General features: G+C 36.5%; 207 protein-coding genes, 4 tRNA genes, 3 pseudogenes, 4 riboswitches and 4 other annotated features (1 of these 222 cut by a window edge). Of the genes and pseudogenes, 174 read left to right on the plus strand and 40 right to left on the minus strand.

Annotated features, from left to right (window positions below):
• Positions 1–3 precede the first annotated feature (3 nt).
• From BK137_RS03905 to BK137_RS03935, 7 genes are all read left to right on the plus strand, one after another.
• A tRNA-Asn gene (locus BK137_RS03905) sits at positions 4–78 on the plus strand.
• A gap of 5 nt (positions 79–83) precedes the next feature.
• Positions 84–174 (plus strand) — tRNA-Ser (locus BK137_RS03910).
• Between the two features lie 4 nt (positions 175–178).
• Positions 179–250, plus strand: a tRNA-Glu gene (locus tag BK137_RS03915).
• 223 nt (positions 251–473) lie between these two features.
• Positions 474–1238: a MerR family transcriptional regulator gene (locus BK137_RS03920; RefSeq protein ID WP_038188174.1), complete on the plus strand. Its 765-nt coding sequence runs from the start codon at positions 474–476 to the stop codon at positions 1236–1238.
• An 88-nt stretch (positions 1239–1326) separates the two neighbouring features.
• On the plus strand, positions 1327–1818 hold the full coding sequence (locus BK137_RS03925) for a TraR/DksA C4-type zinc finger protein (protein ID WP_051448792.1): 492 nt from the start codon (positions 1327–1329) through the stop codon (positions 1816–1818).
• A 218-nt stretch (positions 1819–2036) separates the two neighbouring features.
• Entirely contained in the window at positions 2037–3239 is a 1203-nt protein-coding gene (locus BK137_RS03930) for an MFS transporter (RefSeq protein ID WP_038188171.1), read from the plus strand.
• A gap of 45 nt (positions 3240–3284) precedes the next feature.
• On the plus strand, positions 3285–4217 hold the full coding sequence (locus BK137_RS03935) for a dipeptidase (protein ID WP_038188170.1): 933 nt from the start codon (positions 3285–3287) through the stop codon (positions 4215–4217).
• 58 nt (positions 4218–4275) lie between these two features.
• Here the strand turns inward: BK137_RS03935 and BK137_RS03940 are convergent, their stop codons facing one another.
• Complete coding sequence (locus tag BK137_RS03940; protein WP_038188168.1) at positions 4276–5211, minus strand: hypothetical protein; 936 nt, start codon at positions 5209–5211, stop codon at positions 4276–4278.
• A gap of 366 nt (positions 5212–5577) precedes the next feature.
• Here BK137_RS03940 and BK137_RS03945 point away from each other — a divergent pair, with 366 nt between their 5' ends.
• The 8 genes from BK137_RS03945 (at position 5578) to BK137_RS03980 (ending at position 14740) form a co-directional block, all read left to right on the plus strand.
• Positions 5578–6963, plus strand: a complete 1386-nt coding sequence (locus tag BK137_RS03945) for an isochorismate synthase (protein WP_038188166.1) — start codon at positions 5578–5580, stop codon at positions 6961–6963.
• Positions 6956–8680 carry a 2-succinyl-5-enolpyruvyl-6-hydroxy-3-cyclohexene-1-carboxylic-acid synthase gene (menD, locus tag BK137_RS03950; protein WP_038188164.1) on the plus strand — a complete coding sequence of 575 codons (1725 nt, stop codon included), beginning with the start codon at positions 6956–6958 and terminating at the stop codon, positions 8678–8680. The genes BK137_RS03945 and menD overlap by 8 nt, the downstream gene beginning before the upstream one ends.
• Complete coding sequence (gene menH, locus BK137_RS03955) at positions 8668–9483, plus strand: 2-succinyl-6-hydroxy-2,4-cyclohexadiene-1-carboxylate synthase (RefSeq protein WP_179078243.1); 816 nt, start codon at positions 8668–8670, stop codon at positions 9481–9483. The genes menD and menH overlap by 13 nt, the downstream gene beginning before the upstream one ends.
• A gap of 26 nt (positions 9484–9509) precedes the next feature.
• A complete protein-coding gene (gene menB, locus BK137_RS03960; RefSeq protein WP_038188163.1) occupies positions 9510–10328 on the plus strand; it encodes a 1,4-dihydroxy-2-naphthoyl-CoA synthase in 819 nt (272 codons plus the stop codon).
• A gap of 127 nt (positions 10329–10455) precedes the next feature.
• Positions 10456–11901 (plus strand): o-succinylbenzoate--CoA ligase, encoded by a 1446-nt coding sequence (locus BK137_RS03965; protein WP_038188160.1) that lies wholly within the window; start codon positions 10456–10458, stop codon positions 11899–11901.
• Between the two features lie 181 nt (positions 11902–12082).
• Positions 12083–13042 (plus strand): response regulator transcription factor, encoded by a 960-nt coding sequence (locus tag BK137_RS03970; RefSeq protein WP_038188157.1) that lies wholly within the window; start codon positions 12083–12085, stop codon positions 13040–13042.
• 145 nt (positions 13043–13187) lie between these two features.
• Positions 13188–14036, plus strand: a complete 849-nt coding sequence (locus tag BK137_RS03975) for an ABC transporter ATP-binding protein (protein WP_038188154.1) — start codon at positions 13188–13190, stop codon at positions 14034–14036.
• A complete protein-coding gene (locus tag BK137_RS03980) occupies positions 14033–14740 on the plus strand; it encodes an ABC transporter permease (RefSeq protein ID WP_038188151.1) in 708 nt (235 codons plus the stop codon). Before BK137_RS03975 ends, BK137_RS03980 begins: the two co-directional genes overlap by 4 nt.
• Before the next feature lie 97 nt (positions 14741–14837).
• Here BK137_RS03980 and BK137_RS03985 read toward each other — a convergent pair whose 3' ends face one another.
• The 3 genes from BK137_RS03985 to BK137_RS22210 all read right to left on the minus strand — a co-directional run bounded on the left by BK137_RS03985 (position 14838) and on the right by BK137_RS22210 (position 16306).
• A complete protein-coding gene (locus BK137_RS03985) occupies positions 14838–15809 on the minus strand; it encodes a metal ABC transporter solute-binding protein, Zn/Mn family (RefSeq protein ID WP_038188148.1) in 972 nt (323 codons plus the stop codon).
• 98 nt (positions 15810–15907) lie between these two features.
• Positions 15908–16141, minus strand: coding sequence for a membrane protein insertion efficiency factor YidD (gene yidD, locus BK137_RS03990; RefSeq protein ID WP_038188145.1), 234 nt, complete (start codon positions 16139–16141; stop codon positions 15908–15910).
• Entirely contained in the window at positions 16142–16306 is a 165-nt protein-coding gene (locus BK137_RS22210) for a hypothetical protein (protein ID WP_155981199.1), read from the minus strand.
• Between the two features lie 98 nt (positions 16307–16404).
• Between BK137_RS22210 and BK137_RS03995 the strand changes: the two genes are divergently transcribed.
• From BK137_RS03995 to BK137_RS04005, 3 genes and pseudogenes are all read left to right on the plus strand, one after another.
• On the plus strand, positions 16405–16839 hold the full coding sequence (locus BK137_RS03995) for a Dps family protein (protein ID WP_038188143.1): 435 nt from the start codon (positions 16405–16407) through the stop codon (positions 16837–16839).
• 191 nt (positions 16840–17030) lie between these two features.
• A complete protein-coding gene (locus BK137_RS04000; protein WP_038188139.1) occupies positions 17031–17972 on the plus strand; it encodes a c-type cytochrome in 942 nt (313 codons plus the stop codon).
• Positions 17973–18266: pseudogene (locus BK137_RS04005) on the plus strand (phosphoenolpyruvate hydrolase family protein); the annotation flags it as partial.
• A gap of 230 nt (positions 18267–18496) precedes the next feature.
• Here BK137_RS04005 and BK137_RS22585 read toward each other — a convergent pair.
• Positions 18497–18735 (minus strand): annotated as a pseudogene (locus BK137_RS22585) (hypothetical protein); the annotation flags it as partial.
• Between the two features lie 352 nt (positions 18736–19087).
• Here BK137_RS22585 and BK137_RS04010 point away from each other — a divergent pair.
• The 12 genes from BK137_RS04010 (at position 19088) to BK137_RS04070 (ending at position 30756) form a co-directional block, all read left to right on the plus strand.
• Complete coding sequence (locus BK137_RS04010) at positions 19088–19945, plus strand: RhaT/GlcU family sugar-proton symporter (RefSeq protein ID WP_038188135.1); 858 nt, start codon at positions 19088–19090, stop codon at positions 19943–19945.
• A gap of 12 nt (positions 19946–19957) precedes the next feature.
• Entirely contained in the window at positions 19958–20743 is a 786-nt protein-coding gene (gene gdh / locus BK137_RS04015) for a glucose 1-dehydrogenase (protein WP_038188132.1), read from the plus strand.
• 687 nt (positions 20744–21430) lie between these two features.
• On the plus strand, positions 21431–22654 hold the full coding sequence (cytX, locus tag BK137_RS04025; RefSeq protein ID WP_038188129.1) for a putative hydroxymethylpyrimidine transporter CytX: 1224 nt from the start codon (positions 21431–21433) through the stop codon (positions 22652–22654).
• Positions 22655–22673: 19 nt separating this feature from the next.
• Positions 22674–23531 carry a bifunctional hydroxymethylpyrimidine kinase/phosphomethylpyrimidine kinase gene (gene thiD, locus BK137_RS04030; RefSeq protein ID WP_051448791.1) on the plus strand — a complete coding sequence of 286 codons (858 nt, stop codon included), beginning with the start codon at positions 22674–22676 and terminating at the stop codon, positions 23529–23531.
• 96 nt (positions 23532–23627) lie between these two features.
• Complete coding sequence (locus BK137_RS04035) at positions 23628–23810, plus strand: YjfB family protein (protein ID WP_038188115.1); 183 nt, start codon at positions 23628–23630, stop codon at positions 23808–23810.
• Positions 23811–23982: 172 nt separating this feature from the next.
• On the plus strand, positions 23983–24405 hold the full coding sequence (locus tag BK137_RS04040) for a VOC family protein (protein WP_038188112.1): 423 nt from the start codon (positions 23983–23985) through the stop codon (positions 24403–24405).
• Positions 24406–24803: 398 nt separating this feature from the next.
• A riboswitch (cobalamin riboswitch) is annotated at positions 24804–24994 on the plus strand.
• Between the two features lie 255 nt (positions 24995–25249).
• On the plus strand, positions 25250–25480 hold the full coding sequence (locus BK137_RS04045) for a hypothetical protein (RefSeq protein WP_038188098.1): 231 nt from the start codon (positions 25250–25252) through the stop codon (positions 25478–25480).
• A 136-nt stretch (positions 25481–25616) separates the two neighbouring features.
• A riboswitch (cobalamin riboswitch) is annotated at positions 25617–25806 on the plus strand.
• A 205-nt stretch (positions 25807–26011) separates the two neighbouring features.
• Positions 26012–28300, plus strand: a complete 2289-nt coding sequence (metE, locus tag BK137_RS04050) for a 5-methyltetrahydropteroyltriglutamate--homocysteine S-methyltransferase (RefSeq protein ID WP_038188096.1) — start codon at positions 26012–26014, stop codon at positions 28298–28300.
• 393 nt (positions 28301–28693) lie between these two features.
• Positions 28694–29005: a hypothetical protein gene (locus BK137_RS04055; protein ID WP_038188093.1), complete on the plus strand. Its 312-nt coding sequence runs from the start codon at positions 28694–28696 to the stop codon at positions 29003–29005.
• Positions 29006–29056: 51 nt separating this feature from the next.
• Complete coding sequence (gene ytkD / locus BK137_RS04060) at positions 29057–29530, plus strand: RNA deprotection pyrophosphohydrolase (protein WP_038188085.1); 474 nt, start codon at positions 29057–29059, stop codon at positions 29528–29530.
• Complete coding sequence (locus tag BK137_RS04065) at positions 29508–30293, plus strand: alpha/beta hydrolase family protein (protein ID WP_038188083.1); 786 nt, start codon at positions 29508–29510, stop codon at positions 30291–30293. Before ytkD ends, BK137_RS04065 begins: the two co-directional genes overlap by 23 nt.
• A 4-nt stretch (positions 30294–30297) precedes the next feature.
• Positions 30298–30756: a hypothetical protein gene (locus BK137_RS04070; protein WP_038188080.1), complete on the plus strand. Its 459-nt coding sequence runs from the start codon at positions 30298–30300 to the stop codon at positions 30754–30756.
• A gap of 148 nt (positions 30757–30904) precedes the next feature.
• Here BK137_RS04070 and pckA read toward each other — a convergent pair whose 3' ends face one another.
• A complete protein-coding gene (gene pckA, locus BK137_RS04075) occupies positions 30905–32491 on the minus strand; it encodes a phosphoenolpyruvate carboxykinase (ATP) (protein WP_038188414.1) in 1587 nt (528 codons plus the stop codon).
• Between the two features lie 202 nt (positions 32492–32693).
• A riboswitch (SAM riboswitch) is annotated at positions 32694–32812 on the plus strand.
• 263 nt (positions 32813–33075) lie between these two features.
• On the opposite strand from pckA, the gene metK reads away from it, so the two are divergent.
• Positions 33076–34272, plus strand: a complete 1197-nt coding sequence (gene metK, locus BK137_RS04080) for a methionine adenosyltransferase (protein ID WP_038188077.1) — start codon at positions 33076–33078, stop codon at positions 34270–34272.
• A 172-nt stretch (positions 34273–34444) separates the two neighbouring features.
• Here metK and BK137_RS04085 read toward each other — a convergent pair whose 3' ends face one another.
• On the minus strand, positions 34445–34957 hold the full coding sequence (locus BK137_RS04085) for a gamma carbonic anhydrase (RefSeq protein WP_038188074.1): 513 nt from the start codon (positions 34955–34957) through the stop codon (positions 34445–34447).
• Positions 34958–35078: 121 nt separating this feature from the next.
• Between BK137_RS04085 and BK137_RS04090 the strand changes: the two genes are divergently transcribed.
• The 3 genes from BK137_RS04090 (at position 35079) to BK137_RS04100 (ending at position 38773) form a co-directional block, all read left to right on the plus strand.
• A complete protein-coding gene (locus tag BK137_RS04090) occupies positions 35079–35876 on the plus strand; it encodes an alpha/beta hydrolase (protein ID WP_038188071.1) in 798 nt (265 codons plus the stop codon).
• A 209-nt stretch (positions 35877–36085) separates the two neighbouring features.
• Positions 36086–37540, plus strand: coding sequence for an alanine/glycine:cation symporter family protein (locus BK137_RS04095; RefSeq protein ID WP_038188068.1), 1455 nt, complete (start codon positions 36086–36088; stop codon positions 37538–37540).
• 231 nt (positions 37541–37771) lie between these two features.
• Entirely contained in the window at positions 37772–38773 is a 1002-nt protein-coding gene (locus BK137_RS04100) for an LLM class flavin-dependent oxidoreductase (RefSeq protein WP_038188064.1), read from the plus strand.
• A 46-nt stretch (positions 38774–38819) separates the two neighbouring features.
• Here BK137_RS04100 and BK137_RS04105 read toward each other — a convergent pair whose 3' ends face one another.
• From BK137_RS04105 to mnmL, 4 genes are all read right to left on the minus strand, one after another.
• Positions 38820–39395: an isoprenylcysteine carboxyl methyltransferase family protein gene (locus tag BK137_RS04105; RefSeq protein WP_412104694.1), complete on the minus strand. Its 576-nt coding sequence runs from the start codon at positions 39393–39395 to the stop codon at positions 38820–38822.
• Positions 39364–40431, minus strand: coding sequence for a type III polyketide synthase (locus BK137_RS04110; protein ID WP_038188059.1), 1068 nt, complete (start codon positions 40429–40431; stop codon positions 39364–39366). The genes BK137_RS04105 and BK137_RS04110 overlap by 32 nt, the downstream gene beginning before the upstream one ends.
• A gap of 155 nt (positions 40432–40586) precedes the next feature.
• On the minus strand, positions 40587–41159 hold the full coding sequence (gene mnmM, locus BK137_RS04115) for a tRNA 5-(aminomethyl)-2-thiouridylate-methyltransferase MnmM (protein ID WP_038188056.1): 573 nt from the start codon (positions 41157–41159) through the stop codon (positions 40587–40589).
• Positions 41156–42115 carry a tRNA modification radical SAM protein MnmL/YtqA gene (gene mnmL / locus BK137_RS04120; protein WP_038188053.1) on the minus strand — a complete coding sequence of 320 codons (960 nt, stop codon included), beginning with the start codon at positions 42113–42115 and terminating at the stop codon, positions 41156–41158. The genes mnmM and mnmL overlap by 4 nt, the downstream gene beginning before the upstream one ends.
• 165 nt (positions 42116–42280) lie before the next feature.
• Here mnmL and BK137_RS04125 point away from each other — a divergent pair, with 165 nt between their 5' ends.
• The 4 genes from BK137_RS04125 (at position 42281) to leuS (ending at position 47911) form a co-directional block, all read left to right on the plus strand.
• Positions 42281–43459, plus strand: coding sequence for an MDR family MFS transporter (locus BK137_RS04125; protein WP_038188050.1), 1179 nt, complete (start codon positions 42281–42283; stop codon positions 43457–43459).
• Between the two features lie 128 nt (positions 43460–43587).
• Positions 43588–44277, plus strand: coding sequence for a CoA transferase subunit A (locus BK137_RS04130; RefSeq protein ID WP_038188046.1), 690 nt, complete (start codon positions 43588–43590; stop codon positions 44275–44277).
• A 19-nt stretch (positions 44278–44296) separates the two neighbouring features.
• The gene (locus BK137_RS04135; protein ID WP_038188043.1) at positions 44297–44953 is read left to right on the plus strand and encodes a 3-oxoacid CoA-transferase subunit B; all 657 of its coding nucleotides are present in this window, start codon (positions 44297–44299) and stop codon (positions 44951–44953) included.
• Between the two features lie 231 nt (positions 44954–45184).
• Positions 45185–45400, plus strand: a binding site (T-box leader).
• 96 nt (positions 45401–45496) lie between these two features.
• Entirely contained in the window at positions 45497–47911 is a 2415-nt protein-coding gene (gene leuS / locus BK137_RS04140) for a leucine--tRNA ligase (RefSeq protein WP_038188040.1), read from the plus strand.
• Between the two features lie 185 nt (positions 47912–48096).
• Here leuS and BK137_RS04145 read toward each other — a convergent pair whose 3' ends face one another.
• Positions 48097–48405 (minus strand): hypothetical protein, encoded by a 309-nt coding sequence (locus BK137_RS04145; RefSeq protein ID WP_038188037.1) that lies wholly within the window; start codon positions 48403–48405, stop codon positions 48097–48099.
• Positions 48406–48726: 321 nt separating this feature from the next.
• Between BK137_RS04145 and BK137_RS04150 the strand changes: the two genes are divergently transcribed.
• Positions 48727–49413 carry an ArsR/SmtB family transcription factor gene (locus BK137_RS04150; RefSeq protein WP_038188034.1) on the plus strand — a complete coding sequence of 229 codons (687 nt, stop codon included), beginning with the start codon at positions 48727–48729 and terminating at the stop codon, positions 49411–49413.
• Between the two features lie 65 nt (positions 49414–49478).
• On the opposite strand, the gene BK137_RS04155 is transcribed toward BK137_RS04150, so the two are convergent.
• Positions 49479–50369, minus strand: a complete 891-nt coding sequence (locus BK137_RS04155) for a DMT family transporter (protein ID WP_038188029.1) — start codon at positions 50367–50369, stop codon at positions 49479–49481.
• A 286-nt stretch (positions 50370–50655) separates the two neighbouring features.
• On the opposite strand from BK137_RS04155, the gene BK137_RS04160 reads away from it, so the two are divergent.
• Both BK137_RS04160 and BK137_RS04165 read left to right on the plus strand, forming a co-directional pair.
• Entirely contained in the window at positions 50656–51285 is a 630-nt protein-coding gene (locus BK137_RS04160) for a Bax inhibitor-1/YccA family protein (protein ID WP_038188023.1), read from the plus strand.
• A gap of 239 nt (positions 51286–51524) precedes the next feature.
• Positions 51525–52577, plus strand: a complete 1053-nt coding sequence (locus tag BK137_RS04165; RefSeq protein WP_051448790.1) for a CAP domain-containing protein — start codon at positions 51525–51527, stop codon at positions 52575–52577.
• 208 nt (positions 52578–52785) lie between these two features.
• Here the strand turns inward: BK137_RS04165 and BK137_RS04170 are convergent, their stop codons facing one another.
• Positions 52786–54900 (minus strand): sigma-54-dependent Fis family transcriptional regulator, encoded by a 2115-nt coding sequence (locus BK137_RS04170; RefSeq protein WP_162148719.1) that lies wholly within the window; start codon positions 54898–54900, stop codon positions 52786–52788.
• Positions 54901–55341: 441 nt separating this feature from the next.
• On the opposite strand from BK137_RS04170, the gene BK137_RS04185 reads away from it, so the two are divergent.
• From BK137_RS04185 to BK137_RS04225, 9 genes are all read left to right on the plus strand, one after another.
• The gene (locus tag BK137_RS04185) at positions 55342–56505 is read left to right on the plus strand and encodes an acyl-CoA dehydrogenase family protein (protein WP_235175761.1); all 1164 of its coding nucleotides are present in this window, start codon (positions 55342–55344) and stop codon (positions 56503–56505) included.
• A gap of 24 nt (positions 56506–56529) precedes the next feature.
• Positions 56530–57714, plus strand: a complete 1185-nt coding sequence (locus BK137_RS04190) for a CaiB/BaiF CoA transferase family protein (RefSeq protein WP_038188021.1) — start codon at positions 56530–56532, stop codon at positions 57712–57714.
• Between the two features lie 16 nt (positions 57715–57730).
• Positions 57731–58519 (plus strand): enoyl-CoA hydratase/isomerase family protein, encoded by a 789-nt coding sequence (locus tag BK137_RS04195; protein ID WP_038188016.1) that lies wholly within the window; start codon positions 57731–57733, stop codon positions 58517–58519.
• A gap of 96 nt (positions 58520–58615) precedes the next feature.
• The gene (locus BK137_RS04200; RefSeq protein ID WP_038188011.1) at positions 58616–59386 is read left to right on the plus strand and encodes a 3-hydroxyacyl-CoA dehydrogenase; all 771 of its coding nucleotides are present in this window, start codon (positions 58616–58618) and stop codon (positions 59384–59386) included.
• 101 nt (positions 59387–59487) lie between these two features.
• On the plus strand, positions 59488–61011 hold the full coding sequence (locus BK137_RS04205; RefSeq protein WP_038188006.1) for a long-chain-fatty-acid--CoA ligase: 1524 nt from the start codon (positions 59488–59490) through the stop codon (positions 61009–61011).
• A 121-nt stretch (positions 61012–61132) separates the two neighbouring features.
• Complete coding sequence (locus BK137_RS04210; RefSeq protein ID WP_038187987.1) at positions 61133–62710, plus strand: long-chain-fatty-acid--CoA ligase; 1578 nt, start codon at positions 61133–61135, stop codon at positions 62708–62710.
• A 55-nt stretch (positions 62711–62765) separates the two neighbouring features.
• A complete protein-coding gene (locus tag BK137_RS04215) occupies positions 62766–63545 on the plus strand; it encodes an enoyl-CoA hydratase/isomerase family protein (protein ID WP_051448788.1) in 780 nt (259 codons plus the stop codon).
• A gap of 24 nt (positions 63546–63569) precedes the next feature.
• Complete coding sequence (locus BK137_RS04220) at positions 63570–64721, plus strand: thiolase family protein (protein ID WP_038187981.1); 1152 nt, start codon at positions 63570–63572, stop codon at positions 64719–64721.
• Between the two features lie 12 nt (positions 64722–64733).
• On the plus strand, positions 64734–65882 hold the full coding sequence (locus BK137_RS04225) for an acyl-CoA dehydrogenase family protein (protein ID WP_038187977.1): 1149 nt from the start codon (positions 64734–64736) through the stop codon (positions 65880–65882).
• 132 nt (positions 65883–66014) lie between these two features.
• Here the strand turns inward: BK137_RS04225 and BK137_RS04230 are convergent, their stop codons facing one another.
• Positions 66015–67268 carry a BaiN/RdsA family NAD(P)/FAD-dependent oxidoreductase gene (locus BK137_RS04230; RefSeq protein ID WP_038187974.1) on the minus strand — a complete coding sequence of 418 codons (1254 nt, stop codon included), beginning with the start codon at positions 67266–67268 and terminating at the stop codon, positions 66015–66017.
• A 125-nt stretch (positions 67269–67393) separates the two neighbouring features.
• Here BK137_RS04230 and BK137_RS04235 point away from each other — a divergent pair, with 125 nt between their 5' ends.
• Together BK137_RS04235 and BK137_RS04240 are read left to right on the plus strand one after the other, a co-directional pair.
• On the plus strand, positions 67394–69001 hold the full coding sequence (locus tag BK137_RS04235; RefSeq protein WP_038187970.1) for a putative polysaccharide biosynthesis protein: 1608 nt from the start codon (positions 67394–67396) through the stop codon (positions 68999–69001).
• Between the two features lie 9 nt (positions 69002–69010).
• A complete protein-coding gene (locus BK137_RS04240) occupies positions 69011–69718 on the plus strand; it encodes a pseudouridine synthase (protein ID WP_038187965.1) in 708 nt (235 codons plus the stop codon).
• Positions 69719–69888: 170 nt separating this feature from the next.
• Here the strand turns inward: BK137_RS04240 and BK137_RS04245 are convergent, their stop codons facing one another.
• Positions 69889–70110, minus strand: coding sequence for a DeoR family transcriptional regulator (locus BK137_RS04245; protein WP_038187960.1), 222 nt, complete (start codon positions 70108–70110; stop codon positions 69889–69891).
• A 343-nt stretch (positions 70111–70453) separates the two neighbouring features.
• On the opposite strand from BK137_RS04245, the gene pepV reads away from it, so the two are divergent.
• The 7 genes from pepV to BK137_RS04280 all read left to right on the plus strand — a co-directional run bounded on the left by pepV (position 70454) and on the right by BK137_RS04280 (position 78052).
• Positions 70454–71845 (plus strand): dipeptidase PepV, encoded by a 1392-nt coding sequence (gene pepV / locus BK137_RS04250; protein WP_038187955.1) that lies wholly within the window; start codon positions 70454–70456, stop codon positions 71843–71845.
• A gap of 114 nt (positions 71846–71959) precedes the next feature.
• Positions 71960–73174, plus strand: a complete 1215-nt coding sequence (locus tag BK137_RS04255) for a right-handed parallel beta-helix repeat-containing protein (protein ID WP_038187945.1) — start codon at positions 71960–71962, stop codon at positions 73172–73174.
• Positions 73175–73309: 135 nt separating this feature from the next.
• Positions 73310–74161, plus strand: coding sequence for a D-amino-acid transaminase (gene dat, locus BK137_RS04260; protein ID WP_038187940.1), 852 nt, complete (start codon positions 73310–73312; stop codon positions 74159–74161).
• 145 nt (positions 74162–74306) lie between these two features.
• A complete protein-coding gene (locus BK137_RS04265) occupies positions 74307–75335 on the plus strand; it encodes an NERD domain-containing protein (RefSeq protein ID WP_038187937.1) in 1029 nt (342 codons plus the stop codon).
• Entirely contained in the window at positions 75332–76267 is a 936-nt protein-coding gene (locus BK137_RS04270) for a diacylglycerol/lipid kinase family protein (RefSeq protein ID WP_038187934.1), read from the plus strand. The genes BK137_RS04265 and BK137_RS04270 overlap by 4 nt, the downstream gene beginning before the upstream one ends.
• Before the next feature lie 66 nt (positions 76268–76333).
• Positions 76334–76990: a tRNA (guanosine(46)-N7)-methyltransferase TrmB gene (gene trmB, locus BK137_RS04275; protein ID WP_038187931.1), complete on the plus strand. Its 657-nt coding sequence runs from the start codon at positions 76334–76336 to the stop codon at positions 76988–76990.
• 183 nt (positions 76991–77173) lie between these two features.
• Positions 77174–78052: a YtnP family quorum-quenching lactonase gene (locus tag BK137_RS04280; protein WP_038187929.1), complete on the plus strand. Its 879-nt coding sequence runs from the start codon at positions 77174–77176 to the stop codon at positions 78050–78052.
• A 173-nt stretch (positions 78053–78225) separates the two neighbouring features.
• Here the strand turns inward: BK137_RS04280 and BK137_RS04285 are convergent, their stop codons facing one another.
• A complete protein-coding gene (locus tag BK137_RS04285) occupies positions 78226–78540 on the minus strand; it encodes a peptidase M4 (protein ID WP_038187927.1) in 315 nt (104 codons plus the stop codon).
• A gap of 366 nt (positions 78541–78906) precedes the next feature.
• On the opposite strand from BK137_RS04285, the gene BK137_RS04290 reads away from it, so the two are divergent.
• The 10 genes from BK137_RS04290 (at position 78907) to BK137_RS04335 (ending at position 89414) form a co-directional block, all read left to right on the plus strand.
• Positions 78907–79980, plus strand: coding sequence for a M42 family metallopeptidase (locus BK137_RS04290; protein WP_038187924.1), 1074 nt, complete (start codon positions 78907–78909; stop codon positions 79978–79980).
• A 77-nt stretch (positions 79981–80057) separates the two neighbouring features.
• The gene (locus BK137_RS04295) at positions 80058–80576 is read left to right on the plus strand and encodes a DUF84 family protein (protein ID WP_038187922.1); all 519 of its coding nucleotides are present in this window, start codon (positions 80058–80060) and stop codon (positions 80574–80576) included.
• 104 nt (positions 80577–80680) lie between these two features.
• On the plus strand, positions 80681–81202 hold the full coding sequence (locus tag BK137_RS04300; RefSeq protein ID WP_038188402.1) for a hypothetical protein: 522 nt from the start codon (positions 80681–80683) through the stop codon (positions 81200–81202).
• Between the two features lie 10 nt (positions 81203–81212).
• Positions 81213–81524 (plus strand): thioredoxin family protein, encoded by a 312-nt coding sequence (locus BK137_RS04305; RefSeq protein WP_038187920.1) that lies wholly within the window; start codon positions 81213–81215, stop codon positions 81522–81524.
• A 91-nt stretch (positions 81525–81615) separates the two neighbouring features.
• Entirely contained in the window at positions 81616–82431 is an 816-nt protein-coding gene (locus tag BK137_RS04310) for a DUF1444 domain-containing protein (protein ID WP_038187918.1), read from the plus strand.
• Positions 82428–83033, plus strand: a complete 606-nt coding sequence (gene ytpR / locus BK137_RS04315) for a YtpR family tRNA-binding protein (protein ID WP_038187917.1) — start codon at positions 82428–82430, stop codon at positions 83031–83033. The genes BK137_RS04310 and ytpR overlap by 4 nt, the downstream gene beginning before the upstream one ends.
• Positions 83034–83233: 200 nt before the next feature.
• A complete protein-coding gene (locus BK137_RS04320) occupies positions 83234–86656 on the plus strand; it encodes a DNA translocase FtsK (RefSeq protein ID WP_076066808.1) in 3423 nt (1140 codons plus the stop codon).
• 157 nt (positions 86657–86813) lie between these two features.
• Positions 86814–88124 (plus strand): UDP-N-acetylmuramate--L-alanine ligase, encoded by a 1311-nt coding sequence (murC, locus tag BK137_RS04325; RefSeq protein ID WP_038187915.1) that lies wholly within the window; start codon positions 86814–86816, stop codon positions 88122–88124.
• Between the two features lie 202 nt (positions 88125–88326).
• A complete protein-coding gene (locus BK137_RS04330; protein ID WP_038187904.1) occupies positions 88327–88800 on the plus strand; it encodes a DUF948 domain-containing protein in 474 nt (157 codons plus the stop codon).
• A gap of 20 nt (positions 88801–88820) precedes the next feature.
• Positions 88821–89414: a YtxH domain-containing protein gene (locus BK137_RS04335; protein WP_051448785.1), complete on the plus strand. Its 594-nt coding sequence runs from the start codon at positions 88821–88823 to the stop codon at positions 89412–89414.
• 69 nt (positions 89415–89483) lie between these two features.
• Here BK137_RS04335 and BK137_RS04340 read toward each other — a convergent pair whose 3' ends face one another.
• Complete coding sequence (locus BK137_RS04340) at positions 89484–91643, minus strand: cell division protein FtsA (RefSeq protein WP_038187899.1); 2160 nt, start codon at positions 91641–91643, stop codon at positions 89484–89486.
• A gap of 181 nt (positions 91644–91824) precedes the next feature.
• Between BK137_RS04340 and BK137_RS04345 the strand changes: the two genes are divergently transcribed.
• On the plus strand, positions 91825–92910 hold the full coding sequence (locus BK137_RS04345) for a bifunctional 3-deoxy-7-phosphoheptulonate synthase/chorismate mutase (protein WP_038187896.1): 1086 nt from the start codon (positions 91825–91827) through the stop codon (positions 92908–92910).
• A 105-nt stretch (positions 92911–93015) separates the two neighbouring features.
• Positions 93016–94014, plus strand: a complete 999-nt coding sequence (gene ccpA, locus BK137_RS04350) for a catabolite control protein A (RefSeq protein WP_038187893.1) — start codon at positions 93016–93018, stop codon at positions 94012–94014.
• Positions 94015–94084: 70 nt separating this feature from the next.
• Here the strand turns inward: ccpA and BK137_RS04355 are convergent, their stop codons facing one another.
• The 4 genes from BK137_RS04355 to BK137_RS04370 form a co-directional block, all read right to left on the minus strand.
• Entirely contained in the window at positions 94085–95272 is a 1188-nt protein-coding gene (locus BK137_RS04355; RefSeq protein ID WP_038187890.1) for an acetoin utilization protein AcuC, read from the minus strand.
• Positions 95242–95889, minus strand: coding sequence for an acetoin utilization AcuB family protein (locus BK137_RS04360; protein WP_038187887.1), 648 nt, complete (start codon positions 95887–95889; stop codon positions 95242–95244). Before BK137_RS04360 ends, BK137_RS04355 begins: the two co-directional genes overlap by 31 nt.
• Before the next feature lie 26 nt (positions 95890–95915).
• Positions 95916–96548, minus strand: coding sequence for a GNAT family N-acetyltransferase (locus tag BK137_RS04365; RefSeq protein ID WP_038187885.1), 633 nt, complete (start codon positions 96546–96548; stop codon positions 95916–95918).
• A gap of 200 nt (positions 96549–96748) precedes the next feature.
• Entirely contained in the window at positions 96749–99385 is a 2637-nt protein-coding gene (locus BK137_RS04370; protein WP_081730130.1) for a transglycosylase domain-containing protein, read from the minus strand.
• A gap of 158 nt (positions 99386–99543) precedes the next feature.
• Positions 99544–99745: a binding site (T-box leader), on the plus strand.
• Positions 99746–99792: 47 nt separating this feature from the next.
• Between BK137_RS04370 and tyrS the strand changes: the two genes are divergently transcribed.
• Positions 99793–101058, plus strand: coding sequence for a tyrosine--tRNA ligase (gene tyrS, locus BK137_RS04375; protein WP_038187882.1), 1266 nt, complete (start codon positions 99793–99795; stop codon positions 101056–101058).
• 428 nt (positions 101059–101486) lie between these two features.
• On the opposite strand, the gene BK137_RS04380 is transcribed toward tyrS, so the two are convergent.
• The 3 genes from BK137_RS04380 to BK137_RS04390 form a co-directional block, all read right to left on the minus strand.
• On the minus strand, positions 101487–102299 hold the full coding sequence (locus tag BK137_RS04380) for a cobalamin-binding protein (RefSeq protein WP_038187879.1): 813 nt from the start codon (positions 102297–102299) through the stop codon (positions 101487–101489).
• A 105-nt stretch (positions 102300–102404) separates the two neighbouring features.
• Entirely contained in the window at positions 102405–102758 is a 354-nt protein-coding gene (locus tag BK137_RS04385; RefSeq protein ID WP_038187876.1) for a rhodanese-like domain-containing protein, read from the minus strand.
• Positions 102758–103027: a glutaredoxin family protein gene (locus BK137_RS04390; RefSeq protein ID WP_038187873.1), complete on the minus strand. Its 270-nt coding sequence runs from the start codon at positions 103025–103027 to the stop codon at positions 102758–102760. The genes BK137_RS04385 and BK137_RS04390 overlap by 1 nt, the downstream gene beginning before the upstream one ends.
• 179 nt (positions 103028–103206) lie before the next feature.
• Between BK137_RS04390 and BK137_RS04395 the strand changes: the two genes are divergently transcribed.
• The 3 genes from BK137_RS04395 (at position 103207) to BK137_RS04405 (ending at position 104769) form a co-directional block, all read left to right on the plus strand.
• A complete protein-coding gene (locus tag BK137_RS04395) occupies positions 103207–103470 on the plus strand; it encodes a metal-sensitive transcriptional regulator (protein WP_038187870.1) in 264 nt (87 codons plus the stop codon).
• A 59-nt stretch (positions 103471–103529) separates the two neighbouring features.
• Positions 103530–103826 (plus strand): rhodanese-like domain-containing protein, encoded by a 297-nt coding sequence (locus tag BK137_RS04400; RefSeq protein ID WP_038187868.1) that lies wholly within the window; start codon positions 103530–103532, stop codon positions 103824–103826.
• A 292-nt stretch (positions 103827–104118) separates the two neighbouring features.
• Positions 104119–104769, plus strand: a complete 651-nt coding sequence (locus BK137_RS04405) for a Yip1 family protein (protein ID WP_038187864.1) — start codon at positions 104119–104121, stop codon at positions 104767–104769.
• Positions 104770–104971: 202 nt separating this feature from the next.
• Here BK137_RS04405 and rpsD read toward each other — a convergent pair whose 3' ends face one another.
• The gene (gene rpsD, locus BK137_RS04410; protein WP_038187861.1) at positions 104972–105574 is read right to left on the minus strand and encodes a 30S ribosomal protein S4; all 603 of its coding nucleotides are present in this window, start codon (positions 105572–105574) and stop codon (positions 104972–104974) included.
• 407 nt (positions 105575–105981) lie between these two features.
• On the opposite strand from rpsD, the gene BK137_RS04415 reads away from it, so the two are divergent.
• The gene (locus tag BK137_RS04415) at positions 105982–107856 is read left to right on the plus strand and encodes a sensor domain-containing diguanylate cyclase (protein ID WP_038187858.1); all 1875 of its coding nucleotides are present in this window, start codon (positions 105982–105984) and stop codon (positions 107854–107856) included.
• A 55-nt stretch (positions 107857–107911) separates the two neighbouring features.
• Here BK137_RS04415 and BK137_RS04420 read toward each other — a convergent pair whose 3' ends face one another.
• Together BK137_RS04420 and hisJ are read right to left on the minus strand one after the other, a co-directional pair.
• Positions 107912–108397, minus strand: a complete 486-nt coding sequence (locus BK137_RS04420; protein ID WP_038187855.1) for a GAF domain-containing protein — start codon at positions 108395–108397, stop codon at positions 107912–107914.
• A gap of 19 nt (positions 108398–108416) precedes the next feature.
• Entirely contained in the window at positions 108417–109214 is a 798-nt protein-coding gene (gene hisJ / locus BK137_RS04425; protein WP_038187852.1) for a histidinol-phosphatase HisJ, read from the minus strand.
• Positions 109215–109362: 148 nt separating this feature from the next.
• Here hisJ and ezrA point away from each other — a divergent pair, with 148 nt between their 5' ends.
• The 10 genes from ezrA to BK137_RS04475 all read left to right on the plus strand — a co-directional run bounded on the left by ezrA (position 109363) and on the right by BK137_RS04475 (position 119830).
• A complete protein-coding gene (ezrA, locus tag BK137_RS04430) occupies positions 109363–111054 on the plus strand; it encodes a septation ring formation regulator EzrA (RefSeq protein ID WP_038187849.1) in 1692 nt (563 codons plus the stop codon).
• A gap of 77 nt (positions 111055–111131) precedes the next feature.
• Complete coding sequence (locus BK137_RS04435) at positions 111132–112280, plus strand: cysteine desulfurase family protein (protein ID WP_038187847.1); 1149 nt, start codon at positions 111132–111134, stop codon at positions 112278–112280.
• Entirely contained in the window at positions 112277–113479 is a 1203-nt protein-coding gene (gene thiI / locus BK137_RS04440; protein ID WP_038187845.1) for a tRNA uracil 4-sulfurtransferase ThiI, read from the plus strand. The genes BK137_RS04435 and thiI overlap by 4 nt, the downstream gene beginning before the upstream one ends.
• Before the next feature lie 80 nt (positions 113480–113559).
• On the plus strand, positions 113560–113760 hold the full coding sequence (locus BK137_RS04445; RefSeq protein ID WP_038187843.1) for an alpha/beta-type small acid-soluble spore protein: 201 nt from the start codon (positions 113560–113562) through the stop codon (positions 113758–113760).
• A gap of 175 nt (positions 113761–113935) precedes the next feature.
• Positions 113936–115513, plus strand: coding sequence for an acyl-CoA synthetase MbcS (mbcS, locus tag BK137_RS04450; RefSeq protein ID WP_038187842.1), 1578 nt, complete (start codon positions 113936–113938; stop codon positions 115511–115513).
• A gap of 142 nt (positions 115514–115655) precedes the next feature.
• Complete coding sequence (gene rarD, locus BK137_RS04455; RefSeq protein WP_038187840.1) at positions 115656–116552, plus strand: EamA family transporter RarD; 897 nt, start codon at positions 115656–115658, stop codon at positions 116550–116552.
• A gap of 74 nt (positions 116553–116626) precedes the next feature.
• Positions 116627–117649, plus strand: coding sequence for a signal peptide peptidase SppA (gene sppA, locus BK137_RS04460; RefSeq protein ID WP_038187834.1), 1023 nt, complete (start codon positions 116627–116629; stop codon positions 117647–117649).
• A gap of 13 nt (positions 117650–117662) precedes the next feature.
• A complete protein-coding gene (locus BK137_RS04465; protein ID WP_076034307.1) occupies positions 117663–118289 on the plus strand; it encodes an RDD family protein in 627 nt (208 codons plus the stop codon).
• A 24-nt stretch (positions 118290–118313) separates the two neighbouring features.
• Positions 118314–118820, plus strand: coding sequence for a thiol peroxidase (gene tpx / locus BK137_RS04470; protein ID WP_038187829.1), 507 nt, complete (start codon positions 118314–118316; stop codon positions 118818–118820).
• A gap of 74 nt (positions 118821–118894) precedes the next feature.
• A complete protein-coding gene (locus BK137_RS04475) occupies positions 118895–119830 on the plus strand; it encodes a class I SAM-dependent methyltransferase (RefSeq protein WP_038187824.1) in 936 nt (311 codons plus the stop codon).
• Positions 119831–119882: 52 nt separating this feature from the next.
• On the opposite strand, the gene BK137_RS04480 is transcribed toward BK137_RS04475, so the two are convergent.
• The gene (locus BK137_RS04480; protein ID WP_038187813.1) at positions 119883–120338 is read right to left on the minus strand and encodes a universal stress protein; all 456 of its coding nucleotides are present in this window, start codon (positions 120336–120338) and stop codon (positions 119883–119885) included.
• A gap of 295 nt (positions 120339–120633) precedes the next feature.
• Between BK137_RS04480 and ald the strand changes: the two genes are divergently transcribed.
• Positions 120634–121749, plus strand: coding sequence for an alanine dehydrogenase (gene ald / locus BK137_RS04485; RefSeq protein WP_038187804.1), 1116 nt, complete (start codon positions 120634–120636; stop codon positions 121747–121749).
• 85 nt (positions 121750–121834) lie between these two features.
• Here ald and BK137_RS04490 read toward each other — a convergent pair whose 3' ends face one another.
• Positions 121835–122923 (minus strand): M24 family metallopeptidase, encoded by a 1089-nt coding sequence (locus BK137_RS04490; RefSeq protein ID WP_038187794.1) that lies wholly within the window; start codon positions 122921–122923, stop codon positions 121835–121837.
• 143 nt (positions 122924–123066) lie between these two features.
• On the opposite strand from BK137_RS04490, the gene BK137_RS04495 reads away from it, so the two are divergent.
• Both BK137_RS04495 and BK137_RS04500 read left to right on the plus strand, forming a co-directional pair.
• On the plus strand, positions 123067–123747 hold the full coding sequence (locus BK137_RS04495) for a metal-dependent hydrolase (RefSeq protein WP_038187791.1): 681 nt from the start codon (positions 123067–123069) through the stop codon (positions 123745–123747).
• Between the two features lie 104 nt (positions 123748–123851).
• The gene (locus BK137_RS04500) at positions 123852–125162 is read left to right on the plus strand and encodes a DRTGG domain-containing protein (RefSeq protein WP_038187790.1); all 1311 of its coding nucleotides are present in this window, start codon (positions 123852–123854) and stop codon (positions 125160–125162) included.
• Between the two features lie 43 nt (positions 125163–125205).
• On the opposite strand, the gene BK137_RS04505 is transcribed toward BK137_RS04500, so the two are convergent.
• The gene (locus tag BK137_RS04505) at positions 125206–125523 is read right to left on the minus strand and encodes a YtpI family protein (RefSeq protein ID WP_038187789.1); all 318 of its coding nucleotides are present in this window, start codon (positions 125521–125523) and stop codon (positions 125206–125208) included.
• A 204-nt stretch (positions 125524–125727) separates the two neighbouring features.
• Here BK137_RS04505 and BK137_RS04510 point away from each other — a divergent pair, with 204 nt between their 5' ends.
• The 8 genes from BK137_RS04510 (at position 125728) to BK137_RS04545 (ending at position 135728) form a co-directional block, all read left to right on the plus strand.
• Positions 125728–126669, plus strand: a complete 942-nt coding sequence (locus BK137_RS04510) for a DHH family phosphoesterase (protein WP_038187788.1) — start codon at positions 125728–125730, stop codon at positions 126667–126669.
• Between the two features lie 22 nt (positions 126670–126691).
• Complete coding sequence (dnaE, locus tag BK137_RS04515) at positions 126692–129784, plus strand: DNA polymerase III subunit alpha (RefSeq protein ID WP_143691001.1); 3093 nt, start codon at positions 126692–126694, stop codon at positions 129782–129784.
• 137 nt (positions 129785–129921) lie between these two features.
• Positions 129922–130575 (plus strand): FadR/GntR family transcriptional regulator, encoded by a 654-nt coding sequence (locus BK137_RS04520; protein ID WP_038187787.1) that lies wholly within the window; start codon positions 129922–129924, stop codon positions 130573–130575.
• Positions 130572–131435: an acetyl-CoA carboxylase, carboxyltransferase subunit beta gene (accD, locus tag BK137_RS04525; RefSeq protein ID WP_038187786.1), complete on the plus strand. Its 864-nt coding sequence runs from the start codon at positions 130572–130574 to the stop codon at positions 131433–131435. Before BK137_RS04520 ends, accD begins: the two co-directional genes overlap by 4 nt.
• Positions 131436–131437: 2 nt before the next feature.
• A complete protein-coding gene (gene accA, locus BK137_RS04530; protein ID WP_038187785.1) occupies positions 131438–132391 on the plus strand; it encodes an acetyl-CoA carboxylase carboxyl transferase subunit alpha in 954 nt (317 codons plus the stop codon).
• A gap of 144 nt (positions 132392–132535) precedes the next feature.
• Positions 132536–133492 carry a 6-phosphofructokinase gene (gene pfkA / locus BK137_RS04535; RefSeq protein WP_038187784.1) on the plus strand — a complete coding sequence of 319 codons (957 nt, stop codon included), beginning with the start codon at positions 132536–132538 and terminating at the stop codon, positions 133490–133492.
• A 22-nt stretch (positions 133493–133514) separates the two neighbouring features.
• Positions 133515–135275 carry a pyruvate kinase gene (gene pyk / locus BK137_RS04540; RefSeq protein WP_038187774.1) on the plus strand — a complete coding sequence of 587 codons (1761 nt, stop codon included), beginning with the start codon at positions 133515–133517 and terminating at the stop codon, positions 135273–135275.
• 63 nt (positions 135276–135338) lie between these two features.
• A complete protein-coding gene (locus BK137_RS04545) occupies positions 135339–135728 on the plus strand; it encodes an FxsA family protein (protein ID WP_038187771.1) in 390 nt (129 codons plus the stop codon).
• Here BK137_RS04545 and BK137_RS04550 read toward each other — a convergent pair.
• Positions 135709–136683 (minus strand): AI-2E family transporter, encoded by a 975-nt coding sequence (locus BK137_RS04550; RefSeq protein WP_051448783.1) that lies wholly within the window; start codon positions 136681–136683, stop codon positions 135709–135711. The genes BK137_RS04545 and BK137_RS04550 overlap by 20 nt on opposite strands.
• Positions 136684–136932: 249 nt before the next feature.
• Here BK137_RS04550 and citZ point away from each other — a divergent pair, with 249 nt between their 5' ends.
• The 18 genes from citZ (at position 136933) to rplT (ending at position 157564) form a co-directional block, all read left to right on the plus strand.
• Positions 136933–138048, plus strand: coding sequence for a citrate synthase (gene citZ / locus BK137_RS04555; RefSeq protein ID WP_038187768.1), 1116 nt, complete (start codon positions 136933–136935; stop codon positions 138046–138048).
• 81 nt (positions 138049–138129) lie between these two features.
• On the plus strand, positions 138130–139395 hold the full coding sequence (gene icd / locus BK137_RS04560; RefSeq protein WP_038187765.1) for an NADP-dependent isocitrate dehydrogenase: 1266 nt from the start codon (positions 138130–138132) through the stop codon (positions 139393–139395).
• A gap of 81 nt (positions 139396–139476) precedes the next feature.
• Positions 139477–140415, plus strand: a complete 939-nt coding sequence (gene mdh, locus BK137_RS04565; RefSeq protein WP_038187758.1) for a malate dehydrogenase — start codon at positions 139477–139479, stop codon at positions 140413–140415.
• Between the two features lie 151 nt (positions 140416–140566).
• The gene (locus BK137_RS04570) at positions 140567–141043 is read left to right on the plus strand and encodes a MaoC/PaaZ C-terminal domain-containing protein (protein WP_038187755.1); all 477 of its coding nucleotides are present in this window, start codon (positions 140567–140569) and stop codon (positions 141041–141043) included.
• Positions 141044–141092: 49 nt separating this feature from the next.
• Positions 141093–141806 (plus strand): response regulator transcription factor, encoded by a 714-nt coding sequence (locus tag BK137_RS04575; RefSeq protein ID WP_038187751.1) that lies wholly within the window; start codon positions 141093–141095, stop codon positions 141804–141806.
• A complete protein-coding gene (gene pnpS / locus BK137_RS04580) occupies positions 141806–143350 on the plus strand; it encodes a two-component system histidine kinase PnpS (protein ID WP_038188370.1) in 1545 nt (514 codons plus the stop codon). Before BK137_RS04575 ends, pnpS begins: the two co-directional genes overlap by 1 nt.
• A gap of 326 nt (positions 143351–143676) precedes the next feature.
• The gene (gene polA, locus BK137_RS04585) at positions 143677–146304 is read left to right on the plus strand and encodes a DNA polymerase I (protein WP_038187748.1); all 2628 of its coding nucleotides are present in this window, start codon (positions 143677–143679) and stop codon (positions 146302–146304) included.
• Between the two features lie 12 nt (positions 146305–146316).
• Positions 146317–147189 carry a bifunctional DNA-formamidopyrimidine glycosylase/DNA-(apurinic or apyrimidinic site) lyase gene (gene mutM, locus BK137_RS04590; RefSeq protein WP_038187746.1) on the plus strand — a complete coding sequence of 291 codons (873 nt, stop codon included), beginning with the start codon at positions 146317–146319 and terminating at the stop codon, positions 147187–147189.
• 13 nt (positions 147190–147202) lie between these two features.
• Positions 147203–147799 (plus strand): dephospho-CoA kinase, encoded by a 597-nt coding sequence (gene coaE / locus BK137_RS04595; RefSeq protein WP_038187743.1) that lies wholly within the window; start codon positions 147203–147205, stop codon positions 147797–147799.
• A 133-nt stretch (positions 147800–147932) separates the two neighbouring features.
• A complete protein-coding gene (locus BK137_RS04600; protein ID WP_038187741.1) occupies positions 147933–148955 on the plus strand; it encodes a glyceraldehyde-3-phosphate dehydrogenase in 1023 nt (340 codons plus the stop codon).
• Between the two features lie 243 nt (positions 148956–149198).
• Positions 149199–149666 carry a transcriptional regulator NrdR gene (gene nrdR / locus BK137_RS04605; protein WP_038187738.1) on the plus strand — a complete coding sequence of 156 codons (468 nt, stop codon included), beginning with the start codon at positions 149199–149201 and terminating at the stop codon, positions 149664–149666.
• Between the two features lie 23 nt (positions 149667–149689).
• Positions 149690–151117 carry a replication initiation and membrane attachment family protein gene (locus BK137_RS04610; protein ID WP_038187735.1) on the plus strand — a complete coding sequence of 476 codons (1428 nt, stop codon included), beginning with the start codon at positions 149690–149692 and terminating at the stop codon, positions 151115–151117.
• The gene (dnaI, locus tag BK137_RS04615) at positions 151104–152048 is read left to right on the plus strand and encodes a primosomal protein DnaI (RefSeq protein WP_038187734.1); all 945 of its coding nucleotides are present in this window, start codon (positions 151104–151106) and stop codon (positions 152046–152048) included. Before BK137_RS04610 ends, dnaI begins: the two co-directional genes overlap by 14 nt.
• Positions 152049–152123: 75 nt before the next feature.
• Positions 152124–152367: a binding site (T-box leader), on the plus strand.
• A 292-nt stretch (positions 152368–152659) separates the two neighbouring features.
• A complete protein-coding gene (gene thrS / locus BK137_RS04620; protein ID WP_038187733.1) occupies positions 152660–154594 on the plus strand; it encodes a threonine--tRNA ligase in 1935 nt (644 codons plus the stop codon).
• A gap of 251 nt (positions 154595–154845) precedes the next feature.
• Positions 154846–156036, plus strand: coding sequence for an iron-containing alcohol dehydrogenase (locus BK137_RS04625; protein WP_038187732.1), 1191 nt, complete (start codon positions 154846–154848; stop codon positions 156034–156036).
• Between the two features lie 369 nt (positions 156037–156405).
• On the plus strand, positions 156406–156912 hold the full coding sequence (infC, locus tag BK137_RS04630) for a translation initiation factor IF-3 (RefSeq protein WP_038187731.1): 507 nt from the start codon (positions 156406–156408) through the stop codon (positions 156910–156912).
• A gap of 37 nt (positions 156913–156949) precedes the next feature.
• The gene (rpmI, locus tag BK137_RS04635; protein ID WP_038187730.1) at positions 156950–157150 is read left to right on the plus strand and encodes a 50S ribosomal protein L35; all 201 of its coding nucleotides are present in this window, start codon (positions 156950–156952) and stop codon (positions 157148–157150) included.
• A 54-nt stretch (positions 157151–157204) separates the two neighbouring features.
• Complete coding sequence (gene rplT, locus BK137_RS04640; protein ID WP_038187728.1) at positions 157205–157564, plus strand: 50S ribosomal protein L20; 360 nt, start codon at positions 157205–157207, stop codon at positions 157562–157564.
• 163 nt (positions 157565–157727) lie between these two features.
• Here the strand turns inward: rplT and BK137_RS04645 are convergent, their stop codons facing one another.
• Complete coding sequence (locus BK137_RS04645; protein WP_038187725.1) at positions 157728–158171, minus strand: RrF2 family transcriptional regulator; 444 nt, start codon at positions 158169–158171, stop codon at positions 157728–157730.
• Positions 158172–158339: 168 nt separating this feature from the next.
• Here BK137_RS04645 and hmpA point away from each other — a divergent pair, with 168 nt between their 5' ends.
• From hmpA to BK137_RS04665, 4 genes are all read left to right on the plus strand, one after another.
• Entirely contained in the window at positions 158340–159524 is a 1185-nt protein-coding gene (hmpA, locus tag BK137_RS04650) for an NO-inducible flavohemoprotein (protein WP_038187722.1), read from the plus strand.
• Positions 159525–159821: 297 nt separating this feature from the next.
• Positions 159822–161273 carry a DUF5776 domain-containing protein gene (locus tag BK137_RS04655; protein ID WP_076064976.1) on the plus strand — a complete coding sequence of 484 codons (1452 nt, stop codon included), beginning with the start codon at positions 159822–159824 and terminating at the stop codon, positions 161271–161273.
• 261 nt (positions 161274–161534) lie between these two features.
• Positions 161535–162995, plus strand: a complete 1461-nt coding sequence (locus BK137_RS04660) for a DUF5776 domain-containing protein (RefSeq protein ID WP_051448781.1) — start codon at positions 161535–161537, stop codon at positions 162993–162995.
• Positions 162996–163104: 109 nt separating this feature from the next.
• Positions 163105–163365 carry a DUF1294 domain-containing protein gene (locus BK137_RS04665; RefSeq protein WP_038187719.1) on the plus strand — a complete coding sequence of 87 codons (261 nt, stop codon included), beginning with the start codon at positions 163105–163107 and terminating at the stop codon, positions 163363–163365.
• A gap of 299 nt (positions 163366–163664) precedes the next feature.
• Here the strand turns inward: BK137_RS04665 and BK137_RS04675 are convergent, their stop codons facing one another.
• Positions 163665–164042: a hypothetical protein gene (locus tag BK137_RS04675; protein WP_038187713.1), complete on the minus strand. Its 378-nt coding sequence runs from the start codon at positions 164040–164042 to the stop codon at positions 163665–163667.
• A gap of 84 nt (positions 164043–164126) precedes the next feature.
• Here BK137_RS04675 and BK137_RS04680 point away from each other — a divergent pair, with 84 nt between their 5' ends.
• The 7 genes from BK137_RS04680 to BK137_RS04710 all read left to right on the plus strand — a co-directional run bounded on the left by BK137_RS04680 (position 164127) and on the right by BK137_RS04710 (position 172473).
• Positions 164127–164612, plus strand: coding sequence for a dUTP diphosphatase (locus tag BK137_RS04680; RefSeq protein WP_038187711.1), 486 nt, complete (start codon positions 164127–164129; stop codon positions 164610–164612).
• Between the two features lie 71 nt (positions 164613–164683).
• Entirely contained in the window at positions 164684–165772 is a 1089-nt protein-coding gene (locus tag BK137_RS04685; RefSeq protein WP_038187710.1) for a M42 family metallopeptidase, read from the plus strand.
• 138 nt (positions 165773–165910) lie between these two features.
• Positions 165911–166876: an ornithine carbamoyltransferase gene (argF, locus tag BK137_RS04690; RefSeq protein ID WP_038187708.1), complete on the plus strand. Its 966-nt coding sequence runs from the start codon at positions 165911–165913 to the stop codon at positions 166874–166876.
• 303 nt (positions 166877–167179) lie between these two features.
• Positions 167180–168016: a metallophosphoesterase gene (locus BK137_RS04695; RefSeq protein ID WP_038187706.1), complete on the plus strand. Its 837-nt coding sequence runs from the start codon at positions 167180–167182 to the stop codon at positions 168014–168016.
• A gap of 102 nt (positions 168017–168118) precedes the next feature.
• Positions 168119–168766 (plus strand): response regulator transcription factor, encoded by a 648-nt coding sequence (locus BK137_RS04700; RefSeq protein WP_038187705.1) that lies wholly within the window; start codon positions 168119–168121, stop codon positions 168764–168766.
• Positions 168767–168884: 118 nt separating this feature from the next.
• Positions 168885–170129: a sensor histidine kinase gene (locus BK137_RS04705; RefSeq protein ID WP_200866442.1), complete on the plus strand. Its 1245-nt coding sequence runs from the start codon at positions 168885–168887 to the stop codon at positions 170127–170129.
• Positions 170130–170166: 37 nt separating this feature from the next.
• Entirely contained in the window at positions 170167–172473 is a 2307-nt protein-coding gene (locus BK137_RS04710) for a glycoside hydrolase (RefSeq protein ID WP_038187695.1), read from the plus strand.
• Positions 172474–172605: 132 nt separating this feature from the next.
• Here the strand turns inward: BK137_RS04710 and BK137_RS04715 are convergent, their stop codons facing one another.
• A complete protein-coding gene (locus BK137_RS04715) occupies positions 172606–173580 on the minus strand; it encodes a bile acid:sodium symporter family protein (RefSeq protein ID WP_038187691.1) in 975 nt (324 codons plus the stop codon).
• 231 nt (positions 173581–173811) lie between these two features.
• The gene (locus tag BK137_RS04720; protein ID WP_038187688.1) at positions 173812–175197 is read right to left on the minus strand and encodes an FAD-binding oxidoreductase; all 1386 of its coding nucleotides are present in this window, start codon (positions 175195–175197) and stop codon (positions 173812–173814) included.
• A 304-nt stretch (positions 175198–175501) separates the two neighbouring features.
• Between BK137_RS04720 and BK137_RS04725 the strand changes: the two genes are divergently transcribed.
• A complete protein-coding gene (locus tag BK137_RS04725) occupies positions 175502–176644 on the plus strand; it encodes a C40 family peptidase (protein WP_038187685.1) in 1143 nt (380 codons plus the stop codon).
• Positions 176645–176868: 224 nt separating this feature from the next.
• Here BK137_RS04725 and sspI read toward each other — a convergent pair whose 3' ends face one another.
• On the minus strand, positions 176869–177075 hold the full coding sequence (gene sspI, locus BK137_RS04730; protein ID WP_038187682.1) for a small acid-soluble spore protein SspI: 207 nt from the start codon (positions 177073–177075) through the stop codon (positions 176869–176871).
• Positions 177076–177212: 137 nt separating this feature from the next.
• Here sspI and BK137_RS04735 point away from each other — a divergent pair, with 137 nt between their 5' ends.
• The 7 genes from BK137_RS04735 (at position 177213) to BK137_RS04765 (ending at position 184827) form a co-directional block, all read left to right on the plus strand.
• Entirely contained in the window at positions 177213–178190 is a 978-nt protein-coding gene (locus BK137_RS04735) for a zinc-binding dehydrogenase (RefSeq protein ID WP_038187679.1), read from the plus strand.
• Positions 178191–178213: 23 nt separating this feature from the next.
• Positions 178214–178984 carry a TrmH family RNA methyltransferase gene (locus BK137_RS04740; RefSeq protein ID WP_038187674.1) on the plus strand — a complete coding sequence of 257 codons (771 nt, stop codon included), beginning with the start codon at positions 178214–178216 and terminating at the stop codon, positions 178982–178984.
• Between the two features lie 62 nt (positions 178985–179046).
• Positions 179047–179277: a binding site (T-box leader), on the plus strand.
• 119 nt (positions 179278–179396) lie between these two features.
• Positions 179397–180434 (plus strand): phenylalanine--tRNA ligase subunit alpha, encoded by a 1038-nt coding sequence (gene pheS / locus BK137_RS04745; protein ID WP_038188362.1) that lies wholly within the window; start codon positions 179397–179399, stop codon positions 180432–180434.
• Positions 180435–180446: 12 nt separating this feature from the next.
• Positions 180447–182852 carry a phenylalanine--tRNA ligase subunit beta gene (gene pheT / locus BK137_RS04750; protein ID WP_038187672.1) on the plus strand — a complete coding sequence of 802 codons (2406 nt, stop codon included), beginning with the start codon at positions 180447–180449 and terminating at the stop codon, positions 182850–182852.
• A 126-nt stretch (positions 182853–182978) separates the two neighbouring features.
• Positions 182979–183167 carry a PLD nuclease N-terminal domain-containing protein gene (locus BK137_RS04755; RefSeq protein WP_038187668.1) on the plus strand — a complete coding sequence of 63 codons (189 nt, stop codon included), beginning with the start codon at positions 182979–182981 and terminating at the stop codon, positions 183165–183167.
• Entirely contained in the window at positions 183164–184048 is an 885-nt protein-coding gene (locus BK137_RS04760) for an ABC transporter ATP-binding protein (protein WP_038187665.1), read from the plus strand. The genes BK137_RS04755 and BK137_RS04760 overlap by 4 nt, the downstream gene beginning before the upstream one ends.
• Entirely contained in the window at positions 184045–184827 is a 783-nt protein-coding gene (locus BK137_RS04765; protein WP_038187662.1) for an ABC transporter permease, read from the plus strand. Before BK137_RS04760 ends, BK137_RS04765 begins: the two co-directional genes overlap by 4 nt.
• Positions 184828–184877: 50 nt before the next feature.
• Here the strand turns inward: BK137_RS04765 and rnhC are convergent, their stop codons facing one another.
• Positions 184878–185813 (minus strand): ribonuclease HIII, encoded by a 936-nt coding sequence (rnhC, locus tag BK137_RS04770; protein ID WP_038187660.1) that lies wholly within the window; start codon positions 185811–185813, stop codon positions 184878–184880.
• Positions 185814–185897: 84 nt separating this feature from the next.
• On the opposite strand from rnhC, the gene zapA reads away from it, so the two are divergent.
• From zapA to BK137_RS04840, 14 genes are all read left to right on the plus strand, one after another.
• Positions 185898–186158, plus strand: coding sequence for a cell division protein ZapA (zapA, locus tag BK137_RS04775; RefSeq protein WP_038187658.1), 261 nt, complete (start codon positions 185898–185900; stop codon positions 186156–186158).
• Positions 186159–186163: 5 nt separating this feature from the next.
• Positions 186164–186703 carry a CvpA family protein gene (locus tag BK137_RS04780; RefSeq protein ID WP_038187655.1) on the plus strand — a complete coding sequence of 180 codons (540 nt, stop codon included), beginning with the start codon at positions 186164–186166 and terminating at the stop codon, positions 186701–186703.
• A 47-nt stretch (positions 186704–186750) separates the two neighbouring features.
• Positions 186751–188457, plus strand: coding sequence for a DNA polymerase/3'-5' exonuclease PolX (polX, locus tag BK137_RS04785; RefSeq protein WP_038187652.1), 1707 nt, complete (start codon positions 186751–186753; stop codon positions 188455–188457).
• A 16-nt stretch (positions 188458–188473) separates the two neighbouring features.
• The gene (locus tag BK137_RS04790) at positions 188474–190837 is read left to right on the plus strand and encodes an endonuclease MutS2 (protein ID WP_038187648.1); all 2364 of its coding nucleotides are present in this window, start codon (positions 188474–188476) and stop codon (positions 190835–190837) included.
• Between the two features lie 56 nt (positions 190838–190893).
• Positions 190894–191307: a DUF350 domain-containing protein gene (locus tag BK137_RS04795; protein ID WP_038187645.1), complete on the plus strand. Its 414-nt coding sequence runs from the start codon at positions 190894–190896 to the stop codon at positions 191305–191307.
• Positions 191308–191757: 450 nt separating this feature from the next.
• Positions 191758–194040 (plus strand): SH3 domain-containing protein, encoded by a 2283-nt coding sequence (locus tag BK137_RS04800; RefSeq protein WP_051448780.1) that lies wholly within the window; start codon positions 191758–191760, stop codon positions 194038–194040.
• Positions 194041–194299: 259 nt separating this feature from the next.
• Positions 194300–195988 carry an AMP-binding protein gene (locus BK137_RS04805; RefSeq protein WP_038187643.1) on the plus strand — a complete coding sequence of 563 codons (1689 nt, stop codon included), beginning with the start codon at positions 194300–194302 and terminating at the stop codon, positions 195986–195988.
• Between the two features lie 103 nt (positions 195989–196091).
• The gene (locus BK137_RS04810; RefSeq protein WP_038187642.1) at positions 196092–196673 is read left to right on the plus strand and encodes a fatty acid metabolism transcriptional regulator FadR; all 582 of its coding nucleotides are present in this window, start codon (positions 196092–196094) and stop codon (positions 196671–196673) included.
• Positions 196674–196777: 104 nt separating this feature from the next.
• Positions 196778–197551 (plus strand): enoyl-CoA hydratase, encoded by a 774-nt coding sequence (locus BK137_RS04815; RefSeq protein WP_038187640.1) that lies wholly within the window; start codon positions 196778–196780, stop codon positions 197549–197551.
• 24 nt (positions 197552–197575) lie between these two features.
• Positions 197576–198349: an electron transfer flavoprotein subunit beta/FixA family protein gene (locus BK137_RS04820; protein ID WP_038187638.1), complete on the plus strand. Its 774-nt coding sequence runs from the start codon at positions 197576–197578 to the stop codon at positions 198347–198349.
• A gap of 32 nt (positions 198350–198381) precedes the next feature.
• Complete coding sequence (locus tag BK137_RS04825; protein WP_038187636.1) at positions 198382–199359, plus strand: electron transfer flavoprotein subunit alpha/FixB family protein; 978 nt, start codon at positions 198382–198384, stop codon at positions 199357–199359.
• Positions 199360–199552: 193 nt separating this feature from the next.
• Positions 199553–199867 carry a thioredoxin gene (gene trxA / locus BK137_RS04830; RefSeq protein WP_038187634.1) on the plus strand — a complete coding sequence of 105 codons (315 nt, stop codon included), beginning with the start codon at positions 199553–199555 and terminating at the stop codon, positions 199865–199867.
• A 223-nt stretch (positions 199868–200090) separates the two neighbouring features.
• Positions 200091–201866, plus strand: a complete 1776-nt coding sequence (gene uvrC, locus BK137_RS04835; protein WP_038187631.1) for an excinuclease ABC subunit UvrC — start codon at positions 200091–200093, stop codon at positions 201864–201866.
• A 59-nt stretch (positions 201867–201925) separates the two neighbouring features.
• Positions 201926–202107: riboswitch (Lysine riboswitch) on the plus strand.
• Positions 202108–202231: 124 nt separating this feature from the next.
• Entirely contained in the window at positions 202232–203464 is a 1233-nt protein-coding gene (locus tag BK137_RS04840; protein WP_038187628.1) for an aspartate kinase, read from the plus strand.
• Positions 203465–203524: 60 nt separating this feature from the next.
• Here BK137_RS04840 and BK137_RS04845 read toward each other — a convergent pair whose 3' ends face one another.
• Positions 203525–203938: a YslB family protein gene (locus BK137_RS04845; RefSeq protein WP_038187625.1), complete on the minus strand. Its 414-nt coding sequence runs from the start codon at positions 203936–203938 to the stop codon at positions 203525–203527.
• A 272-nt stretch (positions 203939–204210) separates the two neighbouring features.
• Between BK137_RS04845 and BK137_RS04850 the strand changes: the two genes are divergently transcribed.
• The 16 genes from BK137_RS04850 (at position 204211) to BK137_RS04920 (ending at position 215947) form a co-directional block, all read left to right on the plus strand.
• Entirely contained in the window at positions 204211–204819 is a 609-nt protein-coding gene (locus tag BK137_RS04850) for a succinate dehydrogenase cytochrome b558 subunit (RefSeq protein ID WP_038187621.1), read from the plus strand.
• Between the two features lie 62 nt (positions 204820–204881).
• Entirely contained in the window at positions 204882–206639 is a 1758-nt protein-coding gene (gene sdhA / locus BK137_RS04855; RefSeq protein ID WP_038187619.1) for a succinate dehydrogenase flavoprotein subunit, read from the plus strand.
• 2 nt (positions 206640–206641) lie between these two features.
• Entirely contained in the window at positions 206642–207418 is a 777-nt protein-coding gene (sdhB, locus tag BK137_RS04860) for a succinate dehydrogenase iron-sulfur subunit (protein ID WP_038187616.1), read from the plus strand.
• Between the two features lie 165 nt (positions 207419–207583).
• A complete protein-coding gene (locus BK137_RS04865; RefSeq protein ID WP_038187613.1) occupies positions 207584–208027 on the plus strand; it encodes an acyl-CoA thioesterase in 444 nt (147 codons plus the stop codon).
• A gap of 75 nt (positions 208028–208102) precedes the next feature.
• A complete protein-coding gene (locus BK137_RS04870) occupies positions 208103–208324 on the plus strand; it encodes a helix-turn-helix domain-containing protein (RefSeq protein ID WP_038187611.1) in 222 nt (73 codons plus the stop codon).
• A 75-nt stretch (positions 208325–208399) separates the two neighbouring features.
• Entirely contained in the window at positions 208400–208858 is a 459-nt protein-coding gene (locus BK137_RS04875) for a MarR family winged helix-turn-helix transcriptional regulator (protein ID WP_038187608.1), read from the plus strand.
• A 10-nt stretch (positions 208859–208868) separates the two neighbouring features.
• On the plus strand, positions 208869–209669 hold the full coding sequence (gene racE / locus BK137_RS04880; RefSeq protein WP_038187605.1) for a glutamate racemase: 801 nt from the start codon (positions 208869–208871) through the stop codon (positions 209667–209669).
• 89 nt (positions 209670–209758) lie between these two features.
• Positions 209759–210520: a ribonuclease PH gene (gene rph, locus BK137_RS04885; RefSeq protein WP_038187601.1), complete on the plus strand. Its 762-nt coding sequence runs from the start codon at positions 209759–209761 to the stop codon at positions 210518–210520.
• Positions 210517–211119, plus strand: a complete 603-nt coding sequence (locus BK137_RS04890) for an XTP/dITP diphosphatase (RefSeq protein WP_038187600.1) — start codon at positions 210517–210519, stop codon at positions 211117–211119. The genes rph and BK137_RS04890 overlap by 4 nt, the downstream gene beginning before the upstream one ends.
• 6 nt (positions 211120–211125) lie before the next feature.
• Positions 211126–211635: a metallophosphoesterase gene (locus BK137_RS04895; RefSeq protein WP_038187597.1), complete on the plus strand. Its 510-nt coding sequence runs from the start codon at positions 211126–211128 to the stop codon at positions 211633–211635.
• A gap of 71 nt (positions 211636–211706) precedes the next feature.
• Positions 211707–211780: transfer RNA gene (locus BK137_RS04900), tRNA-Arg, on the plus strand.
• 320 nt (positions 211781–212100) lie between these two features.
• Positions 212101–212370 (plus strand): hypothetical protein, encoded by a 270-nt coding sequence (locus BK137_RS04905; protein ID WP_038187594.1) that lies wholly within the window; start codon positions 212101–212103, stop codon positions 212368–212370.
• A 115-nt stretch (positions 212371–212485) separates the two neighbouring features.
• Complete coding sequence (locus BK137_RS21840) at positions 212486–212722, plus strand: hypothetical protein (RefSeq protein ID WP_143690991.1); 237 nt, start codon at positions 212486–212488, stop codon at positions 212720–212722.
• A 193-nt stretch (positions 212723–212915) separates the two neighbouring features.
• Complete coding sequence (locus BK137_RS04910) at positions 212916–214331, plus strand: purple acid phosphatase family protein (protein WP_038187591.1); 1416 nt, start codon at positions 212916–212918, stop codon at positions 214329–214331.
• A 484-nt stretch (positions 214332–214815) separates the two neighbouring features.
• Complete coding sequence (locus tag BK137_RS04915; protein ID WP_038187588.1) at positions 214816–215193, plus strand: SET domain-containing protein; 378 nt, start codon at positions 214816–214818, stop codon at positions 215191–215193.
• 550 nt (positions 215194–215743) lie between these two features.
• On the plus strand, positions 215744–215947 hold the full coding sequence (locus BK137_RS04920; protein ID WP_038187584.1) for a cold-shock protein: 204 nt from the start codon (positions 215744–215746) through the stop codon (positions 215945–215947).
• A gap of 175 nt (positions 215948–216122) precedes the next feature.
• Here the strand turns inward: BK137_RS04920 and BK137_RS04925 are convergent.
• Positions 216123–216952 (minus strand): annotated as a pseudogene (locus BK137_RS04925) (formate/nitrite transporter family protein).
• 1057 nt (positions 216953–218009) lie between these two features.
• Between BK137_RS04925 and BK137_RS04930 the strand changes: the two are divergent.
• The 10 genes from BK137_RS04930 to rhaA form a co-directional block, all read left to right on the plus strand.
• A complete protein-coding gene (locus tag BK137_RS04930) occupies positions 218010–219203 on the plus strand; it encodes a NupC/NupG family nucleoside CNT transporter (RefSeq protein WP_038187579.1) in 1194 nt (397 codons plus the stop codon).
• Between the two features lie 185 nt (positions 219204–219388).
• The gene (gene pepF / locus BK137_RS04935) at positions 219389–221185 is read left to right on the plus strand and encodes an oligoendopeptidase F (RefSeq protein ID WP_038187576.1); all 1797 of its coding nucleotides are present in this window, start codon (positions 219389–219391) and stop codon (positions 221183–221185) included.
• Positions 221186–221432: 247 nt separating this feature from the next.
• The gene (locus BK137_RS04940) at positions 221433–222959 is read left to right on the plus strand and encodes a sugar ABC transporter ATP-binding protein (RefSeq protein ID WP_038187572.1); all 1527 of its coding nucleotides are present in this window, start codon (positions 221433–221435) and stop codon (positions 222957–222959) included.
• The gene (locus BK137_RS04945) at positions 222944–223978 is read left to right on the plus strand and encodes an ABC transporter permease (protein WP_235175760.1); all 1035 of its coding nucleotides are present in this window, start codon (positions 222944–222946) and stop codon (positions 223976–223978) included. Before BK137_RS04940 ends, BK137_RS04945 begins: the two co-directional genes overlap by 16 nt.
• Before the next feature lie 3 nt (positions 223979–223981).
• Positions 223982–224983, plus strand: a complete 1002-nt coding sequence (locus BK137_RS04950) for an ABC transporter permease (RefSeq protein WP_235175759.1) — start codon at positions 223982–223984, stop codon at positions 224981–224983.
• A 46-nt stretch (positions 224984–225029) separates the two neighbouring features.
• Complete coding sequence (gene rhaS, locus BK137_RS04955; RefSeq protein WP_038187570.1) at positions 225030–226085, plus strand: rhamnose ABC transporter substrate-binding protein; 1056 nt, start codon at positions 225030–225032, stop codon at positions 226083–226085.
• A gap of 76 nt (positions 226086–226161) precedes the next feature.
• A complete protein-coding gene (locus BK137_RS04960; protein ID WP_038187567.1) occupies positions 226162–228225 on the plus strand; it encodes a bifunctional rhamnulose-1-phosphate aldolase/short-chain dehydrogenase in 2064 nt (687 codons plus the stop codon).
• A 27-nt stretch (positions 228226–228252) separates the two neighbouring features.
• Entirely contained in the window at positions 228253–229713 is a 1461-nt protein-coding gene (rhaB, locus tag BK137_RS04965) for a rhamnulokinase (RefSeq protein ID WP_038187565.1), read from the plus strand.
• Entirely contained in the window at positions 229710–230024 is a 315-nt protein-coding gene (gene rhaM / locus BK137_RS04970; protein WP_038187562.1) for an L-rhamnose mutarotase, read from the plus strand. The genes rhaB and rhaM overlap by 4 nt, the downstream gene beginning before the upstream one ends.
• A gap of 26 nt (positions 230025–230050) precedes the next feature.
• Positions 230051–230686, plus strand: the start of a protein-coding gene (gene rhaA / locus BK137_RS04975) for an L-rhamnose isomerase (RefSeq protein WP_038187559.1). 642 nt of this gene lie beyond the right edge of the window; 636 of the gene's 1278 nt are visible here — the first part of the coding sequence; its start codon is at positions 230051–230053; its stop codon lies beyond the right edge, outside the window.

A 230686-nucleotide genomic window follows, 5' to 3' on the forward strand; every position in this document is an offset into this window, starting at 1 on the left:
TTTTCCGAAGTAGCTCAGTGGTAGAGCATCCGGCTGTTAACCGGACGGTCGTAGGTTCGAGTCCTACCTTCGGAGCCATATATGGGGAAGTACTCAAGTGGCTGAAGAGGCGCCCCTGCTAAGGGTGTAGGTCGCGTAAGCGGCGCGAGGGTTCAAATCCCTCCTTCTCCGCCATATAGGCCCCTTGGTCAAGCGGTTAAGACACCGCCCTTTCACGGCGGTAACACGGGTTCGAATCCCGTAGGGGTCATACTTTAAAAACCATTAGAATCATATTTGATTCTAATGTTTTTTTTGCGTTTGGAAAGTAAATTGAAAAGGCATTTTTTTAATGAGTTAAAGCTATTTTTGCAGATAATGAAAGTAACATACTAAGTAAAGGCTGATTGCCGATACTTAGATTTTTTATTTTAAATACTGTTGACCTTAACGTTACGTCAAACTATATAGTAGAAACATGGAGGTGAAAGAAGATGGAAATGACAATTCAAAAACTTGTTCAGCTGTCAGGAGTTAGTTCAAGAACATTGCGTTATTATGATGATCTAGGCTTGTTAAAACCTGCACGTGTAAATTCTTCAGGTTATCGTATTTATGGGCAAGAAGAGATTGATTTGTTACAGCAAATATTATTTTATCGTGAATTAGGCTTTAAGTTAGAAGTCATTAAAGAAATCATAACAGTCGAGAATTTTGACTATAAGAATGCCTTAATGGAGCATTATAAGGCATTAATGGAGAAACGCCACCAATTAGATGTCATGATAACAACGGTAACTAAAACGATCAGTGCTATGAATGGAGGAATTCAAATGTCGAATGAAGAAAAGTTTGAAGGTTTAAAGGAAAAAATGATTTTAGATAATGAAAAACAATATGGTCAAGAGATACGTCAAAATTACGGAGATACTACAGTTGATGCTTCCAATAATAAAGTGCAACAAATGACTGAGCAGCAATATGAAGAAGTGCAAGCATTAGAGCAAGACGTGAAGAGATTATTAAAGCAAGCAATGGAAACTGGTCAAGCTGATAGTGATGTTGCTCAGCGTGCTGCCGAAGCACATAAGCGATGGTTAATGTATTATTGGCCAAAGTATAGTAAAGAAGCACATGCAGGACTTGCAGAAATGTATATAGCAGATGAACGTTTCACGAGCTATTATGATAAAGAGCAAAATGGTACAGCACAACTTTTAAGAGATGCTATATTAATCTATACTGGAATGGATATTTAGAGTACTGCAAAAAGCAGTACTCTTTTTTATGTTTGATTTAAAAAATATAGGAAATAATAAAAATAGGTTATATTAATGGAGGAATAAAATGACGAACACAAAATATCAAAATTTAAAAAATCAAATGATACAAGAATTATTTGTGTTGCAGGGAAGAAAATATACACATGAGCCCCCAGACTCAACAGAGTTATCCAATTATGACAACCATCCTGCAGATCAAGCAACTGATTTAACAGATCAAGTAACAGAAATGGCGATAGGCGAGCATAATGAACAAGAAATTGAAAAACTTGAGGCTGCGTTGCGAGCTATTGATGATGGTTCTTATGGAAAATGTAGTGAATGTGGAGAAGACATTCCATTTGGTCGATTAGAGGCTATTCCAACAGCACTGACATGTGTTGAACATGTACCAGAAAATAAGGTACCTACTGACAGACCTGTTGAGGAGGAACTATTAAATGCATCAACAGAGAGACCTATACAGGATGAAAGATCGATTGTTGATAATGAGGACAGTTTTCTAGAAGTAGAAGCATACGGTTCCTCAGATTCACCTAGCGATCAAATAGAATAAAGTAAAAATGGGACTGTGGGGATACAGTTCCATTTTTGTTGTGCTCAATATTAATGACAACTATGTGAAATTAGAAAGATATTTTATGGAATCTTCAGAAATTTATATACATATTAAATTTACATAATTGTAAAATGGAAATATATAGATTTTATTGTATGTAGAAGGGGGAAATACAATTTCATCAATCGATTGACAAATAAGGGGTGAAAATTGGGATGTGGAAAAGATATTCTTTATTACTTAGTGGAATTGGCGTTTCGTTTTTTGGGAATTGGATTTACATAATCGCGTTGAATGTCTTGGTTCTTGATATGACCAAATCAGCAGCAGCAGTTGCAGGTATTTATATTGTAGGTCCTGTTGCAAAGTTACTAACAAATTTCTTTGCCGGCTCCATAATTGATAGGCAGAATAAGAGAAGATTAATGATAATTTCTGATGTGATAAGAGGTTTACTTGTGCTACTTGTACCTTTTATGGGATCGATTTGGATTATTTATACCATAATCTTTGTTGCAAATATGGCAGGTTCTTTTTTTGGGCCCAGCTCTACTTTTTATATTACGAAATTTGTAAAGGAAACCGATCGACGACGATTTAATTCAATTATGAGTATGATGAATTCAGGTTCGTTTTTAATCGGCCCAGCGCTTGCGGGTATACTAATTGCAACAGTAGGTACAACGATATGTGTCGTGATTAACGCAGTTACATTCTTTTGTTGTGCGATTTGTATTTACCTGTTACCAAATATCGAAGATGAAACAATATTAAAGCGTGAACCAATTTCTTTAAAAATGATGTTAGTAGATTGGCAAGTTGTTAAGTCATATATAAAACAAGATCATTATTTTATAAAAGTATATTTATTATTCCAAGTTGCTTTAATGATTGCTTTTTCTCTAGATTCACAAGAGGTGACATTTATTAAGCAAAACTTAGGATTATCTAATCAAATGTATGGAGTAATCGTTAGCATTACGGGGATAGGCTCAATTATTGGGGCATCAATATCAGCAATGTTTGTGAAAAAAATATCATTACAAATATACTTTGCCGTAGGTATGTTGATGACCACAGTTGGCTATTTATTATTTTACAGCTCTGTAGGGTTTTGGACAGCAACTGCAGCATTTATCTTTTTAGGGTTCTTTATGTCATTCTCCAACTCAGGATATGATACTTTCTATCAAAAAAATGTGCCAACAGAAATTATGGGGCGGTTTGGTAGTGTAACAGCAATGTTCTTAAGTATAATACAAATTTCATTTACTTTTATTATCGGTGCTCTAGCTGAATGGTTTTCTTTACAAATGGTGGCTGTAGGATTTTCGGCAATAGCAGTGCTACTATCGGTCATATTGTGCACACAAGTATTTCAAAAATCAAACAAGCGATATTATGCTGAAACAACGTAACCATGTATAATATGTGCAGTAAGATAGCTAATGGGGGTACAACATATGAATATTATCGATTTGCATTGTGATGTGTTATGGAAATTGTCCATAGCCGAAGAACCACTTAATTTTAGAAATGCACCACAATTACAAGCAAATTTAGAACGCTTAAAGCAAGGAAAAGTGAAGGTACAATTTTTTGCGATTTTCGTAGATGAAGATATACCTCAAGGAAGAAAATATTTAGAGGCACTCCGCCAAATTGAATTATTCCAAACACAAGTGCTTGCTCCAAATCCGGAGATCGTACATATTACAGATTGGCATCAACTAGAAACGCTACAAGAAGGTGAAATTGGTGCGGTTTTAACATTAGAAGGTTGTGATGCCATCGGAGCCGATCTATTCAAATTACAGGCTATATTAGATGCAGGAGTGAAACTAGTTGGCCTCACTTGGAATAATGAGAATGCTGTTGCCTATGGTGCACAAAATGACCCTAATTTAGGTTTGAAAGATTTTGCAAAAGAGGTTGTGGCATTATTAAATGAACGTGACATACTCATAGATGTATCACATTTAAACATGCAAGGATTTTGGGATGTACTACCGATAGCTAAACATATTATTGCTAGTCACTCGAATGCACGTGCATTATGTGACCATCCTCGTAATTTAACGGATGAGCAGGCAAAGGCTCTTGTAGAACATGGTGGTCATATTCATCTAGTTTATTATCCAGAGTTTATTGTCAATCATACTGAATCTGCTACAATGCAGGTATTGATTCAACATTTTATGCATTTAGCAAATGTAGTGGGTGTAGAGAATTTAGGGTTAGGATCAGATTTTGACGGCATTCACCAGTTTGTTGAGAATTTACAGAATGCATCTCAAACTCAAAATTTGTTAGAGAAATTGCAAGACCATTTTACTGAGGATGAAGTGAAAGGTATCGCGAGTAATAACTTCTTATCTTATGTGAAAAAAATATAAATTTAAGTATAAAAAAACGTCATGACGTAGGTTGTCATAACGTTTTTTTGCAGTGAAGTTAATTCTTTGTTATTTTCACTAGTACTTGCTTACTTTTGCCGTAAATGATTAATTCGTAAGCATCTTTCTTTATCTGGGTTTTAGTGGATTCTAATGTGAAAAATTTCTTGAAAGTCTCTTTTAAATAAGTGACATTTTCGGACTTAGACTTGTCTAACTCCGTGTTTAAAGAAATATAGGTTTTTCCATTCTTTATTTGATAACTTATACCTTTCAGCATGTAATCACTTTTCCCAATAAGATTATCTGAAATAGTGCTAATAATTGGACTCCATCTATAATCTTGAAGTCTTTTCGATTTGTTATACAGTTTAAATTCAACTTTTTTTATTTTAAACTTTTCCTTCTTTAAAGCCTTTTCCACAGCTTGCTTTATAGTCTTTTTTCTTTTTTCAGTATTAGGTAATTCTATAATGAGGATTCCAGATTTTATATCGTTATATGCTATGCTAGGCGGTGTATCATATCCGAATTTTTTCATGGTTTTTGAAATGATAGGGAAGAGGTTCAGCATTTCTTTATGGATTTCTTCACTTTTAGATGGCAACTCATTAGGCGGAACATTTTCGAATTTCTCGATTTTGATTTTATAATCGTCAATATAGCGGGCTGCCAAAATTTCTTCAACTTTCTTTGTCACTATTGGTTTTTCTTTTTCCAATTCTTCATTGGTTAGATGGAGAGAAATAGTTATGGTATAAGGATATGGTATTAATCCGACACTCATAATTTCATAGTCTGCGCGGTTTAAAGTATCAAAAACTTCCCGAGCCACAGAATTCCCACCAATATCTAATCGAATCGGTGCTAACTTCTTTCCATTACTAGCCATTACAACTGAAATGGTGGTATTACTTATAAAAAGGAAAAAGAAAGCAATTGCAAAGCTTACAATGATATGTGGCTTTTTCAATAGGTTTCGTTTTACTTTCATAAATGCTGACTTTATTTGCTTAGCATCAGACTTTTTTCTCGTAGTGATAACCCCTTTTCAGGACTCTCTTCTAGTATTTTTAAAACTTTTATTACGATCGATTTCAGTTCTTATTCAAATAAGGTTGTTCATAAGTAGAATATATGTTGTTAGACAAAATGTCATGACATAATCTATCATGACGTTTATATTTTAGCTGTATTAGAATTTTTTAGTAAATTACTAGCGGGAATACATAGAAATTGCGAGTGAACTTTGCAAATGAAGTGCCGAATTGCCAATAAAGATGTATGATAGTATAGGATATTTAAGTATGTACGAGTGGATTCCATTAATTGGTGGGATCCGTTGACGGAGGGAATTTTCATGAATCGGAAGTTGTCAGCAACAACCGGCGACCGAATTGAAACGGAGCAATCGACATTATATTTTCATACAGAAACAATAGAAGTAAGTCGATTGTCAGCGCTCGCTTTTTTTGAAGCAGGTGAGCAATCATTTGCTGGACAACGATTTTTTTGGCAAAATCGTGAAAAAACATTTACGCTTGCAGGTTTGGGTCATGCTCATACAATTACAAGCGATGCAAAAGAACATAGATTTGATGACGTTGAACAACAATGGAAAAAGATAACGCAAAATGTTGTGAATGATGAAAATGATATACAACCAATTTTGTTTGGTGGATTTACATTTGATACGGAAAATGAAATGTCAGGTGAATGGACAGGTTTCCCTGAAGCTTTTTTTGCTGTTGCAACATATCAACTTGTGATAAAGAATGATCAAGCTTATGTGAGTATTCATTTGATCACTGAAGAAGAGAATACGACAGAAGCACTTAATGCTTTACGCAAAGAATGTGATGAATTAATTCATACAGCGCAAGTAAAGGCATTAAAAACCTATGCTAAACCTCAAATAAAGAGCAGTTATGAACCTTATAAAGAAGAATACTTGGAATCAATCAGCAAGGTCACGTCTTTAATACGTCAGAAAGAAGCGGACAAAGTTGTTATTGCACGATCGCTCGCTTTGCAATTTGAAGAACAAGTAACATCTCCGAATGTGTTATCACAAGTAATGATGGAGCAGCCAGAAAGCTATTTATTTGGCCTAGAAGAGCAAGGTAAATTGTTTTTTGGAGCATCACCTGAGCGTTTAGTAAAGGTTTCCGATAAATATGCTTACTCTTCGTGTATTGCGGGTTCTATCAAACGTGGGAAAACGGCTGAAGAAGATGACTTGCTAGGACAAAGCTTATTAAATGATACGAAGAACCTTTCCGAGCATCAATATGTGGTGGATATGATCTTACAGACATTTAAAGAAAACTGTGCAAGCTATCAAATTCCAAACGCGCCACAGTTGCTGAAAATTAGAGATATACAACATTTGTTTACACCAGTTGAAGGTCCATTGAAAGAAGGAGCGACTGTTTTACAATTAGTAAAAACATTGCACCCAACACCGGCTTTAGGGGGCGTACCTCGTATGAAGGCAATGGAAGTAATACGAGAATATGAACCAATGAATCGCGGTCTCTATGCAGCTCCAATTGGGTGGCTAGATGCTCAAGGTAACGGGGAATTTGCTGTAGCTATTCGTTCGGCTCTTTTAGCTAAAGATCAAGCATTTTTATATGCTGGTGGTGGCATAGTGGCTGATTCACAACCAAGCAGTGAATACGATGAAACTTTAGTGAAATTCCGTCCGATGTTACGAGCTTTAGGAGGACAATTACATGAGTGAGAAAGAGACTTTAACGAGCTATGTTTATAAGCTCGTTGCGTCATTATATAAAGCAGGTGCACGAGATGTAGTTGTGAGTCCAGGCTCACGCTCAACTCCACTTGCTTATGCTTTTGCTTCTTCAAAGGAATTTAATTTATACCGTCAAGTAGATGAGCGTTCTGCAGCATTTTTGGCATTAGGTATTGCAAAGGCAAGTGTGCGACCGGTTGTACTAGTTTGTACATCAGGAACAGCGGCAGCGAATTACTTCCCTGCAATCGTAGAAGCGAGCTATGCGCGTGTACCATTGATCATATTAACGGCGGATCGTCCACATGAATTACGTGAAGTCGGAGCACCACAAGCAATCGCTCAAGTGAATTTATACGGTACGCATGTAAAATGGTCAGTGGACTTTCCACTACCAGATACATCAACAGGGACAATGTCATTTATCGAACGTCATATAGCACGTGCGATGTCGATTGCGACGACTGCACCTGCTGGCCCTGTACAAATTAATGTACCGTTCCGTGAACCACTACTGATCAATTTCCAAGAAACGTTACCAGGTGGGACCTTTGTGGAAAGTTACGGAGCTGAATTACGTCCTTCGAAAAAAGCATTTAATACATTAGAAATAGCAATTAACAAAGCTGAAAAAGGATTATTAATCTTTGGTGAGATGAATCCAGGAACGGAATTAAAAGCTGTTTGGGATTTTATTCGAAAGGTGAAATGGCCAGTTCTTGTGGAGAGCCTATCTCATTTACGTTCGAATATTCCCGAAGATTGTATGGATTATATCATTGATCAGTATGATGCTATTTTGAAAAACGAGGCTTTTAAAAATTCGATGGCACCTGATACTGTTATTCGCTTTGGCGCACAGTTAGTATCTAAACCTCTTTCATTATTTTTAACCTTGGTTAAACCTAATACGTTTATAGTAATAGATGAAGATCCGATGTTCCGTGATTCTTTAGCAATTGCAACACATCACGTACATGCAAGTGTCAGTGACTGGTTAGAGAATGTCACTGTTGAGTCAACAATCGATGCTATTTATAGATCTAATTGGATTGCTGCAAATGGTATTGCAACAAAACATATTGAGCAGTATTTACAAGAGCAATCTGATGAGGGTGCAATGGCAGCGACGCTCTTTACAAATTTACCTGAAGCAAGTGATTTATTTTCTAGTAGTAGTATGCCAATCAGGGATGTAGATACATTTTTCAACAAAACGGCAAAAGATGTGAAGATTTTTGCGAATCGCGGTGCAAATGGCATTGACGGTGTTGTATCTACTGCTTTTGGTGTGCAACTTGCAAGACAGCGTGAAACGTATTTATTGATTGGTGATTTAGCGTTCCTACATGATGTGAATGGGTTAATCACGACACGATATCAAGAGTGTAATATGACAATCATTGTGATGAATAATGATGGCGGTGGTATTTTCTCATATTTAGCACAAGCTACAGAAGAAGCACATTATGAAGAATTATTCGGAACGCCATCAGGACTTAACTTTAAAGAAATCGCAGTAATGTATGGAGCAGAATATCAGGCTGTAGAAACAAAAGAGGCATTTGTAGAAGTGTTACAAACATCAAAACAAAAACCGCTACGCTTGATTGAAGTATTTACGAATCGTCAAGTAAATGTTGAGACACATCGTAAATTATGGAAAGCGATTGGTGAGGAGTTAGATGCGAAATGGCAAGCGTAATGATGACAGTAAACGGCTTAAACTTGCATTATGAAATTATTAATCCACGTGTCAAAAAAACCGTTGTATTATTACATGGGTTTACTGGTAGCTCTACAACCTGGGATAAAGTAATAAGTTCAATGAGCGATCAAGTACGTATCATTGCAATTGATTTGATTGGTCATGGCTACACAGATAGCCCGAAAAACGTAGAGCATTATTCTATGGAGAAGCAAGTTTCAGTCTTACATGGATTGTTGGCACAACGTGGTATCAATAAATTCACGTTAGTAGGTTATTCTATGGGGGGGCGCATTGCATTAGCTTATGCTTTGCAATACCCTGAAACAATAGAGCAACTTATTTTGGAAAGTGCTTCACCAGGTTTGCAAACGATTGAAGAACGGACTGTCAGAGTAAAAGCTGATAATATTCTTGCAGAGCGTCTTGAAAAAGAGGGTATACAAGCATTTGTGGATTATTGGGAGAACATACCCTTATTTGAATCGCAAAAAAACTTACCTCAAGAAATTCAAGAGGAAATTCGTGCAGACCGCTTATTGCAAAATGAAAGAGGTTTAGCAAATAGTTTAAGAGGCATAGGTACAGGACAACAAAATTCATATTGGGATGAGCTGACAAGCTTTACTAAGCCAGTTGTTTTAGTAACAGGGGAGTTAGATAAAAAGTTTTATCAAAAAGCTGTCGATATGAAGAATTTATTCCAAAATTGTAAGCATGTAGTCGTATCAAAAGCTGGACATGCAATTCATGTGGAAAATCCTAAAACTTTTGCTACAATAATAGAGGAACAAAATTAAAAATTTCAAGTAGGAGGATTATATATATGACTCGTCAATGGGTAACAGAGCGTACATACGAAGATATTAAGTATGAATCTTATAATGGTATCGCGAAAATTACAATTAATCGTCCGGAAGTGCGCAATGCATTCCGACCAAAAACAACTTCAGAATTAATCGACGCATTTACACGTGCACGTGATAATGCAAATATCGGTGTAATTATTTTAACTGGGGAAGGCGATCAAGCATTCTGCGCAGGTGGAGACCAAAAAGTTCGTGGAAACGGTGGCTATGTTGGAGATGACAACATTCCTCGTTTAAACGTATTAGACTTACAACATTTAATCCGTATCACGCCAAAACCTGTAGTAGCAATGGTTGCTGGTTACGCAATTGGTGGCGGACATGTGTTACACATCGTTTGTGATTTAACAATCGCAGCAGAAAACGCTCGCTTCGGACAAACTGGACCTAAAGTAGGTTCATTTGACGCTGGTTACGGTGCAGGTTATTTAGCACGTATCGTTGGCCATAAAAAAGCGCGTGAAATTTGGTACCTATGCCGTCAATACGATGCACAAGAAGCATTGGATATGGGCTTAGTAAATACAGTTGTTCCTCTAGAAAGATTAGAAGACGAAACTGTTCAATGGTGTGAAGAAATGCTTTCTAAATCACCTACTGCATTACGCTTCTTAAAAGCGTCATTCAACGCAGACACAGATGGTTTAGCAGGTCTTCAACAATTCGCTGGAGATGCAACTTTACTTTACTACACAACAGATGAAGCAAAAGAAGGTCGCGACGCATTCAAAGAAAAACGCGAACCAGACTTTGGGCAGTTCCCACGTTTCCCGTAAGTGCTGGATATGCAAAATAAATACTTCAAGTAATCGTCAACAAAAGACAGCTCAAAAAAGTTGTCATTTTAAGCTGTCCTCCAAGGGCAGCTTTTTTTATCAACATATACAACCAGGGGGTGAAAAAATGATACCAAACTGGCTTTTACAACGTAGCCTATTAACACCTGAGCGGATTGCACTTAGCTTTGAAGAAGAACAGTGGACGTTTAAAGAAGCGAATGATAAAGCACATATTTTAGCGAAAAAGTTAACTGCAAATGGCGTAAAGCCGCGATCAAGGGTAGCTATTTATGCACCATCCCATCCCGATATTATTTGGATGATGTATGCTTGTATGCATTTGCAATGTGAAATGGTACTATTAAATTTACGATTAACAGACAAAGAACTAGCTTATCAAATTGATGATGCGGCAGTTGATTTTATTTTAGTAGAGGACTTACTAGTGGGGAAATTGCCAGTAAATAAAGTGCCATCATTGACTTTTAATGAAATTTATACAAGTCATGAAGAGGGATTCATTCTTGCAAACGAGTGGGATGATGATCAAACGATGACAATCATGTATACATCGGGTACAACTGGATATCCAAAAGGAGTTCGTCAAACGGTAGGGAATCACGTTTCAAGTGCTACTTCCTCCGTTTATAATATGGGTTTAGTAGAAGATGATTGTTGGCTTTGTACAATGCCATTATTTCATATTAGTGGATTTTCCATGCTAGCTAAATCATTATTGCATGGTGTCGAAATTAAACTCTATCCTAAATTTAGTGTTAAAGAAATAGTAAACGAATTATTAGCAGGTACTGTAACAAGAATGTCTGTTGTTTCTGTCACTTTAGAAAGAATTATATCGGAGTTGGAAGCTAGAAATGCTAAAGTTTCTCCAAAGTTTTTAACAATGCTTGCAGGAGGCGGGCCGGTTCCAATCGATTATTTGAAGAGGGCGGAACAACTTGGGCTTAATGTTTCCCAAACATACGGAATGACAGAAACATCTTCACAAACAGCAACTTTATCAAGTACAGATGCATTGCGTAAATTAGGATCTGCGGGTAAAGCACTCTTTTTCAATCAAATCCGTATCGATGGTGCAGAGAAAGCTTTTGATCAAGGTGAGATTTTAATTCGTGGTCCTCATGTAACACCTGGATATATAGGCAGATTTTCAGATAAGTCTTCTCAGGAAAATGGCTGGTTACACTCAGGAGATATTGGTTATTTAGACGATGAGGGTTATTTGTATGTCGTTGATCGCCGTTCAGATTTAATCATTTCTGGTGGTGAGAATATATATCCTGCGGAGATTGAAAATGTGCTCGTCTCACATGATGCTGTGCGTGAAGCTGGTGTATGTGGAGTAGAGAATGAAAAATGGGGGCAAGTACCAAATGCATTTGTTGTTTTAAAAGAAAGAGTAAATGTAGATGAATTGCTCGCGTTTTGCAGGGGACATTTAGCCAATTATAAAGTACCACATCAAATTTATATCGTTAGTGAATTACCTCGTAATGGTTCAAATAAGTTATTGCGAAGAAAATTAAAAGAATTATTAAACAAAGAATAAACTCAAGATTGAAATTAATTAAACCATCTATGATGATTAATATCATAGATGGTTTAATTTTTATTAATAGCATTGATTTTAGGCGAATTCAGCAGTTTTCATATGTATTTTAATTGGTTTAAATGAATTAATTTCCATTATGTTGTATAATTTTATTATTTGTGAGAGGAAGTTAATAAATATGACAAAAGATTTTCAACAGATTGTTATTCCTGAGTCTGTTATTGGTGGTGTCACAATTTGTCCTTCGTTCAAATTGCCATTTAATGAGGGTGCTGTAACTGGCATATACTCTGATGTAGAACAAATAGAATATATTGTACAACAACTCCAATACAATAATCAAATAAACTTTCATTTTAGAAAAGAAGGGTGCTACGAACGATTAACAGTAATGGAAAGCCTGAAGTTTGAAAGGGCTTTATATAATTCAAATGCGGTACTCGAGGATGTTCTTAAAATTACTGGTTTGATGGATAAAGAAAGTGTGAAAATCAAGGATTTAAATGATGTACAAGTTCAAAGAGTTCGGTTTGCCAAATTATTAATGCATGAGCAACCTATACATATTTTAGAAGAGCCTTTTCAAAATCTAGATGTAGAAACTAAACGTATTGTCGAAATTGTCATTACAACATTAAAGGAAAAAGGATATATTGTATATTTATTGGCGAATAACTTAGAAGATCTGCTGAGTTCATCAGATCAACTATATCGTCTGGATACAACGGGATTAGAACCATTGGATTTACAAGAGGAGAGAAAAGAATTCGAGAAAACACCTGAAACTGAAAATCAGCTAATTAAATTAGAGAAAATTCCTACCAAGCTGAATGATAAATTCATATTATTTAATCCACCTGAAATTGACTATATTGAAAGTGTAGATGGAGTAGTGAATGTATATGTCAGTGGAGATGCATTTCCATGTACCTTAACACTTAATGATCTCGAACACCGTCTAGTTCCATTTGGTTTCTTCCGTTGTCATCGGTCATATATTGTAAACTTACAAAAGGTTAGAGAAATTGTTACATGGACTAAAAATAGCTATAGCTTAATATTATCTGGTAATGAAAGAACACATGTTCCTTTATCTAAAAGTAAGTTAGTCGAATTAAAGAAAATAGTCGGAATATAAATTATTTCTCAGGAAATAATCGTCCTCCATTCACACATAATTTGATATCATTCACCATCATATAACTCCATTCACCCGATATATAATGCACGATCATGAAGCCTCTTGTATTCTTAGGTCAAGATCGAATACAGGGGGAATACTAATGGAAACGATAATTGAAGTAAAACATTTAGAAAAGAGCTTTCAAAAGGAGAAGGCAATCCGAGATGTTTCTTTTGAAATTAAAAAGGGGGAAATATTTGGTTTCCTTGGACCAAGTGGGTCGGGTAAAACAACGACGATAAAAATTTTAACTGGGCAACTTACTGCATCTGGAGGAGATGTACGCGTCTTTAATAGTGATGCGAGAGCATTGCAACAACCTGCAGCACGTAGTCGATTTGGAATCTTAACAGATAATAGTGGTTTATATACGAGGATTTCAATTGAAGAAAACCTCCTATTATATAGTAAATTATATAATTTACCTGATTCATCAGTTGAAGAGGCGCTCAAGTTTGTTAATTTATATGAAGAACGTAAGAAACGTGTTAATACTTTATCAAAAGGGATGATACAACGCGTTACATTAGCACGTGCTATTCTACATAAACCAGAATTGTTATTTTTAGATGAGCCAACTTCTGCGCTGGATCCAGTGAACACTAATCATATTTATGCTGGATTACGTAAATTAAATGAGATGGGAACGACAATTTTCTTAACGACGCATGATATGACAGAAGCTGAGGTACTTTGTAATCGTGTAGCTTTTTTGGATAAAGGGACTATACGTGCAATTGGATCACCAACCGACTTAAAACGCCAATTTGGAGATGACTCGTTAACAGTTGAACTATTAGATGGTAAAAAGGAAATAATTGGTAAAGGAGCAGAAGATGCTAAACAAATGTTTGAATGGATGCAAAATAATCAAGTAGAACGTATATCTACTAATGAACCGAGTTTAGGGGATATTTTCGTACAAGTAACGGGGAGGGAACTACTATGAACACATCAGTTAAAAGAATCCAAGCAATATTAGTGAAAGACTACAAGGAGTTTTCGCGTAATATAGCGGTATCATCAATGATCTTTTTACCGCTAATTTTAGCAGCTATGTATGCTCGAATGGGTGTCGATACAATTCAAGGGTACTTTATGTCGATTAACATTACATTTTCAATGGTAGCCACTTACGTCCAATGTTGCTTGATTGCTGAAGAGAAAGAGAAGAATACGCTGAGGAGTTTAATGTTATCTCCAGCATCGACTTCTGAAATCCTAATTGGTAAAAGTACATTAACATTTATATCAACTATGCTTATTGTAGGGGGATGTATGTATTTCTCAGGGTATATGCCAGGGAATTTAGTAGTGATGGCATTAGCACTAATGTTATCAGCAGTATTTTATATAGCTGTCGGAACATTTTTAGGCCTTTTTGCTAAGTCCGTAATGGAATCGTCTGTGATTGTATTACCCGTACTAGCTATATTTTCATTAGGACCTATGGGGATGGCGTTCATTGAAAATTATCCTATATTGAAAGTTGTCGAATGGCTTCCAAGTGTTCAAATTATTCTTTTGGGAGAGCTACTTGAAAAAAGTTATGCTTTAGGGGATTTGATTAAGCCATTTGCAGTGATTATTGGATGGATTATAGTAGCAGCTATAGCTACAGTGGTTACCTTTAAAAAACGAATGGTGGATTAGTTGGGTAAATACTTGGTAATAAAGTGAAAATTAAAAACCCGTGCATAGAGCCATTATACGGACTCTTTGTACGGGTTTATTTTTTGTTTAACACATATTATTTTGATTCATGCAAAGCCTTTTTTAATGTCTCGATATCTTTTTTCATTAAAGTAAAGTATGTTTCATCGTTTTTAATGTCCTCATCTGTAAGAACACTTAAATTGTGAAGAGTAAGTGGTTCTGCACCTACTTCTTTTTGGATGACTTCTGCTAACTTAGAAGAAACATTTTGTTCAAACAGGATATAGTGAATATGATTCTCTTTTGCTTGATCTACAATTTTCGTTAATTCTTTTTGAGAGGGTTCGTCTTGGGAATTCAACCCGGCTACGGAAATTTGAGTTAATCCGTATGTCCCAGCAATGTAGCCAAATGCAGAATGAGATACAAAGAATGTTTTAGAAGGGGCATTATCTGCCATTTCTTTGAATTCTTTATCTAAATCTTGAAGCTCTGAGATTAAAGACTTGTAATTTTTTTCAAATTCTTCTTTATGATTTGGTTGAGTTTTTACTAAAGCGTCTTTAATAGAAAGTGCTAAATCTTGGCTGATGATAGGTGAAAGCCATACGTGAGGGTCAATATCACCATGTGCATGATCATGATCTTCTTCTTCAGCTTCATGTTCATGTGCAACACTTGTACTAACGTCTAGTTTTTCTTCGGATACATTAGCGGCAGTTTCAATAAGTTCTACATTTTCATTTTTTAATGTTTTTTGGGCATTTTCAACGAAGCCTTCTAAACCTAAACCAACATAGAAAAATAAATCCGCATCTGCTAAATTCATCATATCCTTTTGAGTTGGGTCAAATGAATGTTCATTTGATCCAGGAGGATAAATTGAATTAACTTCAACATGACTACCGCCAATCCGTTCTGCAAAGTAAGTTAAAGGATAAACAGTTGTGTAAATAGAAAGTACGTCTTTATTACTTTTATCCTGATTTACTTGGTCATCTGCATTACAGGCAACGGTAAATAAAGCGAGTATAGCAATTAAAAATATAGATAGAGTCTTTTTCATATAAGCACCCCTTAAATAGTAATCATTACGATTTGTTCTTTCGACATGTTTTATCATACAAGAGTTTATAAAAAAACACAATAAAAAAAGCCCCGAAATTAATCTTTTTTCGGTGGCCATTCTTCTGGTACAGGGTCATATCCACCTGGATGTAGTGGATTACAGCGTAAAATGCGACGGATTGCTAGGTAAGCGCCTTTAAAAGCACCGTGTTTTTCAATCGCTTCCAACCCGTAATTTGAGCATGTTGGGTAGAAGCGACAAGATGGTGGAGTCAAAGGTGAAATCGCTTTTTGATAAATGCGAATAAGGAATTTGAAAATATACTTCATTTACTTTTCTTCTTTCTCGGCAGTATAAAAAGGCTGCGTTGGTTTAGGATCAATCGTTTTATGTGAATCTTTTTGGTTGTTTTTTGCGATATAGTAAATTAAATAACTTGCTAAAGCTACTGTCAAAATAACAACAGGCATTATGGCAATCCAAGCAATCGACATTTATTTCACCTCAATGATTTCTTCATGTTTATTTTACTTAAAATAGCGGTATATTAACAGTATAGTGCTTAAAACAGAAAGAGGAGTGTGAAAGTTTTATGTCAGCTTTACAAAATGAATTAAATCAACTAGTAGCTTCATGGTCGGTGCTTTATACAAAATTACATAACTACCATTGGTATGTGAAAGGACCATCTTTCTTTACGCTACATGAGAAATTTGAGGAATTGTACAATGAAGCCGCAACTCATTTAGATGAAATCGCTGAACGAATATTAACTTTAGGTGGACAGCCTGTAGCAACATTAAAAGAGCATTTGGAAATTTCGAATGTAAAAGAAGCGACTGGTAACGAATCAACAAACGAAATGGTTGAAACTGTTATTAGCGATTTTGAGATCATGATGAAATCCTTAAAATCAGGAATGGATGAAGCTGCAAAAGAAGAAGATGACATGACGGAAGATTTATTAAATGCTACCTATCAAAGTCTTGATAAACATGTTTGGATGTTAAAAGCATTCTTGGGTTAATCTAAATAATATTAAAGTAAAGTCAGTAGTTTTTGCTATTGGCTTTTTCTTTTGCCTACAAAATGAAATAACATATTTTGTGTCGAATAACTGACATTTACTAAAAATACCCATTTTATTCACTGGCAATTACTGATTACATTTTCTATTTAAGTTAATATAAGGGTAACAAACGCAATGGAGATGATTTTATGAAATCAGGCACAGGAATAGCCGTTGGCCTTTTGTTTATTGGAGCAATACTTGGGGGAGTATGGCTTACAAAAGCATTCTTTGTTGAAGGTTTAGATGCAACAGAAATGGTAACAGCGAGTGCGAAAAGTTCAAATGATAAAAATCTTTCTTATAATCCTCCAAGTTTAGACGATGTACCAGAGGGAGAGATGGGTGAGTCCATTCTCTTTGGATATGAATTAGTAAATGATACTAACAACAAAGCAGAGCAATATGTAGGAAACAATTTAACTTGTACAAGTTGTCATGCTGGAGCGGGATTAGATGAGAACTCTTCTTCATTAGTTGGAATGACTGCTGTTTATCCGCAGTATATTGAACGTTCTGGAGGTATTGTAACGATAGAAGAACGTATTAATGGTTGCATGGTCAGAAGTATGAATGGGAAGAAGTTTGAAGCAAATAGTGATGAACTTGAAGCAATTGTATCTTATTTTAAATATATTTCTAAAGATATTCCAGTAGGTGCAGATATGCCTTGGCGTATGAACAATTCAATGGAAAATGTACCTGTTCCAAGTGTTGCTAATGGTGAAGAAATCTATCAAAAATCATGTATTACATGTCATGCTGCAGATGGAGCTGGCACTGGTCCAAATACTGGCCCTGCATTATGGGGAGAAGATTCTTTTAATGATGGAGCGGGTTTAGCACGTCTTTCAAAACTTGCAGGATATGTAAAAAATAATATGCCAGCTGGTGGTGAAGGAACTCTAACTGATCAAGATGCATCAGATTTAGCGGCATTCATCTTATCTCAAGACCGTCCAGTATGGGCTAATCACGATAAAGACTGGCCAAAAGGTAATCGACCAAAAGATATTATGGATAAAGAAAATCGTCAAAAAGTGAAAGATGGTACGATTGATTGGAAAGCTATGCTAACAACTAAACAATAAATCTTAGTTGCTCACATGGGGTTGACGACAAAAGGAACAATTGGCGCACATACCGCATTAACATTGGATTGTGAGGAACGAATTCAAAAAATAATTGAAGCTGGTCGTTTTATCAATCCAGATATTTTAGTTATTTGCCATGGTGGACCAATTGCTGAACCAGCAGATGCTGAATATGTGATCAACAAAGTGGAAGGTATTTGTGGTTTCTTTGGAGCTTCAAGCATTGAACGTTTTGCTGTTGAAAAAGGAATTAGAGAACAATCAGAAGCTTTCAAGAATATTCGTTCTTAATTTGTCATGAAAGTTAATGACAGTATTTAAATGACGTCTTGTTAATAATTAATTCTGGTTAAGTTCTTTTTCATAAAAGCTAATTAGAAACTGAACTTACTATTGCTAAAAATCAAAAGCAACCTTTCTCGAGTTTAATACTGAAGTAGCTATTTTAAATGCCTTTTTGAGGACTAATAAGAGCATGTTTTGAACAATCTACGTTCATAACATGCTCTTTTTTAGTTCGTTTAGGGGTTTCTACAGTGATTAACTATAAACTTATGCAGATGGTTATTATCTAATTGCTTTTCATGTTTTTGTTTATTAAATTTCGGATTCAATTCACTCCACACATCAAATTTATTTCCATCTAAATCAGCAAAGACAAAGTTTCTACGTGTATGTCCTTTATTTGCATATATTACCGACTTCCATTTTACTGTTCTATAAAAACGCTATGAATTTTTTCTAATGCAGTTAATCCATTATGAGTTTATAAAAAATAGGTTCAATTAGATAAAAGGATTAGAAATAGAAAAAAGTGAAAGAATAGTAAGGTGGAATGAAATTCATCAATAAAGGAGACAAAAAATGCAAGATATAAAATTAGCAGTAATTTATTACAGTATGGATGGCACTAACTAGCGATGGGCTGAAGAAGGTGCAAACAGCAGTGAATTCAAGCAAAGCATACAGTAACAGTTGCAGAATGGGTAAAGAAAGCAAATCAAAAAGGGCGTTGAACCAAAATTTCAACATTTTGTTGGAGAAGGATTTAGATCTTTGTACTAAAATTTTACTCGCATCAATATGAAATTTAATATAGAAAGGCTTAAAAAATGGATATCTTCCTAGCAATTTTACCTGCTTTATTTTGGGGAAGCATTGTGTTATTTAATGTTAAACTTGGCGGAGGACCCTATAGTCAAGTACTAGGGACAACCCTAGGTGCACTTCTTTTCTCCATAGGTATTTATATTTTTGTGAAACCGGTGTTAACACCGGTAGTTATCGGTGTAGGAATTGTATCAGGTTTATTTTGGGCATTAGGACAAGTAAATCAATTAAAAAGTATTGATATAATGGGCGTTTCTAAAACAATGCCCATTTCTACAGGGTTGCAATTAGTTTCCACTACTTTGTTTGGAGTAATTGTGTTTCATGAATGGTCCACTACGATGTCGATTGTATTAGGTGTTCTTGCACTTATTTGTATCATTACTGGAGTCGTACTCACATCACTTCAAAACGAGGAAGAGAAACAAAAAGCAGAAGCAGGGAATTTTAAAAAGGGAATATTGATTTTACTTGTTTCAACCTTTGGTTATTTAGTTTATGTAGTAGTGATACGCTTATTTGATATAAATGGATGGTCTGCTTTATTTCCTCAAGCAATTGGAATGGTTCTAGGTGGTATTTTATTGACATTTAAGCATAAACCATTTAACAAATATGCAATTCGCAATATTATTCCAGGTTTAATCTGGGCAGCTGGAAATATGTTTTTATTTATTTCTCAACCCCGCGTAGGTGTAGCAACAAGTTTTTCCCTTTCTCAAATGGGAATTGTAATTTCGACGTTAGGTGGAATATTTATATTAGGTGAGAAGAAAACAAAACGTCAATTCATTGCTATTATCATTGGGATTGTTTTAATTATCGCGGCTGGAATTATTTTAGGAATTGCAAAAGGATAGGAGAGCTAAGTTATGTATCCAGATTTAAAAGGAAAAGTTGTTGTCATTACAGGTGCCTCAACGGGACTGGGAAAAGCGATGGCAATTCGCTTTGGAGAAGAAAAAGCGAAAGTTGTGATTAATTATCGCTCTAATGAAGCAGATGTAAATTCTGTAGTGGAAGAGATTAAAAAAGCAGATGGAGAAGCCATTGCGATAAAAGGTGATGTTACAGTTGAATCGGATGTTATAAATTTAATTCAGTCAGCTGTGAAAGAGTTTGGTACGCTCGATGTGATGATTAATAATGCAGGTATAGAAAATCCAGTAGCTTCACATGAGATGCCCTTAAATGATTGGAATAAAGTAATCAATACGAATTTAACAGGTGCATTTTTAGGAAGCCGAGAAGCAATCAAATATTTTGTCGAGCATGATATTAAAGGTACCGTTATCAATATGTCTAGTGTTCACGAGAAAATTCCTTGGCCATTGTTTGTGCACTATGCTGCTAGTAAAGGTGGTATTAAGTTAATGACAGAAACATTAGCTTTAGAATATGCCCCAAAGGGAATTCGTGTAAATAATATTGGGCCAGGAGCTATCAATACGCCAATTAATGCTGAAAAATTTGCTGACCCAGAAAAACGTGCTGATGTTGAAAGTATGATTCCGATGGGGTATATTGGAAAACCGGAAGAAATTGCAGCGGCAGCAGCATGGCTTGCCTCCTCCCAAGCAAGCTATGTAACAGGGATTACATTATTTGCTGATGGTGGGATGACTTTATACCCATCCTTCCAAGCTGGACGTGGATAAAGTAGTTGATTAAAGATTCAGTACTATTGAATAAGTGCGGCTACCTTATAAGCTCTTATTGTAGATTAAGTAGTGTGCACAGAATAATTATTCAATACGCAGGCAGAACTAGACAAGGACGAATTGTAACGTGGACTCTAAAAAATCGCGCCAAGTATAGGATTCTTCAGCTGTTCATTCAACTAAACATGACATGGTCAAAGATGTACGAAAAAAGACCTGCCCAGGTATACTTTTCATTTAAAGGGTTAGGTGTGAATCGGAAAGAATGGAAAAATCAGAAAAACGATCAAACTAGTTGATTGGAGTGCAGGCGGAGACCCCTTGGGGAACTAGCGAACATCTTGAGACCTCGTAGGAGCGTTAGTGACGAGGAGGCTCAAGGTCCGTCCCCAGGAAAGCATCCGCCGGAATGGAAATTAACGGGATCGAAGAAAAAGCCATGTCAGAAACGATTAATCGTTTCCGCCATGGCTAAAATTCATTTTACGGACTTTTTCAGTGCCCTCCGAAATGATGGGAGCTAATTCGTACTTTTATTAATGTTAGGAGAAGTCATTTTTCTTTTCACAAAGAAGTAAACTGACCTTATCATTTTATCCAATATTGGTCCTTTTAATATAATCATATATTAAGGTACAATAGCGAATAATTCTGAAAATATTTGTGAAAAGAATAGAGGCTAACATGAATAATACATATAATACAACGACCATTAGCCAATTCTTTCTTTGGGTTGGAGCTTCTGTATCGATTGCAGAAATTGTTACAGGCTCACTATTAGCCCCACTAGGTTTAACGAAAGGGATTCAGGCAATTATTCTGGGTCATGTAATCGGGGCAACTATATTATTTTTATCCGCGTGGATTAGTGCGAATAGTCGTGTAACAGCTTTACAAGCAACGCGTATTTCCTTTGGTACATATGGCTCTTATGGTTTAACAATTTTGAATATGCTACAACTTGTTGGCTGGGCTTCGGTAATGATTGCAACAGGTTCAATTGCATTAAATGGTATTTCTAAAGAGTTATTTGCATTTGATTTTCAAGCACTGTGGAGTATTTTAATCGGTACTATTCTTGTGATGTGGGTATTATTTGGTTTGAAGAAAATTTCAAGGCTGAATATTGTTGCAGTGACGATATTATTTGGTTTTACGATTATTTTAACTTCCGTTATTTTTGGTGGAGGAGGAGTTGGGACAGTACCCGATGCAACGATGAAATTCAGTACAGCTGTAGAGTTGAGTGCAGTTATGTCTCTTTCATGGTTACCTTTGATTGGAGACTATACACGCCATGTGAAACATCAGAAAATGGGTACAATAATGAGCGTACTAGGTTACAGTCTAGGAAGTACATTTATGTTTATCATCGGACTTGGTGGTAGTCTTTACGTTGGTTCATCTGATATTAGTGAGATTTTGATGGCGAGCGGTCTAGGTGTAGTCGCACTATTGATTGTGTTATTATCTACTGTCTTAACAACATTTTTAGATTCGTATTCTGCAGGTATTAATTTTAAAAATTTTGTTCCAAGAGCCAATGAGCGTTATGTTTCGGTTCTATTCACGGTTCTAGCAGTGGTAATTGCAATTGCCTCAAGTGTATCTGCATATGAGGACTTTTTGTATTTCATAGGTTCTGTCTTTGCACCGCTATATGGTATTTTGTTTGCTGATTATTATTTATTAAAGCGTCGACATATTGATCCACAAAAGAAATGGTCTTGGCAAAGTTCACTTCTTTGGTTAGCGGGTGTAGTAGTTTACCATGCTTCACTAAAGTATCCAATTCTTCTAGGACACACACTTTGGGTATTAGTTGGAATCTTTGCCATAAGAATAATCATGATGACAATTACAGAGAGAGTTAAAGGTACTAGTAAAGCACAATTAATAGAAAGATAAATGAAGGGATAGAATCAATATGACAGTTTCCAGAGCATTAACAATCGCAGGATCAGCAGCGCGCGGTGGAGCAGGGATTCAAGCAGATATCAAAACTTTTCAGGAGCTAGATGTGTTTGGTACATCAGCTATTACGGCTATTGTGGCAAAAAATCCTCACACAGGACAAGGGATTTTCCCGCAATCAGTTGAAGCGATTGAGGCACAAATTCACACGATTTTAGAAGATATCGGTGCAGATGCAATTAAAACAGGAATGCTTTTCACACATGAAATAATAATAAATGTGGTTAAGTGGATTCAACGATCCGGTGTGAAAAAAATTGTTGTAGACCCTGTAATGATTGGGAAAATCGGTTCCGCATTATTAAAAGAAGATGCTATGGAAGCGATGCGTACGCAACTAATTCCTCTAGCAACGATCATCACACCGAATATGCCAGAAGCTTCTTATTTACTAGACGGCATGGAGTTAAATTCTGTAGAAGATTTAAAAGTAGCGGCAAAGAAATTACACGAATTAGGACCACGATATGTACTTGTTAAAGGCGGGCGATTAGAAGGCCCTGCAATTGATGTATTATATGATGGTGAACAATTCTATTTGTTGGAGGCGCCACGATTCGATACAATCCATACAAATGGTGCGGGCTGTACATACTCCGCAGCAATCACAGCGGGTTTAGCAAAAGGTCAAGCTGTACCAGAAGCTGTTATTGAGGCGAAAAAATTCATCTCAGCAGGCATCCGCCATTCATTTGGTTTTAAACAAGGTGTAGGTCCTACTTATCATGCGGCTTATGGCAAATATGGTGAAACGGACTGCACGGTTACAATTGAAAGTTCAGAGCTTTCTACGAATTACGATGAAAGATAGTTCCCTTGGATATGTAAATATTACAATGGATTTTTTGCATGCATTTAATAATATCTTGGAATTTCCGATACTATTAAAGATAAGGGAGTGATACTAATGGATATTAACTCTATGATGTCAATGGATCTTGCACAGCTTCAACAAACCGTACAAATGAGCGTTTTGCAAAATTCGATGAATATGCAAGCGACAGCAGCTGTACAGCTATTAGAAGCAATGCCAGAGCCTGCTCAAGCGGCGCACCCTTATAAAGGGGCAACTATTGACGTCCAAGTCTGATTTGCTTAAGCCGCGTACTTCAACTTTGTGGTACGTGGTTTTTTTTATTGGGTTGAAAAAATTCTAATTACGAGTTATATAACTGAAAAATTTGACTACTATATGTTGGAAATATAAAATTAGAATGTAATTATGTTTGAAACAATATGAAGTGAAAAGAGGAGTGTGCTAAATGGCTATTAATGTGTATCTTAATTTTAATGGAAATTGTCGCGAAGCAGCGGAGTTTTATGCAGAGGTTTTTAACACAGAGAAACCAGAAATTATGACTTTTGGTGATTCGCCACAAAATCCTGAATATACTTTACCAGAGGAAGCAAAAGATTTAGTCATGCATACTCGACTAAACATACTTGGAAGTAATGTTATGTTTTCGGATGTTTTCCCTGGTTCTCCTTTTATATTAGGGAATAATGTTAGCTTAGCCGCTGTTAGTGACAATGAAGAAGAACTTAAATCTGCTTTTGAAGCACTAAAAGTTGGCGGTAAAGTTGGTATGGAGCTACAAGAAACATTTTGGAGCAAATGCTATGGAAGTTTAAAGGATAAGTTTGGTATCGAATGGCAATTTAGCCATGAGGGTGAAGAAGCTTAATATATTGGTATTAGATAAAACTTTTTGCAGTACTGTCCAGGCCTTAATAAGATGAATAAAAGAACATTGTATAAACAACAGCAACTGTTTGAATTTTAGAACAGTTGCTTGCTCTTTATAAAATATATTTTGGCACATTAATATGGTTTATCTAAATAATATCAAATTTTTTTGAAATAGTAGTTGAAAATAGAACCCCTCCATTTTAAACACCCCATTGAATAAATCATTTATATCTATAATAAGAAGCATACACTTTGCTATTAGTATACAGAAATACTAATATTCTATCGAAAATTCAATCAATAATTTATATTCAACATAAATCCTTTTTTAAATTACATGTAAATAATATTATGAATATTTGTATTACATTATGGTAAGATGGTGATACAACTGAATAATGTGTAGAATTGGGTGCACTATTTTCAATAGATAGCTGCTTAAAAGGGAAATCGGTTAGAATCCGATGCTGTCCCGCAACTGTATGTAGGAGCAAACTTTTAGATCCACTGTTAGAACTGTAATGGGAAGGGAAAAGTGAGCGATGATGACAAGCCAGGAGACCTGCCTAGTTTAGTACACACCAAAAACCTACGTGGATAGGAGGTGTTATGTGATAATGAATAGAAACCCTATTTATATGATCACTGTACGACAGCGTATTAGAGAAAGCGTTTGGACTAATGAGGATTTAGAAGCGATTAAAACTTCTGTTTCTCTGTTTAGAAACGTTTATTCTAGTATGTATTGTCGAAACAGGGAACATATTAATTAATCATAAAAACATCTTTTATTAATTGATAAAAGGTGTTTTTTTATTGAACAGATAAGGGGAATATGAATGAATATTGAAGAGTTTAAATTACAGTTAAAATCGAGGGTGATGCTCTCACAAGTAACAGATACAGTTTGTACTTTATTACAGGCGAAGAACGTGATTGAAAGCTCCATTGAAAATTGTGAAATTGAAAATATTGAAGAAGAATTAGGAAAGCTAGAAAAGGCTTATACAAGTGTATATAACGAACTTGTATATTACCCACATGATTTGATTGAAGCTAGTATTGATTAAAAGATGAAAGTGTAACTAATAATTATACTAAAAAAACTGTATTTAACGGTTTGGTAATCATATAAAATATAATTATTTTTATATTTAGAATATACTGAACAATTTATAGTTTGTGTGTTATAGTAAGTGAACAATTGAATATCGTGTAGGCTAAGGTGCGCTATCTTAAATAGATAGTCGCTTAAAAGGGAAATCGGTTAGAATCCGATGCTGTCCCGCAACTGTATGTTGGAGCAAACTTTAAAATCCACTGTTAGATTTGTGATGGGAAGGAAAAGTAAGCGATGATGACAAGCCAGGAGACCTGCCTTAGTTTAGTACACACCAAAAAACCTACGCGGATAGGAGGTGTTAGAGAGATTTTTTCAAGGATTATTATATCCTAGTACGATAAGCGAATTTGAAAGGGAATAGTGTGTCATTTTTTATTATTCCTGATTTTTTTCGATATTTACTATATTAAAAATCATCAACCACCTTTTAATGTTTTTCATTAATTGGTGGTTTTTTATTGAATTGGAGGATTGAAAGATGAAAAGTACAGTTATTGGATATCCATATATCGGGCCTAATCGTGAATGGAAAAAAACTATCGAAGCTTTTTGGTCAAAAGAAATAAGTGAACAACAATTCGAAGCTCAGATGAAAGAGTATAGATTAGCAAATATTCAAGTTCAGCTAGATGCAAAGATTGACTTAGTAACCGTAGGTGATTTTACATACTACGATCGTATGTTAGATTTAGCAGCAATGTTTGGAATTATTCCTGCACGTTATAAATGGAATTCAGATTTAGTATCTCTAGAAACTTACTACGCTATGGCACGTGGAAATCAATCTGCTTCTGCAAGTGAAATGACAAAGTGGTTTAATACGAACTATCACTATATTGTACCTGAGTATGAAGGACAAACTTTAAAATTATTGAACAATAAACCATTGCGCTATTATTTAGAAGCGAAGGAAAACTTTAATACAGAGCTAAAGCCTACAATTATAGGCCCAGGGACATTTTATTTTTTAACAAAAGAAGTTGCAACGCTGAATAAGCCGTCATATTTACTTCAGTTAATCAAAGTCTATAGTCAACTATTGAGTGAACTTTCTGCAGCAGGTGCAAAATGGATTCAAATAGAAGAACCGATTCTATCAACTTCTTTATCTAAGGATGATATGGAACTAATCTCAGAAATATATGAACAACTAAACACTGTAAATTACTCTAGTAAATTGCTGCTGCAAACATATTTCGAGTCAGTAGAATGGTATGAAGAATTGATTAAATTACCTGTAGAAGGCATCGGGCTAGACTTTGTACATGGTCTAGAAGAGAATATTTCTAATATCAAAAAAATTGGATTTCCAAAAGATAAGGTTCTAGCAGCGGGAATTATTAATGGTCGTGACATTTGGATTACTCCTTTACAACAATCATCTGAAATGCTAATTGAATTAGAAAGTTTAGTTTCCCCTAATCATCTGTGGATTCAGCCATCATGTAGCCTAATGCATGTGCCAGTAAGTCTAACAGCAGAAACGAAATTATCAAAAGAGTTATATGAAAACTTAGCATTTGCTAATGAAAAGTTACAAGAGTTGGCTATTTTGAAAAACGCTTTGACAAATAATCGTGATGCGGATCAAGAGGCCTTCGAACAAAACAGATTAACTAGAGAATTGCTAAATAGCAGCTCAGTACGTCAACAAGGAGAAGTCCAGAAGAATATTAAAAGGTTGAGTGAAATTCAAATAACTCGTCAATCATCATATGCTATTCGAAAAGATCGTCAGCAAAAGATTTTACAATTACCAGACTTTCCGACAACAACAATTGGTAGCTTTCCGCAAACAGCTGAAGTGAAGCGCAATCGTTCACAGTTGAAAAAAGGACTAATTGATAAGGAACAACATGATGATTTCATAAAAAAAGAAATAAATAAATGGATTACGTACCAAGAAGAACTAGAACTTGATGTTTTAGTTCATGGTGAATTTGAAAGAACAGATATGGTTGAATACTTTGGAGAAAAGCTTGTTGGATTTGCATTTACAGAAAAAGCATGGGTCGTTTCATATGGATCACGTTGCGTTAAACCACCAATTATTTATGGAGATGTTAAGTGGGAAAAACCAATGACGCTCGATGAAACAGTGTACGCACAATCGTTAACAACTAAACCTGTTAAAGGTATGTTGACAGGGCCAATTACGATTTTAAATTGGTCATTTGTTCGTGATGATGTTCCACGTAGTATTGTAGCTCAACAAATTGCCTTGGCACTACGTCAGGAAATTGAAGCATTAGAGACTGCTGGTATTCGTATTATTCAAGTCGACGAACCTGCACTTAGAGAGGGTTTACCATTAAAGTCCTCAAAACATGATGCTTATTTGGACTGGTCAGTGGATGCCTTTAAATTAGCTACATCAGGAGTTGAAGATGAGACGCAAATTCATACGCATATGTGCTATTGTGAATTTAATGATTTTATTGAACCAATCCATGCGCTTGATGCGGATGTTATTTCAATTGAAACATCGAAAAGTCACGGTGAAATTATTGGGGCTTTCAAAAATGCAACATATACAAATAGTATTGGTTTAGGTGTGTACGATATTCATAGTCCAAGAATTCCTGAAATAGATGAAATGGTTGCTGTAGTAAATGACAGTCTTGAAGTTATCTCACCAGAACAGTGCTGGATTAATCCGGATTGTGGTTTAAAAACACGAAAAACCGATGAAACTTTAGCAGCGCTTGAGATAATGGTAAAAACCGCTCAATTGTTAAGAAAACGAAGTGTACAACGTGTAAACTAAAAAAGTATCATACAAGCCTATAATCCAATTAAAATTGAATTTTGTTATAACATTGATTATTAAAAAATAAAATTGATATAAGTTACTTTAGAAAGAAAATCAAAATTTTGAATCCGCCTTTACTTAAAGATTAGTAGAGGTGGATTTTTAGGTGCTATTCATATTATTTTATCAGTGAAGAGCGTTAAGGATATTCGATGAAACAAAGTTAACCGAGGTGCTATTGATAAAAGGGTAGAAGTTACCAAGGTCATTTAAAAGGTTATTGAATGAATAAATTTAAGTGAAAAGGTATCCTCTATTATCAACAAGTGAATATTGCTATGTTTACTGGGGCGTCAAAGTATAATTGATTTAGATTAGGTTATCCTATATAAAAAAAAGGATGATATGATGAATAAACCCATTACACTTTACGTTTCGATTGCAAATCAGCGTTACTATACTTCTCCTGACGAATCACCATGGGAATTTAAACTTCAGATTGAACCACAGTATATAAAAGTTTTTGACCAACTATTTAATCAAGCGGAATATTTTGATGGGAAGAGTATATGGAGAGCTCAATTACCTTACATTCCATACCATTTAGATCAGGAAAACGATGAAGTTGATCTACGTTTAAAGAAACTATATGCACTTGTTCATGAATTTGGTGATACTGAAACGAAGCAATTAATTGAGCAAATGCCGTATTATAGTTGATTGAAAAACATACCTTCGTTACACTTAGAGCAATAGGGAGTGATCGAAGGTATGTTTACATTTACAGATTTAAACGGCAATGGTGTTGAATTATCTTTTAAAAAAAATGCTTTTAAAATAGCGCCTAAGCATGTATTAGTCTTGGCTAAATATCATAAACAGTGGTTATTAACGGATCATCCAAACCGTGGCCTTGAATTTCCAGGTGGCAAAGTAGAAGGAGACGAAACGTTAGAACAAGCTGCTGAAAGGGAAGTATATGAAGAAACAGGTGCTATCATTCATGAAATAGAATGGTTAGCAACATACTATGTTCATGATGATCGTCCATTTAGTAAAGCAGTATATGTGGCAAATGTATTGAAAATCGATGACATTCAGCAAAAATTTGAAACGAATGGAGCTGTACTGCTATCGGATGAAGAGTTACATAATTGTGATCGACTAAGCTTCTACATGAAAGATGCAGGGATGAAAAAAATGTTGGAGAAGGTGAGTGAACGTGAAGATAAATGGCTTCGTTGAAAGTAGTCGTAGTTATCCGTCTCCAAATCCACAAGTTCGTCTAACTGAAATTACATATTGGTCTGAAGGTTTGCGAGTGAAAGGATTACTTGCAGAGCCCGTAGCAAAGGGTATTTATGAAGGACTACTTTATCTAAGGGGCGGTATGCAGGGTATTGGAATGGTGCGACCTGCTCGTATTGCGCAATTTGCATCGCAAGGATTAGTTGTTTTTGCGCCGTATTACCGAGGAAATCGTGGGGGAGAAGGGCGAGATGAATTTGGTGGAAATGACCGTTATGATGCAGTGAATGGTGTCGATGTATTAAAACAATTTTGTCGTTCACATCGTATTCATATTTTCGCATTTTCTAGAGGTGGTTTGATGGCGCTTTGGACTGGAATTTTGCGAGATGATATTACCTCGATTGTGACTTGGGCAGGCGTTTCTAATCCTAAATTTACTTATGAAGAACGTATAGATATGCGTAGAATGATGAAAAGGGTAATAGGCGGATCACCTACTAAGATGCCTGAGGCTTATGAAGAACGTTCACCAATTGCGAAGATAAAGCAATTAAATGCACCAATATTAATTATTCATGGTAAAAAAGATGAAAACGTTGGAATGCATCATGCATTATTGCTTGAAGAAAGCTTAAAGGCATTTAATAAGCATGTTGAAACATGGTATTATAATGACTTTACACATTTTTTCCCTAGTGCAGTCAATCACAAAATAGTTAAGAGCGCATGTAATTGGATGAAACTCCAAAAGGGGTGAACTTATGCTAGGTTATGTAAAAATAACAGTCGACCCGGAAAAATTGAAAGTGGGAGCAAGTTTTGAGGAAACATATCTATTTTGGCAAATTCTTTGCGATGTATTTGTAAAAGAGTGTGTAGAAGTAGAGATTCAAAGTTGGCAAGAAGAAAATGGTGTCATTGAAGAGTTGGAAAAAATATCGGATGTCTCTAAAGATGAAGGTCTAATAAAAATTCAAAGAATTCCTCTAACAGATGCTAATCGTGCATTTTTTAATAATCATGCTGCTAATAAAGAGGGGAAATTAAAATGGTTCTCTATGCGCTTTTACGATGAAAATGGGAAAGGCAGAATAGAGGTTAGGGATTATGGCTTTGAGGTACGCTTTAATAAGGTCACAGGAGCACAATCTGAAGAAGTGATACAACAATTTTCTAATCCTCATACAGAGGCGGTATTTTATGATGATGATGTTGAATAAGTTGATTGGAGCGTAGCGACGAAGCAGCTTTGAGCCCGCCCGAGGAAAGCGTCCACCGTAGTGGAAATCAACGGTCTTAACAATTTGTATATATTGTAAAATAAAAAGACCACTCAGAGAGTGGTCTTTTCTAATTTGTTCGATTGATTTAAGCGATAGGACCGCCGTTTTTCACGATATCTTCTGAAACAACACCGAATTTTTTGAAGTTTTCGCGGAACATGTTAGCAAGTGCAGAAGCTTTTTGATCATAAGCTTCTTTATCTTCCCAAGCGTTACGTGGATTTAATACTTCAGTTGGGACACCTTCAATTGCTACAGGCATTTCTAAACCGAAGATAGCATCTTTTTCAGTAAAGACGTTATTTAGTTTACCATCGATTGCAGCGCGAACCATTGTACGAGTGTAAGAAAGTTTCATACGGTTACCAACACCGTACTCACCACCAGTCCAACCAGTGTTTACTAAGAAAACGTTTACTTCGTGTTCGTCGATTTTGTTACCTAACATCTCAGCATAAACTGTTGCTGGAAGTGGTAGGAATGGAGAACCGAAGCATGTTGAGAATACTGGTTCAGGTGAAGTAACACCACGTTCAGTACCTGCTAGTTTAGATGTGAAACCACTTAAGAAGTGATACATTGCTTGTTCTTTTGATAACTTACTGATTGGAGGCAATACACCAAAAGCATCTGCAGTTAAGAAGATGATTGTTTTAGGATGGCCTGCAACAGATGGATCAACAATATTTTCGATATTTTGGATTGGGTAAGCAACACGAGTATTTTCTGTTAGCGAAACATCATCATAGTTAGGTATGCGTGTTTCCTCATCCACTACTACGTTTTCTAATACAGTACCAAAACTAATTGCATTGTAAATTTCAGGTTCTTTCTCTTTAGAAAGGTTGATAGTTTTAGCGTAGCAACCGCCTTCGATATTGAATACACCGTTGTCAGACCAACCATGTTCATCATCACCGATTAGTTTACGATCTGCATCTGCAGATAACGTTGTTTTACCAGTTCCAGATAATCCGAAGAACAATGCTACATCGCCTGCTTCACCAACGTTTGCTGAACAGTGCATTGAAAGAATACCTTGTTGTGGTAATAAGTAATTCATGATACCGAAAATTGATTTTTTCATTTCTCCTGCGTATTCAGTTCCACCAATTAGGATGATACGTTTTTCAAGCGAAACGATAATGAAAGTTTCTGAGTCAGTACCGTCTACTGCTGGATCCGCTTTGAAAGTTGGAGCAGAAACGATTGTGAAGTCAGCTTCATGAGTTTCTAACTCCTCTTCAGTAGGACGAATGAATAATTGGTGTGCAAATAAGTTATGCCAAGCGTATTCATTTACTACACGAATAGCTAAACGAGATGATGGGTCTGCACCTGCAAAACCTTTAAATACAAACAATTCTTCTTTTTCTTTTAAGTAGTTTACTACTTTAGTGTATAATGAGTCGAAGATATCTGACGAAATTGGTCTGTTTACTTTACCCCAATCAATTTTGTCTTTCGAACTATCTTCTTCAACCATATATTTATCTTTAGGAGAACGACCTGTATATTTTCCTGTGACTGCCCTTACAGCACCATCAACAGTTAGGATTGCCTCACCGCGTGAAGTAGCTTTTTCTGTTAATTGTGGTACTGAAAGTTGTTCCAGAATATTATCACCTTTCAATAATTCCTTCAGTTCATTCGTAATTTCTACTGAATTCATCGTTTTACGTACCATCCTTTTTATATTATTCCTCGTATTAGAGGGGATTTATAATTCATTTCGGAAATTAGTATAACACATTTAGTTAAATAATCTATACTAATTACCATTTAATTTTCATGAAAGTTGTACTTTTTTTTAGAAATAAAAAAGGTGTTGACAACTAAGGTATAATGTTCTAATATGAGAAATTGAACGGATACTCTTATCCCGAGCTGGTGGAGGGTCAGGCCCTATGAAACCCGGCAACCTGCATTGTGATTTTATGTGATGCGCTGGTGCTCAATCTGATGCAAGGATTTGATCCTTGAACGATAAGAGTGAAAGGTGCTTATGAATTATTCCCTTCCACTCATTAGTAATAATGGGGGGAAGGGTTTTTTTATTTAAAATAGACCAATTCCTAAATTTTTGATAAGTATGTGTAATTTATGCGGTTCTATTTATATATAGTGGCACTTTCTAGAATCCTCGTGTTAAAGGCAGCAACGGCTTGGCGTTCAATCCTACTGGAAAGAACTAACATGGGTAATGAGTACCGTATCATTTCCGAGGCAATCTCGCAGATAATAGGAGGAAACCAAATGACAAACCGTCGACTGTTTACATCTGAGAGTGTAACAGAAGGACATCCAGATAAAATTTGTGATCAAATTTCGGATGCCATTTTAGATGAAATCGTTTCAAAAGACCCGAATGCACGTGTAGCGTGTGAAACTACAGTTACAACTGGTCTTGTATTAGTAGCAGGAGAAATTACAACATCAACTTATGTTGATATTCCTAAAATCGTTCGTGAAACGGTAATGGAAATCGGTTATACACGTGGTAAATATGGCTTTGATGGCGAAAACGTAGCTGTTTTAACAGCAATCGGTGAGCAATCAGCTGATATCGCATTGGGCGTTGACCAAGCACTTGAAGCACGCGAAGGTTCAATGACAGATGAAGATATTGAAGCAATTGGTGCAGGTGACCAAGGTTTAATGTTTGGATACGCATGTAACGAGACACCTGAGTTAATGCCTCTACCTATTAGCTTGGCACATAAATTAGCAAGACGTTTAACTGAAGTTCGTAAAACAAACGAGTTACCTTATTTACGTCCAGATGGTAAAACACAAGTAACAATCGAATATGATGAAAATAATCATCCAGTTCGTGTGGATACAATTGTTATTTCAACTCAACATGATCCAGAAGTAACGTTAGAGCAAATTAAAGAGGATTTACAAGCACGTGTAATTGCTCCAGTTGTACCTACTGAATTACTAGACGAGAAAACAAAATACTTCATCAACCCAACAGGTCGTTTTGTAATAGGTGGACCAAAAGGTGATGCAGGCTTAACGGGACGCAAAATTATCGTAGATACTTATGGTGGATATGCTCGTCATGGTGGCGGTGCTTTCTCTGGTAAGGATGCGACTAAGGTTGACCGTTCTGCAGCTTATGCAGCGCGTTATGTTGCAAAAAATATCGTAGCAGCTGAACTTGCTGAGCGTTGTGAAGTACAACTGGCTTATGCAATTGGTGTTGCACAACCGGTTTCAATTGCAATCGATACTTTCGGTACTGGTAAAGTAAAAGAAACAAATTTAGTTGAATGGGTTCGTGAATTATTTGATTTACGCCCAGCTGGAATCATTAAAATGCTTGATTTACGTCGCCCTATCTACAAACAAACAGCTGCTTATGGTCACTTCGGCCGTACAGATTTGAATGTTCCTTGGGAAGCTACAGATAAAGCTGCCGTTTTAAAAGAAAAAGCTGGACTTTAATTCAATCTGAAAAATTACAATAACATAAAATATCCCGAGTTACATGTTGATTATTAAGTAATCAATTGTAGTTCGGGATGTTTTTTATTATATTATAGAAGAAACTCATAGCAAGAGATTAAAAAAACCTGAGAATTCGTTTGAAAAACGATACTCAGGCATCTTGATTGAATTATTTTTGAAGTGATTTATAATATTGTCCTTTTTCGTAATACTCGTTGACAATACGGTCCATATCTTTTTTATCTTCCTCTGTTAACTCTCTAATAACTTTTGCAGGGCGTCCAAATGCTAATGTGTTTGGAGGAATTTTCTTACCTTGCGAAACGAGACTACCGGCACCTATAAATGCACCTTCGCCAATCTCAGCACCATCTAGGATAATTGAAGCCATTCCTACAAGAGCGCCTCTTTTTATAGTACAGCTATGTAATGTTACTTGATGTCCAATTGTCACATCGTCTTCTAAAATAAGTGGATATGCAGGACTTTGATGTAAACAACATAAATCTTGGATATTTACTTTGCGTCCGATAATCGTAGGTGAAACATCTCCGCGAATAACTGTATTGTAAAAAATAGATGAATCAGGTCCAATAGTAACATCGCCAGTGATAATTACGTTATCACCGATAAAAACGGATGGGTCAATAGATGGTTTTTTGTCTCTAAATGGATAAATCATCGAAAAACGCCTCATTTCAAGTTATTATGTATTATTATCGTAACAAAAGGAAGCTATGAATGGAACTGAAATCGTCAGAATACGTTAATATATACGTAGGAATTTATGAGGTGAGATAGTAATGTGGAAATGGGAAACGGATGGCCAAGCAAGAGCTGTCGCTGTAATTATACATAGTGCATACGAACATCATCGTCGTTATGCATGGTTAATCGAAAATTTAAGAACATCTGGTATTCATGTTATTTCAGGAGATTTACCTGGACATGGTGAAGAGAGTAGACATAAACGTGTGCATAGTGAAGAGTTTAAAAGTTACGAAACATTTGTTAAACAACTTATGCAAGCAGCTTTAACATATAACTTACCTGTATTTGTTGTGGGACATGGTTTAGGAGCTATATTAGGGATCCATGTTGTTGAAAAATTCAAATACGAATGTACAGGTATTATAATAACATCACCTTGGATGCATTTAAAACACCAACCATCAAAGTTATCAAATGCTTTAACAGGTCTAAGTAAACTGACAGGCAATCTGAAAATCAATCACGAAATCAATATTAAACACTTAACGAGAAGCTATGAATTTTATAAAGAGGAAAAAGATGATATTTACTATAATGATGTCATAACTGTCAATTGGTATCGTGAACTTCATGGTTTCATGAAGGGAATATCACAACAAACGGTATTTCCAAATATCCCGATTTTATTAATGACTGGTGGCAACGATAAAATAGCGGATGTATCGTATGGTAAAAAATGGCTTTCTCAACAAAGTTTATCAGAGTATCAGTATAAGGAATGGAAAGCCTGTTATCATGATTTGTTCCAAGAACCTGAACGCGAAGATATTTATGCTTATATGGAGAGCTTTATCTTTAATACATTAAAATCAGTTGGATACATCATTTAAATTTTAACGGAATTTTACAAAATTCCGTCTTTTTTTATTTGTAACCGATTTCAATTGTCATATAACACATAAGGGATATTCCAAACTTTATTGTTTTGATATATAATACATAACAATTGCTATTTCGATAGAATGAATTTTCCTTTATTAGAAACTGGCAATATATATTATTCATGGAATAACTTATTATGATCAATGGGGGACAATAGATGGAAGCCATTATTACCAGTGTTTATGAAATTTTATGGGGACCGTGGATGATCTACGGTATTCTACTTGTCGGATTATTATTTACTATATTAACAAAAGGTGTACAAGTCCGTTTATTGAAAGACATGTTTAAACAAATCTTCAGTGGGAAAGAATCTGAAGCAGGTGTATCATCTTTTCAAGCACTATCCATGGCACTATCTGGTCGTGTTGGGACAGGGAATATTGCAGGTACTGCTACTGCAATTGCATTTGGTGGACCGGGTGCAATTTTCTGGATGTGGGTAATAGCCTTCATCGGATCTGCAACCGCTTATGTAGAATCAACTTTAGCACAAATATATAAAGAGAAAAGAAATGGTGTTTATCGTGGTGGTCCTGCATTTTATATAGAGAAAAGTACAGGGAAGCGTTGGTTAGGAATGATTTTTGCGGTAGCAGCAGTTGTAGCAATGTCATTTTTACAACCAACTGTGCAGTCAAATGCTATTGCTGACTCGATGTATACTGCATTTGGTATAGAACACTGGATTTCAGGTTTAGTCGTTTGTGTTATTTTGGGTGCTATTATTTTAGGTGGCGTAAAACGTATAGCTTCAGTAGCTTCTTTTATCGTACCGTTTATGGCACTAGGGTATCTTCTTGTTGCAGCCATTATTATTGTTATTAATATTGAGAAGGTACCTGAAGTACTTTCTTTAATAATTCGAAGTGCGTTTGGTCTAGATTCTACTTTTGGTGGGATGATAGGTGCTGCAATAGCATGGGGAGTAAAACGTGGTGTTTATGCAAGTGAAGCTGGACAAGGTACAGGGCCTCACCCAGCTGCTGCTGCTGAAATATCTCACCCAGTAAAACAAGGTCTAGTACAGACGGCTTCTGTATACTTAGCTGTATTTTTAGTTTGTACTGCAACAGCATTTATGATTCTATTCTCAGGTATGTATAATGTCCAATTAGATGATGGTAAAGGTGAATATTTAGTTGAAAATGCCCCAGGGGTTATCGCAGGGACAGCCTATACGCAAGCAGCTGTAGATAGTGCATTCCCTGGTGCTGGAGTAGGCTCGGGCTTTGTTGCCATTGCATTATTCTTCTTTGCTTTTACAACGACAATGGCTTATTATTACATTGCTGAAACGAATATTGCTTATATGTTTGAAGGGAAGCGGCAGAAAGTCGGCATACGCATCGTGCAAATTATTATTCTTGCTACTACTTTCTATGGTGCCGTTCGAACATCGGATTTAGCTTGGGTTTTAGGTGACATTGGTCTTGGTCTAATGGTTTGGGTCAATATCATAGCACTATTGTTCTTGGTGAAACCGTCTATAATAGCATTAAAAGATTATGAAGAGCAGAAAAAGCAGGGAATCGATCCTCAATTTGATCCCGTTAAATTAGGTATTAAAAATGCTGAGTTTTGGGAACAAAGAAATAAAGAAAGAAAATAAGAGTTTAACTGATATCTGACTCGATTTGTCCGATAATGAAATTATGTATGCATATAAAAATGTCAAAGTTTTATAATATAGTAGAGCGTCTCTTAGTCTGACAACGACTTAAGAGGCGCTTTTTTAGGTTTACATACAATAAAAAGCACTAAAGGTACCTCAAATGCCCTTAGTACTTTTTATTGGTGTTATTTTATAAGATTCGGTAATCTTTAGCTAGGAGGCGATTTTTTGGACATTCGATTAAGTATATTAGACCAGTCACCCATTTCTGAAGGTTCCAATGCTGTCGAGGCATTGCGACAAACAACTGTTTTAGCGCAAAAGGCTGAAGAATGGGGATATTCAAGATTCTGGGTTTCAGAACATCATGATACAACAACTTTAGCGGGTTCATCGCCTGAAATATTAATATCTCATTTAGCGTCAGTAACTAAGAGCATTCGCATTGGATCAGGTGGTGTAATGCTACCACATTACTCAGCGTATAAAGTTGCAGAGAATTTTAAGTTATTAGAAGCCTTATACCCAGGGCGTATAGATGCAGGGATGGGAAGAGCACCAGGTGGAATGCCACGTGCAACTCATGCTTTACATGATGGGAATTTTCGTGATGTCAATCAGTTCCCTAATCAGATTGATGATTTACTTATGTATTTGCATGATGCAGTACCAGAAGGTCATCAATTCCAAGGCTTAAAAGCAACACCAGTGACCAATAGTGCTCCACCTGTTTGGATGCTTGGTTCAAGCGCTAATTCAGCATTTTTAGCTGCGGAAAAAGGATTACCATATATGTTCGCTCAATTTATTAATGGTGATGGTGGCCCATCATATGCTAAGTCATATAGAGATCGCTTTAAACCATCTCAATATTTGCAACAGCCTAAGCAAGCAGTTGCCGTCTTTGTTGTTTGTGCAGAGACTGAAGAAGTTGCTAAGCGAATTGCATCATCAAAGGAACTGACTATGCTACGTTTAGTACAAGGGAAGCCATCAGCTGGAACACCATCTATTGAAACAGCTATGAATTATCCATATACCATTTATGATTTGCAAAGTATTGAAGAATTCCGTAAAAGATTAGTAGTAGGAAATCCTCAACAAGTAAAAGAGCAGATTGAAAATTTAGCAGAAGTATACCAAGCTGAGGAAGTGATGCTTGTAACGATTGCTTATAATTTTGAAGACAAATTAAAGTCCTTTGAACTAATCGCAAAGGAAATACTATAAAAATAACCTCTACTTAGCAAATTTAGCTATGTAGAGGTTATTTATTTTAATTAGAAATTTTATCAGGTTTATTAGATGTGTGATTGCTATATTGTGAAAGTGCTTCTTCTTCTATCGGAATACGTATAAGCATCATGCCATAATTAAGTAATGTAAAAATAATAGCAGTAAAATATGCCTGGAAAATAAGTGGTATAATGGCGATTTCAAGAGCGACAATTGCGTAATTAGGATGTGGCATCCATTTATACGGCCCTTGCTTTACTAGTTTAGCTCCGGGTAAAATAATGATTTTTGTATTCCAAAAACGACCAAGTGATTGAATAGCCCAAACACGTGCAAATTGAAGAGTTATGAAGGCTATTAGTAGATATGGCCAAAGTGGGCTCAGTGTAGGTTTAAGCCATAAGTATTCAAAAAGTAGGCTGCATAAAAAGAGCGTATGCATTATCACCATGAGTGGGTAGTGTCCCTGACCAGCCTCAATAGCTCCCTGTGTTTTTTGGTAGCGCTCATTTGATCGTGCAACCATTAATTCACCTAAGCGCTGTAAACAAATTAGTATGAAGACGATAGAAAACAGCAATTCATCACTTCCATTCCAAGAGTAATAGTTCACCACTAAAACCAGGTCCTAAAGCAGCCATTAAGCCAACATCTCCTTTATTAGCATACTCTGTCATTGTTTTTTCTAATACATATAAAACAGTTGGAGAAGACATATTGCCATGATCTTGTAATACGGTTTTACTTGGTATAAGCAATTGCGAATCTATTCGTAGAGCTGTTTCATAAGCAGCCAATACTTTCTTTCCGCCCGGATGTGCTACAAAATGATTGATGTTCGAAAGCCCTATTTTGTTAGCTTTTAAAAATTCTTCTACAAAAGGGGCTAGCCAATTTTCGATAACACTAGGAATACTTTTGGCGAATATGACATGAAAGCCTGTATTTTCAACAGCCCATCCCATGACATCCTCTGAGTTCGGAAGCCATTTGGAAGCAGTAGCTTTAATAGCGGGTAGTGGCTGGCGAGATGATGCCATGACAGCATCCCCACAAACGAGCGCACAAGCGACACCATCTCCGAAAAGCGACGTGCCTATAAGGTTACTTTTAGTTAAATCATTCGCTTGGAAAGTAAGACTACAAAGCTCCACACATAGTACTAAAACTTTTGAAGCAGGGTGGGCAATACAGTAATCATTAGCCCGACTAATTCCTGCGGCACCACCTCCACAACCTAGTCCCCAAATAGGAATCCGTACAACATGTTCAGAAAAAGGGAGTTTGTTCATAATTCGAGCATCAATACTTGGTGTGGAAATGCCTGTACTAGAGATGAATACAATGGCATCAATATCCTTCGTACTCACACCTCCAGCCTTTTCTAAACAGCGCTCAATAGCAGTAACGCCAAAAGAGACAGCGTATTCAATGTATAGCCGGTTACGTTCGGCGAAATCGTGGTCTTGTTTATACCAATCAATTGGCATAGTAAGATGGCGATTAAGAATTTCACCATTTTCAAAAACACGTAAATAGCGTTCCAGTTGAGTTATTTTTTTTGAAAAAAGAGTGCGAACAAAATGTTCAGCCTGAGTTTGTACTAATGTAAAGGGTGGATTATATGTACTAACTGCATGAATTTTTGGCATACTGATTCTCCTTATAAAAATAGAATATTATCAGTATCACTATGTGCAATGGCTTTTATTCATGTATTTTTTGTAGGTAATAAGGTGGAAGGTATAAAAAAGACTTCCATCACCTTTATAAACGGTAATAGAAGTCTTGTATTGTAGTAAATAGTTTATGGTAGGTCCTTCATTTTCTCTAGAGCAATGATAAAAGGAGGATCATTTTTTTGGTTGATAAATTCATAACGTAAAACATGAACATATTTCTGTGGTAAGTCACTAACATAAGCTAATAATTTATCGCGTTCATCCTTGCCACCTTCATGCCCATGGTAAACAACGAGAATAATCATACCGCCCACATGTAATAGGTCTAGTAAGTCAGAGACTGCTTCGATTGTTGTGCCAGGCTTTGTGACAATTGAGTGCTCACTGCCAGGTAAATAACCGAGATTGAAAATAGCTGCTTTAATAGGCTCTGATACATATTTTTTAACGTTTTGATGACCATCTAAAATAACAGTAGCTTGCTTGTCTAATTGGTTCTCCGCCAGACGTAACTTTGTTGCTTCAACTGCTTGCTGCTGCACATCGAAAGCATAGACATGCCCTTTAGAGCCTACAAGCTCTGCTAGAAAGGCTGTATCATGTCCATTGCCGGCTGTCGCATCAACCACAGAATCACCAGCTACTACTGTATCTGCTAGTAAAGCTTTTGTGTATTGTAATACGCGCTGCAGCTTCATTTAGTTGATACTTCCGCATGGTAATACTTCCCTTGCCAGCTACCTCGTCTTTCAAGTTCAGCATCAATACCATTTAAAACTTCCCACTTGTTAACACTCCACATTGGTCCAATCATTAAGTCGATAGGTCCATCACCTGTTATTCGGTGTACGATCATTTCAGGAGGGATGATTTCTAGTTGGTCAGCTACCAGCTTGATATATTCATCCTTATCTAGAAATTCAAGAATGCCTTTTTCATATTGTTTAACCATCGGTGTACCTTTTAATAAATGAAGTAGATGAATCTTAATCCCTTGTACGTCAAGATTAGCGACAGCTCGTGCAGTCTCCATCATCATTTCATTTGTTTCAAGAGGTAAGCCGTTAATGATATGACTACATACTCGTATATTGTGCTTGCGTAATTTTTCGACGCCTTCAACATAAGTCGCGAAATCATGTGCACGGTTAATCATTGTTGCTGTTTTTTCATGGACAGTTTGTAAACCTAGCTCTACCCATAAATAAGTTCTTTCGTTAAGTTCAGCTAAATATTCAACAACGTCGTCAGGCAAGCAATCAGGTCGGGTAGCAATACTAATACCCATAACACCTTCTTGAGCTAATGCCGCCTCAAATTTCTCTTTTAAGATTGGTAATGGGGCATGTGTATTTGTATACGCTTGAAAATAGGCCATCGTTTTGCCGTTTTTCCATTTTTGCTCCATTTTATGTTTGATTTTTTCGAATTGAACTGGAATTGGATCTACTCGATCACCAGCAAAGTCACCTGAGCCGGCTGCACTACAAAATGTACACCCGCCAAAAGCTACAGTACCATCACGGTTTGGACAGTCAAAACCAGCATCCAAAGCTACTTTATATACTTTGTGACCAAACTCATCACGTAAATATCGATTCCATGTATAATAACGTTTCCCATCAGAAGGGAACGGAAATAAATTTTCAGTCATGCGTTTTCACTCCTCTAACGAACTATTTTAACATGGGAATGGCCTATTCATCGAATCATTTTGTTTGAAGTGAAAAAAATTAATAGAAAAAAGCTTAATGGGGTTGTTGAAACAGTGGAAATGAAATAAGATTATTTAGTTATACGAAACAATGGGGGTAAGGGGATGCCGAAAAGTGTCTGGCTTTTAATAATTGGTATGCTTGTAAATGTTACAGGTAGTTCATTTTTATGGCCTTTAAATACAATTTATATGCATGATCATCTAGGCCAATCACTTTCTGTAGCGGGGCTTGTGTTAATGGCAAATGCTGCTGCAGGTGTTGTTGGTAACTTACTAGGTGGTTATTTATTTGACCGTTATGGCGGCTATAAGGCGATAATGTTCGGAATTATCGTGACAATTTTAGGTCTAATCTGTTTAACGATTTGGCATGGATGGCCACATTACGTGTGGTTTTTAACGCTAATCGGTTTTAGTGGTGGGGTAGTATTCCCAAGTATGTTCGCAATGGTAGGTACTGCTTGGCCTGAAGGAGGGCGACGTGGATTTAACGCCATTTACTTAGCTCAAAACTTAGGTGTAGCGATTGGTCCCGCTCTTGCAGGAGTTGTAGCGTCGTATAGCTTTGACTATTTATTTAGTGCGAATTTACTAATGTACGTAGTGTTCTTTTTCATTGCCTTTTTTGGTTTCAGGTCCATGGGTGAACAATCAATGGGGCCAACATCTGTTGTGAGTGAAAGTAAGCGTGTGAAGGATAAATCCTCTTTTATCGCACTATTAATAATATCATCAGGTTTCCTATTCAGTTGGATTGCCTATTCACAATGGACGACAACAATTTCATCGTATACACAAGATTTAGGTATTTCATTGAAGCAATATAGTTTGCTTTGGACTGTAAATGGTTTACTGATTGTAATTGGGCAACCACTGATTAATCCGATTGTAAAAAAATTGGAACATCTTATGAAAGCGCAACTAGTGTTAGGGATTTCCATCTACATCGTATCTTTTATTGTAGTGAGCTTTGCAGAATCATTCCAAATGTTCATGGTCGCAATTATCATTTTGACTTTTGGTGAAATGTTCGTATGGCCAGCAATTCCTACAATTGCTAGTACGTTAGCGCCCAAAGGACGAGATGGATTTTATCAAGGTGTTGTAAATAGTGCTGCAATGATAGGACGAATGGTCGGCCCATTTATAGGTGGTGTGCTGGCTGATCAATTAGGGATGCATATTATGTTCATTGTTTTAACAATTTTCCTTGCGATTGCTATAGTACCTTACGTCATGTATGATCGACCACTAAAAGAGAAAAAAACTGAGAGTCTTTGAGATTCTCAGTTTTTTTATTTACATAAAATACTACAAAAATATATATTTCTGCTAGAATTTGAATATTTATTACTTGTTTGAGAAAATGAAAGAGGGAGAAATTTTAAGTGAAGAAAGGGGTAGTGAAGATGAAGCCTATTTATACTTCTGCAAATGAAGCGATTGCTGATATTCAAGATGGTATGACACTTATGGTGGGTGGGTTTGGCTTAGTTGGTATTCCAGAGCAACTCATTCTAGCTTTAGTTGAAAAAGAAGTGAAAGACTTAACAATCATTTCTAACAATTGTGGCATTGATGATTGGGGACTTGGATTACTGCTACATAAAAAACAAATAAAGAAAATGATCGGTTCTTATGTAGGAGAGAATAAGGAATTCGAGCGTCAGGTACTATCTGGTGAAATTGAGATAGAACTGACACCACAAGGCACACTAGCCGAGAAAATTCGTGCTGGTGGAGCAGGGATTCCAGCATTTTATACACCTGCGGGAGTGGGGACTCCTATTGCAGAAGGGAAGGAAACACGCATATTCGATGGTAAGGAATATGTCTTAGAAGAAGCCTTACGTGCAGACTTTTCATTAATAAGAGCAGCTAAGGCAGATCGTTTTGGTAATTTAATTTATAACAAAACAGCACAAAACTTTAATCCAATCATGGCTGCGGCAGGACTTTTTACGATTGCAGAAATAGAGGAATTAGTGGAGCCGGGGGATATTGACCCGAACCAAGTTCAGACGCCGAGCATTTACGTACAAGGCCTAGTTCAGGCGAAGCAGGAAAAAAGAATTGAACGCTTAATGATTCGTTCTTAAAGAAAGGGGACTTTGAGATATGAATGTAAGAGAAATAATAGCACGTCGTGCGGAGCAGGAAATTGCTGACGGGAATTATGTCAATTTAGGAATTGGTATGCCAACATTAGTGGCTAATTATATAGCTCCAAATAAACAAGTAATTTTACAATCAGAAAATGGATTATTAGGAATTGGGCCATATCCAACAAAGGATGAGGTAGATCCTGATTTGATAAATGCAGGGAAAGAAACGGTAACAACTATTCCTGGCTCTGCTTTTTTTAGCAATGCTGAATCATTTGCTATGATCCGCGGAGGGCATATTGATGTAGCCATTTTAGGTGGAATGGAAGTATCTGAAACAGGTGACTTAGCTAATTGGATGATTCCAGGTAAAATGATTAAAGGTATGGGCGGAGCAATGGACTTAGTACATGGCGCGAAGAAAATTATCGTAATAATGGAGCATGTAGCAAAGGATGGCTCTGCTAAGATTAAAAAGACTTGTGAGCTACCGTTAACAGGAAAGTCCGTTGTCGACAAAATCATTACTGATCGAGCTGTCATTGATGTAACACCTACAGGACTGGTATTAAGAGAAGTATTTGAAGGGTATACAGTAGAAGAAGTTGTTGCGGCTACTGGGGCCAATCTAAATATTGAAAATGTTCAGGAAAATGTAGTAGTAAGATAAGTATATTCTAAATAAAAAAGAAAGGCATAAGTAGGGTATGCCTTTCTTTTTTTACTTTAAAATAAAACGCGTATTATTGATATTCTTTTCTTTACATATATATATAGTAGAAATCGAACCTTTTACATATTATAAAAAACACTCATATTGAATATCTTAACCCTTTTATTTACAATGATTTTTAAATTGCTTGTCATTTTGGCTCAATTCGATTAGAATTAGATTCAATATAACAAGACTATGATAAGGAATAGTAAATTTATTTGATTTTCAAGAGAGCTAGCGGGTGGTGTGAGCTAGTAAATGGATAAATTGAACTCGCCTTGGAGTCTGCAATGGTGAATACAAGTGTAACCAAAGCCGTTTTCCGCGTTAAGGAGTCAAGTTGAGTGTAATACACTAATTTGGGTGGTACCGCGGGAACCTTTTTAAGCTCTCGTCCCTTTTTCTAGGGACGGGAGTTTTTATTTTGTCTAAAATATAGGAATATTATGACAATGTAAAAGGCGAAACTTGTTTTATTATTTTAAGGAGGAGAAATCATTGAATTTCAATCATCAAGAGATCGAAAAGAAATGGCAATCGTATTGGGCAGAACATAATACATTTAAAACTGTCAATGATGAATCAAAGCCAAAATTTTATGCACTAGATATGTTCCCTTATCCATCAGGAGCGGGTCTACATGTTGGACACCCTGAAGGATATACAGCAACAGATATTTTAAGTCGTTTCAAGCGTATGCAAGGCTATAATGTCCTTCACCCAATCGGTTGGGATGCATTCGGACTACCTGCTGAACAATATGCTTTAGACACGGGTAATGATCCTGCTGAATTTACAGCAAAAAATATTGCGACATTTAAACGTCAAATTCAAGAACTTGGCTTTTCATATGACTGGGATCGTGAAATCAATACAACAGATCCAAGCTACTATAAATGGACTCAATGGATTTTCGTCCAATTATACAAAAAAGGCTTAGCTTATATTGATGAGGTAGCTGTTAACTGGTGCCCAGCACTTGGTACAGTACTTGCCAATGAAGAAGTAATTGATGGTAAATCAGAACGTGGTGGACACCCTGTTGAACGCCGTCCTATGAAACAATGGATGCTGAAAATTACTGCTTATGCTGATCGTTTAGTCGACGATTTAGAAGAAGTAGATTGGCCAGAAAATATTAAAGATATGCAACGTCACTGGATTGGTCGCTCTGAAGGTGCAGAAGTGGCATTCACAGTAGATGGTACAAATCAATCGTTCCGTGTATTCACAACACGCCCGGACACATTATTTGGTGCTACTTATGCAGTACTTGCCCCTGAACATAAACTAGTAGCTGAAATTACAACAGATGCACAAAAAGCAGCAGTTGAAGCATACTTAGACGAAGTGAAAATGAAATCAGATCTTGAACGTACTGATCTTGCAAAAGAAAAAACTGGTGTCTTCACAGGCGCTTATGCAGTTAATCCGATTAATGGTGAAAAAATGCCGATTTGGATCGCGGACTATGTACTTGCAACATATGGTACAGGAGCAATCATGGCTGTTCCTGCTCACGATGAACGTGACTACGAATTTGCAAAACAATTCGATTTACCAATCGTTGAAGTTGTAGCTGGTGGAGATATCGAAAAAGAAGCTTACGCTGGAGAAGGTAAACATGTTAACTCTGGATTCCTTGATGGTTTAGGCAAAGAAGAAGCTATTGCTAAAGCGATTGAATGGTTAGAAGAAAAAGGCGTAGGTGAAAAGAAAATTTCTTATCGTTTACGCGACTGGTTATTTAGCCGTCAACGTTATTGGGGAGAGCCGATTCCAGTTATCCATTGGGAAGATGGCGAAGTAACAACGCTTGATGAATCAGAACTACCACTTATTTTACCTAAAACAGATGATATCCGCCCAAGTGGAACAGGAGAATCACCACTTGCGAATATTGAAGAGTGGGTAAATGTAGTTGACCCTGTAACAGGTAAAAAAGGTCGTAGAGAAACAAATACTATGCCACAATGGGCTGGTTCAAGTTGGTACTTCCTGCGTTATATCGATCCAACAAATGATGAAATGCTAGCGGATCCAGAATTATTAAAACGCTGGTTACCAGTTGATATTTACATTGGTGGTCAAGAGCACGCTGTTCTGCATTTACTATATGCTCGTTTCTGGCATAAAGTATTGTACGATCTAGGTGTTGTACCAACTAAAGAGCCTTTCCAAAAATTATTTAACCAAGGGATGATTTTAGGAGAAGGTAATGAAAAAATGTCTAAATCAAAAGGGAATGTAGTAAACCCTGATGATATCATTGCGAGCCACGGTGCAGATACACTTCGACTTTACGAAATGTTCATGGGCCCACTTGAAGCATCTATTCCATGGTCTGAAAATGGCCTTGATGGAGCGCGACGCTTCTTAGATCGTATCTGGCGTTTATTTATCAATGAAGATGGATCATTATCAGATAAAATCCAAGCTTCAGAAGATACTACTTTAGAAAAAGTGTATAACCAAACAGTGAAAAAAGTAACTGAAAACTACGAGCATATTCGTTTCAACACGGCTATTTCACAAATGATGGTATTCATCAATGATTGCTACAAAGCAGATGTCGTGCCAACAGCTTATGCTGAAGGCTTCGTTAAAATGTTAGCGCCAATTGCTCCTCACATTGCAGAAGAATTATGGGCGAAATTTGGTAAAGAAGAAACATTAACATACGCTGCATGGCCAACATTTGATGAGTCAAAATTAACTGACGATGAAATCGAAGTAGTAGTGCAAGTAAATGGTAAAGTAAAAAACAAAATTTTAGTAGCAAAAGACGCATCTCGTGAGGACTTACAAGAAATTGCATTAGCAGATGAAAAAATTGCAGAACTACTTGCAGGTAAAGAAATTAAGAAAATTATCGCTGTTCCTGGGAAACTTGTGAATATTGTAGCGATTTAAGCTTCACCAATTAATACTTCTGCTATTTAGCAGTTTAACCATATCTTCTCTTTAAAATGGAGAGAAGATGTGGTTTTTTCTTTTTTTAATAGCGCAAGGAGTACTGGGGTTTCAAATTTAGTCCGCACAAAAATACACAGTTTCAATTTTGCGAAATTGAAGCTGTGTATTATTAATTGATTAATTTACAAATCTCTCTGAATCGAACTTTTTCCTAAACCCATAAAAAAATCAATGAAATAAGCGATAGCGATTAAAATATGAATGGCCCACCCAAGGATAGGAATCCACGTCAGTAAAGTTAAGATAATCGCTAAAATTGGTACAACTTTTGAGTGACCAGTAACAAAGCGAAGGACAAGAACGATGACGTGAATAACTAGCGCAGTCGTTAAAGCTGAGTATCCAGAACCAATCATAATAGCTCCACCTAAAATAGGTATAGCTAATAATAGTTCATATAAAAAAGCAATAATAGTTGGGATTATAAACATATACAAAACCTCCTGATTAGATATCATACCCTATATACGTTTGAAAACAACAATAGTTGCAAAGATAATTAATTTATAAATAAATGACTTAGAATATTAGTGTCTAAAGGTAAAGTGGGATAAATTTCAAGGGTTATTCCACTATCGCTACTTAGGGTGTTTAATAAGAAACGATGATAAAGCTGAGCAAAGTTCTTTGGAAAGTGATAATGGCAAAATGGAAGTTGATGTTCAAATAAGATTCAACGTATTTGGTGCATATTGTAAGTATTCTATACTTTGACTATAATCGAAATATGGAATGCGGAAAGGGTGTTTGAAATGAGTATAAATCCAAATGTGGCTGAGGTTGCCGCTCTCCTTGGAGAAACATCAAGAGCAACTATTCTTACAAGTTTAATGGATGGGCGTTTTCATACAGCCAGTGAATTAGCTTATATGGCAGCTGTAACACCACAAACTGCGAGCTTTCACCTTGCGAAATTAGTAGAAGGTAATTTGGTGAAAGTAGAGAAACAGGGACGTCATCGCTATTTTCAGCTAGAGGGTGGAGAAGTCGCCCGTATTTTAGAATCTTTTCTGGCCATCTCGCCACCTCCTGAAGTGCGCTCATTAAAACAATCTAACCAAGTGAAATTACTTCAGGAAGCTAGAACTTGTTATGACCATTTAGCCGGTAAGTTAGGTATAAATTTAACCGAGTCAATGTTGCATTCAGGTTATCTAAAAAAAGAAGAGAGAGAATTTATAGTTACTCCTACTGGAGAACAATTCTTTACTGAATTAGGCATTGATATAGGTAAACTAAAAAGAAAACGCCGCTCATTTTCACATGCTTGCTTAGACTGGAGTGAGCGTCAACATCATCTTGCAGGTGCTTTAGGAAATGGACTAATGACACACTTTTTTGATTTAGGATGGATAGTTAGAGTGCCATCTATACGTGCTGTTAAAATTACAGACAAAGGAAAAATAGGTTTCAAACAGAAATTTAATATTAATATGTAATGATGAAATGAAAAACCCTCGCCTAATTATATAGATAAGGCGAGGGTTATTCGATTAAACAAAAGCTATTCATTTACTTTTACAGTACTTTGAACTAGATTTTTTTTGAAATTACTATTGACCAAATAAATACCAATAATTATAAAGAGGCCACCAACTATAAGAGAAGGGTATAACGGTTCATCTAATAATAACCAGCCAGTTAATACCCCAAAGAAAGGTGCTAAAAATAAAAAGGCACTCGTTTTTCCTGGATCACCTTTTTGTAAAAGATAATACCATACGGCAAATTGAACAATGGATGACATAATACTTAGCCATAATAAAATGAGTATTGAGTTACCATTCAAAATAAAAAATGACTTTTCAAGAGTAAAACTACCAAGTAATAATATTAATCCACCGAACAGCATTTGATAGGCAGATAAAACCCAGTTATCAAAAAAGGCTCCCCATTTTTTAGCTAATAATGTGGCCATCGCCCAAAATACAGCAGACAGAATACCAAAAAGAATACCAATCTTAAATTCAATTTGCGCTCCCATTGTTATACTTACGCCTACTAAACCTAAAAGAACGCCAATCCATTGATAATATTTATAGCGTATTTGAGAAAAAATAGTACCGAATACCACTACGAGTAGTGGGTTTGTGAAAGTGAGAATTGAGGACTCACTAGCCGTAATTGTTCGTAAACTTAAAAAGATACAACCCATAACACCAGCTGTTTGCAAACTCCCAATTATCAGCAACTTTACCCAACTTTCCTTTGAAGTTGGATGAGGTCTTTTTAAAATAATCACGATTATTGCCATGATGATTCCCGCAAGTGTAAAGCGTAATGCTGCTAATAACAATGGTGAAGAATAAGGCAAACCAATTTTAACGACTGCAAAAGAAGACCCCATTAAAAATGTTGTTAAAACTATCAGCGGTATAAATTTGAAAGTATTCATATTCAATCTCCCTACATATTATAATGACTAATCTATATAAAGTATAAATGCTGGATATTTCAACTGTTATCGAAGTATGGAATGCGAAAATGCGAGATAAACATATAGTGGTAAATAACTAGATATTATGAATTAGGCTCATTATTGTTATAGATTTTTTAGCTAAAGAAGAATTTCATAATTGTTTGAAAGGGGGAAAGAAGTCTGATAAATCCATACTATTAAACATTTCTTCAAAAAAGATTTATACTGGAAGTAGCTTAATAATATAGGAGAGATAAATTTAATGGAATCACAATTTCCGAAGGTTCTTCGGTTCTTTACCTTGCTGTGGGTAGTCACAGCAATCGGGCTATTTGCTGGGATATTTGTTCCCGTATCACTAGTAATGCCTATTAGTATTGCAACGGTTGTTTTGCTGTTAATCGTTATGTTTAGTCGAGCTGCAAGAAAAGCGAGTAAAATGATCTCCATCCTTTTTGCTTTCTTAACAGGTGTGACATTATATAGCTTGCTCCAATTTTACATCGGTGCATTAGGCGGAAGTCTAGTACTGGTTATCTTCGGTACAACTGCAGCGATCTTCATCGTAGCAGGAATTATTGGCTATAATACTAAACGCAATTTAGGTAACTGGGGCAAATTTTTGTTCATCGTATTAATCGGTGTCATCATTTTTTCTATCATTACAATTTTCGTTGGTTTTAGTGATATTGTTATGGTCTTTGCAAGTGCAATTGGTGTTTTGCTGTTTGTAGGTTATACGTTGTACGATATGAATCAAATTGCCCGAAGTTATATTAGTGATGAGGAAGTGCCACTCGTTGCATTAAATCTATACTTAGATTTTATCAACCTATTCACAGAACTACTAAAACTCATTTACCATTTAAAAAACATAATAAATAGAGATTAACTGATGAAGAGATAGGTAAAGTATGGATGAGATGCTTTCCCTATCTTTTTATTATGGAGAATAATACAAATTAACTGAGTAATTTATTTTAAAATGTAATTTGAGTTTTATTAAATTATCCATTTTTTTGATAAGAAATTGTACTTCTTGTCCTTTTAAACTATTTTTAACTATATTACTATAATAGAGTTATACATGAAAGTTTAGGTAATTTAAGCAACAGAAGGGAAGTAAGCACGATGTATAAGAAGATATTTTCATGTTTGATTGCTATCCTCTTAATGGTAGGAACGTTATCGACAACAGGATTCGCGGCAACTAGTGTTAAGTTTAAAGACGTTTCTAAAACTCATTCAAACAAAAAAGCAATTGAGTATGTAGTTTCAAAAAAAATAATGACGGGGTATAAAGGTAGCAAATTTAAACCATCTAGTTATGTAACTCGTGAGGATGCGGCTAAAGCAATTGTGAAAGCTTTAAAACTTTCTACTAAGAACCGTCCTAATCCGAAATTTACGGATTTAAAGAAATCGAGTAAGGCATATCCATATGCCGCAACTTTAGTAGACGAAAAAATTTGGAAGAAATCCAAAAAATTCAATCCAAAAGGTAAAATAACGAAAATTGAAATGGCAACTATGTTAACAAAGGCGTATAAACTAAAATCCGTAAAAAATCTGTCCTACTCAGATGTATCTAAGAAAAACAAAGCATATAAAGATGTACAAGCATTTGTCACAACAGGTGTTGGGAAACGAAAAACATCAACAAAGTTTGGTGCAAGTGATTTAGTTAAACGAGGAGCATTTGCTCAGTACATATACAATGGGAACCTTTATAAAAAAGGTAAATTAAAATCACCATTTAAAAAAGAACCTGTAAAGAAACCAGAAACAAAACCTTTAACTTTTAGCGAACAAGTAGTTAATCTTATGAATGTAGAAAGAAAAAAAGTTGGAGTGGAACCACTTAAAATAGACAAAAGGCTAGAGAAAACAGCTACTCTTAAATCAGAAGACATGCGTGATCTTCAATACTTTAGCCACACGAGTCCTACATACGGTTCTCCGTTTGATATGATGCGTAAATACGGAATCAGTTATTACTATGCAGGTGAAAATATTGCGGCTGGCAAATCAACTCCAGAAGCAGTTATGAATTCTTGGATGAATAGTCCCGGTCATAAAGCAAACATGCTAAATAGCCGTTTTACTCATATTGGGGTGGGTTATGCCAACGGTGGCCCTTATAGACATTACTGGACACAACAGTTTATTGCAGTAAGTTATTAAGTTATATGTATTTTTAATAAAAAAGCGAGGAGAAAACATTATGTTTTCTCCTCGCTTTTTACTTTAGGGACTTAAGAATATTTCTTGATTTATCAAAAAAAATATATTATTGCCTCTTTTATTTTAACAAGGAAGTATGATTGATTTTCTCTTTTGTATACCTATTATATTGGTAGTATGCTCGAAATAGATTATATTGTAATGACCTTTATTTACTTATATTATATTTTTTTATCTTTTCGTAAAGCCAAGTGCGACTGATACCCAATAATCTACTTGCTTTTGCTTTATTTCCATTTGTTTCTTTAAGTGCAGCAAGTATGAGTTCTTTTTCTTTAAGATCAATAGCATTCCAGTATGGCTTATTATTATGTTCCTCCGAATATGATAGAAGTGTATTTGTTTGATCTATTCTTATACTTTCAGTTGTTGTAAGAATATTAGCATTAAACGATTCTGGAAGGTGTTGAGCATCTATATATCCATCACTTGTTAGATTTGCTGCTCTTTCTAAAATATTATGTAGCTCACGAATATTACCTGGCCAGTTATAGTTTAATAACTTTGTTAATGCAGAATGTGTGATTCCTTCTAAATGAAATCCTGAAAGTTTTAGTTGTGAAATAATGGATTCTGCAATATCAGGTATATCCTCGATCCGGTCTCGTAAAGGTGGAATGTTAATCCTCATTATATTTAAACGATAGTATAAATCTTCTCTGAATTTCCCCTCTTTAATAAGTATTTCAAGGTTTTGATTTGTTGCAGCAATAATTTTAGTTTGGAGTTTAATAATACGATTGCTCCCTATTGGTTCAAACTCCTTTTCTTGTAAAACTCGCAATAGTTTTGATTGGAGGGAAAGAGGCATATCACCGATTTCATCTAAAAATAATGTTCCATTTTGAGCCATTTCAAATTTCCCTTTTTTCCCACCCTTTTTTGCACCAGTAAATGAGCCTTCAGCATAACCGAAGAACTCTGATTCCATTAACTCTGGAGGAATTGCTGCACAGTTCACTTGAATAAACATACCGGTCTGAGAAGAAGAGGCATGAATTCCATGTGCAAATAATTCTTTTCCAGTACCACTTTCCCCTAAAAGTAAAACCGTTGATAAACTATGAGAAGCAGCTAAGGCCTCTTTTTTTATCCTTTTAATATTAGAAGATTCCCCAATAATATTAGCAAAAGAGTATTTTGTTCCTTTAAGTTCATTCAATTCTTTTTGATAGTAAGTGACTTGTTGTTCCAAGTTATTTACCTTTTTAATAGCTTCTTGCAAATGCTTTAAACCACGGTATGTAATTTTACAAATTGCTCCGATAATTTCTTCATTGTTTTTTATAGGTAAGATTGTAATAAGACATTGTGTCTTACCAATTAATTTTGCAACATTCGTTATTCTGACACCGGTTTGTAGAGCTTCATCTAATCCTAAATCAGGGTACATGTTCAAAATGGATTGCCCTAAAAGTTCATTACTTTGAACATTATATAATTCACAAAAGCCATTATTGACCATCGTTATTTCTGCCTTTTGATCAACTAAAATTATGCCATCATAAGCTAGCTCAATAACGCTTCTTAACTTTTCCTCCCATTCCTTAGAAAAACGTAGTTCACTGGCCATTTTTTCAATATTAGTGAAATCATCCATTATGACCATGGAACCAACTAGTTTATTTTTTTCTATCAATGGATAACTCTGTACGACAAGGCTATGCCCATTTAAATGCATCTTCTTTTTCATTATTTGTTCTTTGTGATGCAATATCCCAGTTAATAGATTAGTAATCTCCTCAAGTCCGTTTAATTCATTGAATATATGTTGTTTATTGGGTAATAATTGAAGGATTTTTTCTGCTACAGGATTGATGGCGTTAACCTTAAACTTAGTATCAACGGAAAATAATCCGAAATTTAAGTTTTCAAATAGTAAGGATTGTTGGGTTTGCAATCGATCATATACTAAGTCGTATGCAAATAATATTTGTGATGTAGATAGAATACCAATAGGATGCAATTGTCGATTGACGACTGGAGCATGTCCAATTTGATGTTTAAGCAGTAATTTTCGAGTCTCATTAATATCTTGATCTGGATATAAAAAAATGGGATTAAAATTAATAAAAGATGTGATTGGGCACTGAAATGAATAACCTTCTGCTAGTATTTGAATAATTTTATTTTTTGTTAATAAACCTATTAACCTTTTATCATCGTTAACTACCGGAATAATTTGCGAGTTTATTTTAGCGAAAATTTCCAATGTATCTTGAATTGTGTAATGTACTGTACAAGTAGGCGAATCTTTCATCATGATATCCTCGACACGCATTATAAAATTCCTCCACTTATAAAATTCTGATTATTATAAATATTATAACAAAACAGTGTACAGTTAACACTTATTTGTTAACATGCATCATTTATTTACGGAAATGTGTTCACGACTATGTACATATGTATTTTACAAATCACTCAATATTCATGGGATATCAATGAAAAATAAAGTTGGCATGGGTCTTGCTTATATAAAGTAAAGCCAAAGTTTTATCGGAAGAAGGTGGTTTTGTTGAGATTAAATGAATTCGTAGTCAGGCAGAAATTTCAATCAGAGCCAATTGAAATTCTTCATATGGTTCAAGACAAAGAAGAGGAGAAATTATTACGATCTCATTAACAACATACAATCAAAATGAAAAAAGCGTACTAAAGGTCGAGGTGTCTGGCATCGTCAAAGTGTAAAGGAGAATTATATATGACAATGAGTGAGTTATATCAAGCAGATGAATTGTTTTTATTTCGTAAATCCATTCAATCCATAGCAAAGAAAGTGATTGAACCTGACTATAGTAAGTGGGAAGAAAGTGGATCAATCCCTCGTGAATTATGGAGAAAGCTAGGGGATGAAGGGCTGTTATGTATAGATATTCCAGAAAGATACGGTGGGTCAGGAGCGCCCTTCGCTTATTCTGTAACAGTGATCGATGAGTTGAATCGTTTAGGTTATGCAGCAATTGCTGTTAATTTATCGGTCCATTCTAATATTATTGCTCATTACATATTGAGCTCAGGAAATGAAGAGCAAAAAAATTACTACCTACCAAAAATGGCTACTGGTGAACTTGTCGGTGCAATTGCAATGACTGAACCCGGAGCTGGAAGTGATCTTCAAGGAATTCAAACAACAGCCCGGTTTGATGAAGTTCAATCAACTTACGTTATAAATGGTTCGAAAACATTTGTTAGTAATGGCCAACTTTGTGATTTCGTGATTGTTGTTGCTAAAACAGATTTCCAAGTACCTGCATCAAAAGGAACAACATTATTTATTGTAGATTTATCAATTTCAGGTATAAGCCGAGGGAAAAACCTTCAAAAAATAGGATTACATGCATGTGACACATCTGAAATGTTTCTAGAAGACGTATTAGTTCCGGAGGAAGCAATTTTAGGAGAATTAAATAGAGGATTTATAACATTAATGAAGGAACTTCCAAGGGAGAGGTTAACAATCGCAATAGGAGCCCAAGGAGCAATGGAAGGAGTACTAGATTTAACCATCACTTATGTAAGTGAACGCAATGCATTTGGAAAACCAATTAGTCAATTTCAAAATACTAAATTTCGCATTGCAGAAATGAAGACGGAGGCAAGAGTGAATCGTTCGTTTGTTAATGAATGTCTGTATTTATTAGAAAGAGGAGAACTTGATACTGAGACAGCAAGTATGGCTAAACTTACATGCACTGAAGCACAAGGGAAAATCGTAGACGGTTGCCTACAATTATTCGGAGGATACGGGTATATGCGGGAATATCCAATCTCTAGAGCTTTTGTGGATGCTAGAATTCAAAGGATTTTTGGAGGTACCTCTGAAATTATGAAAGAGATTATTAGTAGAGGTATTTTTGGAAAATAAGAAAAGAAGGGGAGTTAATCGATAATGGGCATATTAAATGGATTGAAAATATTAGACTTTTCAACCTTATTGCCGGGACCGTATGCCACGATGATGCTCGCTGATTTAGGTGCTGAAGTAATTCGGGTAGAGTCCTCAACAAGAGTCGATTTAATCAGAGTTACACCACCTTTTGACAAAGATGATTTGTCTGCTGCCCACGGGTATTTAAATCGCTCAAAACGATCGTTGACATTAAATTTGAAGCAGGCGGCATCAGTGGAAATCATTAAAACGTTAGTGGCCGAATACGATATCGTTATTGAACAATTTAGGCCGGGTGTTATGGAGCGTTTAGGTCTTGATTATGAATCACTAAAGAAGGTGAATTCTAAACTCATTTACTGTTCGCTGACAGGATACGGTCAAACAGGTCCTTACCGCAATCGACCAGGGCATGATAATAACTATTTGTCAGTGGCTGGTGTAATGGACTACTCACGTCGTAAAGGAAAAGTTCCGACAACGATGGGTATCCAAATTGCGGATATAGCGGGTGGGTCATTGCATTCGGTTATTGGAATATTGGCAGCTGTTGTTCATCGGGAGAAGACTGGAGAAGGGCAATACATCGACGTAAGTATGACAGATGCTGCTTTTTCAATGAATGCGGTATATGGATCGGGATATCTCGTCGGAGGAATCGAGCCACAACCAGAAGAAATGCAGTTAAATGGTGGCACATTTTATGATTTCTATGAAACGAAAGACGGACGATATTTTTCCGTTGGTAGCATTGAGCCACCCTTTAAAAAAATACTTTGCGAGGCTCTTGGGAAATCGGAATTATTTGAATTGGGGATGAGTGAACAAGCAGAGGACCAAGGCATGTTTAAGAAAGAAATTAAAGCAGTCTTTTTAACAAAGAATTATGAAGAATGGCTTACCGTGTTTGATGAAGATTTAGAGGCATGCGTGGAACCAGTATTAACGTTTGCTGAAGCGTGCGATCATCCACAACTCCAAGCAAGGGGAATGATTGTAGATGTCCCGAAAGCAGATGGCTCTAGTCAAAAACAAATGGCTACTCCAATCAAATTTTCATCAGCTAAACCAATTTATCAGCATGTAGGTACAGCTGTCGGTGAAAATACAGCAGAAATTTTAGAAGGACAAGGATTTAGTGAGCATCAAATTAGAGAATGGAAAGAACAAGGCGTATTTAAATAAAGGGGGGCAATTTACAATGAGCAATCAACCAATTATTTATGAAAAACGTAAACAAACAGCATGGATTTACTTAAACCGCCCAGACGAAATGAACTCAATAGGAAAAGCTTTATTGCTGGCTTTGAAGGAGGCAATTGTCCAAGCGGAAAACGATGATGACATCCGTGTTGTTGTACTTTCAGGCAAGGGGAAAGCATTTTGTGCAGGAGCAAATTTAAAGGAACTACTGGAAGACCTTGAGGTGAAGTATCAAAAGGAACCTGGCTTATTAGATTTAAGTGAAGAGCTTTTTGGGAAGTTAGAAAAGTTGAGTAAACCTTTAATTGCTGCATTAAACGGTATTACATTGGCGGGCGGTCTAGAGCTTGCGATGACGGCCGATTTTGTGATTGCGTCTGAAAAAGCGAAAATCGGAGATGCTCATGCTAATTTCGGTGTGTTACCTGGAGCAGGTGGCGCTGTAAAGTTGCCACGAAAAATTGGTGTTAACCGTGCGAAGTACTTACTGTTCACTGGAGAATTTATTAGTGCAGCTGAAATGAAGGAATACGGACTTGTCCAAGAAGTAGTTAGTTCTGAGGAATTGGAAATTACTGTACAAGAGATTGCAGACAAAATTACGGAGAAAAGTCCTTTGGTCCTTCGCAAGATGAAACAACTTGTAACGGATGGATTGGAGCAACCTGTAGAAATCGCATTGAAACAAGAATTGCTATCGTTGAAAGCGCATACAAAGTCATACGATATGGCAGAAGGATTAGCTGCTTTCACAGAAAAACGAAAACCAGTTTTTGAAGGATATTAACCTCAATCAGTAGTAGTTCAAACTATTGCTTTATAAAAGGAATTCTATCGGTGAAGGCAGCAAATTTTGATCAATAAAAGAATTGGAGTGGAGAACATGAATATAAAAGATAAAGTAGCAATTGTTACAGGTGGAGCTTCTGGTTTAGGACTTGGTACGGTTACAAGTTTAGTAGAAAGAGGAGCAAAAGTAGTCATTTTTGATTTGAATGAAGAAAAAGCACAACAGGCTTGTGAACAATTGGGTGAAAACGTTGTTTACGCGCTTGTAAATGTTACGGACGATGCATCTGTACAGGCTGGAATTGTGAAAGTCATTGAGACATTTGGAGGGGTGCATATTTGTGTGAACTGCGCAGGTGTCGGAACTCCTCAAAAGACATTAGGCCGTTCTGGAGCAATGCCTTTAGAAAACTTTAAACAAGTGATAGATATCAATTTGAATGGGACTTTTAATGTACTGAGATTAGCAGCGACAGAAATGGCGAAAAATGAACCTCTTACAGATGCAGGCGAACGTGGGATTATTATTAACACGGCATCAGTAGCTGCTTTTGACGGGCAAATGGGGCAGGCAGCTTATGGTGCAAGTAAAGCTGGAGTCGCAGGAATGACTTTGCCAGTTGCGCGCGACCTATCTTCTTTTGGCATTCGTATTAATACGATTGCGCCTGGTTTGTTCCGTACACCAATGGCAGAGACCTTGTCAGAAAAAGTGGTTGAGAAATTGGAAAGCATGGTCGAGTTTCCAAAACGTCTTGGAAAACCGACTGAATACGCATCGTTGGTACTATTCATGATTGAAAATGAGTATATAAACGGTGAAGTGATTCGTCTAGATGGTGGAATTCGAATGTCACCACGTTAAGCGATGAATCAGTAGGAACAGAGCGGACATCATTGCCTTATCTCATAATGACTAATCAAATTTCTGAATGTTCAATTATATTGTATTGGAGGATTTAATAGATGAACATTGTAAATATTTTAGCGCAAAATGCCGTAAGACACCCGCATAAAATGGCAGTTGTTTATGAAGACCGTTCATATACTTATGGCGAGTTTAATGAAACTGTGAACCGCTTTGCCAACGGTTTACTTGACTTAGGAGTGAACAAGGGAGAAAAAGTGGCTCTTATGATGAAAAACTCCGATTTTTTCGCTATTTCTTATTATGCATGCGCCAAAATAGGGGCAGTCATTGTGCCGATGAATTTTCGGTTAGTTGAAAGAGAAGCGAATTACATCTTGAATCAGTCTGACAGTGTCCTTGTCATTTGTGATCAAGACTATGAAGAGTTAATTCAAGCATCTAAAAATGGCATCCCTGCTATCCGCCAAGTGATTACTGTTGAAACGCCAAGCATCGAAGGAAACTTGTCAATTGAAGCTATCTTATCTAAGGATACTTCTGAGCCATCTATTGAAATTAACGGTACGGACGACCTTCATATTTTGTATACTTCAGGAACTACGGGTAATCCAAAGGGTGCACTATTTGACCATCAACGTGTGACAAATGTAAATGTGGGGATGATTGGAACGTTTGGTTACAACGCGCAGGAAAAATTTATTCATATTGCACCGTTATATCATGCGGCGCAGCTAGTAATATGTTTAACAAGTAGTTTTTTCGTAGGTGGATTTAACGTGATACACCGAGAATTTAACCCTGCAGCTATATTTAGAGACATTGAGAAATATAAAATCACGAACTTTTTCGCAGTTCCAACAATGTATAAATTAATGCTTGAATATACGGATAAAGATCAATATGATGTTTCATCTATTAACCGTTTTTCTTATGGTGCAGCACCTATGTCTGCTGAACAAGTCAATCAATGTATCAAATTTTTCAAAACGCATAATTTTTACAGCTTATGTGGATTAACAGAAGGAGGTCCTACAGGTGTTTTCTTATCTCCGGAGGAACATAAGACAAAAGTTGGGTCAGCTGGTAAGGACGGCTTGTTGTTAACGGAAGTGAAAGTCGTTGCACCTAATGGACTTGAAACAAAGGCAGGTGAAGTTGGAGAACTTATTCTTAAAGGTAGTACGATTATGAAAGAATATTATAAAAAGCCTAAGGAAACGGCAAGCACGTTAAGAGATGGTTGGTTATACACCGGGGATTTAGGTGTAAAAGATGACGAAGGATACATTTCTATAGTTGATAGAAGTAAAGACATGATTATTTCAGGTGGAGAAAATGTCTACTCTGTTGAGGTTGAGAACGTGTTAAGCGCACATCCACAAATTGCAGATATCGCAATCATTGGAACACCCGATCCGCAGTGGGGAGAAGTCGTGACGGCTGTTATTGTACAAAAAAATGGAGAGACGATAGATCTTGTAGAGTTGGAAGCTTATTGTAGAAAGAATTTATCGGGTTATAAAATTCCAAGAAAAGTGCTATTTGAAAACGAATTGCCTCGCAATACTTCTGGGAAATTGATGAAGTTTCAACTGCGAGAGACAGTTAAAAGTAATTAATGAATAAATAACTATATAAATTGAGTATAGGCGCCTATCAAGTGGCAGCCGGAGCGGATTTGAAGGGACTCTTTTTTTCAACAATTAGATGTTAAAAAAACTTATACCGAGGTGAAAGATAATGATTCTAACAAAAAGTCTACTTAGTACGGTTAGAAATTGTCCAGAGAAACTGGCTGTTGTCGACGGGCATCATCGATATAGTTATAAGGAATTAGAGGGACGGACTGCGAAACTGAAAGAATCTCTAAAAAAATTGGGCGTGAAAAAAGGAGAGCGTATCGCCTTACTTCTGCTGAACGATTTTCGCTATCTTGAATTGATATACGGTATAACAGCAATGGGCGGAATCGTTGTGCCGCTGAATACGCGTTTTAGTTTAGAAGAGAACGCCTATGTACTAAATGATGCAGGGGTAGAGATTTTATACGTCAACAAAGAATTTTTACCTATTGTTGACGAGCTGAAAAAGCGAGTATCTGGTATCAAACATGTAATTTTGTCTGAAAATCGAGATGCCTCAGAGCTAAATGAGTACTTAGATATACTCTCGTATGAGGCCTTGCTTGATGAGGAGTCCGTAGAAGAGCTTGTCTACGAAGACGTACAGGAAGAGGATGTAGCTGGTTTGTTCTATACAGGAGGGACAACTGGACGCTCCAAAGGCGTCATGTTAACACATAAAAATTTGCTGTCAAATGCACTTCATGTTGCTTTGAATTTTGAATATATGGAAAGTGATATTTATCTGCATGCGGCACCTATGTTTCATCTTGCGGATCAAGCATCTACTTTTGCGGTAACGTTAGCCGGAGGAGCACACACGGTGGTGCGCCAGTTTACACCGAAAGATGTATTGCATGTCATCGAAAAAGAACAGGTGACAGCTGTTATGTTAGTGCCCACGATGGTTAATATGCTACTTCATTCAGCAGATTTCGAGAAATATGATACGTCTTCACTTAGGTTAATGTTATATGGTGCTTCACCTATGGTTACGGGACTATTAAAAAAAACCATGACAATGTTGCCTAACGCGCAGTTGTTTCAGGCATATGGCATGACCGAGGCATCTCCGGTTCTGACTCTCTTGAAGCCGAAAGATCATATTATTAATGGGACGAAGGAAGAGGAAAAGCGTCTTGCTTCATGTGGGAAACCTGTTCAGTTCATCGAAATGAAGGTAGTGGATGAGGAAGGTAATGAGGTACCAATTGGTCAAGTGGGCGAATTTATCGCAAGGGGTCCCAATGTCATGAAGGGCTATTGGAATTTGCCTGAGGAAACGTCGCAAGCTCTTCGGAATGGATGGTATTTTACTGGAGACATGGGATATAAAGAAGAAAAAGGATTTTTCTATGTAGTTGACCGAGCAAAAGACATGATTATTACGGGTGGAGAAAATGTGTATTCAGTGGAAGTAGAGCAAGCACTATCAAGCCATCCGGCTGTGTTAGAATGCGCGGTATTTGGTGTACCTCACGAGCAGTGGGGAGAAGTTGTCAGAGCTGCTGTTGTATTAAAACAAGGTACTGTTGCGACAGAAGAGGAGATTCTTACTTCCATTCGTCCAATAGTTTCAAATTATAAAGTACCAAAATCAATTGAATTTCTATCGGAGTTGCCAAAAAGCGGAGCAGGTAAAATATTGAAGCGCGTGATACGTGATGAATATTTAAATCAACAAACTACAACATGACTCAGTATGGTAAACGTGTCCTAGCATTAGACCTCGTTAAAGGAGGAACAATTTGGTGTCTACAGTTATTACTAGATTTAAAGATGGGGTTTATGAAATTGAGTTAAATCGGCCAGATCAGTTAAACGCTGTAAATTATGAATTAGTATCAGATTTAGCCGCAGCGGTAATGGAGGCAAAAAATGATCAGAATATACGAGCAGTCTTACTATACGGAAACGGAAGGGGTTTCTGTTCGGGTGGTGATTTGAAAGACTTTGGAATCGACACCACTGATACAGTTGCAGTTAAAGAGTTTTTGCAAAAAGGGCATGAGGCAATTACGGGTATTTATAATATGGAAAAGCCTGTTGTTGCAGCGATTCATGGTCCAGCAGTTGGAGCAGGGTGCAATATTGCTTTTTGCTGTGATTTGATCGTTGCGGATGAAAGTGCCATATTTTCAGAGATTTTCGCAAAAGTAGGAGCAATCCCTGATATGGGGGGATTATATTTCCTTCCACAAAAGATTGGCATGCATAAAGCCGCGGAATTAGTGTTCACTGGCAAAAAAATAACGGCCCATGAAGCGCTGGAATATGGCTTGATCAACGAAGTTGTTGCAGATGGAACAGCTGTGAAAAAAGGTAGAGCACTTGCAGTTTCATTGGCAGAAGGTCCTACAAAGTCATTTGGTATTGCTAAAAGAATCATGCATCAAGCTACACACGTATCCTTGGAAAATATTTTAGAAATGGAAGCATATGGCCAATCTATTGTGTTTCAAACAAGAGATTTCAGAGAAGGAAAAGCAGCTTTTGTAGAAAAACGAAAAGCTGAGTTTCTTGGTTATTAATAAATAGAAAAGGTGGGGTTTAAAATGACAGAAGTTGTAATTGTAGATGGAGTACGGACAGCGGTAGGCAGAAGAAAGGGGTTTCTATCTGGCTATAGATCAGACGAGCTGGCAGCAGTTTTGCTTGATGAACTTGTGAAACGTACAGGTATAAAAAAAGCTGAAGTCGATGATGTTATTTTAGGGTGCGTAACACAATCAGGGGAACAAGCTGGTAATATTGCGCGAACAGCGGCACTAATTGCTGGGTTCCCAATTCATGTGCCTGGTGTCACGATCGATCGACAATGTGGATCTAGCCAGCAGGCAGTTCATTTTGCTTCACAAGCTATTGCTTCAGGCGATATGGATATCGTCATTGCTGGAGGAGTAGAAAGTATGTCACGAGAACCTATGTTTTCGAATATAAGAGAAGCAAAACCAAGCGAGAAATTAACTGCAAAATACGAGATTATAAATCAGGGATTGTCCTCGGAACGAATGGTTGAAAAATGGAATTTAACACGTGAGGAGCTTGATCAATATTCATCAGAAAGTCATAAAAAAGCATTTGAGGCAATAGAAAATGGGCATTTTACAAAAGAAATTGTGCCGGTAGATGTTCAATTAGAAAATGGAGATACAAAGAGTTTTGCGATTGATGAAGGGCCTCGTGAAGGGTCTACTGTGGAAGTTTTAGGTGAGTTGAAGACTGTTTTTGATGAGAATGGAACTATCACTGCAGGTAATGCAAGTCAGATGAGTGATGGAGCTTCAGCTGTTCTTCTGATGTCTCGCGAAAAAGCAGATATGCTTGGTTTGAAGCCAAAAGCCCGTATAGTTGCTAGAAGTGTTACAGGATCAGATCCAACACTAATGTTAACTGGACCAATTGAGGCGACCAAGAAAGTGCTTTTAAAAGCAGGTCTTACAATAGATGAAATAGACACATATGAAGTAAACGAAGCATTTGCGCAAGTTCCATTAGTTTGGTTGAAAGAGGTAGGTGCAAACCCTGAAAAGTTAAATCCTGATGGTGGGGCAATTGCACTTGGTCATCCATTAGGAGCTACTGGAACGAAGCTTTTAGTGACTTTAATGAATCGATTAGAACGCACAGGTGGTCGCTACGGGTTACTTTCCATTTGTGAAGGAATGGGTATGGCAAATGCGACTATTATTGAACGTATAGAGTAAGGAGGGATATTTATGACGAGATATAGATTTGAAACAGAAGAGCACGAGATGTTCAGAGAATCGCTTCGAAAGTTTCTACAAAAAGAAGCTGCACCTTTTTATGATACGTGGGAGAAAAATCGAATAATTCCAATTGCATTTTGGAAGAGTCTTGCTGAGATGGGCTTTCTATGTCCTCAAGTAGAAGAGGAATATGGTGGTCTTGGTTTAGATTTTAGCTTTAATGTTATTATTTCAGAAGAGTTAGAACGTGTAGGAACTAGTTTAGTAGGAGTTGGCCTACATAATGATATTGTTGTTCCGTATATTGAGTCATTTGCTTCAAAGGAACAAAAAAAGCGGTGGTTGCCGAATTGTGTGACGGGCGATACTATTACGGCGATTGCAATGACAGAGCCAGGAACTGGATCAGACTTAGCAAATATTCAAACGACAGCTACACGAGAAGGTGATTATTATGTGTTGAATGGCCAAAAGACGTTTATTACAAATGGTATTAATGGAAATTTATTTGTTGTAGTTGTTAAAACAAATCCTCACGCTGAGCCAAAACATAGAGGTATTAGTTTAGTAGTTGTTGAAGAAGGAACACCTGGTTTTACTAAAGGTCGTAAATTAGATAAGGTCGGACTTCATGCACAAGACACAGCTGAATTATATTTTGAAGATTGTAGAGTCCCTGTAAGTAATTTATTAGGTGAAGAAGGGAGAGGTTTTAGTTATCTAATGGAAAAACTGCAGCAAGAAAGACTAGTTGTTGCTATTTCAGCACAAATAGCTGCAGAGGATATGTTGGAGACAACTTTGGAGTATATAAAGTCACGTAAAGCCTTTGGAAAATCAATATCATCTTTCCAAAACACACAATTTAAAATTGCTGAGATTGCGACAAAAATTGAACTAGGAAAATCATTCCTCGATGCTCTTATTGAAGATCATATAGCTGGAAAAGATATTGTTACAAAAGTATCGATGGCGAAATACTGGTTAACAGAATCTGCTCGGCAAATCTCCAGTGATTGTATGCAATTACATGGCGGATATGGTTATATGGAGGAGTATAAGATTGCTAGAAGATATCGAGATATACCTGTCGCATCTGTATATGCAGGAACAAATGAAATTATGAAAGTAATCATTGCTAAAAATTTAGGTTTGTAAAGTCTATACTTATTCTTTTCCATAAAAAAGCGATTTATAAAAAATTCGTATAAATAACATAAAAAGCCATTATTTCGTGTGAAATCGAAATAATGGCTTTAATAATGGAAGAATAAAAAAATTGGAGCTAGTTCATAATTGAGCAGCACTCATACCAGCAATTCGCCCAGTTACAAGTGCAGAAGTAATATTGTATCCGCCTGTATATCCATGGACATCTAAAATTTCACCACAGAAATAAAGACCGGTTTTCTTTTTGGAAGCCATTGTTTTAGGTTCAATCTCTTTTACTGAAACGCCACCACCAGTAACGAAAGCTTTTTCTAATGGTTGTGTACCATTCACAGTCATTTCAAATGAGACCAATTCTTTTGCAAATAAACGTGTTTTTTCTGCTGCAAGATCAGCTCCAATAGATTGTGGATCTAGACCAGCACGCTCAAGTAGGAATAATAGCCAGCGCTCAAGTACAATACCTTTCCACACGTTTTTTAATGCTTTTTTCGGCTCATCTTTTGCCAGTTTAAAGAGCATTTGGAATGCAGATTCTTCGTTGTAATCCATTAATGATTGAATGCGTATAGTAACTGGGTTACCACCGTTTTTCTTCATTTCTTTTACGACGAATTGGCTACAGCGTAAAATGGCAGGTCCACTTAAACCGAAGTGGGTAAAAAGCATGTCCATTTGATGTGTTACTAAAGGTTTGCCTTTTTTGTTTAGCACGGAAACAGCTACATCACGTAATGCTAATCCTTGTAGTTCGCGAAGGCGGATGAAGTTTTCGTTTGAAAGTAGAGGAACTTCTGTTGGATAGAGATCTGTTACAGTATGACCGGCCTTCTCAGCCCAAGGATAGCCATCCCCTGTCGAACCTGTTTGTGGTACAGCTTTACCACCAACTGCTACTACGACTGCATTTGAAAGTATTTCTTCACCATTTGCTAAGCGTACGCCTAGAATTTTGTTCTCATCCATTAATAATTTATTAACGGTTGTACTTAATCGAACATCTACTTTTAAGCGATGTAATTCGTTAATCATAGCATCTACAACGTCTTGCGCACGATTGGAGACAGGGAACATACGCCCATGATCTTCTTCTTTTAGAGCGACGCCTAAGCCTTCAAAAAAGGCAATGATATCTTCGTTGTTATAAACAGTAAAAGGGCTGTATAAGAATCGACCATTTCCTGGAATATGTTTGACGATTTCTTCAACAGGTAGGCGATTTGTGACATTACAGCGACCGCCTCCTGAGATAGCTAATTTCTTACCTAATTTTGTTCCTTTTTCAAGCAGTAATACTTTTTTTCTTTCAGTGCCAGCAGCGATTGCGGCCATTAGGCCCGAGGGACCCCCACCGATTATTATGACGTCATACATATATGTGAACTCACTTTCTTTTTTTATTTATTATACATGATTTAAATAAACTATTTGAGTAATTGTTCTTTGAGTTGTAAACTATCATTTAGGTTCATTAGATTTACGAAGAATGGAAGGGTTGTATGTCATCATTAATGAAAAGCACTGCCATTTTGACCATTGGCATGTTTTTATCGAAATTACTTGGCCTCGTTTACGTATTCCCGTTTTACGCCATCATAGGGCAAGAAAATGTTGCGTTATATTCGTATGCCTACATTCCATATACAATAATGCTTTCGGTGGCGATTTCAGGCGCACCAATTGCAGTTTCAAAATTTGTATCGAAATACAATAGTATAGGTGATTATGAGTCAGGGCGAAAACTTGTGAAGTCTGGTTTAATCATCATGACAATCACTGGTTTTTTATCCTTTTTAGTCCTTTATTTATTAGCAACGCCGATTGCACATTTAGTTATTAAAGATGAAGAGCAAGTTTTTTCTGTTGCTCAAATAGCATCAGTTATTCGCTGGGTTAGTTTCGCGCTTATTGTTGTACCATTTATGAGTTTAGTTCGTGGTTTTTTCCAAGGTTATGACCATATGAAACCAACTGCTATTTCACAATTGATTGAGCAAATTGTGCGTATTATTGCGCTATTAATAGGATCTTTTTTAATAGTGAAAGTATTTGGAGGATTAGCAGAGACAGCTATTTCATTTGCGGTGTTTTCTGCATTTATCGGAGCACTGGGAGGACTATTGATTCTCTATTATTATTGGAAACGATTAAAACCGGAGTTTGATTTGAAGCTTTCTCAAAGTGTTTCTTCTGGTAAGTTATCGTATAAAGAAATTTATTCCGAAGTCATTCGTTATTCCATTCCATTTGTATTTGTTGGGGTGGCAAACCCACTATTCCAGTTAGTTGATATGCTAACATTTAATACAGCTATGGGGAACATTGGTTTATCGAGTGTAACGGATTTATATTTGAGTATGCTGAATTTTACAACGCATAAAATTGTTATTATTCCAGTCATGCTTGCAACAGGTTTTTCGATGGCTTTAATACCAACAATTACAAAGTATTTCACAAACAGAGAGCATACACAACTTATTCAAGCGATGGATAAAACGTATCAAATTTTATTATTTGTCACTTTACCAGCTGTAGTTGGAATCTCTATACTGTCTAAAGATATTTATCATTTGTTATATTCAAATGATGCAATGGGTGCGAGTATTTTAGCAGCATACGCACCAGTAGCGATTTTATTTGCCTTTTTCCAAGTGACAGCAGCCTTATTACAAGGAATCGATTATCAAAAGTGGATTGTCTTCAGTTTATTAACAGGGATATTAGTAAAACTTATCGTCAATATACCACTGATTGAAGCATTCCAAGCAAAAGGTGCAATCATAGCGACAGCGATTGGCTATACTGTATCAATCGGCATCAATATGGTCGTCCTGAAAAAAGCGTTAAATTACAAATCATTTGTTGTTATTAGACGATCAATCTTAATCACCCTTTTAACTGCCATAATGGCTGCTACTGTTATCATCGTCCATAAATTATTATTGTTAATGGGTGTAGCAGAAACTAAATGGCAAGCACTACTATACTTAACGATTTGTGCAACAGTTGGAATTGTTGTATACGGATATTGTTCTCTAAGAGTGGGCCTAGCCCAAAAATTATTAGGGGAACGAATTACAAGAATTTCACGCAAGCTTGGCATGTAGGAGGAAAAAATGCGCTTAGATAAATTACTATCCAATATGGGCTACGGCTCGCGTAAAGAAGTTAAACAGTTACTGAAAATGAAAGCAGTAACTGTTGACGGCGAAGTAGCAAAAGATGTATCAAAACATGTAGACCCTGTAAAACAAAATGTGTCAGTATTAGGAGAGCGTGTGCATTATCAAGAATTCATTTATTTAATGATGCACAAGCCACCTGGTGTTATTTCAGCAACAGAAGACTTGCATGATCAGACGGTTATCGATTTACTAGACCCCTTTCATGCACATTTTGAACCGTTCCCTGTAGGACGTTTAGATAAAGATACAGAAGGTTTACTGTTGATCACAAATGATGGTGGATTGACACATAATTTATTGTCACCGAAAAAGCATGTTCCAAAAGTGTATTATGCGCAAATTGATGGTGAAGTAACTGAGGCGGATATTGAAGCATTTTCTAGAGGAGTAATGCTAGAAGATGGCTATATGACAAAACCTGGCGAACTAGTTATATTAAATGCTGGTCCTACATCTGAAATTGAATTGACAATTTCAGAAGGAAAATTTCATCAGGTGAAGCGTATGTTTGAGTCGGTTGGGAAAAAAGTGACGTATTTAAAGCGTCTTTCAATGGGGTCATTAAAATTAGATGAGCAATTAGAACTTGGTGAATACCGCGAGTTAACTGAGGAAGAATTAAATAACCTAAAATCTTAAAACAAAAAGAATGACCAAGCGACGCAGCATGGTCATTCTTTTTTTACATGTAATTAATTTAGTAGTAATTTTGAAAAGACGTTTTTGCGATCAGCATGATAAATCTAAATAAAGGCAAATGTTAACGTCTTGTTCAACGAAAAGCGTGAGATCTAACTCGTCGAATGGTTCTATGATGTCATTTTCACTTTTTTACGCGTCGTTGTCCAGTTACCTCGACTTGGGCTTTCCACCAAGTCATTAAAGGCTAACACATTCAAATCTCTTTGAATGGTGCGAGGAGTGATGCCGAATTCATCGACTAAATCTTGCGTAGTTACAGTCCCATTGCTAAGAATGTACATATACACATCTTTAATACGATTGAGCATCCGATCAGTAGTTGGTTTCAAAGTTGAACCACTCCTTCATCTTAATTCTCATGGCAAAGACTAGCGGACGACAATATTTGCGAGGTATTTCAGGCTTTTTTTCTTTTGCCTTAGACATCCCCTTCTCTTAGTTGATCGTCAGAATATGATTATCTGACAATTCGATTATAACGAAAAACTTAATACTTTTCCAACATTTTGTTTGGATTTACAAAGTTGTAACAGTATGTTCATAGTTATATGCGAATTATTTTATGGTTTAGTTGGAAAAATGTTCGTGTATTGCCAAGTGCTATGTTATTTCTATCATAGAAGTAAGTAACCGTGTAAAATGGATTTATGAAAAGTGTAAGGAGGAACGAATTTGAATTGGTTAAAACAAGCTCAAGAAAGACAAGACGAATTGATTAAAGAATTGCAGGAATTAGTACAAATTGAAAGTGTTTTAGATGAAACAACAATTACAGCAGAAGCACCATTTGGCGAAGGTCCATTAAAAGCTATGGAATGGTTATTACAAAAAGGTGAAGAGCAAGGGTTGACGGCAAAAAATATCGATAATATGGCAGGACATATTGAAATGGGACAAGGTGAAGAGCTAGTCGGAATTCTTTGTCATGTTGATGTAGTGCCTGCAGGTAGTGATTGGCAACACCCTCCATTTGGTGGTGTTGTAGAGGACGGCAAATTATTTGGACGAGGGGCAATTGACGATAAAGGTCCAACAATGGCTGCTTGGCTCGCTATGAAAATGGTGAAGGATGCAGGTGTTCAACTAGATCGTCGAGTAAGATTAATTATTGGATCTGATGAAGAAACTGGATTCCGTTGCGTAACTCGCTATTTTGAAAAAGAAGAAATGCCTACTTTAGGATTTGCCCCAGATGCTGATTTTCCAATTATTAATGCTGAAAAAGGGATTGCTGTATTAGTATTTAGCCAACAGCAAAAAATGGCTGAAAACGAACAATTAATTTCTTTCAAAGCTGGTCATCGTACGAATATGGTACCTGATTTTGCAGAAGCCAAAATTCAAATTGTATCTGCTGATTTTGAAGCAGCATTCCAAGCATATTTACAACAAGAGAGCTTACAAGGTGCGATTGAAAAGGTATCTAATGTGTTTACAGTATCAGTTAAAGGTAAGTCTGCTCACGCAATGGAGCCAAATGCTGGTGTGAATGCAGCAGTAAAATTAGCAGCATTTTTGAATACACAATTATCCACTTCAGGATCAAAAGAATTTGTACAGTTCTTAGTAACTTCATTTGGTGAAGAAACACGCGGTCATGCTTTAGGACTGGCTTTCAATGATGAGATGTCTGGTGATACTACACTTAACGCAGGCGTAGTATCATTTGAAGCGGGGAAAGGTGGAGAAGTACAAGTAAGTTTGCGCTATTCTGTCACATATCCATATGATGAAAAAATAACTGCCGCTCAACAACAGCTTGCTAAAAATGGATTTGCCTTAGATATAGCAGAAAACTCAGCTCCCCATTATGTAGATGAGAAAGAAGAGTTAATCCAGAAACTAATTAAAGTTTATGAGCGTAATACCGGGGAAAAAGCCGAGCTATTATCAATTGGTGGCGGTACTTACGCACGTGAATTAAAAACAGGTGTAGCTTTTGGTATGTTATTCCCAGGTGAGCCTGATATCGCGCACCAGGCAGATGAGTTTGTTGTAGTTGAAAACTTAGTGAAGGCTGCTGCTATTTATGCAGATGCCATTGTCGAACTAGCAACTAAATAAGATTTACCTTTTTTGAGATTGAAAAGTATAGTACACTAATTATTAACCCCCTTTCTAATATTTGGATGGGGGTTTATTATATATTATACTCAACATAAAGGAGATTTTAGATCAATGCTTAATGTTAAGAGAATAAGTATTTTATTTGGAGCAACAGTTCTGTTTTTTAGTCTACTATTATACATATCTACAGATGCAGCAAATGCAGAGGATAAGCCTTTATACACAGTTACTCCTTTATCAGATCCAATCAATGAAAATTATATGAACTATTCCACATATACTAGTGAAACAATGCAATATTATATGTTACGTTCATATCTAGAGAAACTGGAAAGTACGGGTGGCGGAACACTGATTTTGAATGAAGGTACATATACAGTTACAAACGCACTTTATGTACCATCTAATGTAACGATTGAATTTGAAGATGGTGTTAGAATAATTAAAGGAACAGATACGGGTTCTAGCATGAAACCAGCCAAATCAATATTCCAATTTGTGAGACCTTCTAAAGCAAAAGAGGATGATGCTTTTGGCAAATTTAAAGGGGAAAAGAATATTTCCTTAATAGGTCATGGTGAAGTAACAATCGATATGGATTATGATCTTGCTGCTATTTCCATTATTATGGGACATAACCAAAACATAGTTGTAGATAATATTACATTCTTAAATATGTACTCAGGACATTTTATTGAATTGGATGCTTCAAAAAACGTTGTTGTAAAAAACTGTACATTTGACGGCTCTAGAAACTATCTAGGCTACAATAAAGAAGCCATCAACATTGATACACCAGATGCAAAAACGAGTGGTTGGAGCCAAATTTGGAGTAAATTTGACGCTCAACCAAATTTCAATGTAGTCATAGAAAACAATAAATTTAACCTACTTGACCGAGCGGTTGGAACACATAAATATTCAGGCGGGAAATACCATGATCGTATTATTATTCGAAACAATGAAATTTCCAATACACGATCAGATGCAATCCGTGTGATGAACTGGTCAAATTCAGTTATTGAAAATAATACAATCACTAATGTAAATGAAGGCAATTTACGTGGTATTCTAGCAAGTGGTGCGGTAAATCCTACTTTCCAAAATAATGTGTTTACTAACGTTAGCCGTGCAATGCAATTTATTGTTTGGCAGAATAATGGGCCAGGGGAAGAATATGAACCTATTTTCAATGATTTAAGTGAAACAAATAAAAAAGCATTAGCTATGAACAATGGACATAACATGAAAGAAGACTTTATCCGAATATCTAACGAAGAATTTAAAAATTACTTAAAGCCAGAAAAGGTATATCTAAAAAAATAATAACACTAATTAATTTTCACCAAAAAAGTGCAATGAAGTATATTTATTCATTGCGCTTTTTTGATGATTGTGATAAAAATGAGGCAGATAACTAAGAGTAAAATATGTGTAGAAACAACTTGAGGAGATGCTTGAATGACAACAATGCTTTGGAATGACCGTTTGGTAAAAAAGGAAGAAATCAAACTTTCTATAGAAGACCGTGGCTATCAATTTGGTGATGGCGTCTATGAAGTTATTAAAGTTTATAATGGCTCAATGTTCACAGTAACTGAGCATATTGACCGTTTTTATGAAAGTGCTGAAAAAATTAATATTGTGATTCCATATACAAAAGATGTTCTTCATAAAATGGTATATGATTTGATTGAAGCCAACGAAATTGTAAATGGCTATGTCTATTTTCAAATTACTCGTGGTTCTTCACCTCGTGCTCATGCATTCCCACAGCCAACGACTGAACCAGTTTTCATCGCTTATACAATGAAAGGTGAGCGTTCAATTGAGAACTTTGAAAAGGGCGTAAAAGCTAAATTTGTAGAAGATATTCGCTGGTTACGTTGTGATATTAAAAGTTTAAACTTACTTGGAAATGTGTTAGCAAAAGAAGCAGCACAACAAGCAGGGTGCTACGAAGCAATACAACATCGTGGAGAAATTGTAACAGAAGGTTCTTCTTCAAATATGTATGGTATAAAAGATGGTGTACTCTATACACATCCAACTAATAATTTAATCTTACATGGGATTACAAGAAGAGTTATAATGTCCCTTTGTGAAGAAATTGGATTATCTGTTATAGAAGAAGCATTCACAACAGAGCAAGCAATAGACATGGATGAATTCTTTATGTCTTCAACAAGTTCTGAAATTACGCCTATTATTCAAATTGATGACAGCATTATTGGCAATGGGAAACCAGGCGAATGGACTAGAAAATTACAAGCTGCTTTTGATGCACGTGTACAGCAGTTAGGGTCCTTATAATTTTACAAAATATAGAGATAGAGGGGGCGAAATCAACGCCTTCTCTATTTTTTTTTCTTTACGTCATGTAGAATGGATAGATAAAGCAGTAGAAATAACCCTACTTTTGAACGAATTTATTTTTATTTTAGAAGGGAAGCTTATAATGGCGCAATTAGTTAAGCTACAAGATTATATTTCACGCTACCAAATTGATTTGAAACGCTATCCGTCTCAATTTGTAAGATTAAAACAAATCCAGTGGGAACGTATGAAAAAGGAATGGGAAACTGGTGCTGAAATAGAGCAATGGGAGCACGAGTCTGAAGAATTAGAAAAAAAGCAACGTAATCCATTTTTTAAAAAGGTATTCTCTTTCTCTCTTAAAAAGAAAGATGAAGCTTTTGAGCAAGAGGAACTTGTGCACAATGACGAAGTACAAGATGAAACTAGTTTAATTCATGGCGTAACAGATGAAGAAGACATGCCAGAGGAAATAATGACTTTAGATTTTGAACCGAATATACTTTATCGACCACAAACGGCTGAAGAATTAAAGCGAATGTATATTGACCAACTATTTCAATTTCAATTAAAGTGGGCTAGTTCAACTTTAAGGGAAAAATCATATGTTGAACCAAGATATCAACGTGATTCGTTATTACGAGCATTGACACAAAACCTTCCAGATAGTTATTTGTTATTCTACTATCCTATTCTACAATTGAAAAAAGCACCTATTGAGATGGGGATTATTTTATTTACACCAACAAGTTGTCTTTGTATTCAAGTTCTTGAAGAGGAAGAACGAGCTTCATTTATTGGTAGTGGAGAACGCTTTTGGGTGAAAAAAGTAGGTACAACAGACAAAAAAGTGTTAAGTCCATTGATTAGTTTAAATCGTATGGAATCTATATTGAAACAATTGTTTACAAATGATCAAATTGATATACCAATCCATAAAATTGTCTTATCACGAAATGGCTATATCGACTATCCTGGTTCAGCATATGGTGTTCAATTTATCGATAAACGTAAATTTCCAGAATGGTTTTCAAATTTAAAAAAGAACCCATCTCCTATGAAGCATATGCAGTTTAAAGCTGCACAGTCGGTATTAAATACAGGCCAAACAACATCATTCCATCGTACGAATTGGGATACAAAGACAGAGGAAAAGGATATGGATCAGTGAAAGTTGTTTTTATTATTAATGAAAAAGCGGGAAATGGATCTGCTAAGAGGAAATGGAGCTATCTAGAAAAGTCCTTGCAAATCCCGTATCAAATAGAGTTTACAGCTTACCCGGGCCATGCAACTGAGATTGCAAAACGATACGCCAACTCAGCTATAGTGCAATCTGAAAAGTATTTATTGATCGCGATTGGTGGAGATGGAACAGTCCATGAAGTAGTACAAGGAATTTTAGAGAATGAAGAAGTCTGTATTGGCGTAATTGGTGCAGGTTCTGGAAATGACTTCGGAAGAGGATATGAAACGTTTAAAACGGCAGCAGAAATAAAAGCGTATGTTGAGCAATGTAGTGGTGGTCAATTAATGGATGTCGGAAATATGCAAAGAAATGGTGTTACATATTATTTTGTTAATAACGCAGGAATTGGCATCGATGCATATATAGCAAAAGTAGCGAATGAATCGAAGCTTAAGCAATACTTTAATATTTTTCGTTTGGGGAAACTGACATATATTTATTTTTTACTTAAGGCATTAATGAATTTTAAAACATTTTCGGCTAAAGTTGTACATAATGGACAAGAAAAAGTTTTTGAAAAAGTATGGCTTGTAGTAGCTAGTAATCAGCCATACTTTGGTGGTGGAATGAAAGTCTCGCCATACTCTATCCCAAATGATCACAATATCGAATTGACAGTTGTTTATGAAATCTCTCGTATAAAATTATTGTTTCTGTTTAGTACCGTCTTTTTTGGTAAACATACTGGATTAAAAGCAGTTCACCAATATTCTGCTAAAGAATTCGAAGTTGAAATTCATAATGAGGTTATGACTCATACAGATGGAGAATTTGCTGGTGAGACAAAGGAATATGAGTCGATTCACTTTGGTGTAATCCATCAAGCTTGGCAATTGGCAAGAAAGTCTTCTTGACGAATGGAAAGCTTTCTTTAATAATGAGAAGTTGAATAGTAGAAATAACAGAAATGAGGAAAAGAATTGAGACTTCGACATAAACCATGGGCTGAAGAATTTATCGCTAGTCACCCAGACATCGTCGTTCCAAATCCTGAAGAGCAAAAAGGTAAATGGAATGAAGTATTCAAAAACGACAATCCATTGCATATTGAAGTAGGAACAGGTAAAGGACAATTTATCACTGGTATGGCGCTTGCTAATCCAGAGATTAACTATATCGGTATTGAGCTTTTTGACAGTGTTATAGTAAAGGCGGTTGAAAAAGTACAAGCTGCTGGTCAGCCAACTAATTTACGATTATTAAAAGTAAATGGTTCGGATTTAGAAAAGTTTTTTGAGAAAAACGATGTTGACCGTTTATACTTAAATTTCTCTGATCCATGGCCAAAAACACGTCATGCAAAAAGAAGATTAACGCATGCTGGTTTCTTAAGTATCTATGAGAATATCTTACCTGATTTCGGTGAAGTACACTTCAAAACCGATAACCGTGGCCTATTTGAATACTCTTTAGTGAGCATGTCACAATATGGTATGAAACTTGTTTATGTCTCTTTAGACTTACACAAAGAAATGCTTGAAGATAATATTATGACTGAATACGAAGAGAAATTCTCTGCAAAAGGTCAACCAATTTATCGGGTGGAAGCACAATTCCAGTTACCAGAAGTGAAATGAAGGGTTTTGAAAATGCAGGAGCTTACATAAGCTACTGCATTTTTTGTTTGTAAAAATGGAAATGGATAGAAAAAAATAGAACAACCTTTTTGTACATGTTACAATTTATATGAGGGAATATTCATTTTTATATAAAAATAAAAATGTTTGAACTCTAAGTTTTAAAACAAGGGGGAAAAGAAAATGGATCAATTTAAATTTCATGATATGACATTAACATGGCTCAAAGGGGGAACCACTTTTTTAGATGGTGGAGCAATGTTTGGGGTAGTGCCAAAGCCACTTTGGTCACGCAAGTATCCGGTCAATGAAAATAACCAAATTGAACTACCGACAGATCCAATTCTTATTCAATATCAAGGCAAGAATATGTTAGTCGATACAGGTGTTGGAAACAATAAGTTTACTGAGAAGCAATTGCGAAATTTCGGTGTGACAGAGCAATCATTTATCGATGATGGCTTAGTCGAAATGGGATTACTATCGGAAGACATCGATTATATTCTTATGACACATTTACATTTTGACCATGCTTGTGGTTTAACAAAATGGGAACAGGACAAGCTGGTACCAACTTTCCCAAATGCTAAAATCTTTGTATCACAAGTTGAATGGGATGAAATGCGAGAACCAAATATTCGTTCAGCAAATACGTATTGGAAAGAAAATTGGGAGCCGGTGCAACATTTAGTAGCTCCATTCATTGGTAAATTAGACGTATTTCCTGGTATTGAAATGATTCATACAGGTGGGCATAGTAATGGGCACAGTATTATTAAGTTAACGCAAAATGGGGAGACTATTCTACATATGGCGGACATTATGCCAACACATGCTCACCAAAATCCATTATGGGTCCTTGCGTACGATGACTATCCAATGACATCAGTTTTCGCTAAAGAAAAGTTAATGAAGGAAGCATTAGAAAACGGCTATTGGTTTAGCTTCTATCATGATGCACACTATCGTCTCATTAAATGGAACGAGACAGGTAAAGAAGTAATCGGAGAATTGAAACGTACAAGAGAAGAGATGAAAGAAGAGACTGTCCCTAAAGGATAATTCTTTTCCTTTTCATTATAGTAGGTATCTCTGAGCTGGAAAGTTGGCTCTTGAGATACTTTTTTTATGTGAATTTGAGAGTAGTCCACTACGGAAGAGAAAATTACGTTTGTTTTTTTGTTTAAAAATAAAAAAACTCCTCTATAACGAGGAGTTTTAGAAAAACGTAAGGATTAAACACGTACTAAGTCAATAATCGAGCCTGTTTTCGCATCAGCAGCAAATTCAAAACTTTGTGTTTCACCATTATGAACGCGAGAAATACCGCCTTTATACACAGGGATTTCGATGTTTTCTTTTTTGAAAACTTCTGGTTCCATGAATATCCATGATCCATCGATAGGACCTTCTTGTTTAAATAAGTTTTTAATGTCAGACAATACTGAATTAGCTGGTTTGTTTGGATAAATTTTTTCGCTAGCTTCTTTAATTACATAAGCTGCAGCAAGTCCTGTTGCAACACCAAGTAGGAAATCACGTAATTTCATAGATCATTGCCTCCCTAAATTTCATATGAAGCTAGTGTACCACATCCATTATATGGAGTGAAAATGTGAGGGTGGTACTTTTGAGTATACTAGTTCAAATGAGGAAAGTTTTATACATGGAGATCACACTGTTAGTTGAAATGGCGCTATCCACATTTCGGTTGGGCTAGTTGCAGGCGCTAGCTACTTTCGGCGCTTCGGTCGGGCACTCAAAGTCAAAAAGCGACTTTGGCTTCTGCCCTCCAACGCGAAGTGTAGCTGAACGAGCGCTTTCCACATTTCGGTTGCCGAAATAAAGTGCTAGTAATAAAAGCATTTTTTGGATAAAATAAAAGATATAGTGGCTCATTAAAGGAGGCTTTTCAATTGAATCAAGAAACTTTAGATATGTTTAAAACACTAACTGAACTACCGGGGGCACCAGGTGATGAACGTGCCGTACGCGCTTTTATGCGACAAGAGTTATCTAAGTATGCTGATGAGATTGTGCAGGATAATTTAGGTGGCATTTTCGGATTAAAAAAAGGTGACGAAAATGGTCCCCGTATTCTAGTTGCAGGTCATATGGATGAAGTTGCTTTAATGGTAACTTCAATTACTGATAATGGTATGCTTCGTTTCCAACCTCTAGGTGGATGGTGGAATCAAGTAATGCTTGCGCAACGTGTTGAAGTATATGCAACAAATGGTCCAATACCAGGTGTTATTGCTTCTGTTCCAAAACACTTATTAACACCAGAAATGCAGTCAAAACCAATGGAAATTAGCAATATGTTAATTGATGTTGGTGCTGACGATAAGGTAGATGCTGAAAAAATGGGTATCATTCCAGGCCAATCAATTATTCCAGTTTGTCCATTTACACCGATGGCAAACCCGAAAAAAATTATGGCTAAAGCATGGGATAATCGTTATGGCTGTGGATTAGCAATTGAACTATTAAAAGAACTGAAAGACGAAAAACTACCGAATACATTATATTCAGGTGCGAATGTTATGGAAGAGGTTGGACTACGCGGAGCTAAAGTGTCAGCTAATTTGATTAAACCTGATCTTTTCTTTGCATTAGATGCCAGCCCAGCTAATGATACTTCAGGTGATAAAACGCAATTCGGTCAACTTGGTAAAGGTCCTTTACTTCGTATTTTGGACCGCACAATGATTACTCATAGAGGAATGCGTGAATACATTCTAGATACAGCTGAATCTAATAATATTCCATATCAATACTTCGTCTCACCAGGTGGCACAGATGCAGGAAATGTACATATTTCTAATGATGGTGTACCAAGTTCTGTTATCGGTATTTGTTCACGCTATATCCACACACATGCTTCAATCATTCATACGGATGATTTAGATGCGGCGAAGGAATTGATCGTGAAGCTGGTCAAAAATGCAGACCGTACAACGTTAGAAACAATCCGTGCAAACGGCTAATTTGTTATACTATTAAGGGGGTTCCGACAAGGGCCCTCTTTTTCTGTACATAAATAATTATTTAAAGGAGTATGAAAATGCTAATAGCAATAGGAACAAAAAATAAAGCTAAGACAGGTGCTGTTGAAGCAGTTGTAAAACAATGTATAAATGAAGAATTAGTATTCGAACATATTGAAGTTGCATCTGGCGTATCCGTACAACCGATGACAGATGCTGAAACAAGAGAAGGTGCAATTAATCGTGCTAAGAATACTAGTAATGTTTCCAATGCAGATTTTTCATTTGGATTAGAAGGTGGAGTTAAAGAAATTGATGGGGTTATGTATGTTTGCAATTGGGGAGCTCTTGTCTTAAAAAATGGACATGTTATTACAGCTGCGGGGGCTCAGATTCCATTGCCAGAAACAGTTGCAGAAGCGGTGAAAAGTGGCAGAGAGCTAGGTCCTGTAATGGATGAATACACTCAACAAAACGATATTCGACAACATTCTGGAGCAATTGGTATTTTCACTCAGGATTTTGTTGATCGAAAAGAAATGTTTGAACATGTTATAAAATTGTTAATTGGGCAATACTTCTTCCAAAAAGCATGACTTTTCCCTCTTTATTAGCAGTTTAGTGGGAAGAGCACTAAAGTTGCATGGACTCTATAACATCTTTAAAATAGAATGGAGTTCAAGCAAGGATGGAGGATGGCATGTCACGATATACTATTGTATTGTTACTAATCATTTCTGTACTGGCAAGTCTGGCAGGTTGCGGACAAACTATTGAAGAACAAATGGATCAGGGAATGGAGAATGCCAAAAGTGTATTTAACGCCAAACCTGAGAAAAGTACAGAGCAAACCAATAAAATCAATTTCTATCTACCTTCAGAATTTACTATAGAAACTTCATCTGATGATACAAATATTATATTGTCTAAAGATGAAAATGCATTTGTTCTATTTATTAATCCTAATGAAAGTAATGATAGTGAAAGATTTTATAAAGCTTTGAAAGCTGATAAAAAAGCTAATATAGTAAAAGAACAAACTTTTAAAAAGAAGAACCGATTTGGATTTGCAAGTGTTTTAAAGAAAGAAGACAAACAATATGAGATTCTTGTAAGTAGTGGTGGTGTTAAATTGACGACCATTACAAATGGTGAAAATATTGATGAACTAATAGAACAAATGATGCAAATTGTTCGATCAGTGAAGATTACTAATAAGTGAGGTTAAGAACATGCAAAGTTTACAAACTATTGAACAATTTTCAGACTTAAAATCACAAGGAAAAACAGTCTTTCTATTTACAGCAGGCTGGTGTCCAGATTGTCATTTTATCGATCCGTTTATGCCAGAAATAGAAGAAAAATTCGAAGATATTCAATTTGTATCAGTTAATCGTGATGATTTTATCGATTTATGTGGAGACTTAAACATTTTCGGTATACCTAGCTTCGTCGCATTTGAAAATGGTGAAGAAAGTGGTCGGTTTGTAAGTAAAGATCGTAAAACACAAATTGAGATTGAAGAGTTTTTAGAATCATTATAAGTCTTTGGAGATAGTGAAAGAAAAACTGTCTGATACGGTTCACAAAAAAGTGAACCGTTTGTTTATGTGAAAATAAAGGGAGTTGAAGCAGTTGAAATCTAAAGAGCTAGTCAAAAAGCTACAAGAACGATTGAGTGATACTCACTTTGAATGGCAATTTGATGAAAAACACAACAAATTAAGATTAGATCATAAAGAGCTAGGTAAAGGAATGGACATATCTTTACCAGGTATCCTCTCTAAATATGAAACGAAAAAAGAACTTGCAATTGATGAAGTAATTTACACAATTCAAGAGACATTTTCAGCAATGGAAAAAGAGCATGCAGAAGGATTTGAGAACATAGATAATATTTTCCCAATCATTCGCTCCACATCTTTTCCGAAAAAATCAAAAGATGGTCATGCTTTCGTTACTACTGATCACACAGCAGAGACACGTATTTACTATGCTCTTGACCTTGGCAATACTTACCGCCTAATCGATGTCGATATGCTAGACAAGCTAAATGTATCAACAGAGCAAATAACAGAAGCTGCACGCTTTCAAATAAGAAAGCTGAATACGAAAGTTAAAAAAGACGTAGTAGCTGAAAATGTTTTCTATTTTTTAAATGAAAATGATGGTTATGATGCAAGTCGTATTTTAAATGATACCTTTTTAAAGGAAATGCGTGGTAAGATTGAAGGGGATATGACTGTGTCAGTACCGCATCAAGACGTGCTAATCATAGGAGATATTCGTAATGAAGCAGGATATGATGTACTAGCACAAATGACTATGCATTTCTTTACAGTAGGCACTGTCCCAATTACATCACTGTCATTTATTTATGAAGATGGCGATTTAGAACCCATCTTTATATTAGCTAAAAACAGAGTGAAAAAGGAGCAAGAGAAAAAATGATCGTATCATACAACAAAGCTTATGTTGGAGACGTTTTACTCGTTCAATTATCGACAGAAGCAATCGTAAAAACTGTGTTAGAAAAGCACGGAGATTTAGTTCTATTAAAAGAAGAATCTACTGGCGAAGTAAAAGGGTTTAACCTTTTTAATGCAAGTGAATATTTGCAAATCGAACAACAAGGTAACGTTGAAATTACGGAAGAGCTAGTAGCAGCAATTGATGCAGCTATCATTAAGAATGGCGCAACATTAAATTTAGATGTTGACCTAACACCTAAATTTGTCGTTGGTCTTGTTGAAGAAAAAGAAAAACACCCGAATGCAGATAAATTAAATATTTGTAAAGTAAATGTTGGAGATGAAACATTACAGATTGTATGTGGTGCTCCAAATGTTGAAGCAGGACAAAAAGTGGTTGTAGCTAAAGTGGGAGCAGTAATGCCTTCAGGTATGTTAATCAAAGATGCTGAGCTACGTGGCGTTCCTTCTTCTGGAATGATTTGTTCAGCTCGCGAATTAGCAATACCAAACGCTCCGCAAGTAAAAGGTATTTTAGTGCTTGAAGATGATGCAATTGTAGGTACACCTTTTCAAGCTTAAATAAAATATTATTAAATCGACATACCGAATTATAGGTATGTCGATTTTTTATTTTGTAACAAAAAAGAAATAATTATATTAATATACGAAATGAATTTGAGAAAAATGGTAATTTTCTAGTGCATTCTTTCGCTTCTCATTGCATACTTGGCGTTATTACTGATAAAATGAATGCAACGATTTGGAAAAGAGTGATTCTTATGAAGTGGTTTAAAAATGTAGTTGCTCGTATTATGGGTGACGAAATCGAAGAATATGATAATGAAAAAAAGATTCATAATGACAGAATTAAAATACAAGATACATATGAAGACTATATAGAACAAGAGTTTGAAACAGTACAACAAGAAGATTCTATACCCGCATTTTTACGTAAAAGAGATGCTTTCCGTTTCCCGGTTATATCTGATTCAGAGCGCTCGCAAATGATAAAGAAGGAAACTCCAAGCAAGCAAGCGCCACTACCATCGAATAAGCAAGTTAGACCAAAGCCACAATCCGTTCAACCAGATCAATGGCAAGAACAGAGACAAAAGCAAAAACGAGATCGTTTCCAACCGTCTTCTCAAAATCAAACAACAACGCAAAATAGAAGGTCACCATTTGAAAATCAGGTACAGCAATATCAGGAGTCAGCTCGATTCGAAACACGAGAGCAGCGGAGACCAATAGTGAAGAATGGGTATAACGAGGTGCCATCAAAACAAGAGCGTATTAATCCATTTAACCCAAAGCCAAATTATGATACAACCGCTTCTTATAGGGAACGACCAAGTTCTTCACTAGGTCGTAGATCGGTTGAGAGTGAAACTGAAACTGTGACTACCACAAAGCCAGAGCAAGTAAAAAAGCAAAAGTTCAAACCTACAAATGTACCTTCACCCGTTTATGGTTTTCAAAAGCCACCTTTGCGTTCTACTCATGACCAGCTAGAGGGCCATGAATCCAATGAACTAAAACAGACTGATGATCATTTAGAAGCAACAAAACAGGTTACTGTAGAAGTAATGGAGTCACTACACACCGCTGCTACAGAAGAACATGCCATTGTTGAAACAAAACTAGAGGAAGCTCAAGTTATTACTGAAACAGAAATGAATGCAGCCCAAGCAATTCCTGAAACAGAAGTAGAAGAAGTTCAAGCTACTGTTGAAACAAAAGTAGAGGAAGTTCAAGCTACTGTTGAAACAAAAGTAGAGGAAGTTCAAGCTACTGTTGAAACAGAAGTAGAGGAAGTTCAAGCTACTGTTGAAACAAAAGTAGAAGAAGCCCAAGCAATTGCTGAAACAGAAGTAGAGGAAGTTCAAGCTACTGTTGAAACAGAAGTAGAGGAAGTTCAAGCTACTGTTGAAACAGAAGTAGAAGAAGCCCAAACAGTTGTTGAAACAATAGTAGAAGAAGTCCAAAAAATTGTTGAAGCAGAAATAGAAGAAACTCAAGTAATTGCTGAAACAGAAGTGAATGTAGACCAAGCTATTGATGAAATAATAGTAATGGAAGAACAGCCTCTTGAAGTTGCTATTGAAGAGGGTATAACTGAATCGACTATAAAAATGGAAGAAGTAAATGATCAATATAGTGATTGTGAGGAAATTGCCTCTCCAACTACTGGTGAAGAGCCAATCCAACAACAGCTAATACCTGTTGCAATTAAAGAGCTGAATGAAATCGTAGATCAAAATCTAGAAGTAAAATTAGTTGGGCAGGCACAAACTTCCATAGAGGAGATTACTATAGAAGAAAAACCTGCCATTGTCGAAGAACTTATTCGCCGAGCGGAAGATCCTGAAGATGAGCTTTTAAAATCAGAAGATATAATTGTAGAAGCAACTATAAAGCCATCTGAAAAAGTAGAACAAATAGAGGAACCATCTTCAAAAGAGGAAGAGTACCAAGAGCCAGTAAAAAAAGAAGAAAGTAAACTTCCATTTAATGTTCTTATGTTAAAAACAGATAAAGAGAAATGGGCACTGAAAGAAGCAAAGACTAAGCAATTATTAAATACGAGCGTAGAAGAAACTGTTCTCCCTTTAGTCGTAAAAGAGCAGCCTGTTGCAACGAGTATTACAGAGAACCCTATACAACAACCCATATTAGAAACATATACGGTGTCTGATAATCAAGAAGTTGCGGCGACAACAGTAGAGCCAGTCATCGAACCTGAAATTGAAGAGCCTATGCCATCACGCATTAACGAAAACCTTGACGAATCTCTAAAATATTTAGAGTCACCAGAGGAAAAGACAGAGGATTTTGAATGGATGGATATGCAAGGTGAGAAACTAATTGAGGCACTCTCATATTTTCAAGTAAAAGGAGAGATTGTTCAAATTGTGCAAGGACCTGCAGTAACGCAATTTGAAATTACAGTTGGTCATGGTACCAAGGTGAGTAAAATACGTAATTTAGCAGATGATTTGAAACTGGCTCTAGCTGCTAGGGATATACGTATTCAAGCTCCGATTCCAGGTAAGAGCTCGATCGGAATTGAAATTCCAAACCAAAAATCACGACCAGTGCGTATTTCTGAGATTGTTGGTGACCAGTTATTTATTGATTCAGATTCGCCTCTTGAAGCAGCGTTGGGTTTAGATTTAACAGGAAAACCGGTAACGCTTGATCTTCGTAAAATGCCTCATGGATTAATTGCAGGGGCAACTGGATCTGGTAAATCTGTTTGTATTAACTCAATTTTGGTTAGTCTATTATTAAAAGCTAGCCCACAAGATGTGAAGCTGCTTTTAATTGACCCTAAAATGGTGGAATTGGCTGCATTTAATCATATTCCTCATTTAGTGAGCCCGGTGATTACCGATGTCAAGGCAGCTACTGCAGCTTTAAAATGGGCTGTAGAGGAAATGGAAAGACGTTATCAGTTGTTTGCACATGTTGGCGCGCGAGATATTACTCGATACAATGCAATGGTTGAAGAAGAACGAAAATTTTCATTAAAAATGCCATATTTAGTGATTGTCATCGATGAATTAGCAGATTTAATGATGATGGCTCCTACTGATGTGGAAGAAGCTATTTGTAGAATTGCTCAAAAAGCAAGAGCTTGTGGTATACATTTAGTACTTGCAACTCAACGCCCATCTGTAGACGTTATTACGGGGCTAATTAAGTCTAATATTCCGACACGTATTGCTTTCTCTGTATCATCTCAAATTGATTCACGTACAATATTAGATAGCCAAGGAGCGGAGCGATTATTAGGTCGTGGTGATATGCTGTACTTAGGTAATGGAATGTCTGGGCCTATTCGTGTGCAAGGTACATTCGTAACGGATGAAGAAATAGAAGCTGTGACAGACTATATGCGATCGCTAGGCGAGCCGGAATATATTTTTGAACAAGAAGAATTGTTGAGAAAAGCTGAGGCTATTGAGGAACAAGATGAGTTATTTGAAGAAGCATGCCGACACATTTGTGAGCAAGGTACAGTTTCTACATCTTCTTTACAACGAAAATTCCATATCGGTTATAATCGAGCAGCCAGATTAGTAGACATGATGGAAGCTCAAGGATTTATCTCAGAGTCAAAAGGTACAAAACCACGTGATGTTTTTTTGAAAACACAAGATTTAGAGAATCTCTTTAATAACGGATATGATGAAATGTAAATTATTTATGACTAATGTCTTATTACTTATAAATAATAAAAGTGAAAGAGTGGGAATTATCGTTTATTTTAGAAGTGTAGTAATCCATGCTATAATGTAATATGTTTTAAAGATTTGATTAATCAAGGGTAAGGAAACTTTCCCGGGAGGTTTCAACATGACAGTTTATCATTTTACAGGAATTAAAGGATCAGGAATGAGTTCACTTGCACAAATTCTATTTGATTCAGGTGAGACGGTTCAAGGTTCCGATATCGAAACATACTTTTTTACAGAGGATCCTCTAAGAGAGCGCAATATTACCATCTTGCCTTTTGATGAGAACAACATTCAACCAGGAATGATTGTAATTGCGGGTAATGCTTTTACGGACGAGCACCCAGAGTTAGTAAAAGCCCGTGAAATCGGTGTAGAAGTAATTCGTTATCATACATTCCTAGGGAAATATTTAGAACAATATACATCAGTCGCTATTACAGGAGCCCATGGTAAAACTTCAACAACAGGTTTAATGTCTCATGTGTTAGAAGGAGACAAGCCGACTTCTTTTTTAATTGGTGATGGTACTGGTGGCGGGGCAGTAGGCGCTCAAAACTTCGTAATGGAAGCATGCGAATACCGCCGTCATTTCTTAGCATATCATCCAGATTATGCAGTGATGACGAATATTGATTTTGATCACCCTGACTATTATAAAGACATAGAAGATGTGTTTGATGCGTTTCAATCAATGGCATTACAAGTGAAAAAAGCTATTATTGCTTGTGGTGACGATGAACACTTACAAAAAATTCAAGCTAATGTACCAGTAGTATTTTACGGCTTTGGTTCTGAAAATGATTTTGAAGCGCGTAATGTAGAAAAAACAACTGAAGGGTCTACCTTCGATGTTTTCGTACGCAACGAATTTTATAGTAAATTCCATATTCCAATGTTTGGAGATCATAATGTATTAAATACACTTGCCGTGATTTCTTTATGCCATTATGAAGGAGTTCCAGCGGAAACGATTCAAGCTCGCCTAAGTACTTACGATGGTGTTAAACGTCGTTTTACTGAGACAGCAATTGGCGCTCGTACATTAATTGATGATTATGCTCACCATCCTACAGAGATTAGAGCAACGATTCAATCTGCACGACAAAAATACCCGAATCGCGAAGTTGTAGCTATTTTCCAACCACATACATTTACACGTACTCAAGCTTTTTTACAAGATTTTGCGGATAGTTTAAGTGAAGCAGATAGTGTTTATCTTTGTGATATTTTCAGCTCTGCGCGTGAAAAATCAGGTGCTCTGTCTATACAAGATTTAGTAGATCTAATTGAAGGCAGTAAATTATTGAAGTTAGAAAATATACCTTCTTTAATAGAGCATAAAGAATCTGTATTCTTGTTTATGGGTGCAGGCGATGTGCACAAATTCCAAGAAGCATTTGAAGCTCATTTATTAGAAAAAGACGCATAATACAAGTGAAAATATATAAAAAAACAGTTTAACCTCTTCTTGAGGCTGAGCTGTTTTTTTAATGGAAAATTCTTTATTTTTGTAGTATAGTGATGATGATTAGCAGGATTTAGCAATGTTTTGTTGAATGTATTGTAATATGTTATGTTTAAATACATTCATTTTGTGGGAACTTAAATGTATATAGTTAGGAGGGTGTAAGATGATAGTTATTTTGTATATAGCAGCACTAGTTGCGGCTATAGGGTTCCTTGTTTTATGTATTGGTTTAACAATGACATTAAATTCGTTGAAAACAACGTTGAATAATGTAGCGAATACAATGGCTGGAATTGAAGGTCAAATGCAAGGAATTACACGTGAGACAACAGGCTTGTTAGAAAAAACAAATAGTTTGGCAGAGGATATTCAGGATAAATCTAAACAACTGAATACCGTAGTTCAAGCCGTTAAAGGTTTTGGTGATTCAGTAAATGGATTGAATAATTCAGTACAACAAGTAACATCTTCTATTTATTCAAACGTTTCGAAAAACAGCGATCAGATTGCTCAAGTTATTCAATGGAGTAACGCTTTTATGGGAATACGTGGTAAGATGAAAGAGCGTAAAGCAAACGGTGAAACAGTTACGGTGAATACACTAGATGAAACTGTTAAGCGAAAAAGAAGAAAATAAGATTTTGGGAGGCGCTAGGTATGTCAGAACAAAAACCGAATTACAATGATGTGAGAAATAATTATGATGTTTATGGTAACCAAGGAATTGAGGGTTCGGAAGTGAATGCTTACTTACCACAACCTTATGAACATAAAACTGAATCTCTCTATGACGAATCAAATGTAAATGTAAAAGATTTTGTGATTGGCGCATTTGTCGGTGGTATTGTTGGGGCTGCTGCAGCGTTATTTTTAGCTCCTAAAACAGGTAAAGAATTGCGTGATGATGTGGCAACACAAGCTAGCCAAATTAAAGAAAAAAGCATTGAGCTTTCTTCCACTGCAAAGGAAAAATCAGCTCAAATTTCAAAAACACTACAAGAACAATCAGGTCAATTAGTTGATAAAGTAAAATCAATCAAATCTAAAACAACTCAGCCATTGGATGATGGAACGGCTTCTTCTGAAGGCGAAGAGCCGATAGATATCATGGAAACAATGGAAAAAACGATTGCAGAATACGAAGCAGAAACTAATGAGCCGACGGCGGTAAGTTTGGCTCTTGAAGAAGCAGTAGAAGTAGTCGAGTCTGTAACGAAAGAAGCAAAAGCTGAAGCGTCAAAAAACAGATAATGTATTCATAAGTAAAAAGCTATCTCAAAGTTCGTTATTAGAACATTTGAGACAGCTTTTTTTCGTTATTTATAAGATTTCTTGCTCTACTTTATTTAATGTAATAGAAAGTCGATCGCCACCGAAGATTTCTGCATCGAATTTTGAAGGTTTTTCATTACGTAATATTGAAAATGAGCCTTTGAAATCTGTAGGTAATTGCCAATTGGAAAAACGGAATACATCTTGGTAAATCCAGTTACTAGTATCTTTTGTTACAAATTGAATTTTAGCACCGTTTGGTATGACGTCTGATTTATGTGCAATTTCTCCGTTGATATAAACGGTTATGCAATTTTTATTCAACTCTAACGTTTCATCTTGGAATGTTACAATTATACGATCTTCTATTTGGATATTAAGGCGCTTAGCGATTAGTTCAACTGTCGGCAATTCGGTCATTTGGATGGTTATGCGGTCATTGTGCTTCATAGCATAGTGAAGTTTTGTCGGAAGACTATTAAGCGATAAACTACTCGCGAATTCAGGTAAATTTACTGGCTTGTTGTCAATGAAAATTGTAAATGGTGTTATTCGTTTAATAAAGGCTTGATTGTTAGTCCAATACAAAATTTCTTCTATGGTATCGGCTGTTTTAATAGAAACAATGTCTCGATCTTTCAATTGCGTATCCGAGGAGACTGATTGGCCATTTACCGTGATTTTCGGTTGTATTTCGTATGATAAATCTTGGATGTATACTTTTTTAACACCAGCATCATCTAATATATCTTTTACCGAAGCTTGAGCAGGTGCTCCGTTTTCGCCTTCTTTTAACTCGATGATATCACCATTTTGTATGAGGTGTTTGGTGTTTGCTTTATTACCGTTGACGAAAATTTCAGTTGGACTACCATGACCACCAGGTATAAAGATATCCTGATCGTTTACTTTAATTGAAAGAGCTAGACCTGGTTTACCGTATAATTTTGTAGCTAAAACATTGGCTGCAAGTAATGCGTCTGACACAGTCATCTCTTTTAATTCAAATAAACGGATGATTTGTTTATTTACTTCGACCGTCATATATTTTATTGGTGCTCGTTTTGCGGCAATGGCAATACCAATAGGTGTTACAAGTTCAGGAGAGGCAGGCACATGATCCTCCCTTGTGAGTTGTTGAATGGCATCAATCCCTCGAACTGCCACCCTATTTTCTGGTAACTCTAAAACTCTGCAAAGTTCCATTGGTAAATCCGGTGTTAAACTGCCACCACCTACTAGTAAAACGGCTTTTGGAGCAATTTGGTTATTTAATCGTAAAATTTCAGTGCCAATCGCTGTAGCAAGTTGTACGACTGCTGGACGTAATTTTTCCATTATTTCAGAGCGTGGGTAAAACTGATCGAAGCCTAATATATCTTGAATATTAATCTCTTCTTGCATAGCCATTTCTTTTTTTGCTTTTTCAGCAACTGGGAAGTCTAGTAAGTAATGGTCACTTAACGCCTCTGTAATTTCATCACCAGCTGTAGGTACCATTCCATAAGCTACAACTGTACTTTTATCTGTAATGGCGATATCTGACGTACCTGCACCTATATCCACTAGAGCGACATTTAATCGGCGCATTGTGGGAGGAATTAACGCATTGATGGCTGCAATTGGTTCAAGGGTTAATGCTTCCATTTCTAAATTTGCACGTTTAAGAGCAGCTAACAGCGATTCTACGACGACTCTTGGTAAGAAGGTGGCAATTACTTCAACTGAAGCTTCCTCGCCTTGTTGGTCAATTAAACTGCCAATTTCTTCTTGGTCTAAACGGTAGTATAAAACTGAATAGCCAACACAATAATAATGACTAGTATTATTTTTATCTTCTTTATTTTGTAATAGTTGTTGCTGGGCTTGTTGAACAGCAGCTAATTCTAAACGGCTGATATCATCTTCAGTGAAAGCAAGTCGGTTTTTTATATTAATAGTGACAGCAGCTTGTTCAGTTTTTAAGGCTCGACCGGCAGCAGCAACACTTACTTTATGAAGAGGGCCGTGTTTCTCTTCAAGTTGAGTTTTAATTTTCTCTATTAAAGTAGCTACATGTAATACATTATGTATTTGACCATCTACCATAGCACGTTCCTTGTGTTCTTCAATCATTAAGTCGACAACGTGGAAATTTTCACCTTGTTCTTCTATAATTATTCCAACTACAGATCGTGTACCTATATCTAATGCAAATAGCTTAGACATCGTGTTTTGCCACGTCCTTTCATGTGCATTTAAAGCAATATACTTCGCCGCGTTGAAGCGTTAAAGAAATATTGCGTGACTTTTGTAAAAATATTGATTATAATATTCATATTATCTAAAAATGTATCACAGTTTTCAGTCTACTGAAAGTACCTGATACGAGGAAGTGAGGAGAAACGCAATGAGTCATCAAAATTTAGATCACTTACGTGACCGCGTAGACGCATTAAACCTTGAAATTTTAAGTTTAATTAACGAACGTGCAGAAGTCGTACAAGAAATTGGTAAGATTAAAGAAAAACAAGGTGTTAATCGTTATGATCCTCTTCGTGAGAGACATATGTTGAACCTTTTGAAAGAAAATCATGAAGGTCCACTTAGTCAAGGTACGATTGAACATATTTTCAAAGAAATCTTTAAATCAGCATTAAAATTACAAGAAACAGATCATAAAAAAGAATTATTAGTATCTCGTAAACGGAAACCAGAGGATACAATTGTGAATATTAACGGAGAAGCAATTGGTTCTGGAGAACCAACATTCGTATTTGGTCCATGTGCGGTAGAATCTTACGAACAAGTAGCAGCAGTTGCTGAATCGATTCAATCAAAAGGTCTGAAAATGATTCGTGGCGGAGCTTACAAACCACGTACATCTCCATATGACTTCCAAGGACTAGGTCTTGAAGGTTTGAAAATTTTAAAACAAATTTCAAAGGAATTCGGTTTAGCTGTAGTTTCTGAAATTGTTACACCATCACATTTGGATGAAGCGCTAGATCATATCGATGTTATCCAAATAGGTGCACGTAATATGCAAAACTTCGAATTATTAAAAGCTGCGGGAGCGACAAATAAACCTGTACTTTTAAAACGTGGTTTAGCAGCAACAATTGATGAATTCATCAATGCTGCAGAATACATTATCTCAAAAGGTAATGATCAAATTATTCTATGTGAACGTGGTATTCGCACATATGAAAAAGCGACACGTAACACATTAGATATTTCAGCTGTTCCGATTTTAAAACAAGAAACACATTTACCAGTATTTGTAGATGTAACGCACTCAACTGGTCGTCGTGATTTACTATTACCATGTGCTAAAGCGGCCATTGCTATTGGAGCAGATGGTGTTATGGCAGAAGTTCATCCAGATCCAGCAGTAGCATTATCGGATGCTCAACAACAAATGAGCATTCCACAATTCGATGAATTCTACGAAACTCTACAAAAGTTCATGAAATCTTACGAAATACAAGCATAATAGGGGGTGACGATTCGAATTACTAGAATCGTCACCTTTCTTTTGTTGAAAAATCTTTGCTAATTGTCGTATCATAAAAAGAAGAAAAGAAAAGGAGGTCATCAAGTGACCGTTACAATTTATGATGTTGCACGTGAAGCAAATGTTTCTATGGCGACAGTTTCACGTGTCGTCAATGGCAACCCAAACGTTAAGCCGTCAACTAGAAAAAAAGTTCTTGATGTAATTGAACGCTTAGAATATAGACCAAATGCGGTTGCTCGTGGCTTAGCAAGTAAAAAAACAACGACAGTAGGCGTTATCATTCCGGATATATCCAATATTTTCTATGCTGAACTTGCTAGAGGTATTGAAGATATCGCGACAATGTATCGCTATAATATTATTTTATCCAATTCTGATCAACGAGAAGAGAAGGAACTTCAGTTATTAGATAATATGTATGGTAAGCAAGTTGATGGAATTGTTTTGATGAGCGAGCAAGTCACAGAAGAGTTATTAGATAAAATGGGACATTCCCCTGTACCAATCGTTTTGGCAGGTTCAATTGACCAAACACAAGAAATACCATCTGTAAATATAGATTATTTACAAGCCGCTTATGAAGCTGTTAGCCGACTAATAGATAATGGCCATAAACGAATTGCTTTCGTGTCAGGACCATTCACTTCTACGATAAACCGAGAATATAAATTTGCTGGCTACAAAAGAGCATTAGAAGAAGCCGGAATTGAATTAGCTGACAATCTTGTTATAGCTAATGAAGATTCTTATGATAGTGGTATCGAAGATTGGTCAGAGTTAAGCAAACTTGAAAATGCACCAACAGCCTTCTTTGCAGGTAGTGACGAGCTAGCCATAGGAATTATCCATGGTGCACAAGATGCAGGTAAGAAAGTACCGGACGATATTGAAGTAATTAGTTTTGAAAATTCGAAGCTAGCACGTATGGTACGTCCTCAATTAACAAGTGTTGTATTACCGCTGTATGATATAGGTGCGGTTTCAATGCGCCTTTTAACTAAATTTATGAACAAAGAAACAGTGGAAGAAGGAATTGTTATACTTCCACACCGCATTGAAGAACGAGATTCAGTAAAATAAAAACTTAAATAAAAAAGGATCGCTCTAGCATCGTGTGAAAGACGATAGGAGCGATCCTTTTTATGTACGTTTAGCTTTTGATAGAACGAATCAGGTACAATGCTTTTTCTAAAATTTGATGATTTTTTTCGGTGATTTCTACTTTTCGTGGCACTTCATTATACATATTAATTGGATCCATCCAAGTAGGAATTAGGGTGACTGGAGATTCGGTCTGCCACTTCTCTAACCAAGCAGACGGAAGCGGCCCATCAGGAGCTTTTTGGTCAGTCATTTCTGTCCAAATAAGTGACCATGCTCTTGGAACTACACGCCAAATATCATAGCCGCCACCACCTACTGCAATCCAGCGGCCATCACAATATTCATGAGCTAGCTCATGAGCGATTCGTGGAATTTCTTTATAAATCTTCATCGAACCATACAGATGAGTTAAGGGATCAAAATAATGAGCATCTGCACCATTTTGTGTCAAAATCACATCTGGTTTGAAATGATCGACTATTTCTCTAAAGGCTGTTTCATAGATGTCCAAAAATGACTCATCTTCTGTAAAAGCATCAATTGGTAAATTGAAGGAAGTACCATGACCCTCACCAGTTCCTCTTTCTGTAACGTTTCCAGTGCCAGGAAATAGATAACGACCTGTTTCGTGAATAGAAATAGTGCACACATTTGGATCATCGTAGAAGCTCCACTGAACACCGTCACCATGATGTGCGTCTGTATCGATATAGAGTACTCTAGCATTGTATTTTTGTTGCATATACTTAATGGCTACAGTGCTGTCATTATAGATACAAAATCCCGATGCACGACCTTTAAAGCCGTGATGAAGTCCACCACCTAAATTAGCAGCATGCTTTGCCTTTCCTTGCATCACATAATCGCATGCCGTTAATGTACCACCAACGATATGAGCACTCGCTTCATGCATAAATGGAAAGATGGGAGTATCCTCTGTGCCGATGCCATACTGCTCACCCTGTTCATTTGTTATTTCACCGTGGCCAGCTTTTTTTACTATATCCATATACTTTGAATCGTGACCGAGAAGAATTTCTTCATCTGTTGCGATACGTGGTTCAACAATATCGGCTTTATTTAAGGCACCAAGTTCATTTAGTAAATCAACTGTTAAAGTTAGTCTTTTTTGATTAAAAGGATGAGTGTCTGAAAATTTATATCCAAGCTGATTATCTGAGTAGATGAATACGGCGTTTTTTTCTACATTTTCATGCCCGGCATATTTGGCCATAGCACCTCAAACCCTTCTTTTCGTAAATCCTCAATGATGGAAAGAGGATTCATGATTTTTACTCGAATAGATAGTATTTTCATCTCATCAAACTCTTTATCTGGATATACTAAGACACTTAATACACTCGCGTGGTGCTTATGGAATACTTTTGTTACTTCAAATAATATGCCAACGATATCTGGTACACGAATTTCAATATGTGAACTTGGTTTGTTTGCTCCAGTTAACTCAATATAGTTATAGAGTAAGTCTGTTCCTGTTACGATTCCTACTAATTTACCACCGCTGATGATAGGTAAACAACCGATGCGATGTTCATAGAAAATAATGGCGATTTCTTCGACGAAATCAAGTGGATGACCAACAATTATATTCTTTGTCATAATATTTTCTAATGGTTGGTCATAGATACCTTCGTCTGGTATTTTGAGCAGGGAAGAAGGAAGCGCGTTTTTTATATCCCTTTCTGTCACTAGGCCAATAACTTCATTAGCTATATTTGTAATAGGTAAATGACGAATCTGTTCTTTTTTTAGTAGTTGAACAGCCTCCTTAATAGTGTTGGATGGCTTTAAGGAGAACACAGTTGAATTCATGATTTCTTCAACAATCATAGACAAAATCCCCTTTGTTTAGTTGTTTAGTACATGAAACGGCTTTTAAAACGTAGCTGATCAAACCTTTGAATTGATTCACTATCAACTCTACTACCAATACGTGCCATTAGGCAATTCGCAGGGTGTGAAGAGATTTCAGGTTCATCCGTGGCGAAATTCTCCAGACCTCCCGCATTCATCATTTTCTCCATGATTTTACGATATTCCCAAACATTTAGTCCTGTTCTTTTTAAATCCCAGTGCCAATAATATTCGGTTGTAATAACGATATAGTCTTCCATCGCATCATCCATCATAGATACGCGAAGTATTTGTTTACCTACACCTGTTCCGCGAAAATCTGGTATGACTTCAATTGCTCCAAGCTCAATTAAATTTTCCATTTTCCCTTCTGACCAACGTTCTAATGGATCAGGGTATAAAAAGGTAGCATAACCGACGATGGTATCCTCATTACGTGCAATAATAATACGTCCTTCAGGTAATTTGGCTATTCCTATTAACGCTTTAAATTGTTGTTTAGCAACACGAAAAGCTGTTAAATCCTCATGGAATTTTAGTTTTTCTAATTGCTCAGGTGGGATAGGACCTTCAACTACAATTTGACCTGATTTAGTTTCCATATTAACGCCGTAATAAGTTTTAATAAATTCCATTATTTCACCGCCTTACTAAGATATTGTATTTCAATTATACATGAATGAAAAAGAGAATAATCACATAAATGAGAAAATTATATGTCTAGTGTCGTAAGTTTGTGAGGTGATAAAAGGTGTAATCAATGAGATTTAAATGTAATTAATAAGTATAAAAAAAGTAGCATTCTACAAGTGTGTAGAATGCTACTTGATAAGGGTTAATTATTGTTACTAGTACCATTGTTTTCAGTACTATTCTCTTTATCTTTATCTTTATCTTTATCTTTATCCTTGTCCTTATCGGTACTTGGGTCCTTGTCTTTATCTTGCTCTGTTGTATTGTCTTTGTCTGTTGTCGGTTTATTATTATCTGTATTAGGTTTCTGGTTCTTATCTTTGTCTTTGTCAGTATTTACGTTTGAATTTGAAGAATTGTTATTCGGTTGTTTATCTTTATCTTTATTCTTATCTTTATCCTGGTCTTTCTCATCATCAGGTTTGTTCGCAGCATCTAATTTCTCTTTCTCTTTTGGTGATAGAATACCTGCAGGATCTCCACCTAGGATACCTAACATACGAGAGATAAAGTCAGGATTTAAGCCACCACTTGAGTTGAAACTATCATCTGGACTAGTAGGTAGCATCACTTGAGAGTTAAATAAATCAGTACGTGAAAAGCCTGCTTTTGAACATGCTGAAGATAATGCTCGACCAGACAAACCACAGAATGTTTGACTTACTACACCTGCAGGAGCAGAGAAGCGTTTGCCAGATGCTGTAGCTAATTTTGGATTAGAATCATAAACAGAGTTCATCAGTTTAGCCCATAACAAATTAATACGAGTACTTGGTTGCAAGTAAGTCTCATTGTATTGATAAAGTGTTTGTGGTGTATCATAACCCATCCATACACCTAGTGAAATGTCAGGATTGTATCCAACCAACCAAACGTCTTTATATTCTTGAGATGTACCTGTTTTAGCCGCGAAGTCTGCACTAAATTTCAGGCCAGCATTTGCTGTTGTACCAGTTCCTTGTTTCAATACATCACGCATCATATCCGTAATGATATATGAAGTTTGAGGACTATATACTTGTTTCGCTTTAGATTTGTGTTTATATACTGTTTTGCCATCCGAGTCAACAATTTTAGAAATCATATAACCATCTACGAATTTACCTCCATTTGCAAATGTTGCAAATGCATTCGTATTTTCTTCCACAGTTACACCGTATTTTAGCGCTCCAATAGAAGTTGAGTAGTTCGTGTAATCATCTGCATCCAAATTTGAGAATCCGTTTTTAACTAATAAATCAGCAGGTCTACGGTTCATAATTTGGCTGTACAGTCGGATTGCTGGTAAGTTTTGAGAGTCTTTTAATGCTTCACGTGCCGAAATAATACCTCGGTTATCACTTTCAGTATAGTTGGATGGAGACCATCCGTTAATATTGAATTTCACATCGACTACAGGACTACCTGCCCCGATTAATCCATATTCAATCGCTGGTGCATAAACTAGAAGTGGCTTCATAGTAGAACCATTTGAACGTTTGGCTTGAGTCGCATGATTTAGTTCTTCTAATTTAAAGTCACGACCACCGATAAAGCTTAAAATTTTACCTGTTTTGTTTTCCATGACAATACTACCAACTTGTACAGGCACATCAACTTGTTTGCTTTTTCCAGTCTCTGAATCTGTAACAGTCTTTTTAAATGTAGCACCGTAATAGGTAAAGTTATCTTTTACATTTTGCATATTATCATACATTTTCTTATCAATCGTAGAGTAAATCTTGTAACCTTTTGATCGCAATTCACGATCTGCTAAGATTGTATATTTTTCTTTTAATTTCTTTTCATTTTTTAATCGTTTTGGATCTAATCCATCTTTTTTAGCTAAAATAGTAGCCATTATATCTTTTGCACGGCTTTCAATTTCGTATGTTACATATGGATACTTTTCTTCTGGGCGAAGTTCTGGTTTACGGAAATCTTTTTTAATTTTGTATTTCAAGGCTTTTTTATATTGCTTGTCCGTAATATAGCCTGTTTCATGCATACGATATAGAACAGTTTTCATACGGTTAACACCAAGTGCTAATGAATCTTTATCTTTAAGCTTTCCTTGCTGTGTAAATGGTGTATAGGCATAAGGTGATTGTGGAATCCCTGCGATATAGGCAGCTTGTGCAAGGTTAAGTTCACTTGCTTTTTTATTGAAAATACCTTCAGCCGCTGTTTCGATTCCAGCAATATTGCGACCAGATGCATTTCTACCATAAGGAATAATATTTAAATAAGCTTCTAAAATTTCGTCTTTGTCCATGAATTTTTCAAGTCGCATTGCGAGTAATAGTTCCTTAGCTTTACGCTCGTATGAAACTTCGTTTGTTAAAATTTGATTTTTAATTAATTGCTGCGTTAATGTGGAGCCACCTGTTTGAGTTGAAGAGTTCGTTACATCTTGTAACAATCCACGGAAAACTGCTTTTGGTACAATCCCGTTATGTTCATAGAAGTATTCATCCTCAGTAGCTAGTACTGCATTAATTACATTAGTCGAGACCTTATCTAGAGTTGTTTCGCGTCGTTCTAAGTCCGAACGCATTTTACCTAAATATTTTCCACCTGCGAAGTAGAGATCACTTGTTTCATCATAAGTTAAAATGTCGCTACGCATTTCAGCTTTTGCTCGCAGAGGCTCTTCTTTTACGAGGGAAGCAAAATATCCAGCGCCAATAGACCCTACAAATATAAAACCTATAACTGCTAATGTGATAAATAATAAACATAAATTCCAGATTACGCTTGATGTTATACGTAGTGTTTTCATCCATCTCATAGAAGTCATTTCTTGAAAAAGATTGTCTATTTTTTCAACCCATTTTTTAAATTGTTCTATCACTAAATCGACCTCCTAAAATCTCGTTAATTATACCATAATTGATTTATGACTAATAATATTTATTGACAATGAATCTAAATGAAGTACAATAGTCATTAATAGTTTTTCGAGCGTTGAAAAGTGCGCAGTAGTGAACATATTCCCTGTATAGAGAGCTAGCGGTTGGTGTAAGCTAGTCATAATATGGACACGAATTACACATTTGGAGCGAGAACGTAAGCGTCGCGTTAAGACGTATGAGCCGGAAGAATCATTTTTTCTTCAAGCTGGGTGGTACCGCGTTAAATTGTGATTAACGTCCCTGCATATTAATATGCAGGGACTTTTTTTATTTATATTAGGAGGTAAGGAATATGACAAATCTATTATTGGAAGATTTACAGTGGCGTGGCCTACTGTACCAACAAACAGATGCTGAAGGTATGGAAAAATTATTAAATGAGGAATCTGTTTCTTTGTATTGTGGTGTTGACCCAACTGCAGATAGCATGCATATCGGACATATCGTGCCACTACTTACTTTAAGAAGATTCCAAATTGCAGGTCACCAACCAATTCTATTAGTCGGTGGCGCTACTGGTATGATTGGTGATCCATCAGGTCGTTCTGAAGAGCGCCAATTACAAACGGTTGAACAAGTTGAGAAAAACGTACAAGGAATAAAAAAACAATTAGAGCGTATTTTTGATTTTAATTCAGAAAACGGGGCAAAACTTGCAAACAACCGCGACTGGATTGGCTCAATGAATACTATTGAATTCCTACGCGATTACGGTAAATTAATCAATGTAAACTATATGCTTGGTAAAGATACAATTTCATCTCGCCTAGATACTGGTCTTTCATTTACTGAATTTGCTTACACAATTATTCAAGGTATTGACTTTAACCACTTATACGACAACTTCAACTGCCGTATTCAAGTAGGTGGTTCTGACCAGTGGGGAAATATTACAACTGGCCTAGAAGTGATTCGTAAAACCCATGAAGAAGAAACAAAAGCATTTGGTATCACAATTCCACTTGTAACAAAAGCGGATGGTACAAAATTCGGTAAAACAGCAGGAGGAGCAGTTTGGTTAGATGCTGAAAAAACATCGCCATATGAGTTCTACCAATTCTGGATCAATGCAGCTGACTCTGATGTCGTGAAATACTTGAAAATCTTCACATTCCTATCTCGTGAAGAAATCGAAGCATTAGAGACTGCTGTAGAAACTGAGCCACATCTACGTAAAGCACAAAAAGCATTAGCTGCTGAAATGACAAAATTAATCCACGGTGAAGAAGGTTTAGAACAGGCAATTCGTATTACAGAAGCATTATTCTCAGGTGACTTAAAAGCACTTTCGGTAGAAGAAATGAAAGTAGCATTTAGTGGCGTACCTTCTGTTGAAATCGCGAAAGAAGATCAAAACATTGTCGACCTAATCGTCGAAGCTAAAATTTCATCTTCAAAACGTCAAGCGCGTGAAGATGTAACAAACGGAGCTATCTCAATCAACGGCGAAAAAATTACAGATTTAGCATACACTGTAGACGCCAAAGATCGCCTAGAAGATGCATTTGCAATCGTAAGAAGAGGTAAAAAGAAATACCACATGGTACAGTTCAATTAAATGCTGAAGGCGCTCGTTTTAAGGAACGTAACCTAAGTGCGCGGCGTCCTGCCGCAACGGTTACGTGACCCACATCCTGTGGGCCTTCGACAAGCACTGGAACTTTCGAAACAAAAGCATTTTTTCAGCTTTTGTCCGAGAAAGTGGAAGTGACCTCGAGCAGCTGAATATGTTGATTAAAGTACTAATAATTAGTCATCAAGACTACTGTTCATTCTAAAGTGAGCAGTAGTCTTTTTTGAATTTATACAAAGAAGCATAGAACTTATAAATATTATGAATATTTAAGAAAACCTTTCTATACATAGAGTAGGCTCTTTTGTAAGAAAATAACCCTATTTAATCGTAAAATATTGAAATATAAAAAGGGTTACAAAAAAAGACTTCTCACTCAATGTGAAAAGTCTTCTACTATTATTAAATTCATCTTATTTTTCAATTATCCATTCAGGTAACGCGAGACTTTCATACTCTATGGGATGTATTAAGGTTGCCAATTTCAAAGCACCTTCTAGTAACCTAGGCGAAGGACGGCAATAGAGCCATTCCTCCATTACATGTAGGCGATCTAATTTTATAGCAGTCATTTCTGATGCACCTGGTCTTTTCAGAAGGTGTCCAGGTTTAATCCGGTGGTGTTGAACACCGACCCAAGCTAAAAACGCATAATCAGGATTTCGTTTTAATACATCGTTCCATTCAGTCTGTACACTAGCTAATTCAACATCAGCAAAGAGGTTTACACCACCCGCAATTTCACTTACTTCAGTCAACCAGTTAATACCGCCTGGTGTGAAAATGGGGTTTGGCCACCATTCCCAATATAATGAAGGTTTAATTTCGCAACTTTCGCCTATTTTCTTCATGCTAGAAACAAAGCTCTCAAATTCAGCAGCTCTTATCTCAGCATGTTCCAGTACGCCACATGCTTTACCTAGTATACGTAAATCGTCAGCAATTTCTTGTAGACTATTAGGATTTAGAACGAGATGTGGGATTTTACGACGCTCGAGTTCCTCAATATTCTTCTCCATTCCAGGAACGCTAAGCGAAGCAATGACGAGCTCGGGCTCCATGCTTTCAAGCAAATCCATATTAATAGAAAGATCCGGACCAAGGCGTGGTAAATGCTGAATAGAAGATGGCCAATCAGAAAAATCATCTATAGCAATTAACTGATGCTCAAGTTGTAAATAGGTGAGTAGTTCAGTATTACTAGGGCAAATTGATATGATTTTCATTAATAAAAGACCTCCTTTAAAAAAATAGCCATTCGTTAAGTGTCATTATAACATAACGAATGGCTATTTTTGGTTATAGATGAAAAGGCGAGTAGTAATGCTATGTTATGACCATCGACTCATACCACCTTTGACATTATAAACAGAAGTAAAGCCTGCTTTTGAAAGAATACTAGCAGCTCGAGCACTTCGCATACCACTTTGGCAGATAACGATGATTTCCCTGTTGGCGTCGAGTTTACTTACTTTGCTAGGTAGTTGATCTAGTGGGATATTTTGAAACTGTACAATATGTTGGGTATTATATTCACCAGGTGTACGGACATCGATAAGTTGCTTAGATTTGTCATTTAGCATATTTTTTAAATCGGCTGTAGAAATATTTTTTACACCTTTTGCTGTTTTGGTGCGGAAGTAAATAAAAATAGCGATTGCAAGTAGTAAGATAATCCATTCCATTATTGTAGTTCTCCGTTTCTATTAGTTGTTGTTAGTTGCTGGATAATTTTCATAGCAGAAATTGGGTCATAACCAAGCACCCAATTACTATTAATATTGGTTTGGGGGACTCCGAGACGACCTGTTGCTGCCATTAGTTCTTGCACAATTTCAGGCTTTTCTTGAATATTTACTTCTTTATAGAGAATGTTTTGTTCGTTTAGAAAATTTTTCATTAATACGCAGTAACCACAATTTGTGGATGAATAAACGGTCACGTCCAATTTCATTTCGTTATTGCCTCCTTTCGATAGCTACTTCTATATACCCTGGTAGGTATTTTTAATATACTATGGAGGGTATGAGTTTTCAACTAATTTGTTTATAACATCTTTACTTGACACAATACCTTTAGGGGTATAGTATCTATAAATGTTACACGATATGCTTGAATTGAGGTGACGATAATATGGAGTATAATGATCAAATTAAGAATCGTTTGAAACGAATAGAAGGCCAGTTAAAAGGTATTATCCGCATGATTGAAGAAGAAAAAGAATGTAAAGATGTCATCACACAGTTATCTGCCTCTCGCTCAGCAATTGATCGCGCGATCGGACTTATTGTAAGTACTAATTTAGTACGTTGCATGGAAGATGAAAATGAGCTTAAGGGGAAAGATAAAGAAACTTTAATAAAAGAAGCTGTAGATCTATTAGTGAAGAGTCGATAATCGTCTCTTCCTTATTTTCAATATTTTATATACCAGGTGGGGTAAGGGAGATAATAAAAATGAAATCAATTTCAGTAGAAGAAGTACAACAATTATTAGAATCGGGTAAAGAATTGAATTTAATCGATGTTCGTGAAGTGGATGAAGTAGCAGCAGGTATAATTCCAACAGCCATCAATATCCCTTTAGGTTTAATTGAATTTCGTATGAATGAATTAGATAAAACAAAAGAGTACATTATGGTTTGCCGTTCAGGTGGCCGTAGTGGCAACGCAACAATGTTTTTAGAAAATCAAGGCTTTAATGTAGTTAATATGGATGGTGGCATGTTAGCTTGGACAGGTGATGTCGAATAAATTATAGCTATAAGAATCGTATTAAAGAGTATGCATTTCGCATACTCTTTTTTATGTGGCTAAACACTAAAAAAATCAAGGTGTTTTATCGACCAATATGATTATTGGGTGGAAGCGTAATTGTAAAATCAAAAATTTCGGTTTTAAGGATTGCTGAAAAAAAGCTTAAGGACTTGATTAAACAGCGTTATTGTTGTGTTTTTCATATTTTCCATAAATATGTTTTCAATACAATATACCTATCTAATATTTGGTATGCTTTAAACAGAAAACTAGAAGGGAAGAATAATAAATGAATGAATTACAAGAAACAAAGCAGCAAGAGGTGTTACATCCATTTTTCTCTATTTGGTTGCATCCTAAAAAAACGGCCAGGTATATTCTTGATTATAAAGGATTAGGTTACGCTATCATGTTCATATTGCTCGGAGGAATGGCGGGCGTACTCTTCGGTGCTATGGATTCGAAATTACCTTTAGATATTCCAACTTGGGGTATACTATTAATTTGTGTAATTGGTGGACCATTTATTGGATTGTTTTCATCTGCTATTGGGGCAGGGGTAATATTACTAATAGGAAAGTTATTTAAAGGCAAGGCAACTTATAATGAGATGTTCAAAGTAATGGGGTTATCTTCAATTCCTCATATTTGGTTAGCACCCATTTTATTATTATGGATGGCATTTTCACCAGAAACTTTCTTTCGGATGGATAGCGATTATCTTGAAGTGAAGAATCTTATAGTAACTCTAGTTTCGAGTCTAATCACGTTTTGTGTTACTATTTGGGCGGTTGTTATTAACGTAGGGGTAGTTGCAGAGACACATCGCTTTTCTAATTGGCGTGCATTTTTCACGATTTTCATTCCGGGCTTCCTTGCTTTTATCGTTTTACTTATTATTGTTATTATTTTTACGTTCTCATTTATTGGGCAAATGTAGAGTTTTAATTAGTAAATAATCTAGTTCTTTTCCACTCGAGGCTAATTGAACATCCAAATTTTTTGGATGTTCGTTAGTCTTTTTTTATACTACTTTTCTAAAGGTAGCTTAAAAAGGAATTAGTTTTAATTTAGTGGATAATATGTAATAAAAAAACCTTGTACCCGATAAAACGGGTACAAGGTTTTGGAAAGAACAAAGATTAACGAGAGTAGTACTCTACGATATAAGCTTCGTTGATTTCAGCTGATAATTCGCTGCGTTCTGGAAGACGTACAAAAGTACCTTCTTTTTTGTCTGCATCGAATGATAGGTATTCTGGTACGAAGTTGTTTACTTCGATTGCTTCATTAACTGCAGTAAGGTTTTGAGATTTTTCACGAAGAGAAATCACTTGACCTGGTTTTACGCGGAATGAAGGGATATCAACGCGTTTACCATCAACCAAAATGTGGCCGTGGTTTACTAATTGACGAGATCCACGACGAGTGCGTGAAAGACCTAAACGGTAAACTAAGTTATCAAGGCGAGTTTCAAGAAGGATCATGAAGTTTTCACCGTGGATACCTTGCATTTTACCAGCTTTGTCGAATAGAGTACGGAATTGACGTTCGTTCATACCATACATATGACGAAGTTTTTGTTTTTCTTGTAATTGTAAACCGTATTCTGATAATTTTTTACGTTGGTTAGGACCGTGTTGTCCTGGTGCGTAAGGGCGTTTTTCGATTTCTTTACCTGTGCCGCTTAGTGAAATACCAAGACGACGAGACAGTTTCCATGATGGACCTGTATAACGAGACATAGAGAGTCTCCTCCTTTAATTGGTTTTATTTTGTTGTAAAATAAAAACCAGATGTATCCAGAATTATTGACATTTTATTTTCATGCAACTTCGCCCATGCAGCCAAAGGGTTACGTGTTACACCATCCATTTCTGGAGGAATAAAATGAAAGCAATAAAACCATACAACTGCTGCGTTTATTTTACACAAAGACCATTGTAACTTTTACATAGTAATGTGTCAAGGTAAATGAGAGATTGTAGAACAGATAAAACAAGTAGATAAACGATAAAACAAGGAGTTTTGATACGATTTCTCGAATTCAAGAAGTTTTTTCCAAAAGAACTATAGTTGAAAAGACTTATTTTATGTATAATAGAATTAGACAAGATCATATATAGCATGTTTTGAAGGAAAAGGTGATTGCATGGCAGATTATCAACAAACAATGCAAAATGTAAAATGTCAGATCCTAGACTTGTGGATGGATTTAATAGATGAAAAACTTAATAGTAGTGAATATTTCGAACTATTAAAAGGAATCCTATTACAATACTTCGGTATTTCAAAAAGTGAATACTTACATTTAGATAAAGATAACTTCTACCCTGTCTCAATCGATGCAGCACATGAGAATATAACGCAAGGTATTCCGAGTAAATTATTAGAGCAGCATCTTCATCAAGAGTATCCATTCCCAAGCGCATTTGTTGATATTTTGAAAAAGAAATATGATTTTGCCGATGATGTAATAGTTTTACGGGAAGTAAATCAGAAACCGTTTGGCATTATCATTGTGCAAGAAACTGTGGATTGGAAAGAGTTTGCGAAGACAAAGTATATTTATGATTTTGAAATACTAATCTCGCGTGTGATTCAGTTAATACAAAAAAATATTAGAGCCACATATGAACAAAAGATGAATCTTGAATTAGTTAGAATGACTAGTATTTTCCATTCATCTATGGATATTGATCGAATACTGAAAGCACTTCTTCATGGTGTCAGAAGTGCCCTCCCAAAGTTTGAATCAAAACTTATTTTATCAAATGACCAAGATCGTCATTTAACTGTTGATACACATACATTTGATTATATGTCAGAGCGTTCTTCTACTATAGAAGCATTTGTCTCTGGTGATTTGAAAATTGAACAGGCAACAGACATAGAATGGTGTGTATTAAATGCACCTATAAAGGGCCGTCAAGGAATTTATGGGGTGTTACAAATTTTTGCACCGCTAAATTATGTTTTTGGTAAACAAGAGAAAGACCTTATTATGCATATAGCTGAAACATCAGGGAATGCATTAGAAAATGCAAAACTATATCATCAATCACATCGTCTAGTTTCAGATCTCCAACTTATAAATGAAACTTCGCACCGTTTAAATATGAAATTGAATCAAGAAGAAATGTTATTGTTTCTGGCAAAACAGTTAACAAAGTCGTTCAATCCTGATGAGATTTGCTTTGTTTTAAAAGAAAATGATGTGTATCAAGTAACAACGGGGAGTACAGACTTTTTCTTTGAAAATGAATCTATGCCATATTTGAAATATGTCGGTGATCATTTTGATGAATCGACAGATGCGTTATTTGTAGCAGATTTCAGCAAATTAGTGGTTGATAAAGTTTCGCTTATGTCAATGATGGCTATACCTATTATTATTCGAGAAAAAGTACATGGTTTTAGTATTGTCTTACATAATAATCCGTATTTCTTTTCGTTTGATAGTTTTAAACTAATGCAATCTTTAATACGTCATTCTTCGTTGGCGATTTCTAATACAATTTTACGTGATCAACTTCAAGAAATGGTCGATCGAGATCATTTAACTAAATTATTTGCTAGAAAATATTTGGATCGATATGTTGAAATTTCGATGGATAAGGATGAAGGTGGTGTCTTTATTCTATTAGATATTGATGATTTTAAAATGATCAATGATACATATGGACACCAAAAAGGTGATGCGATTTTAGTAACGATTGCGCAACATTTGATAGACACGGTGCAGGAGCAAGGCATTTGTGCTAGATGGGGTGGCGAAGAAATTGCTATCTATTTACCTAACCAAACATTATTGGCATCTATTGATTTAGTTGATAAGATTGTTGCATCTGTACCTGAAGTAACAACGCCATCTGTAACTGTATCTTCGGGTGTAGCTGCTTGGCAAAAAAATCTTAATCACAATTTTCATAACGTATTTCAAAATGCCGATATTGCATTATATGAAGCGAAAAATAACGGCAAAAATCAATTTCGTTTGTTTGAGATGGATGATGTCACAAATTAAAATCTTAAAAAAGAGTTACGCCCAATACAATTGTGAGCGTAACTCTTTTGGCATTTTAGAATGAAAGATGTTTCGTTAATACGTGCACAAAGTGTTCTATACCTTTACGATCATCATCTGAAAAGCGATTTTGAATAGGACTATCGATATCAAGTACACCTAAAAGTTTACCCTCAACGATGATTGGGACAACAATTTCTGATTGAGAAGCCGCATCACAAGCAATATGACCTGGAAATGCATGCACATTTTCGACGACGATTGTTTCTTGTTTCGCTGCTGCAGTACCACAAACTCCACGTCCAATTGCGATATGGACACAGGCAGGTAACCCTTGGAATGGTCCTAACAATAATTCTTCGTTTTTATGTAAGTAAAATCCACACCAGTTAATGGTGTCTAAAAATTGATTTAATAATGCGGAGGCATTGCTTAAATTAGCAATTGTATCTGTTTCGCCTTCTAATAAAGCATCAAGTTGCTTCGCTAATAATGCATATTGTTCTGCTGAGTTGCCAGTATAAGAAGATTGTGTAAACATTTCATCTCTCCATTCTATATTATCTTAAAGGGAAAATTTTATCATAGTGTTGATGTAAATCCGTAACTTGATGAGCGTCAGAGCCAAAAACAATTGGGATTTTTAGTGCGTCAGCAAGTTTAACATATTGTAATGGAGGATAAGGTTCTTTACAATCTTTTTTTGACAAGCCGGCTCCGTTGACATCTAGTTCATAGTCCTTGACGGCCATCAGTTGTAAAATCTCTTCGATTTGTTTATGATCATCGATTTTTTGTTGATGTGCTAATTGGAATTTATGAACGAGTGTCGGGTGACCGATTCGCTTTGGTTTGTAAGGTCCTAAATCAGCAGAAATAGATTCTTTTACTGTTTCATAATATAAATTGTAAATTTCTTTAACTGTTCCAACTGATTCTGCAAATTCCAGGAACGTCTCACTTGAAAAATCAATACATGTATAGGTATTGTCATGTTTTAAAAAATGAACTGATAGAATAGCATCGTCCAACTGAGGACCGATAACATTTAAAAAGTCCCGTGTTTGTTGTTCATAACCGGAAATAAAATCGACTTCTAAGCCAATACGGATACGAATTTGTGAGGCATATTGTTTTTTTAATTCCTTTAACTTCTCTATGTATGGAATTAAATGTTCGGCTTCCATACCACTATCCTTCATAGGTGTAGGGTCAATAAAGCCACTAGGAAGAGGTGCGTGTTCTGTAAATGTAATGTCGGTAAATCCGAAATTGATTGCTTTTTTTATGTATTTCTCAAAATCATCAGTCGTTCCGTGAGGGCAAAAAGGTGAGTGAATGTGAGCATCTCGTTTCATGAAATATTCCTCCAACTTGTATAATATAGTGAAATGGCAGATATTTTTTTAAAATACGTGCAAACGGTAAACAAATTCACCGAAAACATGGTAATATTAAGGTTAATTAATTGGCTGAAATAGTGATTTAGGAACAGGGGGTCTTACGATGCAGTATATCATTCCCGTTATAATCGTACTATGTATTATAGTAGCATTCATTTTTATTTTGCGTCGAAAACATAATAAAGAAATTCAGAGGTTGGATCAGAAAAAACTTCAAATTCAAAACAAACCCGTTTTGGAAGAGTTAACAAAAGTGAAAGCTCTGAATATGAATGGTCAAACAGAAGAGATGTTTGAGCGCTGGCGCAATAAATGGACGGAGCTTATGGACGTTGAAATGCCTAAAATCGACGTGCTATTATTTGATGCTGAAGAACTTGTGGATAAATTCCAGTTTGGCAAAGCGACTGACATTGAAAAAGAAATTGAATCACGTATTAATGAGTACGATCAAGAGATGATCCAAATTTTAAAAGAACTTGGTGAATTAATCGGTAGTGAAGAGAAAAACAGAATTGAAATTGAACAGCTGAAGGATCAGTATCGTTCAGCTAGAAAAACGTTGTTAGCTCATCAGTATTCATATGGTCCTGCTGCAGGTCCGTTAGAAAAACGTCTGGAGACATTTAATCCGAAATTTGAAGAATATGAAGTACTAACAGAATCAGGTAACTATTTACAAGCAAGAGAAATTGTTATTATGTTAGATGAAGAAGGTCAACATATTTTCAAATTGATAAATGAAATTCCAGCATTATTAACGGATATTCAGCATAAGATTCCATCTCATATTCATGAACTACGCAATGGTCAACGCGAAATGGAAGAGCAATCTTTCTTCTTAAAACATTTAGAACTGAATGGAAAGTTAGATGTAATGGAAGAAAGTATTGATGAATTTAAACAACAAATTGCTGATTTGAACATAACTTCAGTACAGCATCGAGTAAATGAAATCAAAGATGAAATCGATTCATTTTATGATGCATTAGAAAAAGAAGTGATGGCTAAGCGATTTGTTGATGAAAACTTTGAACAAATTGGTACACGATTAGAAAATGTTATTGTATCAACTGATGAAACAGCAAAAGAAGCAGAAGAAGTTCAAAAAGGATATCATTTATCAGAAAAAGATGCTGCACTTCCTTCAAATTGTAAACAACAATTGATGTCAGTTCGTCAGAGATATGAATTACTATCTATTCAAGTAAAAGAAGAGCAATCTGCCTATTCTAGCTTACAAGAGGAGTTAAAGGGAGTTAAAGAAGAGACAGAACGTTTATTTGAAGAGCAAGATCGATTTGCTGATCGTTTAAAGAGTCTAAGAATTGATGAAAATAAAGCAAGAGCTACACTTGGAAATCTAAAGCAGTTATTGCATGAAACAGATCGCATGTTAAATAAGGCAAATATTCCAGGAATTCCAGAAGAAATGGATATCCGTTTAGAAGAAGCAGAAGAACAGTTATTTATAGTTGTTCAAAGCTTAAAAGAAGTTCCATTAAATATGGTAGCCGTACATAAGAATTTGGATACCGCTGAAAAATGTATTCAAGATGTACATAATACAGCAACAGAAATGCTTGAAAACGTATTATTAATTGAAAGAATTATTCAATATGGTAACCGTTATCGTGCATCCAATCCAACAATGCACCAACGATTATTAGAGGCTGAGCAGGCATTCCGGGAATTCCGATATGCAAAAGCGCTAGAAAATGCTGCAACAGCCGTAGAAGCAGCCGAACCAGGTGCTATGAAAAAAATTCAAGTACTTGCCAAAGACGACAATTGACGTTCATAATAAGAGAAGCATAAAGCCACCGCACGGTAGAGTGCAGGTGGCTTTCTTTTGGAAGGAAGGTTACACAATTGATTTATCTCGATCATAGCGCGACGACAAAACCAGATTCAGCCGTATTGCAAACTTTTATACAAGCGAATGAACGATATTACGCAAATCCAGCTTCCCTTCATCAAATGGGTACAGAAGCCAATACATTATTAATGAAAGCAAGAGAGCAAATCGCACAAATTTTAAAAACAGAGCCTGAGCATATAATTTTCACATCAGGTGGAACAGAATCAAATAATTTTGCTATTAAAGGTCTTGCTAGAGCCAATCAGCATCGTGGCAAACATATTCTAATCTCCGCTATCGAACATCCATCTATCATCGAAAGTGCTCGTCATTTAACAAATGAAGGCTTCGAATTAGAATTTATTGACGTCGATAATAACGGAGGGATTATACTATCGGATCTGCGAAGTAAAATTCGTAAAGATACGGTGCTCGTTAGTATAATGCATGTAAATAATGAAATGGGAGCTATTCAACCGATTTCGGAAATTGCAAAGATTATACGCCCAAATAGCCGTGCGTTTTTCCATGTGGATGCAGTACAAAGCTTCGGAAAATTGCCAGTGCAATTTCAAGGAGATAATGGTCCAGATGCTTTAACTATTTCTGGTCATAAAATAAATGGCTTAAAAGGAACAGGGTTATTAGCTTTTTCAAAGCGCATTAAAATTCAACCGATACTACATGGTGGCGGACAAGAATTAGGCTACCGTAGTGGAACTGTTGCAGTGCCACAAAATGTTGCATTAGCAAAAGCCATGCGCCTAGCTGTGGAGCAAATGGCAGAGAATACAACGAAATTTAGAAAGTGGCGCGAGGATCTACATGTATTTTTAAATAAAATTTATCATGTCCATGTTATTTCAAGTAACGATGGTGCACCACATATTATAAGTTGCAGCGTAAGAGGCTTAAAAGGTGAAGTTGTTGTCAATGCATTGCAAAGTGAAGGCTTTATCGTTTCCACATCTAGTGCGTGTTCCTCAAAAGATTCAAGTATTAGTCATGTTATAGAAGCACTTCAAATAGAAGAAAGTTTTGAAAAGGGTGTTATTCGTATAAGTCTTGGCAATGGCTTAACCAATTCAGATATCGAACAATTTAAAGTAGTATTTGCGAAAATGATGAAACAATTAAAAGGAGAGACAATTCAACTATGAAATGGCATGAAATACTAATACGTTACGGTGAATTAACAACAAAAGGACGTAATCGAAAACAATTTATCACACGTTTAAGAGAAAATTTACGATTTTCATTTGCAGATATACCAGATATGAAAATTCGTGCAGAACGAGATCGTATGTATATTAGCAGTGATAATGACGAAGATATGGAAGAACTGATTAAACGCTTACCAACAGTTTTTGGCATTCATTCTTTTAGTCCAGTTGCAAAATGCGAACCGACTTTGGATGCAATGAAAGAACTTGCGATTAATATTATGAAATCAATCAATACAGATGGTAAAACGTTTAAAGTAAATGCAAAACGTTCAGATAAAAGATTTCCATTAGACACTTATGAGTTACAACTTGAAATGGGTGGACATGTTCTAAGTAATATTCCAAATTTACATGTTCAAATGAAAGAACCTGAAATCGAACTTCGTATTGAAGTACGTGAACATGCAGTATATATGATGGTAGAAGTAATTCCTGGAGCAGGTGGTTTACCAGTCGGTGCAAACGGAAAGGCATTGCTATTATTATCTGGAGGTATCGACAGTCCAGTTGCAGGCTATTATATGATGAAACGCGGAGTGCGAATTGAGGCAATTCATTTCTTTAGCCCACCATATACAAGTGATCGTTCACTTGAAAAAGTTAAAGATTTAGCTGAAAAAATGAGTCGTTTAGGCGCGAATGTACGTCTGCATATCATTCCATTCACTGAAATTCAACAAGTAATCCAACAACAAGTTCCAGAAAATGTAACTATGACATCGACACGTCGTATGATGATGAAGATTTCAGATGCAGTACGTGAAGAAATAGGTGCAACTGCAATTGTAACGGGTGAAAACTTAGGACAAGTAGCAAGCCAGACTTTAGAAAGCTTAGCTGCTATTAATGAAGTAACTTCAACGCCTATTTTACGTCCATTAATCACATACGATAAATTAGAAATTATCGATGTAGCAAGAAAAATTGACACATACGATATTTCAATACGTCCATATGAGGACTGCTGTACGGTATTTACACCAGCAAGTCCAAAAACAAAACCGAAATTAGAGAAAGTTGTATATTACGAAAGCTTTACTGACTTCGATGAAATGATTCAAAAAGCGGTGAAAAACCGCGAAATTCATACGTTTCCGAAGCAGAAGCAAGATGAATTTGCAGATTTACTCTAATAGAAGAAAGAATTTCCTGTAATTTGCCCGTATGAAATCCCTCCTTCAGCGCATTCTATATTCACAAGGAGGTGATACACATGGCAAATTCAAATTCAAATCCACTTGAAGTAGCAGGTGCTAAACAAGCGATCGACCAAATGAAATACGAAATCGCACAAGAATTCGGAGTGCAACTTGGTCCAGACGCATCATCGCGTGCTAACGGTTCCGTTGGCGGAGAAATCACTAAGCGATTAGTGCAAATGGCAGAGCAACAATTAAAAGGTTACAACAAATAATCAAATGATTATGTAACCAAAGGAGAAGCCGGTGGCAGATTTGTCATCGGCTTCTTTTTATGTTATTTTTGTTACCTAGTACTAAGACTTGATGGTGTATGTGAGTTGTGCAAATTTTGAATTTTCTGTATAATATAAATGTTCTTAATATGAGCATCTTAAGGGGGAGTTTTTCATGAAACGCGAAGATTTACTTGCGCCAGAAGACTATAATTTAGTTGTGGAATTTGAAAAGTATATACATGATGAGGCAAGGAAAGCCATTGTTTATGAAAACGAAAACGGTAATACAGATGAAATCACTTATGCTGGTTTAATAAAAAAGGCAAATAAAGTGGCGAATGTATTTACTAACCATGGCTTAAAAAAAGGTGATGTAATCCTTATTATGGTGCCTCGTTTAATCGAAGCATATGTTACTTATGTAGCTGCACTAAAAGCAGGATTAGTTGTCATTCCTAGTTCTGAAATGTTACGTGCTAAGGATATCGATTATCGCCTTGTACATAGTGAAGCCAAAGCCATTGTTTCTTATGAGCCATATATTGAACAATTTGATGAAGTAAAACATTTAGAAGGCTTAAAACTTTTTGTTATTGGTCAAGCACATAAACCATGGATTGAACTTATTCAAGAAGCAGAAACAACATCTGAACAATTTGAAATGGCACCGACAAAAAATACAGATATGGCGTTTTTATCATATACAAGTGGTACTACAGGGAATCCTAAAGGTGTTGTCCATACGCACGGTTGGGCTTACGCACATTTAAAAACAGCGGCAGCTCATTGGCTTGGTATTGAAGATGGTGATCTAGTATGGGCAACTGCAAGTCCTGGTTGGCAAAAATGGATTTGGAGCCCGTTTCTATCGGTATTAGGAAGTGGAGCTACTGGTTTTGTTTATAATGGCAAATTTGAAGCAACAAAATACCTGCAACTATTAGAAAAAAATAAAGTAAATGCATTATGCTGTACACCAACGGAATATCGTATTATGGCGAAAGTGGACGGTTTAGGAGAATATAATCTAACTGCATTACACAGTGCCGTTTCTGCAGGAGAACCGTTAAATCGCGAGGTAATCGATGTGTTTGCCAGACTTTTTGACTTAGAAGTGAGAGATGGCTATGGGCAAACAGAAAATACATTATTAGTCGGTACGATGAAGGGAATGGAAGCAAGATCAGGTTCAATGGGGAAACCAACACCAGGCAATATCGTTGATGTTGTTGATGAATATGGTAAACCATGCGAGGCTGGCGAAGTTGGCGATATCGCTGTTCATGTATCAACGCCTGCCCTTTTTAAAGAGTATTTAAAAGATCCGGAAAGAACTAGCATGCAATTCCGTGGTGATTATTACATTACAGGAGATCAAGCTAAAAAGGATGAAGATGGATATTTCTGGTTTGAAGGGCGTTCTGACGATATTATTATTAGTTCAGGATATACAATTGGACCATTTGAAGTAGAGGATGCTTTAGTTAAACACCCTGCAGTACAAGAGTGCGCGGTGATTGCAAGTCCAGATGAGATTCGCGGTAATATCGTAAAAGCATTTGTCGTTTTAAAAAATAAAGAAGATAAAGGTTCAACTACTCTTATTCAAGAGTTACAAGACCATGTGAAACAGCTAACAGCTCCTTATAAATATCCGAGAGCGATTGAGTTTATAGATGAATTACCTAAGACAACTTCGGGTAAAATCCGTCGTGTTGAATTAAGAAATCTAGAATTAAATAAAGCATAATGGTTGCGAATTAGAAGGTCTATAGTCACTGCAATATCGCAGAGGGATAGGCCTTCTTTTTTATGTTACGTTTACTTTCGCACACTAAAGTCATATAATTATAGCGGTAATCTATAAACTTAATATAGAAAGAGGTGTTACTATGCAAGAAGAAAAGAAAGGTATACTTTCTGCCTTAGGAGCTTATATAATATGGGGGATCTTTCCACTTTATTGGAAAGGGTTACAACATGTTGCAAGCGAAGAGGTTTTAGCAGGACGAGTAATTTGGTCATTTATTTTAACGTTATTATTTGTGGTCATCATGAAGCAAGGAAAAACGTTATTATTGGATTTTAAACAGTTATGGCAACAACCAAAATCATTTTGGTTACTCGTTACTGCAGCTTATTTAATTTCACTAAATTGGTTTTTATACATATGGGCTGTTAATAATAATCATATCGTCGAGTCAAGCTTAGGTTACTATATGAATCCATTAGTATCTGTCTTATTAGGGATATTCTTTTTAAAAGAAAAACTATCTAAAGCACAAGTATTGTCTTTCATAATTGCCGCAATTGGCGTTTTAATATTAGTTATTTCATATGGTCAGATTCCTTGGCTGTCATTCGGTTTAGCATTGACATTTGGTGTGTATGGTTTACTGAAAAAGAAAGTGTTAGTTGATGCCACAAGGGGATTAGTTTTAGAGACATTCTTTATATTACCTGTCGCCGTGGCATATTATGTTTATGTTTATTTCCACGGAAATATTTCATTTTTACATACTGATTTGAAAACGGATGTACTTATTATTGGAACGGGTATTGTAACTGCGGTGCCATTAATATTATTTGCTACTGGAGCGCAGAAGATTCCATTATATTTAGTTGGATTTATCCAATATGTATCACCAACTATAATGTTATTTTTAGGTGTAATTGTTTATGGGGAATCATTTAGTGGAATAGATTTATTATCATTTTCATTCATTTGGGTAGCATTAATATTATTTTCAATTACTAAAATTATAGAAGTAAGAAAATCTAAAAATTAGTAATTTGAAAAAAATCGAAACATTTAGAAGTTTGGTTCGTAAGTTAATAGAAGGCAAAAGGAGGAAAAGAGAAGATGAATACAAAAAGATGGATCGCTTTAGGAGCAGCTGCATTATTATTCGTTACTTCGATTGGTGTAAATACTGTATTAAAAGTTGCTACGACGGATTTTACATCAAAATTCGATAACGTGCTTAATATGTCTAATGGTACTACATACAGTGAAATGCCAATCGAATCAGGTGACTTAAATAAAAGAATTGCTGTTTTATCCGTAAACGGTACAATTCAAGACAACGGAGGTTCTGGTTCTTTACTAGGCGGAGCTGCAAGCTATAATCATCAGTTCTTTATGAATCAATTAGAGTCGATTATAGATGATAAATCTGTTAAAGGTGTAGTATTAAAAGTAAACTCACCAGGTGGTACTGTTATTGAATCGAAACAGATTTATGACAAGATAAAAGAACTTCAACAGAATCGTGAAATTCCATTGTATGTATCTATGGGATCAATGGCTGCTTCAGGTGGTTATTATATTTCAGCACCAGCTGATAAAATCTTTTTAGATGAAGAGACGATGACTGGATCAATTGGTGTAATCATGCAAGGCTTGAATTACGGTAAATTAGCAGAAAAATATGGAATTGAATTTCAAACAATCAAAACAGGTAAGTACAAAGATATAATGAGCTCTACACGTGAAATGACGTCTGATGAGCGCGATATGTTACAGGAAATGATTAATGATTCTTATGAACGTTTTGTTGATGTTATTGAAGATGGCCGTGGCATGAGTGAAAAAGATGTTAAGAAAGTTGCTGATGGTCGAGTATTAAATGGTACACAGGCTATTAAAGCTGGCTTAGCTGATGAATTTGGTTATGCAGAAGATACGATTGAAGCGATGAAAAAGGATCATAAACTAGAAGGTGCTGAAGTTTTTGAATATGCTACTTCAGAAGATTGGACTTCACTATTCTCTGTGAAAATGAACAATCTATTTGGCGCCTCTGCTGAAACACAAGCAATTAGTAAAATTCTTTCTAACTACAATTCTGCACCACGTATGATGTATATGTACGGTGATGAGTAAGGGGCGATGAAAATTGACGGAATTTGTTGAGGTACACACGATTAGTCAAGAGCCGGTACAGGTTAGAAAAATAGAACAATATCAGTTAAAACCAGCAGGCTTCTGGGTGAGGTTTTGGGCTTATTTATTAGATTTAGCTATCATTAGTGCAATTTCTGGCTTAACAGTGAATCCGATTGTGACTATACTTGGAATCGATACTGATAATGCGCCATGGTATGCACCTGTAGCAATTGTTTCTAGTGTTATTTTCTATTTATATTTTGTTATTATGACGAAATTTTGGAATCAAACAGTAGGGAAAATGGTCTTTGGACTGAAAGTGGTCCATGTAAAGGAAGAAAAGTTAAAGTGGGGTACGGTTATTTTCCGAGAATGGATTGGGCGATTCTTTTCTGCTACTTTACCAGTCATCTACTGGATGGTAGCTTTTACACCAAATAAAAAAGGATTACATGATTATATTGCAGATACAATTGTAGTTCATGAAAATACTTATGAAAAACATGATAAGATGGTACGAGTGGAACATAAAAAAACTACTGTTGCTGAATCAAAAGAAGAGGAAAATCTATCAATTAATAAAGAAGCAGTCGATTCTGAGGTTTCTCAGTTGCAAGAGCCTAAAAGCTTCGAGTAAGATTAAATACAAGGAGGCGTTGAAATGGTACAAGTAACATTTAAAAATAACCCTGTAACATTAGTAGGTAACGAAGTAAAAGCAGGTGATCAAGCACCTGCTTTTACAGTGGTAGCTCCAGATCTTTCTGAAAAAACATTACAAGATTATGAAGGTAAAATTCGTTTAATAAGCGTAGTACCTTCAATTGACACAGGTGTTTGTGATGCACAAACACGTCGTTTCAATGAAGCTGCTTCTGAGTTAGGCGAAGACGTAGCCATTTTAACAATTTCATGTGACTTACCATTCGCTCAAAAACGCTGGTGCGGTGCGAACGGAATCGAAAATGTTTATACACTATCGGATCACCGTAATATGTCATTCGGTGATGCTTATGGTGTACATATGAAAGAACTTCGTTTATTAGCGCGTTCTGTTTTCGTTGTAGACCAAGATGGAAAAGTTGTTTATGCAGAGTATGTATCAGAAGGTACAAACCACCCAGATTATGAAGGTGCATTAGCAGCTGTTAAAGAACTAGTGAAATAAGGATTCTAATAATTAAAACAACATGAAACCCACTCTGTCTTTTATGAGTGGGTTTCACGTTTGAAGGAGTATATATGGAAACAATTGAAAAACTCTTTTCTTTTATTAATGACAATGCTCAGAAGATAGAGAAAGAACAAGAATTAACCTATTTAGATAGTGTTTTAGAAGTATTGAATGCATGGTTAGATGGCGATAATGTACCGGCTGGAAAAGTGGCTTCAAAAGAAGATATTCGTAAGGCGATTCAACTGGCTATTTTAAAAGGGATGCGTGAAAACGCACAACCTAATCACCAAATGACTCCAGATGCATTGGGGTTATTAGTTGGTTATTTCGTGGAACAATTTATGGATAGTGAAGAGAATGATGGTGCTAAAATCAAACTTCTTGATCCAGCAGTTGGTACGGGGAATTTGCTATTAACCGTGATGAATTTATTACAAGACCGTGCAGATGGAGTTGGAGTAGATATTGACGAGCTACTAATTCAATTAGCGGCCGCGGCAGCTGATTTAACAGAGCAGCCAGTTTCACTTTTCCGTCAAGACGCATTGCAAAATTTAATGATAGATCCGGTTGATGCAGTAGTCTGTGATTTACCAGTAGGGTATTATCCAAATGAAGAAGTAGCAAAAGAATTTGAATTGAAGTCTACTGAAGGTATGACATATGCGCATCACTTATTTATCGAGCAGTCGTTAAAATATTCGAAGGATGGCGGATATTTATTCTTCTTAGTACCAGAGAATATTTTTGAATCAGAACAAGCACAAGGTTTGTATAAATATTTACAAAAAACAGTGTGGATTCAAGCAGTAATTCAATTACCGAGTTCACTTTTTTCAAATAAAGCACATTCGAAGAGTTTATTTATCTTACAAAAGAAAAGTACTGATGGAAAGCCTGTGAAAGAAGTACTACTTGCTAAAGTGCCTAGTATGACGAATAAGCAAGCGTTAGAAATGTTCTTTACAAAAGTACAAATTTGGAAAAAAGAGCAGAAATAATACGTAAAAAAGAGACCCTAATTATTATTAGGAGCCTCTTTTTATTTAATAACTATTCAGCGTCAGGTTCTGGTGTACGTACTACAAGTACATCACATTTAGCAGAGCGAACGATGTTTTCAGAAACACTACCGATTAGGAAGCGTTCAACAGCATTTAAACCTGTTGCACCACAAATGATTAAATCTACTTCGTATTTTTTAGAGATTTCTTTTGTAATAATTGTTTTTGGGGAACCGTATTCGATTAAAACTTTAACATTTTCTACACCAGCTGTTTCAGCATCTTTTTTATAGCCAGCAAGCAATTCTTGAGCAAAAGTTTGAGCGCGTTCAGCAATTGAACGGTCATATGCTTCAACAGCAGCAAAAGAACGAGTGTCGATTACGTTTACTAAATTTAACGTTGCGTTGTTACGTTTAGCAATTCCAACAGCTTTTTTGAACGCCCATTTTGCTTCTGCAGAACCGTCTACAGCCACGATGATATTGTTATAAGATAATGTCATATGTAATTCCTCCTTTATATTTAATATTATTATACCACCCAATAGAAACAAATAAACACCATAATATTGAAGTTATTGTGAAGGCTTTCCAAAAAAAGTGTGAACAATTGGGTATGAATATTGAATTTTGCAAAAGACTTATATTGATAGAATTATTAAAAAATATAATTTTCTAAATTAATACACAAATGAGTGTTAAAATCTGTTAGAATGAACTTGTTTTTAAGTAGAGTTACTTGTTCATTTTATTAATACAACAAGAGTTAATATCTTTTCACAATTAGGAGGATGGATTATGAAGATTGGTATTCCAAAAGAGATTAAAAACAATGAAAACCGTGTTGCTATGACACCTGCTGGGGTGGTCAACTTAACAGTTTTCGGACATGAAGTATTCATCGAAAAGGGAGCCGGTCTAGGATCTGGTTTTGGAGATGAAGATTATTTAGCTGCTGGGGCACATATTGTAGGGACAGCTGAAGAAGCTTGGTCTCAAGAAATGGTGATGAAGGTAAAGGAACCAGTTGCATCTGAATATGGTTATTTCCATGAAGGACTTATTCTGTTTACTTATTTACACTTAGCACCAGAGCCAGAATTAACACAAGCATTGCTTGATAAAAAAGTTGTAGGGATTGCTTACGAAACAGTGCAACTTCCAAATAGATCATTGCCTTTATTAACACCGATGAGTGAAGTTGCAGGACGCATGGCAACTCAAATTGGTGCTCAGTATCTTGAGAAAATGGAAGGCGGTAAAGGTATTCTTCTTGGTGGTGTACCAGGAGTAACACGTGGTAAAGTCACTATTATTGGTGGAGGAATGGCTGGTGCAAACGCAGCGCAAATTGCAATTGGTATGGGTGCTGACGTAGCAATAATCGACCTAAGCCCAGAACGTTTACGCGTATTAGATGACCAATTTGGTCGTGATGTTCAAACTCTTATTTCAAATCCATTCAATATTGCTGAGTCTGTAAAAAATTCAGATTTAGTAATTGGAGCAGTGCTTATTCCAGGTGCAAAAGCGCCTAAGCTTGTAACAGAAGAAATGATCAAGTCAATGTCACCTGGTTCTGTAGTAGTTGATATTGCAATTGACCAAGGTGGTATTTTCGAAACTTCTGATCGTATTACTACCCATGATAATCCTACTTATGTGAAACATGGAGTAGTGCATTATGCAGTAGCAAATATGCCAGGAGCTGTGCCACGTACTTCAACAATGGCTCTTACAAACAATACTGTTCCTTACGCTTTGCAAATTGCAAACAAAGGCTATCAACAAGCTTGCTTAGACAATGAAGCATTGAAAAAAGGATTAAATACGCTAGATGGTCATGTCACTTTTGCAGCTGTTGCAGAAGCATTAAACCATCCTTATGTAGATGCAAATACATTATTAAGATAATGAAAGCAAGAGTCACTTAGTAATTTTACTAAGTGGCTTTTATATGAAAAAGGACTACTCAATAGATGAGTAGTCCTTTTTGTTACTAAAGAATGATTAGTTCTTTTGGATATTTCGTTAGAACTTCCACGCCATCTTTTGTTACATATACGTCGTCTTCGATACGAACACCAGTAACATCCCCTTTGTAAATACCAGGTTCGATTGTAAATACCATTCCTTCTTGAAGAGCCATTTCGTTTGCACCGTGAACAGATGGGAATTCATGTACAGAAATGCCCAAACCGTGACCTAGACGGTGTGTGAAATATTCGCCGTAGCCAGCATCAGTAATCACGTCACGAGAAATCTTATCTAAATCCATCGCACGAACGCCAGGTTTAACAGCTTCAATAGCAGATTCGTTGGCGTTGCGAACAGCTTCATAAATTTCTTTTTGAGCGGATGTTGGCTCACCAAATGACACTGTACGTGTAATATCAGAGCAATAGCCATTATAGACAACACCTAGATCAAATAAGATGAAATCGCCTTTTTCAATTTTACGTTCACCAGGATTACCATGTGGAGAAGCAGTTTTCTTACCACTTAAAACCATTGTGTCGAATGACATATACACGCCTTTTTTCTTCATAGCTAGTTCAATGGCAGATAATATTTCAAGTTCAGTTTTACCTTCAGCAATTTCACTACAACCTACTTCAATAGCATAATCTGCAAGAGCAGCTGCTTGTCGTAAGTTTTCAAGCTCTTCTTCTGATTTCACTAAACGCATGTTGTTTAGTTGGTCATCAAAACCAACAAATTTTGTGGCAGGGAAAAAGTCATTAAGAGCTTCTAAACGTTCAACAGTTAAATGTGATTTTTCGATTGCAATATTTTGTAATGAAAGTCCACGTGCTTCTGCTGCTTGATGTAATAGTGCCCATGCATTATCAGTGTCTTCATGACCAACTACTTCATGAGACCAGCCTGCAGCTTTAGCATCAGGTACTTCCATTTTAGGGCAAATTAAAAATGGTTCAGCATCTTGGAAAATCATTACTCCAAGTAGTCTTTCGTGTGGATTACTTTTAAATCCAGATACATAAAACACATTATCAGGTGTTGTTACAAATGCAGCGTCAATACTTTGTTCTTTTAAATAGTTTGAAATAGTTTGTATTTTACCCATTATTAATCCCCCTTGGATTGATTTAATAGACCATGGCTAAACGAGCGCCTAAGGTACTATATTATTAGAATACCAAAAAAGAAGGAGAAAACGTATTGATAACGAATATTTTTTGTAAGTCGAAATATTAGGAGGATTTAATTATGAAAGTTTCATATCACGGGCATTCAATTGTGAAGATTCAGGTGAATGGTTATACGATTTTAATCGATCCTTTTATTAAAGGTAACAAATTAACAGATTTAAAAGTGGAAGACCAAAAGCCGGATGTGATTTTACTGACGCATGGACATAATGACCATGTCGGGGATACGGTGGAGATTGCAAAAGCAGTTGATGCTTTAGTAGTCGCACCTGATGAACTAGCGAGTTATTTGTCCTGGCAAGGCGTTAGAACGCATCCACTACATATAGGGGGCTCTCATGTATTTGATTTTGGAAAAGTTAAATTGACACAAGCATTCCACGGCTCTTCCTATACGACAGAGAATCGTGAAATTATTTATACAGGTATGCCATCTGGTATTTTATTTTTTGCAGAGGGTAAGACAGTTTATCATGCAGGAGATACAGCGTTATTTAGCGATATGAAATTAATAGGGGAGCGCCATCCAATTGACCTAGCATTTTTGCCAATTGGAGATAATTTTACAATGGGACCTGAAGATGCAGCATATGCGGTCTCATTTTTGAAACCGAAAGTTGTCGTTCCCGTGCATTATAATACATTCCCGGTTATCGAACAGGATCCAAATAACTTTGCTGAAATGGTGTCGATAACTGAAGTGAAAGTATTGAATCCAGGAGAAGAACTGGAGATTTGATTAAAAAACCTGAAAGAATATGTCTTTATTGGTTTTTCAACTAATGAATATGACCAGAATGTGGTACACTTAAGCAACAATGATGTTGGAAAATAGGTGATTTTATGGCTACAAAACATGAGAAGATTCTTCAATATATAGAATCACTTCCTGTAGGGGATAAAATTTCTGTGCGACAAATCGCAAAGGATATTTCCGTGAGTGAAGGAACTGCTTATCGTGCAATTAAAGAAGCAGAAACGAGAAGACTCGTTAGCACGATTGAGCGTGTTGGAACGATTCGAATAGAGAAGAAGAAAAAAGAGAATATTGAAAGACTTACTTTTGCTGAAATCGTTAATATAGTGGATGGACAAGTTCTAGGCGGTAAAGATGGTTTGCATAAAACACTGACGAAATTTGTCATCGGTGCGATGAAGCTTGAGGATATGATGCGTTATACCGATGCAGGTAGTCTTTTAATTGTTGGGAACCGTGGTCGTACGCATGAAAACGCCCTAAAAGAAGGTGCGGCTGTTTTGATAACAGGCGGCTTTGATACGGCGGAAGAAACAAAAAGACTTGCTGACGAGTTAGAATTACCAATTATTTCGACTAGTTACGATACGTTTACTGTAGCAACAATGATTAACCGTGCTATTTATGACCAATTGATTAAGAAAGAGATTTTATTAATTGAAGATATTTTCGTCTCAATGAAAGATACTGCTTTCTTAAAATCGACGGATACGGTTCGCGAGTATCATTTATTAAATGCTTCAACGACTCATGGAGGATTTCCGGTAGTGGATAAGCATCATAAAATTGTTGGTATCGTGACCTCACGTGATGTAATTGGTAAACAAGATGATGACCCTATTGATCGACTAATGACACGTAATCCTATTACAGTGTCGATGAAAACTAGTGTTGCAACGGCAGGGCATCGAATGATCTGGGAAGGCATTGATTTACTACCGGTAGTCAATGATCAAGGATTGTTACAAGGTGTGATTAGCCGTCAGGATGTTTTAAAGGCGTTACAAATGGCGCAAAGGCAGCCTCAACATGGTGAAACAATAGATGACCTAGTAAAAAATGAAATCAAGATGGCGCGAGACACTGAGGAAACTACAGTAGAGTTTACCGTAACACCTCAAATGACAAACCAATTTGGTGCCATTTCGTACGGTGCATTTACTACTTTACTAGTAGAAGCAGGTTCTAGTGCGCTTAAAAAATTTAAGCGCGGTGAAAGTGTCGTAGAGAATATGACAATTTATCATATGAAACCGGTTCAAATGGAGACATCATTAGTCGTAAAACCACGCATTTTGGATATGAGTCGTAAATTTGTAAAAATGGATTTCGAAGTTTATAGTGAAGCTATCTTAGTTGGTAAAGCGATGATGACCTTCCAATTATTAGAGCGCTAAACGTATTGAATTCGACAAAAAAAGTGATGCACAGTACTGTGCATCACTTTTTATTCAAACGGTATTCTTCTTCAACAAATTGTCCATAGTGGCGAACTCGTTTATTATAATTAAACGCAGTAAATAGGCCGAAAATAACTAAAACTGCACATACAATATACGTTAAAGTAGTGTGGTAAATAATAATTTGGTTGATACCAAAAATAACTAATAAGCCACCTAAAGCTACACCCGCACGACTCGAATACCATTTTTTGCGAATAGGTAAATCAGAACGGAATTGTTTTGTTTTAAGGTAAAAATAAAAAACAACTGTAATAGCAATTAAAATTGCTAGAACAACATTCAAAATATTAGACATGGTGTTCCTCCTATAAAAGCAAATCTGACTCTAGTTTAACGATAAATACAGGAAAAAGCGAGTAGAAAAACAAAGGAAACTTGTTATATAGAGAGACTATGAGAGATTAAATTTTTCAGTATATATCCTTTGATAAAATCTATTAAGCAAACCTTTGTATAGCTGGGATTTAGAGGGTTCACAATCATTTAAAGGAGAATCAAAATGAAACGACAAATTATTGACACAATTAAACAATATGACACAATTATTATTCATCGTCACGTTAGACCAGATCCAGACGCGTACGGCTCACAAATGGGTCTGCAAGCTATTTTACAAGCGACTTATCCGGAAAAAACAGTATATACAACGGGTGAACATGAAGAATCACTTTCATTTCTTGGAGAGCCTCAGGTTGTTGCTGATAAAGAGTTTGAAAATGCTCTTGTCATTGTTACTGACACAGCTAATACTGAGCGTGTCGATGATCAACGTTACAAACAAGGGAAGTTTTTAATTAAAATAGACCATCATCCAAATGATGATGCATATGGAGATATGCTGTGGGTCAACACAAATGCAAGCTCTTGCAGTGAGATGATCTATGATCTATTCACAGAGGGTAGAAAAGTAGCGGATTGGAAAATGGATAGTAAAGCAGCTCGATTCTTATTTGCGGGAATCGTTGGTGATACTGGACGTTTTATCTATCCGAGTACAACAGAAACGACATTTAATACTGTTGGGGAACTAATCAAATATAATTTTGATCGTACAGAATTATTTGATGGTATGTATGAATTGAGCCGAGAATTGCTGCATATGCAAGGTTATATGTTCCAAAATTTTGTGATGGATGATAATGGTGCAGCTTATATTAAATTAACAATTGAAGTTTTAGAGCAATTTGGCGTGACTGCTTCCGATACTTCTCTTTTAGTAGGATCATTAGGTAATGTTAAAGGGATTAAGGCTTGGGTGATTTTTGTTGAAGAGGCAGATCAAATTCGTGTTCGCTTACGTTCAAAAGGACCAATTATTAATACTCTTGCAAAACAATATAATGGTGGAGGCCATCCAATGGCATCTGGCGCTACTATTTATAAATGGGAAGAATCAGAAGAGGTTATCTCGAAATTAAAAGAACTTTGTGCAAAATACTAACTATCGAAAGGAAGAGATGAAGTTGCAAAATGTATATCCACAAATTGTGACGGCTGCGGATATGTTAAAAAGTACGATTCGCATTGAGGAGCTCATTTCTTTCTTACAGCAAGAACATGCGAAGGCAGCAGCAATCGTCAATTCTAAATTGTACGGCTTGTTGCCTTTTTGGCGTGCATTAAAAAAAGCCGAGATTCATCCAGTTATTGGTTTAACCGTTCGTGTGCAATTTAGAGAACATCAAGTACGATCTGTCGTTTTGTATGCGGCTACTCAGCAAGGTTATCAACATTTGCTGAAAGTAACTTCCGCTATGTCTATTCGGGAAGGAGAAGTATTACCATTACGCTGGCTTGAGGGGTATCAAGAGGGTTGCATACTGATGGTACCTATGACTTCACCAGACTGGATAGCTGAAGGTTCGTTTGAAGATGTACAAGCACTACAAGGTATTTTTGGTAAAGGTAGATTATATGTTGGGATCGACAGACCTGGTGGTTTGAAGTCTGATATAGAACAGGATATTATTAGCTATTGCCACGAACAAGAATTACCTATTTGTGCGACTCATCTATGTACATTTATGCGTGAGGAACATGCTTTTTCTTTTGAAGTAGCTAAAGCTATTGAACAAGGGATGAAGATGAACATTAGCGATCAATTAACTGCACGCGAGCGCCAACAGTTTGTACCTTTTAACAGGCAATGGCAGGATTGGTTTGCAGATTATCCTGAGTGGCTTTTGTCGGCTGAGGAAATGTTACTTAGTTGTCAGGTTGATCTAGCATTCGACAAATTTTTGATGCCTAAGTTTCCAACGCCAAATAATGAGACAGCTTTTTCATTACTTGAAGCGAATAGCTTGAGAGGACTACAAGAACGGGTACCAAATGCCAGTGCAGATTATATAGAGAGACTGCATTATGAATTAGGAATCATTCAAGAAATGGGCTATGCAGATTACTTTTTAATCGTTTCAGACTATATTCAATACGCGAAAAGTAAGCAAATTTTAACGGGACCAGGTCGTGGTTCGTCAGCGAGTTCACTTGTTGCCTATACTTTACGTATTACAGATGTTGATCCACTACAGTATGGTTTATTATTCGAACGTTTCTTAAATCCAGAGCGAATTACCATGCCAGATATTGACGTTGATTTCGCAGATCATCGTCGGCAAGAAGTGATTCAATATGTTTCTGATAAATATGGGAAAACATATACATCACAAATCATTACATTCGGTACGTTATCTGCTAAAGCAGTTGCAAGAGATGTTGCACGCGTATTTGGCTTCACCAGTGAAGAGTTGTCAAAAATTTCCTCACTTATTCCTAATAAGGTAGGTATTACCTTGAGAGAAGCTTTAGCGGAATCTATATCATTACGTGATTGGATTGCAGCTTCAGATATACGTCAAAAATGGATTGAAGTTGCTTTAAATCTAGAGGGATTGCCACGAAATGCGTCGACGCATGCCGCGGGTGTTGTACTTTCTCCAGAGCCTTTAGTAAATATTGTTCCTATTGAGCCAGGTAACGATGGGCTCTATATAACGCAGTGGCCGATGCAAGAAGTAGAATCCATCGGCTTATTAAAAATGGATTTCCTAGGTTTACGTAATTTGACCATTTTAGAGCGTATTCGTTCAATGATTTACTACGATACACGGAAGTTTCTTGACTTTGAAAAAATTCCATTACATGACCCCTCGACCTTCAAGTTGTTGCAACAAGGCGATACAACAGGTGTTTTCCAATTAGAGTCAGATGGTATGCGCCAAGCATTACGTGACATAACGCCAACTGCTTTTCAAGATATCGTGGCAATCATTGCGCTGTATCGTCCAGGTCCAATGGATTTTATTCCTGTTTATAGTAAAAGGAAGCACGGTGGCGAAGCTGTAATCATGCCACATCCAGTACTTGAACCTATTTTAAGAGAGACGTATGGTGTCATTGTGTATCAGGAACAAATCATGCAAATTGCTTCAGTGATGGCAGGATTTACGATGGGAGAAGCAGATATTTTACGTCGAGCAGTTAGTAAAAAGAAGAAGGAAATATTAGATGCTGAACAACAACATTTCGTGAAAAACTCTGTAGCAAAAGGGTTTACTGAGCAAGTAGCTGTGGAAGTTTACGATTTAATTGTTCGTTTTGCAAATTACGGTTTCCCAAAAAGTCATGCAGTTGCATATAGTGTCATTACTTATCATATGGCGTATCTAAAAGCGAATTTTCCTACGTATTTTTACGCTGCACTTTTGACAAGTACTATAGGAAATCAAGATCGTCTTATGCGCTTATTGCAAGAGGTAAAACAAAAAGGAATAACTGTATTGCCACCATCTGTTCATCATAGCGGCCGTACATTTCGAGTGGAAAATGGTGCTATTCGTTTTGCGCTTTCTGCAATAAAAGGTGTCCCACAATCATTTTTAACAAAACTTTTAAGCCTACGTAAAAACGGTCATTCCAACTGGGCTGATTTATTTGATTTTGCGCTTGATATGACAGGTGTTCATTTCACTAGAAAAGCATTGGAACCATTAATAAAAGCCGGAGCGCTGGATGACTTTGGTAGAAATCGTGGACAACTGTTAGCTTCTATTGAAGCGGTGGTCAAACATGCGAATTTATATCGACCAAATGATGAAGAGAGTCTATTAAGCGATGGCGATTTTTTATTCGGTAAACCCAAATATGCAGACGCAAGCTTGATGCCAGAAAAGTTATTGTTGCAATATGAAAAAGAGGTGCTTGGATTTTATATGTCAGAGCATCCAATTTTGAAATTAAAGAAAGAGTTGCAAATAGATTCAATGTCTGCTGCAAATATTTTAGAAATACAAGGTCGAAAATATGTGAAAATGCTCGGAATCGTTTCTGGGATTAAGCAAATTCGCACGAAAAAAGGCGAACAAATGGCGTTTATCGACCTAGAAGATGAATCTGGTATGCTTTCAATAACGATCTTTCCTCGTGAATATATCCATATTCAAGAATGGTTACAAGAGGAGCAAATCGTTTTGGCAGAAGGTTTTGTTGAGCCACGCAACGGTAAGGCGCAGATGATTGTAAAAAAATTAATAACGGAACTAACTGAAAAATAGATTAAACGACTAAAACTGTGTGATTTTCGCACAGTTTTTTTATTTTTACTTTACTCTTCGAAAGATTTTATGTATGCTATTATCAAAAGTGGTCAGACCACTTTTTTTACAACTTATATTGTCCAAGGAGAAATTCGATGAGTGCAGAAAAACCAACTTCTAAAATGTTTTTACAAATTGTCAGTGAACTACGAGCTTTAATACGTGATGAAAATATTCCGGCAGGTGGTAAAATTCCATCAGAGCGTGTACTAGCTGAGCGTTTGAATGTTGGAAGGTCATCTGTAAGAGAAGCACTACGCAGTTTAGAGCTACTTGGACTCATTGAAACGCGTAGAGGCGAAGGAACATTCTTAACCGATTTTCGAAATCATAAACTAGTAGAAGTATTGTCTACCTTCATTTTGCAAGAAGGAACAGATCTAGAAAATGTGAACGAAACACGAAAAATTCTTGAACGTGATGCAATTCGTATCGTGTCTTCAAATGAAACATTACGAAAGTTACCAGTATGGGAAAGTTTGTGGCGTAATCTTGAAACTGAAGGTGTAATTGCGCGCGAAGATGTTATGAGGGAAATCGTTATCGCATCAGAAAATCGCCTTGTACTGAAAATGTGGATTCTGTTAAAGCAATATGGAAAAGAGATGTATAGTGGACTTTCTACCGAGCATGAACAGCCTATGTTACAAACCTTTATAAGTGAATTAATGATAGGAAATACTGCTGAAGCAATAAGCTGGTTTGAAAAATGGACCGAATTGCTACATAAGGGGAGAGATATTTTATGAGTATAAAAGATTTATTTAAAACCAATAAAATTAAAAATAAAGCACGTATTTCTATAAAACGTGAAGAAAATGATGTGCCAGAAGGAATCATGACAAAATGTCCTGACTGTCGTCATGTAGAGTTAACAAAAGATTTAGTGAAAGGGTTAAAAGTTTGTTCAAAGTGCGACCATCACTACAAAATGACAGCATATGAGCGTGTTGATATTTTCTTCGATGAAGGCACATTTAAATCATTGGATGATCACTTACATTCTATTAATCCATTAGAGTTTCCTAGCTATATAGAAAAGATTCAATCAGATATAAAGAAAACAGGATTAAATGAAGCAGTATTAACGGGTGTTGGTGAGTTAGATGGCGAACAGATCGTAGTAGCGATTATGGATTCGCATTTCCGTATGGGTTCAATGGGTTCTGTAGTTGGTGAGAAGATCACCCGTGCAATTGAAAAGGCCACTGAATTAAGTGCACCATTTATCATTTTCACAGCGAGCGGTGGCGCTCGTATGCAAGAAGGCGTGTTATCTCTTATGCAAATGGCGAAAACGAGTGTTGCCTTACAACGTCATAGTGCGGAAGGCAATTTATTTATTTCAATCATGACACACCCAACAACTGGTGGAGTTTCTGCAAGTTTTGCATCTCTTGGAGATATCAATTTAGCTGAGCCAAAAGCGTTGATTGGCTTTGCGGGACGTCGTGTTATTGAACAGACAGTTCGCGAAAAGTTACCAGAGGATTTCCAAACTGCAGAATTTCTATTGGCACACGGTCAGTTAGATGCGGTGGTAAATCGTAAAGATATGCGCAAAACAGTTTCAACAATCGTTAAGCTTCACGTAAAGGAGGCGCAATAATAATGGTGAAATACTTACCGTTCGAAGCACCACTTATGCAGCTTCGTGAAAAAATTAATGAATTAAAAGAATTCACTGCTAATGCAGATGTTGATATGTCGAAAGAAATTAGTCAGCTTGAGGACCGTTTTAGTAAATTAGCTAAAGAAATTTATGATAATATCCAACCTTGGGACCGAGTGCAAATTGCTAGACATCCTGAACGCCCAACTACAAAAGATTATATAAATGCTATTTTTGATGATTTTATCGAGTTTCATGGTGATCGAAACTTTGGTGATGATGAGGCGATTATCGGAGGTATTGCCTCTTTTGAAGGCCGACCAATTACAATTATTGGCCATCAAAGAGGGAAGGATACAAAAGAGAATATTCGACGTAACTTCGGTATGCCACATCCGGAAGGCTATAGAAAGGCACTACGCCTAATGAAGCAAGCTGAGAAATTTTCAAGACCAATTATATGTATGATTGATACAAAAGGTGCGTATCCTGGTAAAGCCGCAGAACAACGTGGACAAAGTGAAGCTATAGCACGCAATCTATTCGAAATGGCGGGGCTAAAAGTTCCAGTCATCAGTATAGTTATAGGTGAAGGTGGTAGTGGTGGTGCACTTGCTCTTTGTGTAGCTAACCAAATCCACATGTTGGAAAATGCAACTTTGTCTGTTATTTCACCAGAAGGAGCTGCTTCAATTTTGTGGAAGGATGCGACTTTAGCACAAAAAGCTGCAGAAGCTATGCGTATTACTGCACCGAACTTAAAGGAAATGGCAATTATAGATGAAATTATCCCTGAAGTGTTAGGTGGGGCGCATAATGATGTAGCACAACAAGCTCTCAATATGAAGACAGTTCTAAGGGATTCATTAGAACAGATGAAAAATTTAACAGCTGATGAATTGATACAAAATCGTTATAATAAATTCAGAACTATTGGGGTTTACGCTGAATAGTAACAATTAAATTTTGGGGTGGGCTGAATCTGTATCGATATATTCGATACACGAAACAGCCTATTTCTTTCGACGCAATACTGACACAGAATACTATTTCGTGTTAATGTCTTAATAGTGACGCTTGTAGGAGGAATGAATCATATGAAAAAAATTGGTGTTTTAACAAGTGGTGGAGATGCACCAGGCATGAATGCAGCTGTCCGCGCAGTTGTCAGGAAAGCTTTATATCATGATTTAGAAGTTGCAGGTATTTACTATGGCTATCAAGGGCTGATAGAAGGACAAATTGAAAGTTTAGATCGCGGTTCTGTAGGGGATATTATTCAACGTGGAGGTACGAAATTACATTCTGCACGTTGTCTAGAATTCAAAACAGAAGAAGGACAACTTAAAGCAATTGAACAGTTGAAAAAGCATGGTATCGAAGGGTTAGTTGTTATCGGCGGGGACGGTTCTTATCGAGGGGCTTTGGAGTTAACGAAGCGTGGTTTCCCTTGTGTAGGCGTGCCGGGAACAATTGATAATGATATTCCAGGAACAGATTATACAATAGGTTTTGATACAGCTTTGAATACTGTAATTGATTGTATTGATAAAATTCGTGATACAGCAACATCTCATGAACGAACATTTATCATTGAAGTAATGGGTCGTGATGCAGGTGATTTAGCTTTATGGGCTGGTCTAGCTGGTGGTGCTGAAACGATTTTGATTCCTGAAGTACAACATGATTTAGACGAACTTGTCACTCGTTTAGAACAAGGTTATGACAGAGGGAAAAAGCACAGTATTATTATTGTTGCTGAAGGTGTTATGTCTGCGAGTGATTTGGCAAAAAAACTTTCGGAAAAAAATATTGAAACAAGAGTTTCAGTTTTAGGTCATATCCAACGTGGCGGATCGCCGACAGCACGCGACCGTGTACTAGCAAGTACTTTTGCTGCGAGAGCAGTAGAATTATTAATTGAGCACCGTGGCGGTCTTGCAGTTGGCATGAGAAACCATGTGGTGGTAGACTATGACTTAGCAGAGGCATTTAAGAAAGAACGTAATACAGACTTGTCAATGTACACTTTATCAAAAGAATTATCGATTTAATTAAATTGGAGTGGTCGAGAAAATGAGAAAAACAAAAATTGTATGTACTATTGGTCCCGCTAGTGAATCGCAAGAAATTTTAGTGCAATTAATCGAAGCAGGTATGAACGTAGCTCGTTTGAATTTTTCGCATGGTAGTCATGAAGAACACGCAGCAAGAATCGAGAGCATTCGTGAAGCAGCGAAAAAGACTGGACAAGTTGTGGCTATTTTGCTTGATACAAAAGGTCCTGAAATTCGTACGCATTCAATGGAAAATGACGCTGTAGAATTAGTAACAGGTCAAACAATTGATATTTCAATGACAGAAGTACTTGGCAATAAAGAAATTTTCTCTATTACGTACGAAAAACTTATCGATGATGTTGAAGAAGGTTCAATCATTTTATTAGATGATGGCCTAATTGAATTACGTGTTACTGGTAAAGATACTGAGGCTGGAATAATTCATACTGTAGTTGAAAATGCAGGCCAACTAAAAAATAAAAAAGGCGTGAATGTACCGGGCGTTTCAGTACAATTACCAGGTATTACAGAAAAGGATGCACAAGATATTCTATTTGGTATCGAACAAGGTGTAGACTTTATCGCTGCTTCATTTGTGCGTCGTTCATCAGATGTATTGGAAATCCGTGAATTGTTAGAAAATAACAATGGTGGACATATCCAAATTATTCCGAAAATCGAGAATCAAGAAGGTGTCGATAATATCGATGAAATCATTCAAGTTTCCGACGGTTTAATGGTTGCTCGTGGTGACCTTGGAGTTGAAATTCCAGCAGAAGAAGTACCTATTGTTCAAAAAAATCTAATCCAAAAATGTAACACAGTAGGAAAGCCGGTTATTACAGCAACACAAATGCTGGATTCAATGCAGCGTAATCCTCGCCCTACTCGAGCTGAAGCAAGTGACGTAGCGAATGCTATTTTAGATGGTACAGATGCAATCATGCTTTCTGGTGAAACAGCAGCTGGACTTTATCCGGTAGAATCTGTAAAAACGATGTATAAAATTGCTAATCGAATAGAGGATTCATTGGATCACCGTGCGATCGTTAGTAAACGTAGCCGTGAGAAAGGTGCTAGCATGACTGAGGCAATTAGCCAAGCAGTTGCATACACTTCACTCAATTTACAAGTTTCAGCTATTTTAGCACCAACTGAGAGTGGCCATACAGCACGTATGATTGCCAAATATCGTCCAGGTGTACCGATTATTTCAGTTACATCATCAGAACAAACATGTCGTAAACTAGCGCTTGTATGGGGTGTATTCCCTATCGTTGGACCAAAAGTAAGTTCTACGGATGAAATTTTAGAGCTAACTGTCCAAGAAAGTTTGAACAAAGGATACGTTCACCACGGTGATCTAGTTGTAATTACAGCTGGTGTACCAGTAGGTGAAGCGGGTACTACAAACTTGATGAAAGTGCATGTAATTGGCGATATGCTTACTAAAGGTCAAGGCATTGGTAAATCTGCTGCTATTGGTAAAGCCTTAGTTGTCAGAAATGCTGAGCAAGCACTAGCGCAAGATACTGAAGGTAAAATTATTGTAACGATTGGTTCTGATCGTGATATGATGCCAGCGATCTCTAAATGCGCAGGGTTAATTACTGAAGAAGGTGGACTAACAAGTCATGCTGCAGTTGTTGGCTTAAGTCTAGGTATTCCTGTTATTGTGGGTGTGAAAGACGCTACAACAATGATTAGCGATGGACAAGAGTTATCAATCGATGCAGTATCTGGAGTTATCTACTACGGACGTTCAAGCATTTTGTAATAAATAAACAAACAACCTCAGCGCATTTGAGCTGAGGTTGTTTTTTAAAAAGAGGTGAATAAATTGCGTAAAATTCTACTATTTCTTTTACTGATTCCTATAATTGAAATCGCGGTTGTATTAATATCCGGAAAACTAATTGGTGCCATGTATACACTAGTCTTAATTATTGTCACTGGTATATTAGGAATCTATTTAGCTAAAACGCAAGGAGTTAAAGCTTTTAAGGATATTCAACAAGCGATACAAAATGGACAACCACCAGGTAATGCCATGATTAATGGCTTACTTATATTTATTGGGGGAATGTTCTTAGTCTTACCAGGCTTTGTATCTGATATTATTGGTCTTCTTTTAGTCTTTCGCCCCACAAGAAATCTCTTTAAACCACTTCTTTATTATTGGCTACGTAAAAAGATGAAAAACGGCCAAGTTATTTTGATACAAAAATAGGATGGTTTCTTAATTTAACAGCTAGTAATAATAAGAATGGACTAATTAAAATACCTGCAATGCCAAAAAGCAATAAACTAATGGCACTTATCATAAAAGCGTGAACGGATCGGATATGTAAAGTTGACGCCCACATATACGATTCAGCGAATTGTCTTGAAAGCTGAATTACCGCATAGAGAATCAATAGATATATGCAAAGTAATTGATTACCAGTTATAAAAAAATATATGCTCATTGGAATAAGGAAGATACCAATTCCTAAAAAGGGGAGACTATCTGCCACAGAGATGAGTAATGCTTTTCCAACAGGAAATGAAAAACCAAGTATCATTAAACCAACGGATAAAAGAGCAAATGTCATGAGTAACAAACGTAATTCTACTGACAGGAAATAGCCGAACAATTGAGAAGCTTCTTCATAAACTCGTTGAATAGGCTTTCTAAATCGAGCAGGTAAATAGATAAAGAACCATAGTCTATTCCTGCTTGTTTCATATAAAGCAAAATATAAGGCTACTAGATAAAAAGTAAAATTAATTAGATTATGGAAGGTGGATTGCACAATATTTACGAGCGATTCCATAGCCATATCTACTAGGGAAACAAATTTCTCTTGCAGATTCAGAAGTAGCATTGATTGCATATTAGAGAAAAACTCAACTTGGGTAATTATGCGTTTAATCTCTGGTAAAGTTTCGATTAAAACAGAAGTTAAAAAAAGTATAGTTGCGATAAAAGTGGATAAAATAATAACTTCAGTAGTTAATGCTGCAAGCCATTTAGGCAGTTTTAATATTGTGATCAAATACTTTAGTAATGGATATGCGAAATAAGCAGTTAAAATCGCAAGAGCTACAGGTAAAACTAACCAACACAACACTAATAGTAGAGCAATTAGTACGAATAATTGGATTCGGTACATGGTAGATTTTTTGATTTTTTCTTGTAACAAAACATCATCCTTTAAAAAATGTGATTTTTTCATCCTAGTTAATGTTAATTTTTTTCTACAAAATGCGATATTTCTGTCTAAATTTTGTTTTTTAAACGAAATACGGCCTTTTCATTCACAAAGCCGTCAAAATTTATTATAATAGCAATGTAAGCGATTTACTTATAGGTTCATATCGAAAAAACGTAGGTTGCATTTATGTAATTTTGTGAATGCTATCTAATACATTTGGAGAAGGAGCGATATATTATGACAGCAACACGCGGATTAGAAGGTGTCGTAGCAGCAGAGACTAAAATCAGTTCTATAATTGATGATACTCTTACATATGTTGGCTACAATATTGATGACTTAGCAGACAATGCATCTTTTGAAGAGGTAGTTTACTTACTATGGCACACACGTCTTCCTAAAGCAGACGAATTAGCTGAATTGAAACAACAATTAGCTGACAATATGGAAGTGCCACAAGCGGTATTAGATCACTTTAAAACTTATGACATCAAATCTGTTCACCCAATGGCTGCATTACGCACAGCAGTTTCTTTACTAGCTTTATATGATGAAGATGCTGAGGATATGTCTGACGAAGCAAACTATCGTAAAGCAATCAAGTTGCAAGCTAGAATTTCTACTGTTGTAACTGCGTTCTCTCGTATTCGCGCAGGTTTAGAACCAGTAGCACCTAAAAAAGAGCTAAGCTACGCTGCAAACTTCCTTTATATGTTATCTGGTAAAGAACCAGAAGCTATCGCTGTTGAAGCATTCAACAAAGCATTAGTATTACATGCTGACCACGAATTAAACGCATCTACATTTACTGCTCGTGTATGTGTAGCAACATTATCTGATGTATATTCAGGTGTTACAGCTGCAATTGGCGCACTTAAAGGTCCTTTACATGGTGGCGCTAACGAACAAGTAATGAAAATGCTTTCTGAAATTGGTTCAGTTGATAAAGTTGAAGATTATATCAACGATAAATTAGCTAACAAAGTTAAAATCATGGGCTTCGGACACCGCGTATACCGCAAAGGTGACCCACGTGCTCCACACTTAAAAGTTATGTCTGAAAAGTTAACTAAATTAACTGGACAGCCTGAATATTATGAAATGTCAGTGAAAATCCACGAAATGGTGACTGGACAAAAAAATCTACCACCAAACGTAGATTTCTATTCAGCATCTGTATACCATTCATTAGGTATCGATCACGATTTATTCACTCCAATCTTCGCAGTTTCACGCGTATCTGGATGGGTAGCTCATATCTTCGAACAATATGCTAACAATCGTTTAATTCGTCCACGTGCAGAGTATGTTGGACCAGGAATGCAAAAATATGTACCTGTAAACGAAAGATAATTGGTATAATAAAAAAGTCAAGGGCGGTGCTAGGTTTTGGCACCTGCCCTTTGATTATGAATATTAGGAGGCAATAAGTTCATGTCTAACGGTAAAATCGTAGTTGAAAATGGCGTACTTAAAGTACCAAACAATCCAATCATCCCATTCATCGAAGGTGACGGAATCGGTCCAGATATTTGGGCAGCAGCATCACGCGTAATCGATGCAGCAGTAAAACAAGCTTACAATGGCGAAAAATCTATCGAGTGGAAAGAAGTACTTGCTGGACAAAAAGCATTCGACCAAACTGGCGAATGGTTACCACAAGCAACTCTTGACGCTATCAATGAATACTTAATCGCAATTAAAGGACCTCTTACTACACCAATCGGTGGCGGTATCCGTTCTCTAAACGTAGCATTACGTCAACAACTTGACCTTTATGTTTGTTTACGTCCTGTACGTTACTTCGAAGGTGTTCCTTCTCCAGTTAAACGTCCTGAAGACACTGATATGGTTATTTTCCGTGAAAATACAGAAGATATCTATGCTGGTATTGAATATGCTGAAGGTTCAGATGAAGTTAAAAAACTTATCAACTTCCTTCAAACTGAAATGGGTGTTAACAAAATCCGTTTCCCAGAAACTTCAGGTATCGGTATTAAACCAATATCTAAAGAAGGTACACAACGTTTAGTTCGCGCAGCTATTAACTATGCTATTACTGAAAAACGCGAATCTTTAACTTTAGTACACAAAGGTAACATCATGAAGTTCACTGAAGGTGGATTCAAAACTTGGGGTTACGAATTAGCTGAAACTGAATTTGCTGACCAAACATTCACTTGGAATCAATATGATGCAATCAAAGAAGCTGAAGGCGCTGAAGCTGCTGATAAAGCACAAGCAGAAGCACTTGCTGCTGGTAAAATCTTAGTAAAAGATTCGATTGCTGATATCTTCTTACAACAAATCTTAACTCGTCCAAAAGAGTTTGATGTTGTAGCAACTATGAACTTAAACGGTGACTACATCTCTGACGCATTAGCTGCTCAAGTTGGTGGTATCGGTATCGCTCCAGGAGCTAACATTAACTATGTTAGTGGACATGCGATCTTTGAAGCTACTCACGGAACAGCACCAAAATATGCTGGACAAGATAAAGTAAATCCATCTTCAGTATTACTTTCTGGCGTTCTTATGCTTGAACACCTAGGCTGGAAAGAAGCTGCAGATTTAGTAACTGCTTCAGTAGAAAAAACAATTGCTTCTAAAGTTGTAACTTACGACTTTGCTCGTCTAATGGACGGCGCTACAGAAGTAAAATGTTCTGCATTTGCTGACGAATTAATTAAAAACCTGTAATAATTAGATTCGATGAATGAGGGGATTGGGAATTTTTTCCCTTTTCCCTCTTTATATTTATTATCAAAGGAGTGTATTCGAATGACTTTGAAACGTAGTAAAATTTCTGTAATTGGCGGGGGCTTCACTGGCGCTACATCTGCTTTCTTAGCTGCACAAAAAGAACTTGGTGATGTTGTATTAGTAGATATTCCACAAGCTGAAAACCCAACAAAAGGTAAAGCTCTAGACATGTTCGAAGCTTCTCCGGTACAAGGTTTTGACGCACGTGTAAAGGGTACTTCTGATTATGCTGATACTGCTGATTCTGACGTAGTAATCATTACTGCTGGTGTTGCTCGTAAGCCAGGAATGAGTCGTGATGATTTAGTTCTAATCAATCAAGGCGTTATGAAAGCAGTAACAAAAGAAATTGTAAAATACTCTCCAAAAGCAACAATTATCGTTTTAACAAATCCAGTTGATGCAATGACTTACACAGTTTACAAAGAATCTGGGTTCCCTAAAAACCGCGTAATCGGTCAATCGGGTGTTCTTGATTCAGCTCGTTTCCGTTCATTCATCGCTGAAGAGCTAAACATCTCAGTAAAAGATATTACTGGTGTTGTACTTGGTGGTCATGGTGACACTATGGTTCCACTTACTCGCTACTCATTTGCAGGTGGTATTCCACTAGAAAAACTAATCGCTCCTGAGCGTTTAGAAGAGATCGTTGATCGTACTCGTAACGGTGGTGCTGAAATCGTAAACCTTCTTGGTAATGGTTCTGCTTACTATGCTCCAGCTGCAGCTTTAATTGAAATGGCTGAAGCAATAATTAAAGACCAACGTCGTGTATTACCATCAATCGCTTACTTAGAAGGCGAATATGGTTACAATGATATCTACCTTGGTGTACCAACTATTCTTGGTGCTAACGGTATCGAGAGAATTATTGAATTGGACTTAACAACTGAAGAAAAAGCAGCTTTAGATAACTCTGCAGAAGCAGTTAAAAACGTTATGAAAGTTCTTGCTTAACATACTTTTATTAACGAGCAGGTTGTTACCTACTCGTTTTTTTTCTGGTATAAAAAAGTTCAGATAATATGATATATGTATGCAATCACACTGTCTTTTTTTACTGATTATTGATACTATTGAAATAACAAATTATTTAAGGGGGAATATTGTGTTACTTGGCAAGAAGGGAAAGTTAGGTAAAAAAATTGAAGAGTTGTCTGTTGGCGAATCATTACAGCTAACGGAGAAAATCGAAGATAAAGACTTACTATTATATCTCGGCTTAACCAATGACAGTAATCCTCTATACATACAACATGACTTTACCTCACAGACTAGTTTTCAAAAACCTGTAGTACCTACAATCATGTTGAATGGTGTGGTAACATCAGCTATTTCAAAATATATTCCAGGTCCTGGTTCTTATATTACTTCGCAACAATTTGAATATCCGCAACCGGTATATCATTATGATACGATTCATATTTTACTTGAAGTAACCGAAGTGAATGTAAAGCTTAACGAAGTAACTGTGAATATTGAAGGACGTAATGATGAAGACCTGATAGTGATGCAAGGTAGAGTGACAGTAAATCCGCCGAATCGTGAACAAGATGATTCTGCAAATAAGAAAGAAGAAATCTAGTAGCGAAGGTTTGAAATGGGGGTTTCAAATCAATTGCGGGGGAAAAAACATGACATATAAAATACTTGTAGTAGAAGATGAAATTTCAATAGCAACATTATTACAATACAATCTCCAACAGGCAGGATATGAAGTTGTAATTGCAAATGATGGGAAAGACGGCTTACACAAAGCAATTTTGGAAAAGCCGGATTTACTATTGTTAGACTTAATGTTACCTAAAATGGACGGCATGGAAGTTTGCAAAGAGCTACGTATTAAAAAAATTAATACACCAATTATTATGTTAACAGCAAAAGACGATGAGTTTGATAAAGTACTTGGTCTTGAGCTTGGAGCAGATGATTATATGACAAAGCCATTCAGTCCACGTGAAGTAATGGCAAGGGTTAAAGCGGTATTACGCCGTTCTAAAGTGACAGAAGTAGTGAAGGAAGAAGAAGAGCATATTGAACAAACATATTCATTTGGACAACTGCAAGTACTCCCTGATCGGTTTGAAGCTTTTTTAGGAGAGGAAGTGTTAGAATTCACTCCAAAAGAATTTGAACTACTTGTCTATTTATTAGAAAATAAAAATCGTGTGTTAACACGCGATCAGTTATTAAGTGCTGTATGGAATTATGATTTTGCAGGAGATACGCGGATTGTTGATGTGCACATTAGCCACTTACGTGAACAAATTGAAGAAAATAGTCGCAAACCAAAATTCATTAAAACAATAAGAGGTTTAGGCTATAAATTTGAGGAGCCGAAGCTATGATGAAATCTCTTAAAGCTAGGTTGCTCATTGCTTTTGGATTTCTGTATGGTACAGCTCTAGCTGGTCTTGGTTTTATACTAGGCCAGCTTTTTCCTGTATATGTAGAGGATTCTATACGCTCTAATTCTATCCGATCACATGACAATATTTTACGTGCAATAGAAAAGCAAAGAATTGATTTAACTGCAGATCAAGAACAGGCTATAATAAATGCCCTACCGCTTGATTTTGGCGGAAATGAATTTTCGGATATAAGGATTCGCCTATGGATTATGCTTATTATCACTTTGATTATAACCTTCATACTACTTATGGTTGTTACTTCGCGCTTGATAAAGAATTTGGCTCAGCCTATAGATAATGTAACAAATACAGCGTTAGAGTTAGCAAAAGGAAATTATCGTGCAAGGGCATTTGAAAATGTAGAATCACCAACAATACAACTAAGTAATGCGGTTAATGTCCTTGCCCGAAACTTGCAAGATATTATGATGATTCGCGAGATGGAGCAAGAGCGTCTAAAGACGCTGATAGAAAATATGGGTAGTGCACTTATAATGATTGGGAAAGAAGGGCATGTATCTATTGTGAATAAAGCGTTTTTAGAATTATTCGATGTGCCCTATAGTACAGTCTATAAACAGGTTTTCCGTGAGTTAGGATTACCAAATGAGCTAGAACAATTTGTTGACCACGTCTTTATGACAGAAATAACATACCGTAAACAAATGCAAATAGAGATTCAACAAGAATTCCACCATATGGAAGTATATGGAGCCCCTGTAATAGGAGAGCACGGTCACTGGCTAGGGATTGTAATTATCATGCACGATATTTCAGAATTGAAAAAGCTAGAGCAAATACGTAAGGACTTTGTAGCAAATGTATCGCATGAATTACGTACTCCTATAACATCGATAAAAGGCTTTTCTGAAACATTATTAGACGGTGCTTACAAAGAACAAGGTACATTATTATCCTTTTTAGAAATTATTAATAAAGAGAGTAATCGCCTACAGATGCTTATTTTAGATTTGCTAGAGTTATCGAAAATTGAAAAGCACGGTTTTACAGTTAATATTGAACGTACAAGTTTAAAGGATGTAATTGTAAGGGCGTCTGAAATGACAGTGCCACGTCTTGAGGAAAAAAACATATCTTTCGAAGCGGAAATTGAGCAGGATGTTGTAGTTGAAGGTGATGCAAACCGGCTAATCCAGGTTGTGATGAATTTAATGACAAATGCGACTACTTACTCACCAGAGAATACGAAAATCAAAGTAAAATTATATGAACAAAACAAAAGTGGCGTCATTGAAATAATCGATGAGGGAATTGGAATTGAAAAACCTGAAATTCCAAGAATTTTTGAACGTTTCTACCGTGTTGATCGAGCACGTAGTCGCAATTCTGGTGGAACAGGTCTTGGTCTTGCAATTGTGAAGCATTTAATAGAGGCGCACCATGGTAAAATTCAAGTGGAGAGTGAAGTTGGTAAAGGAACGACAATGCGTGTTATTTTGCCGACAAAACAACCAAATTAACACAACATTTACAATTTATATATATACTCTTCATAATCCTTTGTTAATATAATATTCGAAGCCCCCTTCAACCAGTGTTTATGGAAGTGAGAATCTAGGTTTTCCTAGATTCTTTTTTTAGGATTTAAAGAGCTGAATACAGTAATTATAAAATACGAACATTTTTTCGTATTTGCATCAGTCGTCATTTTCCTTTCTACTTACACGCGTGGTAAGATAGAAGGGAGAGACGGCTTTTTGACGTTTAGGAAAAAAGAAATTCCGTGCATAATAACATATAAAGCAAATAGCTCAAAATAGAGAAAAAGTAAGAGGAGAGAGTATATATGACAAAGGAAAAGCTACTACTTTTAGATGGCAATAGCTTAGCATATCGAGCATTTTTTGCTTTACCACTATTAACAAATGATAGCGGTATTCATACAAATGCCGTTTATGGCTTTACTACGATGTTACAGAAAATATTAGAAGAGGAAAAACCAACGAAAATGCTTGTGGCATTTGATGCTGGTAAGACAACATTCCGTCATTCTACTTACGGGGAATATAAAGGTGGCCGTCAGAAAACACCACCTGAATTATCGGAGCAATTCCCGTATTTGCGAAAATTATTAGATGCGTATTGTATTAAGCAATATGAACTGGAAATGTACGAAGCGGATGATATTATCGGTACTTTGAGTAAACAAGCTGAAGAACAAAAGCTACAAGTAATCGTTGTTAGTGGAGATAAAGACTTAACGCAGCTTGCATCAGATAATACAACTGTCTATATTACACGTAAAGGCATGACGGATATTGAAAAATATACACCGGATCATATTCAAGAAAAGTATGGCTTAACGCCAGAGCAAATTATTGATATGAAAGGTCTAATGGGTGATGCATCAGATAATATACCAGGAGTACCTGGTGTCGGTGAAAAAACAGCTATCAAATTATTAAAACAATATCCAACAATCGAAGAACTATATGAAAATGTAGAACAAGTGAGTGGTGCAAAGTTAAAAGAAAAACTTACGACCAATGAAGAGCAAGCGAAAATGAGTAAACAGTTAGCGACGATTGATCGTCAATCACCTATTACTATTACACTGGATGAATTAGTGTATGATGGTCCAAATGTAGATGAGTTGTTTTCTTTATGGCAAGATTTATCTTTTAAATCATTAATCGAAAAAAGTGAATTTCAATCAGAAGCAACAACAACAAAGGAACTAACTTTTTCTATATTAGAAGATGTATCAGCAGAGCAGTTACAAGATGCGATGGCTGTACATATTGAACTTGCTGATGAGCACTATCATACTTGCGACAGATTTGGTATTGCATTAGTTGATGACAAGCAAGCTTATTATATTCCTTACGACAAAGCAATGGCTTCAATATCATTAAAAGAATGGTTAGAAGATGCTTCAAAGCAGAAGTTTATGGTTGATTCAAAAGCCGCACAAGCCGCATTATTACGTGATGGTATTAAATTAGCAGGGGTGGAATTCGATATGCTCTTAGCTGCATATATTGTAAATCCCGCTATTCCTTCCGATGATGTTGCAACGATTTCAAAAGAATTTGGTTATACTGATGTTCTATCAAATGACAATGTATATGGTAAAGGTGCTAAGAAAGCGACTCCGGCAATAGAAGCTGTGGCGGAGCATGCTTGTCGTAAAGCCAATGCGGTATTCAGCTTGCAGCCAAAATTAGAACAACTTCTTCGAGAAAATGAACAATTTGAGCTGTATAAACAGTTAGAGTTACCACTTGCTGCGATATTAAGTGAAATGGAAAGCGAAGGTATCACAGTTGATCGTGAACGACTTGTTGAAATGGGGCATGATCTAACAACGAAACTAAAAACAATTGAAGAAGATATTTATTCAATTGCTGGCCAAGCCTTCAATATAAATTCACCGAAACAACTGGGGGTTATTCTGTTCGAAAAATTGGGCTTACCTGTTATTAAGAAAACAAAAACAGGCTATTCAACTGCAGCGGATGTATTAGAAAAATTAGAGCCAGAACACGAAATTATTCGTCATATTTTACAGTACCGTCAGCTTGGGAAGTTACAATCAACCTATATAGAAGGATTATTAAAAGAAATCCACGAAGAAGATCAAAAAATTCATACAAGATTCCAGCAAGCGTTAACATCAACAGGGCGCTTAAGTTCTACAGATCCGAATTTGCAAAACATTCCTGTAAGACTTGAAGAGGGCCGTAAAATTCGCCAAGCATTTGTTCCTTCAAATCCAGAATGGCTTCTTTTTGCAGCAGATTATTCGCAAATTGAGTTACGTGTATTAGCTCATATGTGTGGTGACGAAAACTTAATCAATGCATTCCAAAATGGTTTAGATATTCATACGAATACAGCAATGAATGTATTCCACGTAGCAGAAGAGGAAGTAACATCGGATATGCGTCGTGCAGCAAAAGCAGTTAACTTTGGAATTGTTTATGGAATTAGTGATTACGGTCTATCTCAAAACTTAGATATTACACGTAAAGAGGCGGCAGATTTCATTGAACGTTATTTCGCTAGCTTTCCAGGTGTACAGGACTATATGAAAAATATCGTGGAAGAAGCGAAGCAACAGGGCTATGTGACGACTATGTTAAATCGACGTCGCTATTTGCCAGACCTGAAAAGTTCAAACTTCAATTTGCGTAGCTTTGCTGAACGTACTGCTATGAATACCCCAATTCAAGGTAGTGCTGCCGATATTATAAAAAAAGCAATGATAGATATGGCAGCAGCATTAAAAGAACAAAATTTACAAACGAAAATGCTTCTGCAAGTACATGATGAGTTAATTTTCGAAGCACCAAAAGAGGAAATTGCTATTCTTGAAAAACTAGTTCCAGAAGTGATGGGGAAAGCATTTGAACTAAATGTACCATTGAGAGCCGATTTTGCATTTGGCCCAACTTGGTATGATACAAAATAAAGGAGTGATCGCATGCCAGAATTACCAGAAGTAGAAGGTGTTGTGCGTTCATTACAACCGGTCGTTACCGGTAAAACGATTCATCATGTGACGATTTCAAAGATTATTAAACAAGCGAAAGAGCAAGGTAAAGAGTGTATTATAAAAGCAGTTGATCCTGATTCTTTCCAACAAGCAATTGAAGGAATGACTATTAAAAGCATTGAACGTCGCTCAAAATATATTTTTTTTCATCTGGAGAAAGAAGGGAATCCATATTTGCTCGTCAACCATTTAGGGATGACGGGCGCATGGTTCCATGTATCGCAACTTAGTGATATTACAGAAGAGAAATTTCTAAAGCATGCGCATGTCTTAATCCAATTCGATGATGACAATTGGCTTGTTTATTCGGATATTCGTCGTTTTGGTGAAATGCGCTTTTTGCATGAGCTAGCAGAGCATCCGCCACTACTTGAAATGGCACCTGAACCTTTTTCAGATGAAGCACTACCTCATTTTCTTGAGAGAGCAAATCTGCCGAAGTATGCAAATAAGGCAGTTAAAGAAGTAATTATGGATGGGCATGTGATTGCAGGTTGCGGGAATATATATGCGACAGAAGTGCTGTTTAAGATGAATATTCATCCAGCTCGTAAATTGTCACGAATTAGTCAACAACGTAAAATCGAACTTTTTGAGACAATTGTTCATGTTTTGCAAGAAAGTATTGATGTTGGCGGCTCGACCATTTCAGATTACAGAAATATTAATGGTGAAGCAGGCAGTATGCAACATCGTTTGAAAATGTATGGGAAAAAGACTTGTCCGACTTGTAATGGAGATACTAAACAAAAGATAATTAGTGGCAGAAACTCAGTTTATTGCCCAAATTGCCAACATTAAAGGTGTGATATAGATGATTATTGGATTAACTGGAAGTATTGCGAGTGGTAAAAGTACAGTGGCAGAAATGCTAAAAGAGTTACATTTACCAATTATTGATGCTGATTTAGTAGCCCGAGTAGTAGTTGAACCTGGAACAGAAACGCTAAAACAAATAGTAGAAGCATTTGGCGAAGAAGTGTTGCTGGATGATGGTACTCTAGATCGTCCTAAACTAGGGAGTATTATCTTCCATGAACCTGCAGCACGTAAAACGTTAAATGATATTATACATCCGGCTATTCGCCAAGAAATGCTTCGTCAACGTGATGAGTTATTAGAAAACGGTTCAAAAGATATAGTGATGGATATTCCATTATTATTTGAAAGTCGCCTTCAACATTTCGTAGAGAAGATTTTAGTTGTAACTGTCACAGAAGAAACACAATTAAAACGTTTAATGGAACGTAATAATTTATCTGAAAAAGAAGCTATGGCGAGAATTAGTTCTCAACTACCGTTATCTGAAAAAGAAAAAGGCGCTGATGCAGTTATATATAACAATAACTCGCTTGAATCAACGAGGGAGCAATTGTATAAAATATTAGGTAAGTGGAATGTACTCAAATAGGGTATTTTAGAAAAATCAGAATTCACTAACTTTTAAATGTTCATCATAATAGGTTTTACTTTCCTCAAAATGTGTTATACTAATTTTCGAATTAATAAAATAAGTATAACGCAATTACAGGAGGATATTATTCATGACAGTTTCTATTGCTATTAACGGATTTGGCCGTATTGGTCGCATGGTGTTCCGTCAAGCGATACTTCAAGATGATTTAAATATTGTTGCAATTAATGCTAGTTACCCAGCTGAAACGTTAGCACATTTGATTAAGTATGACACAAATCACGGGAAATTTGATGGGGATGTTCAATTTGAAGAAAAAGCCCTAATCATAAACGGCAAACGTGTTGAACTTATTAGTGAACGTGATCCTTTGAACTTACCTTGGAAAGAAATGAATATTGATATCGTTATCGAAGCAACAGGTAAATTCAATGCTCGTGAAAAAGCAGCATTGCATCTAGAAGCAGGAGCTAATAAAGTTATTTTAACAGCACCTGGGAAAAATGAAGATGTAACAATTGTAATGGGTGTTAATGATGAAAAATTAGACCTTTCAAAACATGATGTAATATCAAATGCAAGTTGTACTACAAACTGTCTTGCACCAGTTGCAAAAGTATTAAATGATACTTTTGGTATTGAAAATGGCTTAATGACAACTGTTCATTCATATACAAATGATCAAAAAAATATTGATAATCCACATAAAGACTTACGTCGTGCTCGTGCATGTGCGGCTTCAATTATTCCTACTTCAACAGGAGCTGCCAAAGCTCTAACTCTAGTATTACCAGAACTAGAAGGCAAGTTACATGGTATGGCACTTCGTGTTCCAACACCAAACGTTTCGTTAGTAGATTTAGTAGTAGATTTAAACAAAGATGTTACGGTTGAAGAAGTGAATGAAGCGTTCAAAGCAGCATCAGCTGGTTCTCTAAAAGGAATCTTAGACTTCACAATGGAACCATTGGTATCAGTGGATTTTAATACAAACCCAGCATCAGCTACAATCGATGGCCTAACTACAATGGTAATTGGTAGTCGTAAAGTGAAGGTACTTGCTTGGTACGATAACGAGTGGGGATATTCAACTCGTGTTGTAGATTTAACGAAAAAAGTTGCATCTGCTCTTAAGGCTTCTGTAAACGCTTAATTTTAATATAATATTCCCCTTTCTAGTAGTGTACTAGAAAGGGTTTTTTTGTTTAAGAGTAGAAAAAACTGCAATTAATTGTGAATATATGTCTGTTTTTTCTGTTAGTAACGCCCTTATATTGGCCAAAAACAGTATCTTTATCATACATCTGAGAATTTCCACTGCATTTTTTCGATTTTTTAAGGCATTATTTGATATAATAGATAAACTAAAATGTTTTGCAATCAGGAGAGAAAAAATATGAAATGTCCAGCATGTCAGTTTAATGGAACAAAGGTTATTGATTCAAGACCAGTAGATGACAATAAAGCAATCCGTAGACGCCGAGAATGTGAATCATGTGCATATCGTTTTACTACGTTTGAAAAAGTAGAAGAAATGCCGTTGATCGTCGTGAAGAAAGACGGCTCACGTGAGGAATTTAGCCGTGAAAAAGTTTTGCGAGGTCTTATCCGAGCGTGCGAAAAGCGTCCAGTAGCACTTAATCAATTAGAGGAATTAGTATTTGCTATTGAACAAGATCTACGTAGAATTGGTAACTCAGAAGTGAAGACAGAAGATGTCGGGGAAATGATTATGGATCGTCTTGCGAAAATTGACGAAGTATCTTATGTAAGATTTGCTTCTGTATATCGTCAATTTAAAGATATTAATGTCTTTATTGAAGAATTAAAGGAATTAATAGAAAGACAATCCGATGACAAATAAATGCGATATGAAGGACGGTGATCGTGGTGCATTTATATAAAGAACTACAGCCCGTTGATCGATTGTCCATTCGAATGCCATTTCCCGTATCTAGCTACGATCGCCAACTTATTACTCTGCTTTATCAGCCGTTAATAGGTGCGGAGCCCATTAGCTTATACTTTATGCTTTGGGCTGAAGGAGAAAGTACGACTGAAGCTGAATTATCACATTACCATTTGATGAACTCACTTGATATGCCGATTGCAAAGATTTTCGAGTCGCGCATCGCATTAGAAGCTATTGGTTTAATGCGCACTTGGCGTAAAGATTCTGAGGATGTACGCTCATTTATGTACGACGTGATGCCTCCTTTAGAAGCATCAGCTTTTTTTAATGATCCCTTACTATCCATGTTTTTATTTAGCAAAATTGGTGAACAAGCCTATAGACAGTTGCGCCAACGTTTCGTTCAGAAGGGTCCATCAAATGATGGCTATCAGGAAGTGTCAAGAACATTTACAGATGTCTATCGTCCTGTGCAGCATCATTTACCATCCTTTGCGAATGAGCAGACAGTTGAGGAAAGAGAGAAACCTAAAGAACTACCATTTAACTACGAGGACTTCGATTTTTCTTTACTTAGAGCTGGATTGTCAGAACAACTTGTACCATCTTCAGCACTTACTGCTGAAGCGAATGCAACAATTGCAAAGTTAGCTTTTTTATATCATTTAACACCATTAGATATGCAAAAAGTTGTTATGCTCGCTCTAGATGATCATATGATGTTATCCGAGTCAAGGTTAAAGAAATCGGCAGCTGATTATTACAAATTGACTGTTTCAACAGAACCACCTGCTATGCAACAAGCTTTCCAATCGGCAGTTAATGAGGCAGAGAAAAAGACTACAAAAGAGCAAGCTTTGCAGACGAAGGAAGAGTTATTGATTCATTACCTAGAAACAACTGCTCCAATTGATGTCTTGCGTGATATCGCTGATGGGAAAGAACCAATCCCTGCTGACATTCAGCTTGCTCAAAATCTTGTCCTACAATATCAAATGCCAATTGGTGTTGTAAATGCCTTACTTCAGTATGTTCTTTTACGTACAGACATGAAGTTAACTAAAAACTATGTCGAAAAGATTGCCTCACATTGGATTCGAAAAGGTGTGAAAACGACGAAAGAAGCAATGGACTTAGCGCGCAAAGAGCATAAGCAGTATATGGAATGGAAAACAGCTGAGCAAAAACCTGCAACGAAAAAACGTTACACCGGTGGTCGAGAAGAAAAAGTCCCTGACTGGTTTAAGAAAAATAAAGAAAAGAAACCTCAGAAAGAAGATACTATAAAAGAAACTTCAAAAGAAGCAGCTAAGAGTGATACCGATTTTGAAGAGGAAAGACGTAAAATTCTAGAGAAACTAGGAATAGAGGAAGGGCAGGTGGATTCACATGGAACCGATTAATAATCAACTTAGAAAAGTGATGGATTCACAAACTTTTCAAGAACGATACGAGCAAATGAAGCGAGAAATTCTTGAAAATAAAGGTGTCCAGCAATTTCTAGCTGACAACGATCAAGAAGTAAACAAAGATATGGTAGACCGTGGTCTAGGTAAATTATATGAATATACAGGACAGAAACATGATTGTGACGAATGTGTATCCGTTGCAAAATGTCAAAATGCATTAAAGGGCTTTGTGCCAATATTATCAATTATCCGCGATTCAATAGAAGTCGAATATACACCGTGTCAACAAAAACGCATGGAGGATGAGCGTCGTCAAGCTGCCTCTATGATTTCGAGTATGCATATGCCAAAAGACGTGTTAAGAGCGACGATCAAAGATTTAATGATTGATGATCATTCACGTGTGAATATCGCTAATCGCGCAGCGGATTTCGTTCGTGAATTTAAAGAAACGGGTGAACTTCCTCACAAAGGCTTTTATTTATATGGTGAATTTGGTGTCGGTAAATCTTTTGTATTAGGGGCTATTGCCAATGAATTGGCGACTTTACAAATCAAATCGGTTGTAGTATTTGTACCCGAGTTTTTACGTGAAATGAAAGGTTCAATCCAAGATCAATCTTTACAAGAGAAAATAGATTTTGTGAAAAAGGCGCCTGTTTTAATGCTAGATGACTTAGGCGCTGAAACGTTGTCGAGTTGGACACGTGACGAAATTTTGGGAACGATTTTTCATTACCGAATGGCGGAACAATTGCCGACATTCATCACTTCGAATCTTGGATATGATGAATTAGAAGACCATTTAGCTTATAACCAAAAAGGTGATCGTGATATGTTAAAAGCTTCACGAATTATGGAGCGTATTAAAGCTGTGACGACACCAATCCGAATGAGTGGGCAAAACCGAAGAGATCAGAAATAGTTGCATTTTTTTGATTGACTTTTTTTCCTACTTGATTTTAAACTTAATCGAGCGTATACTTTCAGTCATAATATAAAAAATGCTTTGAAAAGGACAACAATTTTTTGTACGACTTTTAGAGAGAGAAGCCTAGGCTGGAAGCTTCTTAGTACGGCAAATTATTTACCCCCTTGGAGCAGCGACAGTGAATGTACTAGTAATTGTCGACGGTAACGGTCCGTTAGCCGATCGAGAGCTTCGTCTATACCTGCACTCTTTTTAAGTGTTGGCAGTAGAAGGAAGAAGGGTGGAACCACGAGAATACAGCCTCGTCCCTTTTGGGATGGGGCTTTTTTGCGTTTTTATCTAAATGCTAAAGCGGCCCGTTCAGACTCGACAAGCACTGAAACTTTCGAAACAAAAGCGTTTTTTAGCTTTTGTCCGAGAAAGTGGAAGTGACCTCGAGAGTCTGGCCGCTGAAGCTAGAAATTTATCTAAATGCTGAAGCGGCCCACTTAAAGGAAAAAAGTCTAAAAACGCCACGTCCTGTGGCAACGACAGCGTGACCCGCATCGTGCGGCCCTAAACCTCTCGTAAGGCTAAAATAAATAAAACTAAAAGGAGATTACAAAATGGCAGACATGATTAATTTAAAATTCCCAGATGGCGCAGTAAAGGAATTTTCAAAAGGTACAACAACTGAAGAAATTGCACAATCAATTAGCCCGGGACTTCGTAAAAAAGCAATCGTTGGTAAATTCAACGGACAATTAGTAGATTTAACAACACCTTTAGAAGAAGACGGTGACATTGCAATCGTAACACCTTCTGATTCTGAAGCATTAGAAGTAATGCGTCATTCTACAGCTCACCTTTTAGCGCAAGCTGTTAAACGTATGTTCCCTGGTGTAAAACTTGGAGTAGGTCCAGTAATTGAAGGTGGTTTCTACTACGATATCGACTCACCAGAACCAATCACTGCTGATGATCTTCTGAAAATCGAAAAAGAAATGAAAAAAATCATTTCTGAAAATATCGTCATCACTCGCCAAGACATATCACGTGCTGAAGCAATCGAACGCTTCACTGCAATTGATGATGAATATAAATTAGAACTTATCGAAGCTATTCCTGCAGATGAGCAAGTATCAATCTACGAACAAGGCGATTTCTTCGACCTTTGCCGTGGTGTACACGTTCCATCTACAGGTAAGATTAAAGAATTTAAATTGTTATCAATCGCTGGTGCATACTGGAGAGGTAATTCAGATAACAAAATGCTACAACGTATTTACGGAACAGCATTCTTTACAAAAGACGATCTAAAAGCACATCTTCAAATGCTAGAAGAAGCAAAAGAACGTGATCACCGTAAAATTGGTAAAGAACTTGAATTATTCACTACTTCTCAAAAAGTAGGTCAAGGTCTACCGTTATGGTTACCAAATGGTGCGACAATTCGTCGTACAATTGAACGTTATATCGTAGACAAAGAATTGTCTCTTGGTTATAAACATGTTTATACTCCTGTATTGGGTTCAAAAGAGTTATATGAAACTTCAGGACACTGGGCACACTATCAAGATGATATGTTCCCACCAATGGAAGTGGATAACGAAACATTTGTATTACGCCCGATGAACTGTCCACACCATATGATGGTTTACAAATCGTCAATGCACTCATATCGTAACCTGCCATTACGTATTGCTGAACTTGGTACAATGCACCGTTACGAAATGTCAGGTGCTGTATCAGGACTTCAACGTGTACGTGGTATGACTCTAAATGATGCGCATATTTTCGTTCGTCCAGACCAAATTAAAGAAGAATTTAAACGTGTAGTAGAATTAGTGCTTGGAGTTTATAAAGACTTTGATTTAAATGATTACTCATTCCGTCTGTCTTACCGTGACCCAGCTGATACTGAAAAATACTTCGATGATGATGCAATGTGGGAAAAAGCGCAAGGTATGCTAAAAGAAGCAATGGATGAACTAGGCTTAGATTACTTCGAAGCTGAAGGCGAAGCAGCATTCTATGGTCCAAAACTTGACGTTCAAGTAAAAACTGCAATTGGTAAAGAAGAAACTTTATCAACAGTTCAACTTGACTTCTTATTACCAGAACGCTTTGATCTAAGCTATGTTGGTGAAGATGGTAAACCACATCGTCCTGTTGTTATCCACCGTGGTGTTGTATCAACAATGGAACGTTTTGTAGCTTTCTTGATAGAAGAATACAAAGGTGCATTCCCAACTTGGTTAGCGCCAGTGCAAGTAGAAATCATCCCTGTATCTAACGAAGTTCACTTCGACTATGCAAAACAAGTAGAAGAAAAACTTCAAGCAGCAGGCTTCCGTGTTGAAATGGATGATCGTGAAGAAAAACTTGGCTACAAAATCCGTGAAGCACAAATGAAGAAAATTCCTTACATGCTTGTATTAGGTGATAAAGAATTAGAAGCAGGTAGTGTAAACGTACGTCGCTATGGCTCTCAAGATTCTGAAAGCATTGCGATTGAAGATTTCTTAGTGAATTTAAAAGCTGACGTTTCTTTTGAATAAGTAATTTCTAATAATAGAAAGGTGACTGAGACATTAATGTCTCAGTCACCTTTTTCGTATACTCCTAATCCTAAAAAAATATCATCTTGCTATTTTTTGATAAAACATTTGCTTTAAGTTACCTTATTTCCTTATTTAATTACAAAATATGTCAAAATTAGAAGTTGAGAATACTTGATGTATAGATGATACTAGAAAAGTAGTTATTGCATGTAATTACAAACCATTTGAGTCTAAGGAGGAATTTATCCATGGGTGTACAAAGCGAATTTAATATGCCGTCTATTAATTTATTTGGAGCTGGGACAATTCAAGAAGTAGGTAGTCGTTTAAAGGGCTACAACGTAAAAAAAGCACTTCTTGTTACAGATGAGGGATTGCACAAATTAGGTTTATCCGAAACACTAGCAACAATTATTCGAGATGCTGGTGTGGATGTAGCAATTTTCCCTAAAGTCGTACCAAACCCAACGGATATTAATGTAGCAGAAGGATTGGAAGTATACCAAAACGAACGCTGTGATGCGATTGTGTCATTAGGTGGCGGTAGTGCACATGATGCGGCTAAAGGCATTGGCATTGTAGCAACGAATGGTGGTAAAATTTCGGATTATGAAGGTGTCAATTTATCAAGTAATCCTTTACCAACATTTATTGCTGTTAATACAACTGCTGGAACGGCGAGCGAAATGACAAAGTTCACCATTATTACTGATACAACAAGAAAAGTAAAAATGGCGATTGTCGATAAGCATGTTACTGCACTTGCATCGATTAATGATCCTGAGTTAATGGTTGGTATGCCGCCACAATTAACTGCGGCTACTGGTCTGGATGCACTGACTCATGCGATTGAATCCTTTGTTTCTACTGCAGCTACACCAATTACCGATGCGTGTGCAGTGAAGACGATGCAGTTAGTAGTAGAATATTTACCACGTGCTGTAGCAAATGGTGAAGACATGGAAGCTCGTGAACAAATGGTTTATGCACAATTTTTAGCAGGTATGGCATTTAACAATGGTTTACTTGGTTATGTCCATGCGATTGCACACCAATTCGGAGGTTTTTATGACCTACCACATGGTGTATGTAATGCGATTTTATTACCGCATGTATGTCGTTTCAACCTAGTGGCAAAAGTAGATCGTTTTGCGGAAATTGCTAAACACTTAGGTGAAAATGTAGAAGGCTTAAGCCAACGTGATGCAGCCGATCTTGCTATTGCTGCGATTGAACGTTTATCAAAAGACTTAGGGATTCCAGCTGGTTTTGCGGAACTTGGTGCGAAAGATGAAGACATCGAAACATTAGCAAAAAATGCAATGTTAGATGTTTGCGCTGCATCGAATCCACGTAAACCAACATTAGACCAAGTCCAAGAGATTATTCGTAATGCATGCAAATTCCCAGTAAAAGAAAAAACTTTAGTGAATGTATAATAAAAACTAAACGAAAGTATCTACGCTCATTTTAAGCGTAGATACTTTTTCTTTTGAAAAAATGTCGAGTGAAATCATTGACAACATAGAATAGGTATGATAAATTTATAAAGGTTAATGAATACAAAGTTTGTGGTTGAAGAAGAGGCTGCCCGCTTCTCACCTGTTTGACTCATCAGTTGATGTTTACAGGTTACATGATAGAACGGATCACGCATTAAGGCGTGTACATATATCGGCGGGCGGACATTTCGACTATGTCCGCTCGTTTTTTTGTGGACATCGAAATATTCGTACCGATCATCGGGCAACTAGCCCAAACCATGTATTCGCGACACTATTTGGAGGTGGATTGTTATTAGCAAAGACATGTATGTAAACGAAGGTATTCGCGCACGTGAACTTCGTGTTATCGACCATAACGGTGATCAGCTAGGAGTTAAGACACGTAACGAAGCTTTGGAGATTGCCGAACGCGCCAATCTGGATCTTGTCCTTGTGGCTCCTCAGGCCAAACCGCCAGTCGCTCGTATTATGGACCATGGTAAATTTAAATTCGAGCAACAAAAGAAAGACCGTGAAGTACGTAAAAATCAAAAAGTTATCGTAATGAAAGAGGTTCGCTTGAGCCCATCTATCGATGAACACGATTTCCAAACGAAATTACGTAACGGCATTAAGTTCCTTGAAAAAGGAGACAAAGTTAAAGCATCTATTCGCTTTAAAGGTCGTGCAATTACGCACAAAGAAATTGGCCAACGTGTATTAGACCGCTTTGCTGCAGCTTGTGCCGAAGTATCTACGGTTGAATCTAAACCGAAGATGGAAGGCCGTAGCATGTTCTTAGTTTTACAACCAAAGAACGAAAAAGAGTAATTTTATAGTTACACGAACAGTTTAGGAGGAATTCGACATGCCAAAAATGAAAACTCACCGTGGTGCTGCGAAACGTTTTAAAAGAACGGGTACTGGTAAATTAAAACGTGACCGCGCATTTGGTAGCCACTTATTCGCGAACAAATCAACTAAAGCGAAACGTCACCTACGTAAAGGTCAATTAGTTTCTTCAGGAGACTACAAACGTATCAAGTCTCTACTTGCTTACATGAAATAATTCGATTCGAAAACATACAAATTCATACTATATGAATAGCAGGAGGTAATCACTATGCCACGCGTAAAAGGCGGTACAGTAACGCGCAAGCGTCGTAAAAAAGTTTTAAAATTAGCTAAAGGGTACTACGGTTCTAAACATACTCTTTATAAAGTAGCTAACCAAGCAGTAATGAAATCAGGTCAATATGCATATCGTGACCGTCGTCAAAAGAAACGTGATTTCCGTAAATTATGGATCACACGTATCAATGCAGCAGCTCGTGTAAACGGTCTTTCATACAGCCGTTTAATGCACGGTTTAAAACTTGCTGAAATCGAAGTTAACCGTAAAATGTTAGCTGATTTAGCAGTAACTGATGCACAAGCATTCGCTCAATTAGCAGATGCTGCTAAACAAGCAATCGCAAAATAATTCAAGCTTACTAGCATGATTGTAAGAAACTCATGAATCTTAGATTCATGAGTTTTTTGTTGGATAAAAATAAGCATAAGTACAGTATGCTTATTTATATGTATTTTTTGCAAATAAAAAAGAGATAATCTTTAATCACCTTTGATTAAGAGATTATCTCTTTTTATTTTTGGTTAGGAAATAACAATGCAGCCAATTCCTCTTTGGAGTGAAGAAAATCATCTAATGTATAGGTATCCAGAACAGCAATATATGCATGTAATGCTTTATTCAGGGCACCCTTTAAACTGCAGACAGGTGAAATAATACAGCCCACAGATTCTGGATTAAAACAATCTACAAGGTAGAAGTCCTCCTCGGTTTGCCGGACTAATTTTCCTATGACAATATCTTTTGGTTTTAAAGCTAATCTGATACCCCCACCTCTACCTCGAACAGTTTCAATGTAACCTAATTTCCCGAGTTCGTGCGTAACTTTCATCAAATGGTTTTTAGAAATACCATAAGCATCTGAGATTTCTTTAATTGTAGAGAGATCTTCAATATTTTTCGCGCCAAGATACAATAAGACCCGTAGAGAATAATCTGTATACAAAGTTAAACGCATTTGATTCACCACCATTTCTGTTTACATTATAACACGGCATTGAATTGTGTCTAAAAATTTAAAAGATGTATTTTAAATGTGTCTTTTATGTTAAAGATGTATTTTAGATATTGCTTTAAAGTAGAAATAGGCGTAAATTATAGACAGTTAAGAAAAGGAGTGTTTGATATGTTATCTAAGTCAACAATGGAAATTGTGAAATCAACAGCACCAGTATTGGAAGTCCATGGTAAGGCCATTACAACAGTGTTTTACCGTAATCTATTTGAAGCACATCCTGAACTATTGAATATATTTAATCATGCAAATCAAGCGAAAGGGCGTCAACAAACTGCTTTAGCAAACACTGTTTATGCAGCAGCAGTGCATATTGAAAACCTAGAAGCCATTTTACCCGTAGTAAAACAAATTGCTCATAAACACCGTAGCTTAGGCATAAAAGCAGAGCATTATCCAATTGTCGGAGAGTTTTTATTAAAAGCTATTAAAGAAGTTCTTGGTGATGCGGCAACAGATGAAATTATCCAAGCGTGGGGAGAAGCATACGGCGTAATTGCTGATGCATTTATCCAAACAGAAGAAGCAATGTACAAAGAAGCGGAAGCTCAAGAAGGTGGCTGGCGCTACTTTAAAGAATTCGTGGTAGCGAATAAAATACAAGAAAACGAGAAAATCGTTTCAATTTACTTAAAACCTGCGGATGGAAAGAAACTACCTGTATACAAACCAGGTCAATATATTACTGTGCAAATTGAAATCCCAGGAGAAAAATACTTGCATAACCGTCAATATAGCTTATCACAAGCACCTGGTGACGATGCATACCGAATTTCAGTTAAACGTGAAGATGAAGGACATCCAAATGGAATCGTATCTGTTTATTTACATGACCAGTTAAAAGAAGGCGATACATTGCAAGTAAGTGCTCCAGCTGGTGATTTCCAACTAGATACGACTTCAACAGCACCAGTAGCATTCATTAGTGGTGGTGTTGGTATCACACCATTAATGAGTATGTTTGAAACGCTTGCGACTATAGATGCTGATCGTCAGACAGCATTCATCCATTGTGCTCGCTCAGAAAATTACCATGCATTTGGACAAGAAATTGATGCTGTATTAGCGAAAATGCCAAATGCTAAATATTTCAAGTTAAATTCTGATGAGCCTAATGGTATTATCAATCGTGAATTTATACAACAACAAGTAGTTGAAGGTAGTAACGTTTATGTATGTGGTCCAGTTAACTTTATGGAAGCAGTTATTAATGACTTATATGCATTAGGCTTCACAGAACCACAAGTACATTTTGAATTTTTCGGACCAGCAATGCAATTAGAAATAAAAGCATAGAACGTCAAACGCCATTAGTAGTGTAAAAACTTCTAGTGGCGTTTTATTGTGAAAAAACAACAAAATATTAAAAAAGTCATATGAATTATACTTTTACGGAAAAATAATTGTGATTTATAGGTCTAAAGTTTTTTTAGAATAATAATTCAGATTGTATTGAACTAGTGAAAGAAATAAAATTCGTCTTAATAGTGGATGTTAGAAAACGTTTGAATTTGTTAAACTCATAGAGTTCAAAGTCTAGAAACATAGTAGGATGACTTTAGAAGAAGGGATAAGGGGATTTAAACATTGAAAATGAAACAGTTTTTACTTGCACTTGTTTGCATGACAGTAATTTGTTCTATTAGTATAACAACATTTGCAGAGGAAAATTTAGAGCCAGCTAACCCAGATAGTACAACTGAATGGGATAAAGAAGAAAAAGCACCATATAAAATGAATGCTAGGGTACAGTCCGCTGAGCCGGTAATTGCTGATATTTCGAAATGGCAATATTCAATTGATTGGGCAACAGCTAGTAAAGTGCTAGATTTAGCGATTATTCGTACTCAATATGGTAGTGGTTTGGAAGATACATATCATAAAATATATGAAGCAGGAGCATTGCAATACGGTGTGCCATTCGGTGTATATTCATATAGTGTAGCTAGATCTACTGCAGCAGCGAGAATTGAAGCAAATACTTTTTATGATCGTGCCAATAAAAACGCAAAATTTTATGTAATTGATATTGAAGAAACAGCAACTGATGGAGAAAGTGTACGTGATATCATCAATGCTTATGTAGCAGAATTACGTAAGAAAACAGATAAGAAAATAGGCGTCTACATTGCTCATCATTTATACAATCAATTAAATATTGATACATCAAAATTTGATTTTGTGTGGATACCTAGATACAGCAATACCAATACACCACCGGATTATGAGTATCACTTATGGCAATATACGGACCAAGGAAAAGTGGCTGGAATTAATACAAATGTAGATTTAAATAGATTAAATCCAAATGTGTCATTAGATTTCTTTACAAAAGATAGTAGCGAAAATAATAAACCTATTGATCTATCAAATTACTATACTAAGAACCCTAAAAAAGTTGCTATAAGAAAAAAAGTGAACCAATACAATAATAAAAATTTCACTACTTCACGAAAAACAGGTTCATTAAGCAAAAATACAATTGTTGAAGTAAAAGGTATGGATTACTCTAGTAAAGGAATTCCAAGATTGATGTTAGCTAATGGGATGTATATTACAGCTAGTAAAAGCTATGTCACAAAATTAATTTCAAATATTGACGATTATTATACGGCTGTTCCAAAGAATGTCGTTCTAAAGAAAGCAGTAAGAACTTATAGCAGTACAAGTTTTACAGCTGCTAAAGAAGTATCTAAGATAAATAAAGATAAGATTGTTAGTATTGCGGATATTGATTATACAACGGGTGGTGCACCACGTTTGAAGACCACTTCGGGAACCTATATAACTGCAAATAAAAAGTATGTATTAAAAACGACAGCGAAAATTTCGAATTATATTACTGTTAAACCTAGTAAAGTAAAAACAGTAAAGAAAATTTATCAATATAAAAGTACTTCCTTAACTACTGCAAATAGAGATATAGCAATAGCAAAAGGGAAATCATTAAAAGTATCTGCTATTGTCTATACAAATGGTGGTACACCAAGATTAAAATTATCAAATGGCTACTATATAACTGCTAATAAAAAATACGTGCAGTAATAGTAGATAGGAGAAAACAATGGATGGGAAGTCTAGCTCCCATTCATTGTTTTTCTTTTATTTTCATTTTTGATTTGTGGAATATAACATTTTGCAACTGCTGTGATATATAACTGTTAGAGGAATTTAAAGTTCGTAAAGGAAATGATTTGAAGTTGTGTTCAATTTGTTATATAGACTTTGTTATGCTTATGTAGGCTATTACTAGATTGTTTCAAACATATTGAAATAGCAATAAAATACATAAGGAGATACATAAATATGAAAAGACTGCGTTACATGACAGCACTATTATGTTTAGTCGCTGTGAGTTTTTTTGCCGTGCAAATTGCTTCGGCAGATGAATTGAGACCTGCTAATCCAGATAGCAAAACAAAGTGGGAAACCGAACCTGAATTGAAAGCCAATTCCACTATGAGCTTACGCTCTGCAGAGCCGGTTATTGCAGATATTTCTAAATGGCAAGGGACTATTGATTGGGCAACAGCAAGTAAGAATTTAGATCTTGTTATTATTCGCACACAATACGGTTCAATCTTAGAGGATATTAAACATAAGGAATATGAAGCTGGTGCTCTCAAATACGGCGTACCTTTTGGAGTATATTCATATAGCCTAGCAGAATCTACTGCGGATGCGAAAGAAGAGGCAAATTCTTTTTACAACCGCGCTAGTAAAGATGCTAAATTTTATGTATTAGATGTTGAAGAAAATACGAGTAAATCAGGCGAAAGTATGCGTACAATTATCAATGCATACGTGAAGCAACTGCGTACTAAAACAGATAAAAAGATAGGTGTATACATTGCGCACCATTTATATGAAGATTTAAATATTGATACAACGAAATTTGATTTTGTGTGGATTCCACGTTACAACAATACGAATACTGCCCCAGCTTATAATTATAATTTATGGCAATATACAGATAAGGGAATCGTACCTGGTATTTCAACCTATGTAGATCTAAATCGTTTAAACCCAAATACGCCACTGCATTTCTTTACTGAAGAAGCTGATGCTGAAACAGCGGGGAATGATGATTATTATACAACTAACCCCAAAAAAGTAGTTGTTAAGAAAACAGTTTATCAATACAGTTCGCCAAGTTTTTCCACTGGAAATAAAGGAGCGGCATTGAAAAAGAATTCTATAGTGTCAGTTTCAGGAATCGTGAATACTGCAAATGGAACTCCACGATTAAAATTAACAAATGGTCAATATATTTCGGCAAATAAAAAATTTGTTCAAAAAGTAACAAGTAAAATTGATCAATACTACACAACGGTGCCAAAAAATATTGTCGTGAAAAAAGGGTTAAATGCATATAAGAGTGTAAATCTTACAACTAGTAATAAAATATCAGGTGTCAAAAAAAATACTATCTTAACTATTAAAGATATTGAATATACGAAGAATGGTACACCGAGATTAAAAACGACATCGGGTTCATATATCACTGCGAATAAAGATTATGTATTGAAATTACCTACTAACTATTATGATTACTGGACGATTAACCCTGGCCAAGTGAAAATTGCTAAGAAAGTCTACCAATATAAAGGTACTTCTTTCACTACTGCTAATAGAGGGAAAGCAATTGCAGTAGGATCTACTGTCAAAGTAAGTAGTATTGCATATGGAACAAATGGTACACCACGATTAAAATTAACGAATGGTTATTATATTACAGCGAAGAAAACTTATGTAAAAGCAAAATAAATAGTATAGTATTCGTATAAGTATATATAATTGTAATAATAAGTAAAAACACACAGCAATTGGACTGTGTGTTTTTTATAATAAAATATCTCTTTGGAAGGAGAATAAGATGAGTGCAATTATACTTTATTGGATATTATTAATGTCTGCGATCGGCTTTATTTTAATGGGTTATGATAAGCGAAAGGCTATTAACCATGAATGGCGTATTAGAGAAAGGACATTATGGCTTGTTGCGCTTTTTGGAGGAGGAATAGGTTCGTATATAGGTATGCGTATTTTTCGTCATAAAACGCAACATACCTCCTTTGTCTTTGGATTACCAGCAATCGCGGTAATTTATGCTGTCATTTCGTTAGCTATTTATTAATGAAAAAGTATCGTCATAAAAAGAAGGTACATTTCCGACTGTAGACAAACTCGAAGAAATTCGAGTTTATCTACGTTTTTTTTTTCTTTTGAAAAATAAATAAGACTGTTGATTTCCACTACGGTGGACGCTTTCCATGGACGGGCGCTTAGTCGCTTCGTAGCTACGCTCCAATCAACTACACATGTAATATAAAAAAATCTTTTGAAGTTAGGAAAATGATGATTAGAAAAAATGAGCATTCTGAATACCTTTTGTCTACATACTGAAAAGTACCGTCTTAAAAAGACGGTACTTTTTTACTTCATCAATTGTTCGATTGGGTTTTTCCAGCTAATTGTTGCGTTTGGATAGTGACGACGGATTTCGCTTTCTAAAAATAGAATATCTTCTTTCTTTAAACCTTGAAGTTCCATTTCATTTTTCGTATCAATGAAAATGGATACGACTTCTAATATGTCGTTAGCTGATCCTAGATATTTTTCACCTTCAAACATAGCGCCTTTATAAGATATAAAAAAGTTCTTTCGTGCATTTTTGGAATCATCATAGAAGTAATAACTTCTACGTTGTACCGCATCATTGAATTTTCGCCTTGGATTAAAAAAGTAGCGAATGACTTTATACATGACATATAAAATGAGTACGACTAATAAAACACGAATGAGAACAAGCATCTACAGTTCCCCCTTGTACAAACATTATCCTTTCCTATACGATAGAAGAGATTGAAAAGTTTCAAAAATGTTAGGAGAATTATAATGAATTTACAAAAACTTTTTACAATGCAGCAACAACTTGATGCATTTATTGAAGAAACACAACAAATTACAAAGGATGTATTCCGTGAAAAAGGACTAGCATTACTTGTTGAGTTAGGTGAACTAGCAAATGAAACGCGTTGCTTTAAATTTTGGAGTACAAAAGGACCATCTGAGCGTTCGGTAATTTTAGAAGAGTTCGTGGATTCTATTCACTTTTTATTGTCATTAGGTATTATGAAAGGTTTCGATGATTTAAAAGAGTGGCCAATATCTAACCGCGATGGAGATTTGACGGATCTCTTCATCCAGACAGAAGGTGCGGTTTTAAACTTCATTCTTAAGCCAGAGAGAGCGCAGTATGAAGAAGCATGGATATTGTACGGTGCACTGGCGAATGCACTAGATTTTACAGCCGAAGATATCGTACGAGCGTATGTATCAAAAAACGAAAAAAATTATGAGCGTCAACGTAACGGATACTAAAATATTTTTTGAAAATTGCCTATTATTGCATTATAATAGTTAAAGATTCGAATATTTAGGAGGTCGAAATAATGCAACAATTGGATGAGACTTTAACAATGTTAAAAGAACTAACTGACGCACGTGCTGCTTCAGGTAACGAACGTGAAGCGCGCGAGGTAATGAAAAAGTACATCGCACCTTTCGCAGACAGAATGGATAGTGATAATTTAGGTGGAGTAATCGCTGAAAAAGTGGGCGATGCAAACGGCCCTAAAGTTATGATAGCTGGCCATTTAGATGAGGTTGGCTTCATGGTCACTCAAATTGACGATAAAGGCTTCTTAAAATTCCAAACAATCGGTGGCTGGTGGTCACAAGTAATGTTAGCACAACGGGTGCAAGTTATTACGCGTAAAGGTGAAACGATTATTGGTGTAATTGGTTCTAAACCACCGCATATTTTACCAGCAGAAGTACGCAACAAACCTTTCCAAATTACAGATATGTTCATCGACGTCGGCGCTACTTCTAAAGATGAAGCAGAAGGATGGGGTATCTTACCTGGCGATATGGTCGTACCTTATTTTGAATTTACAGTGATGAAAAACGAAAAACATTTACTTGCTAAAGCATGGGATAATCGTATCGGCTGTGCGATAGCAATTGAAGTATTAAAAGGGCTAAAAGACGAAAAACATCCTAACATCGTTTACGGATGTGGTGTTGTCCAAGAAGAGGTTGGTTTACGTGGAGCTAAAGTAGCGACGCATAAAATTCAACCTGACATCGGTTTTGCAGTTGATGTAGGTATTGCTGGTGACACACCAGGAATTACATCAAAAGAATCGACAAGTAAGATCGGTGCTGGCCCACAAATTATTATTTATGATGCTTCGATGATTGCACATAAAGGTATACGTGATCTTGTGGTGGATACTGCAAATGAAAATGGCATCCCGTTCCAATATGAAGCCATTCCAGGAGGAGGTACAGACGCAGGTGCAATACACATAACTGCAAACGGTGTACCATCTTTATCTATCGGTATTGCAACGCGCTATATTCATTCACATGCAGGTATTTTACATCGTGACGACTTTGAAAACACGGTCAAATTAATCATTGAAGTGATTAAGAAACTAGACCGTGATACAGTGAATAAAATTATCTTTGAATAAGACTTATATTAAACTCCTTTGCTCACATGAGTAAAGGAGTTTAATTTTTTTGAAAAAACATAAAAATGCATTTGATTTAATATTTATGCATATGTATAATGGTCATTAACAATAAAAACAAAAGGGAGCGGATCATATATGAAACTTTTAGAATTAGTGCAGTTAAAATTAGTAGAAAGCTTAAAAGGTAAAGATTTAATTTCACTTATAGATTATACAAGTGAGGAAGTACAAGGCTTACTGGACTTATCCATTCAATTGAAAACAATAACTAAAGAAGGTAAATGTCCTCCGTTATTAGAAGGAAAAACGTTGGGAATGATTTTCGAAAAGCATTCTACACGCACGCGTATTTCGTTTGAAGTTGGTATGAATCAACTAGGTGGTAAAGGTATGTTCATGCATGCTCGCGATTTACAAATCGGTCGTGGGGAATCTGTTTATGATACAGGGCATGTACTATCCGGTTATTTAGATGGTATTATGATCCGTGCAAATTCACATGAAATGGTAAAAGAACTGGCTGAACACGCATCAATTCCTGTTATTAACGGTTTGACAGACCTTGCTCACCCATGCCAAGCGCTTGCTGATCTTGAAACAATTGCTGAAGAAAAAGGTCATGTGAAGGGCTTAAAGCTAGCATATATTGGTGATGGAAACAATGTAGCGCACTCATTAGTAGTAGCAGCAGCACATGTAGGAATGGATGTTGTCGTAGCGACACCTAAAGCGTATGAACCAAGCGAAGCGGTCATGAAAAAAGCAGCTGAAATTGCAGCTACAAATGGCAGTACGGTTTCATTCACATATGACCCAGCAGAAGCAGCAAAAGATGCTGATGTCATTTATACAGATGTATGGACTTCAATGGGGCAAGAAGAGGAAGCTGCAAAACGATTAGCAGACTTTAAAGACTACCAAATTAACGATGCATTAGTAGCGAACGCGAAAGCAGATTATATGTTCTTACACTGCTTGCCAGCACATCGTGAAGAAGAAGTAGCTACATCTGTTATTGATGGACCAAACTCATTTATCTTCGAACAAGCTGAAAACCGTCTTCACGCTCAAAAAGCTGTATTGGCTTCGGTTTTAGGATAATTATTCATTTCGAAATATAACAATAGTTTACGAACGCAATTTTGTTATCAAAAATTAAGGATAGGTAAGGCAAAGAGTATTTGCCTTACCTATCTTTTTTTGTTTCAGGATGGGTTAAGGGATTGTATTAATAAAATACAGTATTCTGTAACATTCACGTAACAGACTTGGCTTAGTCTAGTCCAAGATAGCTTTTCGGGGTATAGAAAATAGAATTAAATTGCGGATAGCATTCAAAACTGTTAACTCTGAATAGACCATGATTAGAAGCTAATAATTCCAAGTTAGAATGGTAGTGTAAAAGTGAAAAGGATAATTATTAATATCATAAAATGGCTAATTATATTAAGTATAGTTGTGGCGGGAATGGTTATATATTCATTTAAAATAGAACCGAAACGCCTTGTTACAAAGGAGTATGAACTTGAACTTACGTCAGGAGGAGAAAGTTCGCTAAGGGTAGTGCAATTTTCGGATGTACATTTAGGTCCGAATTATTCGCTAGAGCAGCTTGAGAAGCTTGTAGTGAAAATTAACGGACTTCAACCTGATGTAATAGCTTTTACTGGAGATTTAATGGATGTACCATCTCAATTTGAAGACAGGTCAAAAATAAGTGCGATTTTGGGTAAACTAAGTAGTAAATATGGAAATTATGCAGTATGGGGAAACCATGACCGTGGAGGCGGTGGAGTCAGGTTTTATGAAGATATAATGAATACCTCTGGATTTAAGCTACTAACAAATGAAAGTAGTACAATAGAGCTTGAAAATGGAAAGATAGTAAATATTATAGGGTTGGATGAAGCAATGCTTGGAAATCCTGATATTCCAAAAGCGTATTCAGGTACTAGTAATCAGGGAATGAATCTCCTTATACTACATCAGCCTGACCTTATAGAAGACGTAGGGTATGACAATATTGATGTAGCACTTGCAGGACATAGTCATGGAGGACAAGTTGATGTGCCATTGATTGGTCCTATATATACGCCCCCTCTTGCAGAGAAATACACTAAAGGGTTATACGAGCTTGGCATTCATAAGTATCTATATGTAAATAGTGGAATCGGAACGACGAGGATTCCAGTTCGGTTTTGGAATCCTGCAGAAATATCGGTGTTTAACATAACTCTATGAAATGAATATAAAATGTAAAGCTTCAAATAATGTCCCCGTCCCCTGGATTGTGCATTATTTGGCGCTTCCCTTTATATTTGTAATCGGAAAGGAGAGCAGAAAATGAATATTCTAATTGCCGATGATGAACAGCATATGGTTAAAATACTTTCAGCCTATTTAAAAGATGAAGGCTTCAATATTCTAGAGGCAAGGGATGGACAGGAAGCATTGGAGATTTTTGAAACAACTAAGATTGAATTGGCAATTTTAGATTGGATGATGCCTAAAATTGATGGAATAGAGGCATGTAAATATATAAAGGAAAACAGTCAAACAAAAGTTCTAATACTAACAGCAAAAGGTCAAAATGAAGACGAATTACACGCTTTCCATGGTGGAGCAGATGAATACATAAAGAAACCATTTGATCCACGAATATTAATATTAAGAATAAAAAAGCTATTAAATATGAGTGAAGAAATAAAAGTGAAAGATATTCTGATCAAAGAGAACGAAAAGAAAGCATATAAACAAAAAGAACCTATCCAACTAACAAAAATAGAATATGATTTATTGCTTATCTTTATAAAAAATAGAGGTGTGATTTTATCGAGGGATAAGTTGATTGATTTAGTTTGGGGCTTGGATTATGAGGGAGATCATAGAACTGTAGATACTCATATCAGAAGATTAAGAACTAAAATTGGGGATGACCTGATTAAAACCTATAGAGGCATTGGATACTGCCTGGAGGTGAAGGAAGATTAAAATTAGGAACAAGTTTTCCATTGGTATATCATCCGTTGTAATTTGCATCTTTATATTCTCAATACTTGCGAATATATTTTTGGTAGACAGATATTACATTCATGAGCAAAGAAAGATTTTGGATAAGGCGGCAAGCGATATACTCAAGGTGTCTAATAAGACCATTTTAATTGATTTGAATGAGATAGAAGAGAAATACGCTATAACTATTGTCTATTCAGAAGCAAGTGGAAGTTTGGATCAAATTAATGAAAGAATGATTCTGGAGTTTGAAAAGAAAAAAATAAAGCTAAATAAATTTTGGCTTACTGAACAAACGTTGGATAAGTTGCAGGAAAAAAGCGTTAATAAGATATACGACCAAGGGGTAAGTAAATATAAAGTTTTGACTAAATTTATGAAAATAGATAATTATATAATCGCTATTGGATTGCCGTTGCCACATATGGAAGATACTATTTCTATAATAAATAGATTTAATATTGTTTTGATGTCCATTTCTGTCATTTTTATTGTCTTTTTAGTAGTGATGATATCCAAAAAAATCACAAGACCATTAGAATCTTTGAAAAATTTATCTCAAGATATTGCCAATTTAAATTTTAGGAAAGAAGAGATAATGACAAATGATGAAGTAGGAGAACTAGCAAAAAGTATAAACATTATGAGTGGGAAATTAGAAAAAGCCCATGAGGAAATTAATAGTCAAAATAAGCGTTTGAAAGAACTAATGTCAGATATATCCCATGAGTTGAAAACGCCACTATCATTAGTGAAAATATATGAACAAGGAATTTCGGACGGTCTGGATGACGGTACTTACAGAGACACCATTGAAGAACAGATTGAAAAAATGAATGCACTAATAGAGAAGCTATTATTTTGGACAGCGTTAGAGAATGGTTCATTAAACAAATCTATTTTTGATATTGGAAAAATAATTATTGAAATGACAAAGAAGTACAAGCTAATCCTACAGGAATACGATATTAATTTATCCTTAAGTATTGATGAGAGCAAAGAATATTTGATTCAAGCTGAAAAAGAAGGAATTGATATTGTACTCGATAATTTAATTACCAATGCTATTAAATATTCCTATGATAAGAATATTGAAATTCATTTAACGAAAAACAACAATGCAGTGAAGCTTACGATTGCTAATGGAATAGGGGAAATGAATGAAAATGATTTAGAAAATATTTGGAGACCCTTTTATGTACTTGAAAAATCAAGAAGTAAGGAGCTTTCAGGAACAGGGTTGGGCTTACCTATCATCAAGACAATTTTAGATAATCACAATTTGGATTATGGATTTGAATTGAAAAATAGTAAGTTAGAGTTTTTTGTCACATTCGTGTAACAAGCCTAGGTTAGTCTAAGACTAGGAGGTGCGATACATGAAAAAAATAATATCTATCGTGTTAATTGTAGTCCTTGCTACTAGTGTTCTTACAGGATGTGTTGGCAACGAAAAAAGGCCAAGCAAAGAGGTCTACACGCAAAAAGATAATTTAGATTTTAACTTTAGTGTAGATCCTGAAACCTTTACGTTTGAGGTGGAATCCAATGGAACTACGGAGAAGGCTTCAGAACCATTGGAGAAAATGAAAGTTTCAAATTTAAAAGACGATGGGGATAACATTAGCTGGACCTATGCAGAGCAGAATCTAGATATAGATATCGAAAAGAAAGATAAGTATGTTGATATTACTGTCAAATCCAATAAAGATGAAGAAAATATGTTTTCTTGGCCAAAAGTGAAAGGTAATGGATACTTACTCCCATTAAATCAAGGAAAGTACATTCCAAGCGATGATTCAGTTTGGAAATACTATCTAAATGAAGAAAAAATGAAAGTGATTGAATCTTTCTCCATGCAGTTTTTTGCAGTTGATAAAGATGAATATTCGTTAGTATATATTATTAAAAACCCCTACAATAATGAAATTGCTTTTGATACAAAAAAAAACATAGAGTTTACTTTTAATCATGAGTTTCCATCTATCAATCAACAGAAGGAATATGGTTTTAGAATTTATTTAACGAAAAAAAATCCAGTACATGTTGCCAAAACTTATAAAAATTATTTAATTGAGCAAGGTGACTTTAAATCTTTAAAGGAAAAGGCTGAAGAAAATAATAATATTGAAAAACTTTATGGTGCCCCTCATATTTATTTTTGGGACAGAACTGTAATTTCAGAAGAAAATATACAATGGGCAAAATTGAAAAGTAGTTTCCCCGATAAGTTGAAATTATGGATTCAGGAGTTATTAGCTACTAAAGTTGAAGATGGGGCAGAGCTTGCAGCCGCATATGAGGATTTAAATAATTACGATTACGTAGACAAATATACTAAAAATAGAATAGTAAAAAGCCTAAGTGCTGTCATGCAACTAAAAGAATTCTATAATACGGAAGTATTTACTAAAGAGGATAAAGAAATTCAAAAGCTAATAAATAAGAAAATAGACAAATTAAATCCAGTAGAATTAATTGAACTTAATAAGAGATTATTAAAAAGCGAGCTTGGTAACGTAGTGGACCCAATAGAAAAGTGGGCAGATGCAAATACTATAGATGTCATAAAAGATATGAAGCATTCAGGGTTAGCGAATTTATGGATAGGTTTAGATGACTGGCAAGAAGGGTTTATTAAACCAGAGTTAGTAATAGAAGCAGAGAATCAGGGATATTTAATCGGCACTTACGATTCGTATCATTCAATCCATGAACCAGGTAAAGAGCAGTGGGAAACGGCTAAGTTTAAGGATACTTCATTGTTTGAAGAAGCAACGGTAACGAATAAAGATGGAAGAAAAATTGAAGGATTTCAAGGCGTAGGTAGAAAGTTGAATCCGACATTAGCAATGCCGAGTGTGAAAGAAAGAGTAACGTCAATTTTAAATACTGGTTTACCATTTAACTCATGGTTTTTAGATACAGATGGCACTGGAGAAATCTTTGATGACTACTCACCAGAACATACTACTACTGAAGCGGAGGATGTCCAAGCTCGAATTAAGAGAATGGAGTATCTACAAAAAGAATGGGGAATGGTAGTCGGAACTGAGGGCGGTAATGATTTTGCTAACAAAACGATTGCTTTTGCACATGGAATAGAAACTCCCTCATTTTCCTGGATGGATGAGGATATGGGCAAAAATAAAGAGAGTAATTATTATGTAGGAAGATACTATTCAAGTACTGGCGGAGTCCCTGAGCTATTTTCTAAACAAATACCAGTGAAGGATAAATATAAGAAACTATTTTTGGATTCAAACTATACCATACCGTTATATAAATTAGTTTACAATAACTCTGTAATCACGACTTATTGGTGGGGATGGGGAACACTAAAAATAGCAGATGAAATTGAAAATAGAATGTTGTATGAAGTACTTTACAATGTACCTCCTCTTTATCACATTGATAAATACGAGTGGAAAAAGTACAAAGATACAATAATAAACCATTCTAAAGTGTGGTCAAGTTTCAGCAAAAAGGCAATAAAGGAAGAAATGACAGATTATAAAATTCTATCAGATGACAGATTAGTCCAAATGACTGAATATGGTAAATCATTAAGCGTGGTAGCAAATTTCTCTGAAAGTGAATTTGCTGTTCAAGGTGAGAAAGTACCTGGGAAATCAGTGTTAATCATTGATGGAAATAGTAAAACCATTTATACACCAGAGAAGTAAGTGTAAAATAAAGTGTATTGTAACCAATCAATTTAAGGTGAAGACTATTCTTGCCAAAACATATTTAATCCCCACCTGAAAGATGAACAGGTGGGGATAATTTTGAATTCGGACAAGAATTCTTATCTCATTTTATGCTTTTTGTGTAACCGTGGAAGTAGCCTTCTCAACCTCAACTTGATCTACAGGGCGTTTTGACCAATATGTTGCAAGAATTGGTCCGGAGATATTATGCCATACAGCACCGAATGTACTTGGTAAGGCAGCTAGTGGACCAAAGTGTGCTGCAGCAAGTGCTACACCTAATCCAGAGTTTTGCATACCAACTTCAATAGAAATGGCACGTTGGTCTTGTAAAGAAAGGCCACATAATTTCCCTGCATAGTAACCTAATAATAAACCTGCTCCGTTGTGTAAAAATACAGCAAAGAATACTAGTAAACCAGCAGAAGCGATTTTATCTTGGTTACCTGAAACTACTGCAGATACTATAATAATGATAGCGAAAACGGAAATTAAAGGCACAATTGAAATACTTTTATCAACGATAGTTGGCAAGAATTTGCGAACAAGTATACCAAGTGCGATCGGAACGATAATAACTTGGATAATAGACATAAACATAGATTTTGCATCTACAGGCATCCATTGACCAGCTAATAACAATAATAATAATGGTGTCAAAATAGGTGCAAGTAATGTAGAGACAGAAGTCATTGTAATCGATAAAGGCACGTTACCTTTTGCTAAATACACCATAACATTAGAAGCAGTACCACCTGGAACAGAACCTAGTAATACAAGACCCGCAGCTAGTTCTGAAGGTAATTGCAAAATGTAAGCGATCGCAAGTGCTGTAAGTGGCATAATCGTAAACTGTGCTACGATTCCGATGAGTACGGGTAATGGTTTTGTCAAAACGAGTTTAAAATCATTAGCCTTAAGTGTAAGTCCCATTCCAAACATAACGACTCCAAGTAATATCGTAATATATTGGCCGAATCCTAAAAAAGGTGTAGGTGCTAAATAAGCTATTACGGCAATCAGCATTACCCACAGAGCAAAGTATTTTCCGATAAATGTGCTAAACGTTTCAAGTATTTTCATTTGTGCAACATCCTTTCTTTATCTCTCTGATAAATTTTTAAAAGAGGATAGACATAAAATACAAAAGTAAGTATTACATCATAATAAATTCAAATAAATATATTATTCTGAAAATTTATAATAATACATTTATTATAATGGTGATTAAGCAGATTACAAGAGAATTTTAAAAAAACTAGTAAAAACCCCGCTCCTAATATTAAATAGTAGCGGGGTATCACATTATATATCTTATTCTTCGATACGAACGATTTTACCTGGATTCAAAATATTGTTTGGATCAAGTGAGATTTTAATAGCTTTCATGACATTATATGATTCGCCATGCTCTTTAGCTTGGTATTTTTGTTTCCCGATTCCAACGCCGTGTTCTCCAGTACAAGTACCGTTTCGATCTAATGCAAATTGTACGATAGCTTCATTAAAAGCATCGGCTCTCTTAACTTCCTCTGCATCTTTCATATCAATCATAACTATCGCGTGGAAATTACCATCACCGACATGACCTAATACTCCACCTGGAAGATTAGCTGCATTTAGTTGTTCACGTGCAAAATGAACAGCATCAGCTAAGTCTGAGATGGCTACGCAAACATCTGTTACCATTTGTTTTTTACCAGGATGACCGTGTGTATAAGCGTAAGCTAAGTTATGACGAGCATCCCAAAGTTTTGTACGAGCAGTATTATCAGATTCGAACTGTACTTCTACACAACCATGATCCTCCATAATTTCACGTGTAAATATCACATCTTGTGCTAAACCTGCTTCATTACCGTGAAATTCGATAAATAGAGTTGGTTTTTCAGGATAATCAGTGTCGCTGTAATGATTTACTTGGCGAATAGACTCTTCGTCGACTAATTCAACTCGTGCAATCGGAACGCCGACTTGTAAAATAGAAGTAACAGCAGCAATTGCATCTTCAACTGTCGGGAAGACAGCACGAGCAGCCGTTTCAAATTCAGGAATACCATAAACCTTTAATGTAAGTTCTGTGAAGCAACCAAGGGTACCTTCAGAGCCTACAAATAAACCATTTAAATGATAGCCAGATGATGATTTTGCAGCTAAATTACCAGTGTGAATAATTCTGCCGTCTGCTAAAACAACTTCTAAGTCACGTACTTGGTCGCGCATGACGCCATATCGTACAGCCGTTGTGCCGCTCGCGTTTGTCGCAGCCATCCCGCCTAAAGTAGCATCTGCACCAGGATCTACTGAGAAAAAGAGACCGTGTTTTTTAAGTTCTTTATTTAACTGCATTCTTGTGACACCAGGTTGTACTTTTACAAGTAAATCATCTTGACGAATTTCTAAAATTTTATCCATTAAAGAAAAGTCAATCGTAATACCATTTTGATAAGGAATAACATGACCTTCTAAACTAGAACCTCTCCCAAAAGGTACTACAGGAACTACTAGCTCGTTTGCCAGTTTCATAATTTCACTTACTTGTTCCTTCGTTTTAGGGAAAACAACGATGTCTGGAAGGGAAGCCACATGATATGATTCGTCTTGACCGTGTAGCTCTCTCACTGTCTCGTTAACAGAAACTTGATCTCCGTCTAGGAATTGTTTTAACGCTTCTACAATGTTATCAACTGCTACTGTCATTTCAATTCGCCTCACTTTAAATTTTTGAAGAATCCGAAATATGATTATTTTCGGATAATTAACGATGTAATAGAATTTATTATAATATGGCCACGATATTACGCAAGACAAAATATGGATAGAGCTGTTTTTATAGAATGTTAGTTAGGAATAGCTAAATTCCATACACTAAAGATTACATTTATGTTACAGTACATGTCGAAATATTGTTTTTCATATAGCAGAAGTATAGACTGGAAAATAGTCAAGTAAAAAAACATAGCAAAACACCCATAATATTACATAGAAAAGTAGATGATAATTAATGAAGAAGATATTCAAAAATGTTTTAGCAATAACCGTTTTAGCGGCTGCTCTATTACAAGTATCCCCTTCTTACGCTAGTCCTTCAAATGGCTCAGCTCAAACAAAAGCTGAACAAAAAGCCTTAAAGCTTGAACAAAAAATCCAAAAGATTGATAACAGTATTATTGAGGCAATGGATAAGGTTGATCGACTAAATAAGAAAATTAAAAACTCGAACGAAAAAATTACTCAAACAAAAAAAGACATTAAACAAACGCAAACAGAATATGAATTCCGTAAAACATTATATGAAGAGCGATTAAGAGATATCCAAGGTGAAAGCAAGAGTGAATGGATGTTATATGCAGATGTCTTACTATCATCTGAAGGTATGTCTGATTTCATCGACCGTACAACAGCCGTAACTCAAATTTTAAATAGTGATCAATCATTAATGACAGAGCTAAATGAAAAAGAAGATAAGCTAATCACTTCAAAAACATCTCTTGATAAAATTAATAAAGAATTGAAAAAAGATAAGAAAGATTTAGCTAAAGAAATGAAGCAAATCAAAAAAGATAAAAAGAAAGTTGTATCTAAACTAAAAGCAACGAAAAAAACAATTAAAGAAGAAAAGGCCGCTAAAAAAGCTGAAAAGGCTGCTCAAAAACGTGCAGAGAAAGCAGTAAGAGAAGCAGTAAAAACAGCTTCTAATGACGATGAAAAAACAGTGAGCTTACCACCAGTAGTGAATATCACAAAAACATCAAACAAAAATGATGCCCTAAACCTAACAAATCAAAAACCTTCAGGCGGAGATGCATCTGGTCTAATTGGTTATGCGAAGAATTTCCTTGGCGTACCATATGTATGGGGTGGTACTTCACCATCAGGCTTTGATTGTTCAGGTTTAATGCAATATGTTTACCGTTCTGAAGGCATTAGTCTTCCGAGAACGTCTAGTCAACAACAAAATGCAGGTACTCGTATTTCACCTAATGATGTCCAAGCTGGCGATTTAGTGTTCTTTGGTAGCCCTGCGTACCACGTTGGTATGTATATCGGTAATGGCCAATGGTTACATGCACCTCAAACTGGTGATGTCGTGAAAATCGCATCTTACAATCCATCTAGTTTCTCGAGTGCAGCACGCGTAAGATAATTAAAAATTAATAAGAAAAATAGTTATGAATAATGTGTAACAAGCTGAACTAAGCAATTTTATTAGTTCAGCTTTTTATATATTGAAAAGGTGAAATTTGTTGAAATTTCATTCGCTAAGATATAAGTTAAGGGTGAAAATGAGTATTAACTAGGTGGGAATATCATTGTCTCTAAATGAAAAACTGCCCAAGCGAAGTTGACATCGTTTGGACAGTTTTTTTATTAGGCCATTGCTTTGGATAAATCTTGCATAAAATTTTGTCTTTTTTGTTGATCTGCATTATTCCACCATGCTTCTAGAAAGACGCCAAGTCCAGGGAGTAAATGCTCCTCACCGCGTTTAATCGCATCTTCAACAACATTCTCCAGTTCGTCGGCGCTTTGACCTTGAACATTAGCTTTAACGGCTTGTCGTATTTGAAAATTCATACTTCATCCCTCCTATTATCATTTTTGCCGTTAGGCTCGATAGTTATACATTCATTTGTTAAAATTAGAATGGTTGATATTATTTACTATTGTGAATTTTATGAAAAAATATTACATAACTAAGGGGTTGTTTTATCATGAGAGCATTTGTTTTTGAAAAAGGATCTTTTAAAGTAACTGAATTACCTAACCCACAAGCTGGCGCTTTAGAAGCAGTAGTTGCGATTAAAGCTTCAGGATTAAATCGTCGAGATTTGTATACACCAGGACGTTTAGGAAATGATAGCGAGGCGCTTATTTTAGGTTCTGATGCAGCCGGTGTTATTGAAGCAATAGGTGAGGGTGTGACAGATTGGCAAGTAGGAGATGAAGTCATTATTAATCCTTCATTGCGTTGGTATGAAAATTCTGATGTACCCCCTGCTGATTTTGATATCTTAAGTTTTCCTGACAACGGAACATTCGCGGAGAAAATTGCTATTTCAGTGGAACAACTAGAGCGAAAGCCAGCACATCTTTCATTTGAAGAGGCTTCTGTTATTGGTATTTCACCATTAACAGGTTATCGTGCCTTATTTACAAAAGGGCAAATAGAAGCGGGGCAAACAATATTTATCCCAGGAGCAGGTAGCGGTGTTGCGACGTTTTTAATCCAAATGGCTAAAAATGTTGGAGCTAGAGTCATAGTCTCTTCTCGTAGTGAAGAAAAACGAAATGCAGCACTTAAAATTGGTGCTGACATTGCGATTGATACGCACGCTGACTGGGTAGAATTATTAAAAGAGGAACAAATCGATGTTGTTATTGAAAGTGTTGGACGTGCAACTTTTAATCGCTCTTTGGATGTTTTAAAAAAGGGTGGTAAAATAGTATTGTTCGGTGCAACAACAGAAGACGTTGTCGATTTTGACTTACGAAAATTTTTCTATGGACAATATACATTGTATGGGACTACAATGGGAAGTCGCGAGGAATTCCGTGCATGCCTTGAGCATTTAGCGAAATTTAACACGCATCCAGTGATGGACCGAACTTTCTCATTAGATGAAGCGGAACAAGCGCTTGAATATTTAAAAGAAAATCATCAGTTTGGCAAAATAACTATAACGATTTAAAAATTAAAGGCGGTATACATTTTATGAAAAGAATAGAATCACCACAAAATTCACTAGTGAAGTATTGGAAAAAACTGGTGACAACTAGAAAAGAACGTGAACGCTCTGGCGAATTTATCGTTGAAGGATTCCATTTAGTTGAAGAAGCAATTAAAAACAATGGTGAGGTATTAACAATTATCGTCCGTGAAGGTGTGGACATTCCACATACATGGAATATTGATGACATTTTTGTTGTAGAAGTAACACAAGCAATTGCAAAAGAATTGTCTGAAACAGAACATCCTCAGGGTATCTTCGCACAATGTAAACAACGTGAAGTAACAGAGGAAGAACAAGTAGGCTGGACAAAATTATTATTAATTGATGCAGTTCAAGATCCAGGTAATGTGGGTACAATGATTCGTACGGCAGATGCAGCAGGTATTGATGCGGTTATTCTTGGTAAAGGCTCAGCGGATGCTTTCAATCCAAAAACAGTCCGCTCTGCTCAAGGATCGCATTTCCATATTCCTGTGGTGAAAGGGGATCTTGGAGACTGGATTGACAGTTTACAAGACAGATTAATCCCTGTTATCGGGACAGCTTTAGATAATGCAGTAGTATATTCTGAAGTGAAAAAAGGCGATAAATTTGCACTTATTATGGGCAATGAAGGCAATGGTATTCACCCAGACTTACTTGCAAAAACAGATGCCAATGTAATCATTCCAATTTTAGGGCAAGCTGAATCTTTAAATGTAGCAGTAGCTTCTGGTATTTTGTTATATAACTTCGCAGTTTCGGCAAAGTGACCTTGAAGAAAACAATTTAGTTGCGTATAATGTTTATTATTGCATACAATAATTTATAAAAATTAAATGCTTTGATCGGAAAAAGTATATGTTTCTACACTTTTTAGGGAGTGCTCGCCAAAGACTGCAAGCGTGCATAAAGTTGTGTTACATGGAAGTTCACTCCGTTAGCAGCCACCGGGACCAGCAATTGCTGTAAAGGTAGGCCGGTTTAGAGCCGTTATGTCAATGAAGTGATTGTACTTAAGTACAATAACTAGGGTGGTACCGCGAACTATGTCCTCGTCCCTTTTTAGGGGGCGAGTTTTTTTGTGCAGATTTTTTACATTCTACATGAAAAGAAGGTTTGCATGTTTAGTAAAAACAATTTGTTTTTTACTATTCGATATTGGAAGGAGGAATTTAAATGGCAATGGAAGAACAATTAAATCAGCTAAAGGAAGAAGCTTTAGCGAAAATTGCAGCGGCATCGAACTCTAAAGAGTTGAATGATGTGCGTGTTGCTTATTTAGGTAAAAAAGGTCCAATCACGGATTTATTAAAAGGGATGGGTAAACTGCCTGCAGAGGAACGTCCTAAAATGGGTGCTCTAGTAAACGTTGTACGTCAAGAAGTGACTGAGGTGCTTGAAGCACGTGCGCAATTACTAGAGGAAAAAGCGGTTCAGGAACAACTTGAAAAAGAATCAATTGACGTGACTTTACCAGGTCGTCCTATAAAAGTTGGTAGTAAACATCCGTTAACAAAGGTTGTTGAAGAAATAGAAGACTTATTCATCAGCATGGGATATGAAATTGCGGAAGGACCAGAAGTTGAAAAAGACTATTATAACTTCGAAGCATTAAACCTGCCAAAAGGTCACCCTGCTCGTGATATGCAAGATACATTCTATATTTCTGAAGAGATTTTACTTCGTACACAAACTTCTCCTGTACAAGCTCGTACTATGGAAGAAAAACAAGGTGCTTCTGTGAAAATTATCTGTCCAGGTAAAGTATTCCGCCGTGACAATGATGATGCTACACATTCGCATCAATTCAATCAAATTGAAGGACTTGTAATAAGCGAGAACATTACAATGAGCGATTTAAAAGGTACTTTGGATCTTTTCGCGAAAAAAATGTTTGGCCAAGAACGTGAAATTCGTTTACGCCCAAGTTTCTTCCCATTCACTGAGCCTTCAGTAGAAATGGATATCTCTTGTTTCAAATGTGGTGGATCTGGCTGTAGTTTATGTAAACAAACTGGTTGGATTGAAATTCTAGGTGCCGGTATGGTACATCCAAACGTTCTTGAGATGGCTGGTTATGATCCTAAAAAAGTTTCAGGCTTCGCATTTGGTATGGGGCAAGAACGTATTGCAATGTTGAAATATGGGGTGGACGATATCCGTCATTTCTATACGAATGACATCCGATTCTTATCACAATTCCACCGCACAGAAGAGTAAGGAGGGGTAAACATGCTAGTATCGTTAAAATGGTTAGAACAATATGTTGATTTACAAGGCCTAGAGCCAGCAGTTTTAGCAGAAAAAATTACACGTTCTGGGATTGAAGTGGACGGCGTTGCAAACCTAGCTGAAGGTATGAAAAAGCTAATGGTTGGCGAAGTGAAAGAAAAAGTAAAACACCCAGAAGCGGATAAATTAAATATTTGCCAAGTAGATTTTGGTGAAGAAGAATTATCACAAATCGTATGTGGAGCTCCAAACGTAGCAGTTGGTCAAAAAGTGATCGTTGCTCGTCCAGGTGCCCATTTACCGGGTGGCAAAATCAAAAAAGCCAAACTTCGTGGTGAAGTATCTAACGGCATGATTTGTTCACTACAAGAGCTTGGTATCGAAGGTAAATTAGTACCGAAAGCTTACAGTGAAGGTATTTTCGTATTACCTGCGGAAACGCCAGTAGGGGCAGATCCACTTGAAGTACTTGGCCTATATGATACAGTGCTTGAACTTGGTTTAACACCAAACCGTTCAGATGCTATGAGTATGTTAGGTGTAGCTTATGAAGTAGGAGCAATCCTTTCTGAGGATGTTAAATTACCGGAACTAGATTATACAGAATCAACTGAAAAAGCTTCTGATTATTTAAAACTTCGTGTAGATGCACCGGTAGAAAACCCTATGTACGTAGCAAAAGTTGTGAAAAACGTTAAAGTAGCTGAGTCTCCATTATGGTTGCAACAGCGTTTAATGGCGGCTGGCGTACGTCCGCATAACAATGTTGTCGATGTTACTAACTACATCTTAATGGAATATGGTCAACCGCTTCACGCATTTGACTATGACCGTTTAGGAACAGGGGAAATTGTAGTTCGTTTAGCTAATGAAGGCGAAAAAATAACGACTCTTGATGATAAAGAACGTACATTAAATGCGAGTAATCTTGTTATTACTAATGCTAAAGAACCAGTAGCTGTAGCTGGTGTTATGGGCGGATTAAACTCAGAAGTGCATGAAGGGACAACGACTGTTGTCATTGAATCAGCATACTTTGAAGGTTTATCAGTACGCTATACATCAAAAGACTTAGGTTTACGTAGTGATGCAAGTGCCCGTTTTGAAAAAGGTCTTGATCCAAACCGTGTTATTCCAGCAGCTGAACGTGCAGCTAAATTATTAGCAGAACTAGCTGGTGGGGAAGTATTAGCTGGCTCAGTAATGTTTGATGAATTAGATAAAACTCCTGCAAAAGTAATCGTTTCTCCTGACTTTATCAATGCTCGTCTTGGTATGAAGATTTCTTTAGATGATATGGTGTCAATTTTAAAACGTTTAAAATTTGATGTTGAAACTGCGAATGGCATGCTCTATGTAGATGCACCAACTCGTCGTCAAGATATTAAAATTGAGGAAGATATCGTCGAAGAAATTGCACGAATTTATGGCTACGATGAAATTCCAACAACACTTCCTGTAAGTGAAACAACACCTGGTGGTTTAACACCTTATCAAGCAAAACGTCGTATCGTACGTGCATATTTAGAAGGTGCAGGTCTTCACCAAGCGATTACTTACTCATTAACATCTGATGCACTTTCACAAAAATTTGCATTAGAAACGGCGCCTGTTACAAAACTGTTAATGCCAATGAGTGAAGAACGTAGCACATTACGTCAAAGCTTAATCCCACATTTAGTGGAAGCAGCGTCTTATAATGTCGCACGTCAAGCAGACTTAGTAGCACTTTATGAAGTAGATTCTGTATTCTTAGGTTTAACTGAAGAAAGTCTTCCACATGAAGAAGAACATGTAGCTGCAGTTATCACGGGTAAATGGTTAGATCACGCTTGGCAAGGTGAACATAAACAGGTTGATTTCTTCGTATTAAAAGGAATCGTTGAGGGTCTATTTGATCGCCTAGGTTTAGCAGATGCAGTAACATTTGAACGCGCTACTTTAGATGGTTTACACCCAGGACGTACGGCTAACGTATTATTAAATGGCAACCGTATTGGTTTAATCGCGCAATTGCACCCAACAGAACAAAAAGCAAATGGCTTAAAAGAAACATACGTAATGGAAATGAACTTAGCAGCTATTTTAGAAGCGTCTACTGAAGCACTAGTTTACGTTCCAGTTCCACGTTTCCCTTCGATGTCGCGTGATATCGCTTTAGTTGTTGATAGAAGCGTAGCGGCAGCGGATCTTGAAGTAATTATCCGTCAAGCAGGTGGTACTTTATTGAAAGATGTTCGTGTCTTCGATTTATATGAAGGAGACAAAATGGAAGAAGGTAAAAAATCAGTAGCCTTCTCACTACAATACTTCGAACCTGAGCGTACTTTAACAGATGAAGAAGTAGTAGCAGCACATGACGAAGTGTTAAAAGCATTAGCAGAAGCAAATGCACAAATTCGTTAATTAAATAGATTTTTAAACTAAATACCTGATCAGACATTATGTCTTGGTCAGGTATTTTTTTAATATCCTTTTCATGGAAAAGATTATCTGTTATATTTATTGTATAACAAAGAAGAGGTGAACAAGATGAGTTCATTATTATTGATGCTATTACCGATAATAATCATTCAGTTTATTTTAATGATTGTTGCTTTAATTGATCTAGTGAAAATTCCGCAAACAAATGGGCCGAAATGGCTGTGGGCTATTGTGATTGTTTTTGCGAACATTTTAGGACCTATTATTTACTTTATCTTCGGGAGAAAACAAGTATGAGCCAGTTATTAAAAGTTTCAGCGTTGCAAAAGAATTATGGACAGCATGAAGTGATTAAAAATATATCTTTTGAGTTAATACAAGGAACAGCAACGGCTTTAATTGGACCAAATGGAGCAGGTAAAACAACTATATTATCGATGCTTGCTGGGCTATTGAAACCAACAAATGGGCAAATTCAATTCGACGGAATAGCAGGGGACCCGAGAGATGCGATTGGGTTTTTACCACAATATCCACAGTTTAATACTTGGCTAACAGCGAGTGAATTTTTAATAATGGCAGCGAGATTAAGTGGATTGACTGCTCAAACTGCGAAGGAAGAGTCAGAGAAAATGCTTCAATTCGTTGGCTTAAAAGATGCAGTAAATAAAAAGATTGGTACGTTCTCTGGTGGTATGAAACAAAGATTGGGTCTAGCACAAGCCATTATACATAAACCCAAACTCCTCTTATTGGATGAGCCAGTATCAGCTCTTGATCCAGCAGGTCGCTTAGATATGATGAATTTGATGAAGTCGTTACAACAAGAAATGACGATTTTGTATTCAACACATATTTTGAATGATGCTGAGCAAATGACGGATCAGCTATTATTCTTGAAAGCTGGTAAATTAGTTGAGCAAGGTTCATTACAAGATGTCAAAGCAAAATACGAACATCGTCAAATTGTAGTGGAATTTAAAGTAGTAGAAGAGGCTGCTCAATTTGTAGTGAATAGTACATTAAGTGCAGAGCAACAAGGTAACATTGTGATTTTACAGACAGATGATATGCAACAAGTTATTCAGGAGTTAGCGAAGGAGACCTTTGAAATCCGGAAAGTTGAGCAGCAATCTGCTAGCTTGGAGGAAATCTTCATGAAGGTGGCAAAACTATGATACAATGGCGTGTACTTTTACAAAAAGAATGGCGTGATCATGTACGTAGCTTGAAGATATTATGGATTCCTCTTGTATTTGTATTATATGGTGTTATGCAGCCGGTAACACTATATTATATGGAAGATATTATGAAGGCTGTCGGCAATATGCCTGAGGGATTTGATATGGGTATAGCAGATATGACATCGGTTGAAGTAATATCTTCTACAGTCGGACAGTTCCATCTCATTGTTTCACTTATTATTGTTTTAAGCTTTATGGGGATTATTAGTAAGGAAAGAAAAAATCGTACAGCCGCACTATTGTATGTACGACCAATTTCTTTTGCTTCTTATTACTTCAGTAAGTGGTCTGGAGCAACAATTGTTGCGCTCTTTAGTACAATAATAGGCTTATTAGCAAGCTATTACTATACGGTGATTTTATATAATGAGGTAGAAGTTTGGCGGATAGCAGCCCTCATTGGCACTTATAGTCTATGGGTATTGTTCGTCGTGACGGTGACAGTCACAGCGAGTGCATTATTCTCTACGGGTGTTGCGGGTACTCTAGCAATTCTTCTGACGTATTTTCTACAGCTAATCGATAGCATTATCGGACAGTTCTGGACAGTGTCTCCTTGGAAATTGGGCACATACGCAGTAACGTGGCTTGGGTCAAAACCAGATAGTAGTGATTTTTGGTTATCGGTCGTCGTGACGGTTGTTGCCATAATAGTGTTAATGTTAGTCGGAGTATTTGGTGCAAGAAAGAATATGGAGAATATAAAAATATAAAAAACAAGCTATTCCTTCTCTTCATGTAAAGAGAGAGGAATAGCTTGTTTTTATTTAGATCGTTTTTTAGTCGCTATAGAGTGGGCTTTTTGAGTATTTGCAAAATGCCATTTCGTCATAGATTTTAATGTCGCTTCGCCTTTTGATAATAAAATACGCGCGGCCATTTCATCTACCTTATTACTAGCTCCCTTTTGAAGATCAAATCCAACTAAATCGCCGAGGCGGTCCATTTCTTTTAAGAAGGCGTATCGTGCTAGAATAGAGGCAGCGGCTACTGAAACATGTAATTGTTCTGCTTTTGTAGCAAATAGTACATTCTCTTTAACGATGATTTTTTCATTTTTTAGGTGGTTATAGTAAATGCCACGTTCCGCAAATTGGTCAATCAAAATATGTGCTGGTTTTTCTGGTGCAATTTTGCCGAGCACGTTATGAAGTGCCTGGTTGTGCATCATTGCTTTGATTTTCCCTTGAGACCAGCCTCTAGCTTGAATAGTGTTATATTTGTCGTTTCGTACCGTTAGAATGCTATGAGGTAATGCTCGCATTAAGTCAGGTGCGATTTGTCTCATAAAGTCATCCGTTAGCATTTTAGAGTCTTTAACACCGAGCTCACGAACGAGATCGATTTTATCAGCAGATACATATACGGCGGCTACCGTTACTGGGCCGAAAAAATCGCCTGTTCCTGTTTCATCAGAACCTATTACGGAGAGTTGTTCAAAATTGGAAGGCAACTTATCACCCTTTGATGACGTCTTTTTAGTCGTAGGATCATTAGGTTTCCCCCATCGACTAGACTCCCGTTCGGCTCCGTTACCTTGAAACATCACTTTGCCAGATTTATATGAAGTGATAGAAGTATCGCTTAACTTCGCAGCAAATATGACTCCTGGCGCATTGCGTTCTACTCTAGATGAGGCATAATAAGAAGCAAGTTCTCCTTGCTTTTCGGTTGTTAAAACAATTACAATATTAGACATTTTATAGTCCTTTCTACTCTCGTTATTCACATGATAAACAGTTTCATGGTATGATTAGAAATAGGATTTTAAGGAGGGGCAGCTGTGTCAGAGCAACAAAAAAATCGAATTTCAGTTGATATATATGGTCAAACATATACTATGCTTGGTACAGAGTCAACAACACATATGCGTTTAGTCGCGTCCACAGTTGACAATACTATGAGAGAGATTAAACAGGCAAACCCGAGCCTTGACAGTACAAAACTGGCCGTCCTTACAGCTGTAAATTCAGTAAATGATAGTTTGAAATTAAAAGAGCAACTTGTATTATTAGAAGAAGAACTGAAAAAACTAAAGGATTGAAGTAAATGATCGATATACTTATAATTATTTTATTAATTGCCGGCATTATCACTGGCGGAAGAAGAGGTTTAGTAGTCCAGTTGATACATATCATTGGATTTTTAATCGCGATGATTGTCGCTTATGTTTATTATAAACCTTTAGCTGAGAAATTTGTGCTTTGGATTCCATATCCAGCAGTTGACGGGAATACGACGTTAACTTATGCGATGGAACAATTAGATCTTAGTCAAACATTTTATCAGCTACTTGCCTTTGCACTTATTTTCTTTGTCGTCAAATTTGCAATGCAAATTGTGGCGTCAATTTTTGATTTCTTAAAATATGTGCCTATTATAGGTCCGTTTAATCGCTTTTTTGGCGGAATACTAGGATTTATAGAAGCTTATATATTAGTATTTATTTTACTTTATATTTTAGCGTTATTACCATTAGATGGTATCCAGAAGTATGTTGATAATTCAATCCTCACAAAATTAATGCTCGAATATACACCAATTATTTCGAACATGTTCAAAAATATGTGGTTTGTCTACATGAAATAACTGTTCTCAACTGAGAGCAGTTTTTTTACGAATAAGGAGGTCATTTTTTGAATAAAAAAACTATCATTCGTACATTTGAAAAAATAGCCTTGTATTTAGAATTACAAGGTGTTAACCCATTTAAAATTTCAGCATTTAGAAAAGCTGCGGCAGCACTAGAAGCAGATACAAGAAGCCTGAGCGAAATTGAAGATATTACTGCGATAAAGGGCATTGGTAAGGGTACTGCAGCAGTTATAGAAGATTTACTGGCAACGGGCGAATCTTCTGTTTTAAAAGAACTTGAAGAGGAAGTACCTAAAGGGTTACCACCATTATTAAAATTGCCTGGCCTTGGCGGGAAGAAAATTGCTAAGTTATATCAAGAGTTAGGCGTGGATTCAGCAGATACGCTAAAGGCAGCTTGTGAAGAAGGTAAAGTTTCCGCTCTCGCCGGCTTTGGCAAAAAAACTGAAGAAAAGATATTAAAAGAACTAGAGGCATTTGGCACACGTTCTGAGCGACTACCAATTTGGCAATTAGATAAAGTTGTCCAAGAAATTGAAGCTATTTTAAGCGGGATTTCTGAAGTGCAACAGTTTTCGGTCGCAGGTAGCTTTAGACGTGTAAAGGAATCGAGTAAGGACGTTGATTTCATTATTGCAACGGCAAACCGAGAAGCGGTGAAAGAACAACTTTTAGGGGCACTTGTCATTTCAGAAATCATTGCAGCAGGGGATACTAAAATTTCAGTAACTTTGGACGCCGAAGAGCCCGTTAGCGTTGACTTCCGTCTAGTGACACATGATGAATATGCAACGGCACTTCATCACTTTACTGGGTCAAAAGAACATAATGTAAGAATGCGTCAATTGGCAAAAGACCTTGGTAAGAAAATAAGTGAATATGGTGTAGAGCAAGCGGATGGAACTGTAACAACATTTGCTTCAGAAGCTGAATTTTTTGCTCATTTTGACTTACCGTTTATCCCACCTAGTATACGAGTAGGTAATAAAGAATTTGACCGTTTGGATGAGATTAAGGAACTTGTTCAATTAGAAGATATTCGTTCTGATTTGCATATGCATACAACATGGTCTGATGGTGCTTATGCAGTACATGAAATGGGTGAAGCACTCATTGCTAGAGGTTATGAATATGCGGTTATTACGGATCACTCACAATATTTAAAAGTTGCAAATGGTTTAACACCTGAACGATTAATCGAACAGCGCAAAGAGATTTGGGCATTCAATGAAAAGCATCCAGACTTCCGTTTGCTTGCAGGAACTGAGATGGATATCTTACCAGATGGGTCGCTTGATTTTGAAGATGATGTATTAAAGGAATTAGACTTTGTCATTGCGTCGATCCACTCCAGCTTTTCACAGCCGCAAGAGAAAATTATGGACAGGCTACATAATGCTCTAAAAAACCCATATGTTCATATGATTGCCCATCCTACTGGTCGTATAATAGGTGATCGTGAAGGCTATAACCCAGATATCTCTCAATTGATTGAATGGGCTAAAGAATATGGTAAAATTTTAGAGTTAAATGCAAATCCATATCGTCTTGATTTATGTGAAGAACATTTAGAAATGGCAGCCGCTGCGGGTGTGCCAATTGCTATAAATACAGATGCACATGCCATTGACCAACTTCGTTTTATGGAAGTTGGAACGAAATACGCACAAAAAGCATGGTTAAAGAAAAATAATATCGTGAATACGTGGACATTAGAAGATTTTGTCCACTTTATACAGAAGAAATGAAGGGGAGGTGTTTTGAATGATAGCAGAACGCGCATTGAAAACACTAGAATTTGATAAAGTACGTGCTCAAGTAGCTTCATATTGTACATGCTCTTTAGGGAAAACTGTGATCGATGAACTTGTCCCTGAAACTGATATAGAAAAAGTATTACAACTATTAGATGAAATGGATGAAGGTTTATCAATTCTACGCGTAAAAGGTAACGTGCCAATGGGCGGTATTTTCGATGTCCGCCCGCATGCTAGACGCGCGCAAATTGGTGGTGTACTTAGTCCAGTTGAATTGATGGAGATTTCGAGCACAATACGTGCTAGTCGTATACTTCGTCAGTTTATAGAAGGAATTGAAGTGGAAGAGGATATACAAATTCCATACTTCATTCAGAAAAAAGAAAGCATGCCAACATTGACAGGTTTACAGCATGAGATTAATGCTTGTATCGATGAGAACGGTGCTATTCTAGACTCTGCTAGCTCTGAGCTTCGTTCAATTCGTCAGCAATTGCGAGCACAAGAAGGTCGTGTTCGTGAAAAATTAGCGAGCTTAACACGTGGCACTAATGCAACAAAAATGCTATCTGATGCGATTGTTACAATTCGTAATGATCGATTTGTTATTCCTGTAAAATCTGAATACCGTAGTCATTATGGTGGTGTTGTACATGATCAATCTTCATCTGGTCAAACACTATATATTGAACCGGATGCTGTCGTACAAGCGAATAATGAAATCCATCAATTAAAATCAAAAGAACAAGTTGAAATTGCCCGCATTTTATTAATGTTATCTCTAAAAGTACAAGAGGTAGCACATGACATCTTTATCACTGTGCAATTACTTGGCGAAATTGACGTTATTTTAGCAAAAGCAAAATACGGACAAGCCAATAAATGTTCGAAGCCAATTATGAATAACGATGGATATATAAAATTAGGTAAAGCACGTCATCCTTTACTACCAATAGAAGAAGCAGTAGCAAACGATATTGAATTTGGTAAAGACTTCACTTCAATCGTAATTACTGGGCCTAACACAGGTGGTAAAACGGTTACGTTAAAAACAGTTGGGCTATGTACGTTGATGGCGCAGTCGGGTATTCCAGTGCCAGCTCTTGATGGTTCTCATCTCGCGGTATTTGATCAATTATTTGCTGATATTGGAGACGAACAATCAATTGAGCAAAGCTTGAGTACATTTTCATCACATATGGTGAATATTGTTGATATTTTAAATCAATTCGATGATCGTTCACTCATTCTTTTTGATGAGCTAGGTGCAGGAACTGATCCACAAGAGGGTGCAGCACTTGCCATCTCAATTTTAGATGAAGTACATGGTCGCGGAGCACGAGTAATGGCAACAACTCATTATCCTGAGTTAAAAGCATATGGCTACAATCGTCCAGGTGTTGTCAATGCAAGCGTGGAATTTGATGTGGAGACGTTGAGTCCGACTTATCGTCTATTAATTGGAGTTCCAGGACGTAGTAATGCCTTTGAAATTTCGACTCGTCTTGGACTACCAGATTCTATTATTGATCGTGCTAAGACATTCACAGGTACTGATCGTCATGAAGTCGAATCTATGATTGCCTCTCTAGAAGAAAGTCGACGCCAATCAGAAGAAGATGCTGAAAGAACACTTGTATTACGCAAAGAAGCAGAAGCACTTCAATCAGAATTAGATGAAAAATTAAAAGCTTATGAAGCGAAAAAAGAAGCATTAGAACAAAAAGCAAAAGACAAAGCACGTAAAATCGTGGATGAAGCGAAAAAAGAAGCTGAAGAGGTTATTTCAGAACTTCATAAAATGCGCTTAAATGCTAACAAGATTGTTAAAGAGCATGAAATCATTGATGCACGTAAACGTTTAGAAAAAGCTGCGCCGGAAAATAAAGTACTGAAAAAGCAACAGCAATTAAAAGCGCGCGCTCAAGAGCTATCTAAGGGTGACGAAGTAAAAGTACTAAGTTACGGTCAAAAGGGTGTGTTACTTGAAAAAGTATCAAATTCTGAATGGATTGTGCAAATTGGAATATTGAAGATGAAGCTTGATGAATCAGATTTAGAGTACGTGAAACCTGAAAAAGACAAGCAAACTGTAAATGTTTCAAGTGTTCGAAATCGAGATTCTAATGTTAAGCTAGAATTAGACCTACGTGGAGAACGTTATGAAGATGCGATTGTACGTACGGAAAAATATATTGATGATGCATTACTGTCTAATTATCAACGCGTCTCAATTATTCATGGTAAAGGAACTGGGGCTTTGCGCCAAGGAATTCAAGCTTTACTAAAGAGACATCCACGTGTAAAATCCTATCGTTTTGGCGAAGCAGGAGAAGGCGGCTATGGTGTGACAGTAGCCGAGCTAAAATAAACCTTTTAAAGTAATCAAAGATAGAGAAAAAATTTGACATTGAAAAGGGGATATTTATGTTATTAAATGGATTTTGGCAATATCCTGTTGTCGAGGCTGCTGGTAATTTCAGTGTTGTTGTCCTTTGCTTAATCCTATCAATGGTGATATTTGAAATCGTAACAAAATACAAAAATTGGGTAGAAATAAAAAAAGGTAATGTAGCAGTTGCACTTGCAACAGGTGGGAAAATATTAGGGGTGTGTAATATTTTCCGTTACTCCATTGAGAGGCATAACTCGCTCGTAGAAATGATGGGTTGGGGACTGTTTGGATTTATCTTACTAATATTTGCATATGTTTTATTTGAATTTATGACACCGACATTTAAGGTAGATGAAGAAATTGAAAAAGATAATCGATCAGTTGGTTTTATTTCGTTTACGATTTCAGTAGGTCTGTCATTTGTTATCGGTGCAAGTATTTCTTAGGGGAGAGTATATGGAAACTTTATCGAAAGTACTAATTGGCGTATGTATTGCGTTTATTTTAGTAGGAATCGTCTTTTTAATAATGAACTAATTTTGAAGTCCTTTATAGGGCTTCTTTTTTTTATGTGTTTGATCAAAAGGTGCTGAAGGACTAGCTAATGATATTACTTTGTTATAGATAAATGAAAGTGAATTTTATAAACGACTTCCAGTGATTGTCGAGAAAGTTAAATTTAAATAAAGATTTATCTGGGAATGAAATACTATTGAGCTTCTAACTAAAATTAAAGAGTTACCGATAAAAGAAGATGATTATAAAAATGTTAAATAGTGTATATATTCGATACTATTTTCATGGTAAGAGAGATATAATATTAATAGTTTAGAAAAAAATGTATGGGAATATTTCTTTCCTAGAATTAATTTCTCAAACATACAGGAGGGGTCAAAATGAGTTTGTATAATAAAAAAACTTCTATATATCTAACAAATTGTGCATTCGTATCTATGGGAATTCTTTTAGCTTCAAGTGTGAGTCCATTCGAAACACCAATATCACCCAAAAAAGTTGAGGCAGCTACCATAAAAACATATAAAGTAACTTCCAATGTGAACTTACGATCTAAAGCCTCAACAAAAGGGAAAATTCTAATAACAATACCAAAGGGAAAATCTGTAACATATATTTCTAAAACCGGCAGTTGGTATAAAGTGAAATATGGTAGGGAAATTGGTTATGTTAATACAAGTTATATTAAAATCACAACTAAAACGACGACGACCTCAACTTTCGCTGCAACAAATTATCAAACAAAAGAAAAGGTGAATTTACGGTCTAGTAGCTCTACAAAAGGGAAAATACTATTGTCGATTCCAAAAGGCAAGACGGTGAAAGCTACCGCGAAATCTGGAGCATGGTATAAAGTAACATACGGAGGCAAAACTGGTTGGGTAAGTAGTTCGTATGTGAAAGAGTATGATGCTTATAAAGAGACTACAACTACTTATTTCCTAATAAAAAAAACGGCTTCATTGCGTATAACACCTAGCACCAAGAAAGCACAAGTTTACACTATCCCAACAAATAATATCTTCACTTCTACGCAATCAGTTGTGAATAGTAAAGGAGAAACTTGGTATCGAATATCCTACAAGGGTAAGTATTATTTTGTGCAATCTACTGTAGTTAGTAAAGTAACACCAACGCAAATGACAAGTACGGATTATAAAGCTAATTCGACAACATCTTTATTTGCTGAAGCGGGAGTTTCGCATACTATACTAACTAGCATTCCAAAAGGTGCAAAAGTGACTTCGACCGATCGAGTTGGCAATTGGTATAAAGTAACCTACGAAGGTAACACAGGGTATATAGACAGTACTAAATTTAGTGTCGATACACCAATTGTCGATACGGAACCGGATGATACAGATGACGATACCTCTACATTACCAAGTGGTTCAACAATTAGTCAGATGACTATTTATAATATTGAAGATTTAAAATTACTCAAAACAAATTCTACATCATCAGATTTGTTACAAGTGATTCCTGCGAAGACAAAGCTGACGACAACTTATAAAGCAAATAATGGATGGTATCAAGTGAGTTATGAAGGTTTTACAGGTTTTGTATCTGGCACTTCTTTAATAGATGAAACAACGAAGTCCAGAATCGCTAGTTTAGAATCCAATCCAAATAGCTATTTGTTTATGGATCTTCGTACTACGTCTTCTGTGAAAGCAGATCAAATCAATACGTATATTGCTAGTAAGACTGTCGGAAAAACAAGCGTTTTAACGGGACAAGGACAAGCAATTATTAATGCTGCCAATAAGTATGGCGTAAACGCTCTATATTTTGCAGCACATGCAATTCATGAGAGTGGATTTGGAGTTTCCGACATTTCACTTGGAAGAAATAACTTGTTCGGCTTTGGAGCATATGATATTACCCCGTTCATAGGTTCTGTAAAATTTGATTCCATCGACAACAATTTGGAGTTTATTGCGCAATCAATGAAGGCTACTTATTTAAATCCTTCCAATTGGAAATACAATAGTGGGGCTTATTTAGGATACTCCGTTAAAAACGTTAATGGAGCTCGCATTGATTCCTTAAGTAAGGGGATGAATTTTTATTATGCAAGTGATACTAATTGGGGAAATGCAATCGCCAATCATATGAACGGGATTTTGGCATATGATAAAGAAGAAGCAGTTTCAAAAAAACCTAATATAGTCGTTCCTTCTGCTCCAAAGTATCCTGAGCTTAAAGACGTGTTCCCGACTGGAACGTTAGCGATTGCGAATAGTAATTTGAATGTTTACAGTGAAAAAGGAAGTACAAATAGTGTTGCAGCAACTATTTCAAAAGGTGAGTCTTTTAATTTGCTAGAAAAGCACAATGATTACTGGCTAACAGTATCCTATAAAGGGGAAAAGTATTATACAAATGTTGTAAGTTTCAGTGCTTACAATAAACATTTTACTGTGCAGAACTTAGCTCGTGTTAATACTTCTTCAGCTAATGGAATAGCACTAAATGTACGCTCAGAAGGAAACGCGTCCAGTTCTAAAGTAGGCGAATTAGCAAACTATCAATTTGTTGAACTGGAAATAGATACAAATAATAAGCCGATTATGAGTGGAACTTGGTATAAAGTAAAATTACCAAATGGAAAACAAGGCTATGCATCAGGTACCTATTTAGTTCGTGAATTAAATAAATAAGTATATATATTAAAATACAAAAAAATGACTTCGATAAAAATTGAAGTCATTTTTTTGTCTAGGTGGGGTGATCTTTATTGTTGTTGTATGTTTAGCTCATTTAAGTAAATTATAATGGGGAATGTTTTTATTGCTCCTAATGGAAGGGAAAAAAATTATTTCCAATAAATTGATATTAAATTTGAAAGCGTTACCACTTTTATTTTATACTGAATTATAAGAGTATTCTTATAATTTTATAACAAAGGGGGAATGGAGCATGACTGAACAGGTTTGGCTGTCAAATTATCCGGATAATATTCCTACGTCTTTGGAATATGAAACAATTCCTTTGCAACAGTATTTGACAAGAGCGAGCAGCAAGACACCTTCCAAAGTTGCAATTCATTTTATGGGGAAGGATATTACGTACAAAGAGTTGTATGAGAGCTCATTAAAGTTCGCCAATTATTTAGTTTCCATTGGTATTGAGAAAGGTGATCGCGTAGCCATTATGCTTCCAAATTGTCCTCAAGGCGTTATAGGTTATTTTGGGGTGCTATATGCCGGAGGAATTGTCGTTCAAACAAACCCGCTTTATACAGAAAGAGAAATTGAGTATCAGATGAAAGATTCGGGCGCAAAGGTGATTTTATCTTTGGATATTTTATATCCCCGTATTGCTAAGATCATGAAGGATACTCATCTAGAACATGTCATTATTACAGCGATTAAGGATTACTTACCTTTCCCCAAAAATTTAATTTATCCATTTATTCAGAAAAAACAATATGACTTTAAGGTTACAGTTGAGCATAGTGGTAGCAATCATTTATTTACAGAAATTATAAGGGTAAGCACAATTGAATCAATCGTTTTAAATTTTAACATTGAAGAGGACATCGCATTATTGCAATATACAGGCGGTACAACCGGCTATCCTAAAGGAGTTATGTTAACGCATAAAAACCTAATAGCGAACGTACAAATGTGTAGTGTATGGATGTCTGAGTGTATACCAGGTGAAGAGGTAATTATGGGTGTGCTGCCATTTTTCCATGTTTACGGGATGACAACGGTATTGTTATTGTCTGTTATGCGAGGAGATAAAATGGTACTCTTACCGAAATTTGATGTTGAAACAACGTTAAAAACGATTCAAAAACAAAAAACAACGCTATTCCCAGGGGCGCCTACCCTCTATATAGGTTTATTAAATCATCCAGATATAGCGAAATATAACTTATCTTCTATCAAGGCTTGTATGAGTGGTTCAGCACCATTGCCAATTGAAGTACAAGAGAAATTCGAGAAAATTACGGGCGGCAAGCTTGTAGAAGGATACGGTTTAACAGAAACATCACCTGTAACACACTGCAATTTTATTTGGCATAATGAGCGTGTGAAAGGTTCTGTCGGCGTTCCTTGGCCGAACACAGACGCGGCTATTCTCCAAGTAGATTCAACAGAGCCACTACCAATTGGTGAAATCGGTGAGATTGCTGTGAAAGGTCCTCAAGTGATGAAAGGATACTGGAATCGCCCTGAAGACACAGAAATGGCGATGCGCGATGGTTGGCTTTTGACTGGAGATCTAGGTTATATGGATGACAAAGGCTACTTTTATGTTGTTGATAGGAAAAAGGATATTATCATTGCTGGTGGATTCAATATTTATCCTAGAGAAATTGAGGAAGTTTTATATGAGCATGAAGCCGTTCAGGAATGTGTAGCTCTTGGTGTACCAGATCCATATCGCGGTGAAACAGTAAAAGCTTTTATCGTGTTAAAAGAAGGTATGAAAGCGACAGAAGAGGAATTCAATACGTATTGCAGAGAAAACTTAGCGGCATTTAAAGTTCCGCGTATTTATGAATTCCGCGATGAACTACCAAAAACAGCTGTAGGTAAAATACTACGACGTACTTTACAAGATGAAGATAAAGAAAGAACTCAGAAAATTATGTGAAAATAATGACAAGTCCGCTTGACAAGTGTAAAATGAAATTATAAGATGAAAATATGAATGAATAGTCATTCATATTTTCATTTTTTATATGGTGGTGATCGTATTGAAGAAAGATAAACCGAAGTATAGACAAATTATCGATGCGGCCGTTATTGTAATTGCGGAAAATGGTTATCACCATGCACAAGTTTCCAAAATTGCTAAACAGGCAGGCGTCGCCGATGGAACAATCTATTTATACTTTAAAAACAAAGAAGACATATTAATTTCGGTTTTTAAGGAAAAAATGTCTGTGTTTGTAGAAAATTTACAGTGTATAATTAGAGATGGAAAGTCATCGTCTGAAAAGTTAAATGCGATGATTGAGAAACATTTCCAGGTACTAGCAGGAGATCATCATTTGGCTACAGTTACACAATTAGAGCTTCGTCAGTCTAATAAAGATGTTCGTCTCAAAATCAATACGATATTAAGAGAGTATTTAATATTACTTGATGAAATATTAGTAGAAGGTATGGAGACGAAAGAATTCAATCCAGAGATGGATCTGCGACTTGCTCGTCAGCTCATTTTTGGAACGATTGATGAGGTAACAACATCATGGGTCATGAATGATCATAAATATGATTTAACTGCGCTAGCACCGAAAGTACAACATTTAATACTCAATGGAATAAAGGCATAGGCAATTGTAAAAATCAATTGGTTGAATTGGTAGTAGCCAAACCATTGCTTCGATTCAACTAGGAAACTACTTACATAGCCAAATGCAAAGGGGGAAATGGGAGTATGGAATTTTTACGTTGGACAGTTGAAGATGGAGTTGCAATTGCAACGATTCAGCGCCCACCCGCTAATGCTTTATCGCGGGGACTAATTTTAGAAGTAAATGAACTTTTAACTGCTGTAGAGCACGATAATTCAGTTCGAGTCATTGTATTGCATGGAGAGGGAAGATTCTTCTCAGCAGGAGCAGATATTAAAGAATTTACAGATGTTACATCGGGTGCTGAATTTGTAAAATTGTCTGCTAATGGACAAGATGTCTTTGAGCGTTTAGAGAAATTCTCTAAGCCAGTTATTGCTGGAATTCACGGCGCAGCTTTAGGTGGGGGACTTGAGCTAGCGATGAGTTGTCATTTCCGCTATGTGACTGAAAATGCGAAATTAGGATTACCTGAATTACAATTAGGGTTAATTCCTGGTTTTGGCGGTACACAGCGTTTGCCTCGCTATGTTGGGGTAGCAAAAGCGGCAGAAATGATGTTTACTAGTGATCCAATTTCCGGTACGGAGGCTGTCAAGTGGGGCTTAGCAAACGCTGCCTTTTCTGATGAGGAATTACTACCTCAAACGATTGCAACAGCGAAACGTATTGCAAAAAAAAGTTCGGTTGCTTTAAAAGCCGCAATCGATATGCTGCAATATGCTAAACATACTTCATTCTACGAAGGCATTGAAGCTGAGGCAAAAGCTTTTGGTACCGTTTTCATGTCTGATGATGCCAAAGAAGGTATCCAAGCATTCATCGAAAAACGTGAACCAACTTTCACAGGAAAATAAAAATAGTATTAGGAGGTTTGTTGAATGAACATTTTTGTATTAGTAAAACGTACTTTTGACACAGAAGAAAAGATTGTTGTAACTGGTGGGGCAATCCAAGAAGATGGAGCTGAATTCATCATCAACCCATACGATGAATACGCAATCGAAGAAGCTATTCAAGTTCGTGATGCACAAGGCGGCGAAGTAACAGTTGTTACTCTCGGCGGAGAAGATGCAGAAAAACAACTCCGTACAGCTTTAGCAATGGGAGCTGATAAAGCTGTCTTAATCAACACTGAAGATGATTTAGATGAGCTTGATCAATTCTCAGCAGCATATATTTTAGCTGAATACTTAAAAGATAAAGAAGCAGATCTAATTTTAGGTGGTAACGTTGCTATCGATGGTGGCTCAGGTCAAGTAGGTCCACGTGTTGCGGAATTACTAGGTATTAACTATGTAACAACGATTACTAAACTTGATATCGATGGTAAAACTGCGAAAATTATTCGTGACGTAGAAGGGGATTCAGAAGTTCTTGAAGCACAATTACCACTTTTAGTGACAGCGCAACAAGGTTTAAACGAGCCTCGTTACCCATCATTACCTGGTATTATGAAAGCGAAGAAAAAGCCTCTTGAAGAGCTAGAATTAGATGATTTAGATATTGATGAAGATGATGTTCAAGCAAAGACTACAACAGTTGAAATTTACTTACCAGCTCAAAAAGTAGCTGGACGTGTATTAGAAGGCGATTTATCAGAACAAGTTAAAGAGCTTGTAAGTCTATTACATTCTGAAGCAAAAGTCGTTTAAGCTGATTTTAAATTGTATGGGAGGGACATAACATGTCTAAAAAAGTATTAGTATTAGGTGAAGTACGCGAAGGAAGCTTAAGAAATGTATCATTCGAAGCTATTGCAGCTGCAAAAAAAGTGTCTGGTAGCGGAGAAGTTGTAGGCGTTCTAATCGGAGACGCTGTAGCGAATCTTGCCGAGGAACTTATTCAAAACGGTGCAGACCGTGTAGTGACTGTTGAACACCCACATTTAAAACAGTATACTTCTGATGGCTTTAGCCAAGCATTTATGGCTGTTACTGAGCAAGAGCAACCAGAAGCAATCGTTTTCGGTCATACTGCTCTAGGTAAAGACCTTTCACCTAAACTAGCTAGTAAATTACAAAGCGGTTTAGTATCAGATGTTACAGATATCGAAGGGGAAGATGATTCAGTAGTTTTCATCCGTCCAATCTATTCTGGTAAAGCATTTGAAAAAGTACAAGTGAAAGAGGGACTTGTGTTTGTGACAATCCGTCCAAATAACATTGCACCTCTAGCAAAAGATGAATCTCGCTCAGGTGATGTGTCATCAATTTCTGTAGATATTACGAATCTACGTACTATTATTAAAGAAGTTGTTCGCAAATCAACAGAAGGCGTTGATTTGTCAGAAGCGAAAGTAGTAGTAGCCGGTGGTCGTGGCGTGAAAAGTGAAGAAGGTTTTGCTCCATTAAAAGAGCTTGCTAACGTACTAGGTGGCGCTGTAGGTGCTTCACGTGGAGCATGTGACGCTGATTATTGCGATTATTCATTGCAAATCGGTCAAACTGGTAAAGTTGTTACGCCTGATCTTTATATCGCTGCTGGTATTTCAGGTGCAATCCAACATTTAGCTGGTATGTCTAACTCAAAAGTAATCGTTGCGATCAATAAAGATCCAGAAGCGAATATCTTTAAAGTAGCTGACTACGGTATCGTCGGAGATCTTTTTGAAGTTATCCCAATGCTTACTGAAGAGTTCAAAAAATTATTAGTAAACGCATAATAGCTGCTTCTAAACCCTGTAAACGGTCATACTATTTACAGGGTTTTCTTCATCCAAGCATACATACTAACGTGTGATAGACGTTTTTTACTATCGTTATTGCAAAATAATGCTGTTATAAGCATAACAGTCGCTCGTGCTTTTCATCCATGCTATACTACCGTTATACGTAAGTTGAAGGAGGATATTTAATATGGCAATCGTACACGCAACAGATGCAAGCTTTTCACATGATATCGCAGAAGGTTTAGTACTAGTTGATTTTTGGGCAACTTGGTGCGGACCTTGTAAAATGATCGCTCCTGTTTTAGAAGAACTAGATTCTGAATTAAACGGTGCAGCTAAAATTGTTAAAGTTGATGTAGACCAAAACCAAGAAACAGCAAGCAAATTCGGCATTATGTCAATTCCAACTCTATTATTATTCAAAGACGGAGAGCCAGTTGATAAAACTGTTGGTTTCCAACCGAAAGAAGCATTAGCTGAATTCATTCAAAAACACGCTTAATCTTTGAAAAAATGAATATTAAACCGGGTTCCTACAATGGTTCCCGGTTTTTTTTAGAATTAATAGAGATTAAAACTATTATGTAAAGAATATAAATACAGCGCCTAGACCTCGAGGTCAAAAGCTCAATTGACGTGGAGGTTATAGAATAACCTTTAGGTCAATTCGCCTATGATTGCCGGAACTGAACAAGGTGCTCGCACTTTTTTAAGAAGGTGATAAGATGAACGAATTAATAAAACAAAAATTGGCCATTCTACCTGACCAACCTGGATGTTATTTGATGAAGGATCGTCAAGGAACAATTATTTATGTCGGCAAAGCTAAAGTATTAAAAAATCGCGTACGTTCTTATTTCACAGGCAGCCACGATGGTAAAACGCAAAGACTTGTTAGTGAAATAGAAGACTTCGAGTACATCGTGACATCTTCGGATATAGAGGCATTTATCTTAGAGTTAAACCTCATTAAAACTCATGATCCGAAATACAACATTATGCTGAAGGATGACAAGACGTACCCATATATTAAAATAACGAATGAGAAGCACCCGCGACTGCTTATTGTCCGCAAAATAAAAAAGGATAATGGTAAATATTTTGGGCCTTATCCGAATAGCTTTGCTGCAAATGAAACGAAAAAATTACTTGATCGCTTATATCCGCTAAGGAAATGCACAAATTTACCGAATCGAGTTTGCTTATACTATCATTTAGGACAATGTCTAGCTCCTTGTGTAAAAGAAGTTGAGAAAGAGCAATATCAAGAGATCATTCAAGGTATTACGAGTTTCCTAAATGGTGGGTACGGAGAAGTCAAAGAAGATTTAAATGCAAAAATGCTCGATGCAGCTGAAAAATTAGATTTCGAACGAGCAAAAGAATATCGAGATCAAATTTCACATATTGAAACTGTCATGGAACGCCAGAAGATTACGCTTACGGATTTAACGAATCGTGACGTTTTTGGTTATGCGGTTGATAAAGGTTGGATGTGTATCCAAGTATTCTTTGTAAGACAAGGAAAGTTGATTGAAAGAGATGTTTCGTTATTCCCTATTTATCGAGATCCTGAGGAAGAATTTTTAACATTTGTGGGGCGCTTTTATGAACAGGCAGAACATATCAAGCCAAAGGAAATCTTTATACCTTCCAATATTGAAGGAGACCTTCTAGCTACAGTACTTGATTTAAAAGTGACGATACCTCAAAGGGGAAAGAAAAAAGAGCTTGTTGATTTAGCGAGTAAAAATGCTCAAATTGCTATCTCTGAGAAGTTCCAGTTACTTGAGCGTCAAGAAAAAAGAACAATAGGTGCCTGCGAAGAATTGGGAAATGCGATGAATATTGCAATACCGCTTCGCATAGAATCATTTGATAATTCCCATATTTTTGGAGCGGACGCCGTCTCAGCGATGGTAGTTTTTATTGACGGTAAGCCTAGCAAAAAGGATTATCGAAAATATAAAATTCAAGTTGCAGCAAAGCACGACGATTACGGTGCAATGCGAGAAGTCATTCGCCGAAGATATACTCGTGTATTAAGAGATGGCTTACCTTTACCCGATTTAATCGTTATTGATGGTGGGAAAGGACAAATGGAAGTAGCAAGAGAAATCTTAGAAGATGAGCTTGGTTTAGATATTCCTATTGCAGGTTTGGCAAAAGATGATAAACACCAAACTTCTCAATTGCTGTATGGCTCGCCGCCAGAAATTATTCCGTTGAAGAGAACGAGTGAAGCGTTTTATCTTTTACAAAGAATTCAAGATGAAGTTCACCGTTTTGCTATTACCTTCCATCGCCAATTACATGAAAAGAATGCCATTACATCTGTTCTCGATGAAATTGAAGGAATTGGACCAAAAAGAAAGCAACAGCTTCTCAAACAATTCGGATCTGTTAAAAAAATTCGTGAGGCATCCTATGAAGAATTAGTAGCTGCGAATGTACCAAAAAAACTAGCTCAAACCATATTTACTTATTTTTCTGAAAAATAAATTGTAGTAATCTGAAAATTGTGTTAAGGTAACATTACTATTATAAATAATCACTATTTAGTGATGATAGAGGCGCGGATTTCAAGAGTAATCAGCAAGAGGATGAGTAGATCCTATGACTGCTGACGAAAGGGGAGGCCGCCGAAGTGATAAATTGACTATTTCCAATTTATTACTGGTTCTGCATTTAACAAGTGTAGAATTGTCAGATCCGTTTCGGTTCTGGAGGGCTATCTCACATGAATGTTCTTTTGAACGTGCATGCTACGAGGCGGCTTTTCACACTTAAACGTGTGAAAGGCTGCTTTTTTCATAAGATGTCATTGTGAATACGGTCGTCATAACAAATAAGGGAGAGGTTATGGGTGAGTTGTTTAGTTTTTAAATTTGGTGGTACATCAGTTGCAACGATTGAACGCGTATTGCATGTGGCAAAGCGCATTCAGAAAGAGAAAGAAAAGGGTTATGATATTGTCGTTGTTGTTTCAGCGATGGGCAAAACGACGGATAAGCTTGTAGAAATGGCACATGAAATTATGCCAAATCCATCGAAACGAGAAATGGATACGCTCTTAACAACAGGTGAGCAGGTGACTATCTCATTATTATCGATTGCATTACAAAGTTTAGGGTTATCAGCGCAGTCCTTCACTGGTTGGCAAGCTGGAATTTTAACGGAGGCAATTCCGAGTGATTCTCGCATTGTTGAAATTCAGTCTGGAAAGGTGCGAAGAACGTTGGATAAAGGCCATGTTGCAGTAGTTGCAGGCTTCCAAGGAATCGATAGTAATAACAATATTACAACCCTAGGTCGCGGAGGATCAGATACGACAGCAGTTGCTTTAGCTGCAGCATTAGGTGCTGAGCGCTGTGATATTTATACAGATGTTGATGGTGTGTACACTTCAGATCCACGTTATGTTCCTAAAGCTCGCAAACTACAAGAACTGTCATATGATGAAATGTTAGAATTAGCAAATTTAGGGGCAGGTGTCTTACATCCACGTGCCGTAGAGTTTGCAAAAAACTACAATATCCCATTAGCAGTTCGCTCTAGTTATGTAGAAGATGAAGGAACAATTATGAAGGAGGAAGTAGAAGTGGAAAAAGATTTAGTTGTACGTGGAGTAGCATTTATGTCAGATATTGTTCGAGTAACGGTAGGTTACGAGGGGAATTATAAAGGTTCTTTAGTCAATATTTTCACAGTTTTAGCTGATAATCATATTAACGTTGATATTATCGTTCAAACTATTCTCGAAGGGGTAGAGCCTTCAGTATCATTTACTATTACAAAAGAAAATTTAGCAGATACTGCTCGAGTCTTAGAAGTTAATAAATCTAAAATTGGTTATTGTCATGTGAATTATGAAGAGGACGTAGCTAAAGTATCGATTGTAGGTTCTGGTATGGTATCTAATCCTGGCGTAGCCGCAAAAATGTTCGATCGCTTACATAAAGAAAACATTACATTAAAAATGGTAAGTACTTCTGAAATTAAAATTTCTGTTGTCATTCCACAAGAGTCGATGTTGCTAACTGCAAACGCATTACATGATGAATTTGAATTGGCAGCTAGTCTAGCAATTCAAATTTAATTAAATAAAATAAAAAGAAGCTGACTAGCCATCTTGAACAGATATTTAGTCAGCTTCTTTCTATAGTTGGTCTTTTAAATCCCATTTGACATGGAATCGTACAAGCCCACGCTTTGTTTTCTTTTCGTCGTAGCATTCTGTTAAGAAACCACTGATTTTCTCTTGTTGAGCTGCTAGGAAGCCACTTTCAAGACGGAAGCAGCGTTTTTCAAATTGCATAGCCTCAGGATCTCCAGTGAGAGTATAAAACGTTTCATCTTTAGATTGTTTTTCTATAGAAAGCTCTCCCCATCCTGCTTCTTGGAAAAATGAAACAGCTTCTTCCATACTGTATAAAGGAAACTTGCGGGCTAACTCTTTACCGCACCAATATAGGATATCTTCTTCGTTTTTTCCGAGAACAGACGAGAGAACGTGATCTCTGATTAGTTCGTAACCAAATAATGGGAAGTGTTGAGTGTTTGTAGATGACATGATTTGCCTTCTTTCATTTAATTTTGTCTAATTTTTGTCAGAGTTAGAGAATAGCGTTTTCTGGTAGAATATTTATGTATTTACGAGAAAAAAACGTGATTTAATGGTACCTAGAAATAGTGCTAGTTACCTTGACGCTCTGCCATGATGAGAGTACAATGAACTTGTCATAATATTGTACCATGATGAAATATGCAGTCAATGGATACCACGTTGGAAAGCGTTGGTAGTTGTTCGTCTGTCTATTTTCAGTATTAAGGGGGGTAACAGTTTTGTCGAAAGATCGAGAGTTTTATTGGCGTCGACTACATTCACTTCTTGGAATTATTCCAGTTGGACTGTTCTTGACGCAACACTTGTTTATTAACTTTACAGCAACAAAAGGTGCAGAATCATTTAACACAGCAAGTGAATTTATGGGGAGTCTCCCATTCTTATGGGCTCTAGAATGGATTGTAATTTACATTCCATTAATGTTCCATGCTTTTTATGGTGTGTACATAGCCTTCACTGCACAACCAAACACTAAACGTTTTAGCACTTTCCGTAACTGGATGTTCGTATTACAACGTTTCACAGGAGTATTCCTAGTTGTATTTATCGCTTGGCATATTTTCCAAACTCGTATCCAAAAAGCACTTGGAACTGAAGTTGATTACGACATGATGGCAGATGTACTATCTAATCCTTGGATGGTAGCATTCTATATCGCTGGTATTATTTCAGCAACTTTCCACTTAGCAAACGGTGTTTGGGCATTCCTAGTAAGCTGGGGAATTACTCAATCTCCAAAATCACAAAAAATCGCAACATATGTTACTGTTTTAATTTTCTTAGTGTTATCTGTAGTCGGCGTATCGGCTTTACTTGCATTCGTATAAGGCAGTGCACTTAAACTCATGAAAGCGCTTGATTACTAATTGAAAGAGGAGTGAGAAATATCATGGCTAAAAGCAAATTGATAGTCGTTGGCGGCGGTCTTGCTGGTTTAATGGCTACTATGAAAGCAGCCGAAATGGGCACAGAAGTTGAATTATTCTCATTAGTACCAGTAAAACGCTCACACTCTGTATGTGCACAGGGCGGAATCAACGGTGCTGTTAATACAAAAGGTGAAGGGGATTCTCCATGGGTCCACTTTGATGATACAGTTTACGGCGGGGACTTCTTAGCGAACCAACCACCAGTAAAAGCAATGGCTGATGCTGCACCAGGAATCATCCATTTATTTGACCGTATGGGTGTTATGTTCAACCGTACACCAGAAGGTTTATTAGATTTCCGTCGTTTCGGTGGTACTTTAATGCACCGTACAGCATTTGCTGGTGCGACAACAGGACAACAACTTCTATACGCTCTAGACGAACAAGTTCGTAAATGGGAAGTAGAAGGCTTAGTTACAAAATACGAAGGTTGGGAATTCTTAGGACTAGTTCTTGATGACGAAGGCGTTTGTAAAGGGATTAAAGCACAAAACCTTACAACTCACGAAATCAAAGCATTCCGTTCTGACGCAGTGATCATGGCAAGTGGTGGTCCTGGTATTATCTTCGGTAAATCAACAAACTCAATGATTAACACTGGTTCAGCAGCATCTATTGTTTACCAACAAGGTGCTAAATACGCGAACGGGGAGTTCATCCAAATTCACCCTACAGCAATTCCTGGTGACGATAAACTTCGTCTAATGTCAGAATCTGCTCGTGGTGAAGGTGGTCGTATTTGGACTTACAAAGACGGTAAACCTTGGTACTTCTTAGAAGAAAAATACCCTGCATACGGTAACTTAGTGCCACGTGATATTGCAACACGTGAAATCTTTGACGTTTGTATTAACCAAAAACTTGGTGTAAACGGTGAAAACGTTGTTTATCTAGATCTTTCTCATAAAGATCCACATGAACTTGACATTAAGCTTGGTGGTATCATTGAAATCTACCAAAAATTCGTAGGTGACGATCCTCATAAAGTACCTATGAAGATCTTCCCAGCAGTTCACTATTCTATGGGTGGTCTATGGGTAGATTACGATCAACATACAACAATTCCAGGCGTATTTGCTGCAGGTGAATGTGATTACTCTCAACACGGTGGTAACCGTCTAGGAGCTAACTCATTACTATCAGCTATCTATGGTGGTAGTATTGCAGGACCAAACGCTGTTAACTACATTAAAGGTCTAGAAAAACATGTAGAAGATCTTCCTTCTTCAATTTACGATTCCGCAGTTGCTGAAGAACAGCAAAAATGGGATGATACATTGAAATTAGACGGTAACGAAAATGCATACCTACTTCACAAAGAACTTGGTGAATGGATGACAGCTAATGCTACTGTTGTACGTTTCAACGATAAATTAAGAGCAACAGATAATAAAATCATGGAATTACAAGAACGTTATAACAACATCAACATTAACGATACTGCTAAATGGAGTAACCAAGGTGTACAATTCACTCGTCAGTTGAAAAACATGATGGCTCTTGCTCGTGTTATTACTTTAGGTGCGTTAAATCGTGATGAAAGTCGTGGAGCACACTATAAACCAGACTTCCCAGAACGTGATGATGAAAACTTCTTGAAAACGACTATCGCGGAATTCACTCCTTCTACTGAGCCTAAACTAAGCTACGAAGAAGTTGATGTTTCGTTAATTCCACCACGTAAACGTGACTATTCTGCAAAGAAAGGGGATAAATAATCATGGGACAAGCAGTTGAAACGAAATATATTACTGTAGAAATTGAACGTCAAGATACAACGGATTCACAACCATATTGGGAAAAATTCAACGTACCTTACCGTCATGGTATGAACGTAATTTCTATATTAATGGAAATTCAACGTAATCCAGTAACTGCAGATGGTAAAAATACATCTCCAGTTTCATGGGACATGAACTGCCTTGAAGAAGTTTGTGGAGCATGTTCAATGGTTATAAACGGTCGTCCTCGTCAATCATGTTCAGCGTTAGTTGACCAACTAGAACAACCTATTAAATTACAACCAATGAGCACTTTCCCTGTCGTTCGTGACCTACAAATAGACCGTAGCCGCATGTTCGATTCACTTAAAAAAGTGAAAGCATGGGTTCCAATTGATGGTTCTTATGATCTTGGTGAAGGCCCACGTATGCCAGAACGCAAACGTGAATGGGCTTATGAATTATCTAAATGTATGACTTGTGGTGTTTGTCTTGAAGCATGTCCTAACGTGAATACTCATTCTGATTTCATGGGACCAGCTCCACTTTCACAAGTACGTTTATTTAATGCTCACCCAACAGGTGCAATGAACAAAGACGAACGTCTAGCTGCAATCATGGGCGAAGGCGGTCTTGCTAACTGTGGTAACTCTCAAAACTGTGTAGTTGCATGTCCAAAAGGTATTCCTTTGACTACTTCTATCGCATCTTTGAACCGTGCTACTACAGTACAAATGTTCAAAAACTTCTTTGGTTCTGACCATATGGTTGACTAATCTATTATTGAAAAGTAACAGATTAGAAACTTTTAAAGCAGCTTCACACTTATGTGTGGAGCTGTTTTTTTGCGTCATATACAGAAGATTTGACCGTGTTAATCTTTGGAATTTTCTGTTATAATTAAATGAATAACTGTTCATTTTTTCGGAGGGGGAAATACCATGCAATCGTCATACATTAGTAATATGGAAGAATGGAAAAAAGGGTTTTCATTTTCAGTACCTGTGCAAGTGAGGTTTTCAGAGACTGATATGTTTGGACATATGAATAATACTGTACCAATCACATATTTTGAATATGCACGAATCGAATTTTTGAAGCATCTTGGTTTTATGGAGAAATGGATGCAAGGGGACGAAGTAGCTATTCCAGTTGTGGCAGATATTCAATGTGATTATGTGAAGCAAGTGTACTTCGAGGAGCAGTTGAATATTTTTGTGAAAATAGAGAATATCGGCAACTCATCATTAGATCTACATTATTTAGCGATCAATAATAAGGAAGAGATGTGTTTTACAGGACGCGGAACAATTGTGCAAATGAACCGTCAAACAGGGAAGTCTATAAGATGGAATGAATCACAATTACAAAGTGTTCAAGCATAAAATTTGAATAGCCGTCACCGCTTTGCTACTTCCGACATAACCTACATGGAAGAGGGGATTGGAGGGCCGCGTGTGATGAGTCATTCACATCATCGTTCATTGTTAACAAAGCGTGAACGTGAAATTTTTCAATTACTTGTAAAAGACTTTTCGACAAAGGAAATAGCCACACAACTTCACATAAGTGAAAAAACTGTGCGCAATCATATTTCCAATACTATCCAGAAACTCGGTGTGTCAGGCCGTGCACAAGCGATGATAGAGCTTCTTCGTCTAGGAGAATTGTCTTTAGGATGATTGTGCTCTTGCCATTTTCGTCAAAACACTTCACAATAAAGGGATAAGTAATCCTTTTGAGGAGTGAAGGTTCACATGACAAATCAAGATCCAAAGTCCACACATGATGCTGAACAAGTAGCATTTTTGGAAAAAGAACTTCGACATATTTCGGCATTAATTAAGCAGAAGGGTCGAGAAATATTAAGTAATTATACAATTACACCTCCGCAATTCATTGCGTTACAATGGCTTCATGAGATTGGTGACATGACAATTGGAGATTTATCAAATAAAATGTATTTAGCGTTTAGCACAACGACTGATTTAGTCGATCGCATGGAAAAAAATGCGCTTGTTAAACGTATACGTGACAATGAGGATCGTCGAGTTGTTCGAATCCATCTATTAGAAGAAGGCGAACGTATAATTGAAGAAGTGATTGTAAAACGACAAAAATATTTAAACGATATCGTAACAGATTTTAGCGAAACAGAAGTACTAGAATTATCAAGACTACTACACAAACTATATAACGAAATGAACCAGGATTGAGGCGGTTAACGTGAATGCTCCCATCGGAGTGATTGATTCAGGTGTTGGTGGACTAACCGTTGTAAAAGAAATGCTACGATTACTACCGAACGAATCCATATATTATATTGGTGATACTGCAAGATGTCCGTATGGACCACGTTCACAAGAACAAGTGAGAACCTTTACATGGCAAATGGCGGACGCATTGTCGAAAATGAATATCAAAATGCTTGTCATTGCTTGCAACACTGCAACTGCAGTTGCTTTAGAAAGTTTGCAAAAGAAATGTCCGTTCCCAGTTATCGGTGTTATTAACGCAGGTGCTAGAGCAGCGATTAAAGCGACGAAAAGCCATGACATTGTAGTCCTTGGAACAGAGGGTACAGTGAAGAGTGGTGCATATGATGAGGCGCTCTATTCACTTTCTTCATCTAGTAGAGTAACATCACTAGCTTGCCCGTCATTTGTTCCTTTAGTGGAGAGTGGCGAGTACGAAGGGGAATTTGCAGACCAGTTAGTTAAAGAAAGTTTACAACCATTACATCAAACAAGTTTTGATACGGTTATTTTAGGCTGTACACATTATCCACTTATTCAGCGGAATATTGAACAGACAGTAGGTGAACACGTTCATGTTGTGTCTTCAGCAGAAGAAACAGCCAAGGACGTCCAAGATCTACTGAGTTATCATCATATCGCAAGAATGGAACAATTAGCACCAGAGCACCGTTTCTTTACGACGGGCTCGGTGCCAATGTTCCGATTAATTGCGAGCAAATGGTTACCACTTCAGAAGATACAAGTGAAAAGAATTACTTTAACAAAGTAATAGCGTAAATAATAGTATAGTAAAAGCCCGAAATGATGGACATTTCGGGGTTTTACTATGAATAAAAACAACATAATTGGAGGTACATCATGACAAGAAATGATGGACGTAAAAAAGACGAGCTAAGACCGATTCAAATGGACAAGGACTATCTAATGCACCCGGAAGGCTCTGTTTTAATAACAGTAGGGAATACGAAAGTCATTTGTAATGCAACGATTGAAGAAAAAGTACCACCATTTATGCGAGGAGAAGGAAAAGGTTGGGTAACAGCAGAGTATTCAATGTTACCAAGAGCAACTGAATCACGAACACGCCGCGAAGCATCAGCAGGTAAAATCGGCGGTCGTACAATGGAAATCCAACGTTTAATTGGACGAGCTTTACGCGCAGTTGTGGATTTAGAAAAACTTGGAGAAAGAACAATTTGGATCGACTGTGATGTCATTCAAGCAGATGGAGGCACGCGTACAGCTTCTATTACAGGTGCATTTGTAGCAATGGCAGATGCGGTGGCGAAATTACAAGACGCTGGCAAAATCACACACTACCCATTAAAAGACTTCCTAGCAGCAACAAGTGTAGGTATCGCAGCTGAAGAGGGCGCTATTTTAGATTTAAACTATCTTGAAGACTCGGCGGCAGAGGTGGATATGAATATTGTTCAAACAGGTAAAGGACAATTTGTTGAGCTACAAGGTACTGGTGAAGAATCTACATTCTCTCGTGAACAATTAAATGAGCTTTTAGAATTAGGCGAATTAGGTGTCCAACAATTAATCAATGCTCAAAAAGAAGTGTTAGGTGAAGTAGCACTACGCATTGAACGTAATATGGAGGCGGTAAAATGAAACAAGTCGTAATCGCAACGAAAAATAAAGGAAAAGCGAAGGATTTTGAAGCAATTTTCGGTCCTTTAGGCTTTGAAGTCGTAACATTATTTGATGTAGCACCTGATTTAGAAATCGAAGAAACAGGAACGACTTTCGAAGAGAATGCCATTCTAAAAGCAGAAACAGTAGCTAACTTGCTTGGCAAAATTGTCATTGCTGATGATAGTGGCCTCCAAATTGATGCATTAAACGGTGAACCAGGTGTTTACTCAGCGCGTTATGCAGGCGATCATGATGATGAGGCAAATATGCAAAAAGCATTGAAAAACCTTGAAGGCGTAAAAGAAGAAGATCGTACAGCACGTTTTTGTTGTGCACTAGCTATTGCAGGACCAAATCAAGAAACAACAACTGTTTTTGGTACTTGTGAAGGCTTGATTTTAACAGAAAAACGCGGTACAAATGGTTTCGGTTATGACCCAATCTTCTTTGCTCCACAACTTAACAAAGCTATGGCAGAGCTAACACCTGCTGAAAAAGGAGCCATTTCCCACCGAGGTAATGCCATTCGCCTATTAGCGGATCAATTGCCAACTTGGGTATCAGAAGTGGAGTGATAAATGATGAGAATTCTAGTAATGAGTGACACCCACAGTGACGCTGCCGTTATAGAACAAGTCGTTTCGAATGTTCAGGATATCGATGCCGTGTTCCATTGCGGCGATAGCGAACTATCTTTTAATGCTGATGAATTACGTAATATGTACAAAGTAAGAGGGAATTGCGATTACGATAAACAATTTCCTGAAGACGTTATTGAAGAAATAGATGGGCAAAAAATATATATGACACACGGCCATTTATACAACGTCAAACTGACTCTATTACCACTTTCATATCGTGCGGCAGAAGTAGGCGCTAACCTCGTGTTATTTGGCCACTCACACGTGCTAGGAGCAGAGTTAATAGACGATAAGTTGTTTGTTAACCCAGGAAGCCTTCGCATGCCTAGAGGGCGTAAAGAAAAGAGCTATGCAATCATCGATTTTGACGGTACACAGTGGCAAGTCACATTCAAAACAGAATCAAATGAAATCATTACACAAGAGAATTTTTCTATATTAAAAAAATAATGTTGACACTTTCAAATATCTGATATATACTAAGTATTGTCTTTCCCGTTGGAACGCGGGATTGCACATTTGTCTCAGTAGCTCAGCTGGATAGAGCAGCGCCCTTCTAAGGCGTCGGTCGGGGGTTCGAATCCCTCCTGGGACGTAATAATATACACTCTGTACGTTCGTATAACAGTGTATATAAACATTAGGGATCAGGTCAGGGCTTCGGTCATTGAATCTGAATCCCTTTTTTGTTCCCACAATATTTTATGTATATGAACTAGATTATCTTTCGATTTGAATAGGTTAGAAGTTTATATAAAGTCGTTAGACACGTCTTAAGGTTAGATTCAATTGAAAAGAGCCAAGCTCATTTTTTATTATTTTCATTGCTGAATATAGGGTATACTTTTATAGTCCTATAATTTGCAGATAAAGTAGGAACTTAAAATTAATTGAAAGTTTTATTGGAGGTTTATTATGAATTACATAATCAGTAACAAACAAGTATTTGAACAGGCGCAGCTACGTCCGGTTTCAGACGTTCCATTTAGTGAAGAAGAACTTCAAAACGGTATGAAGTTAGCTGTCTCTAAGGTTGATGAGACCCTCTCTTTGTATTTAGTAGATGTAGACGGGCAGAAGAAATTCGATGTCCGTTGGGATGATTCGTCCGAACTTTTCAACGGTTGGTATTCTGCTTGGGATAATTTCTCTTGGTGCCTTAATATAGTTAATGGTCAAAAATGATCGGCTGTATGTTCATATTTACTACCTATAAATGATTAAGAAAGAGGTGAGGGATTACCAGTAATACAGTAATCCTTCGCCTCTTTTTCTAACTTCTTCCCTCATCCGAAATTTTATGAAAGATGAAGACATTATTCCAGGGCTCAACTATACACTGGACGAAAACGACAAGGTAAGTGCAATTATGACAGATGTTCAAACATATGTTGATGAAATGACTGCTGCTTTCATTACAGGGAAACAAGACTTTGGCAAGTGGGATGACTATAAGAAAACGCTTGATAAGATGGGCTTACAATCGTATCTTGAGATTGCTCAAGGAACATACGAACGTATGCAAAAACAAAAATAAGAGTAAAACTCATACTAAGGTTTCCTTCGTATGAGTTTTATTTTTTAGAAAAGGATGATTTATGGAGTCTAAAAAATATGAATATTTACAATATAATAATATTTTGTTAACAATATCAATAAATTACGATGCTATACTCAAATAGCTATCTGAAAGGGTGGTAATAGTTTAATATACTGGAGGATGAAATTCATTGCATAAAATCACAAAGCAAGTAATATCAACTGCCCTAGCATTATCTATTGTGGGTGGGGTTGGCGGTAATCTGTATTCTGCTGCAGAAGAATCAAATTCCACTACTGTTAGTAAGGTAACTGTCTCATTTAATGGTGATTCTAAAAGTTCGAAAGGATTTACTTGGTATACATCCCTAGCTTCAAAAAATAGTGATTTGCAAGTAGTTAAAAAAACAGGGAAGAAGTCAAACTTTAAAAAAGCTATGACATTTAAAGGAACAAAGAATATCTCTACTAATTCTAAGAAAGAATATGTACATAAAGCAAAAGCGACTGGTCTTAAGGCTGATACCGAATACTATTTCCGTGTCGGAGATGCTTCTAAGAATAGTTGGAGTGAAGTGGGAACATTCGAAACAGCGCCAAGTAAGGGTGCATTTACGTTTATTGACTTAGCTGATACGCAGGCCAAAACAGAACAGGAAGCCATTCTTTCTGCAGAAACAATTTCAAAAGCCATGGATAAGGTTCCAAATGCAGAGTTCATTGTTCACAATGGAGACTTACTTGACGACGGCGTAAAAGAGGAACAGTGGGATTGGCTATTAGGACACTCGCAGAAAAGCCTGTTAAATACGACATTGGTTCCATCAGCAGGAAATCATGAAGATGAAAATTATGCTTTTATTGACCACTTTAATCTTGATACACCTAAAAAATCAGCAACTAAAACAGGTGCTTATTATTCATATGATTATAGTAACGCTCACTTTGTTGTACTGAATAGCAATGAAAACTCTGCAAAATACGCAAACTTTTCAGAAAAACAAGTGGAATGGTTGAAAAAAGATGTGAAAGCAGCAAAAGCAAAAGGTGCTAAATGGATTATTGTTAATATTCACAAAGGGCCGTACACAACTTCCAACCATGCAACTGATGATGATATTATGGGTCCAAATGGTGTAAGAAATCAGATTGCACCACTTATGGCTAAACTTGATATCGACTTTGTTCTTCAAGGCCATGATCATATTTATGCACGAACAAAACCGATCAATAGTAAAGGGACAGTTTCAAAAATCCAAAAAATTAGTGAAACTAAAAAGGGACAGAAAATTGAGTATGCTGTAAATCCAGATGGTTCAATTTATTTAATTCCTGCAACTGCTGGACCAAAAGTATATTACAAAAATCAAGATCCAGTGCTTGGAAATGCATTTTATAAACTGTTTGAAGTAGCAGATGAGAATCATGCAGCAATCTACGGCCCAGATCCAGACAACAATGATCGTCCAGCCCGCAGCCAAATTCAAAACTTCGTCGGTGTCACTATTGATAAAAATAAGCTGACTGCCGTAAGTTATGAAATCGATCAAAATAAGAATAACGCTAAACCTTATATTATTGATCAATTTGGTATTATTAAGAAATAATAGCGATTTAGGAAACAATGAAAAAATGGTTTTGGTGAGGGGGAATATTGAGTTAAATATACTTATGCGACCTTTACTAATACGCGAATAATTATCAACCATATACAACCGTGGAGGATTTAGTGAAGTCCAACTTATACAAAATTAGGGAGATCTCCAAGGTCTCCCTTTTTCATTGTTCACCATCAGTATGTTTGAAAGCTACCCCCTTTTAGGACAAGAAGAACTAACAATAATGAGCCATCAACCGGTCTCAGTAGAACGTAAGGTCACGATTTCCAAGCAGTGAAAATTTACTTAAGACGATTTTGTTTATGTGTTTAGTTAATCCTTGTTGCTCTAAAACACACATATTTTCAATCTTTCGGTGACGAAAAATATGTTTAATTTGTAATAAAGTCGTTTAAAGATAAATAAAAAGAGCTCAATGTTCAAATTAATGTTACAGTTAGAAAGAATAATTTAAAAGTGAGTAGGCGAAAACATGATAGAAGTAAAAACATCTCCATTAAGTGACGGAGAATTCAATAGAGGGGTATTTGCTACATGCGATATCCAAAAAGGAGAGCTATTACATGAGGCACCTGTAATTTCTTATCCAAACGAACAACATCAATACATTGAGCAAACTATACTCGCTGATTACGCTTTTGAGTATGGAATTGGCCAATCAGCTATCCTTCTTGGTTATGGAATGTTATTTAATCATTCTTATGAACCTAATGCGATGTATGAGATTAATTTTAAAAATCACACATTTGATTTCTTTGCTTATACAGACATAAAAGCAGGAGATGAAATTCTTATTAATTATAATGGCGACGTTGATGACAAAGATCAGCTGTGGTTTAATGAGGAATAAAAGGATGTATTGACGATTTCTTAGGGAATTTAGACTTGAAGAAAACCAATTTTTTAAAACACAATAACCATCTATCAAAGTAACTGATAGATGGTTATTGTGTTTTTAGGAACAAAATGAACCACTTTAATGAATATCTTCAAACTAACTGCCAGTTAACTTAAGTACATATCTTTACAAACGCTCATTATTTACTTGTTTTTATATAAAAACTGTTTTTTCTGTATTGTTTGGAAAATTGAGTAGTTTATGACAGGGAAAGAGGAGGTAAAACATGCTGTTATCAAGGGGCGACTTGATGCGAGATTATCTTCAGAAATTAACTTATTAACTAAGAACATACTGTTGATAATTGATAAGTTTTCTTTTGCACTAGACAAATAGGAATTTTTATTGTATAATAAATGTAATAAGATCGATTGCAAGAATAAAACTAATTCACATATTACAAAGAGTAATCGTGTTTTGTTTGATACTTTTTGTAATATGTGAATTTTTTCTTTTTCAAGAAATATGATATTATTTAATACAATTAATGGAGGTCATTTAAATGACACAACAAGGTACAGTAAAATGGTTTAATGCAGAAAAAGGTTTTGGTTTCATCGAAGTAGAAGGCGGAAACGACGTATTCGCTCACTTCTCAGCTATCCAAGGTGAAGGTTTCAAATCACTTGACGAAGGTCAAAAAGTTGAATTTTCAGTAGAAGATGGCCAACGTGGACCACAAGCTACAAACATCGTAAAACTTTAATTTTAATGATGTAAACAAAAAAAAGAGGCTTCCTTTCATTAGGAAGCCTCTTTTTATGTGTGAAGTTTATAATAATGTAATGTAGATACTGCTATTGATAGGCCCTTCTACGATATAGCCGTAGGTGTGATCATATAGATATAGTTGCTTTTAATTTTATTATAATTATATTTATTTATTTTTTGTTCATATAAGAGTAATCCTCATCATCTTCTTGGAATTCATCTTCATCGTCCGAATTAGGTCCTCCCAAGTAATAATACAATAGAGCCATGAAGGCTGTTCCACCTACCATATTCCCTAGTGTTACAGGAATGAGGTTATGAAGAGCTTTGCCAATTGAAATTGAATCAGGATGATCTAATACTAGAGCTATCGAGAATGTACTCATATTCGCGATAGAATGTTCATATCCCGAAATGAAGAAGCCGAATACTAAAAAGATCATTGTAAATAGCTTAGGACCATCGCCTTTTAATGCCATCGGTACGTAGAAAGCTAAACAAACAAGCCAGTTACAAAGAATAGCACGGAAGAAAAGTTCTGACGCTGGTGTATTCATTTTTCCTTCAACTACACTCATTAAGAATCCATTCACTTCATGTGAAGCGAATAAACTGTTAAGGAGATTAAACCAGCGAAAAAAAAAGCACCAATTATATTGCCGCTATATGAAGAAATCCACATTTGAATGACTCTCTTCCATGACATATTGCCACGAAGAACAGTGTAAGTAAAATAAAATGTATTTCCCGTAAATAAATCACCACCAGCATAAGCAATTAGAACAATTGCTATACCGAATGTTAAAGCAGCAATTGGATAAGCTACCGGAGAATGTTCAGCATAGAATAAGTTCCCTGTTTTAAATGCGACGATTACACCGAATCCGATAAATGCACTTGCAAGCATGGCCCGTAACAGATATTTTATAATGCTTTGATCAAATACTTTTTGTTTTTTGAGTGCCAATTTCTCAACATTACGTAGAGCTGTATTTTCCATAATTCCTCCTATTAGCTTGTGTTACTGATCTCAACATGTAACACATTGATATAATATCGTTAAGCTAAGATTACAAAAGTAGAAACTTCCATTTGTATTCATGAATTTGAAGAAAAGGGCCGATTGGATTCGGCAAAAGCCATAAAAAACTACAACAAAAAAGAAAAGGGTTTCGGAATGATGACATGCCGAAACCCTTTTCTCTACAACATGAAACAGCTTTTCAATTATGATAAGCCGTTTTCTCTGTTGGTATTCGTTCCTAAACGATTCGGCAAGATCAAATGTAATATAACCATACAAATGGGATGCGCTGGTGAATCTTCAGGCGTATATTTTAATATATTAAAACTGCTAAAATCAATAAGATATTTTTGGGAATTGATATTTTTTTGTTATGTATAGCTATGTTATATCACTATTATATTGCGACTATGCATGATAGAAAGTAAGTCTATCTAATGAAGAGTTAGCTCTCAAAAAACACTTCGAATTTAAAAAATATTATGAATGAATGAGTGATTTTATTATGAAGCAGTTGAATTTAATTTATGAAGTTTTTAATAGTCGTTAAAATAATACCAATTGAAAAATGCCAATACTTATAATTAATTTTTCTGGAAGTTAATATACAGGTTTTAAGGATATAAATTTTCATTTTTTATGCAGGAAAATTATGATGAGGAAGAAGTGTGGTATTATTCACCTCATATTTTTTGCAACCAATTTCTAGTAAGAAAAAAATGATGATACGTTTAAATATTATATTAAAATAATTTAAACTTTACTTTAAACGTTAATAATTAACATAAAATCAATGGGAAATTACAATATTAGGTATATATAAAGCAAATATTCCAAAAATAAATTTAAATTTGGTGAATATTTATTTTCTAAGTATAATGTTATAATGCTGAAGGAGATACTTTACATATCAGATTTATTTTGATAGTATTCGTAGTGGAAAATTTGAAAAGAATGACTTAAATTGATTTATTTCATTTAGATTTAGTTCTTATTTTAACTAAAAAAATTTCAAATATGTAGGAGGATAAATATGAACTTTGTTTTTTTAGTTACAGGTTTGCTGTTCGTATTTGTATTGGGTTATATATTCAGTTATAACCGTAAAAATATACGGATACGTCCAATTGCTATGATGTTAATAGCGCAGTTAGTGCTAAGTTTCTTTATTCTTAACACAACTATTGGTTTGAGCATCATTAGTGCTATATCAAAACTATTTGATACATTAATGGGCTATGGTGTTGAAGGTGTAAACTTTGTATTTGGCGGAATGGAAAATGAGCCAGGAGCTGTATTTTTCTTAAACGTACTGCTACCAATTGTTTTCATCTCTGTCCTTATTGGAATATTAAATTTCATTAAGGTACTCCCGTTCTTTATCAAATATGTAGGTATGGGTATGAGTAAACTAAATGGTATGGGTAAATTAGAAAACTATGTAGCTGTATCATCTGCTTTGTTTGGACAATCAGAGGTATTTTTAACTACAAAAGAGCAACTAAATAAGATTTCTAAACGACGTTTATATACGTTGTGTACTTCTGCGATGAGTGCTGTAAGCGTTTCCGTAATTGGCGCATACATGACAATGTTAGAACCTAAATACGTTGTTGTAGGGATTATCATCAATATTTTCTCAGCATTGATTGTAGCAAATTTATTGAATCCATATGAGTTAAAACCAGAAGAAGATTATACAGTAATCAACGATGAAGCTCATCATAAAGAAAAAGAATCTTTCTTCCAAATGATTAGTGAAGCCATCATGGATGGTTTTAAAGTAGCGGTTATTGTAGGCGCTATGTTGATTGGATTTATTGCTTTAATGGCAATGATTAATAATCTATTTGAAATAATATTCCAAATTTCATTCCAAGAAATCCTTGGGTATGTGTTTGCTCCAATTGCTTTCATCATGGGTGTTCCTTGGTCTGAAGCTGTTGCAGCAGGTGGTATTATGGCGACAAAACTTGTAACAAACGAGTTCGTAGCGATTCTAAGTTTCCAAGACATTGCTGCAGGTCTTTCAGCTAAAACAGAAGCGATAGTTTCTGTATTCTTAATAAGTTTCGCAAACTTCAGTTCAATCGGAATTATTACAGGTGCCGTTAAAGCCCTAAATGATAAACGAGGATCAGAAGTTGCATCATTTGGTTTGAAATTACTCTTCGGATCAACGCTTGCATCTATCCTATCAGCTACATTAGTTGGTTTATTTATGTAATTAGCTTTGAAAATTACTGTTGCGAATTTGCATCTATTTTAATGACAGGTTCGCACATATTAAAAGTCCATCCAGAGTTTTCTGGTTGGACTTTTTTGTTTTGAATAATAATGAAAGTCTCCAAGTTATACCAACTGGTGTGTTTTATATATAATGGAGATAATACTCAAAAAGGGGGACTGAAAATGACACAATATCAATCAAGAGCAGACGTGAAGATTGAAGAAACATGGGATCTCCAACATATTTACCCTAATATGGAGGAATGGGAGCAAGATTTTCAATCAGTTTTGAAGGATACGGAAAAATTAAAGCAATTCGATGGCAACATCAATAATGCACAGTCACTTTACGATTATTTAACTTTAAGTGAGATGGTCGGCTCCAAGTATAGAAAGCTGTATGCATATGCAATGCTTCAATCAGACCTGGATACAAGAGTACCAACTTCACAAGCTTTGGTAGATCGCTCTAGTCAATTAGGACAAAAAATAAGTAGTGCGACTTCATTTTTCATGCCGTTTTTATTAAGTCTTGAGGAAGACAAACTGAAATCCTACATACAAGAGATTGAAGGGCTTCGCTATTTCGAAGATGATTTATTAGAGTCATATCGATATAAGGCACATGTACTGAATAAAGATCAAGAAGCGATTTTATCTCAGCTTGGAGAAGCGCTTTCTTCCCCACAAAAGACGTTTGGGATGATTAATAATGCCGACATCAAGTTTGGTACCGTTACAAATGATGAGGGTAAAAGTATTGAACTTACCCGTGGCATGTACAGCAAATTGATGGAAGACTCAAATCGCGATAAACGAAAAGAAGCATATAAAGCGTATTATCAGCCATATGTGCAAATGCAAAATACGATTGCCAGTACATTGTCATCAGCTATTAAAAACAATGTGACACTTGCCAAAACAAGGAATTATCCATCAGCACTTGAGAAGTCGTTGTTTTCAGACGAAGTACCGATTGAAGTTTATGAGAATCTAATTGCAGCTACAAAAGCAAACATTCAGCCGATGTATGACTATGTAAAACTACGTAAACAAATCTTAGGTGTTGATGAGCTGCGTGCTTATGATTTAAGCGTGCCGCTAGTCCAAGAGGCGAAAGAGGAAATTTCCTATGATGAAGCATTTTCAATCATGCTTGAAGCACTTAAGCCGCTTGGTGATGATTATGTATCTACTCTAGCTGATTTCAAGAAAAATCGCTATTACGATGTAAGGGAAACACCTGGAAAACGTTCGGGAGCTTATAATATGGGTTTATACAGTGTACACCCATTTGTTCTTCTCAATCATCGAGATGACTTAAACAGCTTATTCACACTTGCCCATGAATCAGGGCATGCGATGCATTCTTATTATAGTTCAAAATATCAGCCTCAAATCAGTGCGGGATATTCTATCTTCGTAGCAGAGGTTGCTTCAACTGTTAATGAAATTCTGTTGATTCGCTACTTATTAAAAACAACTACAGATGAAAATAAGAAGAAGTATCTTTTGAACCACTTCATTGATTCCTTTAAAGGTACGTTTTTTACACAAGTCATGTTTGGCGAGTTCGAAAAAATAACGCATGAAAAAGCGGAAAATGATGAGCCATTAAATGCAGAAACTTTTAATACCGTTTATGAAAAGATTTTCCGTGAATATAATGGCGAGGATCTTGTTTTTGATGAAGAGGTGAAGTATGGCTGGTCACGTATTCCTCATTTCTATCGTCCTTTCTATGTGTACAAATATGCGACTGGCTATGCTTCTGCAATCGATATTGCAGATCGAATTTTATCTGGTGAAGAGGGAGCACTTGAAAACTACTTAAACTTCCTAAAAAGCGGTAGCTCCGAGTATCCACTAGAATTATTGAAGAAAACAGGCGTGGATCTTACGAAACCAGAACCAATTGAAAATGCATTAAAGATATTCAGTGAGCTTGTGGAAGAATTCGGTGGATTGTTTCAACAATAATAGAAAATAGATAGCCATAAATGAAATCGACAGTCTTTAATTAGAGAGCAGTTACATTAACTTGTAACTGTTCTTTTTGTTTATTATTTTATACGCAGTTGAAGATAGCGTAAATTTCTATTCCAGAACTTAATAACATGTCCGCGTCACAATCCGAAGATTACCCCCCTTTTTCCAAAAGATAACTCCTTACAATGAATATTCAGAAAATATAAAATTAAATAAATGGAAGGCGGTGGTGAAATTTATGGGAGAAACAGTATTGGAATTGAGAGGGATTACAAAAAAATTCCCTGGTGTCACTGCGCTAAATAATGTCTCATTTGTGTTGGAAAAAGGGCAAATTCATGCGCTGATGGGAGAGAATGGTGCAGGGAAATCGACCTTCATCAAAGTAATCACAGGTGTACATAAACCAGATGAGGGTGAAATGATCTTAGATGGAAAGGCAGTTTCTTTTTCAAATCCTAATGAGGCAAAGGCAGCAGGGATTGCCGCCATTTATCAGCACGTAACAAATTATCCAGATTTGAATGTTACAGAAAATATCTTCATGGGACATGAGAAAGTAAGTCCAACTACAAAGCGTCTACTTTGGAAAGAAATGCACGAAGAAGCTAAAAGAATATTACAGTCTTTAGGCTCCTCTATAAATCCGAAGCAAGATATGGGGACACTTAGTGTAGCGCAACAGCAAATTGTCGAGATTGCGAAGGCAATATCGACAAATGCAAGAATAATCATTATGGATGAACCGACAGCGGCCTTGACGGCACGAGAAAGTGAAGAGTTGTACCGTATTGCTGAAGATTTGAGAGATCAAGGAACAGCTATCATTTTCATTTCTCATCGTTTTGAAGATATGTATCGATTGGCATCACAGGTAACAGTATTACGAGATGCAAATTATATAGGGACATGGGCAGTAAATGATATTTCAAATGACAACTTAATCGTCGCTATGGTTGGGCGCGAGATCAATCAAGTATTCCCACATAAAACACATGACATCGGTAAAGAAATCTTTCGTGTAGAAAGTTTAGGGAAGATTGGCTATTTTGCAGACGTTTCCTTTACGTTAAGGAAAGGTGAAATACTTGGTATGACAGGCTTAGTTGGTGCAGGTAGAACAGAATTGTGCGAAACATTATTTGGTATAGAAAAATATGATAGCGGTTTCATTTATCTGCATGGCAAGGAAATAAAGTTTAAAAATCCAAAAGATGCGATGAAACAAGGCGTTGGTTACCTGCCAGAGGACCGTCAGAAGCAAGGTCTCATTCTTCCTTGGGGAATTGGTAGAAATATTACACTACCAACATTGGAGAGCTTTACTAAAAGTGGCTGGCTTCATGAAAAAAGTGAATCACTTAAAGCAAAAGAGCTAGCAGAAAAATTAAATGTGAAAGCACAAAGTGTATTTGATCTTGTCAGCTCATTATCTGGTGGAAATCAGCAGAAGGTTTCGGTAGCGAAATTATTGATGACAGATTTAGATATCATCATTTTAGATGAGCCGACTAAGGGCGTAGATATTGGTGCGAAATCAGCTATATACGAAATTATTAATGAGCTGGCACATCAAGGTTATGGCGTGATATTAGTTTCTTCCGAAATGCCTGAGGTAATTGGTCTAAGTGATCGTGTAGCCGTAATGAGAGAAGGACGTATGGTGAAGATAATGGACCTTCATGAAATATCACAAGAATCAATTCTTGCTGCGGCAATGGGTGAGATGCCACAAGGAGGGGAAACAATTTGTCTACCAGTATGATGGATGAGACATTGCCAACTAATATTGAGAAAAAGGAATCGAAGCTAGCAAAGATAGGGCAATTTCGAGAAATTGGACTTCTTGTTTTCATTGTTATTTTAGTAATTGCTGTGCAGCTTCGAAATAGTAGTTTTTTAACTTTAGAGAATATTAGTGATATGGCAACGAATACAGCGATATTATCAATTCTTGCTGTTGGAATGATGCTAGTTCTTGTGACAAGAGGAATTGATCTTTCCATAGGGGCCACCTTGGCTTTGTCAGGCATGATTGTGGCACAGTTTGTGAGTAATCATCCAGGTACATCTCCAGTTATAGCTATTTTAATGGGGATCGGTATCGGCATTGTCTGTGGGCTTGTAATAGGTGGATTAGTGTCCTATTTAGGCGTGTTACCGATTATTGCGACTTTGGCGATGATGAACATATTCCGCGGGCTAACGTATATGGTCAGCGATGGTAAGTGGATTAGCTCTTATCAAATGTCAGAAAGTTTTGTTGGTATTGCTACGAGTAAGTTGTTAGGTGTTAATACGTTAATCATTATTGCATTAATTGTCTATGCTTTTGCGATTTATTTTATAGGACACACTCGCACAGGTAGACAAATTTATGCGGTTGGTAGTAATCCTGAATCTGCTAAGGTAACTGGGATTAGCGAGAAGAAAGTCTTCATTATTGTTTATACATTAATGGGCGGATTATCAGGTTTAAGTGGTGTCCTTTGGGTATCGAAATTTGCTTCAGCACAGGGTGATACAGCTACTGGCTATGAACTTAGTGTGATAGCGGCTTGTATTTTAGGTGGTGTCAGTATTGCTGGTGGAGCAGGGAAATTAAGTGGCGTCATTTTAGGAGCATTTTTAATCGGAATTTTAAATAATGCATTGCCACTTTTGAATGTATCTCCATTTTGGCAAAAGGGAATAGAAGGTTCGATTATTTTAGCAGCTGTTTTGCTTAATGTCATGGTGAAACGCGGTGTAGAGCGGAATAATTTGTTGAAGAGGAGGGTGTGATTTATGGCGTCTAAAATGGAAGAAACCTATGTTCATAGAAAACTTGAGGCACATAAGCCCTTTTCGACGAAGCAATTTTTTCTACAGTGGGAATGGTTACTTGTATTAATTTTAATTGGAGTAATGGTACTGAATACATTGTTATCACCCTACTTTCTAAATGTAACGAGTTTAAGAGATGCGACGATGATCTTTTTAGATAAATCCTTCATCGTGTTTCCGATGGCCTTCATTATGATTATGAGAGAGATTGATATTTCGGTAGGATCGTCTGTGGCTCTTTCTTCGGTCGTAATGGCAACTGCTTATAATGTACTAGGCATGCCAATGGAAGTAGCAGTTATCATTTGTCTTTTGGTTGGTGCCCTATGTGGATTGTTAAATGGGCTATTAATAACGAAGTTTCCTGAATTGTCAGCAGTTATTGTTACGCTGGCGACGATGATTTTATATCGAGGAATTGCCTATATCATTTTGGAGGATCAGGCATCTGGGAATTTTCCTGAATGGTTTGGCTTCTTTGGATGGGGTTATATATTCGGGATTCCATTTATCTTAATTGTTTTTGTAATTATTGCTGTCATGTTCGGATTATTACTCCATAAAACTTCTTTTGGTCGAAGAGTATTTGCGATTGGCCATAATGATGTCGCTAGCAAGTTTTCAGGTGTAAATGTCAATCGTACAAAGTTAATTGTTTATACATTAGCGGGGGTGATGGCAGCACTTACAGCAGTTTTTTTAGCATCTCGAATGGGCAGTACTCGGCCAAATATTGCAAATGGCTATGAGCTCGATGTCATAGCGATGGCCGCACTTGGTGGTATTAGTACTGCTGGAGGAAAAGGGAGATTAATCGGGACAGTTATTGCCATCTTTATCATTGGTTATTTGCAATATGGGCTAGGTTTGATCAATATCCCATCTCAAACTTTAATGATTATTATTGGAGCCTTATTACTATTCGCAGTTATAGTGCCAAAGGTCAAAGAAATGCGTAGATAGAGGAAATCATGTTTTATCAAATATAAAAATTTAAAGGGGTGTTCTTATGAAGAAGTTGTTCATGTTAATCGTGACATCAGTACTGCTACTTGGTGTTTTAGCTGCTTGTAGCCAAGGTAGTAGTTCAGGAGATAGTCAAAAGCCAAGCAAGGATAAGGAAGACGACGGTGGTCAAAAGAAATACGCATTTATTTTTAAAAATACAGGAAATCCTTACGGTGAGAAAATGATGGACGGTTTTGAGGAGGCGATAAAGGAGTTAAATGGTGAGGCTATTTTACGTGCACCAGATCAGCCTACTGCAGAAGCGCAAATTCAAATTATTGAGCAACTTATTACACAAAAAGTAGATTCAATTACGATTACAGGGAATGACCCAGATGCATTGCAACCAGCTTTAACAAAAGCAATGGATGCAGGAATTAAAGTTATTTCAGTTGACTCAGCAGTTAATGCTAAGAGTCGTATTACACACGTCAATCAAGCGGATCCAGAAGCAATTGGCCGTGTACAAATTGAAGCAATTTCAGAAATGATTGGTGGCAAAGGTCAAATTGCAATTTTAAGTGCAACCTCTCAAGCAACAAACCAAAATTTATGGATTGAATACATGCAAAAAGAGCTTGAAAAAGATGAGTACAAAGATATTGAGTTAGTAAAAGTAGCATATGGTGACGACTTACGAGATAAGAGTGTTTCAGAAACAGAAGCGTTGTTAAAAACCTATCCAAAGCTGAAAGGAATTATTGCGCCAACTACTGTTGGTATTGCGGCAGCAGGTAAAGTTTTAACGGATAAAGGCTTAAAAGGAAAAGTGATGTTAACTGGCTTAGGTCTTCCAAGTGAGATGGCAAGCTATATTGAAAGTGGCGTTTGTCCATGGATGTATCTGTGGAATCCAATTGATGTAGGCTATGCGGCAGGTTATACAGCTTCAGCTCTAATTAAAGGGGATATTGAAGGGGAAGTTGGAGATAAATTTGAAGCAGGCCGTACAGGTGCAAAAGAAGTTGTTGAGGACGGCGATGGTACACAAATTATGTTAGGTGAACCATTCAAATTTGAGAAGAGCAATATTGCAGAGTGGAAAGAAGTTTACTAATCAGAAATTGTCCTCAGTCCTGATGTAGACTGAGGATATTTTTCTTCATTTAAAAAACATAGCAGGAGGTAATGACATGATACAAAATACATGGGTGCAAGAAAAAGCAGAGAAGAAGCAAGGATTAGAAGAGTTGGTGTATCGTTCCAATCTAATTGGAAGTGATCGATCTGTTTGTAACTGGGGTGGCGGAAATACCTCGATGAAAACAATCGAAAAAGATTTTCGTGGACGTGATATAGAAGTGATGTGGGTAAAAGGTAGTGGCTCGGATCTCGCTACAATGGGTGCCGGCAACTTCACAGGACTTCGTCTCGACGACATCAGACCACTTATTGAACGCGATGAAATGTCAGATGAGGAAATGGTGGAATATTTAACGCATTGTATGCTAGATGCTAAGCATCCGAGGATGTCGATTGAAACACTCTTACATGCTTTCTTGCCATTTAAACACGTGGATCATACGCATCCTGATGCAATTATTAGTCTTTGCTGTGCTGATAATGGAAAGAAAATAGCCGATGAAATTTTTGGTGATCGCTATGTTTGGGTTCCGTATGTACGACCAGGATTCACTTTATCGAAAATGATTGCAGAAGGTGTAGTACAAAATCCAAATGCAGAACTTGTATTGATGGAAAAACACGGCCTTGTTACTTGGGGAGATACTTCTGAGGAGACATATGAACAAACCATTAAAATTATCAACGAAGCAGAAAACTATATTCATAGACTTCAAACACGCGCACCATTTGGCGGAGCCAAGGTGGGTTATCAGCAAGAAAATAAGCGAAAAGAAATAGCCGCCTCAATTATGCCAGTTATACGAGGTGCAGTTAGTACGGAACGCAGTATGATATTAGATTTTGATGATGCAGCGGATATTTTAGAATTTGTTAATAGTCATGACGCGAGCAAGCTATCTAAAATTGGAGCTGCATGTCCTGACCACCTTGTGCATACAAAGATGAGGCCATTATTTATAGAATGGGATCCTGCAAGTGGTGATACCGAGTCGTTGAAAACACTTATAAAAGAGGGCATTACACAATATAAAGAGGATTATGAAGATTATTTTAATCGACATAAAAAAGACGGAGACATTATGTTTGAGCCAGCACCTCGTGTGATTTTAATTCCTGGTGTAGGTATGGTCAATACAGGTAAAAATAAGAACAATGCCAAAGTTAGTGGAGCGTTATATCACCGTGCTGTATCGGTGATGAAAGGCGCTACAACACTCGGTAACTTTGTGTCACTTAGTGAAAATGAGTCTTATAACGTTGAATATTGGCCACTGGAATTATATAAATTATCATTAGCTCCAAAAGAAAAAGAATTTTCTCGTAAAGTAGCCTTCATTACCGGAGGAGCGGGCGGTATTGGTAGTGCGACTGCACGTAAACTCGCAGAGGAGGGCGCGCATGTCGTATTAGCAGATTTGAATTTAGAAGGTGCTGAAAAGTTAGCAACTGAACTAAATGAAATATCGAAAGAACAACGTGCCATCGCTATTCAAATGAATGTCACGAAAGAGGATCACGTACAAATAGCATTTCAGGAAGCGGCACTTGCATATGGTGGTGTAGATATTATTGTGAATAATGCTGGCTTAGCAACTTCCAGCCCATTTGATGAAACGACTTTGCAAGAATGGAATTTAAATATGGATGTTCTAGGCACTGGCTATTTCTTAGTGGCAAGAGAAGCCTTTAAGCAAATGAAGACACAGGAAACTGGCGGTAGCATGGTATTTGTCGGATCTAAAAACTCCATCTATGCAGGCAAAAACGCTGCCGCTTATAGTGCGATAAAAGCACTAGAAACGCATTTAGCGAGATGTATTGCAGCTGAAGGTGGCGAATATGGGATTCGAGTTAACTCCGTATTACCTGATGCCGTACTACAAGGTTCTGCGATTTGGGGTTCTAGATGGCGTGAAGAGCGTGCGGCAGCTTACGGCATTGAACCAGATCAATTAGAAGAACATTATAAAAAACGCAATACATTATTAGTAAATATATATCCTTCTGATATTGCTGAGGCCATAGCGTATTTTGCTTCTTCGAAATCTGAAAAAACAACTGGTTGTATGATGACAGTCGATGGTGGAGTACCAGCAGCCTTTACGCGATAACACCTTTGGGAGATGGGAGTGAAGGTCATGACACATATTGCGATTGATATTGGTGCTTCAAGTGGGCGTTTTGTTATGGGGACTTTACAAAATGATCAATTACAAATAGAAGAAATGCATCGCTTTTCGAATGGTTTTACAGAAGTAGATGGTCGCTCTTTATGGAATATGGACCATTTACTTAAGGAAATCTTAGTTGGTCTTGAGAAGGTGAAAAAGCGTGGCTTTCATAATGTGACAGTGGGGATAGATACATGGGCTGTGGATTATGTGCTAGTAAGCGAGGACGGTGAACGCTTGCAGGAGGCATATTGTTATAGAGATCGCCGCACAACCAATACGATGGGGAAAATAGAGTCACATTTACCACTAGAGGATATATATTTGAAAACGGGTATTCAGTTACAGCACTTTAATACGCTTTACCAACTATATGAAGAGGATCAGAAATTACTGCAACAAACAAAATATGTTCTATTAATACCAGATTATTTAGCGTATAGGCTGACAGGTGTAGCGGTTCTTGAGATGACGAATGCATCAACCATGCAGCTACTTAATCCAAAGAATCGTAATTTTGATGAAAATTTATTAAAGATTATAGGATTAGAGAAATCACAATTTGCACCTTTTATTGAGCCGGGGCAAGTAATTGGGGAATTAAAACGAGATCAATTTCCTACGTATGATCTACCGGAGTGCGAGTTTGTTGCTGTGGCTTCCCATGATACGGCTTCGGCCATTGCAGGGACACCAGGGGGAGATGGACAGTGGGCTTACTTAAGTAGTGGTACTTGGTCATTATTAGGTGTTGAAAAAAAGGAACCAATTATAAATCTACAAGCTTATCAAGATAACTATACGAATGAATGGGGCGTTTCAAATACGTATCGTTTTTTGAAAAATATTATGGGAATGTGGATTTTACAGGAAATCATTCGGCATTACCCGGGCCAATACTCTGTTGAACATGTTATTAAAGAAGCGGCAACAGTTTCTCCGTATTTACAATATATTAATTTTAATGAAGAGCGTTTTTTAAACCCGCTTAATATGATTGAAGAAATTAAGCAGTATTGCCAGGAAACGGAGCAACCAATTCCACATACGATTGGTGAACTAACAGCATGTGTATTTTCTAATTTATCAATTATTTATGCTATTGAAATGGAGCGTTTAGAGGCAATTACGCATGAACCAATCGACAAGCTACATATTGTTGGGGGTGGCTCCAAAAATGATTTACTTAATCAATTGACCGCTAACTTAAGTGGTGTAACTATTTATACAGGCCCATCAGAAGCGACAGCTATTGGCAATTTACTAGTTCAAATGATTGCACAAGGGACATTAAAATCCATAGCAGAGGGGCGAGAGCTTGTCCAATCATCTTTTACAATTCAAAAGTTTGAGCCACATGTAGTAGATGCAAAAGAAATTATCAATAACTTTACTGCAGTAACTACAAAGGAGAGATGGCGTGTATGATTCGTAAGGCGTCGAAAATGTTTCTCTATAAAGATTGCTATGGGGAATATAAAAAGAGACATGACGAGCTGTGGGATGACATGAAGGTAGAATTGAAAGAGCATGGTGCTCATAATTATTCCATTTTTTTAGATGAAGAAACGGGGCAATTATTTGCTTATGTTGAAATTGAGAGTGAAGAGAAGTGGGCTACTATGGCTGACACTGCGATTTGCCAAAAATGGTGGACGTATATGGAGCCATTAATGGAAACAAATGAAGACCTCAGTCCAGTAGCGGTAGAGTTGAAGTCAGTTTTTTACTTAGCATAAAGCCATTTTCATAGGGAGGTATTTTAATGACAGTTGAACAGAGTTATGCTTTAGCAAAAGAAGCTTATGGTAAATGGGATGTTGATACGGATGCTGCACTAGAAATTTTAAAAACAATTCCTGTCTCGATTCATTGCTGGCAAGGCGATGATATCGGTGGCTTTGAAGTGAATAAAAGTGAATTATCAGGTGGTATTGATGTAACAGGGAATTATCCTGGAAAGGCACGTACGCCAGAGGAGTTACGTGCGGATTTAGAACTCGCGATGTCTTTAATTCCAGGTCGTCATCGCGTGAATTTACATGCTCTTTATGCAGAAACGAATGGCCAGGTAGTCGACCGTGATGAACTAGAACCGGTGCATTTTAAAAACTGGGTCGAGTGGGCAAAAACGCAGCAAATTGGTTTAGATTTTAATCCTACGCTATTCTCACATCCGAAAGCGGAAGATGGCTTAACATTAGCAAGCCCAGATGCAACAGTTCGTGAATTCTGGATTGAACATTGTGTGAAGTGCCGAAAGATAGCGGAGTATTTCGGTAAAGCATTAGGAACGCCTTCCTTGATGAATATATGGATTCCTGATGGTTACAAAGATATCCCAGCAGACCGGCTGACGCCAAGAAAACGCCTAAAGGATTCACTAGATGCTATTTATGCG

Origin of the sequence: Viridibacillus arenosi, from assembly GCF_001955655.1 — a bacterium.
Lineage (GTDB): Bacteria > Bacillota > Bacilli > Bacillales_A > Planococcaceae > Viridibacillus > Viridibacillus arenosi.

What these genes read in the sequence shown, in the direction of transcription:
- BK137_RS03935 (WP_038188170.1), top strand. Translation starts at nt 3,285, where the DNA reads ATGAATATTATCGATTTGCATTGTGATGTGTTATGGAAATTGTCCATA.
- BK137_RS04230 (WP_038187974.1), bottom strand. Translation starts at nt 67,268, where the DNA reads ATGTATGACGTCATAATAATCGGTGGGGGTCCCTCGGGCCTAATGGCC.
- BK137_RS04130 (WP_038188046.1), top strand. Translation starts at nt 43,588, where the DNA reads ATGAAGCCTATTTATACTTCTGCAAATGAAGCGATTGCTGATATTCAA.
- BK137_RS04685 (WP_038187710.1), top strand. Translation starts at nt 164,684, where the DNA reads ATGCAACAATTGGATGAGACTTTAACAATGTTAAAAGAACTAACTGAC.
- BK137_RS04160 (WP_038188023.1), top strand. Translation starts at nt 50,656, where the DNA reads ATGGAATCACAATTTCCGAAGGTTCTTCGGTTCTTTACCTTGCTGTGG.
- BK137_RS04150 (WP_038188034.1), top strand. Translation starts at nt 48,727, where the DNA reads ATGAGTATAAATCCAAATGTGGCTGAGGTTGCCGCTCTCCTTGGAGAA.
- rpmI (WP_038187730.1), top strand. Translation starts at nt 156,950, where the DNA reads ATGCCAAAAATGAAAACTCACCGTGGTGCTGCGAAACGTTTTAAAAGA.
- BK137_RS04760 (WP_038187665.1), top strand. Translation starts at nt 183,164, where the DNA reads ATGAGCCAGTTATTAAAAGTTTCAGCGTTGCAAAAGAATTATGGACAG.
- menD (WP_038188164.1), top strand. Translation starts at nt 6,956, where the DNA reads ATGAGTGAGAAAGAGACTTTAACGAGCTATGTTTATAAGCTCGTTGCG.
- BK137_RS04820 (WP_038187638.1), top strand. Translation starts at nt 197,576, where the DNA reads ATGAACATTTTTGTATTAGTAAAACGTACTTTTGACACAGAAGAAAAG.
- dnaI (WP_038187734.1), top strand. Translation starts at nt 151,104, where the DNA reads ATGGAACCGATTAATAATCAACTTAGAAAAGTGATGGATTCACAAACT.
- mdh (WP_038187758.1), top strand. Translation starts at nt 139,477, where the DNA reads ATGACTTTGAAACGTAGTAAAATTTCTGTAATTGGCGGGGGCTTCACT.
- BK137_RS04415 (WP_038187858.1), top strand. Translation starts at nt 105,982, where the DNA reads ATGGCAGATTATCAACAAACAATGCAAAATGTAAAATGTCAGATCCTA.
- pyk (WP_038187774.1), top strand. Translation starts at nt 133,515, where the DNA reads ATGAGAAAAACAAAAATTGTATGTACTATTGGTCCCGCTAGTGAATCG.
- BK137_RS04765 (WP_038187662.1), top strand. Translation starts at nt 184,045, where the DNA reads ATGATACAATGGCGTGTACTTTTACAAAAAGAATGGCGTGATCATGTA.
- BK137_RS04895 (WP_038187597.1), top strand. Translation starts at nt 211,126, where the DNA reads ATGAGAATTCTAGTAATGAGTGACACCCACAGTGACGCTGCCGTTATA.
- citZ (WP_038187768.1), top strand. Translation starts at nt 136,933, where the DNA reads ATGACAGCAACACGCGGATTAGAAGGTGTCGTAGCAGCAGAGACTAAA.
- BK137_RS04365 (WP_038187885.1), bottom strand. Translation starts at nt 96,548, where the DNA reads ATGGAATTTATTAAAACTTATTACGGCGTTAATATGGAAACTAAATCA.
- ytkD (WP_038188085.1), top strand. Translation starts at nt 29,057, where the DNA reads ATGTTTACATTTACAGATTTAAACGGCAATGGTGTTGAATTATCTTTT.
- ytpR (WP_038187917.1), top strand. Translation starts at nt 82,428, where the DNA reads ATGATCGTATCATACAACAAAGCTTATGTTGGAGACGTTTTACTCGTT.
- accD (WP_038187786.1), top strand. Translation starts at nt 130,572, where the DNA reads ATGAGTATAAAAGATTTATTTAAAACCAATAAAATTAAAAATAAAGCA.
- BK137_RS04755 (WP_038187668.1), top strand. Translation starts at nt 182,979, where the DNA reads ATGAGTTCATTATTATTGATGCTATTACCGATAATAATCATTCAGTTT.
- BK137_RS03930 (WP_038188171.1), top strand. Translation starts at nt 2,037, where the DNA reads ATGTGGAAAAGATATTCTTTATTACTTAGTGGAATTGGCGTTTCGTTT.
- mnmM (WP_038188056.1), bottom strand. Translation starts at nt 41,159, where the DNA reads ATGAAGCTGCAGCGCGTATTACAATACACAAAAGCTTTACTAGCAGAT.
- BK137_RS04360 (WP_038187887.1), bottom strand. Translation starts at nt 95,889, where the DNA reads ATGATTGTTGAAGAAATCATGAATTCAACTGTGTTCTCCTTAAAGCCA.
- BK137_RS04875 (WP_038187608.1), top strand. Translation starts at nt 208,400, where the DNA reads ATGACAAATCAAGATCCAAAGTCCACACATGATGCTGAACAAGTAGCA.
- polA (WP_038187748.1), top strand. Translation starts at nt 143,677, where the DNA reads ATGACAAAGGAAAAGCTACTACTTTTAGATGGCAATAGCTTAGCATAT.
- BK137_RS04940 (WP_038187572.1), top strand. Translation starts at nt 221,433, where the DNA reads ATGGGAGAAACAGTATTGGAATTGAGAGGGATTACAAAAAAATTCCCT.
- BK137_RS04355 (WP_038187890.1), bottom strand. Translation starts at nt 95,272, where the DNA reads ATGGCCAAATATGCCGGGCATGAAAATGTAGAAAAAAACGCCGTATTC.
- BK137_RS04715 (WP_038187691.1), bottom strand. Translation starts at nt 173,580, where the DNA reads ATGAAAATACTTGAAACGTTTAGCACATTTATCGGAAAATACTTTGCT.
- BK137_RS04090 (WP_038188071.1), top strand. Translation starts at nt 35,079, where the DNA reads ATGTGGAAATGGGAAACGGATGGCCAAGCAAGAGCTGTCGCTGTAATT.
- metK (WP_038188077.1), top strand. Translation starts at nt 33,076, where the DNA reads ATGACAAACCGTCGACTGTTTACATCTGAGAGTGTAACAGAAGGACAT.
- BK137_RS04520 (WP_038187787.1), top strand. Translation starts at nt 129,922, where the DNA reads ATGAGTGCAGAAAAACCAACTTCTAAAATGTTTTTACAAATTGTCAGT.
- rhaB (WP_038187565.1), top strand. Translation starts at nt 228,253, where the DNA reads ATGACACATATTGCGATTGATATTGGTGCTTCAAGTGGGCGTTTTGTT.
- BK137_RS04280 (WP_038187929.1), top strand. Translation starts at nt 77,174, where the DNA reads ATGGATCAATTTAAATTTCATGATATGACATTAACATGGCTCAAAGGG.
- BK137_RS04660 (WP_051448781.1), top strand. Translation starts at nt 161,535, where the DNA reads ATGAAAAGACTGCGTTACATGACAGCACTATTATGTTTAGTCGCTGTG.
- BK137_RS04865 (WP_038187613.1), top strand. Translation starts at nt 207,584, where the DNA reads ATGCAATCGTCATACATTAGTAATATGGAAGAATGGAAAAAAGGGTTT.
- BK137_RS04265 (WP_038187937.1), top strand. Translation starts at nt 74,307, where the DNA reads ATGGCGCAATTAGTTAAGCTACAAGATTATATTTCACGCTACCAAATT.
- BK137_RS04870 (WP_038187611.1), top strand. Translation starts at nt 208,103, where the DNA reads ATGAGTCATTCACATCATCGTTCATTGTTAACAAAGCGTGAACGTGAA.
- tyrS (WP_038187882.1), top strand. Translation starts at nt 99,793, where the DNA reads ATGACAAATCTATTATTGGAAGATTTACAGTGGCGTGGCCTACTGTAC.
- ald (WP_038187804.1), top strand. Translation starts at nt 120,634, where the DNA reads ATGAAGATTGGTATTCCAAAAGAGATTAAAAACAATGAAAACCGTGTT.
- BK137_RS04655 (WP_076064976.1), top strand. Translation starts at nt 159,822, where the DNA reads ATGAAACAGTTTTTACTTGCACTTGTTTGCATGACAGTAATTTGTTCT.
- BK137_RS04085 (WP_038188074.1), bottom strand. Translation starts at nt 34,957, where the DNA reads ATGATTTATCCATTTAGAGACAAAAAACCATCTATTGACCCATCCGTT.
- yidD (WP_038188145.1), bottom strand. Translation starts at nt 16,141, where the DNA reads ATGAAGTATATTTTCAAATTCCTTATTCGCATTTATCAAAAAGCGATT.
- BK137_RS04645 (WP_038187725.1), bottom strand. Translation starts at nt 158,171, where the DNA reads ATGCGTTTAACTTTGTATACAGATTATTCTCTACGGGTCTTATTGTAT.
- pckA (WP_038188414.1), bottom strand. Translation starts at nt 32,491, where the DNA reads ATGAATTCAGTAGAAATTACGAATGAACTGAAGGAATTATTGAAAGGT.
- pfkA (WP_038187784.1), top strand. Translation starts at nt 132,536, where the DNA reads ATGAAAAAAATTGGTGTTTTAACAAGTGGTGGAGATGCACCAGGCATG.
- BK137_RS04445 (WP_038187843.1), top strand. Translation starts at nt 113,560, where the DNA reads ATGGCAAATTCAAATTCAAATCCACTTGAAGTAGCAGGTGCTAAACAA.
- BK137_RS04825 (WP_038187636.1), top strand. Translation starts at nt 198,382, where the DNA reads ATGTCTAAAAAAGTATTAGTATTAGGTGAAGTACGCGAAGGAAGCTTA.
- BK137_RS04960 (WP_038187567.1), top strand. Translation starts at nt 226,162, where the DNA reads ATGATACAAAATACATGGGTGCAAGAAAAAGCAGAGAAGAAGCAAGGA.
- BK137_RS04930 (WP_038187579.1), top strand. Translation starts at nt 218,010, where the DNA reads ATGAACTTTGTTTTTTTAGTTACAGGTTTGCTGTTCGTATTTGTATTG.
- coaE (WP_038187743.1), top strand. Translation starts at nt 147,203, where the DNA reads ATGATTATTGGATTAACTGGAAGTATTGCGAGTGGTAAAAGTACAGTG.
- BK137_RS04845 (WP_038187625.1), bottom strand. Translation starts at nt 203,938, where the DNA reads ATGTCATCTACAAACACTCAACACTTCCCATTATTTGGTTACGAACTA.
- BK137_RS04240 (WP_038187965.1), top strand. Translation starts at nt 69,011, where the DNA reads ATGCGCTTAGATAAATTACTATCCAATATGGGCTACGGCTCGCGTAAA.
- BK137_RS04370 (WP_081730130.1), bottom strand. Translation starts at nt 99,385, where the DNA reads ATGACTTCTATGAGATGGATGAAAACACTACGTATAACATCAAGCGTA.
- infC (WP_038187731.1), top strand. Translation starts at nt 156,406, where the DNA reads ATGTATGTAAACGAAGGTATTCGCGCACGTGAACTTCGTGTTATCGAC.
- BK137_RS04285 (WP_038187927.1), bottom strand. Translation starts at nt 78,540, where the DNA reads ATGAAATTACGTGATTTCCTACTTGGTGTTGCAACAGGACTTGCTGCA.
- BK137_RS04385 (WP_038187876.1), bottom strand. Translation starts at nt 102,758, where the DNA reads ATGGAATGGATTATCTTACTACTTGCAATCGCTATTTTTATTTACTTC.
- BK137_RS04395 (WP_038187870.1), top strand. Translation starts at nt 103,207, where the DNA reads ATGGAGTATAATGATCAAATTAAGAATCGTTTGAAACGAATAGAAGGC.
- BK137_RS04095 (WP_038188068.1), top strand. Translation starts at nt 36,086, where the DNA reads ATGGAAGCCATTATTACCAGTGTTTATGAAATTTTATGGGGACCGTGG.
- nrdR (WP_038187738.1), top strand. Translation starts at nt 149,199, where the DNA reads ATGAAATGTCCAGCATGTCAGTTTAATGGAACAAAGGTTATTGATTCA.
- BK137_RS04195 (WP_038188016.1), top strand. Translation starts at nt 57,731, where the DNA reads ATGAGCAATCAACCAATTATTTATGAAAAACGTAAACAAACAGCATGG.
- BK137_RS04500 (WP_038187790.1), top strand. Translation starts at nt 123,852, where the DNA reads ATGGCTACAAAACATGAGAAGATTCTTCAATATATAGAATCACTTCCT.
- BK137_RS04145 (WP_038188037.1), bottom strand. Translation starts at nt 48,405, where the DNA reads ATGTTTATAATCCCAACTATTATTGCTTTTTTATATGAACTATTATTA.
- BK137_RS04125 (WP_038188050.1), top strand. Translation starts at nt 42,281, where the DNA reads ATGCCGAAAAGTGTCTGGCTTTTAATAATTGGTATGCTTGTAAATGTT.
- hmpA (WP_038187722.1), top strand. Translation starts at nt 158,340, where the DNA reads ATGTTATCTAAGTCAACAATGGAAATTGTGAAATCAACAGCACCAGTA.
- BK137_RS04800 (WP_051448780.1), top strand. Translation starts at nt 191,758, where the DNA reads ATGAGTTTGTATAATAAAAAAACTTCTATATATCTAACAAATTGTGCA.
- ezrA (WP_038187849.1), top strand. Translation starts at nt 109,363, where the DNA reads ATGCAGTATATCATTCCCGTTATAATCGTACTATGTATTATAGTAGCA.
- BK137_RS21840 (WP_143690991.1), top strand. Translation starts at nt 212,486, where the DNA reads ATGAAAGATGAAGACATTATTCCAGGGCTCAACTATACACTGGACGAA.
- BK137_RS04720 (WP_038187688.1), bottom strand. Translation starts at nt 175,197, where the DNA reads ATGACAGTAGCAGTTGATAACATTGTAGAAGCGTTAAAACAATTCCTA.
- rarD (WP_038187840.1), top strand. Translation starts at nt 115,656, where the DNA reads ATGCAAGAAGAAAAGAAAGGTATACTTTCTGCCTTAGGAGCTTATATA.
- BK137_RS04890 (WP_038187600.1), top strand. Translation starts at nt 210,517, where the DNA reads ATGAAACAAGTCGTAATCGCAACGAAAAATAAAGGAAAAGCGAAGGAT.
- menH (WP_179078243.1), top strand. Translation starts at nt 8,668, where the DNA reads ATGGCAAGCGTAATGATGACAGTAAACGGCTTAAACTTGCATTATGAA.
- BK137_RS04010 (WP_038188135.1), top strand. Translation starts at nt 19,088, where the DNA reads ATGGATATCTTCCTAGCAATTTTACCTGCTTTATTTTGGGGAAGCATT.
- BK137_RS04380 (WP_038187879.1), bottom strand. Translation starts at nt 102,299, where the DNA reads ATGAAAATCATATCAATTTGCCCTAGTAATACTGAACTACTCACCTAT.
- pnpS (WP_038188370.1), top strand. Translation starts at nt 141,806, where the DNA reads ATGAAATCTCTTAAAGCTAGGTTGCTCATTGCTTTTGGATTTCTGTAT.
- BK137_RS04200 (WP_038188011.1), top strand. Translation starts at nt 58,616, where the DNA reads ATGAATATAAAAGATAAAGTAGCAATTGTTACAGGTGGAGCTTCTGGT.
- BK137_RS03920 (WP_038188174.1), top strand. Translation starts at nt 474, where the DNA reads ATGGAAATGACAATTCAAAAACTTGTTCAGCTGTCAGGAGTTAGTTCA.
- mbcS (WP_038187842.1), top strand. Translation starts at nt 113,936, where the DNA reads ATGAAACGCGAAGATTTACTTGCGCCAGAAGACTATAATTTAGTTGTG.
- menB (WP_038188163.1), top strand. Translation starts at nt 9,510, where the DNA reads ATGACTCGTCAATGGGTAACAGAGCGTACATACGAAGATATTAAGTAT.
- BK137_RS04710 (WP_038187695.1), top strand. Translation starts at nt 170,167, where the DNA reads ATGAAAAAAATAATATCTATCGTGTTAATTGTAGTCCTTGCTACTAGT.
- BK137_RS03985 (WP_038188148.1), bottom strand. Translation starts at nt 15,809, where the DNA reads ATGAAAAAGACTCTATCTATATTTTTAATTGCTATACTCGCTTTATTT.
- BK137_RS04495 (WP_038187791.1), top strand. Translation starts at nt 123,067, where the DNA reads ATGAAAGTTTCATATCACGGGCATTCAATTGTGAAGATTCAGGTGAAT.
- BK137_RS04155 (WP_038188029.1), bottom strand. Translation starts at nt 50,369, where the DNA reads ATGAATACTTTCAAATTTATACCGCTGATAGTTTTAACAACATTTTTA.
- argF (WP_038187708.1), top strand. Translation starts at nt 165,911, where the DNA reads ATGAAACTTTTAGAATTAGTGCAGTTAAAATTAGTAGAAAGCTTAAAA.
- thrS (WP_038187733.1), top strand. Translation starts at nt 152,660, where the DNA reads ATGGCAGACATGATTAATTTAAAATTCCCAGATGGCGCAGTAAAGGAA.
- sdhA (WP_038187619.1), top strand. Translation starts at nt 204,882, where the DNA reads ATGGCTAAAAGCAAATTGATAGTCGTTGGCGGCGGTCTTGCTGGTTTA.
- BK137_RS04790 (WP_038187648.1), top strand. Translation starts at nt 188,474, where the DNA reads ATGATAGCAGAACGCGCATTGAAAACACTAGAATTTGATAAAGTACGT.
- BK137_RS04040 (WP_038188112.1), top strand. Translation starts at nt 23,983, where the DNA reads ATGGCTATTAATGTGTATCTTAATTTTAATGGAAATTGTCGCGAAGCA.
- BK137_RS04070 (WP_038188080.1), top strand. Translation starts at nt 30,298, where the DNA reads ATGCTAGGTTATGTAAAAATAACAGTCGACCCGGAAAAATTGAAAGTG.
- BK137_RS04920 (WP_038187584.1), top strand. Translation starts at nt 215,744, where the DNA reads ATGACACAACAAGGTACAGTAAAATGGTTTAATGCAGAAAAAGGTTTT.
- BK137_RS03940 (WP_038188168.1), bottom strand. Translation starts at nt 5,211, where the DNA reads ATGAAAGTAAAACGAAACCTATTGAAAAAGCCACATATCATTGTAAGC.
- BK137_RS04510 (WP_038187788.1), top strand. Translation starts at nt 125,728, where the DNA reads ATGAAACGACAAATTATTGACACAATTAAACAATATGACACAATTATT.
- thiI (WP_038187845.1), top strand. Translation starts at nt 112,277, where the DNA reads ATGAAATGGCATGAAATACTAATACGTTACGGTGAATTAACAACAAAA.
- rnhC (WP_038187660.1), bottom strand. Translation starts at nt 185,813, where the DNA reads ATGTCTAATATTGTAATTGTTTTAACAACCGAAAAGCAAGGAGAACTT.
- BK137_RS04225 (WP_038187977.1), top strand. Translation starts at nt 64,734, where the DNA reads ATGACGAGATATAGATTTGAAACAGAAGAGCACGAGATGTTCAGAGAA.
- uvrC (WP_038187631.1), top strand. Translation starts at nt 200,091, where the DNA reads ATGAACGAATTAATAAAACAAAAATTGGCCATTCTACCTGACCAACCT.
- BK137_RS04575 (WP_038187751.1), top strand. Translation starts at nt 141,093, where the DNA reads ATGACATATAAAATACTTGTAGTAGAAGATGAAATTTCAATAGCAACA.
- BK137_RS03945 (WP_038188166.1), top strand. Translation starts at nt 5,578, where the DNA reads ATGAATCGGAAGTTGTCAGCAACAACCGGCGACCGAATTGAAACGGAG.
- BK137_RS04255 (WP_038187945.1), top strand. Translation starts at nt 71,960, where the DNA reads ATGCTTAATGTTAAGAGAATAAGTATTTTATTTGGAGCAACAGTTCTG.
- BK137_RS04600 (WP_038187741.1), top strand. Translation starts at nt 147,933, where the DNA reads ATGACAGTTTCTATTGCTATTAACGGATTTGGCCGTATTGGTCGCATG.
- BK137_RS04035 (WP_038188115.1), top strand. Translation starts at nt 23,628, where the DNA reads ATGGATATTAACTCTATGATGTCAATGGATCTTGCACAGCTTCAACAA.
- pepF (WP_038187576.1), top strand. Translation starts at nt 219,389, where the DNA reads ATGACACAATATCAATCAAGAGCAGACGTGAAGATTGAAGAAACATGG.
- BK137_RS04345 (WP_038187896.1), top strand. Translation starts at nt 91,825, where the DNA reads ATGAGTCATCAAAATTTAGATCACTTACGTGACCGCGTAGACGCATTA.
- rhaM (WP_038187562.1), top strand. Translation starts at nt 229,710, where the DNA reads ATGATTCGTAAGGCGTCGAAAATGTTTCTCTATAAAGATTGCTATGGG.
- BK137_RS04740 (WP_038187674.1), top strand. Translation starts at nt 178,214, where the DNA reads ATGAAAAGAATAGAATCACCACAAAATTCACTAGTGAAGTATTGGAAA.
- mnmL (WP_038188053.1), bottom strand. Translation starts at nt 42,115, where the DNA reads ATGACTGAAAATTTATTTCCGTTCCCTTCTGATGGGAAACGTTATTAT.
- BK137_RS04675 (WP_038187713.1), bottom strand. Translation starts at nt 164,042, where the DNA reads ATGCTTGTTCTCATTCGTGTTTTATTAGTCGTACTCATTTTATATGTC.
- thiD (WP_051448791.1), top strand. Translation starts at nt 22,674, where the DNA reads ATGACAGTTTCCAGAGCATTAACAATCGCAGGATCAGCAGCGCGCGGT.
- BK137_RS04665 (WP_038187719.1), top strand. Translation starts at nt 163,105, where the DNA reads ATGAGTGCAATTATACTTTATTGGATATTATTAATGTCTGCGATCGGC.
- pheS (WP_038188362.1), top strand. Translation starts at nt 179,397, where the DNA reads ATGGAAGAACAATTAAATCAGCTAAAGGAAGAAGCTTTAGCGAAAATT.
- BK137_RS04295 (WP_038187922.1), top strand. Translation starts at nt 80,058, where the DNA reads ATGCTAATAGCAATAGGAACAAAAAATAAAGCTAAGACAGGTGCTGTT.
- BK137_RS04805 (WP_038187643.1), top strand. Translation starts at nt 194,300, where the DNA reads ATGACTGAACAGGTTTGGCTGTCAAATTATCCGGATAATATTCCTACG.
- BK137_RS04625 (WP_038187732.1), top strand. Translation starts at nt 154,846, where the DNA reads ATGGGTGTACAAAGCGAATTTAATATGCCGTCTATTAATTTATTTGGA.
- BK137_RS04475 (WP_038187824.1), top strand. Translation starts at nt 118,895, where the DNA reads ATGGAAACAATTGAAAAACTCTTTTCTTTTATTAATGACAATGCTCAG.
- sdhB (WP_038187616.1), top strand. Translation starts at nt 206,642, where the DNA reads ATGGGACAAGCAGTTGAAACGAAATATATTACTGTAGAAATTGAACGT.
- BK137_RS04165 (WP_051448790.1), top strand. Translation starts at nt 51,525, where the DNA reads ATGTATAAGAAGATATTTTCATGTTTGATTGCTATCCTCTTAATGGTA.
- BK137_RS04045 (WP_038188098.1), top strand. Translation starts at nt 25,250, where the DNA reads ATGAATATTGAAGAGTTTAAATTACAGTTAAAATCGAGGGTGATGCTC.
- BK137_RS04135 (WP_038188043.1), top strand. Translation starts at nt 44,297, where the DNA reads ATGAATGTAAGAGAAATAATAGCACGTCGTGCGGAGCAGGAAATTGCT.
- BK137_RS03995 (WP_038188143.1), top strand. Translation starts at nt 16,405, where the DNA reads ATGTCAGCTTTACAAAATGAATTAAATCAACTAGTAGCTTCATGGTCG.
- mutM (WP_038187746.1), top strand. Translation starts at nt 146,317, where the DNA reads ATGCCAGAATTACCAGAAGTAGAAGGTGTTGTGCGTTCATTACAACCG.
- cytX (WP_038188129.1), top strand. Translation starts at nt 21,431, where the DNA reads ATGAATAATACATATAATACAACGACCATTAGCCAATTCTTTCTTTGG.
- BK137_RS04735 (WP_038187679.1), top strand. Translation starts at nt 177,213, where the DNA reads ATGAGAGCATTTGTTTTTGAAAAAGGATCTTTTAAAGTAACTGAATTA.
- metE (WP_038188096.1), top strand. Translation starts at nt 26,012, where the DNA reads ATGAAAAGTACAGTTATTGGATATCCATATATCGGGCCTAATCGTGAA.
- pheT (WP_038187672.1), top strand. Translation starts at nt 180,447, where the DNA reads ATGCTAGTATCGTTAAAATGGTTAGAACAATATGTTGATTTACAAGGC.
- BK137_RS03980 (WP_038188151.1), top strand. Translation starts at nt 14,033, where the DNA reads ATGAACACATCAGTTAAAAGAATCCAAGCAATATTAGTGAAAGACTAC.
- BK137_RS04490 (WP_038187794.1), bottom strand. Translation starts at nt 122,923, where the DNA reads ATGGGTAAAATACAAACTATTTCAAACTATTTAAAAGAACAAAGTATT.
- BK137_RS03925 (WP_051448792.1), top strand. Translation starts at nt 1,327, where the DNA reads ATGACGAACACAAAATATCAAAATTTAAAAAATCAAATGATACAAGAA.
- BK137_RS04700 (WP_038187705.1), top strand. Translation starts at nt 168,119, where the DNA reads ATGAATATTCTAATTGCCGATGATGAACAGCATATGGTTAAAATACTT.
- trxA (WP_038187634.1), top strand. Translation starts at nt 199,553, where the DNA reads ATGGCAATCGTACACGCAACAGATGCAAGCTTTTCACATGATATCGCA.
- BK137_RS04340 (WP_038187899.1), bottom strand. Translation starts at nt 91,643, where the DNA reads ATGTCTAAGCTATTTGCATTAGATATAGGTACACGATCTGTAGTTGGA.
- BK137_RS04335 (WP_051448785.1), top strand. Translation starts at nt 88,821, where the DNA reads ATGTCAGAACAAAAACCGAATTACAATGATGTGAGAAATAATTATGAT.
- BK137_RS04815 (WP_038187640.1), top strand. Translation starts at nt 196,778, where the DNA reads ATGGAATTTTTACGTTGGACAGTTGAAGATGGAGTTGCAATTGCAACG.
- BK137_RS03975 (WP_038188154.1), top strand. Translation starts at nt 13,188, where the DNA reads ATGGAAACGATAATTGAAGTAAAACATTTAGAAAAGAGCTTTCAAAAG.
- sppA (WP_038187834.1), top strand. Translation starts at nt 116,627, where the DNA reads ATGAATACAAAAAGATGGATCGCTTTAGGAGCAGCTGCATTATTATTC.
- BK137_RS04780 (WP_038187655.1), top strand. Translation starts at nt 186,164, where the DNA reads ATGATCGATATACTTATAATTATTTTATTAATTGCCGGCATTATCACT.
- BK137_RS04190 (WP_038188021.1), top strand. Translation starts at nt 56,530, where the DNA reads ATGGGCATATTAAATGGATTGAAAATATTAGACTTTTCAACCTTATTG.
- BK137_RS04330 (WP_038187904.1), top strand. Translation starts at nt 88,327, where the DNA reads ATGATAGTTATTTTGTATATAGCAGCACTAGTTGCGGCTATAGGGTTC.
- BK137_RS03965 (WP_038188160.1), top strand. Translation starts at nt 10,456, where the DNA reads ATGATACCAAACTGGCTTTTACAACGTAGCCTATTAACACCTGAGCGG.
- BK137_RS03970 (WP_038188157.1), top strand. Translation starts at nt 12,083, where the DNA reads ATGACAAAAGATTTTCAACAGATTGTTATTCCTGAGTCTGTTATTGGT.
- BK137_RS04950 (WP_235175759.1), top strand. Translation starts at nt 223,982, where the DNA reads ATGGCGTCTAAAATGGAAGAAACCTATGTTCATAGAAAACTTGAGGCA.
- BK137_RS04170 (WP_162148719.1), bottom strand. Translation starts at nt 54,900, where the DNA reads ATGATGAAAGATTCGCCTACTTGTACAGTACATTACACAATTCAAGAT.
- BK137_RS04505 (WP_038187789.1), bottom strand. Translation starts at nt 125,523, where the DNA reads ATGTCTAATATTTTGAATGTTGTTCTAGCAATTTTAATTGCTATTACA.
- gdh (WP_038188132.1), top strand. Translation starts at nt 19,958, where the DNA reads ATGTATCCAGATTTAAAAGGAAAAGTTGTTGTCATTACAGGTGCCTCA.
- BK137_RS04185 (WP_235175761.1), top strand. Translation starts at nt 55,342, where the DNA reads ATGACAATGAGTGAGTTATATCAAGCAGATGAATTGTTTTTATTTCGT.
- BK137_RS04205 (WP_038188006.1), top strand. Translation starts at nt 59,488, where the DNA reads ATGAACATTGTAAATATTTTAGCGCAAAATGCCGTAAGACACCCGCAT.
- BK137_RS04220 (WP_038187981.1), top strand. Translation starts at nt 63,570, where the DNA reads ATGACAGAAGTTGTAATTGTAGATGGAGTACGGACAGCGGTAGGCAGA.
- BK137_RS04915 (WP_038187588.1), top strand. Translation starts at nt 214,816, where the DNA reads ATGATAGAAGTAAAAACATCTCCATTAAGTGACGGAGAATTCAATAGA.
- BK137_RS04480 (WP_038187813.1), bottom strand. Translation starts at nt 120,338, where the DNA reads ATGACATTATCTTATAACAATATCATCGTGGCTGTAGACGGTTCTGCA.
- BK137_RS04305 (WP_038187920.1), top strand. Translation starts at nt 81,213, where the DNA reads ATGCAAAGTTTACAAACTATTGAACAATTTTCAGACTTAAAATCACAA.
- BK137_RS04055 (WP_038188093.1), top strand. Translation starts at nt 28,694, where the DNA reads ATGAATAAACCCATTACACTTTACGTTTCGATTGCAAATCAGCGTTAC.
- BK137_RS04795 (WP_038187645.1), top strand. Translation starts at nt 190,894, where the DNA reads ATGTTATTAAATGGATTTTGGCAATATCCTGTTGTCGAGGCTGCTGGT.
- BK137_RS04110 (WP_038188059.1), bottom strand. Translation starts at nt 40,431, where the DNA reads ATGCCAAAAATTCATGCAGTTAGTACATATAATCCACCCTTTACATTA.
- BK137_RS04000 (WP_038188139.1), top strand. Translation starts at nt 17,031, where the DNA reads ATGAAATCAGGCACAGGAATAGCCGTTGGCCTTTTGTTTATTGGAGCA.
- tpx (WP_038187829.1), top strand. Translation starts at nt 118,314, where the DNA reads ATGGTACAAGTAACATTTAAAAATAACCCTGTAACATTAGTAGGTAAC.
- BK137_RS04725 (WP_038187685.1), top strand. Translation starts at nt 175,502, where the DNA reads ATGAAGAAGATATTCAAAAATGTTTTAGCAATAACCGTTTTAGCGGCT.
- rpsD (WP_038187861.1), bottom strand. Translation starts at nt 105,574, where the DNA reads ATGTCTCGTTATACAGGTCCATCATGGAAACTGTCTCGTCGTCTTGGT.
- sspI (WP_038187682.1), bottom strand. Translation starts at nt 177,075, where the DNA reads ATGAATTTTCAAATACGACAAGCCGTTAAAGCTAATGTTCAAGGTCAA.
- dat (WP_038187940.1), top strand. Translation starts at nt 73,310, where the DNA reads ATGACAACAATGCTTTGGAATGACCGTTTGGTAAAAAAGGAAGAAATC.
- BK137_RS04390 (WP_038187873.1), bottom strand. Translation starts at nt 103,027, where the DNA reads ATGAAATTGGACGTGACCGTTTATTCATCCACAAATTGTGGTTACTGC.
- BK137_RS04235 (WP_038187970.1), top strand. Translation starts at nt 67,394, where the DNA reads ATGTCATCATTAATGAAAAGCACTGCCATTTTGACCATTGGCATGTTT.
- BK137_RS04320 (WP_076066808.1), top strand. Translation starts at nt 83,234, where the DNA reads ATGAAGTGGTTTAAAAATGTAGTTGCTCGTATTATGGGTGACGAAATC.
- icd (WP_038187765.1), top strand. Translation starts at nt 138,130, where the DNA reads ATGTCTAACGGTAAAATCGTAGTTGAAAATGGCGTACTTAAAGTACCA.
- BK137_RS04300 (WP_038188402.1), top strand. Translation starts at nt 80,681, where the DNA reads ATGTCACGATATACTATTGTATTGTTACTAATCATTTCTGTACTGGCA.
- accA (WP_038187785.1), top strand. Translation starts at nt 131,438, where the DNA reads ATGGTGAAATACTTACCGTTCGAAGCACCACTTATGCAGCTTCGTGAA.
- BK137_RS22210 (WP_155981199.1), bottom strand. Translation starts at nt 16,306, where the DNA reads ATGTCGATTGCTTGGATTGCCATAATGCCTGTTGTTATTTTGACAGTA.
- hisJ (WP_038187852.1), bottom strand. Translation starts at nt 109,214, where the DNA reads ATGAAACGAGATGCTCACATTCACTCACCTTTTTGCCCTCACGGAACG.
- rph (WP_038187601.1), top strand. Translation starts at nt 209,759, where the DNA reads ATGACAAGAAATGATGGACGTAAAAAAGACGAGCTAAGACCGATTCAA.
- BK137_RS04905 (WP_038187594.1), top strand. Translation starts at nt 212,101, where the DNA reads ATGAATTACATAATCAGTAACAAACAAGTATTTGAACAGGCGCAGCTA.
- rplT (WP_038187728.1), top strand. Translation starts at nt 157,205, where the DNA reads ATGCCACGCGTAAAAGGCGGTACAGTAACGCGCAAGCGTCGTAAAAAA.
- BK137_RS04210 (WP_038187987.1), top strand. Translation starts at nt 61,133, where the DNA reads ATGATTCTAACAAAAAGTCTACTTAGTACGGTTAGAAATTGTCCAGAG.
- BK137_RS04400 (WP_038187868.1), top strand. Translation starts at nt 103,530, where the DNA reads ATGAAATCAATTTCAGTAGAAGAAGTACAACAATTATTAGAATCGGGT.
- BK137_RS04680 (WP_038187711.1), top strand. Translation starts at nt 164,127, where the DNA reads ATGAATTTACAAAAACTTTTTACAATGCAGCAACAACTTGATGCATTT.
- rhaS (WP_038187570.1), top strand. Translation starts at nt 225,030, where the DNA reads ATGAAGAAGTTGTTCATGTTAATCGTGACATCAGTACTGCTACTTGGT.
- BK137_RS04420 (WP_038187855.1), bottom strand. Translation starts at nt 108,397, where the DNA reads ATGTTTACACAATCTTCTTATACTGGCAACTCAGCAGAACAATATGCA.
- murC (WP_038187915.1), top strand. Translation starts at nt 86,814, where the DNA reads ATGACAGTTTATCATTTTACAGGAATTAAAGGATCAGGAATGAGTTCA.
- BK137_RS04405 (WP_038187864.1), top strand. Translation starts at nt 104,119, where the DNA reads ATGAATGAATTACAAGAAACAAAGCAGCAAGAGGTGTTACATCCATTT.